This window comes from Lelliottia sp. RD5 (assembly GCF_056032945.1).
Genome location: NZ_JBVYHQ010000007.1, coordinates 57,672 through 246,553, shown reverse-complemented (window position 1 = coordinate 246,553; position 188,882 = coordinate 57,672). Strand labels below are relative to the sequence as shown.

Here is a 188,882-nt window from a genome sequence, read left to right as displayed (position 1 = left end):
GTTTTTTTTCACCAAAACCGCTAATAACAAGTCATATATTGTTCTATTTGTTGTTTTTGCAGCCACAATCACACTCCAGGTGGCATACTTATTAGCAAGAACAATTAAGGAATAAGAGCTATGCCCTTAAGCGCACAACAGCTGGCGGCACAAAAAAACCTATCTTATGTGTTGGCTGAAAAGCTGGCTCAACGAATTTTGGCGGGAAAATATGCTCCAGGAAGCATTTTGCCCGGAGAAATGGAACTCGGTGAACAGTTTGGCGTGAGCCGCACCGCCGTTCGTGAAGCAGTGAAAACATTAACGGCAAAAGGAATGGTGCTTCCGCGTCCTCGTATTGGTACCCGGGTTATGCCCCAAAGCAACTGGAACTTCCTCGATCAGGAGTTGCTTTCCTGGTGGATGACTGAGGATAACTTCCATCAGGTTGTTGACCATTTCCTGGTAATGCGCAGCAGCCTTGAGCCCCAGGCGTGTTTACTCGCCGCGATGTTGGGCAGCGCAGAACAAAAAGCGCAGTTGAACACTTTAATGGAAGAGATGACCTTCCTGAAGCAGCACTTTAACCGCCAGCGTTGGATTGAAGTCGACATGACGTGGCATGAGCACATTTACTTGATGAGCGGAAATCCGTTCCTGACCTCATTTGCGTCCCTGTTCCACTCTGTGTACCACACCTACTTTGCTTCTATTACCCAGGATGAAGTGGTTAAGCTCGATCTGCACCAGGCCATTGTTGATGCTATCCAGGATAGCGATGGACAACGCGCATTACACGCTTGCCAGGCTTTGTTGGCTGCCCCAAATCAGTAACAGGAAATCGATGAACGAGAAAAAATCACGCAGCATGGCGGGATTGCCATGGATTGCCGCCATGGCTTTCTTTATGCAAGCGCTGGATGCCACCATTCTTAATACAGCTCTGCCGGCCATCGCCCAAAGCCTCAACCGCTCTCCACTGGCCATGCAGTCAGCCATCATTAGCTATACGTTGACCGTCGCGATGCTGATTCCTGTTAGCGGCTGGTTGGCCGACCGTTTTGGAACACGCCGGATATTTATGTTCGCCGTCACGCTATTTACGCTAGGCTCGCTGGCATGCGCACTTTCAACCTCATTAACTGAGCTCGTGGCCTTTCGTGTACTTCAGGGTATAGGCGGCGCAATGATGATGCCGGTGGCACGACTCGCGTTATTACGCGCGTATCCACGCAGCGAGCTATTACCCGTACTGAATTTCGTGACCATGCCCGGTTTGGTCGGTCCTATCCTCGGCCCGGTATTGGGTGGCGTACTGGTGACCTGGGCAAGCTGGCACTGGATTTTCCTGATCAACATTCCGATTGGTATCGCCGGGCTATGCTATGCCCGCAAATACATGCCGAATTTCACTACGCCCAAGCGCAGTTTCGACATGGGCGGTTTTTTCCTTTTCGGTGTGAGCCTGGTGTTGTTCTCCATCGGCATGGAGTTATTCGGCGAGAAAATAGTTGCGACCTGGATAGCATTGTCGATTATCTTTGGCAGCGTTCTGCTTTTCCTTCTTTATATACGTCACGCGCGACGTCATCCAACGCCACTTATCTCATTACAGCTTTTTAAGACTCGGACTTTCTCCGTCGGGATCGCAGGGAATATCGCCTCGCGTCTTGGCACGGGCTGCGTACCCTTTTTAATGCCGTTGATGTTACAGGTAGGATTTGGCTATCCGGCGCTGATTGCGGGGATAATGATGGCTCCGACCGCCGTCGGATCTATTCTGGCGAAATCGATGGTGACGAAAATACTGCGTGGGCTGGGCTACCGGAAAACGCTGGTTGGAATAACGGTCTTTATTGGCGCGATGATTGCGCAGTTCTCGTTACAGTCATCGGCACTGCCTGCGTGGATGCTGATCCTGCCGCTCTTTATATTGGGGATGGCGATGTCTATCCAGTTCACCTCGATGAACACCATCAGCCTCGCTGACCTCACCGATGAAAATGCCAGCGGCGGTAACAGTGTTCTGGCCGTCACTCAACAGCTTTCGATAAGTTTAGGCGTGGCAGTGAGCGCAGCGGTACTTCGCGTGTATGAAGGTATAGAAGGCACAAACACCGTCGAGCAGTTCCACTACACCTTTATTACGATGGGCGTCATTACCGTGGTTTCCGCTCTGGTGTTTTTATTATTGAAGCCGAAGGATGGCCGAAACCTGATTAAAGATCGCCACCCGACGAAACCGAACCGCGTGCCATCAGAACAGGAGTAAGCTGCAGACGCTGCTGCTGCAATGTGGGCTGTGCCATTCGATGAATCAACACATCAATGGCCAGCTCCCCCAGTTCATCTTTCGGTTGATGAATAGTGGTAAGCGGCGGAGTCATGAAGCGCGCCAGTTCAATGTCATCGTAGCCAACTATCGCCATATCATGCGGAACGCTTAATCCCGCCTGATATAACGCCTGATAAGCACCAAATGCCATCGCATCGTTACCAATAAATACCGCCTGCGGACGCTGTTCCTGCGCCAGCAATTTTTGCATCGCCTCGAAGCCACCATTGAACTCAAAATCGCCTGTGATGCGATAACCTTCTGGTACGGATAAACCGGCGCGATCCATCGCGGTCAGATACCCTTCCAGACGTAAACGCGCAGGTGTTTTATCAAGTGGCCCCGTGATACAGGCGATGCGACGATACCCTTTATCAATCAAATGCTGCGTCGCCATATCGCCACCGACAAGCGAGTTGTCCTGGATGAGATCGCTGGTTCCGTCGAACGGTGCCCAGTCCATCATCACGGTAGGGACTGAAGGATAGCGCTGCATAATCTCTTTCGAGGGCTGGTGCGTTTCGGTACACAGCAACAGCAACCCATCCACGCGTTTTTGCATCAGCGTTTCAAGATTACGGTTCATGCGTTGCTCATCGCCTTCCGTGTTACATAGCACCAGGCTGTAACCGCGCTCAAAGCAGCTACGCTCCACGCCGCGCACCAGCTCAGAATAGAAAGGGTTGGTACTGGCGGTGATAAGCATCCCGATGGTGTGGGTCTGATTGAGCTTAAGACTGCGCGCTAACGCCGAAGGCGCATAATTGAGGTCTTTAACTGCGGCTTCGACTTTCGCCTTAATCGCGTCGCTGACGAAGCGATCGCTATTGATTACGTGAGAGACCGTCGAGGTAGAAACGCCCGCCATGCGGGCGACATCTTTCATTGTGGCCAAGCGTTACCTCTGCTGAATCAAAAATTCATCAATCTCTTTGCGCCATGGAACGGAAGGCTGAGCACCTTTACGCGTCACCGCAATTGCGGCCGCGGCATGGGCAAAGCGAATGGCATCATCCATCGCCTTACCTTCCAGCAACGCCGTGACCAGCGCACCGTTAAAGGTGTCTCCCGCAGCGATAGTATCAACGGCTTTAACCTTAAAGCCGGGCACGCGACGGCCTTCACCGTTAACGCTCGCCCACACGCCACGACTACCGAGCGTGATAATCACGGTGTCGATGCCTTTCTCGTGCAATGCCTTAGCGGCTCGCGCGGCGTCGTCATCGTTTTCAACACGAATACCCGTCAGCTTTTCTGCTTCGGTTTCGTTTGGCGTAATGATGTCCACCAGCGCCAACAGATCGTCTGATAATACACGCGCTGGCGCGGGGTTAAGTACGACAGTGGTATGATTTTCATGCGCAATTTTTGCCGCCGCCAGCACGCTTTCGACCGGAGACTCCAGCTGCATCAGCAACGCTTCAGCACGGGCAATAATTTCACGCTGTGCCTCTACACGTTCGATGTTCAGCGCCGCGTTTGCCCCCGCGTGAATACCGATAACATTCTCACCTTCTGCGTTGACGAAAATCAGCGCCACGCCGGTTGATTCCCCTGCCACCACGCTCACGGGCGCAATATCGATGTTGTCGCTTTCGAGCTGCTTGCGAACACGTTCGCCGGTATCGTCATCACCCGTACAGGCAATAAAGGCAATATTCGCACCACTGCGCCCGGCCGCTACGGCCTGGTTTGCACCCTTACCACCGAAAGCCACCTGATACTGATTACCCGTAACGGTTTCACCCGGAGTGGGGAAAGATTCAAGGTTAAGAATGTGATCGGCATTGATACTGCCAAGGACGACGAGATTGCCTGCGGTTTTCATGTATGAGGTGTCCATCTAAGAGCGCCACCGGTTTGACCCGGTGGCGTGTGCCACACTTTTCTTTATTTTGAGTCCCTCAGGCCGTTCTCGACGACCTGAATCGCCTATTACTGCTTGATGACCAGCTTCAGGTCAACGGGATATTTAGCCTGAACCTTTTCGCCTTTCAGCACTTTGTCTGCAGTATCAACGCCCGTTGCGCCAATCTGCTCAGGTAATTGAGCGATGGTCGCCGCCAGTTTGCCATCGTTTACCGCTTTCTCGCCGTCTGGCGTGCCGTCAAAGCCGACAACCATCACATCCGTTTTACCGGCAGTTTGCAGCGCACGCAGCGCGCCCAATGCCATTTCATCGTTCTGCGCGAAGACAGCCTGCACGTCAGGATGCGCGGTCAGCAGGTTCTGCATCACGTTCAGACCTTTAGTACGGTCAAAGTCAGCTGGCTGGCTCGCCAGTACGTTAAATTTGTGTGCAGCAACGGCCTGCTGGAAGCCTTCGCCACGCTCACGCGCTGCGGAAGTCCCTGCGATACCCTGCAGCTCGATAACTTTTGCGCCTTCACCGGCTTTCTTCGCGATGTAGTTGCCGGCGATTTTGCCGCCCAGCACGTTATCAGAAGCAATGTGGCTTACCACTTCGCCTTTAGCGGCAACGCGGTCAAGGGTGATAACCGGAATATTCGCCTGGTTTGCCATCTTAACGGCGTTACCTACAGCGTCTGAATCCGTTGGGTTGATCAACAGAATTTTGGTGCCACGTACGGTTAAGTCCTGAACGTTAGCCAGCTCTTTCGCCGGGTTGTTCTGAGAGTCCAGCACAACCAGGTTGTAGCCCAGCTTATCGGCTTCTTTCTGCGCGCCATCCTTCAGCGAAACGAAGAACGGGTTGTTTAGCGTAGAGACCACCAGCGCGATGGTGTCTTTCGCCATTGCGTTAGCACTTACGGTGGCGCTCAGTGCCACAGCAGAAACCAGGATAGCCAGTTTTTTCATATTCATATCAGTGATGTCCTGTAGTGTCGTCAGTTACTGTTTTTTGTTGTCTACCAGAACCGCCAGCAAAATCACCACTGCTTTAACGATCATCTGGTAATAGGAAGAAACACCTAACAAATTCAAGCCATTATTGAGGAAACCAAGGATCAGTGCGCCGATCAATGTCCCAACAATGCGACCTTTACCGCCCGCAAGGCTGGTACCGCCCAGCACAACCGCCGCAATCGCATCCAGTTCATAACCCGTACCCGCCGTCGGCTGTGCTGAGGAGAGACGAGCCACTTCGATGATACCCGCCAGCGAAGCCAGCAAGCCACAAAGGGAATAAACGATAATCTTCACTTTGTTAACGCTGATGCCTGACAGACGCGTTGCCGCTTCATTGCCGCCCAGCGCATAAATATAACGACCGAGACGGGTGTGATGCAGCATGTACCATGCGGCCAGGAAGACGATACCCATGATCCAGACCGGGGTTGGAACCCCCAGCGGGCGGCCAATACCAAACCAGCCAAACAGATCGGCATTGTCAGTAAAACCGGTGTTGACGGGACTGCCGTTGGTATAGACCATCGTGACGCCGCGCAGCAGCAGCATCATCACCAGAGTCGCAATAAATGCCTGCACCCGGCCTTTTGCCACAATCATTCCGGTGACAGCACCAATGGCAGCACCCAATGCCAGAGCCGCCGCGATGGCCACCAGCGCGTTCACTTCAATCCCGACAATGGAAGCCGCGACCGCGCCGGTGAGTGCCAGCAGAGAACCGACGGACAGGTCGATACCCGACGTCAAAATCACCAGCGTCATCCCGACGGCCATAATGGCGTTCACCGACGTCTGCTGGAGAATATTGAACAGGTTATTTACGGTAAAAAAGTTTGGGCTCATGGTGGAAACCACCGCGATCAGCACCAGCAGTGCAATCAGCGATTTTTGTTCCAACAGCCATGCCTTAGTGAAATAGCGGCGACCAGAAACAGCCTGGGTAGTCATCTTGTTACTCCTGATTCACGCGATTAAGCTTGCCCACAGCGGCAGCCATCAGAACTTCCTGGGTGGCCTGCTCGCGAGTGAATTCACCGCCGAGATGCCCTTCATGCATGACGATAATGCGATCGCTCATGCCTAATACTTCTGGCATCTCGGAAGAGACCAGAATGATGCTCAGCCCGTCAGCCTTAAACTGGTTGATCAGCTGATAAATCTCTTTCTTGGCACCGACGTCCACGCCGCGAGTCGGCTCATCGAGAATCAGCACTTTTGGCCGCGTCATCAAACCGCGCGCAATCGCCACTTTCTGCTGATTACCGCCGGAAAGCAGGCCGATAGCCTGTTCCATCGAAGGCGTTTTCACATTGAACAGGCGGATAAAATCACTGACCGCCTGCTGTTCATCTTTATGCTTTAAGCCGCCGCCGTTACGACTGAAATAGCGCAGCGCAGTCAGAGACATGTTCTCTTTGACCGACATACCCAGCACCAGTCCATCGCGTTTACGGTCTTCAGAGATATAAACGATGCCGTTTGCCAGCCCATCCTGCGGAGAACGGGTGACAACTTCATGACCGTTAAGCGTGACGTAACCGCTGGTACGCGGCAGCGCACCGTACAGCACTTTCATCAATTCGGTACGGCCCGCGCCCATCAGACCCGCTACACCCAGGATTTCACCCTGGCGCAGCGTAAAGGAGACATTGTCGACACCTGGACCGCACAGGTTATCCACCTTCAGGCGGATTTCACCCGGCGCTTTATCCAGTCGCGGATACTGATCTTCCAGCTTGCGTCCCACCATCATTTCGATCAGCGAATCTTCGGTCAACGAGGCCACCTCGCGCTCGGCAATAAATTGCCCGTCGCGGAACACGGTGACATCATCGCAAATCTCGAAAATCTCTTTCATGCGGTGAGAGATATAAACAATGCCACGTCCTTGCGCTTTGAGCTCGCGGATGACGCGGAATAAGGAGTCGGTTTCGGTATCAGTGAGCGCATCGGTCGGTTCGTCCATCACGATGACTTTTGACTCGAAGCTCAGGACTTTAGCGATTTCCACCATCTGCTGGTCGCCGATCGAAAGATCGCCCACCAGACGGTCGCTCTTGAAGCGCAGATTCAGTTTCGCCAGCAGTTTGTCGGCTTCAGCATACATCTGCTTCCAGTCGATTTTGCCAAAGCGGCCCACGAATTCACGGCCAAGGAAGATATTTTCTGCAATGGTGAGCTGCGGGATCAGGTTTAATTCCTGATGGATAATGCCGATCCCGGCTTCCTGAGAGGATTTCGGTCCGGTGAAGGTGGTTTCTTTCCCCAGCCACACCAGCGAACCCGCATCGCGTTGATAGATGCCGGTCAGCACTTTCATCATGGTGGATTTGCCAGCGCCGTTTTCACCGACCAGCGCCATCACGCGACCGGCGTAAACATTCAGCGCCGCGCCAGAGAGGGCTTTTACGCCCGGGAACGATTTATCGATCCCTTTGAGTTGTAATAATGCGTCCATGACGGCCTCAGAACGTGACGCCAGCACAGAGAATGATATTCGCATACGGGGAACACTCCCCGCTGCGAATCACCGCCTGACTGTCTGCGGTTTGTTGTTTGAACTGTTCATGCGTTGTGTAACGAATTTCAATGGTGTTTCCCTGGTGTTGTTGCAGTTGCTCTATGTGGCCGAGCAACGTTTCGTGGAGTTGCGGATTATGTTGTTTAATTTCCGTCGCGAGAATGGCTGTCTCAACCTGCATCTCCGCCGTCACCACTTCAAGTACCTGCATAAACGAGGGAACACCCTGCGTTAATGCCATATCAATACGCGTTGTGCTGTGCGGAACCGGTAAGCCTGCATCGCAAACCACCAGCGTATCGGTATGCCCAAGACGGGAAATAACCGATGAGATTTCAGAATTAAGTACCGTGCCTTTCTTCATTTTCTTGCTCCACTAGCGAAACGTTTCGCTGAAATAAGTGTAGCCGTAAGAGTGTTCAGAAAACCATCATGACGTAACAGAATTGTGATCAACGTCGAAACGTTTCGCTAAGTAAAATCTGAAGGGAAAAATACAAAGAAAAATGCCGGGTGAGCGTTGCGCTTCCCGGCATTCGTGCGGCGATTTAAATCTCGACCTGCGTTCCTAATTCAATCACGCGGTTAGGCGGAATCTCAAACTGATCCGGCGCACGCAGGGCGTTACGTTGCAGAATAAGATACAGCTTGCCGCGCAGGCGCAGATACCATGGCCGTTTGCCGACAATCAGCGACTCGTGCGACATAAAGAACGAGGTCTCCATCATGCGACAGCTCAACCCTTCGAGACCGCAGCGGTGGAAGACCTCTTCCACATTCGGCGTTTCACGCCAGCCGTAGCTTGCGACTACGCGCCAGAACGTCGGGGATAATTGTTCTATCTGCACGCGACGAACGTTATGCACGTACGGCGCATCTTCGGTACGCAGCGTCAGCAAAATCACGCGTTCGTGCAGCACTTTGTTGTGCTTGAGGTTATGCATCAGCGCAAACGGAATCACTTTCTGCGCACGCGACATATATACCGCAGTCCCTGGCACGCGCACCGGCGGTGATTTCTCCAGCGAGGCGATCATCGCCTCAAGAGAGTTACCGTGCTCATGCATACGACGTAACAGGCGGAAACGCTCGCTTTTCCACGTTGTCATCACGATGAACATCACCAGACCCAGCGTCAACGGCAGCCAGCCACCCGAGACGATTTTATCCAGGTTTGCCGAGAACAATGGCAAATCAATACACAGCAGCCCCACCAGAATCAGCGCCACCAGGAACTTATTCCAGTGCCAGTTCCGATACGCCACGGTGGTCGACAGAATCGACGTAAGCACCATCGTCCCTGTGACGGCAATACCGTACGCCGCCGCCAGATTGCTGGAGTGTTCAAAGCTGACAATCACAATCACCACGGCAACGTAAAGCAGCCAGTTAATGAAAGGAATGTAGATCTGACCGGATTCCATCTCCGAGGTATGGATAATGCGCATCGGCGACAGATACCCCAGGCGAACCGCCTGACGCGTCAACGAGAACACCCCCGAGATCACCGCCTGAGATGCGATAACGGTCGCCAGCGTGGCGATAATCAACATCGGCACAAGCGCCCAGTCGGGCGCCAGCAGGAAGAACGGGTTCTTGATAGCCTCAGGATTTTTCAGCAGCAGCGCCCCCTGACCGAAGTAATTCAGTACCAGAGACGGCAGCACGACGGTAAACCACGCGAGGCGAATCGGCAGCTTCCCGAAGTGACCCATATCCGCGTACAACGCTTCGACGCCGGTAATAGAGAGCACGACCGCGCCGAGGGCAACAAACGAAACGGTTTTGTATTCCAGGAAGAAATGAACCGCCCATGCCGGGTTAAGAGCCTGCAGCACTTCTGGATTGCCAATAATTCCGCGCAAACCCAGTGCCGCCAGGATCAGGAACCAGGCCAGCATAATCGGTGCAAACAGCTTACCGACAAGCCCGGTGCCATGTTTCTGAATCGCAAACAGCAGGGTCAGGACAATAATGGCGAGCGGAACCACCCACGTCTCCAGCTGCGGCGCGATAATCTCCAGCCCCTCGATTGCCGAAAGCACCGAAATCGCAGGCGTAATCACCACTTCCCCATAGAAGAAGCTGCCGCCTATTAACCCGATGATCACCAGGAAAGAGGTCATTCTTGCCGACGTGTTACGCCCCGCCAGGGACATCAACGTCAGGATCCCGCCTTCACCGGCGTTATCCGCGCGCATGACGAAAGAGAGATATTTAAGCGAGACCACCAGAATCAGCAGCCAGAAGATGAGTGACAAAAAGCCAAACACGGCGTCACGTTCGACACCAAAACCAAACTGACCGGACAGACATTCGCGAAGCGTGTAAAGCGGGCTGGTGCCAATATCACCGTAGACAACCCCAATCGCCGCAAGCGTTATAGCGCGTAATGATTGCTTATTATCAGTGCTCATAGACTAGTCTTTTCGTTGTAGAACAAATGTGTGCTGAGTCCCTTGGCCCACAAAAAGGCGCACAGTATGCACGATTAATCGCAAGATCGTATCCTTAAATGCAACCGTATTAATTTAGCGCAAAGAAAATAGCGCCGGACTTCAGTCTATTACCAGCCCAACCCGAAACGTCTATACTCGCATCAAATAGCTGCAACGACAGCGAAAGGACGCAAAACTATTATGGCTCACTCACATTTATTAGCAGAAAGAATTTCCCGCCTCAGCAGTGCGCTGGAGAAAGGCCTTTTCGAGCGTAGCCATGCAATTCGCTTGTGTTTGTTGGCCGCATTGAGCGGTGAAAGCGTCTTTTTATTGGGCCCTCCCGGCATCGCAAAAAGCCTAATCGCCCGCCGCCTGAAGTTCGCCTTTCAAAATGCACGCGCCTTTGAGTATTTGATGACTCGCTTCTCCACGCCGGAAGAGGTGTTTGGCCCGCTATCAATTCAGGCGCTCAAAGATGAAGGGCGCTATCAGCGTTTAACGGCCGGTTATCTCCCCGAAGCCGAAATTGTTTTTCTGGATGAGATCTGGAAAGCCGGTCCCGCCATCCTGAATACGCTGCTCACCGCCATCAACGAACGACGTTTTCGCAACGGCGCGTTTGAAGAAAAAATCCCGATGCGCCTGCTGGTGGCCGCATCCAATGAACTGCCGGAAGCCGATAACAGCCTTGAGGCACTGTATGACCGCATGCTGATTCGCCTGTGGCTGGACAAGGTGCAGGACAAATCCAATTTCCGTTCGATGCTCGTGAGCCAGCAGGACGAAAATGAAAATCCGGTTTCGCCTTCGTTACAGGTGACCGACGAAGAGTATCAACAGTGGCAGCAGGATATCGGCAAGATAAAGCTGCCCGATTCCGTGTTTGAGCTGATCTTCATGCTTCGCCAGCAGCTGGACTTAATGCCGTCAGCACCCTATGTGTCAGACCGTCGCTGGAAAAAAGCCATTCGCCTGTTGCAGTCGAGCGCGTTATTTAGCGGGAGAGACGCCGTCGCCCCAATCGATCTTATCCTGCTGAAAGACTGCCTGTGGCACGATGCTGAGGGCATGAATCTTATGCAGCAGCAGCTGGACGTTTTGATGACCGGGCACGCGTGGGGACAGCAGGCGATGCTTAATCAGCTGGGCGCTATCACTCAGCGACGCATCCAGCTTCAACAGCAGCAAAGTGATAAAACAGCGCTTAAAGTCAGCCGCCTCGGCGGGATGTTCTCGCGTAAACCTCACTATGAACTCCCCGCAGAACTGACAGAGACGTCGCTGACGCTTCTTCTGCAACAGCCGCTGAAACTCCACGATATGCAGGTGGTGCACATCACTTTGGAGCGCGAAGCGCTGGCGCAGTGGCTGGATAAAAGCGGTGAGATCCGCGGGAAGCTAAACGGGATCGGCTTTGCGCAGATCCTGAATATGGAAGTGGATACCAGCCTGCATTTGGTGATCCGCGATGTCAGTCTGCAAGGATCGCGTCTTGCCCTGCCAGGCAACGCGGCCGAGAACGTTCCGGAAGAGATCAAACAGCAGTTGGAAGCGCTGGACACCGAGTGGCACCAGCAACATACGCGCTTCAGCGAGCAACAAAAATGCCTCTTTGTTCATAGCGACTGGTTGGGTCGTATTGAAGCCAGCCTGCAGGATGTCAGCGCGCAGATTAAACAGGCGCGTCAATGCTAACGCTGGATACGCTGAATGTGATGCTGGCTGTAGGAGAAGAAGGGCTGATCGAAGAGGTCGTAATCACCTTACTGGCTTCTCCGCAGCTGGCTGCGTTCTTTGAAAAATTTCCCCGAATTAAAAAGGCTGTTACCGACGACCTCCCGCGCTGGCGCGATAGCCTGCGCAGACGCCTCAAAGAGACAGAAGTCCCGCCTGAACTGACGGAAGAGGTGGTGTGCTATCAGCAGTGTCAGCGGTTATCCACACCACAATTCATTGTTCAATTGCCGCAAATTCTGACGCTGCTCGATAAAGTTCACTCGCCTTATGCGGCTCAGGCCCGCAAGCTGGTAACGGACAACGCCACGTTTACCCCGGCATTGCATACCCTGTTTTTGCAGCGCTGGCGGCTCAGTCTGGTGGTACAAACCACGTCCCTTAACCAACAGCTTCTTGAAGAAGAACGTGAACAATTGCTCAGTGAAGTTCAGGAACGCATGACGCTGACCGGGCAGCTGGAGCAGGTGCTGGTGGAAAATGAAAATTCTGCCGGACGTCTTTGGGATATGAGCGCGGGAAAAATCAAGCGCGGTGATTATCAGCTGATTGTGAAATACGGTGATTTTCTGACACAACAACCCGAACTCATGCAGCTCGCAGAACAGCTTGGTCGATCCCGAGAAGCCAAGTCCGTGCCGAAAAAAGACGCCCCGATGGAAACCTTCCGCACGCTGGTGCGCGAGCCCGCCACCGTACCTGAGCAGGTGGATGGATTACAACAGAGTGACGATATTTTACGTCTGTTGCCAACCGAACTGGCGACGCTCGGTATCACTGAACTGGAATATGAATTTTACCGTCGGCTGGTGGAGAAACAGCTGCTCACCTATCGCCTGCAGGGTGAATCCTGGCATGAAAAAATCAGCCAGCGCCCGGTCATCCATCAGGATTTTGATGAACAACCTCGCGGACCCTTTATTGTCTGCGTTGATACCTCTGGCTCAATGGGCGGTTTCAACGAACAGTGCGCTAAAGCGTTTTGTCTGGCACTGATGCGCGTCGCCCTCGCTGACCGGCGTCGCTGCTTTATTATGCTGTTTTCCAGTGAAGTCGTGGGCTACGAGTTAACGGCTGAACAAGGTATCGAACAGGCGATCCGCTTTTTGAGCCAGCGCTTTCGCGGCGGGACGGATATCGCCAGCTGTTTTCGTTCCATCATCGAACGAATGCAGGGCGGCGACTGGTATGACGCCGACGCGGTAGTGATTTCTGATTTTATTGCCCAGCGATTGCCGGACGACGTAGTAGCAAAAGTGAAGTCATTGCAGCGAGATCAACAACATCGCTTTCATGCTGTGGCGATGTCTGCACATGGAAAACCCGGGATCATGCGCATTTTCGATCATATCTGGCGCTTTGATACCGGGTTACGCAGCCGTCTTATCCGACGCTGGAAACGCTAATTAAAGAAGAGAATCCACGCTCGCACGCACCTGCTGTGGCCATACACCACACTGAACCTGGCCGATATGGGAAAGTTGCAGGAGCAGCATCGTTAAACGAGACTGACCAATACCGCCACCGATCGTCTGCGGCATTTCGCCGCGCAGCAGCGCCTGGTGCCACTCGAGTTTCAGGCGATCTTCATCTCCCGTCACCGCCAGCTGACGCTTAAGCGCATCGGCATCCACGCGGATCCCCATCGAAGAAAGCTCAAACGCGTCTTCCAGAATCGGGTTCCACACCAGAATATCGCCGTTCAACCCCGCGCGTTCGCTTTCACCTGAGGTGCTCCAGTCATCATAATCCGGCGCACGGACGTCATGACGTTTACCGTCAGACAATTTGCCCCCGATACCAATCAGGAATACCGCGCCCAGCTCTTTTGCGATCGCACGTTCACGGCCTTTTGCATCAAGATCCGGGAAACGACTCAGCAGATCCTGACTGTGAATAAAGTGGATCGTGTCTGGCAGGAACGGCGCCAGACCGAATTCTTCACTGACGGCAGCTTCAGTCGCTTTAATTCCCGCATAAATCGCTTCTACGGTAGATTTCAGCGTACCGACATGGCGCTCGCCATCGCCCATCACGCGCTCCCAGTCCCACTGGTCAACATAGACAGAATGAATGGCTGTCAGGCGGTCTTCATCGGGGCGCAGGGCTTTCATGTGCGTGTAAAGCCCTTCGCCCGCGCTGAAGTCGTGTTGTCCTAACGTTTGACGCTTCCATTTCGCCAGTGAATGAACCACTTCGAACTGGGCATCTGGCAACGTTTTCACTTTGACCTGTACCGCTTTTTCGCAACCAGACAGGTTATCTTGCGTTCCATCACCAACGCGGCTGAGGATCGGTGCCTGAACTTCAATCAGGCCCAGCTTCTCTTCAAGCTGACGTGAAAAATGGGATTTAACGAAGCTGATCTGGCGTTGTTTTACGATGTAAGCGGTTTTCATTTTTATACTCCTGCGTCCTGTTGATATTGATTAAGCAACAAAACCGGGCATCAATTCAATAATCCAACAACAAAAAGCCACGTTCACTTTTGATTCGATAAAATAAGACGCTAGAATAGAGTGATTACTCATTCTTCATAAGAAAAAACGATGGAAAATTATCAGATCGATAATCTGGACCGCGGCATCCTCGAAGCATTAATGGCAAATGCGCGCACCGCTTACGCCGAACTGGCAAAACAATTTGGCGTTAGCCCCGGCACGATTCACGTTCGGGTAGAGAAGATGAAGCAGGCCGGGATCATAACCGGAGCGCGTATTGATGTGAGCCCTAAACAATTGGGTTATGACGTGTGCTGCTTTATTGGCATTATTCTGAAAAGTGCGAAGGATTATCCGTCAGCGCTGGCAAGACTCGAGAGCCTGGAAGAAGTGACAGAAGCCTATTACACCACTGGCCACTACAGCATCTTTATTAAGGTCATGTGCCGATCGATCGACGCCCTGCAACAGGTACTTATCAACAAGATCCAAACAATTGATGAAATTCAGTCCACCGAGACACTGATCTCCCTGCAAAACCCGATCATGCGCACCATCCGCCCTTAACAGGGCATTTTAATCACCACATTTTCCACAGGTAGATCCCAGCTCACTCACAGCGTACAATGATCCCCTCTTTATATGAGCGAGCGATCATGGCAGATATAACTCTTATCAGTGGCAGTACTCTTGGCGGCGCGGAATACGTTGCAGAACATTTGGCCGAAAAGCTCGAAGACGCTGGTTTTTCGACCGAAACACTGCACGGGCCGTTACTGGAAGATCTCCCCACTGATGGGATTTGGCTGCTGATCACGTCGACGCACGGTGCTGGCGACATCCCGGACAATCTGCAACCTCTCTATAACGAGCTACTTGAGCAGCAACCGAACCTGACCGCCGTACGTTTTGGTGCCGTGGGTATAGGTAGTCGCGAATATGACACGTTTTGCGGTGCAGTTGAGAAAGTAGAAGCCGCGATCAAGTCCTGCGGTGCAAAACAGATCGGTGAAACACTGAAGATCAACATCCTCGATCACGATATTCCTGAGGATCCAGCCGAAGAATGGTTGGGTGAATGGAAAAATTTACTCAAAAACGATTAAAGATCACGCGATCAGATGTGTATAAGTCTGGTTAAAAGCTTGGATTAAGCGGTAGTTATCCAATGTATAACGCTTGCTTCCTTTTTGAGCTGTGGATAAAGTCACGATCTAACCCCAGCTTATACTGTCCAGGATCACCGATCATTCACAGCAAACGATCCTTTCTAACGTTATGATCTTCCTGATGAGATCCCGCTTATCCACAGAAACGTGCGATCCTAATAAGAGATCATAGTAAAACAGATCTCTAAATAAGAAGATCTTCTTTTTAATAGCCAGGATCCCAGTGCTTTCTCGAAAGACTAAACTTGAGTAGAATCCACGGCCCGGGCTTAAATCCATTTTCAAACCGCTTTACGCAAGGCAGGAAAGCATGTTTTATCAGGATCCTTTTGACGTCATCATCATTGGCGGGGGTCATGCAGGCACTGAGGCCGCTATGGCCGCAGCGCGTATGGGTCAACAGACCCTGCTTTTGACACACAATATCGACACGCTGGGACAAATGTCCTGTAATCCGGCGATTGGCGGCATTGGGAAAGGACACCTGGTAAAAGAAGTCGATGCCCTCGGCGGCTTGATGGCGAAAGCGATCGATCATGCTGGAATCCAGTTTAGGATACTAAACGCGAGTAAAGGGCCGGCCGTTCGTGCCACCCGTGCTCAGGCCGATCGTGTGTTATACCGGCAGGCGGTGCGTACTGCGCTGGAGAATCAACCCAACCTGATGATCTTCCAGCAAGCGGTTGAAGATCTTATCGTTGAAAACGATCGGGTTGTCGGTGCAGTGACCCAAATGGGGTTGAAATTCCGCGCCAAAGCGGTTGTGTTAACGGTGGGGACTTTCCTCGACGGCAAAATTCATATCGGTTTGGATAATTACAGCGGTGGCCGTGCTGGCGATCCGCCATCCATTTCGCTCTCCCGTCGTTTACGCGAGCTGCCGTTACGTGTTAATCGCCTGAAGACCGGTACGCCGCCGCGCATCGACGCGCGCACTATCGATTTCAGCGTGCTGGCTCAACAGCAGGGCGACACACCTATTCCTGTCTTCTCGTTCATGGGCAATGCTGCTCAACATCCTCGACAGGTGCCGTGTTACATCACGCATACCAACGAGAAAACCCATGATGTGATCCGTAATAATCTCGATCGCAGCCCGATGTACGCCGGGGTGATCGAGGGGATCGGCCCACGCTACTGCCCGTCGATCGAAGACAAAGTGATGCGTTTTGCCGATCGTAACCAGCACCAGATTTTCCTGGAGCCGGAAGGCCTGACATCCAACGAAATTTATCCGAACGGCATCTCCACCAGCCTGCCGTTTGATGTTCAGATCCAAATCGTTCGTTCGATGCAGGGCATGGAAAACGCGAAAATTGTGCGTCCCGGCTACGCGATTGAGTACGATTTCTTCGACCCTCGCGATCTGAAACCGACGCTGGAAAGCAAATTCATTCAGGGTCTGTTCTTTGCCGGTCAAATTAACGGCACAACGGGTTACGAAGAAGCCGCTGCCCAAGGGTTGTTGGCAGGCTTGAACGCCGCACGTTTTTCTGCCGAAAAAGAGGGCTGGGCGCCGCGTCGCGATCAGGCTTACCTTGGGGTTTTGGTTGACGATCTCAGCACCATGGGCACAAAAGAGCCGTACCGTATGTTTACCTCTCGCGCGGAATATCGTCTGATGCTGCGTGAAGATAACGCTGATTTGCGTCTTACGGAAATGGGGCGTGAGCTGGGTCTGGTTGATGACGAACGCTGGGCACGCTTCAATGAAAAGCTGGAACGTATCGAAACCGAACGTCAGCGCCTGAAATCTACCTGGGTGAATCCGTTAGCCGAGTCCGTTGCTGAAGTGAATGCTCACTTGGCAGCGCCGCTCTCCCGTGAAGCGAGCGGTGAAGATCTGTTACGTCGTCCCGGCATGACTTACGAACAGCTGGTTCAGATGACGCCATTTGCACCTGGCCTTGACGATGCTGAAGCGGCTGAGCAGGTTGAAATTCAGATCAAATACGAAGGTTACATCGCGCGTCAGCAGGATGAGATCGAAAAACAGCAGCGTAACGAAAATACGTTGCTGCCAGAAATGCTGGATTACCGTCAGGTGACGGGGTTGTCTAACGAAGTGATCGCCAAACTGAACGATCATAAACCCGTTTCGATCGGTCAGGCATCGCGTATTTCTGGCGTTACACCTGCAGCCATTTCCATTCTGCTGGTCTGGCTGAAAAAACAAGGTATGCTGCGCCGCAGCGCTTAAGTCTATGATAATCGTTGCCCGGTCGCGTTGCGTTGACCGGGCCAACAATCCTCTCTACAGGTATTCACCGTGCTCAACAAACTCTCTCGTCTGCTGGAACAGGCCGGCATTTCGCTCACCGATCACCAGAAAAACCAGCTGGTGGCGTATGTCGATATGCTGAACAAATGGAATAAAGCGTATAACCTTACGTCAGTACGCGATCCTAACGAGATGCTGATTCGCCATATTCTCGATAGCATTGTGGTTGCGCCTCATCTGCGCGGCGAGCGCTTTATTGACGTCGGGACTGGTCCGGGGTTACCCGGTATTCCGCTGTCTATTGTGTGTCCTGAATGCCACTTCACCCTGCTGGACAGCCTTGGCAAGCGAGTACGTTTCCTGCGCCAGGTGCAGCATGAGCTGAAGCTTGAAAATATTGAGCCGGTGCAGAGCAGGGTAGAAGCGTTTCCTTCCGAGCCTCCATTTGATGGCGTGATCAGCCGTGCTTTTGCTTCCCTCAACGATATGGTGAGCTGGTGCAAGCATTTACCCGCGCAGGATGGCCGTTTTTATGCGCTCAAAGGGTTAGTGCCTGACGATGAAATCGCCCAGCTACCTGCGGGTTATAGCGTCGAGTCCATTGCTAAGCTTCAGGTTCCGCAACTTGATGGTGAGCGTCATTTGGTGGTGATTAAACCAAATCATTTTTAAAAATGTATAAAAATGTGGAATTTGTGCTGTTCTTAGTGTGTTAAAAAACAGCACGGAAAAAAGATTCCCTTAAAGGCTGATTTAACCTGATTGTTACTTGGGGTTTTCCTGAAGTTAACGTAATCAGCGTTGTTCACCCAAAAGATAGTCAACCACGAAAATATAAGCCTGCGAAAAGTCGGATTGAGTAACGACACGTTGATGTTAAATTTTTATTAAGAATGTCAATGAAAGGTTTTTGTTGTAGATAGGGTTGTTTTGAGAAAAGTTGCGTTAATTAACCTTTAATATCATAAAGATGAAATAATCTGATTTATGGATTTGATTAATATGACCTTATCGTAAATGTATATTTTGTGATCTCGTGCACGCTTTATCATCAACGTTTCCGAGCTGTTTGCCGTTTTGCATCCTGGCTCACTCTTTGATGAAAAGTTAAAAAATAGCGGTGGTGAAAAATTTTTAAACATTTATTCACCTTTTCGCTACTTATTGTTTGAATTCACGGGGGCGCACCGTATAATTTGTCCGCTTTTTGCTGCTTGACTCTGAGCCTTAAAGAACGTTTTATACGACACGCGACGTACCTCGAAGGGAGCAGGAGTTTAACGTGATGTCTGTGTCACTCTTGAGTAGAAACGTTGCACGTAAACTTCTGTTCATACAGTTTTTGGCCGTAGTAGCAAGTGGACTGCTGTTCAGCCTGAAAGACCCCTTCTGGGGCATCTCCGCTGTTTGTGGAGGTCTGGCAGTTGTTTTGCCTAACATGTTATTTATGATTTTTGCCTGGCGTCATCAGGCGCATACACCCGCCAAAGGCCGCGTGGCCTGGTCCTTCGCTCTTGGCGAAGTGTGTAAGGTGTTGCTGACCTTTGCCTTTTTGGTGGTGGCGCTGGCTGTTTTCAAAGTGGTATTTTTGCCGCTGATCGTGACGTGGGTTTTGGTGCTGGTGGTACAAGTTCTGGCACCAGCTGTAATCAACAACAAAGGGTAAAAGGCATCATGGCTTCAGAAAATATGACGCCGCAGGATTACATAGGTCATCATCTGACGAACCTTCAGATGGATCTGCGTACATTCTCGCTGGTGGATCCGCATAACCCCCCGGCCACCTTCTGGACGCTCAACATTGACTCCATGTTCTTCTCGGTGGTGTTGGGTCTGTTGTTCCTGGCCATGTTCCGTAGCGTTGCTAAAAAAGCGACCAGCGGCGTTCCAGGGAAATTCCAGACGGCAATTGAATTAGTCATCGGCTTTGTTCATGGCAGCGTCAAAGACATGTATCACGGTAAGAGCAAGCTGATTGCTCCACTGGCGTTGACTGTCTTCGTCTGGGTCTTCCTGATGAACCTGATGGACCTTCTGCCTATCGACCTGCTGCCATACATCGGTGAGCATGTCTTCGGCCTGCCTGCACTGCGTGTGGTTCCGTCTGCTGACGTGAACATCACCCTGTCCATGGCGCTGGGCGTATTCATCCTGATTCTTTTCTACAGTATCAAAATGAAAGGCGTAAGCGGCTTCGTGAAAGAGCTTACCTTGCAGCCGTTCAACCACTGGGCGTTTATTCCGGTCAACCTGATCCTGGAAGGCGTGAGCCTGCTGTCCAAACCGGTTTCTCTCGGTCTGCGACTGTTCGGCAACATGTATGCGGGTGAGCTGATTTTCATTCTGATCGCGGGTCTTCTGCCGTGGTGGTCACAGTGGATTCTGAATGTGCCATGGGCCATTTTCCACATCCTGATCATTACGCTGCAAGCCTTTATCTTCATGGTTCTGACGATCGTCTATCTGTCGATGGCGTCTGAAGAGCACTGATTTTTTACCAACACTACTACGTTTTTTTTTGAAACAAACTGGAGACTGTCATGGAAAACCTGAATATGGATCTGCTGTACATGGCTGCCGCTGTGATGATGGGTCTGGCGGCTATCGGTGCTGCGATCGGTATCGGCATCCTCGGGGGCAAATTCCTGGAAGGCGCAGCGCGTCAACCGGATCTGATTCCTCTGCTGCGTACTCAGTTCTTTATCGTTATGGGTCTGGTGGATGCAATCCCAATGATCGCTGTAGGTCTGGGTCTGTACGTGATGTTTGCTGTCGCGTAGTAGTAGTTCGAAAAACCTAAGCCACAGAAATTTAAGAGGTATTGTGCTGTGAACATGAACGCAACAATCCTCGGCCAGGCCATCGCGTTTATTCTCTTTGTCTGGTTCTGCATGAAGTATGTATGGCCGCCGTTAATGGCTGCCATCGAAAAACGTCAGAAAGAAATTGCTGACGGTTTGGCTTCTGCAGAGCGCGCTAAGAAAGATTTGGACCTTGCACAGGCCAACGCGACAGACCAGCTGAAAAAAGCGAAAGCAGAAGCTCAGGTCATCATTGAACAGGCTAACAAACGCCGTTCACAGATCCTGGACGAAGCAAAAGCTGAAGCAGAACAGGAACGCACTAAGATCGTTGCACAGGCGCAGGCTGAAATTGATGCTGAGCGTAAACGTGCACGTGAAGAACTGCGTAAGCAGGTTGCGATTCTGGCTGTTGCTGGCGCCGAGAAGATCATCGAACGTTCCGTGGATGAAGCTGCTAACAGCGACATCGTGGACAAACTTGTCGCTGAACTGTAAGGAGGGAGGGGCTGATGTCTGAATTTGTTACGGTAGCTCGCCCCTACGCCAAAGCAGCTTTTGACTTTGCTGTCGAACACCAAAATGTCGATCGCTGGCAGGATATGCTGGCGTTTGCCGCTGAGGTAACGAAAAACGAGCAAATGGCTGAGATGCTTTCAGGTGCTTTAGCACCAGAAACGCTTGCTGCGTCGTTTATCGCCGTTTGTGGCGAGCAGCTGGACGCCAGCGGCCAGAACCTGATTAAGGTTATGGCTGAAAATGGTCGTCTACGCGTGCTCCCGGATGTTCTTGAGCAGTTCGAGCACTTACGTGCTCTCAGTGAAGCTACCGCCGAAGTTGAAGTAACCTCGGCGAACGAACTGAGTGAAGAACAGCTTGCGAAGATCACCGCCGCGATGGAAAAACGTCTGTCACGCAAAGTTAAGCTGAATTGCAAAATCGATAAGTCTGTAATGGCAGGCGTAATCATCCGAGCGGGTGATATGGTCATTGATGGTAGCGTACGCGGCCGTCTTGAACGCCTTGCAGACGTCTTGCAGTCTTAAGGGGACTGGAGCATGCAACTGAATTCCACCGAAATCAGCGAACTGATCAAGCAGCGCATTGCTCAGTTTAGTGTTGTGAGTGAAGCTCATAACGAAGGTACTATTGTTTCTGTAAGTGACGGTGTTATCCGCATCCACGGCCTGGCCGATTGTATGCAGGGTGAGATGATTTCCCTGCCGGGTAACCGTTACGCAATCGCACTGAACCTGGAGCGCGACTCCGTAGGTGCAGTTGTGATGGGCCCGTACGCTGACCTTGCCGAAGGCATGAAAGTCAAATGTACTGGTCGTATTCTGGAAGTACCGGTCGGCCGTGGCCTGCTGGGTCGCGTGGTGAACACCCTGGGTGCACCAATCGACGGTAAAGGCCCGGTTGATAATGATGGCTTCTCGCCAATCGAAGTTATCGCACCAGGCGTTATCGAACGTCAGTCCGTTGATCAGCCAGTGCAGACTGGTTACAAATCCGTTGATGCCATGATCCCAATCGGTCGTGGTCAGCGTGAACTGATCATCGGCGACCGCCAGACCGGTAAAACCGCGATGGCAATCGATGCGATCATCAACCAGCGCGACTCCGGTATCAAATGTGTGTACGTGGCTATCGGCCAGAAAGCGTCCACCATTTCTAACGTGGTTCGTAAACTGGAAGAGCACGGCGCACTGTCTAACACCATCGTTGTGGTTGCGACCGCTTCTGAATCCGCTGCACTGCAATACCTGGCGCCTTATGCCGGTTGCGCAATGGGCGAATACTTCCGTGACCGCGGTGAAGATGCGTTGATCGTATACGATGACCTGTCTAAACAGGCTGTTGCTTACCGTCAGGTTTCCCTGCTGCTGCGTCGTCCACCAGGACGTGAAGCATTCCCGGGCGACGTGTTTTATCTCCACTCCCGTCTGCTTGAGCGCGCATCCCGCGTAAACGCGGAATACGTTGAGAACTTCACCAAAGGTGAAGTAAAAGGTAAAACCGGTTCTCTGACTGCGCTGCCGATTATCGAAACCCAAGCGGGTGACGTTTCTGCGTTCGTTCCAACCAACGTAATTTCGATTACCGATGGTCAGATCTTCCTGGAAACCAACCTGTTTAACTCCGGTATTCGTCCTGCAGTTAACCCAGGTATCTCCGTATCCCGTGTTGGTGGTGCTGCTCAGACCAAGATCATCAAAAAACTGTCCGGTGGTATTCGTACCGCGCTGGCACAGTATCGTGAACTGGCGGCGTTCTCGCAGTTCGCGTCCGATCTGGACGAAGCAACCCGTAAACAGCTGAGCCACGGTCAGAAAGTGACCGAACTCCTGAAGCAGAAACAGTATGCCCCAATGTCTGTTGCACAACAGGGCCTGGTGCTGTTCGCGGCTGAACGCGGTTACCTCGAAGATGTGGAACTGGCGAAAATCGGTAGCTTCGAAGCCGCTCTGTTGGCTTACGTTGACCGTGATCACGCTCCGCTGATGCAAGAGATCAACCAGTCCGGTGGCTATAACGACGAAATCGAAGGCAAGCTGAAAAGCATCCTCGATTCCTTCAAAGCAACCCAGTCCTGGTAACGTCCGGCGGTCTGTCTTAGGGCAGACCGCAAGGCATTGAGGAGAAGCTCATGGCCGGCGCAAAAGAGATACGTAGTAAGATCGCAAGCGTCCAGAACACGCAGAAGATCACTAAAGCGATGGAGATGGTCGCCGCTTCCAAAATGCGTAAATCGCAGGATCGCATGGCGTCCAGCCGTCCTTATGCAGATACCATGCGCAAAGTGATTGGTCACCTTGCAAACGGTAATCTGGAATACAAGCATCCTTACCTGGAAGAACGCGACGTTAAACGCGTGGGCTACCTGGTGGTGTCTACCGACCGTGGTCTGTGCGGTGGCTTGAACATTAACCTGTTCAAAAAACTGCTGGCGGATATGAAAGTCTGGTCTGATAAAGGCGTTCAGAGCGATATCGCGATGATCGGCTCTAAAGGCGTCTCTTTCTTTAATTCCGTAGGCGGCAATATTGTCGCTCAGGTGACGGGCATGGGTGATAACCCATCCCTGTCCGAGCTGATTGGCCCGGTTAAAGTGATGTTGCAGGCCTATGATGAAGGCCGTCTGGACAGACTTTACGTTGTCAGCAACAAATTTATTAACACCATGTCTCAGGTTCCGACCCTCACTCAGCTGCTGCCTTTACCGGCATCAGAAGATAAAGAGCTGAAGCAGAAAGCCTGGGATTACCTGTATGAACCCGATCCGAAACCGCTGCTGGATACCCTGCTGCGTCGTTACGTTGAATCTCAGGTTTATCAGGGCGTGGTAGAAAACCTGGCCAGCGAGCAGGCCGCACGTATGGTGGCGATGAAAGCCGCGACCGACAATGGCGGCAGCCTGATTAAAGAGCTGCAGTTGGTATACAACAAAGCTCGTCAGGCCAGCATTACTCAGGAACTCACCGAAATCGTCGGTGGTGCATCCGCGGTATAACCAGGTTAATTCGTAGAGGATTCAAGATGGCTACTGGAAAAATTGTCCAGGTAATCGGCGCCGTGGTTGACGTCGAATTCCCTCAGGATGCCGTACCGCGCGTGTACGATGCTCTTGAGGTACAGAATGGTAACGAGAGTCTGGTGCTGGAAGTTCAGCAGCAGCTCGGTGGTGGTATCGTACGTACTATCGCCATGGGTTCTTCCGACGGTCTGCGTCGTGGTCTGGCTGTTAAAGATCTCGAACACCCGATCGAAGTCCCGGTAGGTAAAGCAACACTGGGTCGTATCATGAACGTTTTGGGTCAACCAATCGACATGAAAGGCGACATCGGTGAAGAAGACCGTTGGGCAATCCACCGTGCAGCACCTTCCTATGAAGAGCTGTCTAGCTCTCAGGAACTGCTGGAAACCGGCATCAAAGTTATCGACCTGATGTGTCCGTTCGCTAAGGGCGGTAAAGTTGGTCTGTTCGGCGGTGCGGGCGTGGGTAAAACTGTAAACATGATGGAGCTGATCCGTAACATCGCGATCGAGCACTCCGGTTACTCCGTGTTTGCAGGCGTGGGTGAGCGTACTCGTGAGGGTAACGACTTCTACCACGAAATGACCGACTCCAACGTTCTGGATAAAGTATCCCTGGTTTATGGCCAGATGAACGAGCCACCAGGAAACCGTCTGCGCGTTGCGCTGACCGGTCTGACTATGGCTGAGAAGTTCCGTGACGAAGGTCGTGACGTACTGCTGTTCGTAGATAACATCTACCGTTACACCCTGGCCGGTACTGAAGTATCTGCGCTGCTGGGCCGTATGCCTTCAGCGGTAGGTTACCAGCCGACGCTGGCGGAAGAGATGGGCGTTCTGCAGGAACGTATCACTTCTACCAAAACCGGTTCTATCACCTCCGTTCAGGCCGTATACGTCCCTGCGGATGACTTGACTGACCCATCTCCAGCCACCACCTTTGCTCACTTAGATGCAACCGTGGTACTGAGCCGTCAGATCGCGTCTCTGGGTATCTACCCAGCCGTTGACCCGCTGGACTCCACCAGCCGTCAGCTGGATCCACTGGTTGTTGGTCAGGAACACTACGACACCGCGCGTGGCGTACAGTCCCTGCTGCAACGTTACCAGGAACTGAAAGACATCATCGCCATCCTGGGTATGGATGAGCTGTCTGAAGAAGATAAACTGGTGGTAGCTCGCGCACGTAAGATTCAGCGCTTCCTGTCCCAGCCGTTCTTCGTAGCGGAAGTATTCACCGGTTCCCCTGGTAAATACGTTTCCCTGAAAGACACCATCCGTGGCTTTAAAGGCATCATGGAAGGCGAATACGATCACCTGCCGGAGCAGGCGTTCTACATGGTTGGTTCCATCGACGAAGCCGTGGAAAAAGCCAAAAAACTTTAACGCCTTAATCGGAGGGTGATATGGCAATGACTTACCACCTGGACGTCGTCAGCGCAGAGCAACAAATGTTCTCTGGTCTGGTCGAGAAAATCCAGGTAACGGGTAGTGAAGGTGAACTGGGTATTTTCCCAGGACACGCGCCGCTGCTCACCGCCATTAAGCCTGGTATGATCCGCATCGTAAAACAGTTCGGTCATGAAGAGTTTATCTATCTGTCCGGCGGCATTCTTGAAGTGCAGCCTGGCAGTGTGACCGTTCTTGCTGATACCGCTATTCGTGGCCAGGATCTCGACGAAGCGCGAGCTCTGGAAGCGAAGCGTAAAGCAGAAGAGCATATTAAGAGCTCTCATGGCGACGTGGATTACGCACAGGCGTCTGCTGAACTGGCCAAAGCGATCGCGAAATTACGCGTTATCGAGTTGACTAAAAAAGCGATGTAACACCGGCTTGAAAAGTACAAAAGCCAGTCTGGTTTCAGACTGGCTTTTTTTATGCTTGCGTTTCAGGATAATTGAAACTGAAAAGGTGTTTTACTATTTTGTGATGTATCTCACAAAAATGTTGATCGGTTAAATTTTGAGGTGTAGACTTGTTTTTGTGATGTGTATCACATAATTAATTCAGATTAAAAACAGGATGCCAACATGAAACTGATCAACAAAATCATCGCCCTTTTCAGCAGCATGAATATCTCTTTCGGGACTTTCAATCTGTAATACCGCTGATATGCAACGTGGCGCTGTGCTTACAGTGGTTCGATAAGCAAGCGCCATCTGCTACAACTTCAGCTCAGCTAACGTGGCTTTCTCGTCTAATACCTTCCCCTCGCTATTCACGCTTTTCCCTTTCTGCATAAAGTAATTCGTCTCATCAACGTTACCGACGACGGCGTCGTCATAGCGTCCAGGCTGCGTGCGTACTGACTTATTACCGGAGAAAATGCCCTGTGTAGAGGGATCGCCGTACGGGCTTGGTCGGAAGATAAAGTTAAAGCGCTGGTTGTCCACCGCCACATTATTTTCGACAACCAGTTGGCCTGGGTTGAAGTTATCGGTAAAACCATCCAGATGATTTCCCACCGCCTTACTGTTACGCACTTCATGCGCGACGGGTTGCCCTTCACCGCCGAGTTTAAAACCGTTGCTGGTGTTGTTGCGTGCAATGGAATTCTCGATCACCACAACGCCGTTGGCACCGTCTTCAATCTTATTGAACAGATCAAAGCCGTCGTCGATATTGTCATGAGAAATGCAGTTTTCCAGGCGATTACCCTCACCGACGCGCATCTTCACCGCAAATCCATCGGCGTTAATTTTGCCAGGATCTTCATTGGAATAGGATTCGGCGTTGATCACCCGGTTATAGCTTGCCCACAGCGGGCGGCCTACGTTATCCGGGGATGAAATCTGAATGCCGGTATCGTCATTGCGATAAGCCGTCACATCTTCAATCAGATTATGACTGCCCTGAACGCGCAGGCTTTTCCCGGTAACGTCAATTCCGTTGATGTGCCAATAGCTGGCATCCACCAGCAACCCCTGAATCACCACTTTCCCATCCGCCTGCAGGGTTTTGACGTTGTCCGCGCTGCCGCTGGACGAAACCGGGATTTCGCTGCGTGGATAATCACCTTTCGCCATGATGATTTTGCCGCCTGGCGCCAGCAGGCTAATGGCAGTCGTTAAATCCATCGGTGAAGCGACCGTTCCCTGACCCTCCGCTTTCCCTTCCGGGGAAACGTGCAAGGTCGTTGCCGTGATACCTGCCACTTTTTCGACGGTGAATTTCTGCTGCACAGGCTCACCGCTGGCAGGCGTAAACGTTAAGTCAAAGGCGTTGTTATCACTCAGTTTCGCAGGCACGGAATACATTTCACCCGCTTTAACGGATTTATCATTGCCGATCACCACTTCGTTTTGGCGAAGACGGAAGACGCCATCATAGTTGGCGCGCGCTTGTACCTGATAATCTTCAGAGGTGCTCTTGCCTGGCGAGGCGATCTGCACAACAGGTGGTAATGCTTTTGGTTGCCAGGGCTTGCTGGCGACCGTTTCTGCCACAGATGTTGTCAGAGCCGCATCGGTCACGGTGATTTTTGCGTTACGAGAAGCAAAGAACCCAACGTAATAGCGATCCTGATTTTGTACCGAAATTAAATTGGCACGGGGAACGCTTTGGCTGACCCACGCGTCACTCCCAGCGGGGGCCCACGCGGTGACAAACCCTTCGTTCGTTCTTTGCAGCTTAAGCCGAAATTCAGGCGTCTGGCTTAAATCCACTTCTTCCTTGTAGCTCTGTTTTTTTATCGCCGCGCCTGCGTTGCCCCACGGACGGGAAACACCTTCACGCGTGATTACTTGCATTTTTACCCGCTGATGGTCCTTTTTATCCTGCGTCATAATGGCATTCATCACCAGATTCGACGCTGCAGGAAACTCTTCGTAGCCCTCTTTCAGCGGTTGCTGACGCGGCACGCCGATCACATCACGCACTAACAGCCCTGCGCCTTCCTGCGCCGCTGGCTTAGCCCCATTCTCCGGACCAAACTGATCGACCCTGACGGTCGCTTCTAAAATAAAATTCTCGCGGGTTGGAAGCTCGGTATAGAAAAACGTCAATCCGTCGTGCGAATTGGCGATTTTGCCTCCCCGGCTTTCAATCGTGATGGGTTTGGAGAGATCAACTGCGTCTTGCGGCGTCAGTTTTTTTCCATCTATAGTGACGTCGTTGACGCCGATTTTCTCGGGCAACACGTTTGATGAGAAATTCACGTCTGTCGATTGGCCAAACGCAATGGCTTTCCAGACGTGATGCTGTTCTGCTGCGTTGACAATAAAGGAGCTACACATCATTAGGGCCAGAGGTATTTTATAATTCATCTTATTCTCCTGATTGATATTTGAGCGCCATTATCATCAAGATGAAACGTCGTTTCTTTTTTGGTTGTCACAATATTGGATAATTAAAACGTTGTTTTGCTTTGAGGCGATCTTTATTCATGAGGCGAAAAAATAGCTAACCTGTTGTAGGCGCTCGCGACTTCCCACTAGAAAGCTATTTTCCGGATGAAAAGTGATTTACTCTGCCCTTAAAAGTATCTTCAAATAGCCATTAATGCCGGATGTTGAGCGTTTTACCAGCAGCCCATTTTATGCTGCAAAATATGTAGAATTTTCAACGTCAAAGGGTTCTACTTCTCACTCAAATTACAGTCAGGACGCGTATGTTGAATAATACAATGAGCGTGGTCATCCTTGCCGCAGGCAAAGGCACCCGCATGTATTCCGATCTTCCTAAGGTGTTGCACACGTTGGCAGGAAAGCCGATGGTGCAGCATGTCATTGATGCTGCAAATGAATTGGGCGCGAGCAATGTTCACCTGGTCTACGGACACGGCGGTGATTTGCTTAAAAAGACGCTGGGCGATGAGAATCTCAACTGGGTGCTTCAGGCTGAACAGTTGGGTACCGGCCATGCTATGCAGCAGGCCGCGCCATTCTTTGCAGACGACGAAGACATTCTGATGCTTTACGGCGACGTTCCGCTGATTGCTGTTGAAACCTTAACGCGTCTGCGTGAAGCCAAACCGCAGGGTGGTATCGGTTTACTCACTGTAAAACTGGATGACCCGACGGGCTATGGCCGTATCACCCGCGAAAACGGCAAGGTGACGGGCATTGTCGAGCATAAAGACGCCTCCGAGGAGCAGCGCCAGATTCAGGAAATTAACACCGGCATTCTGATCGCCAACGGTGCGGATCTGAAACGCTGGTTGTCAAAACTGAACAACAACAACGCGCAGGGTGAATACTACATCACCGATATCATCGCAATGGCGCATCACGAAGGCCATGAAATTACAGCCGTTCATCCGACGCGCATCAGCGAAACTGACGGCGTAAACAACCGTCTTCAGCTTTCCCGTCTGGAGCGTATCTATCAGGCTGAGCAGGCGGAAAAACTGCTGCTTGCGGGTGTGATGCTGCGCGATCCGGCGCGTTTCGACCTGCGCGGTACGCTTGCTCACGGGCGTGATGTCGAAATTGACACTAACGTTATTATTGAAGGCCAAGTGACGCTGGGTCATCGCGTTAAAATCGGTACCGGATGTGTCATCAAAAACAGCGTCATTGGTGACGATTGCGAGATTAGCCCGTACAGCGTGGTGGAAGATGCACGTCTGGAAGCCGCCTGTACTATTGGTCCGTTCGCGCGTCTGCGTCCAGGTGCTGAACTGCTGGAAGGTGCGCACGTTGGCAACTTTGTTGAGATGAAAAAGGCCCGTCTGGGTAAAGGCTCGAAAGCCGGTCATCTGACCTATCTCGGCGATGCGGAAATTGGCGATAACGTGAATATCGGTGCGGGTACGATTACCTGTAACTACGATGGTGCCAATAAATTCAAAACCATTATCGGCGATGATGTATTCGTCGGTTCTGACAGCCAGCTGGTGGCGCCAGTCACAATCGGTAAAGGCGTTACGATTGCGGCGGGCACGACCGTTACGCGTGATGTGGCGGAAAATGAGCTCGTTCTCAGCCGTGTGCCGCAGGTTCACAAGCAAGGCTGGCAGCGTCCGGTCAAGAAAAAGTAACTGACCTCACCTGAACCGTCCTCCCATCGAGGATCGTTTGGTGCGGTGTTTTCTCCCTCGCCCCTTTGGGGAGAGGGTCGGGATGAGGGGATAACATAATCCCCCGCCCAAAATGCAGTAACCAAAAATATAGCCCCACTCTCTACAAGGCTCGGGGCGCCCGGAAACGGGCATACTCAAAGGATTTCGCGTTGTGACAAGGCGGCAATTGTGAGAGTCCATGGGAGCTTACTTAAGTAAGTGACCGTGGCGAGCACGTGCAGCCAACGCAGTCGCAGCGTGAAAGACGAAGAGTAATACAGATCAGCGGCAACGCATGGCATAACGCCATAATCAGGAAATCTAACTATGTGTGGAATTGTTGGCGCAGTTGCGCAGCGTGATATTGCTGAAATCCTTATCGAAGGATTACGTCGTCTGGAATACCGTGGTTACGACTCTGCCGGTCTGGCAGTGGTGGATGCAGCAGGGCACATGACCCGCCTGCGCCGCCTCGGTAAAGTGCAAATGCTGGCGCAAGCCGCGGAAGAAACGCCGCTGCATGGCGGTACCGGTATTGCACATACGCGCTGGGCGACGCACGGCGAACCCTCAGAAGGCAACGCACACCCGCATGTGTCTGAACACATCGTCGTGGTGCATAACGGCATTATCGAAAACCACGAACCGCTGCGCGAGGAACTTAAAGCGCGGGGGTATACCTTCGTTTCTGAAACTGATACCGAAGTTATTGCTCACCTGGTTCACTGGGAACTGGAGCAAGGCGGTACGCTGCGTGAAGCGGTGCTGCGTGCGATCCCTCAGCTGCGTGGTGCATACGGTACGGTGATCATGGATTCTCGCGATCCAAGCACCCTGCTGGCTGCCCGTTCCGGTAGCCCGATGGTCATCGGCATGGGTATGGGCGAAAACTTTATCGCCTCCGATCAGCTGGCTCTGCTGCCGGTCACCCGTCGCTTTATCTTCCTGGAAGAGGGTGATATCGCCGAAGTGACGCGCCGTAGCGTTACGGTCTTTGATAAATCTGGCGCAGAGGTGAAGCGTCAGGAGATTGAATCCAGTCTGCAGTACGACGCGGGTGACAAAGGCACTTATCGTCACTACATGCAGAAAGAGATTTACGAGCAGCCGAACGCGATCAAAAACACGTTGATCGGGCGCATCAATCACGGCGAAGTGGATCTGAGCGAACTGGGCGCAAACGCGAATGAGATGCTGGCGAAAGTGGAGCATATTCAGATCGTTGCCTGCGGAACGTCTTACAACTCCGGCATGGTTTCGCGTTACTGGTTTGAAGCGCTGGCTGGCGTGCCGTGCGATGTGGAAATCGCCTCTGAATTCCGCTATCGCAAATCAGCGGTGCGTCGCAACAGCCTGATGATCACCCTTTCCCAGTCCGGTGAAACGGCGGATACCCTGGCGGCACTGCGTTTGTCTAAAGAGCTGGGATATCTCGGTTCTCTGGCGATCTGTAACGTGCCGGGCTCTTCGCTGGTGCGTGAGTCCGATCTGGCGCTGATGACCAAAGCGGGGACAGAAATCGGTGTGGCGTCGACCAAAGCGTTCACCACCCAGCTGACCGTTCTGCTGATGCTGGTGGCGAAACTGGCGCGTCTGAAAGGCCAGGATGCGTCGATTGAGCACGATATCGTTCATGGTTTGCAGGCGCTGCCGAGCCGCATTGAGCAGATGCTGTCTCAGGACAAACGCATTGAAGCGCTGGCGGAAGATTTCTCTGATAAACACCACGCACTGTTCCTGGGCCGTGGCGATCAGTATCCAATCGCGCTGGAAGGCGCGCTGAAGCTGAAAGAGATCTCCTATATCCACGCCGAAGCCTACGCGGCAGGTGAGCTGAAACATGGCCCACTGGCGCTGATTGACGCGGACATGCCGGTTATCGTCGTTGCGCCGAACAACGAACTGCTGGAAAAACTGAAATCCAACATTGAAGAAGTGCGCGCCCGTGGTGGCCAGCTGTACGTCTTTGCCGATCAGGATGCCGGTTTTGTTAGCAACGACAACATGCACATCATTGAGATGCCGCATGTGGAAGAGGTGATTGCACCGATCTTCTATACCGTTCCGCTGCAACTGTTGGCTTATCACGTCGCGCTGATTAAAGGCACCGACGTTGACCAACCGCGTAACTTGGCGAAGTCAGTTACCGTAGAATAATCCCTTCAGGCTCCATCTTCGGGTGGAGCTTTTCTCTTTCCTGCTGGTTTGTTTTTAATCAATCCCTTCTCTCTTTGTTGATGACAATCTGTCATTTTCAGCTACTTTTTCAGTGTCACACAAATAAAATTTTTCTGAAAACAGAGTGTCATAAAGATACCTAACCTTCTGTTTATTAATGCTTATTTCGCGATTTTTTAAGTTAAACTTTTCATGTCATAAAACTGTCATATTTCGTACATTTATCTGTCACCTGATTGTCCTATTTTGCTCATCGTAGCCACTAAACAACGATTTACGAAATCCTTGCAGGAGACATTATGAAAGTTATGCGTACCACTGTCGCAACTGTTGTCGCCGCGACCTTATCGATGAGCGCGTTCTCTGTATTCGCAGAAGCAAGCCTGACTGGCGCTGGTGCAACTTTCCCTGCGCCGGTGTATGCCAAATGGGCAGATACCTACCAGAAAGAGACCGGTAACAAGGTTAACTATCAGGGTATCGGCTCCTCCGGTGGCGTTAAACAAATTACGGCTAATACCGTTGATTTCGGTGCATCTGACGCGCCATTGTCCGATGACAAACTGGCTCAGGAAGGTCTGTTCCAGTTCCCAACCGTTATCGGTGGTGTTGTGCTGGCCGTGAATATCCCGGGTCTGAAATCTGGCGAACTGGTGCTGGATGGCAAAACCCTTGGCGATATCTACCTCGGCAAAATCAAAAAATGGGATGATGAAGCCATCACCAAACTGAACCCAGGCGTGAAACTGCCTTCGCAAAACATCGCTGTGGTTCGTCGTGCTGACGGTTCCGGTACGTCCTTCGTCTTCACCAGCTACCTGGCGAAAGTGAACGAAGAGTGGAAATCCAAAATCGGTTCTGGCTCTACGGTTAACTGGCCGACCGGTCTGGGCGGTAAAGGTAACGACGGTATCGCCGCGTTCGTACAGCGTCTGCCGGGTTCAATCGGTTACGTTGAATACGCTTACGCCAAGCAAAACAACCTGGCTTACACCAAGCTGATTTCAGCTGACGGTAAACCGGTTAGCCCGACCGAAGAAAACTTCGCAAATGCCGCGAAAGGCGCTGACTGGAGCAAATCCTTCGCACAGGATCTGACGAACCAGAAAGGTGACGGCGCGTGGCCAATCACGTCCACCACGTTCATCCTGGTGCACAAAGATCAGAAGAAACCTGAGCAGGGCGCTGAAGTGCTGAAGTTCTTCGACTGGGCATACAAAAACGGTGGCAAACAGGCTAACGACCTGGATTACGCAAGCCTGCCGGACAGCGTGGTTGAGCAGATTCGTGCTGCATGGAAAACAAACGTGAAAGACAGCAGCGGTAAAGCATTGTATTGATTTGGCATACTGACGAAAATGGCGGGTGAATTTCACCCGCTTTACTTCGTAAAACGTATTTAACAGAAGAGTAATTTATGGCTGCAACCAAGCCTGCTTTTAACCCTCCGGGTAAAAATGGTGACAAGATTTTCAGCGCGCTGGTAAAACTGGCTGCGCTGATTGTGCTATTGCTGCTGGGCGGCATTATCGTGTCACTGATTTTCTCCTCCTGGCCGAGCATCCAGAAATTCGGGTTCGCCTTCCTGTGGACCAAAGAGTGGGATGCACCGAACGATATTTACGGTGCGCTGGTGCCGATTTACGGCACGCTGGTCACTTCGTTTATCGCCCTGCTGATTGCCGTTCCGGTGAGCTTTGGTATCGCGCTGTTCCTGACGGAGCTGGCCCCTAACTGGCTCAGGCGTCCGCTGGGCATCGCGATTGAACTGCTGGCGGCGATTCCGAGTATCGTTTACGGCATGTGGGGCCTGTTTATCTTTGCTCCGCTGTTTGCGAAATACTTCCAGGAACCGGTGGGCAATGTCCTGTCGAATATTCCTTTTGTTGGCGCGCTGTTCTCCGGCCCGGCGTTCGGGATCGGTATTCTGGCCGCAGGCGTGATTCTCGCCATCATGATTATCCCGTACATTGCGGCGGTCATGCGCGATGTGTTTGAACAAACGCCGGTGATGATGAAAGAGTCGGCCTACGGTATCGGCTGCACTACGTGGGAAGTTATCTGGCGCATCGTCCTGCCGTTCACCAAAAATGGTGTTATCGGCGGCGTCATGCTGGGTCTGGGTCGTGCGCTAGGTGAAACCATGGCGGTGACCTTTATCATCGGTAACACCTATCAGCTCGACAGCGCCTCGCTGTTTATGCCGGGTAACAGTATTACCTCCGCGCTGGCAAATGAATTTGCCGAGGCGGAATCAGGTCTGCATGTGGCGGCGTTGATGGAACTGGGTCTGATTCTGTTCGTTATCACCTTCATCGTTCTGGCGATCTCCAAGCTGATGATCATGCGCCTGGCGAAAAATGAGGGGGCACGCTAATGGCTACGCTCGAAATGCAAAGCACCACTGCGCTGGCAGAATCTCGCCGCAAAATGCAGGCGCGCCGTCGCTTCAAAAATCGCCTTGCGCTGACGCTTTCTATGGCGACGATGGCGTTTGGCCTGTTCTGGTTAGTGTGGATCCTGTTCTCGACGATCACGCGCGGCATCGACGGGATGTCGATTGCGCTGTTCACCGAGATGACGCCGCCGCCAAATACGGCGGGTGGCGGGCTGGCAAACGCCCTGGCAGGCAGTGGCCTGCTGATCTTCTGGGCGACCGTTGTCGGAACGCCTCTCGGCATCATGGCGGGGATTTATCTGGCGGAATATGGCCGTAAATCCTGGGTCGCTGAGGTGATTCGTTTCATCAACGATATTCTGCTTTCCGCGCCGTCTATTGTGGTTGGCCTGTTCGTCTACACCATTGTGGTCGCGCAGATGGAGCACTTCTCAGGCTGGGCGGGCGTGATTGCGCTGGCGCTGCTGCAAGTGCCTATCGTTATCCGTACTACTGAGAACATGTTGAAACTGGTGCCGGACAGCCTGCGTGAAGCGGCTTATGCGCTGGGTACACCGAAATGGAAGATGATTTCCGCGATTACGCTGAAAGCGTCAGTCTCCGGGATCATGACCGGCATCCTGCTGGCGATTGCGCGTATCGCAGGCGAAACCGCGCCGCTGCTGTTTACCGCGCTTTCGAACCAGTTCTGGAGCACCGACATGATGCAGCCCATCGCTAACCTGCCGGTCACCATCTTTAAATTTGCGATGAGCCCGTTTGCCGAGTGGCAACAACTGGCCTGGGCAGGGGTGTTAATTATCACTCTGTGCGTACTGTTGCTGAACATTCTGGCGCGCGTCATTTTCGCGAAACAGAAACACGGTTAATTTTTACGGCGCGGCATCACGCGGCGCCGAATGAGGAAATGAGTCAATGAGTATGGTTGATACTGCACCGGGTAAGATTCAGGTTCGTGATTTGAACTTCTACTACGGTAAATTCCATGCACTGAAAAACATCAACCTGGATATCGCCAAAAACCAGGTGACGGCATTTATCGGTCCATCGGGCTGTGGCAAATCCACCCTGCTGCGTACCTTTAACAAAATGTACTCGCTCTATCCGGAGCAGCGTGCGGAAGGCGAAATCCTGTTGGATGGCGACAATATTCTGACCAATACCCAGGATATCGCCCTGCTGCGTGCCAAAGTGGGCATGGTATTCCAGAAACCGACGCCGTTCCCGATGTCCATTTACGACAACATCGCCTTTGGCGTGCGCCTGTTCGAAAAGCTGTCTCGCGCCGATATGGACGAGCGCGTGCAGTGGGCGTTGACCAAGGCCGCACTCTGGAACGAAACCAAAGATAAGTTGCACCAGAGCGGATATTCTCTCTCTGGGGGCCAGCAGCAGCGTCTGTGCATCGCGCGCGGTATCGCGATTCGCCCTGAAGTGCTACTGCTCGATGAGCCATGTTCAGCGCTGGATCCGATCTCAACGGGCCGTATTGAAGAGCTGATCACCGAGCTGAAGCAAGATTACACCGTGGTGATTGTCACCCATAACATGCAGCAGGCCGCGCGTTGTTCAGACCATACGGCGTTTATGTACCTGGGCGAATTGATTGAGTTCAGCAATACGGACGATCTGTTCACCAAGCCCGCCAAAAAACAAACAGAAGACTACATTACCGGTCGTTACGGCTGATATGTCCTTCATCTTTTAGGCTGTACCCGCGTTGGCGGCCTTTGCTTACTCCGGTCACGTAGAGAACTACGCTTTCGGGGATTTGCTCAGTTGCCGCCCTGTTGCAGCCAGAAATATTTTGGGCATCTGGAGGAATGATGGACAATCTCAACCTTAATAAACACATTTCCGGTCAGTTTAACGCCGAGCTGGAAAGCATTCGCACTCAGGTCATGACCATGGGTGGCATGGTGGAGCAGCAGCTTTCTGATGCGATTACCGCGATGCACAATCAGGACAGCGAGCTGGCGAAGCGCGTGGTCGAAGGCGACAAAAACGTCAATATGATGGAAGTCGCGATCGACGAAGCCTGCGTCCGCATTATTGCGAAACGTCAGCCGACGGCGAGCGACCTGCGTCTGGTGATGGCGATCATCAAAACCATCGCTGAACTTGAACGTATTGGCGATGTGGCCGATAAAATCTGCCGCACGGCGCTGGAGAAATTCTCTCACCAGCACCAGCCGCTGCTGGTCAGCCTGGAGTCGCTGGGCCGCCACACCGTGCAAATGCTGCATGACGTGCTGGATGCCTTTGCGCGTATGGATCTGGATGAAGCGGTGCGTATCTACCGTGAAGACAAGAAGGTCGACCAGGAATATGAAGGCATTGTGCGTCAGCTGATGACCTACATGATGGAAGATCCGCGCACCATTCCAAGCGTCCTGACCGCGCTGTTCTGCGCCCGCTCTATCGAGCGTATCGGCGATCGTTGTCAGAATATTTGCGAATACATCTTCTACTTCGTGAAGGGACAAGATTTCCGTCACGTTGGGGGCGATGAGCTGGACAAACTGCTGGCGGGTAGCGATCCGAAAGAGTGATGTTGACCTAGCCCTCTCCCACCGGGAGAGGGAAGGTTTCGCGACGTTCCCTCAATCACTGAGCGTTTCGCTTTTCTCCCTCTCCTGTGGAAGAAGAGGGGTGAGGGGAAACTTAGCGGGTAATCTTCCACCCGCGCGCTTTCCACAATTCCGGCAGCTGCGCTAAATCGGTAAAGGTCGTCACTTTCGGATGGTCAATCGGCTTGTTATGCGGATCGGCGCAGAAGTAAAACACCTCCATTCCCGCATCAATCCCCGACTGCGCGCCCGCGCTGGAATCGTCCACCAGAATACAGTTCTCCACGTTCACATTCATCGCTTTCGCCGCATGGAACATCAACGCAGGATCGGGCTTCCAGCGCTGGATATCGTAACCGCTGAACAGTTTTTCCGGGAAGTGATGCAACATCTTCAGTTTGCCGAGAGAGTGCTGCATTTTGGTGACCGGTCCGTTAGACACTACGCACATCGGTACCGCCATGGAATCCAGCAGCGCGTTTGCGCCCGCGATGACGTCCAGTTCCGAGTCGAAGAGGCGTGCGACCTCGGCGCGGTAAACAGGCTCTAAGTCCGCTTTCGCAAGACTGACGCCGTGCTCGGCGTTGATGATGTCAATAATCTCGTAAAGCTTCACGCCTTTAAAGCGCTTAAAAATCTCTTCGAGATCGAGCGTAATGCCAAATTCCTGGAACATGCTGACATACGCGCGGGAACAAATGACCTCACTGTCGACCAGCGTACCGTCGCAGTCGAAAAATACCGCTTCAATCTCAGACATGCTTTTCCCTTTTAACAAGTTTAACGTTTACGTACTGCAGAATCACGAGACGCAATCGTTGCCGTATAAGCAAAATCAATGAAAAAAAGTATCTCGTAACCGCCCTTATTGTCGCATTTTGGTATAGGATAGCGACGAATTTTCCCTCCTATGTTCGGAAATTGATGATGAGTCAACAACACACTACCCAGACGTCTGGTCAGGGTTTGCTTGAGCGCGTGTTCAAATTGCGCGAGCACGGCACGACGGCACGCACCGAAGTGATCGCTGGTTTCACCACCTTCCTGACGATGGTGTATATCGTTTTTGTTAACCCGCAAATTTTGGGCGTTGCTGGCATGGATACCAGCGCCGTCTTCGTCACCACCTGTCTGATTGCTGCTCTCGGCAGTATTCTGATGGGCGTGTTTGCTAACCTCCCGGTGGCGTTGGCGCCGGCGATGGGTCTTAACGCCTTCTTTGCCTTTGTTGTCGTGCAGGCGATGGGGCTGCCGTGGCAAGTGGGGATGGGCGCCATCTTCTGGGGTGCTGTCGGCCTGTTGCTGCTGACCATTTTCCGCGTGCGTTACTGGATGATTGCCAATATCCCGGTGAGCCTGCGCGTGGGGATCACCAGCGGGATCGGCCTGTTCATCGGCATGATGGGGCTGAAAAACGCGGGCGTTATCGTCGCGAACCCAGAAACCCTGGTGAGCATTGGTAATCTGACGTCTCACAGCGTTCTGCTGGGCGTGCTGGGCTTCTTTATCATCGCGATTCTGGCCTCCCGCAATATTCATGCGGCAGTGCTGGTGTCTATCGTGGTGACGACGCTGCTGGGCTGGATGATGGGCGACGTGCAGTATCACGGCATCGTCTCTGCGCCACCGAGCGTGTCTAGCGTGATTGGTCACGTTGATCTGGCGGGGTCGTTTAACCTGGGCCTGGCGGGCGTGATTTTCTCCTTCATGCTGGTCAACCTGTTCGACTCCTCCGGGACGCTAATCGGCGTGACCGACAAAGCCGGTCTGGCAGATGAGAACGGCAAATTCCCGCGCATGAAGCAGGCGCTGTTTGTTGATAGCGTGTCGTCTGTCGCGGGCTCATTTATCGGTACGTCGTCTGTTACCGCTTATATTGAGTCGTCGTCCGGCGTTTCCGTCGGTGGCCGTACCGGTCTGACGGCCGTTGTAGTTGGTCTTCTGTTCCTGCTGGTGATCTTCCTTTCGCCGCTGGCGGGGATGGTTCCACCGTATGCGGCCGCAGGCGCGCTGATTTATGTGGGCGTGCTGATGACGTCTAGCCTGTCGCGTGTGAAGTGGGAAGATTTAACCGAAGCGGTTCCGGCGTTTATCACTGCCGTGATGATGCCGTTTAGCTTCTCGATCACCGAAGGTATCGCGCTGGGCTTCATCTCTTACTGCGTGATGAAAATCGGTACCGGTCGTTTCCGCGAGCTCAGCCCATGCGTTGTTGTTGTGGCGTTGCTGTTTGTACTGAAGATTGTGTTTATCGATGCACACTAAGTTGCCAGTGGTGTCAGGTGGCGCTTTGCTTTCCTGACCTACGCTCTGATTTCCCTCTCCCGGTGGGAGAGGGTTCGCACTTCTCTTATGCTTTAACCCGCTGAATATAATCCCCAAACGCAGTCAGCTGACCGGTCAGATGATCCAGCGTGCTTTGATCGACCACTTCGCCCGTTTGCGTATCCACTTTATTCTGAATCACACCGCCCATAAATTCCGGCTTGTTCATCACCATCGCATCCAGGAACACCAGGATTTGGCGCAGGTGATACTGACAGCGTGCGCCGCCAATCGCGCCCATTGAGCTGGTCTGGATCAACACAGGTTTACCGGCAAGCGGCTGATTGGGTAAGCGTGACAGCCAGTCGATCGCATTCTTCAACCCACCTGGCACCGAGTAGTTATATTCCGGTGTGACAATCACTACGCCGTCCGCCTGGCGGATTTGCTCTGCAAGCGCTTCCACACTGTGCGGGAAACCTTCTTCCTGCTGAACATCGGCGTCATACAGCGGAATATCACCAATGGAGGGTAATGCCGACACGTCCATTCCCGCAGGGGCAAGTTTGGGTAGCGTGCGGGCAACCATCCCATTAAATGAGCCTTTACGCAGGCTTCCCAGTAACGTAACAACTTTCAACGTATCAGACATGATTACTCCTTTTCGCCATGATGGCCCAGGACGGGTCAATTGAGGGTTAACGCTTTTTCTGTCGGTAAGCTGATTAATCTTATCAGGCGGGCTGCGGGTTTGTTAGCGCGAGCCGGAACATCAGGCAGGCTACGCCACCCGTATCGACTGTCAAATTCCCAGATTCTCAGGCGCTCAATGGCAGGCGTCACGGCAATGGACCAGATCAAAACGTCTTCCGCGTCGCTAAGCGCTTCAACGCGTGCCGCTTTGGCGGAACGCAGGCGGCCTGAGCCCGGCAGGAGCTGCAACAAGCTCGCGTCATCGACCGCGCAACCGGAGAGTTTTTGGATGCTCTGACGGAGAGTAATCAGCTGCGCTTTGGCTTCGTTGGGATCGTTTTGATTGCGCACCCACAGCTTTTCATTGCTGGAGAGCGGGTAATCGTCGTGCGCGTGGGGACCGTGGAAGCTATGCGTGACGCGCTGAAGTTCCATATCCAGCCCACAATCTCCCTCCGTCGTCAGCGCTACACCCACGATATTCCCCGTATACGCCACCGAAAAACTCGGGAGTTCGGGATCCGCAAAAACGGGGCGGCCCTCAGGCTGCGTGAGCATTTCGGGGAGTTCGCTCGTGCCATAAAGCATAAACATCAGCTCGGCGAGTAGCGCACGGGAGGCCAGGAATCGCGTGCGTCGATGTTCCGGTAGCGTACGTGCCTGATTGTGGCAGGCCGAAGAGAGCCTGACGGAGGCAAGTCGTCCTTCTGTCAGTATCCCTCTTGCAAAATGCGTTGCCATTTTTCGCTCCATGATAATGGTCAGTGACAGGTTAAACGGTTACACCATTATCGCTTAACTTTGCATCTGTTTTAATCGGTAAATGGGGGTATGAGAAGCCAATGAACCGAACTTTACATTTGCAGGGGCAAAAAAGAGATCCTTAGCGCAGTGAATCGCAATACAACGCCTTGATTGTCTCTTTCAACCAGACAAGTTTGGGGTTGTGACTGTTCCGTTTATGCCAGATCAGCGTGAAAGGGACGGTGAGTTTTTCAGACAGCGCTTCGTCAATGGGGATTGGACGGCTGACCAGATTGCGCTGGTGGATCTGATTATAGTGATGGCAATAGTGCGGCGCGGTCGCAATGTAGTTGTGGTGAGGTTGCGCGGCCATAAACATCGACTGCTCAAAACCCGGCAGACTGAGAGCAATGTTGCGCTCGTGTCCCATCTCTCTGAGCACTTCGTCCAGCGCCCAGGTGTCGCTGCGTTCCCAGAAGATGCTGATGTGCGGATAACGCAGAAACGTCTCCAGATTCCACTCTTCCTGGAGCGCGGGGTGATCTTCGCGCAAATAGACGCAGGGACGGTCGCTAAACAGGATTTCGTAGTCGATAAACCACGGCATCAGTTTCAGGAGTTCGCGCGAGCGTGGGTGCGTTTCGCGTCCGGTAAAGCCAAGATCGACTTCCCCTCGCGTAATGGCATCCAGCGAATCGTAATCCCAGTGCCGCATACGCACGGTCGCCTGCGGATAGCGCTCATTCACCTGCTCCAGCAAAGTGTTAAAACGGATCAGCATCAGCGGCGTTTCCGCCGCCAGTTCGAATTTCAGTCCGCCCGGCGAGTCGTGATGGAATTTATCGAGGATCTGATTGCCAATCTGCATCCAGTCCGTGAGGTCTTGCTCAAGACTGACCGTCAGCGGTGTCGGGAGCAGTCCCAGCGGCGTTTTGACAAACAGCGGGTCGTCAAACCAGTCGCGCAGTTTCGCCAGCGATTTACTGACCGCCGACGGAGTGACGTTCATGCGCTTTGCCGCTTTGGTGACGCTGCGCTCCTGCAGCAACAGCTGCAGGCACAGTAACAGATTAAGATCGAGACTGCTGAGGGGCTTCTTCATAATGCGCCGCGGGCTGTATCGCCATAAGTAACAGGATACACAGCATGCTACAGCCAATCAGGATCCCGATCAGCATATTCAGGGCATTAAGGCCGATCACCGCAGCGAGCCATATCCACAGGGATGACCCGCACACCTGTGCTATACCCAGCGCGGAACTGGCGACGCCCGCCCGCAATGAGAACGGCCCTAACGCCTGGCTCATCGCCACGCCAAACCCCACGGAGAAACCGGCGCAAATCAGCGTAATGCCTCCCAGCATGATGGCATGTGAGCTTGCGGTCGCCAGAATCACGCCTGCGGCCAGGAACAACACCTGAGAAGTAAGCATCAGCGTACGCTGGCTGAAGACGTTGAGTGCAAAGGGTGTAGAAAACGACACCGCCATGCTGACCATCGCCGTCAGCGCCATCACCGTTGAATATTCGCCCCGATCAAACCCCATCGTTTCCATTAGCAATACCGGGGAAACGTTTACAAAGGTGAGAATGACGGCCACGCTCATCGTCGTGACTAACAGACGGCTGATGAAAAAGCGGTTGAGCAGCGTTTCGGCGGGTTGGATCGTTGCGGAATGCCCGGAATGATGCGAGCCGGGGTGCGTCTCTTTTAGCACGGTGATCGACAGAATAAAGACCAACGCGCCCATGGCGGCCATCGTCCAGAACAGGCTCTGCCACGGCAGCTTGAGCATAATCAGATAGCCGACAACAGGTGCAAGCACTGGAATAATACAGGTGATGCCGTTCAGCATGGAAAGCACTTTGGCGCGACGCTGAGCGCTGAGGGTATCGCGTAAAATCGCAAATGCCACCACGTAGCAACCGCCCGCGCCGATGCCCTGGATAAACCGGCCAGAGAGGAACAGCGTGCTGTCCTGCGCCATTGAGCAGAGCACGGAGGCCAAAGCAAAGATTACTGCGCCGGTAATGGCGACGGGCTGTCGTCCGGCTTTGTCGGCGATCTTCCCGGCAAATAACATCGACGAGGCCATACCTGCCAGATAGGCAGAAAACGCGATATGTAATTGCGCTTCGCTGGCCCCCAGGTCTCGCGCGATATGCGGAAGGCCAACCAGATACATATCGATGCCTGATGGATAAAGTAGAACTAAAGCAAAACTACAAAACAGAAAACGCGCCATAAATCCCCCATGTCAGGCAGGCGCAAAGCATAGGGGGATTACGGTGAAAGCGCGAGTTGCCATTTGGACACTAGTGATTTCCTGTCAGGAAATCACCAGGGGATCATGAGGATTATTTACCGATACAGAAGCTGGAGAAAATGCGTCCCAGCAAATCATCTGAGGTAAATTCGCCGGTGATCTCGCTCAGACTCTGCTGCGCCAGGCGCAGCTCTTCTGCCAGCAGTTCTCCCGCCCACGCGCCGAGCAGTTGTGCTTTGCCCTGATCGAGGTGATTTGCAGCCGCTTCAAGCGCCTGTAGATGACGACGACGCGCCAGGAAGCCGCCTTCCATATTGGTTTCAAAGCCCATGCTCTGCTTGAGATGGTTACGCAGGTCTTCAATGCCTTCACCGGTTCGAGCCGACAGGCGAATCAGTGAGTGACCGTTTACATCGCTCAAACCCAGCGTTTCGCCGGTCATATCGGCTTTGTTACGCACGACGGTAATCGGCAGTTTAGCCGGCAGGCGAGCAATAAAGTCAGGCCAGATATCCGCAGGATCCACTGCGCTGGTGGTAGTGCCATCCACCATAAACAGCACGCGGTCGGCTTGTTCAATTTCCTGCCAGGCACGCTCGATGCCGATACGTTCAACTTCGTCGCTGGCGTCGCGCAGGCCAGCAGTATCAATAATATGCAGCGGCATGCCGTCGATATGAATGTGTTCACGCAAAACGTCGCGGGTTGTGCCCGCTATATCGGTCACGATCGCCGCTTCGCGACCTGCAAGGGCGTTCAGCAGGCTCGATTTTCCGGCGTTTGGACGCCCGGCAATCACCACTTTCATCCCTTCGCGGAGCAAACTTCCCTGACGCGCCTCGGCACGAACCGCTTCCAGATCGGCCATCACGGTGTTCAGCTGTGCTTCGATTTTGCCGTCAGACAGGAAGTCGATCTCCTCGTCCGGGAAGTCGATGGCAGCTTCGACATAGATTCGCAGGTGAGTAAGTGCTTCCACTAAGTGATTCACGCGTGCGGAAAACGCACCTTGCAACGAGTTCAGTGCGGAACGGGCCGCTTGTTCGGAACTGGCGTCAATCAGGTCGGCAATGGCTTCGGCCTGGGCCAGATCAAGCTTGTCGTTCAGGAAAGCACGCTCGGAGAACTCACCCGGTTTAGCGATGCGCAGGCCCGGCAGCGTCAGAATACGTTTTAAAAGCAGGTCGAGGATAACGGGACCGCCGTGACCCTGCAGCTCCAGCACGTCTTCGCCGGTAAAGGAATTTGGGCCGGGGAACCACAGCGCGATGCCCTGATCCAGCGCGGTGCCGTCCGCATCTTTAAATGGGAGATAGTCGGCGTAGCGCGGCTTTGGCAATTTGCCCAGCACGGCTTCGGCCACCTCGCGCGCCTTCAGGCCGGAGATACGCAAAATCCCTACGCCACCGCGTCCTGGTGGGGTTGCCTGGGCGACGATAGTGTCGTTATGGCTCATGGTTTTTCTCGTCAAATACAAATAAAAAAGGCGGTCAAATGACCGCCCTTATTTTAGCGTTATCTTACCGGATTAGGATTTTTTCTTTTCGCGGCTATGCAAACCACGTTTTTCCAGACCACGGTAAATCAGCTGCTGCTGAAGGATCGTCACCAGGTTGCTGACGATATAGTACAGCACCAGACCTGACGGGAACCACAGGAAGAACACGGTGAAGATGACCGGCATAAAGGTCATGATCTTCTGCTGCATCGGGTCGGTCACAGTGGTCGGCGACATCTTCTGAATGAAGAACATCGTGATACCCATCAGGATCGGCAGGATGTAGTACGGGTCCTGTGCAGACAAGTCATGGATCCACAGTGCGAACGGCGCGTGGCGCAATTCAACGGAGCCCATCAGCATGTAGTACAGCGCAAGGAAGATTGGCATCTGAATCAGCAGCGGGAAGCAACCACCCAGAGGGTTTACCTTCTCTGCTTTGTACAGGGCCATCATTTCCTGGCTTTGACGCTGTTTGTCATCGCCCAGACGCTCACGCATCGCCGCAATCTTCGGCTGCAGCATACGCATCTTCGCCATGGAGGTGTACTGCGCCTTGGTCAGCGGGTACATGATGCCACGAACGATAAAGGTGATAACGATGATGGAGAAGCCCCAGTTGCCCAGGAAGCTATGGATCCATTTCAGCAGTTTGAACAGCGGCTGAGAGATGAACCACAACCAACCGTAATCTACCGTCAGATCCAGGTGCGGTGCGACGGCTGCCATTTTATTCTGGATTTCCGGACCGACCCACAGGGTGCTGCCCAGCGTACCGGTTTGACCCGGCTGAACCAGAACCGGCTGTGACTTATAGCCGATAGCGGCGATGCCATTGCCCAGATTTGCAGTATAGAAGTTGTTAACACCGTCGTTGTTCGGCACCCACGCTGTCGCGAAATACTGCTGCAACATCGCAACCCAGCCGCCTTTAGCACTGACGTTCAGGTTTTCGTTATCCGCGATGGTGTCGAATTTGTATTTCTCGTACTTGGTATCTGGCGTGGAGTACGCCGCGCCACGGAAAGTGTGCAGCGCAAAGTTGCTGCTTCCGGTGTCACGGTGAGACGGCAGATTGATGGATTGCTTCAGCTGACCAAACGTCGAAACTTCCAGTGGTTTCGCACTGGTGTTCTGCACGTTATAGCCCACACTCACCGCATACTCACCGCGTTTCAGGGTGAAGGTTTTGGTGAACGTGTTGCCGGCCGCGTCAGTGTAAGTCATCGGGATCGCGAGTTCATTCTGGCCATCAGCCATCACAAACGTATCTTTATCGACGTTATACAGCGGACGAGCACCGTTAGCCGGGTTATCTGGGCCATCACGACCGGTCAGGCCGCTCTGTGCCTGATAGAGGAACTCTGGCGTCGTTTCCAGTAACTGGAACGGTTCGTTTGACTTCAGCTCTTTCGGGTAGGTCAACAGCAGCGCCTGCTCAATATCACCACCACGGGTGTTGATTGTCAGCTCAAGCACATCGGTTTTAACCGTAATCTGTTTTCCCTGGCCACTGGCCGGTACGCCCTGGTCGGCGGCGCTACCCGCTGCGGTGGTCGTGGTCTGCGTGGTCTGCTGTTGCTGGGGTTGAGGATTTTTATCCTGTTCCCATGCTTGCCAGATCATGAAAGACACGAACAACAAAGCGATGACTAAAAGATTGCGTTGCGAATCCATCGTTAGTGTTCTCTGGTATCAAATGGTCCGGGCGGGACGGGGTCGTCACCACCAGGGTGTAAAGGGTGGCATTTTAATACGCGTTTCACCGTCAACCAACTGCCTTTTATCACTCCAAACCTGCGCAATGCCTCAATTCCGTAGCTAGAACACGTTGGCGTGAAACGACAATGCGGCCCCAGCAGCGGACTGATCAGGCGCTGATAGACCCTGATAAGGCCTATCAGGACCCGTGAGCCAGGCGACAGTGGCGGCGCCATAGTTTTTCCAACGCTTCCGAGAGAGCACGGTTATCGAGGTCAGCAACCCCCTTTTTCGCCACCACAACGAAATCCATTGACGGAAGTTCGTGTTGACGTAAACGGAAGCTTTCACGCGTCAGACGTTTAATCCGATTGCGTTCATGCGCACGCTTAACGTTTTTCTTGGCGACTGTGAGACCGATGCGGGGATGCCCCAGCGAATTTTGGCGGCCGAGGATGGTGATTTGCGGCGTGCCAGCCCGATATGGCTGCTGGAAGACGAATGTGAAATGAGTGGGAGTTAACAAACGTAACTCCCTGGGAAATGCTAGCTTAACCACTCAGGGGTTAGCTTTATTACTTGGAAACGGTCAGACGAGAACGGCTTTTAGCACGACGACGTGCCAGAACCTGACGACCATTTTTAGTAGCCATACGAGCACGGAAGCCGTGAGAACGGTTGCGCTTCAGTACAGACGGTTGAAAAGTGCGTTTCATGGCGATTTCTACCTAAACTTGAATAAATTCACTGACTTTCGCGTATACCCGAACGATTAACGAACGACTAACGCCTCAGCGTGGGTGATTAAAGAGGCCGGATTGTAATAATTGTACACTCCGGAGTCAATTCTCTTTCCTTATTTCCCGCGTATTTCCGCACCTTTTCGCGTGGAAAATGAACAACGGTCCGACGCAGGAAGTCGAGCATCACGCGCCGGGTGGAGGATTATACGACCTCCCAACCAAATCGCAAGGATCGTCCAGGATCTTCATGAGATCATTTAAGCAGAAAATTGTCTTTGCTCATTAAATTTTCCAATATGCGGGCCAAATCGTGCGTGCTCCAGCCAGGATCGATTACACTTACCCGGTTTCGGATCTTCCTGTGGATAAATCGGGAAGAATCTGTGAGAAACAGAAGATCTCTGGCTCAGTTTAGGCTATGATCCGCGGTCCTGATCGGGATCCCAGTGGGTCTGGTCAGGCAAAATTGCAGATAGCAATTCGCACGTCACCCTTTTGCACAGGGTCTTGTCGACGTGTGCCAACAATCACGATTATTCAGTGTCTTTCTTTTATTGTTCGAGTGGAGTCCGCCGTGTCACTTTCGCTTTGGCAGCAATGTCTTGCCCGATTGCAGGATGAGTTACCAGCCACAGAATTCAGTATGTGGATCCGCCCGTTGCAGGCGGAACTGAGCGATAACACGCTGGCTTTGTATGCGCCAAACCGTTTCGTGCTCGATTGGGTAAGGGATAAATACCTCAATAACATCAATGGATTGCTTAACGATTTTTGCGGTGCAGATGCCCCGCAGCTGCGTTTTGAGGTGGGGACGAAACCCGTCACCCAGACCGTCAGAGAGACCGTGAACGTAGCGGCTCCCGCGCAGATTCATGTGCCTACTCCACGCATCATCCAGCCCGCGCGTTCGGGTTGGGACAACGTTCCAGCACCCGCGGAACCGACCTACCGCTCCAACGTTAACGTTAAACATACGTTTGATAACTTTGTAGAAGGTAAATCGAACCAGCTGGCGCGTGCTGCGGCCCGTCAGGTTGCGGACAACCCAGGCGGCGCCTATAACCCACTGTTCCTTTATGGCGGCACTGGCTTAGGTAAAACGCACTTGCTGCATGCGGTGGGCAACGGCATTGTGGCGCGCAAGCCCAATGCAAAAGTAGTGTATATGCACTCCGAGCGCTTCGTTCAGGACATGGTAAAAGCCCTGCAAAACAACGCGATCGAAGAGTTTAAACGCTACTACCGCTCCGTCGATGCGCTGTTGATCGATGACATTCAATTCTTTGCTAATAAAGAACGATCCCAGGAAGAGTTTTTCCACACCTTCAACGCATTGCTTGAAGGCAATCAGCAGATCATTTTGACCTCGGATCGTTATCCAAAAGAGATCAACGGCGTTGAAGATCGTCTAAAATCTCGTTTTGGCTGGGGCCTGACCGTGGCGATCGAGCCGCCGGAGCTGGAAACCCGCGTTGCGATCCTGATGAAAAAAGCGGACGAAAACGACATTCGCCTGCCGGGTGAAGTGGCGTTCTTTATTGCTAAGCGACTGCGTTCCAACGTTCGTGAGCTGGAAGGCGCGCTGAACCGTGTGATTGCCAACGCCAATTTTACGGGCCGGGCGATTACCATTGATTTCGTGCGTGAAGCGCTACGCGATCTGCTGGCGCTTCAGGAAAAGCTGGTCACCATCGACAATATCCAGAAGACGGTGGCCGAGTATTACAAAATCAAAATTGCCGACTTGCTGTCCAAGCGTCGTTCTCGCTCGGTAGCGCGTCCGCGTCAGATGGCGATGGCACTGGCAAAAGAGCTGACCAACCACAGTCTGCCGGAAATTGGCGACGCGTTTGGTGGCCGTGACCATACGACCGTCCTTCATGCCTGCCGTAAGATTGAGCAGTTACGTGAAGAAAGCCATGACATAAAAGAAGATTTTTCCAATTTAATCAGAACCCTATCATCGTGACGCTATGAAATTTACCGTTGAACGTGAACATTTATTAAAACCGCTGCAACAGGTGAGTGGCCCATTAGGTGGCCGCCCGACGCTGCCTATTCTTGGTAATCTGCTACTGCAGGTCGCTGACGGCACGCTGTCGCTGACGGGAACCGATCTTGAAATGGAAATGGTTGCTCGTGTGACGCTGTCTCAGCCACATGATGCAGGCGCAACGACTGTCCCGGCGCGTAAATTCTTTGATATTTGCCGTGGATTGCCAGAGGGCGCGGAAATTGCTGTGCAGCTGGAAGGCGACCGTATTCTGGTGCGTTCTGGCCGCAGTCGTTTCTCACTCTCAACGCTGCCTGCGATTGATTTTCCGAACCTCGACGACTGGCAAAGTGAAGTTGAATTCACCCTGCCGCAGGCGACGATGAAACGTCTGATTGAAGCCACCCAGTTTTCGATGGCGCATCAGGACGTTCGTTACTATTTAAACGGCATGCTGTTCGAAACCGAAGGTGAAGAACTCCGTACCGTGGCGACCGACGGCCACCGTCTGGCGGTCTGCTCGATGCCCATTGGCGTGACGTTGCCCAGCCATTCGGTGATCGTCCCGCGTAAAGGCGTGATTGAGCTGATGCGTATGCTCGACGGCGGCGAAAACCCGCTGCGCGTACAAATTGGTAGCAATAATATTCGCGCACACGTTGGCGATTTTATCTTTACGTCCAAGCTGGTTGATGGTCGTTTCCCTGATTATCGCCGCGTTTTGCCGAAGAATCCGGACAAAACGCTGGAGGCGGGCTGCGATATCCTTAAACAGGCCTTTGCCCGTGCAGCGATCCTCTCAAACGAGAAATTCCGCGGCGTGCGTCTGTACGTGAGTGAAAACCAGATCAAAATCACCGCGAATAACCCGGAGCAGGAAGAGGCAGAAGAGATTCTGGACGTCACCTACGCCGGGACTGAAATGGAAATCGGCTTCAACGTCAGCTACGTGCTGGATGTGCTGAATGCGCTGAAATGCGAGAACGTTCGTATTCTGCTGACCGATTCGGTTTCAAGCGTGCAGATTGAAGATGCGGCCTCACAAAGTGCAGCCTACGTCGTCATGCCAATGCGCCTCTAGTGGAAAATATCGGGCTATCTTACTTGCCATTTTCAACCTGGGCTGTGCTCGCCCCTGTCGCGTACTCCGTGTACGCTCCAGGGTCTGCGCGCAGTCCGCGTTGAAACGGGCTGCGCCGATTACGCCCTGGATCTATGGATCAATGTACTGATATATGTCACTGACGCGCCTGCTCATTAAAGACTTCCGCAATATCGAAAATGCGGATCTCGCTTTATCTCCCGGCTTTAATTTCCTGGTCGGCGCTAACGGCAGCGGGAAAACCAGCGTGCTGGAAGCCATCTACACGCTGGGTCATGGCCGCGCCTTTCGCAGCTTGCAGGTGGGTCGCGTCATCCGTCATGAACAGGACTCGTTTATTCTGCACGGTCGATTACAGGGCCGCGAGCGTGAAACCTCGATTGGTCTGACGAAAGACAAGCAGGGCGACAGCAAAGTGCGCATCGACGGCACCGATGGGCACAAAGTTGCTGAGCTGGCCTTGCTGATGCCGATGCAGCTGATTACGCCTGAGGGGTTTACGTTACTCAACGGCGGCCCCAAATACAGAAGAGCATTCCTTGATTGGGGATGTTTTCACAACGAAGCGGGTTTCTTTAACGCCTGGAGCAATCTTAAGCGACTGCTCAAACAGCGCAATGCCGCGCTGCGACAGGTTACTCGTTACGCGCAGGTGCGCCCGTGGGATATGGAACTGGTTCCCCTTGCGGAGCAAATTAGCCGCTGGCGAGCCGAATACAGCGCAGGCATTGCCGAAGATATGGCGGATACCTGCAAACAATTTCTACCCGAGTTTTCTCTCACCTTCTCCTTCCAGCGCGGCTGGGAGAAAGAGACGGATTATGCCGAAGTGCTGGAGAGAAGCTTCGAACGCGACCGCATGCTGACCTATACCGCGCACGGCCCACACAAAGCGGACTTCCGCATTCGTGCCGACGGCGCACCGGTCGAAGACACCTTGTCGCGCGGACAGCTCAAACTCCTGATGTGCGCGCTGCGTTTGGCGCAAGGGGAGTTCCTCACCCGCGAAAGCGGGCGGCGCTGTCTGTATCTGATAGATGATTTTGCCTCGGAACTCGACGACGCACGGCGCGGACTGCTTGCCAGCCGCTTAAAAGCCACGCAGTCGCAGGTTTTCGTCAGCGCAATTAGCGCTGAACACGTTCTGGACATGTCGGACAAAAATTCGAAGATGTTCACCGTGGAAAAGGGTAAAATAACGGATTAACCCAAGAATAAATGAGCGAGAAACGTTGATGTCGAATTCTTATGACTCCTCCAGTATCAAAGTCCTGAAAGGGCTGGATGCGGTGCGTAAGCGCCCAGGTATGTATATCGGCGATACCGATGACGGCACCGGTCTGCACCACATGGTATTCGAGGTTGTGGATAACGCTATCGACGAAGCACTCGCGGGTCACTGTAAAGATATTATCGTCACCATTCACGGCGATAACTCCGTTTCCGTACAGGATGATGGCCGTGGTATCCCGACCGGTATTCACCCGGAAGAGGGCGTGTCTGCTGCAGAAGTCATCATGACCGTTCTGCACGCGGGCGGTAAGTTCGATGATAACTCGTATAAAGTGTCCGGCGGTCTGCACGGTGTTGGCGTTTCCGTTGTGAACGCCCTGTCGCAGAAGCTGGAACTGGTTATCTACCGCGAAGGTAAAGCGCATCACCAGGTGTATTCTCACGGGGTGCCGCAGGCTCCACTGACCGTCACTGGCGACACGGAAAAAACCGGTACCACCGTACGTTTCTGGCCGAGCCACGAGACGTTTTCTAACGTGGTTGAATTTGAATACGAAATTCTGGCAAAACGCCTGCGCGAGCTGTCATTCCTGAACTCTGGCGTATCAATTCGTCTGCGCGATAAGCGTGACGGCAAAGAAGACCATTTCCACTACGAAGGCGGCATCAAGGCATTTGTTGAGTATCTCAACAAAAACAAAACGCCTATTCACCCGAATATCTTCTATTTCTCCACCGAAAAAGACGGTATCGGCGTTGAAGTTGCGCTGCAGTGGAACGATGGTTTCCAGGAAAATATCTACTGCTTCACCAACAACATTCCGCAGCGTGATGGCGGCGCACACCTTGTCGGTTTCCGTACGGCGATGACCCGTACGCTGAACGCGTACATGGATAAAGAAGGCTACAGCAAAAAAGCGAAAGTCAGCGCAACCGGTGATGATGCCCGTGAAGGCCTGATTGCCGTGGTGTCGGTCAAAGTACCGGACCCGAAATTCTCCTCTCAGACCAAAGACAAACTGGTTTCTTCCGAGGTGAAAACCGCCGTTGAACAGCAGATGAACGAACTGCTGAGCGAATACCTGCTGGAAAACCCGTCTGACGCGAAAATCGTAGTCGGCAAAATTATCGATGCGGCACGTGCGCGTGAAGCGGCGCGTAAAGCCCGTGAAATGACTCGCCGTAAAGGTGCGCTGGATCTGGCGGGCCTGCCGGGCAAACTGGCGGACTGCCAGGAACGCGATCCGGCTCGCTCCGAACTGTACCTGGTGGAAGGGGACTCTGCGGGCGGGTCTGCGAAGCAGGGCCGTAACCGTAAGAACCAGGCGATTCTGCCGTTGAAGGGTAAAATCCTCAACGTTGAGAAAGCGCGTTTCGACAAAATGCTCTCTTCTCAGGAAGTGGCTACGCTTATCACGGCTCTCGGCTGTGGTATCGGTCGTGACGAGTACAACCCGGATAAACTGCGCTATCACAGCATCATCATCATGACCGATGCGGACGTCGATGGTTCACACATCCGTACGCTGTTGCTGACGTTCTTCTACCGTCAGATGCCGGAAATCGTTGAACGTGGCCACATCTACATTGCACAGCCACCGCTGTATAAAGTGAAGAAAGGCAAGCAAGAACAGTACATTAAAGACGATGAAGCGATGGACCAGTACCAGATCTCTATCGCTCTGGACGGTGCTTCTCTGCACGCCAACGCGTTCGCTCCGGCGCTGGCGGGTGAGCCTCTTGAAAAACTGGTTTCTGAGTACAACGCGACGCAGAAAATGATTGGCCGTATGGAGCGTCGCTTCCCGCGCACGCTGCTGAAGGCGCTGGTTTACCAGCCAACGCTGACCGAAGCCGATCTGAGCGATGAGCAGACCGTGACTCGCTGGATTAACCAGCTGATCACCGAGCTGAATGAGAACGAGCAGCACGGCAGCATGTGGAAGTTTGATGTCCGCGAAAATGCTGAGTTGAACCAGTTCGAGCCAATCGTTCGTGTGCGTACTCACGGCGTAGACACTGATTACCCGCTGGATCACGAATTTGTGACCGGTGGCGAATACCGTCGTCTTTGTACGCTGGGCGAGAAGCTGCGCGGTCTGATCGAAGACGATGCCTTCATCGAACGTGGCGAGCGCCGTCAGCCTGTTGCCAGCTTTGAGCAGGCGCTGGAATGGCTGGTCAAAGAGTCCCGTCGTGGTCTGTATATTCAGCGTTATAAAGGTCTGGGTGAAATGAACCCGGATCAGCTGTGGGAAACGACGATGGATCCGGAAAGCCGCCGTATGCTGCGCGTGACCGTGAAAGATGCGATTGCTGCCGACCAGCTGTTCACGACATTGATGGGCGATGCCGTAGAACCGCGCCGCGCCTTCATTGAAGAGAACGCCCTGAAAGCCGCGAATATCGATATCTAAGTTGTAAAACTCCCTCACCCGCTCTCTTCCCTTTGGGAAAAGGGCGGGTGAGGGTGAAAACACCTCACAAAAGAGGAATCCCCTTCCTCAACTCCATCCCCCTTTCTCCACGACTCTTTTACTGTTTTCCGTGCGGAATCGCGTTAGCATGAGGACAGACTCATTTAAATCGGGGATCTCATGGCCATTAAACTCATTGCAATCGACATGGACGGCACATTGCTGCTGCCAGACCACACTATTTCTCCTGCTGTTAAAAAGGCGATTGCCGCCGCGCGCGCAAAAGGCGTGAATGTGGTGCTGACAACGGGGCGTCCCTATGCCGGCGTTCACAGCTATCTGACAGAGCTGCAGATGAATGAGCCCGGTGATTACTGCATCACCTATAACGGCGCGCTGGTACAGAAAGCCGCTGACGGCAGCACCGTGGCGCAAACGGCATTGAGCTATGACGATTACCTGTACCTCGAAAAACTGTCACGTGAAGTCGGTTCCCATTTCCACGCGCTCGATCGCAATACGCTCTACACCGCTAACCGCGATATCAGCTACTACACCGTCCATGAATCCTTTGTCGCCACCATTCCGCTGGTGTTCTGCGAAGCCGAGAAAATGGATCCGAGCACGCAATTCCTGAAAGTCATGATGATTGACGAGCCCGCGATTCTGGATCAGGCGATTGCCCGCATTCCGGCGGAGGTAAAAGAGAAATACACCGTGCTGAAAAGTGCGCCGTACTTCCTCGAAATCCTCGATAAACGCGTCAATAAGGGTACGGGCGTAAAATCGCTGGCCGACGCGCTGGGCATCAGGCCGGAAGAGATCATGACCCTTGGCGATCAGGAAAACGACATCGCAATGATCGAATACGCAGGGATGGGCGTGGCGATGGAAAACGCGATCCCGTCGGTGAAAGATGTCGCCAATTTCGTGACCAAATCCAACCTGGAAGACGGCGTTGCCTACGCTATCGAGAAATTTGTCCTGAATTAAGCCTGACTCAACTCATCAGCCTCGGTTATAAACCGGGGCTTTTTTTTGCCTTCATATTAATGAATTGTTCTTTTTGTGATCTGGATTGTAGTACAACTAATTCATGTTGTACTACATTACCAACACAGCAATGACGAACGACCTCACGTTTGTACTGCAAACGTGAGGCGAAAATCAGCGGTCGCGGTAAAGTAGTGATGGACACATAGAGCACAAGGACTCTCCATGACGCTGAATAAAACCGACCGCATCGTTATCACGCTGGGCAACCAGATTGTGAGCGGAAAATACGTACCCGGTTCACCGCTACCCGCAGAAGCTGAGCTCTGCGAAGAGTTTGAAACCTCGCGCAATATCATCCGCGAAGTGTTTCGTTCGCTGATGGCGAAGCGGCTGATCGAAATGAAACGTTACCGTGGCGCGTTTGTTGCCCCGCGTAACCAGTGGAATTACCTCGACACCGATGTTCTGCAATGGGTACTGGAAAACGACTACGACCCGCGTCTGATTGGCGCGATGAGCGAGGTGCGAAACCTGGTGGAACCCGCCATCGCACGCTGGGCGGCGGAACGCGCGACCTCGGGCGATCTGGCGCAAATTGAGTCGGCGCTTAACGACATGATTGCCAACAATCAGGATCGGGATGCCTTTAACGAAGCGGATATCCGCTACCACGAAGCGGTGTTGCAGTCAGTTCACAACCCGGTTTTGCAGCAGCTAAGCGTCGCGATCAGCTCGCTACAGCGCGCAGTATTTGAACGGACCTGGATGGGCGATGAGGCCAACATGCCGAAAACGCTCCAGGAACATAAAGCGTTGTTCGATGCGATACGGCATCAGGACAGCGATGCGGCAGAGCAGGCGGCGCTCACCATGATCGCCAGCTCAACACGAAGGCTAAAGGAAATCACATGACATCTCGCTACATCGCTATTGACTGGGGATCGACCAATCTGCGCGCCTGGCTTTATCAGGACGACAGATGCCTGGAAAGCAGGCAATCCGAAGCAGGCGTGACGCGCCTGAACGGTAAATCCCCCGAGGCGGTGTTAGCAGAGGTGACAGCGGGTTGGCACGATAGCACCACACCGGTAGTGATGGCTGGAATGGTTGGCAGCAACGTCGGCTGGAAAATTGCCCCGTATTTGCCCGTTCCTGCCCATTTCTCTGCCATTGGCGAGCAGTTAACGTCCGTTGGCGACAAAATCTGGATCATTCCAGGCTTATGCGTGTCTCGCGACGATAACCATAACGTGATGCGCGGCGAAGAAACGCAGCTGCTCGGTGCGCGCTCACTTTCTCCTTCTTCTGTGTACGTGATGCCCGGTACCCACTGTAAATGGGTACTGGCGGATGGCGAGAAAATCCACGATTTTCGCACCGTGATGACCGGTGAACTGCACCATTTGCTGCTGCGTCATTCGCTGGTGGGCGCGGGGTTACCGGAGCAAAAAAACGCGCCCGACGCCTTCACTGCCGGGCTTGAGCGGGGTCTCGCCTCGCCTGTCGTTCTGCCACAACTTTTTGAAGTTCGCGCGTCACACGTGCTGGGAAATCTCCCGCGTGAAGAGGTCAGCGAATTTCTGTCCGGCCTGCTGATTGGCGCTGAAGTCGCCAGCATGCGCGATTTCAGCGCCCACGAGCAGGCCATCACGATCGTCGCCGGTTCATCGTTAACGTCGCGCTACCAGCAGGCGTTCAGCGCCATTGGGCGCAATGTTGCAACCGTGGCAGGCGATACGGCATTTCAGGCAGGCATAAGGAGCATCGCTCATGCAGTGGCAAACTAATCTTCCTCTTATCGCGATTTTGCGCGGCATCACGCCGGACGACGCGCTGGCGCACGTTGGCGCCGTTATCGACGCCGGATTTGACGCGGTCGAAATCCCGCTGAACTCGCCGCAATGGGAGAAAAGCATTCCTGCGGTCGTTGATGCGTACGGTCATAAAGCGCTGATTGGTGCCGGTACGGTTCTGAAACCTGAGCAGGTGGACCAGCTCGCGAAAATGGGCTGCAAGCTCATCGTCACGCCGAACATCAATCCAGAGGTGATCCGCCGCGCGGTCAGTTACGGCATGACCGTCTGCCCAGGATGCGCCACGGCGACAGAGGCATTTACCGCGCTGGATGCGGGCTCACAGGCGCTGAAAATTTTCCCGTCGTCGGCCTTCGGCCCGGACTACATCAAAGCGTTGAAAGCCGTGCTTCCGGCGGATGTCCCGGTCTTCGCTGTGGGCGGTGTGACGCCAGAAAACCTGGTGCAATGGTTGAAAGCCGGTTGTGTGGGCGCAGGCCTGGGCAGCGATTTGTATCGCGCAGGGCAGTCCGTGGAACGTACCGCAGAGCAGGCAGCCGCATTTGTTAAGGCGTATCGAGAGGCAGTGAAATGAAAATAACCAACATCACCACGTACCGTTTACCCCCGCGCTGGATGTTTTTGAAAATCGAAACTGACGAAGGCGTTGTCGGCTGGGGCGAGCCGGTCATCGAAGGCCGCGCACGTACCGTCGAAGCGGCGGTACATGAGCTAAAAGAATATTTAATTGGTCAGGACCCGGCGCGCATCAACGACCTGTGGCAAGTCATGTACCGCGCAGGTTTTTACCGCGGCGGCCCGATTCTGATGAGCGCTATCGCGGGTATTGATCAGGCGCTGTGGGACATCAAAGGCAAAGTGCTGAACGCGCCGGTATGGCAGCTAATGGGCGGTTTGGTTCGCGACAAAATCAAAGCCTACAGCTGGGTCGGCGGTGACCGTCCGGCGGAAGTGATCGACGGGATTAAAACTCTGCGCAACATCGGCTTTGACACCTTCAAGCTGAACGGCTGCGAAGAGATGGGCATCATTGATAACTCGCGCGCGGTGGACAAAGCGGTGAATACCGTAGCGCAGATCCGCGAAGCCTTCGGCAATGAAATTGAATTTGGTCTCGATTTCCACGGTCGCGTCAGCGCGCCGATGGCGAAAGTGCTGATTAAAGAACTTGAGCAATATCGTCCGCTGTTTATCGAAGAACCCGTGCTTGCAGAACAGGCCGAGTACTATCCGAAACTGGCGGCGCAAACCCATATTCCGATTGCGGCGGGTGAACGTATGTTCTCGCGCTTCGAATTCAAACGCGTGCTGGAAGCGGGTGGCCTGGCGATTCTGCAGCCGGATCTGTCACACGCCGGTGGTATCACCGAATGCTACAAAATCGCCGGGATGGCGGAAGCCTACGACGTGGCATTAGCGCCGCACTGCCCACTGGGACCGATCGCACTGGCGGCCTGTCTGCACGTGGACTTTGTTTCGCGCAACGCAGTATTCCAGGAACAGAGCATGGGCATTCACTATAACAAGGGCGCGGAACTGCTCGATTTTGTGAAAAACAAAGAAGACTTCAACATGGAGGGCGGTTTCTTCAAACCGTTAACGAAGCCAGGACTGGGCGTGGAAATCGATGAAGCCAAAGTCATTGAGCTGAGTAAAAATGCGCCGGACTGGCGTAATCCGTTGTGGCGTCATGAAGATGGATCGGTCGCAGAATGGTAAATGCGCGTCATACTTCGCGCTGGTGATGCGTTGGCTGCGCTTTCCCCCAGCACGAATTATTTAGCGCATTCCGGCTACTTTTTTAAATAAAAAAATAATTACACCCTCTGAAACTACAGGGCATGGTGAGCGGCTTCGCTATGCCCAAAATCTGGAGACAGATTACGATGGATATTCCAGTTACTACTGCAAAACCAGGGCGTCGCCGCTATCTGACGCTGATTATGATCTTTATTACCGTAGTGATTTGCTACGTCGACCGCGCCAACCTTGCCGTTGCGTCGGCCCATATTCAGGAAGAATTTGGTATTACAAAATCGGAAATGGGATACGTCTTTTCCGCGTTTGCCTGGCTGTATACGCTCTGCCAAATTCCCGGCGGCTGGTTCCTTGACCGCGTGGGTTCACGACTGACCTATTTTATCGCGATATTTGGCTGGTCTGTGGCGACGCTCTTCCAGGGCTTTGCGACCGGTTTAATGTCGCTGATTGGCCTGCGTGCCATCACCGGCATTTTTGAAGCACCGGCGTTCCCGACCAATAACCGAATGGTCACCAGCTGGTTCCCGGAGCACGAACGCGCTTCTGCCGTGGGCTTTTACACCTCGGGGCAATTTGTCGGCCTGGCCTTCCTGACGCCGCTGCTGATTTGGATTCAGGAGCTGCTGAGCTGGCATTGGGTGTTTATTGTTACCGGCGGCATCGGCATTATCTGGTCGTTTATCTGGATTAAGGTTTATCAGCCGCCGCGCCTGACCAAAAGCATCACCAAAGCCGAGCTGGAGTACATTCGTGACGGTGGCGGTCTGATCGATGGCGACGCGCCCGTCAAAAAAGAAGCGCGCCAGCCGATGACCAAAGCGGACTGGAAACTGGTCTTCAACCGCAAGCTGGTGGGGGTCTACATCGGGCAGTTTGCGGTCACGTCAACGCTGTGGTTCTTCCTGACCTGGTTCCCGAACTATCTGACGCAGGAAAAAGGCATTACCGCGCTGAAAGCCGGATTCATGACCACCGTGCCGTTCCTGGCGGCGTTCTTCGGCGTGCTGCTTTCGGGCTGGCTGGCCGATAAGCTGGTGAAAAAAGGGTATTCGCTGGGTGTGGCGCGTAAAACGCCCATTATCTGCGGCCTGTTGATTTCGACCTGTATAATGGGCGCAAACTACACTAACGATCCGGTGTGGATTATGACCCTGATGGCGATTGCGTTCTTCGGTAACGGCTTTGCGTCGATCACCTGGTCGCTGGTTTCATCGCTTGCGCCGATGCGTCTGATCGGCCTGACGGGCGGCGTGTTTAACTTCGTCGGCGGTCTCGGCGGGATCACGGTTCCGCTGGTGGTAGGCTATCTGGCGCAGGATTACGGCTTTGGCCCGGCGCTGGTGTATATCGCTGCCGTAGCGCTGATTGGCGCACTCTCTTACATCCTGCTGGTTGGCGATGTGAAACGTGTAGGCTAAAGCTTTGCGATGCTTTACCCTGATGCGATAACCGCGCATCAGGGTATCCTCATGAAACAAATCACTTTCGCTCCCCGCCATCATCAACTCACCAATATCAATACCTGGACTGCCGACAGCCAATGGCTGGTGTTTGACGTGCGTCCGTCCGGCGCATCATTTACCGGCGAAACCATTGAACGTGTGAATGTCGAAACAGGCGAGTGCGAGGTGATTTATCGTTCCGGCCATGGCGCGCACGTTGGCGTGGTGACCGTTCATCCGACCGATGACAAATACGTATTTATCCACGGCCCGGAAAATCCGGATGCGAGCTGGCAGTACGATTTTCATCATCGCCGCGGTGTGATGGTGCAAAACGGGCAGGTAGGAAATCTCGACGCGATGGACATCACCGCGCCCTACACGCCCGGTGCGCTGCGCGGCGGCAGCCATGTCCATGTATTTAGTCCCAACGGCCAGTGTGTCAGCTTTACCTATAACGACCATGTGCTGCACGAGCGCGATGCAAAACTCGATTTACGCAACGTGGGCGTGGCCGCACCCTTTGGCCCGGTAACGCCGCGCGGCAATCATCCGCGAGAATATGCAGGCGCATTCTGGAGTGTGCTGGTGAGCCGCACGACGCCAACGCCAGTGCCAGGCAGCGATGAGATCAACCGCGCTTATGAAGAGGGGTGGGTGGGTAACGATCGTGTGGCATTTATCGGCGATACGCTGAGTAAAAGCGGCGAAAAAGTGCCAGAACTGTTTATTGTCGATCTGCCAAAAGACGAGCAGGGCTGGAAACGCGCAGACCGTGAGCTGCTGGAAGGAACGGCTGAGAAGATGCCCGCACCGCCTGCCGGCGTGGCGCAACGGCGTTTAACCTTTACCCATCAAAATCGTTTTCCCGGTCTGGTCAATATCCCGCGCCACTGGGTGCGTACTCATCCGCAGGCCACAGAAATTGCGTTCCTGATGCGTGATGAGTTCGGTGTGGTGCAACTGTGGCTGATTGCGCCAGAAGGCGGAGAACCGCGCCAACTGACGCATCACGCCAGCGACATTCAGTCGGCGTTTAACTGGCATCCGTCGGGCGACGCACTGGGGTTTGTGCTGGAAAATCGCATTGCGCTTGCAGATTCACACACCGGAAAAGTGACCTTTTTGACATCCGATCACGGTAATTCACCGTCAGGTGACGCCATCGTCTTTTCGCCGGATGGACATTTTATTGCGTGGATGGAAGAGACTGCCGGTTTCCGTCAACTTTGGGTAACGGAAACCGGAAAGTAATTACGGGGCAGGCATTGCGGCAGGCGGGATAACAGCATTGGTCGCCAGATTCTGTTTCTCGCTTTTTTCGACCCGTGAGCGCACGGAGCTGTCGGTGCGGAACAGGTCCCACGGGACTAATAACGTATCCATTACCGCTGTAAAAGGCAGATCCAGGATAGCCAGGGATTTGGTGCCCCAGTTTGTCTCGTCATCCGAAATCATCTCAGCGCTGGCGCGCGTGCCAGGATATGTTCCTTCTTTACCGCCAGTGTGAGACATCACGCTCGAACACCCGCAAAGTAAAACCAGCACGCTGCACGCCGTCAGCTTTATCAGAACATTTTTCATCATCAGTTAATCAACGTTAATGGCCCGATAGAATAGCAATATCAATTTATAACGAGCCATGTGCGAAATGAATAGGTGTAAAGCACTGCTCTGTGGCAGCCATCGCAATTTAACCCTTTGTGCTGTAGCCCCAAGTCTATGCGAGTGCCAGCAAAGTGCAAAAAAATCTTACAAGATGAGTATTGAAAAGAACGGAAGCGGACCCATTTTATGTGTGTAGCCCGAGAACGAACACGCCTGCGGGGTGTTCGGTGGCTCAGTGGCCTGTCCATAGTGGAAGGCAAACATGACTTGCTGATTTCAGGAGCTTTGATTTATGCGTAATTTCGACTTATCTCCGCTTTACCGTTCTGCTATTGGTTTTGACCGTCTGTTCAACCACTTAGAAAATAATCAAAGCCAGAGTAACGGCTACCCTCCTTACAACGTTGAGCTGGTGGACGAAAACCACTACCGCATCGCCATTGCCGTCGCCGGGTTTGCAGAAAGCGAACTGGAGATCACCGCGCAGGACAACCTGCTGGTGGTGAAAGGCGCGCATACGGCCGAGAAAAAAGAGCGTACCTATCTTTACCAGGGCATCGCTGAGCGCAACTTTGAGCGCAAATTCCAGCTCGCCGAAAACATTCATGTCAAAGGCGCAAACCTGGTCAACGGTCTGCTGTTTGTCGATCTGGAACGTGTGATTCCGGAAGAGAAAAAACCGCGCCGTATCGAGATTAACTAATTAAGCGGGTCGCGCTGGCGGCCCATCCAGAATTGCTTGCCGTAAGGGAGCAAATGCGAATCCACAGGGATTTGCAGGTACAACTGCGCACAAAAAATGTGCTGAACTCGCTTCTCAGAAGGAGAAAATAGTATGCGTAATCATGATTTATCCCCACTTCTGCGTCAGTGGATTGGTTTTGACAAACTGGCTAACGCCCTGCAAAGCACCGCTGAACATCAGGCTTTTCCGCCGTACAACATCGAAAAAAGCGATGACAACCACTATCGCATCACGTTGGCGCTGGCCGGGTTCCGTCAGGACGATCTGGATATCCAGCTCGAAGGCACACGTTTAACCGTGAAAGGGACGCCTGAAAAACCGGAAACCGAAACCAAATGGCTGCATCAGGGGCTGGTTATTCAGCCGTTCAGCCTGAGCTTCACGCTGGCTGACCATATGGAAGTCACCGGTGCGACCTTTACCAACGGGCTGTTACATATCGATTTGACCCGTAACGTGCCCGAAGCGTTGGCTCCGCAGCGTATCGCCATCAGCGAGCGTCCAGCACTGAACAGCTAATCCTCTGCGGGTTGATGCCCTCACCCCGACCCTCTCACAGGGAGAGGGTGAAAAGATAAGGCCCTGCCTCGGCAGGGCTTTTTTGTGCGCCATCGCCCATACAACGCCTTTGCGCTCTGAGAGAATCCTTAAAATAACTCAGGTTATGCTCAGGGAATCGATCATGAGTGATATCGCATTAACGGTTAGCGTGCTGGCCCTGGTGGCGGTGGTTGGGCTGTGGATTGGCAATATCAAAATTCGTGGTGTTGGGCTTGGCATTGGCGGGGTGCTGTTCGGCGGGATTTTCGTTGGTCATTTCGCCGAGCAGCTGGGCATCACCCTCAGCGCTGAGATGCTGCATTTCATCCAGGAGTTTGGCCTGATCCTCTTTGTGTACACCATCGGCATTCAGGTGGGCCCGGGCTTTTTCGCCTCTCTGCGCGTCTCCGGCTTACGGCTCAACCTTTTTGCGCTCGGGATTGTGGTGATGGGCGGCGTAGTGACCGCCATTCTGCACAAACTCTTCGAAATACCGCTTCCGGTGGTTCTGGGGATTTTCTCCGGTGCGGTCACCAACACGCCCGCCCTCGGCGCAGGACAGCAAATATTGCGCGATCTGGGCATCGCGCCTGGCGTCGTAGACCAGATGGGGATGAGCTATGCGATGGCTTATCCGTTCGGGATCTGCGGGATTCTGCTGACCATGTGGCTGGTGCGCGTTCTGTTTCGCATTAACGTTGACGACGAAGCCAAAAAGCACGAATCCGCGATGACTAACGGCCACGCGCTGATCAAAACCATCAATATCCGCGTCGAAAATCCCAACCTCAGTAATATGGCGATCCAGGATGTACCGATTCTGAACAGCATCAGCATCATCTGCTCGCGCCTCAAACGTGGCGATATGCTGATGGTGCCGTCACCTGGGACCGTCATTCAAATCGGCGATTTACTGCATCTCGTCGGGCAGCCGGGTGATTTACGCAGCGCGCAGCTGGTGATCGGCCAGGAGGTTGAGACCTCTCTTTCCACACGCGGAACCGACATGCGCGTGGAGCGAGTGGTGGTCACTAATGAACAGGTTTTGGGCAAGAAAATCCGCGATCTGCAGGTAAAAGAGCGTTACGACGTGGTGATCTCCCGTCTTAATCGTGCGGGCGTGGAGCTGGTCGCCAGCCCGGATGCCAGCCTGCAGTTTGGCGATATCCTCAATCTGGTGGGGCGTCCGTCCTCTATCGACGCGGTGGCCGATATGGTGGGCAACGCCCAGCAAAAATTGCAGCAGGTACAGATGCTGCCGGTGTTTATCGGCATTGGTCTTGGCGTGTTGCTTGGGTCTATTCCGCTGTATGTGCCGGGTTTTCCGGTGGCGCTGAAGCTCGGCCTGGCGGGCGGGCCGTTGATCATGGCGCTGATCCTTGGGCGTATCGGCTGCATTGGTAAGCTGTACTGGTTTATGCCGCCAAGCGCTAACCTGGCGTTACGCGAGCTGGGGATCGTGCTGTTTCTTTCCGTTGTCGGGCTCAAATCGGGGGGGGATTTTATTGCTACGCTGACCCACGGAGAGGGCGTCAGCTGGATTGGTTACGGCTTTTTCATCACCGCCGTCCCACTGCTGACGGTCGGGATTCTGGCGCGAATTTTCACCAACATGAACTACCTGACGCTGTGCGGCATGCTGGCGGGTTCAATGACCGATCCGCCTGCGCTGGCCTTTGCCAATAACCTTCACGCCACCAGCGGCGCGGCAGCGCTGTCCTATGCCACGGTTTATCCGCTGGTGATGTTCATGCGCATCATTACCCCACAGCTACTGGCTGTGCTGTTCTGGGGGATGGGCTAATAGCGCGTCCGGATGGATGCGCCGCAGGTGGTAGTCCACCTGGTAATCACTGGTATTACGGAACATCACGGAATAGTTAAGGAACTCGCCGCTGTCGCTGTAGGAAAGAGACGTTATCCGCAGCAGCGGCGTATGCTCAGGTAAGTTCAAATAGTTGGCAAGCTGCTTATCCGCTAAAACCGGCGTCAGACTCTCAATGTTGCCGCTGATCGTTATCCCGCACTCTTTCTCAATATAATCAAATTTCGACCCTTCAAGATGCGCCAGGGAAAGATGGCGGAACAGTTTTACTGGCATAAAGCTGTCTTCCAGCATCAGCGGTTTCCCTTCGACGTAACGCACCCGCCGCGAAAAATAGATCCGCTCATCAATTTGAATGCGCAACTGGCTGGCAATGGCAGGCGGCGCGGGCATCACTTCAAACTGCAACACCTTACTCTGCACCTCTTTTCCCTGCTGGCGCAGCACCTCCACTAACCCCGTCAGATTGGTGGTTTCATGATGGACGTCTTTTCTCGCTACAAAGGTGCCGCTGCCGTGACGACGCACCACCAGGCCCCAGCTCACCAGTAGATCGATGGCTTTACGAACGGTCATACGGGCGACGCCAAACTCGATCGCCAGCGTTTTCTCACCGGGTAAAGGGCTACCGATATTGTAGTCGGATGAATTCAGCCGCAAACGTAACCGGTCAGCAATAGATTTGTAGATCACCTGTAGACCTCTCTGTCCGTATTTATCCGGTCATTCCGCTCAAACATGTCCAGATTTTAAGTAAAAAGTAGACCTCACTGAGCAAAATAAAACCATGAATACGATCACGAATCGCAGCGGCGCGCGATGTTAACGACTGAGCAAATTCTTATTCTGATTTCAGGCCAGCTAAAAACCATAAAGGCCTCTACTCCTACAGGTTGTGAAATGAGGATTTAAAGATGCTCAGTCAAATACAACGTTTTGGCGGCGCCATGTTTACCCCGGTGCTGTTATTTCCCTTCGCAGGCATTGTGGTCGGTATTGCCATCATGCTTAGCAATCCGCTTTTTGTGGGCGAGGCCTTAACCGCTCCCGATAATTTATTTGCACAGATAATTCATATTATTGAAGAGGGCGGCTGGGCGGTATTTCGTAATATGCCGCTTATTTTCGCCGTTGGCTTACCGATTGGTTTGGCGAAACAGGCTCAGGGCCGCGCCTGTCTGGCCGTGCTGATTAGCTTCCTGACCTGGAACTACTTTATTAACGCGATGGGAATGACCTGGGGTCACTTCTTTGGCGTGAACTTTATGGCCGAGCCCACAGCTGGCAGCGGGCTGGCGATGATCGCCGGTATCAAAACCCTCGATACCAGCATTATTGGCGCGATTATTATTTCCGGTCTGGTGACGGCAATTCACAACCGCTATTTCGATAAACAGCTTCCCGTCTTTCTCGGCATATTCCAGGGCACCTCGTTTGTGGTGATCATCGCGTTCTTTGTGATGATTCCATGTGCGTGGCTCACGCTGCTCGGCTGGCCGAAAGTGCAGATGGGCATTGAATCCCTCCAGGTCTTTTTACGCTCAGCCGGAGCACTCGGTGTGTGGGTTTATACCTTCCTGGAACGCATTCTGATCCCAACCGGCCTGCATCACTTTATCTATGGTCCGTTTATTTTTGGTCCGGCAGCGGTAGAGGGCGGCATTCAGGTGTACTGGGCGCAGCACTTACAGGAATTTAGCCAGAGCACCGAACCGCTGAAAACCCTGTTCCCTGAAGGCGGCTTTGCCTTGCACGGTAATTCGAAAGTGTTTGGCTCTGTCGGGATTGCGCTGGCGCTCTGGTACACCGCAGCAAAGGAAAACCGCGTCAAAGTTGCCGGGCTGCTGATCCCCGCGACGCTCACCGCGATGCTGGTGGGCATTACCGAACCGCTTGAATTCACCTTCCTGTTTATATCGCCGCTGCTGTTTGCCGTTCACGCCGTGCTGGCTGCCACCATGGCGATGGTGATGTACATGTTCGGCGTAGTGGGCAACATGGGCGGCGGGCTGCTTGACCAATTCCTGCCGCAAAACTGGATCCCGATGTTCCACAACCATGCCTCAATGATGTTCACCCAGATAGGCATCGGCCTGTGCTTCACCGCGCTCTACTTCATGGTCTTTAAAACGCTGATCGAACGCTTCAACTTCAAAACGCCGGGCCGCGAAGAGAGTGAAATCAAACTCTACAGTAAGGCCGACTATAAGGCTGCGCGTGGGCAAACCACCGTGGCAGCGAATACCTCCGCAGGCCAGGCAGTGGGTTATCTGCAGGCGCTGGGCGGGGCGGGCAACATCGAAAGCATCAATAACTGCGCCACCCGGCTGCGTATCACGCTGGTCGATATGGCAAACACACAAAGTGACGACGTCTTCAAATCCCTTGGCGCCCACGGCGTGGTGCGTCGCGGCAACGGCATTCAGGTGATTGTCGGCCTGCACGTCCCGCAGGTGCGCGATCAGCTTGAATCGCTGATGAAAACGCCTTCTTCCCTTGAATCTTCCACCATGACAGAGGCTGTATCATGAAAAAATTCTCAGTTGTTATCGCAGGCGGCGGCAGCACGTTTACACCGGGTATCGTTCTGATGCTGTTGGCAAACCGCGATCGCTTTCCGCTCCGCGCGCTGAAATTCTATGACAACGACGGCGCACGTCAGGAAACCATCGCCGAGGCGTGCAAAATTATTCTTCAGGAACAGGCACCCGAGGTCGATTTTAGTTACACCACCGACCCGAAAGCGGCGTTTACCGACGTTGATTTTGTGATGGCGCATATTCGCGTCGGCAAATATCCGATGCGTGAAAAAGACGAAAAAATCCCGCTGCGTCACGGCGTGCTGGGTCAGGAAACCTGCGGTCCTGGCGGGATCTCCTACGGTATGCGTTCTATTGGTGGCGTCCTTGAACTGGTGGATTATATGGAGCAATACTCGCCGAACGCGTGGATGCTGAACTACTCCAACCCAGCGGCGATTGTGGCGGAAGCGACCCGTCGGCTGCGCCCGAACGCCAAAATTCTCAACATCTGTGATATGCCGATCGGCATTGAAGGGCGCATGGCGCAGATTGTCGGCCTGAAGGATCGCAAAGAGATGCGCGTGCGTTACTACGGTCTGAATCACTTTGGCTGGTGGACGTCGATTGAAGATTTAAACGGTAACGATCTGATGCCGAAACTGCGTGAATATGTCGCAAAACATGGCTATGTGCCGCCGTCTGACGATGTGCATACCGAAGCGAGCTGGAACGATACCTTTGCCAAGGCGAAAGACGTTCAGGCGCTGGACCCGGACACGATGCCAAACACTTACCTGAAATATTACCTTTTCCCGGACTACGTGGTAGCACACTCCAATCCAGAACGCACCCGGGCGAATGAAGTGATGGATCACCGTGAGAAGCACGTATTCAGCGCCTGCCGGGCGATTATCGAAGCCGGGAAATCCTCCGCCGGTGAGCTGGAAATCGACGAACATGCGTCGTACATCGTCGATCTGGCGACCGCTATCGCCTTCAACACACAAGAACGCATGCTGTTGATTGTGCCAAACAACGGCGCTATCCATAACTTTGATGCGGACGCGATGGTCGAAATTCCGTGCTTGGTAGGCAAAAATGGCCCGGAACCGTTAACCGTGGGTGATATTCCGCACTTCCAGAAAGGGCTGATGGGCCAGCAGGTGGCCGTCGAAAAACTGGTGGTTGATGCCTGGGAACAGCGCTCCTACACCAAACTGTGGCAGGCGATTACGCTGTCGAAAACTGTGCCGAGCGCTTCTGTGGCGAAAGCCATTCTTGATGACCTGATCGACGCTAATAAAGATTACTGGCCAGAACTGCATTAATCCTGACTACCGGCATCGTCCTGATGCCGGTCTCCTTGTCCGTGTCGATTTACGCTATGCTGAGGCCAGCATGCGGCACGACAAGGAGTTTTCATGAGAATTTCCCGCTTCGGCGAAGCGCCCGATTATCGCTTTTCGCTGGCAAACGAACGTACATTTTTGGCGTGGATCCGCACTGCGCTGGGCTTTCTGGCGGCAGGCGTTGGGCTGGACCAGCTTGCCCCGGATTTCGCCACGCCGCTGATTCGCGAAGTGCTGGCGTTACTGCTCTGCCTGTTTGCGGGTATCCTGGCGATCTACGGCTACTTGCGCTGGCTGCGCAATGAAAAAGCGATGCGCCTGAAAAAGGATCTGCCCTATACGCGCGGGCTGTTCATCATCAGCGTGATGTTGCTGTCGGTGGCTGCCGTGGTAATGGTGCTGGTGTTTTATGGTGGATAGCCGCAAAGCGCGGCGCGAGGCCGATCCCGGCCTGCAACCGGAGCGCACCTCGCTCGCCTGGCTGCGCACGATGCTGGGTTACGGCGCGCTGATCGCGCTGGCGATTAAGCACAACTGGCATCGTACGGGACTGCCGTTTTGGATATCGATGGTGGTACTGGCTTTGGTCGGAATTATTTTGTGGCGCTATACGCGCAATCGCAATGTGATGGACGTGACTCACGCTGATTTCGTGCAGCCGAAAGCCGTGCGTGACAAATTCCTGATCGCGCTCGCGGTGCTCTCCCTCGCATTACTGTTTGCGGTGACGCACCTACAGCAAATTTTTCTGTTTTTAAGATCGTAAATAACAGGCGCTAAACCGCTGCGGCTGACGTTCTGCATGAAATGAACGCGCCAGCCGCAGAGAAATCACCTTCCCTTCGCCAGATATTTCGCCATCTCATCCTGCGGAACCATACCGCCACCGGTGGCCCACACCAGGTGCGTTGCCTTATCCAGCACGTATTTTTTGCTTGCTGAAACGCGAATTGGTCCGGCCATGCCCGCCAGCGCAGACGGCTCAAGCTGGATGCCTTCTTCCTGCGCCAGCCAGCCCAGCATGTCGTACATACTTTGATCGGACAGGGTGTAGAATCCGTCCAGCAGGCGCTCCATCGCACGGCCCACAAACCCGGATGCGCGCCCCACGGCCAGCCCGTCCGCCGCCGTCACGTTATCAATGCCCAGATCCTGCACCGCTATCTGGTCATGCAGTCCGGTGTAGACGCCTAACAGCATGCACGGCGAATGCGTTGGCTCGGCAAAGAAACAGTGAACGTTATCCCCAAACGCCAGCTTCAGCCCGAACGCGACGCCGCCGGGACCGCCGCCGACCCCGCACGGCAGATAGACAAACAGCGGATGTTCCGCATCCACGACCCGTCCCTGCGCTGCGAATTGCGCTTTCAAACGCTCACCCGCCACCGCATAGCCCAAAAACAGCGTGCGTGAGTTTTCGTCATCGATAAAGAAACAGTTCGGATCGCTTTCCGCGGCTTTGCGTCCCTGCTCAACGGCGACGCCGTAATCCTGTGCGTATTCAACTACGTCTACGCCATGGCTGCGCAGTTTCGCCTTTTTCCATTCGCGGGCGTCGGCGGACATATGCACCGTGACCTTGAAGCCGATGCGCGCGCTCATTATCCCGATCGACATGCCCAGATTGCCGGTGGAGCCCACGGCGATGCTGTAGTTACTGAAAAAATCCGTAAAGCGGGGTTCCAGTAAAACGCGGTAATCGTCCGTTAACGACAGCAGTCCGGCTTCCAGCGCCAGCTTTTCGGCATGCGTCAGCACTTCGTAAATCCCGCCACGGGCTTTGATGGAGCCGGAAATGGGCAGGTGACTGTCCTTTTTCAGCAGCAGCGTGCCAGGGATTTTTTCACCCGATCTCTTTTCCAGATGCTGATGCATGGAAGGGATAGCGACCACGTCGGATTCGATAATGCCGTTTTTCTCAGCCGTTTCTGGAAATGCGCTTGCCAGATACGGTGCAAAACGCGCCAGACGCGCATGGGCATCGTCAACATCCGCCTGGGTGAGGCCGACATGCGGCAAACCCTCGGCAAGCGTGGTGGTGCGAGGATTAAACCAGGTTGTCTCTTTCAGGGCGATAAGATCTGCGACCAAAGGAAACTGGGCGATGAGTGAGTGGATTGCAGTTGTATTCATCATTTTTCTCAGAATAAGTTCGCGTTGACTCTACACCATTCACGAAAAAGCGTGCTAAATACAGAGTATTGCTTTCGATTTTACGCAAGGTTAACCGTGTTAAAACCGTTGATTGCTGCTGCGCTCATTTTCTCTGCAGGCTTCTGTTTTGCTGCCGATCCCCCGCTGACGGCTGCGCGCTATGCGCAAGCACTCGGCGTGGGTATCGACGTAGACTGGGCACGCACCGAGCGCGGTATCCGTGAGTTTGATCCGCTGGTGGTCCGCGATTTTCGCGCGAAAGGGTTTACCCACGTACGTATTCGCGTGGCGGGCGAACCCACGGAAGCGCGTCTGATCCATCTTCGCAAACTGGTGGAGGCCTGCGATCAATACGGCGTCATTCCGATTATCGCTTATCAGGCTGATGAATATAAAAACGACCCGAAAGTGGAAAACGAAAAAGAGGTGGTGAACTGGTGGATTGCCGTGGCGCACTACTTCGAAAAAAGCTCACCGTTGCTGGGATTCGACCTGATTTATGAGCCAGCGGATAAGCTGAATCACAATCTGGTGTCCCTGAATCGCGTCTACGACAAAACGATCAAAACTATTCACGGCATCGATGCGCAAAGAATGATTTTTGTCGCTCCGCGCTTACGCGCGGCACCGGAAGACCTCTCCAGCCTGAAACTCCCCGCGCACAGCCAAAACTATGTGCTGGCTGAATGGCATATTTTCCCGTGGGGACCGCTCAAAAATAGTGGCAAATACCCGTGGACGTCGGGCACGGCGGCAGAAAAATCGGCTATTCGTAGCCGCATAAACGCGGCGCTGCGCTGGCAGCAAAAAACCGGACACGTCAGCTGGGTGGGCGGTTGGGGCGTAGGTGAATCCAGCCGCCTGACGCCGTCGGTGGAGCAGATGGCCTTCGCCAGCTTTATGGCTTGCGAGCTACAACAGGCCAAAATCCCCTATGCAATCAACGCGGATTTTCAGTTTTATGACGGAGAAGAGGGGGCGTGGCGGTCGGCACCAGAACCGTTATTGCAGGTGATGATGACACCGGTTTGCGAAAAGCCCGACGAGACGCCGGGCCATCATGCGGTTAAACCATCTGCTCGTGATGCGGTTCGCGCGACGCCAGCGGTAGCCAGCAAAGCAAAATCAGCAGCCCCATCAGCGTCATCAGCAGGCCAAGGCTAGCCTGACCGGTCTGTGGCATCATCGCTGAAAGCCAGGCCAGCGCGCCGGAACCGATATTTTGCAAACCGCCCACCAGCGCGCCCGCGGTGCCGGCGAGGAACGGAAACGGCTCCATCGCGCCGCTGGTGGCCAGCGGGAACAGCATACCTGCACCAAAGAAGAACAGCGCGGCGGGGATCAGCAGCGTCCAGACCGTCATCACCCCAAGCAAACCGGGGATCCACATCATCACGCCAGCCAGCAAGCAGCTGATTACCGATTGCCACATCAGCGTCGAAAAGCGCTTATTCGGGCGACCGGCGAACCATGCGCCAAAAAATGCCGCCGGAATCGGCAGGATAAACAGAATACTCACCACCATGCTGCTCAGCCCCAAACCCGCGCCCAGCAGCACGCCAGAGCACGCCTCGAACACCGCAATGCCTGCCAGGCCACCAATCAGCATCAGCAGATAACAGCTGAACGCCCCATTGCCAAAAAGCGTTTTATAGTTGGCGATAAGTTTTGTGCGCGGTGCGCCAGTCGGACGCGTTTCGGGCATCCAGCGCGCCATGCTGAACGTAACGATGATGCACAGCACCAGCAGGAAAGCGTAACAGGCGCGCCATGACCAGATGCTGTCCAGCACGCCGCCAACCAGCGGAGCCAGCAACGGGCTGACCAGAATACCCATGTTCAGCAGGCTATTCGCGTGGCGCAGCTGCGTGCCTTGATACATATCGCGCGGCAGCGTTCTGGCCATAACACCGCCCACGCCGGTTCCCATGCCTTGCAGCGCGCTGGCGGCAATCAGAAGGGTCAGGCTGTGCGTCGTCATGGCGATCGCCGTGGCGAGCATGAAAATCGACATCCCAACCAGGATCACCGGACGACGCCCGACGCGGTCGGACAGCGGCCCGTAGAAGAGTTGCGATACGCCATAGGTCAGCAGATAGGCGGCCATTACGCTCTGGACTGCGCCTTCGCGCACGCTGAGATCCTTTGCCATGTCGGCAATGGCCGGAATATAAATGGTTTGCGCCATCTGACCGACGGCCACCAGTAACACCAGCATCAACAGTAAATTAACGTTCCGTTGTTTTTTCATGTCGCTAAATACGTTCGCCAAAAGAGATAAATGAAGAATAAGTGACTACGGTTTGCCGTAATTGTGCGTGGAATCTACCACAGCAGCGTGACGAATTAATCATTACAAAGGTGAATGATTGAGCGGGATAAGGCAGGATTTATAAACAATGCTCGGCAACTTATGTTGCCAGCAGGCCAGGTAAACGGGGGGCGTTATACCGCGCAAAAAAGGCGGTGTGTGATGCGCGGCTCATCGGCGACCAGGCTAAACCCAGCACGATGGTAAAATCCGTACGCGGCCTTTGGTGCATGAGTATTGAGGAAATCAAACCAGATGCTGGCATCGGCCATTACCACCGCAAGCAGCTGTTTGCCGATCCCCAGGCCACGGCACTTTTCGCTGATGTAAAGATGGCGGATGCGCCCAGCCCGAGGCTGCTGGCTAAAGGGATCGCGGTTGATTCCGCACACGCCGACCAGCTTCCCGTTCAGAAATGCACCCAGCAGCTTTTCACCCGGCGCGTTAAAGCGGTTTTCACCGCGCTGCCAGTTCTCTTCGAGCCTGCGCAGCATAGTGAAATTTAGCGCGAGGCTTTCCGCTTTTAAGGCAATATAGCCCGGTTCATCAGGGGTAATAGGCTCAATTAATAAACGCGACATAGCATTCCCTCGTGATTAAAGAGGGGCGGTTGCCCGCCCCTCTCAGGTGCGACTTGAACCTGAATTACCGCAGGTATTTCAGGACGGCATCAAGCAGTTGCAGTACCGCAACAATGAGTCTGAGGATAAGTATCACCATATCCACGGCGCCCATACGCGTCTCCTTTTAGTCAAAGGAGCACGGTGCTGACGTACCTCTCCGCCGCCTGTTGCCAGCACCTTTATTGACGTAACACAGTGTGCTCACTTCAGGGGTTAAGGCACTGACGGCACCACCCGTTTCAGCCAGGACTTCGTTGCGCCGGTGTACTGCTTGCGGCCCCCTTACGCACTGCGAACAAAATCAGTATAGATAAATACTGTATGCATGAACAGGTATTTGTGGACAAAATTCGACGGGCGATCCATACTCCATTACGTCAAAATCCGTGCCTGAAATTGCGCGTTCGTCGCCGATCGCGTATACTTTGTGCGTTGACGTAACACAGTGTGTTCTGCGGAAACCAACCGCATAACCCTGAAAAAACCTCGCTCCGGCGGGGTTTTTTGTTTTCTGTTCTATCCATAAAAACTGCTGGATTAGCGAGGGTTCTGCTATTTGGCTTCGCTGTGGACTAGTTAGGATCGCTTAAGCAACTCTATTTAAAGGAGAGGTATTAGGCTCATTTTGTAAGATAACACCACTAAATTTATAAACTCATATAACGACTAATAGCCCTCAAGTAATTAAATTGTTCCGCCTATAATAGTAATAAATAAAAGCTAGCCAACTTATTATTTACGTGAATGTTTAGTTTAAATAATTTCACTGGTTTGAATTCCAGAGATTTTCATTGTATATTTCTAGGGCCGAAAATACTGTATGGATACATTATGCAAGCATCTGATTATTTAAAGATGAAGTTCCAGAGTGACAGGCAGTTGGCTATTTATGGACAGCAAGGCATTACAGGGACATGGAAAGCATTAAAGGGGATCGGCTCTGATATTTACTCAGGAATGGAACGTGTAAGCTGGTACTCATCATGCTTAATCCCCAGCAATCACGATGTATGTGATGAGCTTCTTTCAGAAGAAAAGAGGATGTACCTCTCAATTGTGTCTGTTTACCGTTATCGCGATGTAATAGCACACATGCTCTATCTTTATTTTGAAGGTATTATAACGGACTCTGAAAATGGAAATGAACAAAATCGCGTTCGCAAGACGGATACAAAATTAACCGGGCTTGTTAAAAACATACCGACAAGCAAGGCAGCGCGTTTAGCGATAGCATGGGGGCTGGCAATATATCTTTCCGAATCTGGTCTGCTCTCAGAAATTGTCGTCGAGCGGCTTGCACGCCGCGTACCTAACGTTGTCATGGCGCTTCAACTGATTGGCACGGACCAGAAGTGTGCTCTTGCTGCCCGTCGCCTGAAAACGTTGGACCCAAAATATTACGCCACCCTCTATGCCGCACATCTGGAGATGCTTTACTACTTTTTTGAGCCATTCCTGTCTGAACTCATTAAGAAGGTGCAAATGGGATTCTACAGGGATTTCGATGCGATTTATGACGACTTAAAGGACAAGTAGCATGTTTAAGAGTCTGCTATCAATTCTATTTACGGATATTTTATTCCCCGTTTATATTTTTGCATGCGCCTCTTTGTTCCTGTGGTTGTTGCCTGACCACTGGGTGTTACTAACGTTCATTGCTATCGTGGTATTTATTATTGTCCATCCGATAATTTTCGGCCGCTTTGATAAATACGATTGAATTTTATAAAAAGGAGTTTTTATGTCAAATCCGGCTTATTTATTTCTAAATGATGAAAATGGTTCTCCCATGATTGGTCCTTGCCTTGTGTCAGGGCGTGAAGGCGCAATTGAACTCAAATCGTTCACTCATAATGTAAACATCCCGGTAGACGGGAATACCGGGAAATTGACGGGCACGCGCATACACATGCCCGTCATGTTTCAGAAGGAATTTGATCGTGTAACCCCGATTTTATTTCGGGCGCTGAGTACGGGAAGAACGCTCCAGTCAGCCACCATTAAGATGTATCAGATTAATGAGGCGGGTTTAGAACAGGAATATTTTAATATCCTCCTGGAGAATGTGAAAATAACCTCAATCACACCAGACCTGTATCCCGACGCAAACACCGGAACACACCTTGAAACGGTTCTAATACGCTACGAGAAAATCACCTGGAAGCATTGCGACGGCAATATCATCTATAGTGACTCCTGGAATGAGCGAGCAACGTACTGAAACGTGATCCCTGAAGCATTTTTGACCAGATGAAAATATTTCCATTGTCACGCTCAGGAACCTGTGGTTGTATAAATTCCATCAATGATTCCAAACACAGGTCCTAAATGACAACTTCCATGATGACGTCGACCCTACTAAAAACTGCGCTACCAGCCGCAGTGGTCGTCGTGCGTATGGTGGTGGTCGTCGGCAATGCGCCGTAGGGACTGGATCAACACACGAATCCAAAACCCCGCCGGCGCAAACCGGGCGGGGTTTTTAGTTTTAAACGCCCCCCGGAAACGCTAAGTCGTTCGGGTTGCAGGAAGGCGGCAAGTGAGCAAATCTCCGGGATCGTACACAGGTACGTGACCGGCGTGAGTGAACGCAGCCAATACATCTGCAACGTGAACGACGACGCGTAAAGTCGGCTCAGAAGAAAAGGACTGGAGCATGACAAGTTCGGGCAAGACAACAACCAAGACGCGTTTCACTGGCGCGCAATTAATCGTTCATTTACTGGAACGACAGGGCATTTCCATCGTTTCTGGAATCCCTGGCGGTACCGTTCTGCCGCTGTATGACGCGTTAAGCCAAAGCACGCAAATCCGCCATGTACTGGCGCGGCACGAACAGGGTGCAGGTTTTATCGCGCAAGGAATGGCGCGAACGCAGGGCAAGCCGGCAGTCTGCATGGCCTGTAGCGGACCGGGCGCGACCAACCTGGTCACTGCTATCGCCGATGCGCGCCTCGACTCCATCCCGTTGATTTGTATCACCGGCCAGGTCCCTTCTTCGATGATCGGTACCGATGCGTTCCAGGAAGTCGACACCTACGGCATCTCTATCCCCATCACCAAACATAACTATTTAGTTCGCGATATCGCCGAATTACCGCAGGTTATTAGCGATGCGTTTCGTATCGCACAATCCGGCCGCCCAGGCCCGGTGTGGATAGACATTCCTAAGGATGTGCAAACCGCTGAAATCGATATCGACGTTTTCCCGGAGCCGGGTGACCGTGCACCCGCGCCAGAATTTAGCGCCGACAGCGTACGTGACGCAGCAGCGATGATTAACGCCGCCAAACGCCCGGTGTTGTATTTGGGCGGTGGAGCAATCGACGCTTCTGAAGCCGTACGTGAATTTGCTGAAAAAGCCCATCTGCCAACCACCATGACCTTAATGGCGCTCGGGATGTTACCAAAAGCGCATCCGCTGTCGTTGGGCATGCTGGGGATGCACGGCGCGCGCAGCACTAACTATATTCTGCAAGAGTCTGATTTGCTGATTGTTCTCGGTGCACGTTTTGATGACCGGGCGATTGGTAAAACCGCGCAGTTCTGCCCGAACGCCAAAATTATTCATGTCGATATCGATCGCTCTGAACTCGGTAAAATCAAGCAGCCGCACGTAGCAATTCAGGGCGATGTCGCCGAGGTTCTGGCGCAATTAATTCCGCAAACGCATGAGAATGAACATGCAGAATGGCGCCAACTGGTGGCCGATCTGCAACGTGAATTCCCGAGCGCGATCCCAACCGAAGGCGATCCGCTGAGCCATTACGGGCTGATCAACGCCGTGGCCGCCTGCGTTGACGACAGCGCTATCATCACCACCGACGTCGGCCAGCACCAGATGTGGACCGCGCAGGCCTATCCGCTGAACCGTCCGCGCCAGTGGCTGACGTCCGGCGGGCTGGGGACGATGGGCTTTGGTTTGCCTGCTGCGGTCGGCGCGGCGCTGGCCAATCCGGATCGCAAAGTGATTTGCTTCTCCGGCGACGGCAGCCTGATGATGAACATTCAGGAAATGGCGACGGCGGCTGAAAATCAGCTGGATGTAAAAATCATTCTGATGAACAACGAGGCGCTGGGTTTAGTGCATCAGCAGCAGAGCCTGTTCTACACGCAGGGGGTGTTTGCTGCGACCTATCCGGGGATGATCAACTTTATGCAGATCGCCGCGGGCTTTGGTCTGCACGCCTGCGATTTGAACGCGGAAGCCGATCCGCATGCGGCGTTGCAGGACGCGATTTCGCGCCCAGGACCGGCGCTGATCCACGTGCGTATCGATCCACAGCAAAAAGTCTATCCGATGGTCCCGCCAGGTGCGGCCAATACTGAAATGGTGGGGGAATAAACCATGCAGAAACAACATGATAACGTCATTCTGGAACTCACCGTCCGCAACCACCCTGGCGTCATGACTCACGTCTGCGGGCTGTTTGCCCGCCGTGCGTTTAACGTCGAAGGCATTCTCTGCTTGCCAATTCAGGGCAGCGAACACAGCCGCATTTGGCTCTTAGTGAATGACGATCAGCGCCTCGAACAGATGATGGCCCAGATCGATAAGCTGGAAGATGTCACCAAAGTGGTGCGCAACCAGTCCGATCCCACCATGTTCAACAAAATTTCAGTGTTCTTTGAATAAACGGCTCATCGCCGGAATGGTTACGCGCTAATACGCAAAATCATTCACGTTGCCTCAAGGCGGCAAATGCGCGGATACCCGGGGCCTGGCTCAGGTCAGTGACTGGGGTGAGCAGACGCCGCCATCGTTGAGGCAGCTTGAAGGACGACGCGCATACCGTTATGGTAAGCGCGTTTTTTAACCCGCCAGGACTGCAACATGACCACCATCGCCCTCATCGACGATCACCTTATCGTCCGCTCCGGTTTTGCCCAGCTTCTGAGTCTGGAGCCGGATTTCCAGGTCGTCGCCGAATTCGGTTCGGGCCGCGACGCGCTGGTGGGTCTGCCGGGGCGCGGTGTGCAGGTCTGTATTTGTGATATCTCGATGCCGGACCTTTCCGGACTGGAATTGCTCAGCCAACTGCCAAAAGGTCTGTCGACCATCATGCTCTCGGTGCACGACAGTCCGGCGCTGGTGGAACAGGCGCTTAACGCTGGCGCGCGCGGGTTTCTGTCTAAACGCTGTAGCCCCGATGAACTGATTTCTGCGGTGCGCACCGTTTCGGCGGGCGGCTGTTATCTCACGCCGGAGATCGCCATTAAGCTTGCGGCAGGGCGTCAGGACCCGCTGACGAAACGCGAGCGGCAGGTGGCAGAAAAGCTGGCGCAGGGAATGGCGGTGAAAGAAATCGCCGTCGAGCTGGGGTTATCACCCAAAACCGTTCACGTCCACCGCGCCAATCTGATGGAGAAACTCGACGTGAGCAATGACGTCGAACTGGCGCGCCGCATGTTTGACGGCTGGCAATGAATCCGTTTTTCTCGCGACTGGTCTCCGGTGTCGCAAGTTTCTTTATCTTCTCTGCCGCCTGGTTTTGCCTGTGGAGCATCAGCCTGCATCTGGTCGAACGACCCGAGCTGTCCGTGTTGCTGTTCCCGTTTGGCCTGCGCCTCGGACTGATGCTGCAATGCCCGCGCGGTTACTGGCCCGTGTTGCTGGGCGCGGAATGGTTAATGCTGTTCTGGCTCGCACAGGAAGTGGCGCTGGCGCATCTGCCTTTGCTGATTCTCGGCGGCGTGTTGACGCTCCTGCCCGTGGCGCTGATCTCGCGCTATCGCCACCAGCGCGACTGGCGCACGTTGCTCGGTCAGGGCGCGGCGCTGATTGCCGCCGCGCTCTTGCAGTCACTGCCGTGGTTAGGCCAGCAAGACATGCTCAACGCCCTGCTGCTGACGCTCACCGGCGGGTTGACGCTCGCGCCCACTTGCCTCGTGATTTGGCACTATCTCACCAGCACCGTCTGGCAGCCGCTCGGGCCTGCGCTGGTTTCCCAGCCGGTGAACTGGCGCGCCCGGCATCTGATCTGGTATCTGCTGCTGTTTGTGGTCAGCCTCTGGCTACAGCTCGGCCTGCCCGCTGAGCTTTCGCGCTTTACGCCGTTTTGTCTGGCGTTGCCGATTATTGCGCTGGCGTGGCACTACGGCTGGCAAGGGGCGCTTATCGCCACGCTGATGAACGCTATCGCCCTGATTGCCAGCCAGACCTGGCACGATCATCCCGTCGATTTATTGCTCTCGCTATTGGCGCAAAGCCTGACCGGGCTGCTGCTGGGTGCGGGTATTCAGCGCCTGCGTGAACTCAATCAGTCATTGCAAAACGAGCTGGCACGCAACCGACGTCTGGCAGAACGGCTGGTCGAAACCGAAGAGAGCGTGCGGCAGGAAGTGGCGCGTGAACTGCACGACGATATCGGCCAGACAATTACCGCCATTCGCACCCAGGCAGGGATTGTTCAGCGCCTTGCGCCGGAAAACGGCGGGGTGATCCAGAGCGGGGCGCATATCGAGCAGCTTTCGCTCGGGGTGTACGATTCGGTGCGCCGTTTGCTTGGGCGTTTACGTCCGCGCCAGCTCGACGACCTCACGCTTGAACAGGCGGTGCGTTCTCTGATGCGTGAGATGGAGCTGGAAAGTCGCGGTATCGTCAGCCATCTCGAGTGGCACATCGACGAATCAACCCTGAGCGAAGGCCAGCGTGTCACGCTGTTCCGCGTCTGTCAGGAAGGGCTGAATAATATCGTCAAGCACGCAAACGCCCGCGCGGTGACGCTGAAGGGCTGGCAACAGGATGAGCGGCTAATGCTGCTTATCGAAGACGATGGCTGCGGCTTGCCGCCAGGGTCAGGCCAGCAGGGCTTTGGCCTGGCGGGGATGCGCGAGCGCGTGACGGCGCTCGGCGGCACGCTGGCGATTTCATGCACCCACGGCACGCGCGTCAGCGTCAGTTTGCCGCGACGCGTTGCCTAAGGACCGATGATGTTTACCTTCCTAAAAACGCCTGCAAACGCCGCGCCGATGGGCGATAAAGCGGAAATCGACGCGCGCTATCGCTACTGGCGACGCCATATTTTGATGACCATCTGGCTGGGCTACGCGCTGTTCTATTTCACCCGCAAAAGCTTTAACGCCGCCGCGCCGGAAATTCTCGCCAGCGGCGTGATGACGCGCACCGATATCGGCCTGCTGGCAACGCTGTTTTACATCACTTATGGGTTGTCGAAGTTTTTCTCCGGCATCGTCAGCGACCGCTCCAACGCCCGCTATTTTATGGGTCTTGGGCTGATTGCCACCGGCGTGGTGAATATCCTGTTCGGCTTTTCGACGTCGCTGTGGGCGTTTGCATTGCTATGGGCGCTGAACGCCTTTTTCCAGGGATGGGGCGCGCCGGTGTGCGCCCGTCTGCTGACCACCTGGTATTCACGCAACGAGCGCGGCGGCTGGTGGGCCATCTGGAATACGGCGCATAACGTCGGCGGGGCGCTGATCCCGATGGTGGTTGGTGCGACAGCGCTGCACTATGGCTGGCGGACCGGGATGATGATTGCGGGCGGGCTGGCGATTCTCGCCGGGCTGTTCCTCTGCTGGCGTCTGCGCGACAGGCCGCAAACCGTCGGTCTGCCGGAGGTGGGCGACTGGCGGCATGACGAAATGGAAATCGCCCAGCAGCAGGAGGGGGCAGGACTTACCCGCAAAGAGATCCTCACCAAATACGTACTGCTCAACCCGTACATCTGGCTGTTATCGCTGTGCTACGTGCTGGTGTACGTGGTGCGCGCGGCAATCAACGATTGGGGCAATTTGTACATGTCCGAGACGCTGGGCGTGGATCTGGTGACGGCCAACTCGGCGGTGACGATGTTTGAGCTGGGCGGTTTTATCGGCGCGCTGGTCGCAGGCTGGGGGTCGGACAAACTGTTCAACGGCAATCGTGGCCCGATGAACCTGATTTTTGCCGCCGGGATCCTGCTCTCCGTGGGGTCGCTATGGCTGATGCCGTTCGCCAGCTATGTGATGCAGGCGGCGTGTTTCTTCACCACCGGTTTCTTCGTGTTCGGCCCGCAAATGCTGATCGGCATGGCGGCGGCAGAGTGTTCTCACAAAGAGGCGGCGGGTGCGGCAACGGGCTTTGTCGGCCTGTTTGCCTATCTGGGTGCGTCGCTTTCTGGCTGGCCGCTGGCGCGGGTGATCGACGTCTGGCACTGGAGCGGTTTCTTTGCGGTCATCGCCATCGCGGCGGGGATTTCAGCCCTCTTGTTGTTGCCATTTTTGAATGCTCAAGCCCCGCGCGCGGTGAGCGAAGCGTGATGCGCCTCACCTTTTCACCCCAACCGGGGCAAAACTAAGAAATTTTCTCGGTTTCGCCTGGACGCTGTCTCAGGCGAGTCTCTCCGCTGATTTTTACAATGCCAGCCATTCGCAGGACAAAAAATCAGCTCAGGAGATACCCATGCTGGCCTTCCTCAATCAGGTGCGCAAGCCGACCCTGGATCTGCCGCTCGATGTGCGGCGCAAGATGTGGTTTAAGCCGTTCATGCAGTCCTATCTGGTGGTCTTTATCGGCTACCTGACCATGTATCTGATCCGCAAAAACTTCAACATCGCACAGAACGATATGATCACCACTTACGGGCTGAGCATGACGCAGCTGGGGATGATCGGTCTGGGCTTTTCCATCACCTACGGCGTAGGCAAAACGGTGGTGTCCTATTACGCGGACGGCAAAAATACCAAACAGTTCCTGCCGTTTATGCTGATCCTCTCTGCCATTTGTATGCTCGGCTTTAGCGCCAGCATGGGCACCGGCTCGGTCAGCCTGTTTATGATGATCGCGTTCTATGCCCTGAGCGGATTCTTCCAGAGCACCGGCGGGTCGTGCAGCTATTCGACCATCACCAAATGGACGCCGCGTCGCAAGCGTGGGTCTTACCTCGGCATGTGGAATATCTCCCACAACCTCGGCGGGGCGGGTGCAGCAGGCGTGGCGCTGTTCGGCGCAAACGTCCTGTTCGACGGTCACGTCATTGGTATGTTTATTTTCCCGTCGATTATCGCGCTGATTGTGGGCTTTATCGGCCTGCGCTACGGCAGCGACTCCCCGGAATCCTATGGCCTGGGCAAAGCGGAAGAGCTGTTTGACGAAGAGCTGAGCGAAGAAGACAAAGAAGCCGAAGATGAGTCGATGACCAAATGGCAGATCTTCGTGGAGTATGTGCTGAAAAACAAAGTCATCTGGCTGCTGTGTTTCTCCAATATCTTCCTGTACGTGGTGCGCATCGGTATCGATCAGTGGTCAACCGTGTATGCCTTCCAGGAATTGAAGCTGTCGAAAGAGGTGGCGATTCAGGGCTTTACCCTGTTTGAAGTGGGTGCGCTGGTTGGCACGCTGCTGTGGGGCTGGCTGTCGGATCTGGCGAACGGTCGCCGCGCGCTGGTAGCGTGTGTTGCGTTGGCACTGATCATCGCCACGCTCGGTGTTTATCAGCACGCCAGCAATCAATATGTGTATCTGGCGTCGTTGTTTGCGCTTGGCTTCCTGGTGTTTGGCCCGCAGCTGTTGATTGGCGTCGCGGCCGTCGGATTTGTGCCGAAAAAAGCGATCGGCGCAGCCGATGGGATTAAAGGCACCTTCGCCTATCTGATCGGCGACAGTTTCGCAAAATTAGGCCTGGGAATGATTGCCGACGGCACCCCGATTTTCGGTCTGACCGGCTGGGCGGGCACCTTCGCCGCGCTGGACGCCGCCGCGATTGCCTGTATCTGCCTGATGGCGATGGTCGCCGTACTGGAAGAGCGCAAAATCCGCCGCGAGAAACGTATCCAGCGCCTGAAAATGGCTTGAGTATGCAGTAATGCGTTGCCCGGCTGACCGCCGGGCTTTTTTATGCCTTTTGACCAGAGCGTCGCTCTTCAAGCCTGCCGTTTCTGTTTTCGACACCTTTCCAATTTTTCCAGTTCACTATTATCGTGTCGCCCGCTGTTGACCCTGCGCGTTTCCCGATATCATGAGCGGCTAAAATTAAGGAGAACGCATGGTCTGGATAATGCTGGCCACCCTCGCAGTGGTGTTTATCGTTGGATTTCGCATCCTGACGTCCGATTCCCGCCGCGCCATCAAACGTTTAAGTGAACGTCTGGGTATCACGCCGGTGCCGCTGGAATCGATGATTGACCAGTTTGGTAAAACCGCAGGCAATGAGTTTATCCGCTATCTTGAGCGTCCGGATGAGGCCCATCTGCAAAACGCCGCGCAGGTCTTGCTGATCTGGCAGGTCTGCATCGTTGATGGCAGCGAAGATAATCTGCAAACCTGGCATCGATTGCTGCGCAAAGCGCGTCTGGCCGCGCCAATAACCGACGCACAAATTCGCCTGGCGCTCGGTTTTATGCGCGAAATGGAGCCGGAAGCGCATGAGCTGAACGCCTTCCAGCTGCGCTACAACCAATTGTTCCTACCGGAAGAGGGCGTGTTCTTTTTGCACTGATTTCATCGGATGCACGCAAGCGCTATCCGTCTTGTCGGGCAGCGTATCGGCATCAAAATGGGCTGGCCGCGCCGCCTGGCAAAACCACAAAAGTTGTCAAAACGTTAAATTGGTCACACTTTTGATGCTAAACTGTGCGACTTTTCCGCACGTTTATCATCAGGTAACGCCATGACAGAACACACTCCATCAACGCCCACACCGCATACCAAAGAGGTCTCGCGCCCGAACTGGTCGGCGGTTTTTTCCGTGGCGTTTTGCGTCGCCTGCCTGATTACCGTGGAATTTCTGCCGGTTAGCCTGCTCACGCCGATGGCGCAGGATCTGGGGATTTCCGAAGGCGTGGCCGGCCAGTCCGTTACCGTCACGGCATTTGTTGCAATGTTCGCCAGCCTGTTTATCACCCAGGTCATCGGGACTGTCGATCGCCGCAAAGTGGTCATTTTGTTCGCGGTGCTGTTAACTCTCTCCTGCGTGCTGGTGTCGTTTGCCAATAACTTTACCCTGCTGCTGTTGGGGCGAGCCTGCCTGGGGTTGGGATTAGGCGGATTCTGGGCGATGTCGGCGTCGCTGACGATGCGCCTGGTGCCGGCGCGAAAAGTGCCAAAAGCGCTGTCCGTTATCTTCGGCGCAGTCTCAATCGCGCTGGTGATCGCCGCGCCCCTGGGCAGTTTCCTCGGCGGAATTATTGGCTGGCGCAATGTGTTTAACGGCGCAGCGGTGATGGGCGTGTTGTGTATTTTCTGGGTGTGGAAAGCGCTGCCGTCGCTGCCAGGTGAGCCTGCGCACCACAAAGAGAATATGTTTAGCCTGCTCAAACGCCCTGGCGTGCTGGCGGGGATGACCGCTATCTTTATGGCCTTTGCCGGGCAGTTTGCGTTCTTCACCTATATTCGTCCGATTTTCACCACGCTTTCGGGCTTTGACGTCGACGGCCTGACTCTGGTGCTGTTGAGCTTTGGTATCGCCAGTTTTGTCGGTACGTCACTGTCGGCGCAGTTCCTGAAACGCTCGCTCAAAGTGGCGCTGGCGGGCGCACCGCTGGTGCTGGCGATAAGCGCCGCCGTGCTGATTTTCTGGGGCAGCGATAAGTGGGTGGCGTCTGCGATTGCGATTATCTGGGGCTTTGCCTTCGCGCTGGTGCCGGTTGGCTGGTCAACGTGGATCACCCGCTCACTCGCCGATCAGGCAGAAAAAGCCGGATCTATCCAGGTGGCTGTCATTCAGCTAGCGAATACCTGTGGTGCCGCAGTAGGCGGTTACGCGTTGGATAATTTAGGCCTGACGTCGCCGCTGGTGCTGTCCGGCACGCTGATGTTGCTCACCGCGCTGCTGGTGGCGGGAAAAGTAAAGGCGAAGTAGGTTCCCCTAACCCTCTCTAACAGGGAGAGGAAATCATGCACGTTATCTCCTGTAGCGGAGTGAGTGATGCATTTTCTTCCTCTCCCCGTGGGTGTACAGACCGGGGGGAGGGCTTCAGACCGCACCGCATCAGGTAAAATCCCATGCTATGCTGTTGACCGAAAAAGAGACCAATACATCGCAGGGGAGAACATGGGTTCCACAAGAAAAGGGATGCTAAACGTCCTGATCGCCGCCGTTTTATGGGGGAGTTCAGGGGTTTGCGCGCAGTACATCATGGAGAAAAGCCAGATCTCCTCGCCGTATTTAACTATGATCCGCCTGCTGTTCACCGGCGTGATTCTGCTGACATTATCCTTCGTCCACGGCGACAAAATTTTCTCGGTCATCAAAAATCGCAAAGACGCCATTAGCCTGCTGATTTTCTCGCTTTTCGGCGCGCTGGTTGTGCAGCTCACTTTCCTGGTGACGATTGAGAAATCTAACGCCGCCACCGCCACCGTGCTGCAATTTTTATCGCCAACCATTATCGTGGCGTGGTTCGCGCTGGTGCGTAAAAAGCGTCCTGGGATATTTGTCTTCGCGGCGATTATGACGTCGCTTATCGGCACATTCCTGCTGGTCACGCACGGCGATCCGACGTCGCTCACCATTTCTCCGGCCGCGCTTGCGTGGGGTATCGCTTCGGCCTTTGCCGCCGCGTTTTACACCACCTATCCCTCCACGCTGATTGCCCGTTACGGCACGCTGCCGATTGTCGGCTGGAGTATGCTGCTCGCAGGGCTGATGCTTACACCGTTCTACGCCGGACGCGGAACCACGTTTGTGATCGATGGCAGCCTGCTGCTGGCGTTTTTCTATCTGGTGGTGATTGGTACGGCGCTGACATTCAGCCTGTATCTGAAAGGGGCGCAGATGATCGGCGGACCTAAAGCGAGTATTTTGAGCTGCGCCGAACCGCTCAGCAGCGCGCTGCTTTCCGTAATGCTACTAGGCGTGGCGTTTTCGTTGCCGGACTGGCTGGGGACGTTCTTGATTGTTTCGTCGGTCGTGCTGATTTCGATGGATTCGAGAAGGCGCGGGCGGACATCGGCGTAACCTGATGCCCTCACCCCAGCCCTCTCCCACGGGGAGAGGGGGCGGACACTAAAAACGGCAGCCTTCTGGCTGCCGTTTTGCTTTTGCCTTGCTTAGAACCAGGCTTCCCACATCGCGCCGACGTTGAAATCGTCGAGCGTTTCGTCTTTGGTGCCATTTACGCGCGCGGTACGCTCGTTATCCACCTTGCCGCCGGTCACGTAGAAGCGCAGCATCGGACGGAATTCCGGTCCCATTGCGATAGACATGTTCTGGGAAAGCGTCAGCTTCCAGCCTTTGTTATCGCCGCCGTTGTCATAGTCAACATGCTGCCAGCCTGCTTCCAGCCAGGTAGAGTGAACGTCGTTCCACCAGTGCATTGGACGCACAATCGCGTTGTAGTTTTTGCGGTTGTCGGTGTTGTCGCGGCTATTGTCATAGTCGTGGAAGGCCAGGATGTACTCCACCTGTGTAGCCTGGGTGAATTTATACAACCCTTCGAAGCTGGCGTATACCGTGGTCAAGTCTTCGGTTTTGTTGAACACGCTGTTGTCTGAGTTATCAGAGTAACGGGCGATCACTTTGTTCACGCCGCTGTCGTTGGTGTGGCTCAGCACCACGCCGCCCTGCCAGGCGTTCAGGCGTTCATCGCTTTCGATGGCTTTCGAGTCAAAGCCGTAGTTGGCGTACAGTTCCAGATCCAACGGACCAACTTTCATGCCGTGAATTTTGGAGGTTGCCGCATAGTTGCCTTTATCGCCCGTGCCGGAACCGCCGGTACAGGAAATGCGCGATGGGTTAGAGCCATCGTTTTCAATTTCCGGATTACAGGATTCAACGGCGGCGACCGTTGCGACGTCAAACTGCACGCCGCCGATGTCGAAGTTCTTCACCCCGGCGCCCTGGCCGTCGTGGTTCATCCAGAAGTAATCGTTGATGCCCTGTTGCGGACGCTGGTGGAAATCACGACCGGCCCAGAAATAGGCGTTCGGGTTGGATGCCATAATATTGGTCACGCCAGCGTAGGCTTTTTTGAGGTTAACTTCGTCACCCCAGTGGTCGATCATGACGTTGATGTCCCAGATCGCGCCGTTCTCGCCTTTGAAGGCTTTTGAGAGCTGGAATTCACCGCCGTTGCCTTCGTTACCCAGACGACCAATCGCGGAGCCGCCATTATAGGAACCGTCGACGGCGACGTATTTCTGGTCGGCAGCCTGGAAGTGCGCGCCGTAGCGGGCATAACCGGTAAATTTAACGCCAAAGGGAATCGCCATATCCGGTGATTGCGCCGCGCTTTGCGGCTCCGTCACCACGTCGACTTTTTTGGCGACGGCAGCGTCCATTTTTGCCTGACGATCTGCCAGGGCTTTATCCACCGCTTTGGCCACAATGGCGTCGATTTGCTCTTGTGTGAAATCCTGCGCAAGTACAGAAATTGGGCAAAGCGCGGCGATAACCGCCATTGTTAATGGAAGTTTTTTAATAATTTTCATTGTCATCTCAATATATTTAAATTTTATTCAGACAATAACCGTCCCATTCTGGACTGACATGAATTGTCGCTATCACCAAAATAAGGGGGGTCGATATTTTATAGGTACAGAGGGTCTACAGTATTATCGTAACGATTTCTCCATCACTGATATTTAATTATTAACGCTGATACAGGTGAATAATCTCTTCGGATAATTCACGGGCCAGCAGCGAGTTCATTAAATGATCCTGGGCATGCACCATAATTAAAGTCATCGGCTGACGGGCTTCGCCCGCGTCCTGTTCGATGAGCTTGGTTTGCATATGGTGCGCCTGGCGCGCGTAGCCATCGGCCTCGCGCAGCAGACTCTTCGCTTCGTCAAGATTGCCCTGACGCGCAGCGTGCAGTGCTTCAAAGCACAGGCTGCGCGACTGACCCGCATTGACGATAATTTCCATTACGGCTTCTTCTAATGCGATCATCATTCATTACTCTTTATCAAAACTATTATTCAGAGACGTGGCAGCAAACCATTCCCCACTTTTCTTAATGGTGCGTTTCTGCGTCGCCAGATCCAGCTGAATAAAGCCGTAGCGGTTTTTATACGCATTACACCATGACCAGTTATCAATAAATGTCCACATATGGTAACCAAGACAATTACTGCCTTCGCTAATGCCTTTATGTACCCATTTAAGATGTTCGGAAATAAAGTCGATACGATACTGATCGTTAATTTGACCGTTTTCAATAAAACGCTGCTCGTTTTCGACACCCATACCATTTTCAGAAATAAAGCAGCGTGGGTTGCCGTAATTTTCGCGCAGATTAACGAGAATATCGTAAATACCCGGCTCGTAGATTTCCCAGCCACGGTACGGATTCATTTTACGGCCTGGCATTTCGTAATTATCAAAGAACCACTCCGGCATAAACGGCGCCTTAGGATTCACCGCGCTGTCACGACATTTCACGCGACGCGGCTGATAGTAGTTAATGCCCAGCAAATCGATGGTGCCTTCCGCAATCACCGCGCTGTCGTCAGGTTGACAGGCAGGAAGCTGATCGTAGGACTTCAACAGCGCGACCAAATCGGCCGGATATTCGCCGCGCAGAACCGGATCAAGGAAGCTGCGGTTGAACATCAGGTCCGCGTAGTGCGCGGCTTTCACATCCTGCGGGTTTTGCGACCGCGGATACGACGGCGTCAGGTTCAGCACGATGCCAATTTCACCGGGATAATGCCCGGCGCGGAAGGCGCGAACCGCCTGTGCATGAGCCAGCACCGTGTTGTACGCGACGGTCGCCGCACGGCGGAAATCAACCACGTTCGGATAATGGAAGTCGTATAGATAACCGCCTTCTACCGGCACAATCGGCTCGTTGAAGGTAAACCAGTGCAGCACGCGATCGCCAAACAGCTCAAAGCAAATCTGTGCGTAGCGGGAATACGCCGCCACGACGTCACGGTTTTCCCAGCCGCCCATCTCCTGCATCGCCATCGGCATATCGAAGTGGAACAGGGTGATGAACGGCGTAATGCCCTGTTCAAGCAGCTCGTCGAACACCTGATTGTAGAAGTCTACCGCCTGCGGATTCACTTCACCGACACCGTCTGGAATCAGACGCGCCCAGCTAATCGAGGTGCGAAAGCTGTTATGGTTCAGCTGCTTCAACAGCTGAATATCCGCTTTCCAGTTCTGACAGAACGTTGAGGTATCCTGCGGCCCCACGCCCTGGTGAAAACGGTTTGGCTCGCGGCCGAACCAGTGATCCCAGGTGGTCAGTCCCTTTCCGTCGCTTGGGCGGTCCCCTTCGGTCTGCAACGCGGAGCTTGCGCTACCCCACCAAAAGTTATCGGGAAATGAATATTTCATGATGCTTCCTCTTTGACTTAATTACTGGCTGGTTCAGCTGCACCCACGGTTGCCTGGGCTTTTTGTTCTTCGTTTTTCATCAAAGAACGCTCGTAAGCACGCAGGAACGGCAGATACATGATTGCTGACATCACCATACAAATAACGCACATCACGACCGGACTAAACGCCCAGTTGGCGGCCCACGATGCGCCGATTGGGGCAGGCGTAGTCCATGGCGTCAGAGATACAACTTGTGCGATCCAGCCGAGTTTAGTTGCGCCATACGCCAGGCAGGCGTTAATCAACGGCACGAACACGAACGGGAGGAACAGCATTGGGTTCATGATGATCGGTGCGCCGAACAGAATCGGTTCGTTGATGTTAAAGAAGCTTGGCACCACACCCATTTTGCCGATAGTGCGCAGGTGCGCCACACGGCTGCGCAGCAGCAGGAACGCCAGCGGCAGAGTCGAGCCCACGCCACCGATCAGCAGGTAGTGATCCCAGAAACCTTGCAGATAAACGTGTGGAAGCGCCGCGCCAGCCGCCAGTGCAGCCTGGTTTGCCGACAGGTTCGCCATCCAGAACGGGTTCATAATGCCGGTGACAATCAGCGAGCCGTGGATACCCGCGAACCAGAAGATCTGGCACAGCAGGACGGAGAGCAGAATGGCTGGCAGGGAATCCGATGCAGAAACCAGCGGCTCCAGCAGGTGCATAATCGCCTGCGGGATAATCATGCCGGTCTGCGCTTCGATGAACAGGTTCAGCGGGTGCAGTGTACCGATAACGACCATCACAGGGATCAGGATTTCAAAGGAGCGCGCCACGCCGGTTGGGACTTCTTTCGGCAGACGGATTGTTACTTTGTTTTCCTTCAGCCACGCATAAACGCGGGTGGAGTAGATAGCGGTAATCAACGCGGTGAAAATGCCCTGGCCGGACATGTACTGCGTGGAGATTTTGCCGTCGGCATAAGGGGCGGCGACCAGCAGGAACGCCATAAACGCCAGCAGGCCTGACATCACCGGATCGAGATTAAACTGGCGGCCCAGGCTTGCACCAATACCCACCGAGATAAAGAAGGTCATTACGCCCATGCTGAGGTTAAACGGCAGCATCAGCTGTTCGCGGTAGGTCTGGGAGAAATCAAGCCAGCCGCGTGCAAAGCTGTTGGTCGTATCCGCGGAGAACGGCGGGAAGATGAACACCAGCATAAACGAGCCGATGATCATAAACGGCAGGGCGGCGGTAAAGCCGTCACGGATCGCAATCACGTACTTTTGCTGACCCAGTTTGGCCGCCAGCGGGGTGATGGACTGCTCGATCACCGCAACCATGGATTGATATAACGAACTCATGAGAACACCTTCTTAGTGTGCCGCTTCGATGAGCGACAGAGCGTAGTCCAGAACCTTATCACCACGCTGCATTCCGTAGTCCATCATATCGATGGCTTGTACCGGAATACCTTGCGTAGCAGCCTTGTCTGCGAGTGTCTTTAACATGTATTTCACTTGGGGTCCGAGAAGCACGACCTGGTATTGCGGAAACTGCGTATCAAATTCGGACACGCCGTACGCATCAATCTTCACAGGTAGACCGCGTTCTTCTGCTGCCTCGACCATTTTCCTCACCAGCAGGCTGGTGGACATCCCGGCAGAGCAGCACAGCATAATCTTGAACATCGACAACCATCCTATAAATGTAAAAAGTTATTGCGGGGCTGATTGGATAACATATGGAAACCGGTTTCCATTCATAAAGGACAGAAGTGTGACATCCTTCAAAGTCCGTTACTTATGGGGCTTATTAATAGGATTTGCGTCACGAAATTTGGCGTTTTTAATATCAAAATGAGTGGAAACGGAAAATCGGTTTCCATGGAAAACGGAAACGGATATACTCCTGATTGGCTATATTGTGAGCCGAAGCGGTAACGGGAATTACAGGCTACGTGGGGCCTGTCAGGGGAATATGATGTCTACAATCAACGATGTATCACGTCTGGCCGGGGTGTCAAAAGCCACGGTATCACGGGTGTTGAGCGGGTCGCGCGGCGTTAAGGAAGCCAGCCGTGAGGCCGTATTAAAAGCGGCGGATGAGCTGAACTATCGGCCAAACGTCATTGCGCAGTCGCTGCTGAGCCAATCGACCGGCTGTATCGGTGTTATTTGCGCGCAGGATAATATCAACCAGACGACGGGCTATCTGTACGCGCTGGAAAAACACCTCAGTCAGCACCAAAAACACCTGCTGCTGCGCTTCGCAAACACGAAAAGTGAAGTGCTTAATGCACTTGATGAACTCTCCTGCGGACTGTGCGATGACATTCTGATTATCGGTGCGCGCTTCCCTCTGCAAGTCGATCAGGAAAACGTCATTCTGGTGGACTGCATGGAGTCAGAAAACGCCAATAGCATCCAGTTTGATCACGCCTTCGCCGCCGAAACCGCCTGTAATTACCTGACCAGCCAGGGCCGCCGCCAGATTGCGCTGATCCAGCCGCAGGGCAGTGGCTTTGCCGATCAGGTGCTGCTCGGTTACAAACACGCGCTGGAGAAAAACTTCCTGCCGTTTAATCGTAATCTGGTGTTTATGGATGCCACATCGTCATCCGTGGCGTTGCAGGAATTGCTCAATAACGCCACGACGCTGAATTTTAATGCGCTGTTGGTGGCTGATGAGCAAGAAGCACATCGCGTGATCCCGCAGCTGCAGGCGTTCAATAAATCGGTGCCGGAAGACATCATGGTCTTTAGTCTGGCCGGTTCGCTTCATCTGCCTGGGATTCCAACAATTCCGGCGATTGAATATTCGATGGATGCCATGGCGGCGCGTATTGTGGCGTGGCTCAATGAAAAAACGCAGATGCTCGGCTCATACGTTTTGCGTGGTGATTTGATTATTCCGGATATCCGCAAGCGTTAAAAAAAAGCGTGAAGCTTAGGCTTCACGCTCAGTAATCCTCCATGCAATCGACCTTTCCAACCGCCTCCCAGTAGTTGTCCAGATTGTCGCGTTCCATCGCCAGCACGGCGTTTTTAATCAGCAGCTTATTCGCCTCCGATGACATAATCATGGTCTGCCACTCTTTATCCGTCTGCTTGCTCTGAGGCGAACAGACTTTTTTGATATCTTTCATCACGACTTGTTTAATTTTCTCATCTTTAGCCGGATCTCGCGTCTCCTTCGCATGGGCGAAGGCGGCAAAAAGCAAACAGACAACCAGGCAAAACAGGTGTGCAACTTTCATTGAAACCCCCGAAAAAAACACGCATTGTCTTCTGAAATATATCGTTACATTCATGGTTGCGATTCAAGTCGAAAGTATGAAATTGATCGTTCGCGGGTATGAGACGTTTTAAGCGTAGCCGCAGATTTTGCCGCTCTCTATTGCCTGAAAAAATATTTATTCGCTGTCGCGAATACACGCTGTGCGTTTGCTATTCGCGGGACCCGCGCATTATTCTTGAGAGAATCATTGGGCTAAAAACAAGGAGATAAAATGCAACTGAGCGTCACCAACACGATTACCGCACATGAGAAAGATGAACTCCTGAGCGGATTACGCTCTTACAACCGTCAGTTTATTAACTTTGCCAACGTGAGCGGCGACGTTGCGGTGTATGCGCGTGATGAAAAGGGCGTGATGATCGGTGGGCTGATGGGCAACCGCAAAGGAGAATGGCTGAACATTGACTATTTGTGGGTTAGCAGCGATGCGCGCGGCACCGGACTTGGGAGCCAAATTATGCAGGCCGCCGAAGAAGAGGCAAAACGCATGGGATGCCTCCATGCGCTGGTGGACACGTTTAGCTTTCAGGCCCGCCCGTTTTATGAAAAGCAGGGCTATCGGCTGCAAATGACGCTGGATGATTTTCCGCAAAAAGGCATGCAGCGGCATTACCTGTCGAAAGCGCTCTAACCGCCGATCCCCTCGCCAATCACCGCAAGCGCATGTCTCACGATAATCTCCGGTGAGAGCGCTTTTAGCCTTTCGTCGTTTCGCATCCGCGAGAACGGCACCAGTACCAGGCTTAATAGGGTGGTGAAGAGCAGCTCTGGCGCAAGCTCGCGGTTCAGTTTGCCTTCCTGCTGCCAGCGCGCAATATTGGCAAGCGTCGCCTGATATTTATCATCTCCAAAGCGTGCCTGCAGATGGGTGCGCAGCACCGGCATTTCGCCAATCACTTCCTGCATCCACAGCGGCGCAAACCAGTGATATTGCCCGGCGAGTTCGGCCAGTTTTTTCACCATTAATGTCAGCGCCGTGACGGGATCATCTGGGTGTGCATCAAAAACCGCGCCGATCGCGCTGCGAAGTGGCAGGAAACGCTCCTCGACCATGGCGTCGAGTAATTGCTCACGAGAATTGAAATAGTAATGCAGCATTGCTGGCGTCACGCCCGCTTCTTTCGCAATGGCATTGAGGGACGTATTCGCGATGCCCTGGCGGGAAAACAGATCAAGGGCAATGTCCAGCAATCGTTCCCGGCCGGTGGCTGTGGGTTTTGTTCCACGCGGGCGTCCGGGGCGACGGCTTTGCGGCGTGGATTCAGAATGGTCCTTTTGTGCTGGCATAGTACGCGGATTCCTTGACGTGGTTCATCACTTGGATGAATATTAATTATCTCATTAATTAATTTCAAGTGGTGTTTTATGGAGTCTGAACCTTCGACTCAAACCCAAAACGCTGTGCAACAAAACGCGCCATCGGTGCGTCTGCTGTTCAGCGCATTGCTGCTGGTGATGTTGCTGTCGGCGCTCGACCAGACCATTGTATCCACTGCCCTGCCGACGATTGTCGGGGAGCTGGGCGGGCTGGATAAACTCTCGTGGGTGGTGACCGCCTATATTCTCAGCTCAACGATAGCGGTGCCTTTATACGGTAAATTTGGCGATCTGTTTGGCCGAAAAATTGTTCTGCAAATCGCGATTGTACTCTTCCTTGTGGGCTCCGCGCTCTGCGGGCTGGCGCAAAATATGACCCAGCTGGTGCTGATGCGCGCTTTGCAAGGGCTGGGCGGCGGTGGCTTGATGGTGATCAGCATGGCCGCGGTGGCGGATGTGATTCCTCCTGCCGATCGCGGCCGTTATCAGGGTCTGTTTGGCGGCGTGTTTGGTCTGGCTACGGTTATCGGGCCGCTGATCGGCGGGTTTATCGTGCAACACGCCTCCTGGCGCTGGATTTTCTATATCAACCTGCCGCTTGGGCTATTCGCCCTGCTGGTGATCGGTGCGGTGTTCCACAGCAGTAGCAAACGCAGCGCGCATGAGATCGACTATCTCGGGGCGTTTTATCTCAGCATGGCGCTGCTGTGCATTATTCTTTTCACCACCGAAGGGGGCACAATACGCGAGTGGAGCGATCCGCAGCTATGGTGCATTTTAGCCTTCGGGCTGACGGGGATTGCCGGGTTTATTTATGAGGAGCGGCTGGCGTGGGAGCCGATTATTCCCCTGTCGCTGTTCCGCGATCGCAGCTTTCTGCTGTGCAGTCTGATCGGCTTTATCATCGGGATGTCGCTGTTTGGTTCAGTGACGTTCCTGCCGCTCTATTTGCAGGTGGTCAAAAACGCCACCCCGACGCAGGCGGGACTCCAGTTGATTCCACTGATGGGCGGCCTGCTGCTGACCTCTATCATCAGCGGACGCATCATCAGCCGTACCGGAAAATACCGTCTGTTTCCGATTCTCGGCACCCTTTTGGGCGTGATCGGTATGGCGTTACTGACACGGATTACCATTGATTCACCGACCTGGCAGCTGTACTTGTTTACCGGCGTATTGGGAATGGGGTTAGGGCTGGTGATGCAGGTGCTGGTGCTGGCGGTACAAAACAGCGTCTCGTCCAGCCAGTACGGCGTGGCGACATCCGGCGTGACGCTGTTCCGCTCGATTGGCGGGGCGATTGGCGTCGCGCTGTTTGGTGCTGTGTTCACGCATGTTCTGCAATCCGGACTGATTGAACGCTTACCGGAAGGTACAGAACTGCCGCGTGAACTCAATCCTGTTGCTATTCACCATCTGCCGGATGCCCTGCGCCTGGGCTATCTTGACGCGTTTGGTTCTGCGATCCACGCCGTATTTATGATTGCGGCTGGGATTATGGTGCTGGCGTTTGCTCTGTCATGGTTTTTACGCGAATCGCCGCTGCGCCGGGATAATGCGCATCCGTAGCGCGTAAAAATGGTCGTCCGATTTTCGGTTGTGGGGGATGAGCCGAACGCGCCACACTCATCCGGCACACCCTATAACCGGAGACAACCATGAATTTTGCCGCGCTTCATCACAAACCCGCACCGCTCATTATCGCCAACGTCTGGGATGCCAGCAGCGCACTGGCGGCCCACCAGGCTGGATATCTTGCACTCGGTACATCCAGCGCGGCGATTGCTGCCCTGCTGGGTTACGAAGACGGCGAGGCGATCTCGTTTGATGAGCTGTTGTTTATGGTGACGCGCATTCAGGCGGTCACCACGTTGCCGCTCAGCGTCGATCTGGAATCCGGGTACAGCGAAACGACAAACGGCATCATTGAAAATATTCAGCGTCTGGCACAGCTCGGCGTCGTGGGCGTTAATCTTGAAGACAGCCGAGTGATTGAGGGCGTACGTCAGCCGGAAAATGCTTCTGCATTTGCCACAAAGCTCGGGCAAATTCGTCAAGCGTGCCCTGAAATGTTCCTGAATATTCGCACCGACGGTTTTCTGTTAAATGACGACAACGCGCTGAACGAGACCCGCCGCCGCGGCCAGCTTTATGCGGCGCAGGGCGCTGACGGCTTTTTCGTGCCAGGCGTGACCCGAGAAGAGGATATCCGCGCGCTCGTTCGTGATGTTCCCCTGCCGCTAAATGTGATGTGTATGCCCACTCTGGCTGATTTCGCTACGCTTGCCGAATCAGGCGTGCGGCGTATCTCCATGGGAAATTTTGTCCATTCTTCGATACAAACGCGGCTAAAGGATTTACTGTTAACGATCAAAAATGAGCAGTCCTTCGCGGGAGTTTTCAGCCATGAAAGTCACTGACAGCAGCCAGTGCGATACCTGGTATCAGGCGTTGCTCGACCGTGCGTCGGAGTTCACGGGCGTCTTTTTCGTGGGCGTCAGAACCACCGGCGTCTTCTGCATCTCGGTCTGCCGGGCGCGCAAGCCAAAGCGTGAAAACGTCGATTTTTATGATGATTTTAAATCTGCGCTGGACGCGGGTTTTCGCCCTTGCAAAGTGTGCCGTCCCACAGAAAATGCCTTTACCGCCCCGGATTTTATTGCTCAGGCACTCGGTATGCTGCGCGAGAATCCAAAAGCGCGCGTGAGTGACACTGAGCTGCGCCAAAAAGGGATCGGCCCGGAACGCGTCCGCCGCTGGTTTTTGCAAAACCACGGCATGACCTTTCAGGCATTTCAGCGGATGCAGCGGGTTAACGTGGCGTTGCAGGAGCTAAAAAGTGGCCGCACGGCGACCGACGTGGCGTTCGACAGCGGTTATGAATCCTTAAGCGGATTTGGCTACACCTGTAAAAAACTCACGGGACATGCGCCGAGTGAAAGCCGCCAGGTGATTCTGATTCATCGTTTTACCACGCCTCTCGGCCCGATGTTTGTGTGTGCGACGGAGCGCGGCGTCTGTTTGCTGGAATTTGTCGACAGGCGGATGCTGGAAACCGAGTTCAGCGACTTACAGCGTTTGCTGAAGGCCAGAATCATGGCGGGTGAAAATCGGCATACCCGTCAGATGGAAGCGGAGATGGGGGAATATTTTGCAGGCACTCGTCAGCAATTCGATGTCACTCTCGATATGCCTGGAAGCGAATTTCAGCGCACCGTCTGGGAGGCGTTAAAGACCGTGTCTTTTGGCGAAACGTCCCACTATCAGGCACTGGCAAAACAGATCGACAAACCCGCAGCGGTGCGTGCCGTGGCGGGGGCAAACGGCGCAAACCGAGTCGCGATCGTCATTCCCTGCCATCGCATTATCGGCAAAGACGGTTCGTTGACCGGGTATGGCGGCGGAATAGCGCGTAAAGCGTGGCTCATCGCCCATGAAAAAAAGCACCGTTGAGCGGGATAGATTTTTTTCTTCTGATTGATTCCTTTTCGGTTTTTCGCGCGCCGCTGCGTTACCGATATAGTCGTGAAAACGTCTATCAAAAGGAGCGGTCTCGTGAAACTGAAATTCGGCGCATTACTGCTGGCGGGCCTGCTGCTCGCGGGCTGTGACCAAAGCGGCAGCAATGCTAAACATATTAAAGTCGGGGTAATCAACGGCGCAGAGCAAGATGTGGCAGAAGTCGCCAAAAAAGTGGCGAAAGAGAAATACGGTCTGGAGGTTGAGCTGGTGGGCTTCAGCGGGTCGCTCCTGCCAAACGATGCGACCAATCAGGGCGAACTGGACGCCAACGTGTTCCAGCATCGCCCTTTCCTGGCCGAGGATAACAAAGCGCACAACTATAAGCTGGTGGCGGTCGCCAATACGTTCGTCTTTCCGATGGCCGGGTATTCGCGCAAGGTGAAATCCGTTTCCGAGCTGAAAGAGGGCGCAACGATTGCCATTCCAAACGACCCAACCAATCTTGGTCGTGCGCTGTTGCTGCTGCAAAATCAAAAGCTGATCGCGCTTAAACCGGATACCGGGCTGCTGCCAACGGCGCTGGACATCACCGCCAATCCTAAGAACCTGAAAATCATGGAGCTGGAAGGCGCACAGCTCCCGCGCGTGCTGGACGACCCAAAAGTAGACGTGGCGATTATCAGCACCACGTATCTCCAACAAACGGGCCTGTCGCCTGTCCATGACGGCGTGTTTATCGAAGACGGAAACTCACCTTACGTGAACATTGTCGTCACCCGTGAAGACAACAAAGATGCAGAGAACGTAAAAGAATTTATTCAGTCCTATCAGTCACCGGAAGTGGCGAAAGCGGCAGAAAAAATCTTTAACGGCGGGGCAGTTCCGGGCTGGGAATGAAACCCACACCATGTTAATGGTTAATAAGCGGCATAGAGTGGTCGTTTAATAGGCTTTTGGTATTAAGGAAAGCACGCAAAATAAGCTCCCCGCCCGGTTTTTGATTGGGGTGGGTGGCTTATTTTGCACAGACAAGGAAAGAAAAAATGAAGATTAAAAGCATCGTGCTCGCTGCCATTATTCCTCTGGCGCTAAGTGCGTGTTCTCGGTTATTACCCCTTGATTATACTAATTATCAGGGCAGCGATGCGGCAACGATCTATACCCTGAATCAGCAGGGCAACGTTGGCACTATTTATCTGGGCAGCTACAAATTTAATGAAAAAGATGCCTGCTACGATATGGTCGACAGGTACCAGCTGGAATCGAATTTCCTCGAATCTAAAGGAAAAGTGATTGTCAGCAGGGTTAAACCTGGTGCTCAGTATTCTGTTTCACAGATCAAAAATAGGGGCAGCTACCTGATCGATTCGGACTCTTCCTTTATTCCTGAGGCTGGCAAATACTATTACATTGCCTCTGGCAGCAAGATTGTTGAGGTACCAGCGAGTTTTATCCCCGACCCTAACGTCAGCGAGGATAGCGTCGTGAAACACTATGAGAAAACGCCAGTCAAGTTCTGGAATCTTAAGAAGCGATGCTCGCGTGCCTGGTGGCATGTGGGTTAATTGCTGGTGCGGTGGTGTTAATAAGCCACCGCAGGGTTTTACTGGAAGTGGCAGAATGGCGGCACATATGACGGTTCAGCGGCACAGGGATAAACAAACGGATTTGATGCGTTGCCGATATATTAAATATCTTTTTAAGGCTGAATGTAATATTTAATCTAAATCACATATTTTGCAAAAAAATAACGCTTAACTTAAATTTTGTACCCCTTATTTGAGACTCGCCTTATAGTCTCGGAAATATTCAGACATGTTTTCATTCAGGGAAAGATGGACAGGGCGTTTAGCACCTTCAAATTTATAATAATTTCATCCAGAAATTATATTTACGCTATTTTATCGATAGGCGTTTTTTCTTTTACGCTACACGCCGCACCTCTTTTGCCAAGCGATCGTGATGCTATTCAGCAGCAGCAACAGCAGCTGTTATTACAAAACCAGCAGCAGCGTGATGAGCTGGAACGCAGTATTTTATTACCCGCGCCAACTCCTGAAAAGTCAGTGTCCACGGGATCTGGGCCGTGTTTTCGTATCGATAATATCACCTTATCGGGTGTGACCTTAATTTCCGCCAAAGCCCAGCACACGCTGGTTTCGCCGTGGGAAGGCCAGTGCCTGAACATGGCAAAAATAACCGAATTAACCACGGCCATTTCCGACTGGTATATCAGCCGGGGCTATATCACCAGCCGTGCCTTTCTGACGGAACAAGATCTTTCCAGCGGTCAGCTCAATATTGTCGTACTTGAAGGAAAACTGGCTGAAATTCGCCTGGACGGTAAAACACCCTTGATGCTGAAAATGGCATTCCCGGGGCTGAAGGGTCGTGTGCTTAATTTGCGGGATATTGAACAAGGTATGGAGCAAATTAATCGTTTGCGTGTCCAGCCGGTGCAAATTGAAATTATCCCGGCATCGCAGCCTGGTTATTCAGTGGTTAATCTTACCGCTCAGCCTGAATTTCCATTAAGTGCATCAATCAGTCTGGATAATAGCGGGCAGAAGAGTACCGGCGAAGAACAACTGAATGGCTCGCTGACGGGCAATAATATGCTCGGTATTGCCGATAAATGGTTCGTCAGCGGCGGTCGCAGCAGCGATTTCGCCCGTGCTTATGACGCGCAAAATTTCCAGGCGGGCGTCAGCGTACCGTTCGGCTATGGATTGCTGGACTACAGCTACGCGTGGAGCAACTACCGCACCACAATCGACAACGTTGGATACCCGTGGATTTCGAGGGGTGACACCAAAACGCACCGCCTTAACGCCTCCTGGGTCGTCTATCGCAACGGCGACGTGAAAACAGGTCTGGCGGCAGGCGTTGTGCAACGCTCAAGCCGAAACTGGCTCAACGATGCGCCGCTGCAAAGCAGCACGCGGAATCTCTCCAGTCTAATCCTTGGCATCACCCACACGCAAAAAATGGCCGGTGGCGTGGCGACACTCAACCCCACCTACAGCCACGGCATGCCCTGGTTTAACGCCGAAACCGATGAAGACAAAACCGGCGACGCGCCGCGAGCGCTGTTCCGCAAATGGAGCCTGAACGCCAGTTTTCAGCGCCCGCTAACCCAGGATCTGGGATGGCTCACCAGCGTCTACGGGCAGTGGTCGCCCGACCGATTGTACGGTGCAGAGCGCCTGACGCTCGGCGGCGAAAGCTCAGTGCGTGGCTTTAAGGAACAGTATCTGTCCGGCGACAACGGCGGCTATCTGCGCAATGAACTCGGCTACACGCTTTTCACGTTGCCGGTGATCGGACAGGTCAGCGCGACCGTCGCGTTCGACGGCGGCTGGCTCGAAAAAGACCGTGAGGACCGCTTCGCCTCCGGCACGCTCTGGGGCGCATCTGTTGGCCTCAGCAGTTCAGGCCGCTGGTACAGCAGCCAGATTTCAGTGGGTACACCGGTGCATTACCCTGACTGGCTTGGCCCGGATCACGTCAGCGTCAACTGGCGCATCGCGTTTATGCTTTAAGAGAATCATACGACTATGGCTACCCGTCACCCTCCTGTTCGTTTCTCTCAGCGTCTGATTAGCTGGGTCGTCTGCGGCGTAATGATCTGGCAGCCGATGGCACCGGCTTTTGCGGCGGTAATGACGCCGACCGGCAACACCACGATGGACAAGGCCGGGAACGGCGTGCCGGTGGTGAATATCGCCACGCCGAACGGGGCGGGGATTTCCCATAACCAGTTCAACAGCTACAACGTCGGCAAAGAGGGCGTGATCCTCAATAACGCGACCGATCGCCTGACCGCAACCCAGCTCGGCGGCCTGATCCAGAACAACCCCAATTTGCAGGCGGGGCGTGAAGCGAAAGGGATTATCAACGAAGTGACGGGCGGGAGCCGCTCGCAGCTTCAGGGCTATACCGAAGTCGGCGGGAAAGCGGCGAACGTCATGGTCGCCAACCCTTACGGAATTACGTGTAACGGCTGCGGATTCATCAATACGCCGAATGTGACCTTAACCACTGGTAAGCCGCAGTTTGATGCCAGCGGTAATTTGATGGCGCTGGACGTCACCAAAGGGGCGATTACGGTTGAAGGTCAGGGGCTGGATGCCAGCAAAAGCGATGCACTGTCGATAATCTCCCGCGCGACCGAGGTCAATGCGGCCATTCACGCCAACGATCTGAGCGTTACCGCCGGTGCGAATCGTGTGAGCGCGGACGGCAGCGTCAAAGCGATTGCCGGACAGGGTGCGACGCCGACCGTGGCGGTTGATACGGGTGCACTGGGCGGGATGTACGCAAACCGCATTCGTCTGGTGTCGAGCGATAAAGGCGTGGGCGTTAACCTCGGGAATCTTAACGCGCGGCAGGGCGATATTCAGCTCGATGCCAGCGGCAAACTGACGGTCGCCAACAGTCTTGCCAGCGGATCGCTAACCGCGAAAGGCGCAGGCGTGACGCTCAACGGCAGCCAACAGGCGGGCGGCGCGCTGAACGTTGCCAGTACGCAGGACATGATGCTCAACAACGCGTCGCTCACCAGCGGCGGCGAGATGCGCCTCACGAGCGACGGCAAACTCCAGGCGACTGGCGGCGGAGCGACCAGCAAAGGCGCGCTGACGGTAAACAGCAGCCAGGATATGGCGCTGACGAATGCCAGGCTGGTGGGCCAGGGAAATACCACGCTCAGCAGCAACGGTAAGCTGAACATCAACGGCGGTGGCGTATCGGGCAACGGCGCCGCGCTGGTTGTCTCCAGTCAGAAAGAGATGACGCTCACCAACACGACGCTGGTTGGGCAGGGAAAAATGACGCTGGCGGCCGGCGACAACCTGACCGTTAACGGCGGCAGCCTGAGCAGTCGCGGTGAACTCAGCGTCACCAGCGGACAGGGCATGACTGTCACCAACGCGGCGGTGGGCAGCGATGCCAGCACTACGCTAACCAGCGGCGGAACGCTTACGGCGAACGCCGGGTCGTTGTCGGCGGGTAAAGATCTCACGCTTAAAGGCCAACAGCTGGTGCTGGACAACCGCAACCGCGCGGATGCCAGCGGTAACGTTCGTCTTGAAGGTGAAAATCTAACGAATCAGGGGCAAATCAATGCCGCTGGCGATCTGGCGATCTCCGGCAATAGCGTTGATAACAGCGGCCAACTGGCGGCAAAAGGTCGGGTTGATGCGCAAACGCGCGCGCTGAATAACAGCGGTTCGCTGCAGGGCAACGGCGTCACGCTGCAAGGTCAAACCCTCACCAATAAAGGCACGCTGCAAAGCGGCAGCCAGCTGGCGATCAATGCCGGGACGCTAAACCAGCAGGGTATGCTCAGTGCCAAAGGGGACGTTGATCTCAACGTCAGCGAAACGCTGCAAAACAGCGGCGATTTGCTCGCTGATGGCGGGCTAACGGTCAAAACCGGCGCGCTGGCGCAAAACGGTTTGCTTTCAGGAGCGAAAGCGCTGAGCGTCAACGCCGACAGTCTCACCAGCGGCAAAGGGTCGCGCACCACCAGCCAGGGCAATATCCAGCTGACTGCCGCGCAGCTCGCGGATCTTAATGGCCAGACGGATGCCGCAGGAGCGCTGAACGTCAGCGCCAAAAATCTGAAGACTCGCGCGGATGCACATCTCCAGAGCGGCCAGGATCTGACGTTGCAGGCGCAAAACGTCACGCTCAACGGCATTCAGGCGGTGAAAGGGGCGCTTAACGTTACGGCGCAGACGCTCGACCACGACGGTCAATCAACAGCGAAAACGCTGACGTTTAGCGCCACAGAAGGGATTACCAGCGGCGGCGAATTCACGGCGGACAGTATTTCTCTGCACGGACAACGCATCACCCACAGCGGCATCGCGAAAGCCAAAAATATCACTTTTACCGCCCCGGAATTCATCACGTCCAGCGGAACGCTGGTGGCCGACGGCCTGACCCTTGACGGGCAGCGCATCACCAACAGCGGTCTGCTGCAGGCGAATACCCAGTTCAACCTGCACGCCGATGCGCTGGATAACCTTGCCAGCGGTGCGCTGTACAGCGTTCGCGATCTGACGCTCGATCTGCCGGAACTCACCAACCAGGGACTGATCACCACCGATGGAAATCTGTGGCTGAAGGGCAATGCCCTGACTAACGCCGGCGAAATTAACGGCGTCAATCTGCGTCTCGATAACGCCAGCCTGGCGAATCAGACGGCGGGTCGTTTGCTGGCAGATGACCAGTTGAATGTTATGGGCACGGCGCTGGTTAACGACGGTCAGATGGCGGCGAACACCCTGCAGCTGACGGCAGATAGCCTGCAAAACCACGGCGTGATGCAGGGCGATAAGGCGCTGACGCTGAACGCCGCAGAGATACACAACAGCGGTGCGTTGCTCAGCGACGGCACGCTGGATCTGCGCGGCGCATCGTTTGAGAACGCAGGTGAGCTGAGCGCCACCGATCTGCTTTTCACGCTGACGCGCCAGATGAATAACCGCGCTGACGGTAAAATTATCGCCAAAAAAGGCCTGACGCTCACCGCGCCAGAGCTGCTCAACAGCGGGCTGCTGGCGGGGGCAAACACCCAACTCAACGCGGGCGCTATTCTCAACAGCGGGACGCTGCAAGGGACAAACGCGCTGACCGCAACGGGCAAACGGCTTGAAAACCAACAGTCGGGCAAGCTGCTCTCCGGCGGTGAACTGCATCTGCAAAACGCCACGTTGACCAACGCCGGTTTGTTGCAGGGCAAAACCCTCAACCTGGCGACGGGCGAGTGGATCAACAGCGGCAACGCGCTGGGCGAAGCGGGCGTGACGGCAAAGGTCAGCGGATCGTTCTCTAATCAGGGCAGCGTGCTGAGCCAGCAGCAGCTCGATCTGAACGCCACCAACATCACAAACCAGGGACAATTGCTGGCGAAAGTGTTGACGCTGCACGGCGATCTGCTCAACAGCGGGCTGTTGCAGGGCAGCGATGCGTTGGCCTGGACGGGAGACCAGTTTACTAACCAGGCGCAGGGCCAGGTGACGGGTGGTGAAACGCTGACGCTTTCCGGAACCAGTCTGAACAATGAGGGGCAAATTCAGTCGCGCGACGCGGCGCTCACTGCCGACACGCTGACCAACAGCGGCTCGGTGCAGGCGTTGGATCGCCTGAAACTCAACGTCGACGGGCGGCTGGATAATCAGGGCGCGATGCTCAGCCAAAATCTGTTTGAACTGACGGCGGCGCAGCTGTTTAACGACGGCCAGCTGGCAGCCAAATCGTTGACGCTCAACACCCCGCAGCTTACCAACACCGGCACCCTGCAGGGTAACGACAGCCTGACGCTGACAACCCGCAGCCTGACGAACGCGCAGAGCGGACAGCTGGTCAGCGGCGGTGCGCTGGATCTGGATCTCGATAAGCTCGACAACGCCGGGCTGATGCAGGTAAATCAGCGCTTCACGCTGAAGGGAAAGGATCTGCTTAACCGCGGCGATATTCAGGCGGATGCGCTGGATTTTGCGCTCAGCAAAACGCTGAATAATCAGGGTAGCATTGTGGCCAAAAACGGCGCGACGCTGAACGCGCCAACGCTGACCAACAGCGGAACGCTGGCGGGGAAAACCTTGTCCCTGAGCGGCACGGATATTCGCAACAGCGGGCTGGTTCAGGGCAATGACAACGCCGACGCGACGGCCAGCCGTATCACCAACGACGCGGCGGGCAAGTGGATTTCTGGCGGGGCGCTGACGCTCAACGGCGGCCAGCTGACGAATGCTGGCGCAGTACAGGGGGCGACGATTGGCCTCACGGCGACGTCGCTGGACAACGGCGGAACACTCAACGGACTCAACGGATTCACCGGGACGTTCAGCGGCAAACTGACCAACAGCGGACAGATCCAGAGCGGCCGCGCGCTGAATTTCAGCGCTGACAGCATCCTCAACCCGGGCCGTATGACCGGTAAAACCCTGGCGCTGAATGCCCGCGATCTCACTAACAGCGGGCTATGGCAGGGCTCGGATGGCCTGACGCTGACCGGGGATACGCTTGCCACCACGGCGACCTCCCGCACGCTGACCGGCGGCACGTTAACGCTGGATGCAGGCCAATTGACCACGCAGGGCACGCTTCAGGGCAACAGCGTCGAGGTCACGTCTGACGGCTGGACGCACGGCGGAACGCTTCTGAGCCTGGGCGGATTGACCGCGAATGTTGGTGGGACGCTCACCTCAAACGGGTCGCTGATGAGCAAAGGCGCGGCGGACGTGACGGCGCAAACGCTGGATAACCGTGGGCAATTGCTCGGCGAAGGCGACGTGACGCTCGGCGGCGCGATGCTGAAAAACAGCGGCACGGTGCAGGGGAAAAATCTCGCCCTGCATCAGACCAGCATCAACAACCAGGGAACGTTGACCGGGCTGGACAGCCTGACGATCGACGCCCGTCAGCAGCTGATGGCGCGTATGGCGATGGCCGCGCCGCAGCAGGAGTTAATCAACGGTGCGAGCGGCGCGCTGCTCACGCAGGGCACGCTGAATATCACGTCCGGGGCCGTGACGAACGCCGGAAGTTGGCAGGGACAAAACATTCTGCTTAACGCTCAGTCGCTGACGAACAGCGGCGCGGTGCAGAGTGCTGATGCGCTGCAATTGACGCTGGCGAATACTCTGACCAGCAGTGCGGGCAGCAAAATTACCGCGATGGGCACGGCGACGCTGCAGGCGCTGTCGCTCAGCAATCAGGGGCAGTGGGCGGCCAAAAATCTAACGCTGAAAGGCACGACGCTCAGCAACAGCGGTGCGATCAGCGGCGTTAACGGCCTCACGCTGGCGCAAACGGGGGCAGTAACTCAGCAGCAGAGCGGGACGATGCTCTCCGGCGGGGCGCTGAATGTGAACGCTCAGTCCGTCAGCAACGACGGCAAAATTCAGGGTGCGACGCTCGGGGTCACCACCGGTGCGTTGACCAACAACGGGCGTTTGCAGGGCGATAACGGCGTCACGCTTGGCCTCAGCGGCAATTTGACCAATAACGCGGGCGGGGAAATTGTCAGCCGTCAGGCGCTGACGGTAACGACCCCTTCCCTGTTTAACTACGGGCTGATACAGGGCGGCGGCGAAACCAGCGTCACCGCTACCAGCCAGGCGCGGAACGACGGCAAACTGTTGTCCGGCGCGCGCTTCACGCTGACCACGCCGCAGTACACCGGCGCGGGCTGGCTGCAGGCGACGAATCTCATTTTGAACGCCGCGACTGCCACCAACAGCGGCACCTGGGTCGCCGATCGGGCGACGCTGACGGGCAACACCCTTACCCATCAGGGCACTACACAGGCGGGCACGCTTGCCGTGAATTACACCCAGTTGACCAACAGCGGCACGCTGCTGGGCAATACGCAGCTGACGATTGATGCCGATCAGGTGAATCAGAACGCAGCGGGTAAACTGTTCAGCGGCGGCGATCTGTGGCTCGACAGCAAAGGGCTGGATGTTGTCGGGCAGGTCGTCTCGCTCGGCAATTTGACCTTAAAACTTACCAACGCGTTTACCAGTAAAACGGCGCTGGCCGCGGGTAAAACGCTCGCGATCAGCAGCAATGGGGCGATCGATAACCGCAGCGTGATGCAGGGGCAGGCCGTCAATCTGACGGCGGGTGGGCAGTTAACGAATAACGGACAGATCACCACCGGAACCGGAGCGAGCACGCTTTCCGGCAGTACCGTGGCGCTTAACGGTGCGGGGACCATTCAGGGCGGCGGCGATATCAACATTGCCAGCCGCGGCAATATTACCGTTGACGGTTTTACCGGCACGCGCGGTTCCCTGACGCTCAGCGCGCCGGGTTCCATCATCAACACCGCGCTGCTGTACGCTGCCAATAATCTGGCGTTGTACGCCAACATCATCACCAACCAGCGCGGCGATATCCTCGCCGGAAATAACCTGTGGATGCAGAAAGACGCGGCGGGAAATGCCAACAGCCAGGTGACTAATACGTCGGGGAATATCGAGACCACGCGCGGTGATATCACTATTCGTACAGCGCAACTGCTAAATGAACGTGAGGGGTTAACTTCAGCATTTTCAACAATAGATAACCCTCTCAATATGGATGGCTTAGGTGATTCATTAATTTCAATTTCAATTGATAAAATGGCAGATGGAAGTTATGGCATAGTTTATTTCCCGGAAACTGAACATTGTTCTGCCGCAGGACATAATGGATCTGGTAATTGTTCCACAAGGCCAGCATCTGCGTCATATCGCCCATTCGCTTCTGGTCTTGTGCAAAAATTTGCTCAAAAGCAAACTACTAGTACAGTTTCAGCCAACGGGGGAGCTGCTCGCATTAGTTCGGGTAGCAATCTGACAATTTACTCCGGAAAATTGGAGAATAACGCTAGCGCTATTCTGGCAAATAAAAACATCTCTCTTTCTGGTAATACGCTATCAAATCAGTCATGGGAGAATTCAACTTCAACTGATTACCTCATTTATACTTATCAGTATGAAGTTCCTGATGATATTAAGTCCGTCGAAAATTACAGTTATTCAACCAAGCCAGAAAAAAAACTGATCTCAAATTACAAACTCACTGATAGAACTACAGAAAGTGTTGTTGGTTCTGTCTATCGCGCCGTCATTCAAGCCGGTGGCAACGTTACGGCAAACTTCTCCAATGACATCAGCAACACCAATACCACAGCCAATGCGGGCGGCGTCAGCAATAGCATTTCCGCGCCATCGCTGAACACGCTCAGCAATAAAGCAATCGGCAGCGGGGCGCAAAAGCAGAGCCTGGCGAATACCGGAACGGTGGCGGTCAATTCACCGGAATGGAACGATCAGCTCCAGGGCGCGTTGCAGCAGATCAACGGCGGCGGCGCGCTGGACAGCAACGGCGCGAGTAACACCGCGCTGACCAACATTTCCACCTCCCAAAAAGGCAACGCCAACCTCGGCAAACTGGGCAGCCTGGCGAACGCGGGCGTTACGACCGCGGCGCTGAACAGCGCCACAGGCGGCGCGACGGGGCAGTACCAGGGTAAAACCGTGGATACCAGCGCCTACCCGCTGCCGTCAGGCAACAACGGCTATTTTGTGATTTCGGATAACCCGAAAAGCCCGTACCTGATTAACATCAACCCGAAACTCAACGACCTCGGGAAACTGGATCCGGCGCTGTTTACCGACCTGAATGCACTGCTCGGTGTTAAACCATCGACAGCTGCACCACAAGAAACGCGCATCGCGTATACCGATGAAAAACAGGTGCTCGGCTCGTCCTATATGCTGGGACGTCTGAACCTCAACCCGGACTACGACTACCGCTTCCTCGGCGATGCGGCGTTTGATACCCGCTACGTCAGCAACACTGTGCTCAATCAGACCGGCAACCGCTATCTGAACGGTATCGGCTCCGATCTCGATCAGATGCGCTATCTGATGGACAACGCCGCCGCGCAGCAGCAGGCGCTCGGCCTGCAGTTTGGCGTCTCGCTCAACGCCGATCAGATTGCTGCGCTCGACCACAGCATCATCTGGTGGGAAAAAGCGACCATCAACGGCGAAACGGTGATGGTGCCGAAGGTTTACCTGTCGCCGAAAGATGTCACCGTCAATAACGGTAGCGTGATTGCCGGCAACAACGTCACCCTGAAAAGCGGCAACATCACCAACAGCGGCAGCTCCCTGCTGGCCAATAACAGCCTGACGATCGACAGCCAGAACAGCATCAGCAACCTCAACGACGGCCTGATGAAAGCGGGCGGCGCGCTGAACCTCAGCGCTATAGGCGATATCAATAATATCAGCTCAACCATCAGCGGTAAGACGGTGGCGCTGGAGAGCCTGGACGGCAGCATCAATAACCTGACGCTGGCGGACCAGATTGATATCAATGCGAAGGGCAAACGCAACAATGTGACGATCAAAGACACCGTGCTGGGCACCACGGCGTCGATTACCGCGCAGGATTCACTGTCGCTGGAGGCGGGGAAAAACATCACCGTCACCGGCGCGAACCTGGCATCCGGCGGCGATATGCTGCTGAATGCGTGGGGCGATATCGCCGTCAACGCCAATCAGGTGAATGACGCCTACAGCTCTGCTCAGGCCAAAACCAGCCGTTCATCCGTGACGTATCAGGGAAGTAGCGTCAGCGCGGGCGGCGATCTCATCGTCAATGCCGGACACAATATCGATCTCACTGCCAGCGACGTCAAAGTCGGCGGCAGGGCGGGACTGAGCGCGGGCAACGATCTGAACCTGAACGCGGCGCAAACCAGCGAAAGCAGTCGTAAAGGGAAGAGTGAATCGCACAGCACCGACGTCGATCGCACGACGATTTCCGCAGGTGAAAACCTGGTGCTGAAAGCCGGACAGGACATCAACGCACAGGCGGCAGCGCTGGCGGCGGAGAAAAACGTCGGGCTTCAGGCCGGACGCGATGTGAATCTCGTGGCCCAAGAGACCCGCGAAGGCGACAGCTACAAGTCGAGCAAGAAAACCGTTATTAACGAGTCCGTGCGCCAGCAGGGAACCGAAATCGCCAGCGGCGGCAACACCGCGATTATCGCCGGACGTGATGTGAATGCGCAGGCCACGCAGGTGACCGCGCAGGGCGATATCGGTGTGGCTGCGGGTCACGACGTTAATCTGACGACGGCGACGGAAAGCGATTACTACTACAAAGAGCAAACCAAAACCAAGAGCGGTTTCCTCAGCAAAAAAACCACCCATACCATCCAGGAAAGCAGTGCGACACGCGAAGCCGGAACGCTGCTGAGCGGGGATAACGTGAAGGTCACGGCGGGAAATAACCTGCTGGTGCAAGGCTCTTCGGTGGTCGGCGACGGTGAAGTGGGGCTGAAAGCCGGTAACAACGTCGATATTGTGGCGGCGACCAACAGCAACACCGACTGGCGCTTCAAAGAGGAGAAAAAAAGCGGCCTGATGGGAACCGGCGGAATTGGTTTCACCATCGGCAGCAGTAAATCCACGCACGATCTGCGCGAAAGCGGCACGACCCAAAGCCAAAGCTTTAGCACCGTGGGCTCAACGGGCGGCAATGTTGATATCGCGGCCGGTAATCAGCTCCATGTCGGCGGTGCGGATCTGGTGGCAGGCAAAGATCTCGCGCTGAAGGGCGATAGCGTCATCATCGAACCGGGGCACGATAAACGCACGCGCGATGAGACGTTTGAACAAAAAGCCAGCGGCCTGACAGTCGCCCTTTCGGGTGCGGTAGGGAGCGCGATTAACAGCGCGGTGCAGTCGGCGCAGGCAGCGAAAGAGGAGAGCGATGGTCGCGTGGCGGCGTTGCAGGCTACAAAAGCGGTGCTCTCCGGCGTGCAGGCGGGACAGGGTGCGGTCGTGGCGCAGCAGACGGGCGATCCGGCTAACGGCTTTGGCGTCAGCATTTCTCTGACCACGCAAAAATCAAAATCGCAGAATCATGCTGAAAGCGATGTGGCGGCGGGTAGCACGCTGAATGCGGGCGGTAACCTGGCGATCACCGCGACGGGCAAAGGTAAAAGCGAACACAGCGGCGATGTGGTGATCGCAGGCAGCCAGCTGAAAGCGGGTGGTGACACGTCGTTGAATGCAGAAAATGACATTCTGCTGACGGGCGCGGCCAATACGCAGAAATCCACCGGGAAAAATAGCAGCAGCGGCGGTGGTGTGGGAGTGAGTATTGGCGGTGGCAGCGGCGGGGCCGGGATCAGTGTTTTCGCCAACGTTAACGCGGCAAAAGGCAATGAAAAAGGCAACGGCACTTCCTGGACTGAAACCACGCTGGACAGCGGCGGCACGGTGTCGATGACCAGCGGACGTGACGCCATTCTGAACGGCGCGCAGGTTAACGGCGATAAAATCGTTGCGGATATTGGCCGCGATCTGTGGATGAGCAGCCAGCAGGACAGCAACGATTTCAAATCGAAGCAGACTAGCGTGGCGGCAGGCGGCAGCTTCACTTTCGGCAGTATGACTGGCTCCGGCTACATCAGCGCCAGCCAGGACAAAATGAAGAGCACCTATGATTCGGTGCAGGAGCAGACCGGGCTGTTCGCGGGCAACGGTGGCTTTGATGTGACGGTTGGACGCCACACTCAGCTGGACGGTGCGGTGATCGCCTCGACGGCATCGGCGGATAAAAACAGTCTGGATACCGGCACGCTCGGCTTTAGCGATCTGCAAAATGAAGCAGATTATAAAGTGAGCCATACGGGGATCAGCCTGAGCAGCAGTAAGCCATCGGGCGGTGATTTTTCGATGGGTGGGATGATTTCAGCGGCAAGCCATAGTGGGCATGCAGAGGGCACCACCCAGGCCGCGGTGGCGAACGGTACCATCACCGTGCGCGATACCGCTAACCAGAAGCAAGATGTGGCAAACCTCAGCCGCGATACCGAAAACGCCAACGACAGCATCAGCCCGATCTTCGACAAAGAGAAAGAGCAAAATCGCCTGAAAACGGTTGGCCTGATTAGCGATATTGGTAGCCAGGCAGCGGATATTGCCAAAACCCAAGGCGATATCTATGCCCTGGAAGCGGCGAAAAAAGAGGTGCCTGCCCTTAAGGAAAACGCCACAGATAAAGAGCGCGAACAGTATGTGAAGGATTTGCGCAGTTCCCCGGCTTATCAAAAAGAGATGGCGAACTTTGGTACGGGCAGTACTCTCCAGCGCGGTATTCAGTCGGTAACAGCAGCGCTTCAAGGGCTGGCAGGCGGCAATATCGCTGGCGCACTGGCGGGAGCGTCTGCTCCGGAACTGGCTAACATTATCGGTCATCATATGGGTATTGATGATGACCCAGCGACCAAAGCGATTGCCCACGCCATTCTTGGCGGTGTAGTGGCCTCGCTTCAGGGGAACAATGCTGCATCAGGCGCTGTGGGTGCGGCGTCGGGGGAACTGATCGCCGCTGCGATTAAAGATGCTTATTACCCTGGAAAATCTGTTAGTCAATTGAGCGAAGAAGAGAAGCAAACCATCAGTACGCTTGCTTCAATATCTGCAGGTATTGCGGGTGGAATTGCGGGCGGAGATACAGTCTCGGCTGCGAACGGAGCGCAAGCAGGTAAGAATTCTGCTGAAAATAATTTCCTCAGTAACGGAAGCCCCCAGAAGTATGTTGAGAAGTTAATGGGCTGCCAGGGGGGCGTGAAATGTGAGCAGGACATCCGTAAGGAAATGGCTAAAGAGTCATCGGAAAATGTTCAGAAGCTCAAGGCCTGCTGGGACGCCGGTGATACAGCTTGTGTCGCGAAAATGCGCACTCAAATTGAGCTGAGTCAGCAAGCTTATACCGACCTACGTAAGCTCGATGATACGGTTGGACGTACCTACGAAACATCTGCAAATTGGTACGCAGATATTATCGATCAATGTTCTGGAAAATGCGGCTGGCTAGAGGCTGCGTTGGCGAAAACGACAGCCGAGGGTCTTACCAACGCCGTATATGGTGCACTGGGTTCAGGCAATCTACCTAAGCCAGGCCAGACAGTTAAACCGCTTGAGCCAGTGACTAACCCTCCAGTACAGCTTGAACGCCCAACGACATCAGGACTCAAGCTCACTTCAGATCCTGATAAAACAACAACTGTACTTGGAACTTTCCGTGATGATACAGAAGCCATTATCAAAGAGCTTAGGTTACCCAAATCGACCGATCTTGGTGGTAGAAAAGGTGGATTCAATTTATTAAATACTCCTGATGAATTATATCAAAACCCGACTCAGTTCTGGAAAGAGTATAATAAACCGTGGCTTGATAACGCTATTGCCAGGAACGATCCAATCGTGCTTGCAACTAAACCAACAAATGATAATTTGTACCGACTGGACAGTGTCACTGGAAAACAAGAAATGACTGGTTTTGGAAGGGAATTTAACTACCTTAGTGAGAACGGTTATTCTTTCGACAGTAAAACAATGCAAATGATTAAGGGAAAATAAAATGAACCAATATCTAGAATCATTTTGCGATATTTTTGCGGAAGCCATTGAACGTTATAGGTTTGATGTAAATGCAACTGATGAAGATACTATCGTACTTGCTCAGAAAACTTATCAACTAAAGTTCGTTATGTGGCGAGAGGCGGTTGAAGTCAGCTTTTGTGAGTTAAAAACCGATAATAGTGTTCTGGTATACAATGTGAGAGATTTTATAATTACACAAATGAAGGATGAAGATCGCGCTATACCAGAAAACGCAGTGCAGCCTGGAGGGAGTGAGGTTTATAAACGAAATATCTGCAGTCTCTTTCATTTTTCAAATGCTTTGAAAAATAGACTTCCATCAATGTTGAAAGGAAATATGGATTGGCTGGAGTTATACGAAAAATCAGAATGGTATCGCGAACCGAAATATGAAAAATGCAGTGTGAAATGCCATGCAAAAAAAGACGATTTAATTGATTAAAAAATTAAGAAGTATGGGTGATGATTCATTTATGAGGGAAATTACTTTTTGCATTGGTTTCTCTATGGGTGACAGGAGCTTTTATCACATAAATGGTTGGGCGTTTGCTCAATGCCAGTCGCCCTACGGCGAGAAAAGGCAATTGCTTAGAATTATGATTGGCTTACATCGCCGCTTTTTGTTTATTGTGAAACGCCACATGCCATGCTGCAAACAAAAAAAGACGACAGTGAGGATGTCGTCTAAAGGTATTACGTGTTCGGACCTCTCGGGCTAGGGGCCTTCGCGTTATGAAATCGTCAGGCGATCGCCAGGCGCAGGCCCAGCTCATCGGGATAGGGGTTAAAGTAGTTTTGCGTCAGGAGATAATCGTCCGGATGCTCGGCCAGATAGTGCTTCAGCAGCGTCAGCGGTGCGAGAATCGGTAACAATCCGGCGCGATAGTTCAGGATCACTTCACGCAGCTCGAGGCGCTGGCGCGTGTTGAGCTGTTCGCGGAAATAGCCCTGGATATGCATCAGCACGTTGGTGTGATTTTTCCGGGTGGCGGGCTTTTTCAGAATCGCCATCAGCTTTTCCCGATAGGCTTCGAAAAAAGCGTCCAGATCTTTCCATTCATGCATGGCGGCAACGAACGGCCCAATCTCACGGTATCCGGCTTGATTGTGTGCCAGCAGCTGCAGCTTGTAGCGGCTGTGATAGGCCAGAAGCGCACGGCGGGTCAGGCCGCTGGCGCGTACGGCGTTCAGCTCGTGAAGGGCAAAAACGCGCGCAATGAAATTCTCCCGCAGCACCGGATCGTGCAAGCGTCCGTCCTCTTCCACCGGCAACCACGGATACCGCGCCATCATGGCGGCGGTAAATATGCCACTTTCTTCCTTCGCGCCTCGATTCCCCGCTTCATCATAAACTCTCACCCGCTCCATACCGCAACTTGGCGATTTGGCGCAGACGATAAATCCATCCAGATTCGCGATTGACGGTAAATATTGCGCGGCAAAATCCGCCATTTTATCGGTCACATCGTCATGGGGAGCATGGGTGAAGCGCATGCGAATATCGCCGACAGGCGTTTTCACCAGGCGCAGAGCAGGTCGTGGGACAGGCAGGCCAATCGCCATCTCGGGGCAAACCGGTTTGAACGTTACCTCTTTTGCCAGGGCGTCCATCACAAAACCCATCCGTTTGTGGCCGCCATCAAAGCGCACGGCCGATCCGGTCAGGCATCCGCTGATACCGAGTACGGGTTGATTGTTCATGACGTCACCTCTGGCTACCTGTTATAGGCTGATGAAAACAGTATAGCTAAAACTTAGACAAATGTGTTTTATTGTCTAAGTTTTATTGAGGTTTAATTTAATTTATCTTAATAATCAATGCTTTTGTGGCGTTTATTTTTAGTTTAAACGCCACAAGTTGTTTAGCTTCCTTTGTAAGTGGAGTAGCCGTACTGGCTCAGCAGCAGAGGGATATGCAGCTTTTCATTGGTGCGGGTGACGGTGAATTGCACCGGGATTTCCGGGAAGAATGAATCCAGCTTTTGGCTGCGGAAGTATTCGCTGGTTTTGAACGTCACTTTGTAAACCCCTGGCTGCATATCCTGCTCCTGCGGATAAAGCGATTTGATGCGTCCGTCAGGGTCGGTTTTCGCGCTTGCCAGCGTGGTCCAGCTGTTCTGCTGCTGTTTTTCCAGCGTTACGGTGACGTCAGGTGAGGGTAACCCGGTCTGCTGATTAAGAATGTGCACGCTCAACGTGCCGACCGGGGCGCTAAACGCCGCCGGTATGAATGCCAGAGAAGAGAGAACAATAAGGCCAGAAATCTTATTCATGTTGAAATCCTGTCAGATGAAAATAACAGGAAAAATTTAGCACTCTACGGGAAAAATAATATTCAACTTTCCGTGATAACTGGTACGTCCGTTATTTTTACAAGGTAACGACCTCGAGGAAATTAACCTGTTCGCGCCATTTCTCTATTTGCTTTTTACGTGCAATGGTTAATTTGCCACTGGTGATCAGCAGCCATTGGCGTTCGGGAAACATTTCAGGTGCCAGCGCCGCAGGCGAAAGCGGAAGCACATCGATACGATGGCCCTGGCCGGTGCGCTTGAGCGCTTCGAGCCAGATTTCACACGGGTCGGTGAGGTGCCAGCCGGTCAGCAGGAAATTATCGCCGCGCGCTTTGCGATCGCCTTCCAGACAAAACGAGGTGTAGGAAATAATAATGCCGTCCAGCACTTCCCGCAGCGTCATCATGGTCGGGGTGTTGGCCGAGACAGAACTGCGCAGCGGCCGCAGGACTTGCGTCACCAGTTCCGGGCGCGGATATTCACGGCCCGCATCGTAAATCAGCTGGCGCAATGATTCGATTTTGCCTTCTCTGAGCCGCTGGAGCATCGACTCCTGCAATGTGACCCAGTTGTTGGTCCGGCGTGCGCCAGGGCGCGCCAGCAGCGGTTTGACCTGACTGACGGGCACGCCTTTTTTCACCCAGTCGAGAATTTTGAGCGCCTGTTGCACATCGTCATCGCTGTAAAGCCGATGCCCGCCATCGGTGCGCAGCGGTTTCAGCAGACCATAGCGGCTCTGCCATGCCCGAAGCGTGGTGGCGTTGATTCCGCAAAGTCTGGCGAATTCGCCGATGGAGTAAGACATGGATACGTCCGATCAGAAAGATTAGTCTCAATATACTACGAATATTCGTCGGCTGAATGAAGAGCCTGATGCGTGCACTACACTTATACCCGTCATACTTCACGTTGCAGGGGTGTTGGCATTACTCGTTTTCTCCAGTCAAGTTTTTGACTCACTGTGTCGCCGCCTTCCTGCAACTCGAATTATTTTGGGTATATCTCCCACGAGCATATGAAAGGAGTTCACATGAAGCTATGGCCCGTTTTGACAGGCGTTGCGATCGCCTTGACGCTGGTTGCCTGCCAATCCCCGACGCCACCGAAAGGCGTTAAGCCTATCACCCACTTTGATGCCGGGCGCTATCTGGGCAAATGGTATGAAGTTGCCCGTCTGGAAAACCGCTTTGAGCGCGGGCTTGAGCAGGTCACTGCCACGTACGGTAAGCGCAGCGACGGCGGAATAAGCGTGCTCAACCGGGGCTACGATCCGGTGAAAAACAAATGGAACGAGAGCGAAGGTAAAGCGTATTTCACCGGTGAGCCGACCACCGCCGCGCTGAAAGTTTCTTTCTTCGGGCCTTTCTATGGCGGCTATAACGTGATCGCGCTGGATGATGAGTACCAATATGCGCTGGTAAGCGGTCCGAACCGCGACTATCTGTGGATTTTGTCGCGCACGCCGACCATTCCGGACGCTGTGAAGCAGGATTACGTGAGCATCGCTCGCGGCCTGGGGTTCCGCGTCGACCAACTGGTGTGGGTGAAGCAGTAGCATAACGCGCGGCGTCATTTCGTGCTTTTTTCGTAGGGCAATGGCGCGGCGCGTAGATAGACTTCCGTTTAGGGTCGAACGGGAGATAACGAGATGAACTGGCAACCTTTTCGCGGTGACGCGCCGAAAAACATGACGATTTTTAGCGCGTCATTTCCCGATATTAGCGATCAATGGCCGATGAGAGACGACGTTGTCAGAGAGATCAACGCGCTCAATCAGGCCATGAAGGCTAACCCCGAACTCTTGCCGCCGCTGCTTGAGGAGGGCGAGAATGGGTTACCAAAGCTGACTCCGCGGCATGCCTGGTCTGAACAGGCGTATCGCACACGTCCGGCGATGGCGGCCTGGCGTGCACGGCTTGTCCCCAAGGCGTTAGCGCTGTTTGTGGTGCAAAATCCGCTGGAAGAACGGCTGCCGGAAGGCACCAAAATGGACAGCGAAAGCCGCCAGTGGTTTATTCACGCTAATGATGCCATCGGCGTACGCTCGCGCGCGCAGGTGCTGGCTGCACTGGTCGAAAAATACATCCAAAACGATATCGAAAGCGACTGGATAAGCCTGGCGAGCGGCGCGGCAATCCCGGTGCTGGAGGCGCTGCGCACCGCAAAACTGGATGGGCAAAAAGTACATCTTACGCTCGTGGATAACGACCCTGTCGCCTTGCGGTGGGCCGAGACAATGGCGGCGCAGGAGGGGTTAAACGTGGGGGATCAACTGACGCTGCTGAATCGCCATCTGCTTCATCAATTTATCCGCAACGACGATCTGCTGCTCGAGCTGGGCGAGCATCAGGCCGAACTGGTGGATGCGCTGGGGATTTTCGAATATTTCAACGATGCCGACGCGGTGATTTTCCTGCAGCGCGCTCTGCGGCTGGTCAAACCCGGCGGAGCGGTGATTGTGTCGAATATGCTCACGACCAGCCCGCAGATTGATTTTATCCTCCGCTGCATCGGCTGGGCACCCATCTTCCCGCGCTCGCTACAGCAGTTGCAGGACATTCATATCGCGGCAGGTGTGCCGCCGGAAAACGTCACCGTGGTGGTGCCGAAAGACGGGGTGTATGCGGTGCTGGAGGTGCGGGCTTGAGCGTTTGATTCCCTCTCCCGGCGGGAGAGGGTTGGGGGGAAACATGCGACGTTGATGCAGGAAAAAATCTAAATATGAAAGGCTACGCGTTTTCCTGTCGGAAGCTCAACATTCAGGCTCAGTTTTCCACCCATCGCTTCGATGTAGCGTTTTAGCGTGGCGATTTTTAGTTCATTACCGCGTTGTTCAAGCTGTGTGACTGCGGGTTGGCTGATTCCCATTAATTCTGCGACAGCCTTCTGCGATAGTTTCAATTCTTCGCGCATCATCTGTAAACCAGTTTCCAGAATCATCTCGTCAGCCATTTCTTTGATTCGCTTTTGGCTTTCGGGTGAGCGAGAAGCAATCACTTCATTTAAGGTTTTCATTTTGTTGCCCCCAGGTTGCCAGGTGAGTTGAAAATTCCTCATCTGCGATGCGGATCAGTCGTTCATAAAACATTTTGTCGCCACGCTTATCGCCAGCACAAAGCATAATCGCCTGGCGGATGGGATCGAACGCAAAGAAGGCGCGAATCGGACGGCCTGAATATTGAATACGTAACTCCTTCATATTCTTATGCCGGGAGCCTTTTACTGTATCGACCCAAGGGCGGGCAAGATGTGGTCCGTAGTTTTGCAGATTGAGCAGGTCCACAAATACCTTTTCCTGTAACCCTTCATCTTGCTCATATAGCCATTGCTCAAATACGTGTCCCAGAAGTACCGTCCACATGCGTTCGTCCATGATAAGCTGTAGCTTATAATTAGAAGCATATAAGCTGTGGTTTATAATTGCAATGGCTGCCTTTGACGGCCATCGCATCTCAGATGAAAAAGTATGACAAAGATTGGCAACCAACCTGATAAGGGAATGGTGATATTGCGAGCATGCTTCAGAGCTATCTCAATCGGTGAGATTAATGCTTCTGTAACAGCGCCCCTTCAATTCCTTTCAATTTCGCCTGCGCCTGTTTTAATTCACCCAGCAACCGCTGTTCCAGCTCGTTGTAAGCCAGCAGAACGATGCACCCGTTCATGACTTTGACCGTCAACTGTTGCCCGGTTTCAAATCCTGCGGCGCGCAGCCATTTGCCAGAAAGCATGATATTCGGCGTGGATTTATCGAGAGCTTGCGGGCGATATCCCACAATTATCGTGCGCTCAGTTCCGGTTTCTGCGGCGTCTGGGGTAGAATGCGAATCAGCCATAATCAACTCCTTGATAGTTGGTGAGGTTAGACGCTTCGTTTGTGTTCGAGCACATCGAAGCGTTGTTTAAAAGGAGGATTAAGTGGCCTCCTAATTATGTTTAGACTAGTTGGATAGGTGGCCCCATGTCAATCATATCGCGCGAAAAAAAACCAAAAGGCGGCGGACAATCTCCGCAGTTTAAAATGCGTATTGATCCGGCATTGAAAGAACAGTTGGATGCTGTAGCTGCTGAGGAAGGGGTGAGTCTTGCCAGTTGGTTGAAGGAGCTGGCGAGGGGGGCTTTGGTGAAAAAAGGTATAGTTCCTAAAGGATGATTAGATTCTTTTTGAAATTGCTTAGTAAATTACACGGAGTTTTTTATGCCACGCACAGCCAATCAACTTAAATTATTAAACGCTCTTAGAAGAAATGAAAAAAATAAGACAATTTTTACACTGATAGAGTTAGCAAATGAAACTGGCTATACGCTAAATAGCATAAGAAAGTACATTAATGAAAAATTAAATGGTCGTTATGTTCATACTATTGATGGGAAGGTATGGAATTGCGAAGGAATCCATAATCTATCTAACGATGATTTTATATCTTTAATGTCACAATCTTTGAGAGCTCAAAAACTAACTCCTGAAACTAAAATTTATAAGTCGTTGCTTAAAAGAAGTCTGGATGCATTTATTTTATCTCTAGAGATCTATAATAGGCCAAGTTTAGATAATCGAGTAGAGGCATTTTGCATATTATCTGTAAATGCATGGGAGCTTTTATTAAAGGCAGAGCTAATTAAATCTAATGGAATGGAGTCTGTGTTTTATCGGAATGGTTTCTCCATATGTATTTCGGATGCAATTAACAAATGCTTACAGCAAGCTGACCCAGTCAAGAAAAATCTTGAAACCTTAATTGAACTCAGGGATGGTGCGATACATCTTCTTCTGCCAGAGCTGCAGCCAGAATTATCACGCCTATTTCAGGCTAATGTTTTAAATTATCAACAAAGATATTTGAGTGAAACGGGAATGTCACCTTTGGCCGGGCAAAGTGTTGGAATGCTCAGTCTTGTCGTGGATGGACCTAGAGGGGATGTTGCTACAATAAAAGAGAATTATGGAGAGATGACTGCAAATATTGCACAAAGTTTCCTAACTCGATTCTATAATACAACCAAAGAACAAAATTCTAATGCATTCAGTATATCAATTGAGTATAAGCTCACATTAACGAAGTCTGAAAAAGAAAGTGATCTCTCCCTAGGTTTAGGTAACAATGGCAGTAATGCAATTATTATAAGGGAAACAAGAGATCCTGATATCACTCACCCTTATTACCAAGGCCCGGCAATTGAAAGAATTAATTCATTGCAAAATTTACAAATAATCACTAAATATTCTTTCACTGCAATAATTAAAAAAAATAATATTCAAAAAATCAAGCGCTCTGATATGCATTACACGATTGATAAGCGACATCGTTATTCAGAGAAATTTATACAGTGGGTTGTCAAGAATTTAGAGCAACCTAAGTGGTTAGATGATTCGATTTCGTACTATAAAAAAATAATCAAGAAGAAATAATTAATTTTGGCGGAAGATCACAGGAGTCGAACCTGCCCGGGACCGCTGGCGGCCCCAACTGGATTTGAAATCCAGCCACCTCACCGGAGATGACGATCTTCCGCGCCTCGATTGCTACATGGAGGCGGAGCGCAGTATAGCTACTTTCAATCGTTTACCCCATCCTTTCGCACATCTTTTTCACGTCTCTTTTGATCTGCATTAATTCGTTTACCTTAAATATTAAGAAAATCCTCAGGTTATCTTTGCGTGCGGCGAGTTTTAACGCGATCACAAAAAAGAAGAATCGTAAGTTATTAACCAGAAAACAGAATACCTGCTCTATCAGCGATGGTTTACAACGTCTGTAACCGGTCTCAGCGCCCCTACAGCGTCAAAGGATTAAAACAATGAAGAGCGAAGTCTTGTCTGTTAAGGAAAAGATTGGCTATGGCATGGGAGATGCCGCCAGTCATATTATCTTTGATAACGTCATGTTGTATATGATGTTTTTCTATACCGATATTTTCGGTATCCCTGCCGGGTTTGTCGGCACCATGTTCCTGCTGGCGCGTGCGCTGGATGCGATTTCGGACCCCTGTATGGGCCTGCTGGCCGACCGTACCCGCAGCCGCTGGGGCAAATTCCGTCCGTGGATTTTGTTTGGCGCGATCCCGTTTGGCCTGGTTTGCGTGCTGGCTTACACCACGCCCGATCTCAGCCTGAATGGCAAAATGATCTACGCCGCCGTCACCTACACGCTGCTGACGCTGCTTTATACCGTGGTCAACATCCCTTATTGCGCGCTTGGCGGCGTCATTACTAACGATCCGACGCAGCGTATCTCCCTGCAGTCGTGGCGCTTTGTGCTGGCGACCGCGGGCGGCATGCTCTCAACGGTGCTGATGATGCCGCTGGTGAATCTGATTGGCGGCGACGATAAGGCTCTGGGCTTCCAGGGCGGGATCGCCGTGCTGTCGGTGGTGGCCTTCCTGATGCTGGCGTTCTGCTTCTTTACCACCAAAGAGCGTATCCAGGTGCCGCCGAGCACCACATCTATGCGCGAAGACCTGCGTGATATCTGGCAAAACGACCAGTGGCGTATCGTGGGCGTGCTCACCATTCTCAACATTCTCGCGGTGTGCGTGCGCGGTGGGGCGATGATGTATTACTGCACCTGGATTATCGGCTCGCCGGAAATCTTCGTCGCGTTCCTCACCACCTATTGCGTCGGCAACCTCATCGGCTCCGCGCTGGCTAAGCCGCTCACCGACTGGAAATGCAAAGTCAGCGTCTTCTGGTGGACCAACGCCCTGCTGGCGGTGGCGAGCGTGGCGATGTTCTTCGTGCCGATGCACGCCACGGTAATGATGTTCAGCTTTATCTTCGTGATTGGCGTGCTGCATCAACTGGTGACGCCAATTCAGTGGGTGATGATGTCCGACACCGTCGATTACGGCGAGTGGACCAACGGTAAACGCCTCACCGGCATCAGCTTTGCCGGGACGCTGTTCGTGCTGAAGCTGGGACTGGCGCTGGGTGGCGCATTGATCGGCTGGATGCTTGCAGGAGGCGGTTATGATGCCGCAGCCAAAACGCAAAACGGCGCCACCCTCAACATCATCATCGGCCTGTTCACGCTGGCGCCAGCGCTGTGCTACGTGCTGAGCGCGATTGTCGCCAAACGCTATTACACCCTGAAAACCCCCTTCCTGACCAAAATCATGGGCGAGCTGGCGCAAGGCGCGCGGCGCAACCAGCAGGAATTTGAAAATGTGCCGGTCAGCAAAGAAGTGCAGAATTAAGAGGACGAAAGATGAAAATCAGTGATGGAAACTGGCTCATTCAGCCGGGTCTGAACGTGACGTATCCAGTACAGGTGTTTGACGTGGAGCAGCAGGGCAACGACCTGGTGGTGTACGTGGCGCCGCGTGACGTGCGTGAGCGCACCTGGCAGCTCGATACCTTGATGTTTACGGTGCGCCTGTTTGCTCCGCAGGAAGGGATCGTCGGCGTGCGTATCGAGCATTTCCAGGGCGCGCTGGATAACGGCCCGCATTATCCGCTCAATGTTCTGAAAGACGTAAACGTGCAGATCGAGAACAACGCAGAATTTGCCGAGCTGAAAAGCGGAAGCATCAGCGCGCGGGTGACCAAAGGCGAATCCTGGGCGCTGGATTTCCTGCGTGACGGGCAGCGGATCACCGGCAGTCAGCTCAAAAATAACGGCTACGTGCATGACGGCAACACCGACCGTAATTATGTGTTTGAGCGTCTGGATTTGGGCGTCGGTGAAGCAGTGTACGGCTTGGGAGAGCGTTTCACGGCGCTGGTGCGTAACGGCCAGACCGTCGAAACCTGGAACCGCGACGGCGGCACCAGCACTGAACAGTCGTATAAAAATATCCCGTTCTATCTCACCAATCGCGGCTACGGCGTGCTGGTGAATCATTCGGAGAACGTGTCGTTTGAAGTGGGTTCCGAAAAAGTCTCAAAAGTGCAGTTCAGCGTTGAAGGCGAATATCTGGAATATTTCGTGATCGACGGGCCGACGCCGAAAGCGGTGCTGGATCGCTATACGCAGTTTACTGGCCGTCCCGCGTTGCCGCCGGCCTGGTCGTTTGGCCTGTGGCTCACCACGTCGTTTACGACGAATTATGACGAAACGACGGTGAACAGCTTTATCGACGGTATGGCCGAGCGCGACCTGCCGCTGCACGTGTTCCATTTCGACTGCTTCTGGATGAAGGCGTTCCAGTGGTGCGATTTTGAGTGGGACCCGGTGACGTTCCCCGATCCCGAAGGGATGATTCGCCGTCTCAAGGACAAAGGGCTGAAAGTCTGCGTGTGGATTAACCCGTATATCGGCCAGAAATCTCCGGTGTTCCAGGAACTGAAAGATAAGGGCTATTTGCTGAAGCGCCCGGATGGCTCGGTGTGGCAGTGGGATAAGTGGCAGCCGGGGCTGGCAATTTACGATTTTACAAATCCAGACGCCTGCAAATGGTACGCCGACAAGCTGAAAGGCCTGGTGGATATCGGTGTCGATTGCTTCAAGACGGACTTTGGTGAGCGTATCCCGACCGATGTGCTGTGGCATGACGGTTCCGATCCGCAGAAGATGCACAACCATTACGCCTATATCTATAACGAGCTGGTGTGGAACGTGCTGAAAGAGACCATAGGCGAAGAAGAGGCGGTGCTGTTTGCGCGTTCCGCATCCGTCGGTGCGCAGAAATTCCCGGTGCACTGGGGCGGCGACTGCTATGCCAACTATGAATCGATGGCGGAAAGCCTGCGCGGTGGGCTGTCTATCGGCCTGTCGGGCTTTGGCTTCTGGAGTCATGATATTGGCGGGTTTGAAAACACGGCACCGGCGGATGTCTATAAGCGCTGGTGTGCGTTCGGGCTGTTGTCGAGTCACAGCCGCCTGCACGGAAGTAAATCCTATCGTGTGCCGTGGGCGTACGATGACGAGTCGTGTGATGTGGTGCGCCATTTCACGCAGCTGAAATGCCGGATGATGCCGTACCTGTACCGCCAGGCGGCGCTGGCCCGCGAGTGTGGTACGCCGATGCTGCGCGCGATGATGCTGGAATTCCCGGACGATCCGGCGTGCGATTATCTCGATCGCCAGTACATGCTGGGTGATTCCATCGCGGTTGCGCCGGTCTTTACTTCAGCGGGCGATGTACAGTTTTATCTGCCGGAAGGCCGCTGGACACATCTGTGGCATAACGACGAAGTGCAGGGCAGCCGCTGGCATACGCAGCAGCACGACTTCCACAGCCTGCCTGTCTATGTGCGCGAAAATACCTTGCTGGCGCTCGGCAATAATCGCCAGAAACCTGATTATGCGTGGAGCGACGGGACACAATTCCAGCTGTTTAGTCTGGCGGACGGGTGTACGGCGAGAAGCGAAGTACCTGCGGCGGACGGCTCGGTAGTGTTTACGCTGGTGGCATCTCGTATTGGTGACAAAGTGACGTTTAGCGCTACAGGCAAGGCGCTGAACTGGTCGATTTGTCTGCGTAACGTGCAGCGGATCAGCGGCGTGACGGGCGGTTCTCAGGCTGGAAGCGAGTGGGGCGTGGTGGTGAGCGCCCAGGGAAATGAGGTGATCGTTACGCTGTAGTGCTGCGTTTTCTCATTACCCTAACCCTCTCCCTTAGGGAGAGGGTTAGGGTGAGGGTGTAACAGTCGGCTGCGACGTCGTGCTCACCTGGCCCCGCGTCATCGTCTGTTCCACTTTCTGTTTATCCATATTCACCGCACTCAGCTTACCGTTCACCGTGGGTTTTAGCGGCGCTTTCGCCTGGATGCTGCCGCTGGCGGTGAGTTGCACGTTGCCGTCACCCGTAATCGGTAACTCAGGCCAGCCCCACTGTTGCAAAATCTTAAACGGGACGCCGCGCCCGTTCAGGCTGACAGTGGTCTGGCGTTGCGGCAACTGTGAGACCGCCGCTGTCGCTTCCAGAATCCCTTTCTCGGTGAATGCACTCAACTCCGTAATGTTCACCGCTGAGGCGTCGGCTGCGAGTGCCAGCGACGGGCGACGCACATCCACGCGGTTAAACGTCGCCGCTGCACCATTCAACGTGGCGTTGCCGCCCCACACGCCCCACTGGCGATCTTTCGCCAGACGTAAATTTGCACCGTAGCCGTCGAGCGAGGTGATTTGCCATGGGAACGCGGGGTCGATATCAATCACCAGATTTCGGCTCAGGCCGAATTTTTTCAGGGTCACTGCGTTGAGCCATTCCGGGAGCGGATCCATCCACAACGTTTTCCAGTTCTGTGGCAGGGTGTATTCCAGCCCGGCAACGGCGACATCGTCCAGCACCAACGCTTTACCGTTCCGCAGCCAGTTGCCAGACGTGCGGACCATGCCGCCTTCCCAGCGGGAAGTGAACTGACGCAACGCGATCCCCTGCGGGGCGAATTCCGCATTCAGAATCGGGTCGAAAAGATGCAGCGAACCGTAAATGAATTCGCTGGCGTTCATCGATAAACGTCCTTCCTGCGTCTGCCAGTCGCCTTTGCTCAGCGTCAGATTACGCAGACTTAAATCGAGATCGGTGACCGCCCAGTCCGGGCCTTGCAGACGCGCATCGGTGATGTCGAGACGACCCACCTGTAACGACGGCAGCGTGGTGATCGGTGCAAAGAGATCCAGAAGCGATTTGTCGCTTTGCAGGCGAATATCGTTGAGCCGCAGAGTGTCGATGACCCAACCGCCATCGGCGTTGCGCCGTGCGGTACCGGTGAGCGATCCGCGTGCCATATCCGCGCCGATGGTGCTCAGGACCACTTCTTTACCGTTGAGTTCGCCCTGAATGAGCACGTTGCTGGCGGGAACGCCGTTGAGCGTGAGCGATCCGGCGCTCATCTGAATATGCGCTTTTTTACCCAGCACGTTCCCCGCTTCTGGCTGCCACGGGCTGACGCCACCGGTGACTTTTTGCGCGCTCAGATCCCATTCGGTATTGGGGCTGTTAAACGCCATATTATTCAATTGCAGACGGTCGGCCTGGAAGGGGAGCGGCGCGGTTTGTGGCGAGAGATTTAGGGTGCCATCGCGTAACGTGATGGTGTCCATGTGCAACGGATCGGTGATTTGACGGCTGCTCAAGCCTATATCGACTGTTTTTGCGACCAATGTCGCGGGTTTGCCATCACGACCAAAGGTGACGTTTTCGAGAAGGATATGTGACGGCGATGAAAAGCGGTGATCCATCAGGTCGAAATTAAGCTCGTAATCGGTATTCACCGTGACCCAACTGCTCACCTGAGCCGCGCCCCAGCGGGTTTGTACCAGAATATAGAGAGCCAGAATTACGATCAGTACCGCAATCAGGATCCAGATGAGCAGCTTTCCAATAAATTTCATGGTCTTCCATCCCGTCAAACGCACATAGAGGAGTTATGCACGATTTATGCGCAATCCTCAAGGCAGGAATGGTGTATTTAGATTTCACGGCAGGCGATTCCTGCCTGCCGTGTTGTCGATCAGTTCTTTTCAGGCGGGAAAACGAGGTTCAATACAATGGCTGTGATACCGCCCGCAGCGATGCCGGAGGAGAGCAGGTTTTTCACCCAGTCTGGTGCGAACTGCAAAATCAGCGGCTGCTGAGACACGCCCAGGCCGACGGCCAGGGACAGCGCGATAATCATGATTGCGCGGCGGTTCAGCGGCTCGCGCGACACGATGCGCACGCCCGATGCCGCGATGGTACCGAACATCACCAGCGTTGCACCACCCAGAACCGGTTCCGGAATGTGCTGCACAAAGCCACTCACCGCCGGGAACAGGCCGAGCACGATCAGCATCAGCGCAACAACAAAGCCCACATAGCGGCTGGCCACGCCGGTTAGCTGGATCACACCGTTGTTCTGGCCGAAGCAGGAGTTCGGGAAGGTATTGAACACCGCAGAGACGAATGAATTCAGGCCGTTCGCCAGTACGCCGCCTTTCAGGCGCTTCATATAGATCGGGCCAGAAACCGGCTGTTCTGAAACGTCTGACGTTGCGGTGATATCACCGATGGTTTCCAGAGACGTGATCATAAAGACCAGCATCAGCGGAAGCAGCAGGTTCCAGTCGATGCCCAAACCGTAGTACAGCGGCGTTGGCACCATAATCATCGGGCTGCTGGTGGGGGCGGTGTTTTCCGGCAACATGCCCAGCGTCCACGCCATCAGATACCCGGCGGCCATGGCGATCACCAGGGAAGCCACGCGTAGATACGGGTTACGCTGACGGTTGAGCAGAATAATGATGGCCAGCACGACGCCCGCTAAAAGCAAATTCTTAGGGGCGCCGAAGGTATTGTCGCTCATGGCTGCGTAACCGCCACCGATGGACGTCAGGCCCACCTGAATTAATGACAGCCCGATAATCATGACGACCACGCCAGAAACCAGCGGCGTGATAACACGACGCGCCAGATGCAGTACGCGCGAGATCACCATCTCTGTACAGCTTGCCAGCATCAGCGTGCCGAAAAGCGCCGCCATCATGGTGGGTACATCTGCACCACCGGTCTTGAGGGCCGTGCCACCCATGATTAACGGTGCAACAAAGTTAAAGCTGGTGCCCTGAATGGAGAGCAGGCCGGAACCCACCGGGCCCCAGGCTTTTATCTGGATAATTGATGCCACGCCAGAGGCAAAAAGAGACATGCTGATGATGTGTTGCGTGTCCTGTGCCGGTAAACCCAGCGCCTGACAAATCAGCAGAGCGGGGGTGATCACCGCGACAAACATCGCCAGCAGATGCTGGCAGGCGGCGAAGAGGGTCTGCGCCAATGGCGGACGGTCTTCGAGGCGGTAGATTAATTCACTGTTATGCTGAATAGGCGCAATCGGTTGCGCATCCTGAGACTCAATGGCGTTAGCGGACATCGGCGGCAATCCCACGGTGGAAAAGCGGGCATTTTATCTGACCGGTTGGTAAAAGCAAACGTTTGCGAGTGAAATAAATACCATGGCGTGTGCGTTGATATGTTCGGCTACATTGCTGTTCAACTCTGAGGGGATATGGATTGATGAGAGTTTGGGAATGCGAACGTTCACAAATAAAAGGCCCATCCTGAGATGGGCCTGGATGTTACAGGCGCTCGATGTCGATAGTCACAAAACTATTGATGTTACCTGCTACCGCTTCCTGACCCTTTAGCTGGACCATCTGCAGGCCAATCACGGTGTCTTTTTGAGCGGGCACTGAGCCACCGCCAACGTTCACAAGCTTGTTATTGGCATCAAAAATACCAACCCCAACGCCTTTAGCCGCAGTGTCATCGGTCAGGCTATTGGCCAGCACAGTGCCGTCTGCATTGTCGTTTTTACCGGAGAAACGGAAGGCAATTTTACCCGCCTCCACCAGTGAATCACATTTGTCGCCAGGGCCATAAACATACAAATGGACCTGTACCGGTGAGGTTGCATCAGCGCCTTGCTTAATCAGCGTATCTGGCATTTCCAGCAGTGAAACGGAGCTTTCGCTCGGAACTACCGCACAAGCCAGTTCATAGTCGGATGTGGCAACACCGTTTATCTGAATCGTGGTGCTGGTATTGTCCGTTTGTACCGCCAGTGCCGGCATTGCTGCAAGGAGCGCTGAAATCGCGAAGCCTGTTAATAAACGTTTAGTCATTTTTCATCCCTTTAATAACTTATATGTACCGGGCTTACAGCCGCTCAATTTGTACCGTCATGTTTGTCTGAATATTGCCTGGTGTTGACGTTTGACCTTTTAACTGAACCAGGGCGAAATTCAGAGGGAAAGAGGCGACATGGGTTGTCTCTTTGTCGCCGTTTCTAGAGACAAAAAAACGCCCAATCGTTACATTAGGAGTGAGAATTTGATTTTCCATATCAGACAGTTGCACGCCAACACCTTTGGCCGCATCGCTTCCAGTGTCGATATTGGCCAGGGAATTCCCCATGGCGTTATCAGGCGTACCAATAAACTTCAGGCCAATTTTGGTATAATTTTCATTGGCATCACAATGTTCGCCACCCAGTTGAATGTAAACCTGATCATCAGACACAGCGGAGTTAATGGTTGTGCCCTGAACCGGCAACGATTTGTCTTCGTGGGAAAGACTCACCACATATTTGCTCATTAATACCGTGCAACCGCTTTTGGCTGTTTCCAGACGACCCATAATCGACAGGCCATGAGATATGTCAGCCATTGCGCTGGTGGCACCCGTTAAAAAAATACCGCTTAGGGTTAATGCTAATACTAATTTCTTCATTGTATTCTCTCTCTATGAAGAAGTGGCTATAGAACATCAATAAACACTCTTCGACGTGACAAAGATAATTAAAGGTGAACGATGTCGATAGTTAGGGCACTGCTGATGTAACCGGGTTTTAGAAGCTGGCCTTTAAATTTAGCCAGTTCAAAATTAATATAACGACCTGAGATTGTCTGCGGGATAGGAATGACACTGTTAACCTGCATTGGTGATAAATCGCTGCCATAGATTCCGACGCCAATACCTTTTGCCCCCAGTTCACTTTCGTCTGAATTGTATAATACAGTTCCACCGCTACTCCCCTGAAGGCCACGAAGTTGCAACGCAAACGTGTTGATATCGCAAGTGTCGGATATATGGTATGCGATTTTAGTTGGCGTCCTGGCATTTTCTCCTTCATTAGGAAATTCACCGATGTCACCTTTTAAATTTACTGTCGTTTCTGCCGTGTCAAATTGACATTGTGAGATATTGTTTGTCAGAGAGGCATGTATGTTGACAGTCGCAGAATGGTCTTCTGCCTGCGCTGTGCCAGCCATGGCAAACGACATAAATGTCAAAGCCATTAAGGTCTTTTTCATATAAAAATCCTTTTATATTTTAGAGGGATTTAATTAACAGAAATAACAGCTGATTAATTATTTTCTCTAGCAGTGAGAATGTTTACAGGCGAACAATGTCGATGGTCAGCGCGCCGTTAACGGTTCCTACAACCGGCGTTTGTCCATCCAGCTTAACTAATTGCAAATAAAGCGAGTCTGGAAAATGCGGAATAATCTGGCTATTAATATTTAGCGGAGTGTTTAAGTTGCGTGCAGAGTCAAACAACTCGATGCCCACCCCTTTGGCTGCGGTTTCACCAGTATCGGTGTTGGCCAATACCGTCCCGGTGGGATCCGCTACACCGTGAAATTGCAGTGCGACGCGGCCGTAACAGGATTCACCTGTTGACTCTACCGTATAGTTAAGTTTTGTTGCTATGTCATTTATAAAGACACCCTGTTGAGGAAGATCGACAATTTCGCCGCTAAGATCGACGGATGAAAGATCGGTCTGCACGGTGCATTCTGAATGATCGCCGGTAAGAGAGCCGTTAATATCAACTACAGCAGAATGGTCTGAGGCCTGCGCGGCACCCACCATAAACAGCGACGCAAACGCCAAACTTAATAAAGTCTTATTCATTTTCAATATCCTTACTTTCTGCAGAGAAATGAATGTGGTCGTTCATTAATGACAACACATTCTTTCTAATGCTTTTCCTAAACGCGCTGATCGGTAAAACATGCACCGAATTAGGTGCATGTTTTGAGGCGATTACAGACGCACGATATCGATGGTCAGCGAACCATGTACGCTGCCTTCAACAGGCGTTTGCCCATTCAGCTTGACCATCTGAAGATAAATTTGGCCGTTTGCTTGTGGTTCTAACGTTTTGACGTTAACGAATAATGGGTTGAGGTTGGAATCATAAATTCCGATACCCACACCTTTAGCTGCAGTCGCGCTGGTATCGCTATTTTCAAGCACAGTGCCATCAGCTTGATCAGGAATACCGTGGAACTGTAACGCTACTTTCCCGTAACAGGATTGTGCGGAATCATTTGAACCCACTGAATAGTTGATAAGAGCGGCGTCATTTGTCGCGTTACCGCCCTGAGAAGGAAGATCGGCGATTTTGCCGCTCAGATTGACGGTTGAAGAATCCGTGAAAACGGTACATTCCATCTGATCGGCAGTAACATTACCGCTGATATCAATGGTTGCAGAATGGTCTTCAGCCTGCACAGCGCCTGCCATAAACAGAGATGCAAAAGTTAAACCCAATAGTGTCTTTTTCATTTCAATATCCTTTTGTTAAACGGGGAGAGGATTAATGACAATTACAGACGTTCAATCTGAATGGTGACGGCACCTTGAACGGCACCGGCTTTTGCAGTCTGGTCTTTCAGTTTGACCAGGGTGAGGCCGAGTTTATTGCTAGAGGGGGCTGCTGCTGCAATCACAGTGTCTTGGTTAATACGAATCAAGCTATTATTACCCGATGCGGTATTGTAGAGCGCAATGCCAACACCTTGTGCAGCATCACCTGTTGATAAGGTATTTGCTAGAGCGGTGCCATCTGCAGAGTCGGCATTGCCGGTGAAGGAATAGGCAATCTTGCCATCGCTGGCCATATCGCTACATCCTTCGCCGCTCAGGGTCAGATCAACAATGGTTGCGCCGTCAACGTTACCGTCCCCTTGAGTTGGCATTTTATCTAAGTCTGCGGTGAGCACGACGGAAGGAGTACTGAGATTTACGGAACAAGTTACGTTATGGGTTACGGAACCTGTAACATTCAGCGTTGCTGAAACATCGTTTGGATTCACAGTAGCCTGAGCTGCGCCAACCATAAAAATAGTAGAAATTGCCAGTCCTAAAATAGACTTATTCATAATAATATCCTTCTATGTAATGTATTTGAAATAGGTGAAGAACAATCATCGTAAGACGATTGTGCTTCCTTATTTCTTTAGAGGTAGTTAATTCGTAGCGTAATTTGCGCCTTTATATTTCCTTCTTTAATTTTTTCATTTAATCGTGCATAACGTACGCTGATAGGTAGCGCATAATTACTTTGATTTGGTAATGCAATATCTATTGACCTACCCGGCGTTAAAGTGCTGCTCTCATAGAGCATCTCAATGCCCACGCCGGATGCGGCGTTATCTGTTGCCAGGTTATTAAATACAGAAGGCGTATTAGCATTGTTATTGCCTTCAATATTAATACTTGCTTTTTGAGTGTTAAAGCAAAGTAAATTAACATTGGCTGGGTAGGCTTTTGACGTGCGTTGTTTCTCGATAGTGGCGGCATCGATTGCTGGCAAGTCAATTTGTGGTGTAAGCATTTGAATAGAGCAATGCGATTTCGCCGCCAGAATTTTCATCGCAAGGTTAACCACCAATGAGTTGTCATTTAAAGAAAGCAAAGAAGGCAATTGGACGCTCACCGTACCGCCTTTAATCATTCCTGTTTTGATTGCTTCGAGGCGTAATTTTATATCATCAGTTGTAATGGCATCGCTCGCCAGGTCGGTAACGGGCTCGTTAAACGGGAGAACCCATTCTTTATGTGGGTGGTTCGCCTTATCAAAAACGAGCGTTGCCCGGAGGCCAAGCCCTTCGGTAGATGTTGTAAATACACCCGATCCACTTTGTGTTGTGGTCATCCTTCCGCTCAGAATTTTTTTAAATTTCTTCAAACAGTCGTTAGCGATCAGACTGTGGGATCCGGTTAATTGCGCGAGAGAAGCCTCTTTTTTAAAGAGGACTGTACCCGTTGGCGCAGTAGCGGTCTGAATCGGTAACTGTACGACTAATGGAACTGTTAAATTCTTTGCTCTGACCGGTGTCTGTGGCATACAGGTGTCAGCGATGACTTCCAGCGTAATACTCTGAAGTAAAATAAGTAATATTATGGAGAGAAACTTTTTCATTTTATTTAATGACAATCCAGTAAGAGTAACGTAATAGGTAGTGAATTATCAGTCACATCAATTTTGAATGGGGTGGAGCACGTCTGTTTATCGCCCCATTTGAAATTGATGACACCCTCTTCCGGTACGGCATTTAAATAGACTTGCCCCTGATCGCCCACATAATACGTGTCGTCGCTTCCCTCTATTCGTGCTCGCGTACCAAACGGTAAGTATTCACCTTTATATTTGATCGTCATCACCGCTTTTCGGCCGATGATAGCTTTGAAGTTTGCCAGCACAACGGCATCTTTGGTCGGTGTGACTTGCGTAGATGTACTCGCGAAATCGACGTTCTTACTGGCTCTTGTATCGATATTTAAGGCGTTTCGGTGATAACTACGCAGATCCGGGACAATGGCGTATCCTCGAGAATCCGTTAACGTATTTTGGCCACCCTCAAGGGCGACATCCGCTGCACCGGGAATGGCGACAAGTGCCATGCTACCGTTCGAATATCGTCCCGCAGTGATGCCGTGTCGGTGTGCAATGACATTGCCAGACGCATTCCAGCTAATAGACTGATTTTTATCAGCATTCCATGTCACATCCAGATCGCCGTAACGGCCCTGATAACTTAATCCCGCTGAACCACTTTTCGTGTCTTCCTCGTCCTTTTGTGAAGCGTAGGAGAGTTGCGTATTCCAATTCAGATCCTGACGATCGCCGACTTTTCCTGTCACTCCAAGCTGGTTGGATACATCGCTTTTCAGTGTGGACATCGTTGTGAGGCTAACCATCGGCTGCGATTTCGGGAAAAGCTCACTAAAGGGAACCGAAACGGTCAGTGCGAGCTGTTTATCCCACTCTGCTGCGCTATCTTCACGGGTCATACTGTAAGCAAGAGAGAAGCTGGCGATTTTAAATGAGCCATTCCAACCCAACTGCCACATCCGTGAAATGGTGTTGTCAGTATTTTCAGAGCGGCTGACCGTCGCATAAAAACTATGTTCTTCAGTTAAAGACTGGTTAATTGTCAGGTTATATTCACGACGTTTGCGCGTGTCTTGATACTCGTCGTTGCTATTTGCCCAGTCGCTAAACGATTGATAGTCATGTTCATAAAAGCGACTATCCATCTGAATTTGTGTATCAGTTTCGGGGATGCTATTGCGGTAAGTGAGCCGTACCATTTCTCCCCGAGTTTGATCGACATTGTCATGTCGGCCTTTACTGGTCGTCATGTCAACGGCCACGCCACCGGCGCGGTGCAAGTCAAACCCTAGCCCAAGGCTAAACGCGAGGAATTTTTCATGAAATTGACTGCCCCCATAGAGGGTAGTATTGAGCGGAAGCCCCAAAGAGAGGGTTGATTGCAACACTTCCGGCTTCTTCTCAACGCCGCTTGAGCCCGACAGGTATTTTCCCGCGGACAGGCTGTATTTCATCTGGCCTGTGCGAAGCAGCTGCGGCACATTGGAATATGCGACAGTACTGTGCGTTTCTGAGCCATCAGCCTCTGTGATGGTTACGTCAAGTTTGCCGCCGTTTGAAACAGAGGATAGATCGGTAATGACAAAGGGACCCGCAGGAACGGAGCGTTGATAAATAATGTTTCCATTTTCTCTGACAGTCACCCGCGCGTTGCTCTTCGCAATACCGCGAATCATTGGAGCGAACCCTGTGAGCTGGTCTGGCGTCATATCATCATCTGAACTTAGTTGAACACCTCGGATGAGCAAGCCATCGAAAATATCTCCCGGCGTGCTGGCGTCACCCAGCGTGAGCTCACCTTTCAAAGCGCGAACCGCTGTCTCAACATAGTTGCTAATGTTTTTCCAGCCTTCTTCCTTACTGACGGTAGAATTATTGCGGTAACGCCAACGCCCAATATTGATGCCGTTTGTCAGGTTGGCGTAGAGCGAATCAGATGTCGTATCATCGTGCTTAATGTATTGCTGACCTGAGAGTTGATACATAGTCAGTAATGCAGGGATCCCATCGTCCCATTCTTCCTGAGGCACGCCTTGTAATGACTCATCTCTCAATACGGTCTGAGGAAGTGCGATCTCGAGTTTTAGCTTTGAAAAATCGAAGTTAGTTTTTGCACCTGGAATTTGCTCTTCAATAGAGACACAGCCTCCTTTCAGCGCATTATCCTCTGCTCCCGATTTGAGCTTACTCATATCGACCCCCAGTTTTTTGTAGACCTCAAATGAGAGGCAAGCAACCAGTTGTTTATCGTTGTTTGCCTCAAACCGAACACTACTTACCAATACGCTTTTACCGTTAACATCAATATGTACAGAATAGGTTCCCGGAGGCTGGAATCCCTGACTGAGAAGTGCGGTGTCATTAATTACCGAACTTCCATTAACTGATTGTAATAATCCAGGGTCAAAATGTTCACCCGCCCAGGATGAGTGAGAACACACTGCTGAAACGGCAAAAGGCATTAACCAGGTAAATTTAAAACAGCGCATACATCCATCTAGTTAATTAAAAACGCTGCGTAAAGGTATTAGATGCAATACCGAAATCGTTAAGTGCATTCCATTCAACGTTAGAACCGCCAGCAGGTTCATGTTTCAACTTAAAAGACTTGCTACCAAATGGTGGAATAACAGTATTGTTATCAACAACAGAAACTGGGATGTTTTCTTTGTCACAAGCGATATTATTTAATACAAGATAAAACGGTGAATCATTTTTAGCTGTAATAGTATTTCCCGTATGCGTCCAATGGAGATCTTTCATTGCTACACCTGGATCTCCTTTTACTGCAGATGGGCGGAAGAAGAATTTAATCCGATTGTTAATTGCTAGCACCATACGGCTTTCAGCCTTTGATTCCTCATCATTAAGACCAGGCACTCCTTTGACATCTAACCAGTAAAGACTTTCGCGATCTTTAGGAAGGCCATTACCTAAATACATAATACGAATAACGTTATCACTGTGCGGAGCCAGGCGAAATAATGGAGGCGTAACAACAAAAGGTAAATCCTTTTTGACCGTACTGTCACCCGCATCCAGCCATGATTGAATTAGATAAGCGCGCTCCTCGGTACTGTGAACCGTAAGAGAGGCATCTCCTTCACTTTCTTTATAGACAAGGCGATCTACATTAAGCGTTAATGATGCATGAGATACTGTTGACCATAAAAAAGTTGCAAGCAGTGATACGAGAAGTGTTTGTTTCATTTTAAACTCGGTGTTCTTAAAAATTAGTTTTACGAAGAGATTAGAGATTTTCTAACTGAACTGTTAATGACGCCTGAACATCGCCTCTGGAAGGCGTTGCACCCGCAAGTTTGACCGTACGGAAATAAATCGGATAAACATTGGAGAAATCTATCCACCATTCAGAAGAAATCGTTTTGGTAAGATCTATTGCGGACCCACGTGCATCATAGACGCCAATTCCAACACCTTTAGCTGATGTAGTATTATTAGAGCTATTTAGCAGCGTATCGTGAGCAGTTGGATCGGTAGAAGCAATAAATTTTAAGTTTGTTTTGTTGCATTTTTCTCCGTTCAGATGGATACCAATAGAATCGAGTTTTAACGGTTCTGCATCACTTCCCTGAACAGGTAATTCACTCACTTTTACATCTTTGATAGTAATACTTGAAGCACTCAGTGAGAGATCGCAAGTTGATTCAGTATCATTTACTGTTCCTGCCACCTGTAGAGTTGCTGAAACATCGTTTGGTGCTTCTTGTGCATAGACGGAGGCACAAGTCGAAAGACAAATTGCAGTAAGTAATGTGATTTTAAGATTCATTCTTCATCTCCATTGAATTGCCCAACCCCAAAAATGAGTAACAGTAATTACTCTTATAAATATAATGCCAGGATAGGGGGATGGATAGCGTAGAGAGTTCTAAATTTACACTTAAAACGTTCGGTGGTTAGATAAATTGATATTATTTGATTTAAGAATGTATTGTTTATTTATAAATCAATGCGCGGGAATTATATGTTAGTCAATAATATGCCTGAATTATCAATCAAGCATTGGAGTAGCGTTCGGTTTCGGGCATCCAGCGCTCAATCAACGCTGCCGCTTGGTCGGGGTAACGCTCATGGATGTGGCGTGCAAGTCTTTGCACTTCCGGGATCATTGCCTGATCCCGTATCAGGTCTGCGACCTTAAATTCCGCATTCCCCGTCTGACGCGTTCCTAATAACTCGCCTGGCCCGCGGATCTCAAGATCTTTCTGCGCAATGACAAAACCGTCATTGCTGTCGCGCAGTACTTGCAATCGCAACTGCGCCGTTTTGGACAGCGGTGATTTGAACAACAGCACACAATGTGACGCCACCGCACCACGTCCTACGCGGCCTCTCAGCTGATGAAGCTGAGCAAGCCCTAAACGTTCCGGATTTTCAATGATCATCAGACTGGCATTCGGTACATCCACACCGACTTCGATAACCGTAGTGGCAACCAGTAAATGCAGCTCACCTTGTTTGAAATCCTGCATGACCTGTTGTTTTTCCGATGATTTCATACGGCCATGCACTAACCCGACGTTGAGTTCAGGGAGAGCCAGCTTAAGTTCTTCCCATGTTGCTTCCGCAGCCTGAGCTTCCAGTAAATCGGATTCTTCAATGAGCGTGCAGACCCAGTAAGCCTGACGACCTTCCTGGATGCAGGCGTTTCGCACACGATCGACAATCTCGCTCCGTCTGGTGTCAGGAATAGCGACGGTAGTCACCGGCGTGCGGCCCGGTGGTAGTTCATCAATGGTTGACGTATCCAGATCGGCATAGGCTGTCATTGCCAGGGTGCGCGGAATAGGCGTGGCCGTCATTATTAACTGATGCGGATGAAACCCTTGCTGAAGCCCTTTTTCCCACAGCGCCAGACGCTGATGCACCCCGAATCGGTGCTGCTCATCGATAATGACCAGGGCGAGACTGTTAAATTTCACCTGTTCCTGAAAAATGGCATGGGTTCCGACAATCATCTGCACCTGTCCGCTCGCGATGGCGTCTTGCTGTGCCAGTCGCGCTTTACCCTTTTGTTTGCCCGCCAACCAACCTACTTCAATCCCAAGCGGCGCGAACCAGTTTCGGAAGTTATTGGCGTGTTGTTCCGCCAGCAGTTCCGTTGGTGCCATTAATGCGACTTGCTTGCCATGCGCTATTGCACGTAAGGCTGCCAGTGCCGCTACCAGCGTTTTACCGGAACCAACATCGCCCTGCACCAGACGCATCATGGGAATATCTAACGCTACATCACGTTCTATCTCCGCCGTGACTCTCGCCTGCGCATTTGTAGGTTTGAATGGCAGTGATGCCAGAAGTTTATGTTTAAGATCGTCACTGGCAGCGAGCGGTAGTGCGTGGAAACGCTGTGCTCCTGCACGAAGTGCCAACATGCTCAGGTTATGTGCCAGTAATTCCTCGAGGATTAATCTCCGTTGCGCGGGATGTTTTCCACTTTCCAGGTCAGCAAGCTGTAAAGAGGGCGGGGGGCGATGCAGGGTACGAATCGCTTCAGGCAGACTCATCATTCCTTGCGCCAGTTCAGGTGGCAGCAGTTCAGTAATGGCGCAGGTATCTAACAGCTCAAGTGCTTGATCGGTAAGTTTGCGCAGCGTCGCCTGTTTAATTCCTTCAGTCGTTGGATAAACGGGCGTTAGCGTTTCTTGTAATTCCGGGGTACTGAGGTCGCCTTGTACGCGATACTCCGGGTGGATCATCTCAGCGCCGAATTTGCCCCGTTTTGCTTCGCCATAGGCCAGCACTCGTCGCCCCGCAGCAAGACCGTTTTTCATGGCTGCACTGAAATTGAAAAAACGCATGGTGAGGATGCCGGAGCCATCGCTGATTTGGCAGGTCATCATTCGACGGCCACCAAAGGTGACGTTACAGTTCAGGATTTCACCTTCAACCGTGGCATAAATTCCGGGAAGGAGATCACCGATGGCATAAAGCTGAGTGCGGTCTTCGTAACGTAAGGGGAGGTGAAGCAGGAGATCTTGCACGGTGTGCAGACCGATTTTAGCGAGTTTGCTGCTTTGCGCCGCGCCAACACCAGTGAGTGAATTCAGCGGGATAGCATCCAGCAGGCGGCCCTTCATGATTTATCCTGCGTACTGCATTGTGGACCACCACTCGGCATCCGCTTCGATTTCGCCCTGCGCGTTAACATGGGGGTAAGGCAATTGCTTTTGCTTTGCTACGCGGGCGAGCACCGGATATCCGCCTTCAAACAGCAATCGCTGCTGTTCTTCTTCTGGCAGCATGCTGTTTTTACGTTCGTACATACCTGCATTCTGACGCTGGCGCTGTGCCTCATACAAAATTAACGCGGAGGCAACCGACACATTCAGGGACTGCACCATGCCGATCATCGGGATAATAATATCGCGATCGGCGAGATCCAGCGCTTCCTGGGTGATCCCGGTTTTCTCTTGTCCCATTAAAATACAGGTCGGGTGGGTGTAATCGATCTCGCGAAAATCAACCGCTTTATCAGAAAGATGGGTTGCCAGGATTTGCATTCCGGCCGCTTTCAACTGCGCAACAGCCTCTGAAATCGTCGGATGCGTTTTGACCGTCACCCAACTGTTGCTGCCGGCTGCACTGGACGCCATGGTACGTAGGCGATTGCCTGGCCAGACCGCGTGAACTTCATGTACACCCACGGCATCAGCGGTACGCACAATGGCAGAGACGTTATGAGGTTTGTGGACCTGCTCCATACAGACCGTCAGATCGGGCTGACGTCTGGCGAGCATCTCACAGATACGAGCATAACGCTGTGAATTCATCAGGTTAGTTACGGTTACGGGTGACTTTAATGACGTCTGGCATGACGCGAATTTTACGCATGATGTTTGCCAGATGCACACGGTCACGGGCTGTCAGACGAATAAAGGCGCTGTAAACGCGGCCATCTTTTTCTTCTGTATTCAGGCTTTGAATGTTGGAAGAAGCCGTGTTGATTGCTGCCGTCAGGTTAGCCAGCGCACCCTGGTGGTTGAACATATCCACCTTAATTTCGGTGATGAACTCCTGCTCGGTCTCTTTATCCCACTCGACGGCCATAAACTTCTCAGGCTCTTTCTGATAGCCACGGATGTTACGGCAGGATTCGTGGTGGATGACCAGACCTTTGCCCGGACTCACGTGCGCAATGATTGGATCGCCAGGAATCGGTCGACAGCATTTCGCAAAGGTAATCAGTACACCGTCTGCGCCTTTGATCGGTAAATGACCGTGGCCCTGCGTGGTTGACTGCACAGAGGAGGCGTCGCCTTGCTGCAGGTTTTTCGCCACGACAACACTCATGGCATTACCGAGACCAATTTCTGCGAGCAGATCGTCCAGTGCAGCGAGCTTCATGCGCTCAAGTTCACGTTGGATATTCTCCGGCGGGATCTCGGCAAGCTTACGGCTGCCACCCAACGCATGGTTGAGCAAACGGCGACCCAGGCTGACGGAGTCATCACGCTTGAGGTTTTTCAACAACTGACGAATTTTGGCGCGTGCCTTGGAGCTCACGACAAAATTCAACCACGCCGCGTTTGGACGTGCACCCGGTGCGGTAATGATTTCTACCGTCTGGCCGCTGGTGAGCGGTTGTGAAAGCGGATACGGCTGGCGGTCTACGCGTGCGCCAACGCAGGCATGACCAATATCGGTATGCACGGCATAAGCGAAGTCGACCGGCGTAGCGCCTGCGGGCAGTTCGACAATTCGCCCTTCTGGTGTGAAAACGTAAATCTCATCCGGGAAGAGATCGGATTTAACGCTCTCAATAAATTCAAACGAGCTGCCGGCGCTTTGTTGTAGCTCCAGTAAACTTTGCATCCAGCGCTGCGCGCGGATTTGCGCGGTCGTGCTGGTCTCACCGTGCTCTTTATAAGCCCAGTGCGCTGCAACACCCATTTCCGCCATTTGATCCATGTCTTCGGTGCGAATTTGCACTTCAACCGGTACGCCGTGTGGACCAATCATGGAGGTATGCAAAGATTGATAGCCGTTCGCTTTTGGAATGGCGATGTAATCTTTAACACGACCTGGGCGCGGTTTGTAAAGGCTGTGCATCTGACCGAGAACACGGTAGCAAGTGTCCGAGTCATGGACGATAACGCGAAACGCGTAGATATCCATGATTGAGTGAAAACGCTGCTCTTTGAGCACCATTTTGCAGTAAATAGAGTACAGGTGCTTTTCGCGGCCGCTGACGCGGCACGGTATTCCCGCTTCCTGTAAACGTCCCTCAATTTCAGAGAGGATCTTTTGAATCATCTCTTTACGGTTGCCACGCGCGGCTTTAACGACTTCTTTAATCACACGATAGCGGTTTGGGTATAACGCTTCAAAACCCAGCTCTTCAAGCTCAGTTTTAATGTGATGGATACCTAAACGGTGCGCCAGTGGGCTATAGATTTCGAGCGTTTCGCGGGCAATGCGGCGACGTTTATCCGGGCGCAATGAGCCCAGCGTGCGCATATTGTGGGTACGGTCAGCCAGTTTGATAAGGATGACGCGGATATCCTGCACCATCGCCATGATCATCTTGCGGAAGTTTTCGGCTTGCGCCTCTTTCTTGTCGCGGAATTTCAGCTTATCAAGCTTAGAGACCCCTTCCACCAGTTCGGCAACGCTTTTGCCAAACAACTGTTCCATATCCTGGTAGGTGGCGGGGGTATCTTCGATCACGTCATGCAGAAGCGCAGCCATTAGCGTTTCGTAGTCGAGTTTCATCTCGGCCAGAATACAGGCCACCGCTACCGGGTGCGTGATATAGGGTTCACCGCTTGAACGTGTTTGGCCCTCGTGAGCGTCACGTGCAACGAGATACGCCTGCTGAAGACGTTTGATTTGGTCTTCTGGCAGGTAGTGTTGAATCAGCTGATTCAGGCTTTCAAACAGATACAAGGGCGACCCGCAGGTTTAATTAACGACGGCCTTCAGCAATGGCGGTTACGGCCTGCAGTTCTGCGGCTTCCTGCTCTTGCTGCTCCTGGCGCTCACGTACGTCGAGGATCTGATTGGTGATCAGACCTTCTTCGATTTCGCGCAATGCGATAACGGTGGTTTTATCGTTTTCTTCTGGTACCAGTGGATCTTTGCCGCCGGACTGCATCTGACGAGCGCGACGCGCGGCGACCAGTACCAGGTCAAAACGGTTACCAATTTTCTCTACAGCGTCCTGAACAGTTACGCGTGCCATACTTATAGTGCTCCACAGATGAAGAAATGACTGGGCATGATACTGAATGTGGGTTCAGTCTGCCAACAGTTTGGTGATTAAAGCGTCATGTCGCTGCTTCTGGCGGCTCATACGCAGTCGTTCGGCGCGAATAATAGTCTTAAGATCGCCAAGAGCGGTATCAAAATCATCATTCACAATCAGGTAATCATATTCAGCGTAATGGCTCATTTCCGCAACGGCCTGTGCCATACGTTTCGCAATAACGTCTTCGCTATCCTGACCACGTCCGCGAAGACGGCGGTCCAACTCTTCTTTCGACGGCGGTAGTATAAAAATACTGCGAGCCTGCGGCATCTTACTACGGATTTGCTGGGCGCCTTGCCAGTCGATGTCTAAGAACACATTAACGCCAGTTGCCAGAACCTGCTCGATAGTTTCTCGAGAGGTACCATAGTAGTTACCGAAGACTTCTGCGTGTTCAAGAAACGCATCTCTGCTAATCATCGTTCTAAATTCATCATGACTGACAAAGAAATAATGTTCACCGTCCACTTCACCAGGCCGCGGCTGACGCGTGGTGTGAGATACCGACACTTGCGTATCGTACAACGGTTGGGTTTTTAACAGTGCCTGAATCAGGCTGGATTTACCCGCGCCACTTGGAGCAGAAACAATATAAAGCGTGCCTTGAGCCATGAGAGTCTTTCGTATGTGTTAGCGATTAAGTCCTACATACGGGCTTATTATACACGTCGCCACGGTGTGACGTAGTCTTTGTCACACTTTTTCCCCTGGATTGTTGATTTTTGCGTGGCGTTTTCCAATTTTGTTGTCCCTTTGCAGCCAAAAAAATATTACATGGAAAGCTCCTCGGAAAGGGCATTTTTGCGGGTAGTCAGACCCAAATCGGACCGTTATAACTTCCCCAAACCAGGGAGGATTAACGATGTGGAAATGGGCTGGCGTAGTCATGATGGTGTGGAGTAGCTATGGAATAGCGGTATGCCCTGCGTGGTCGCATGCCAAAGCAGAACAACAAATTGCGGGGTTAAACGCTCAGATTGCTCGCTGGAATGATGCTTACTGGCAAGAAGGTAAAAGCGACGTGAGCGATGAGGTTTATGATCAATTGAATACCAGGCTAAAGCAGTGGCAGCAGTGCTTTAATCATGAGCATGTGAAAGAGGATATTCCTCACACCAACGGAACACTACGACACCCTTTTGCACATACGGGTGTGCACAAGGTGGCTGATAAAGAAGAGTTGCGTCAGTGGATGCACTCACGACGCGATTTGTGGGTGCAACCTAAAGTCGATGGTGTGGCAGTCACATTGGTTTATCGCAAAGGGAAGTTGGCGCAGGCGATCAGTCGTGGCGACGGAGTGAAAGGTGAAGACTGGACCGCAAGAGTACAAGCAATCCCCTCTATTCCTTTAAGCGTGCAGGGCGTGCTTTCGGAAAGCGTTCTTCAAGGAGAAATTTTTTTACTGCGTGAAGGGCATATTCAGCAGCAGATGGGAGGGATGAATGCCAGAGCTAAAGCAGCGGGAATGATGATGCGCCTGAATGACAAGAGGGATCTGGATAATCTCGGTGTCTTTATTTGGGCATGGCCTGATGGTCCGCAGTCTATGCCGCAACGTCTTTCTGAGCTCACAAAAGCCGGTTTTAACCTGACAGCACGGTACACGCGAGCAGTGAGCACGGCAGATGAGGTTGAAAAAAACAGAAAGGAATGGCTGACGTCACCTCTTCCTTTTGTGACTGACGGCATTATAGTTCGATCCTCGGTTGAGCCAATCGGTGAGCATTGGTTACCGGGAGAAGGGGATTGGGTCGTCGCGTGGAAGTACTCGCCTATTTCACAGGTAGCGGAAGTTAACGCTATTCAATTTGCGATTGGGCGTACGGGTAAGATTTCTGTTGTGGCCACACTGGAATCGATACAATTGGATGATAAACGTGTGAAGCGCGTTAACCTCGGTTCTGTGAGCCGTTGGCAGGCTCTGGATATTGCGCCGGGTGATCAGGTACTGGTGAGTCTTGCCGGGCAGGGTATCCCGCGAGTGGATAAAGTCGTATGGCGTGGAAGCGATCGAAAAAAGCCAGTGCCGCCTGCATCGCACTATCACCCACTCACTTGTTTTTATGCTTCACCAGAATGTCTGGAGCAATTTTTTGCCCGCCTGGTATGGCTCAGCTCAAAGCCGGTTCTCGATATGGAAGGGTTGGGTGATTCCAACTGGCGACTGTTACATCAGACTTATCATTTTGAACATATTTTTTCCTGGCTGGCTTTAACGCAGGAACAAATAGAAAAGACACCTGGTTTGAATCCAGGACGACGTTTACAGCTATGGCATCGTTTCGAGTTTGCTCGCCATCAGCCTTTCAAGCGATGGATAAATGCGCTTGGCATACCCTTACCGCAAGTCGCAGCCAAAGCATTGAGCGTTCATTCCTGGCGCCAATTACAAGACAAAAATGCGGGCAGTTGGAGCCAGCTCCCGGGTATCGGCGCAGAAAAGGCACGAAAGTTGGTAGAGTTTGTACACGATCCGCAGATCACGCGTCTTGCGACCTGGCTCGGTGAACAAGGTATTGACGGGTTTTAAAGTGAACCTGTCGAAAACCTAGTGTGAGTCATGGGTGTAATGAAATACGGGAAGCCCCAATTTTAAGCGTAGCGCGAGCATCCGCGCGGTAAAACCGAAGAGTAACGTCGCGATGACAACGACATCGAGACTTGAGACATAATGTTGCAAAGCGATGTACAACACCGCCGAAGCAAAAGAAATGCCGGCATACAGTTCTTTCTGAAACACGAGTGGAATGCGTTTACAGAACATATCACGGAGAACACCGCCAAAAACACCCGTCACAACGGCGGCGATTGAGGCAATGATCGGTCCTTCCCCCATATCAAGGGCAATTTGCGCGCCGATAATAGAAAAGACCACTAATCCCACGGCATCCAAAATGAGGAATAAACGTCGCAAATGGGGCATCACCGGGGCGGCAATCGTAGTTAACACCGCGGCAACCGCAACGATCACGACGTACTCGGGATGTTTGACCCAGCCCAGCGGATAATGACCTAGCAGTATGTCGCGAACGGAGCCGCCGCCCAAGGCGGTTGCTGTGGCGATAATAATGACGCCGAAAGTATCCATGCGACGGCGTCCAGCAGCCAGCGCTCCTGTCATGGCTTCAGCAGTAATACCGACCAAATATAATATGTGTAGCAGCATCTCTTCCCCCAGATTGAGCGCGCTAGGGTAACGTTTTGCACAACACATCACGATTTAGATTTTTTATGCCCGACAGCTCAAGGGATACTTTTACTCATATATTTTTGCTGCTATCAGTGCCTATGGAAAGGTTTGTGGGGTTTCAGGCATTAGTTTTTTTCATGACTGTATGTTTGTTTCCGATCACCCTTTTCATCGCACATCCCACATCGCACATCGCACATCGCACATAGCAAGACGGATGGTAGGCAAGGGTTAACCTGAAGAGGTTTTAGAGGTATTTGAGTCATCCTTACTGCGTGAGACACAAAAAAAGCCATTTTATAATGGCTTTTTTTATTCAGGATCGGGAGGAAATGGGGTTACTCTATATTCTGAATCTGCTCGCGCATTTGCTCAATAAGCACTTTTAATTCAATGGCTGACGTAGTGACTTCGGCGTTGATGGATTTAGATGCCAGCGTGTTCGATTCGCGGTTAAATTCCTGCATCATAAAGTCTAGGCGACGGCCAACAGCTTCTTTCTTCTTCAGAATATTGTACGTCTCTTTAACATGAGCTTCGAGTCGATCAAGCTCTTCCGCGACGTCAACACGCTGAGCCATCAGCACTAACTCTTGCTCAAGGCGGGTGTTTTCCAGCTGAACTTCGGCATCTTCCAGTTTGGCAATCAGGCGTTCGCGTTGCCACTGCAGGACTTCGGGCATATGAGCACGTACTTTGACGACTTCTGCACTCACACCTTCGAGACGCTGTTCAATCATCGCTTTTAATGCCTGACCTTCAGTCTCGCGCGCCTCAATAAAATCATCCAGAGCGCCGTCCAGCGCACCGAGGATTTCGGTGGTGATCGCGTCCAAATCCTGCTCTCCAGCGGCCATAACGCCAGGCCAACGAAGGATATCAACCGGGTTGATTTCACCTTCGTCGCTCTGCATTTTGACCCAGTTCGCGGCATTTACCAGCTGTTTAGCCAGTTTTTCATTGAGGATCAGCTCCCCCTGGGCGCTCGCATCGGGTTCAAAACGCAGGTTACATTCAACCTTACCGCGCGTCAGTCGAGCACGAATGCGCTCACGCACGACCGGCTCAAGGCTGCGAAACTGTTCTGGCATACGGAAATAAGTTTCCAGATAGCGCTGGTTCACCGAGCGCATTTCCCAGGTAGCGCTACCCCAGCTACCTTTGATTTCACGCCGGGCGTAGGCGGTCATACTGCGTATCATAGACATTCCCGTTTTTAGAGGAGAGATGGGGGATTATAGCTTTCGTGGCTTTCACAGGATAGGAATAAGCGACTTTAATCCGTATAATGCGCAGCCACATTCGTTTCAAGCCGGAGATATCATCATGCGTCCATCAGGCCGTAGCGCCAATCAGGTGCGTCCCGTCACCCTGACCCGTAACTATACAAAACACGCTGAAGGTTCCGTGCTTGTTGCATTTGGCGACACTAAAGTACTGTGCACTGCCTCTATTGAAGAGGGCGTACCGCGCTTTCTGAAAGGCCAGGGCCAGGGCTGGATCACGGCTGAATACGGTATGTTGCCGCGCGCAACGCATACCCGTAACGCCCGCGAAGCGGCAAAAGGCAAGCAGGGCGGTCGTACCATGGAAATCCAGCGTTTGATCGCTCGCGCGCTTCGTGCGGCTGTCGACCTGAAAGTGCTGGGCGAATTCACCATTACCCTGGACTGCGATGTGATTCAGGCTGATGGCGGTACGCGCACGGCATCCATTACTGGTGCATGCGTTGCACTGGCCGATGCGCTGAACAAGCTGATTGCTGCCGGTAAGTTGAAAAAGAACCCGATGAAGGGAATGGTTGCAGCTGTCTCTGTAGGTATCGTAAACGGCGAAGCGCTTTGCGATCTGGAATACGTTGAAGACTCCGCAGCCGAAACTGACATGAATGTGGTGATGACCGAAGACGGTCGTATCATTGAAGTGCAGGGCACGGCAGAGGGCGAGCCGTTTACTCACGAAGAGCTTCTTACCTTGCTGGCGTTAGCCCGAGGGGGAATCGAATCTATTGTCACGACGCAGAAAGCGGCGTTAGAAGATTGATGTAAGGGCGACGTTGTCGCCCTTTTTTTTGTCCGTAGAAAAGTCTTGAGGAGCAAATCCATGAAACCCTATCAGCGCCAGTTTATTGAGTTTGCGCTTAACAAGCAGGTACTTAAGTTTGGCGAATTTACGCTGAAATCCGGGCGTAAAAGCCCCTATTTCTTCAACGCCGGGCTGTTTAATACTGGGCGCGATCTGGCTTTATTAGGCCGTTTTTACGCCGAAGCGCTTGTGGATTCCGGGATTGATTTCGACCTGCTGTTTGGTCCTGCGTATAAGGGTATCCCGATTGCGACCACCACGGCAGTTGCGCTGGCGGAACATCACGATCGCGATGTTCCGTACTGCTTCAACCGCAAAGAGGCTAAAACCCACGGTGAAGGCGGCAATCTGGTTGGCAGTGAATTGCAGGGGCGAATTATGCTGGTGGATGACGTGATCACCGCAGGCACGGCAATCCGTGAGTCGATGGAAATTATTCAGGCCAATGGCGCTTCGCTTGCTGGCGTATTGATTTCTCTCGATCGCCAGGAGCGTGGCCGTGGCGAGATTTCAGCCATTCAGGAAGTTGAGCGTGATTATGGCTGCGACGTGATTTCAATTATTACGTTGAAAGACCTGATTGCCTACCTGGAAGAGAAACCTGAGATGGCGGATCATCTGGCTTCGGTGCGTGCGTATCGGGAAGAGTTTGGCGTTTAAGGCATTTGCCCGGTCGCGTGATGCTGACCGGGCTTCAACGCGTTTACTGCAATTGCGCAGCCACGAGCGGCCAACGGGTGTCGAAATCATCCGTTGGGCGATATTTAAATTCACTGCGTACAAAGCGAGAAAGCATTCCTTCGCAGAATGCTAACAGCTGCCCCGCCAACACATTTTCATCCGTGGTGTAGCCTTCACCTTCACGCATTTTCTTTTCACGCAGAACCTGGCGCAACTGGGCTTCAATGCGTTCGAAAAGCTGATTGATGCGTCCCTGAAGCTTGTCCTGCTCAAACATTAGCGCATGCCCTGTCATAATTCGCGTCAGGCCGGGATTGCGTTCACCGAAACCAAGAATCAGTAAAACAATCAATCGCAAGCGGGCGGTGGTGTCTTTTTCGTCTTTAAGAATCAGATTGATACGGGTAATGAGGCTGTCTTCGATAAACTCGATGAGGCTATCAAACATCCGCGTTTTGCTGGGGAAATGACGATACAGCGCCGCTTCTGATACGCCGACAGAGGCCGCCAGTTTTGCGGTAGTGATGCGTTGACTGCCATCGCTGGATTCAAGCATCAGCGCCAGAGATTGAAGTATTTCTTCGCGACGGTTCCTTTTCGCGGTTTGTTTTTCTGCCATGTTACAAAATACCCCTGAAAATAAGCGCCTGTCCGGCTGGCATCCACACAGCGACCGCAAACACGCGTTTGCGGTGTGTTATTGCATTATTACGCTGTGAGGTGCGTATCGTTGGGCTTATTTGCGCCCAGAGTGGCCGAAGCCGCCTTCGCCACGGTCGGTGGCATCAAAATCGTCTACCAGATTAAATTCAGCCTGAACAACAGGCACAAAGACCATCTGCGCGATACGTTCGCCCGGCTCAATCGTGAAGCTGTCCTGGCCACGGTTCCATACAGAGACCATCAGTTGACCCTGGTAGTCGGAATCAATGAGCCCGACCAGATTGCCCAGCACAATACCATGCTTATGACCAAGACCAGAGCGAGGCAAAATCACCGCTGCCAGTGAAGGGTCTGCAACGTGAATCGCCAGACCTGTCGGGATCAGCGTGGTGGCGCCTGGCGCCAGCGCGACGGCGTCATCGAGACAGGCTCGCAGGTCAAGACCGGCGGAGCCGGAGGTGGCATAGGTTGGCAGCGGAAATTGCTGGCCAACGCGCGGGTCCAGAATCTTAACGTCGATTTTTTTCATCATAACGGGTAACGATCTCGTCCAGTAATTGTTGGCCCAGGAGTTCCTTGCGCTCAAGCGGTAAGACTTTATCTCCATCCTGCCAGAAAAGGTGTAATGCGTTGCTGTCGCTGTTAAATCCTTGTGTCGCCAGCGAAACATCGTTCGCGCAAATCAAATCGAGATTTTTGCGGGTCCGTTTTTGCCGGGCATATTCTTCCACATTATTTGTTTCGGCGGCAAACCCAACGATGTAAGGTCGATGGCTTTTTAGTGCGGCAACACCGGCAACGATGTCAGGATTTTTCACCATTTTTATCGTTAATTCATCGCCTTGCTTTTTAATCTTGGCATCAGAAATGGTCTCGGCGCGGTAATCGGCGACGGCCGCGCAGCCGATAAATATTTGCTGCATCTGTGCGTGCGCTTGAACGGCTGCTTCCATTTCCAGTGCGGTAGTAACATCAATGCGTTGCACGAAAGGTGGCGTGGCTAAAGAGACCGGCCCGCTGACCAGCGTGACGTTTGCTCCGCGTTTTGCTGCTGCCGCGGCAATGGCAAACCCCATCTTGCCGGAACTGTGGTTCGTGATGTATCGCACGGGATCCAAGGGTTCGCGTGTCGGACCGGCAGTAATCATGATGTTGAGATGTTGCAGATCGTTGACAGGCGCAAAATGCGTGGCGGCCATATCGACAATGGCAAGCGGATCGAGCATGCGTCCTGGACCCACATCCCCACATGCCTGACTCCCGCTATCTGGACCCCAAATGAGCAACCCGCGAGAGGCCAGAATCTCAAGGTTATGCTGGGTCGCGGCATTGCGGTACATCTGCTGGTTCATCGCTGGCACGACGGCGACAGGTGCGGGTGTAGCCAGACAAATCGTTGAAACCAGATCGTTGGCCATGCCTGCCGCAACGCGTGCGATTAAATCCGCCGTTGCGGGAGCGAGGATAACCAGATCTGCCCATTTGCCCAGTTCAATATGGCCCATTGCGGCTTCAGCGGCCGGATCGAGCAGGCTATCGGATACCGGATACCCTGAAACGGCTTGTAGGCTCAACGGGGTAATAAACGCTTTGCCGCCTTCCGTTATCGCGACCCGCACCTCTGCCCCGCGATCTCGCAAGCGGCGCACCAGCTCTGGCGCTTTATACGCGGCGATGCCGCCGCTCACGCCAAGAACGATTTTTTTGCCAGCCAGGCTCATCATGATTCTTTCCTGTTGGGTTTATCCAGAGGGAAACATTTTATCACAATACGAAAATCGACGTAAAAATGTGCGCGGTCCACTTTGCGAGGCGTTACGCAAGAACGAAAAGTCCCCGTCGAGTAGTGAGAATTCCTGTGTCAGCATAACGAAAGCAAAACAGGAGACGGGACATGGATGATGAGTTGGCGCTCTTGCCGCGGGAGAAAATGCTGAATTTTGGTATCACATCACTGACGGATGCCGAGCTACTGGCACTTTTTTTGCGTACCGGTACATCAGGAAAGAGCGTGTTTATATTAGCGCAGGAACTGTTACATCATTTTGGATCGCTACATGGGTTATTGAACGCCGATCTGGACGAATTTCGGTATGTCGAAGGGATCGGGCTGGCTAAATTTGCGCAGCTTAAGGGCATTGCCGAGCTTGCCCGACGCTATCATAGCGTGCGGGTACTTGGCGATAATCCGCTGTTAAGTCCTGAAATGACAAAAGATTTTCTACAGAGTCAGCTCTCTGATGCAGAACGTGAAATCTTCATGGTGATCTTTCTCGATAATCAACATCGGGTGGTGAAACATAGCCGCATGTTTTCGGGAACATTGCGTCATGTTGAGGTTCATCCGCGAGAAATTGTGCGAGAAGCGATAAAAGTGAATGCAGCCGCCGTGATCCTCGCGCATAATCACCCCTCTGGTTGCGCTGAACCGAGTAAAGCCGACAAAGAGATCACCGAACGTATCATCAAATGCTGTCAATTCATGGACATTCGTGTACTTGACCATTTTATTGTGGGACGTGGAGAGTATGTTTCTTTAGCTGAACGTGGTTGGATTTAGACCTTTTCTCGCGATCCATCGGGATCTTTGTCTGTTCGGGACTTGAGCACATCGTCGAGTCAGCGTATACTACGCCACCTTTGAGAATCTCGGGTTTGGCATTTGGGCCTGGCAATCGAGTGTTCACTTAGAACCGCGATGACCGGGCTGTAAAGCCTGACGAGGCGCCGATACCCCATACGAAGCTCGAGCTAATTTGATTTTTGGAGAATAGACATGTCCCGAGTCTGCCAAGTTACTGGCAAGCGTCCGGTGACCGGTAACAACCGTTCCCACGCACTGAACGCGACTAAACGCCGTTTCCTGCCGAACCTGCACTCTCACCGTTTTTGGGTTGAGAGCGAGAAGCGTTTTGTCACCCTGCGTGTATCTGCTAAAGGTATGCGTGTTATTGATAAGAAAGGCATCGATACAGTTCTGTCCGAACTGCGTGCCCGTGGCGAAAAGTACTAAGTACTTAAAGAGGAAATAAATCATGGCTAAAGGTATTCGTGAGAAAATCAAGCTGGTTTCTTCTGCTGGTACTGGTCACTTCTACACCACCACGAAGAACAAGCGTACTAAACCGGAAAAACTGGAACTGAAAAAATTCGATCCAGTTGTCCGTCAGCACGTTTTATACAAAGAAGCTAAAATCAAATAATTTTAGATTCCTTGTAAAGAAAAACCCCGCAATCGCGGGGTTTTTTGCATTCTGCGTTTCTCAATGTCTGTGTCTCTCAATGGAGGAAACATGCCTGAATTACCTGAGGTAGAAACCAGCCGTCGCGGTATCGAGCCGCATCTGGTGGGCGCGACCATTCTTCATGCTGTCGTGCGTAACGGTCGTCTTCGCTGGCCCGTTTCCAATGAGATACATACCCTGAGCGATAAGCCGGTTCTGAGCGTGCAGCGCCGCGCAAAATACCTGCTGCTGGAGCTGCCCGACGGCTGGATAATCATCCATCTTGGGATGTCCGGGAGTTTGCGTATCCTCAGTGAAGAGTTACCTGCCGAAAAACACGATCACGTGGATTTGGTCATGAGTAACGGCAAAGTGCTGCGCTATACCGACCCTAGACGCTTTGGCGCATGGTTGTGGACTAAAGAGCTTGAGGGGCACAACGTGCTGGCGCATCTCGGCCCAGAGCCGCTGAGCGAAGCATTTAACGCTGACTACCTGAAAGCGCGGTGCGCCAAAAAGAAAACGCCGATCAAACCCTGGCTGATGGATAACAAGCTGGTGGTGGGGGTTGGGAATATCTATGCCAGCGAGTCGCTTTTTGCGGCAGGGATTCACCCTGACAGGCTCGCATCGTCACTCTCAGAGCACGAGTGCGAGATATTGGTGAAAGTCATCAAAGCCGTTTTACTGCGCTCAATCGAGCAGGGCGGGACGACGCTGAAGGATTTCCTGCAAAGTGACGGTAAGCCGGGGTATTTTGCGCAGGAACTGCAGGTGTATGGCCGTAAAGGCGAGCCGTGCAGAGTGTGCGGCACTCCCATCGTTGCGTCGAAACATGCGCAGCGTGCGACGTTTTACTGCCGCCAGTGTCAGAAATAAATTATTTGAGCTTTTCCATCAACGCCTGGTGAACGTTCGCAGGCAGAAAATGCGCCACATCCCCCGCGTGGCGCGCCACTTCTTTCACCAGTGATGACGAAATAAACGACCACTCTTTTGACGGCATCAGGAAGACGCTTTCCAGTTCCGGCATCAGATGACGGTTCATGTGTGCCAGCTGCATCTCGTATTCAAAATCAGCTACGGCACGCAATCCGCGAATCAGAATATTGGCTTGCTGTGCGCGTGCGAAATTGGCCATCAGATCGCTAAAGCCCATGACTTCAACATTCGGCAGGTGCTGAAGCGCGGAAGTGGCGAGCGCGACGCGTTCATCTAAATCGAACATGGGTTTTTTGCTGGGACTGGCAGCAATCGCCAGAATCACGCGATCAAACATGCTGGCAGCACGCGTAATGATATCAATATGACCGTTAGTGATGGGATCGAAGGTACCCGGATAAATCGCTTTTGTGCTCATGGCTCACGTTTCTCTGAGTAGCCGCGGTTTAACGCCCACAGCTCGGTATATTTGTTGAAAGTATACTGTGCATTCACCACTGCCAGTAACCAGCCCTGTTTGCCATCCAGGACACCGCCGCGCAGCAGCAGTGTTTTCAAAAACGCACCTATCGTATGCGCAAAAATTCCCGTCAGAGAGGCCTTTTTACCGCGCTGATGGCGCTCTTGTGCCCAGGCCGTGGCGTAGTTGAGTTGCTTGCGCTGGAAGCTCGCAAAATCCCGGCAGGTGAGATGCAGCAGATCGCCGCTTAGCGTCGTCACCTGAGCCTGAGGACAATCCAGAGCTTCATGAACCAGATTGGCGTTGTACTGATAGCGATCGCGCTCGTAAAGACGCATCACGCGGTCGGGATACCAGCCGCTGTGACGCATAAAGCGGCCCAGGAAATAATTCCGGCGCGCAATGCTGTACACAACGCCAGGCTTCGGCGACATCAGTACGGTTTGTATGGCCTGCTGGAGTTCCGGCGTGATGCGCTCGTCAGTGTCGATCATCAGCACGTAGTCGCCAGTAGCAAAAGATTGCGCGCGCTGACGCTGAATGCCATAGCCCTGCCAGTCGGTATCGATGAACACGTTCACGCCTGTGGCACGGGCGATTTCAACCGTATTGTCCACACTGCCCGAATCCAGCAGGACAATTTCGTCAGCCCAGGCAACAGACGCGAGGCAGTCCGGAAGCAGGTCGGCAGCGTTTTTGGCGATCATCACGACCGACAGACGCGTTGACATTAATGACTCCGCTGCGGCAAGTAAGGTTGAAGAAGTTGCAGCAGACGGGTCAATGCGCCCTGATTCTGATGCAGCACCTCCACGGCATGGCGACCGTACCACAAACGGTAATCTTCATCGGTGAGCAGGGTTGATACCTCCTTCACCACGGAGTCCGCATCGTTTACGGTAATCAAGCCGTCGGCTTGCTGCAATTTGGCGCAGATATCTTTGAAGTTAAACGTGTGGGGCCCCATCAGCACAGGAATGGCATGTGCGGCAGGCTCCAGCGGATTGTGTCCGCCGCGTTCGACCAGGCTGCCGCCCACGAACGCCAGATCGGCAATGCCGTAGAGCAGCATCAGTTCGCCCATCGTGTCGCCAATCACCACCTGAGTGCTACCCGATGGGATCTCACCGCTGCTGCGCAGCGTGAAGCTAAATCCGCCTTTCTGCACCAATTCACGGGCATCCTTAAAGCGTTCGGGATGACGCGGAACCAGAATCAGCAGTAAATCCGGGAAAGTTTCGAGCAGTTTGCGATGCGCCTGCAGAATAATCTCTTCTTCGCCATCGTGGGTGCTGGTTGCGATCCACACTTGACGGCGGGGTGCCCACTGGCGGCGTAACGTGAGGGCACGCGCCGCGAGTTCTGGCGTGACGGAAATATCAAACTTTAGGCTGCCGGTTACGGCGAGCTGATTGCGTTTCAGCCCCAGGGAGATAAAGCGCGCGGCATCTTCTTCGTTTTGGGCAGCGATCAGCGTAATTTTGGACAGCAGGCGACGCATAAATTTACCCAGCTTGCCATAGCCTTTCGCGGAGCGTTCAGACAGGCGAGCATTCGCCACCACCAGCGGAATTTTGCGGGCATGCAGGGCGGAAATCATGTTTGGCCAAAGTTCGGTTTCCATCACAATCACCAGCTTTGGACGCACGGTGTTGAGGAAGCGGTTCATGGCGCAGGGTAAATCATAAGGCAGGTAAACGTGATGCACGTCTTTGCCAAATGCCGACAGCGCGCGTTCAGAACCCGTAGGGGTCATGGTGGTGACGGTAATCGGCAAATAGGGATAACGGTGGCGCAGTGCGCGGACCAGCGGGATGGCCGCCAGTGTTTCACCGACGGATACGGAATGCAGCAGAATACCGTCTGGCACAACTTTATTACGACAGTAGCCATAACGTTCAGCCCAACGTTTTCGATACGCAGGCGCTTTACGGCTACGAAGCAGCAGTCTTAGCCACACCAGCGGCTGAATAATGTAGAGCAGAGCGGTATACAACAATTCCAAGCGATTATCCGTTTTTCAGTTTCAGCGGGCAAATTCTAAGCATTTAGGCCGTTTAAAGCTATCTCTTTGGCATTTTAGCTCACTTGTCTGCCTGCGTTACGTTCATTCAACGATAAAAAAACGGGCAGTGTTTGCCCGTTTGATGACTTGCAGATTAACGCTCTGCTTCAGGGAGCGCATTTAAGTGGTAGGTCACACGCTCCGACAGACCACGAATATCGCCGCCCGTGATGAAGAAGCTGTCATCTTTCTGATTCGGGTTGCTGACAGAATAGCCCAGCATTTTGTTGATAAGCGTCGCAACCTGATAGTGGTTCAGCGGGACTTGCGGGCTGATCGCATTCATTGAATACGCCGGGTCGTTGCTGAAATAGAGGAATGGCACCTGAGCAATTGGCATTTCCACAACCGAATGACCAAACAGTCCGCCGTCGCCCACGCGCTCTCCGTGATCCGAGGTAATGAACACCAGCACCGGCAGTTTGGATTTCGCCATCGTCGTGCGGATGGCGGACGCCAGTTCTTTATCGTACAAACGCACGGCATCGTCGTACTCATTTTTCTTCTGCTCAACGTCATTACTCAGGCGCGGCGTCGAGAATTTCGCAAATCCCTGCGGGATATTTCGCTCATAAGGGATATGCGGTGCACGGCTGTTCAGCACCATCAGGAACGGTTTGTTCCAGTCCAGCGTGGCTTTCTCGACCGATGGCGTGAGTACCACGTCCGCGCCCACATCCGGAGCCGGGCGAATTTGCGTGTCTTCCCACAGGTCAATGTCGTGGATACCGATCCAGTTGCTCAATCCTTCCAGACCTTGCGCTGAGATAAATGCGGTTTGATAACCCTGTTTTTTCGCATTCGCAAAGATATTGGTCGACCTGGATTTATACGCGCCGTAGTTATCCGGCTCGCGCAGATTATTCACCAGCATAGGAATGGCGACACGCGTTGACACAGCGTTAGATACCACCAGACGACCCGTACCCTGATACTGCTTCATAAGGGCTTTCAGCTCTGGCGTGGTATCGCGCTCGTAGCCCAGCGCACTGACGTGATGCGGGTTGAGGCTTTCGCCAATCGCCAGGATGATGGAGTATTTGCCTGCATGTGATCCCTCAACCGGCGTCACCTTATAAGGTTCGTAATGGGTCACGCTCTGGTTTTCGCCAGACAGGGCTTCCGGGATCAGACGAATGGCGCTAAAGCTCATGGCTGACAGACCGTTGCGCAGTAAAGAGTGGCGCAGGTCTGGGTTGAACTTGTACATCTGACCATCGATGGCCTTGTAAAACTGGCCGGCAAACATAACAACGATGGCGAGCAGGCAGGGCATCGCCAGCCCTTTATGCCACTGAGGTGCCATGCGACGGGTGAAGACCAGTGCAAACACGACTGCCAGGACCATGATCGCGAAGTAAATCCCCAGCGATCCGAGACTGTCGGTAATTCCGCTGGCAATGTCTTTCGTTTCGACAAACGCAAGCCAGACTTCGCTTGGGCCGTAGAACTGACCATAAAACTGGTAATAGATCGCTTCTGATATCTGCACAATAAACGTGACGGCCAGCAGAAGGCGCGTGACGAAGAAACGTGCACTGACGGCGGCCAGCAGCGAGATGATCAGATACAGCGAGATATCGCCGGCTTTAGGTTGATAGACATGGTCTTTTAACAGGATGATGATTTCAGAAAGTGAAAACAGCACCAGGAAAGCTAGCGTCAACACCACTGTCCGCAGGATATTGCGGCGTAGTGTGAGTGATGATTGTGCAGATGTTTTGAACATGTTCAGACTCAGTCTAACTCAGAACTTTTTAGTCAGCGGACGAATTGCTTTACCAAAACCAAAGCGCAGTGCGCGAACCAGCGTGGGGCGATTGTGCAATCCTTTCCGCCAGATATCCTCAAACAGGGCAAACCAGCGAGCAGCAACCGCCTCACGGGAATAAACCTGTAAACGTTTTTCTCCCTGTTCACGCATTTGGCGATACAGCTCAGGAGAATTCTTCAGACGCATAATCGCCTCAAAGGCTTCGTCAGGATTTTTGGCAATCAGATAATCCAGATCGCTTTCACGGATAGCGCGGTAAGACGGTTCGTCATCACACACCATCACGGTTTTGCCCAGCCAGTTATTAATTAATTTGCTGGCGGGTTTGCGCGCAAGCTTGTGGTCGTGCGATTTGCGGAAACTGATGCAAACATCCACGTCCTGATAGTTCGTCCAATTATCAAATGAAATGCGCAGGTCAATTCCCTGCTCAGCCAGTCGTTGTTTAAAATCACCTTCACGGTATTCCTGCGGAAAGCTGTCAACACGGCCGAAAAACGCCACGGTTTTCACCGTTTCATCGGTACGTTCACGTGGTTTAACGCCAGGCTGCGGCCAGTAAGGCACGAAAATGCGGTTACTGTGCCCGTCAACTTCAGGATTCTGGTCAACGACAATATCGGCACCCACAACCGGAGGGCGATCGGCACGCGCAACGACGGTAAATCCGCGCCACGGTTTAACGCGAGAGCCGAAATCATCATTGTGCATCAGGTTGATAGCATCCGGCCGGCATTCAGAGCCAAACGAACATTCAATATCGTCGCCGTAATAATGTTTCAACGCCAGCGTGGTTTGAAACGTCCAGCCGCCACGTCCACCGCAATAGAAACGTTCAGGGATATCATCCGGATTAACGCGGTTATCCAGCAGCGTCTGAAAATCTGCGTAGTTTTTCGCGATGAAGTCTGCGCGGGAAACCGCGTGGAGTTTGAGTTTGCTCATATTGTCCGTTAGCCGAGAATTTTTTTAAGACGGAAATAGCGACGTCCTAAACGCCAGCGCTGGCGGAAACCGCGCGCGTTGCGCCAGATCATAGACCAGATACCGCGCTCAAAAAGCTCGCGGGTGATCTCACGCTTTTTCGCCATATCGTCGATATTGTTGATGCTGTGCAGAATGCCTAAGCCTTCTTTCGCAATTTGCCACTGGCAAGCGGGTACGCGTTTCACCAAATCGGGATGGCGTTTATTGATGGCATCCAGCATTTCCAAAATTTTCATATAATGGCGAGAGGAGCGCATGCGGGTATCGTCGGTACCAGGCGTGTGCGAAACCGATGCCGAGTGAATCAGATAATCGTAAAACACTTCATCGATATACTGCACGCGTTTGGCGGTGAGCAACACTTCAGTCGTCCACGGGATGTCCTGATGACGCAGGCCGTGTTCAAAGGTAAAGCCCTGCTCTTTGATGAAGGCGTGACGGTAGATATTGAGCCAGGTGACGTGCAGGAACTTGCGCGATTCCAGCGCCATTTGCAGCCAGGTTGGGCCATCCAGGACACCCGTTGACGTCAGCTTGTCAGAGGGGAAAATCTTTTTCGACGGACGCCCGTCATCGTAAATATAGGTGCCGTTACAGGTGGCGACATCAAGATTGCCAGCAAGCGCTATCTCCAGCAGGCGAGGGTACATTCCCGGATAAATAACATCATCAATATCCGGGAACGCCACATATTGACCTTTCGCGACAGCAAGTCCCGCGTTGCGAGCCGCTGATACGCCGCCATTAGCCTGATCGATAACGTTATAATCACTAAATTCGCTGGCGTAGCGGGCGATAATCTCAGAAGAACCGTCGGTGGAACCATCATTAACAACGATCAGTTCCAGGCTTTCCAGGTTCTGCTTCTTAATGCTGTCAAAAAAGGCGCTCAGAAAGGATTCGCCGTTGTATACAGCGATAATGAGGCTTAATTGCGGCGCGTCAGACATGCTTACTCCGTCTTTTTTACGCCAGGGCGTTGACCCTGGCGCAGGTGATACATCATCAGGAAATTTTCTTATGATCCTGAAGAGGGCGTAGCGCACACATACCAATGAGCAGCCCGGTCAACATCATGTATTGCTCCAGGTAATGGTCTTTCAGATTGTGATCGACCATCGTTCTGGAGAAAAATCCGATCGTAAACAGCAGAAGGAACAGGCCAATCATCGTATTGCCATGGCGGAATTCGCGCCAGCCGATGTACCAGCAACCCGCCAGCAAAATCAACCAGCCCGCAATACCGGCAATACCATTCTGAATACCAAACTCAATCAAGCCGTAGTGGCTGTGTGGAATGTTAATTCGGTTATCCTGCGTATCGCGACGCAGCACGTAACGGAAGGCTTCTTTGCGAGGGCCCATACCTGCCGGGTGTTCCGCAACCAATTTCCAGCCCTGATGGAAGAAGCTGGCACGACAACCGTTTGAATGGTCCATTGGTTGGCCCATGTCGTTAAGTGGTCTTATCCCTTTTGCTCTGTTATAGCAGAAGCTGTTAAACGGCGCATTCCAGCCGGTAACTGCATCACTTTCAAGGTTTTGCCAACGTGGATCCGTTTTCCACGACGCGTAGCCGAGTAACGCGGAAGCCGCGAAAATCCCGAGCAGAATGGTACCCGTTAATACCACGCGGCTGCGGCGCATGCTGTGAAAACTCAGCAAAATGAAGGTAGAAAACAAGCTGCCTACCAGCCCAATGGTTCCCCAGCGGGTATCAACCAGCGCGGTGCAAAGCAAATTACACAGCAGCATAAAAGCGAGGAAGGGGGTGTTAAGGCGCATAAAGCGCTGATGCAGTAAGCCACGCGCCAGCAGTTCGGCAAGAATGAAGCCAGTGATCATATTGACCTGGAAGCTCATGCGCGTGCGATTGAAGACAATCCGCGTTTCACCCCAGTGGATCACGCCGTCGCGCCAGTAGAGCCAAACCGTATCCAATAAATGGACGCAAACCACCCCCCAGAAGAAGAGAACGATCAGGGTAAAATAGCGGGCTGCTGATATAGAGGGGAATTTATCCTGAATGGCCGGTAATAATACCAGTCCTGCGCAGAACAGTAATACCGGGCGAAGCCATTGCCCATCCCAGGTAGAGAACATCTCTTTTATATCGGGAGCGACAAAAAATCCGTTGATCAAAATGAAGAACGTTAATACCCATACAACAATAAGAACAAACTTAATTTTGCTTAAATCCAGCCTCTGTTTGGCCTGAGCAGAGCTAAAGAACAGCCCGAGTGCAACCACAATAATGGGATAGATGAGACCATTACGGTGGAAAGGAAGCTGGTCATTAGGAATCGGCCACATAAAACACAACGCCAGTACAGCCAGTACTAAAAGGCCCGTCAGGATGTTACGAATATTTGTCATATTTATGATAATGGTTAAGAATTTCGGCGTTTAAACGGGTTATTTAACAGTGGTGTACGTTAATTCCACGGATATCCGGAGGGAATAAAAGTCAGAGAAAATTACCACAGAAGCCCTAACTACAGAAGGACAATGTTTGTAAGCAAGAATAATCTGCTCATTTTTAGGTGAGCCTGACTTTGTACATTCTGCAGCTGACAGCGTATATAATGCCTTGATTAGGCAGGTTTCAGCCCATCAACAGGAAATTTATGCATATAGTTCACACTGAAGCAGATGGCGGCAAAGGCGGGCAACCATTACGTATTATTAATGAGTCGCTCGGGCTGATTCAGCGCGGCCATCAGGTGACCATTCTCTGCCCGGAAAGCGCGCCGTTGCACGCTCTGGCACAAGATGCCGGGCTGACAGTCGTGACCATGCCGCTCAGACGTAAAAACCTCAAAAATCTGCAATCACTGCGTCACTGGCTCAAAAGCCATCGCCAATCTATTGATGTCATCAATAGTCACAATTCAGCCGATACCTGGCTGGTGGCACTCGCGAATCTCACGCTTTCGAATCCGGTCCCGCTGGTGCGAACGCGTCATGCATCGGGTGTACCGCGTAATAACTGGACAACACGTTGGCTGTTTCGCAAAGCCTGTGCGCACATCGTCACTACCGGCGAAGCGCTCCGCCATCAGGTGGCGGATATCGGCGTCCCGCTGGCGCAAAGCACGTCGGTGCCGAGCGGCGTCGATACGCAACGCTTTCATCCCGCTGATAAACACGATGCCAGAGCGCATTGTGGCCTCTCGCAGGATGATTTTTGGCTCGGCGTGGTTTCGCATCTGCGTCCGAACAAAGGCCATAGCGTGTTGCTGCGTGCGTTGGCAAAGATCGACAATCCACGTATTAAGCTGGCGATTGTCGGTGAAGGCCCGCATAAGGCGACGCTGGAACAAGAAATTGTGGCGCTGGGATTACAGCAGCGCGTGGTGATGGCAGGGCATCGCAGCGATCCTGAGCGATGGTTCCCGGCGTTTGATATCGCCCTGAGTCCCTCGCACGACATGGAAGGCGTTCCGCAGGGCGTGTTGCAGTCCCTGGCATCGCGGATAGCTACCATTGCCACCGACGCGGGGGGCACCGCAGATGCGGTGATTAATGGTAAAACTGGGATTTTGATTGCTCAACGTGATGAATCTGCGCTGCAAGACGCAATCGTCAAACTGTATGACGATGCAAATCTTCGCGAGCAACTGGCGCAGCAAGGATTCGATTACCTTTGCGCCCATTTCACTCGCGAGTGCATGCTGGATGCGATGGAGAACGTCTTTTCTGATGCGGCTCAGCGCAGCACGTCGCGATAAAGCGCCTGCAACTCTTTAGCCATACGCTCCAGGGTGTAGGGTTCTGCGGTGGCGCGTGCCGCCGCAGAGTAGTTAACGCCCTGTTCACGGCCTTGTAGCCATTCACCGATCGCCTGCTGATAACCTTTGCTATCCAGCGCGTCACGCACCCAGCCGTTCACGCCTTCCTCAACCCACTCTGCCGCGCCACAGCCGTGGCTGGTTAATAGCGGCAATCCGCAGGCCAGCGCTTCCACGCAGACATTTGGGAAGGGATCGTAGAGTGTCGGTAAAATCAGGGCGTCAGCTGTGCCGTAAACCTGACGCACATCCGCTACCGGCCCCAGAAAACGTACGCGCGAAGCCACGCCCAGAGTTGCCGCCAGCTTTTCGAATTTGCGTGCATGTTTATCGCGACCCGCGATCAGCAGCCAGACATCGGGATGCGGCACAATGGCGCGAAGCGCCGTCGCAACGCCTTTACGGCTAAAGCCTGAGCCCACGTACGCCAGCACCGGTGCAGCTAGCGGAATGCCCAGCACCTCACGCTGCGAAAACGCGCGCACGTCCGGGCTAAAATGCGTGGTATCAACACCGTTATAGATAACCGTCAGCTTATCGTCAGGCAAGGCGAAACGGCGGGCTATGTCATCGCGCACCATCTTCGAATTACAGATCACTTTTCGCAGTTGCGGATGGGTAAACATCTGCGCTTCTGCCTGCAAAATGTAGCGGTGATAGCGGCTTAATGACTGCGCCCAGCGCGCCAGCGGCGACAAAATGCGGCTGTACTGCTCAAGCCAGGTGGCATGCACACCGTCACCCGCACGGAATATCGTGGCGCCAGGAATACGCTCATGGCTCTGAACGATGTCGAACCTGGCAAACTCTGCGGCGGCGGCCTCAGCAAAACCCGATTCGCGGCCGAGACGATTGCGAAACGGCGGATTCACCGTCAGCGTCTGCCAGCCAGCGGCGTCTTCCCACTGGCGAGCGATGAGCGTGACATCCAGCGCGGTGTCCTGCGCCAGCACGTTGAGCGCGCGCGAGACAAAACGCTCTGCGCCGCCGTTGGGATTGTAAGTCTGTCGAACGATTGCCAGCTTCATGGAAGGGTTTCCAGCAGCATCGTATCGATCGCGCTCAAGACCTGCTGCGGGGTAATCGCCGTGATGCAGTCGGAAACGCCTCCGTCACCGCAGCCCGCTTTACCGCAAGGCTGGCAGGTAAATCCGGCGGTAATCACGCGATAATTCACGCCCCACGGTGCCCATTTGATTGCACCGGTCGGGCCAAAGATGGCAACGGTTGGGGTGCCAACGGCGCTGGCGAGATGCATCGGCATGGAGTCCACGCCAAAGTAAACGCGCGCGTGTTTCATCAGCGCACCAAGCTCTTTCAGATTGAGTTGCCCGCTTAAATCAAACACCGGGTGAGTAAGCGCAGCACGCAACTCATCCATGTAAGCTGACTCTTCTTTTGACGGCGCTGCGGAAAGAATGATCGGCAGCCCGCGTGATGCGAGATTATTGATCGTCGCCGCCAGCTTGTTGATTTCCCAGGCCTTGAACATCCAACGTGACGTCGGATGCACCAAAATATACGATTTAGAGGTCAGCCCGAATCCCGCCAGTTTCTCGGCGATAGACGCTTCCGCCGCATCGCCGGGGACAAACAGCGTGTGTTTATCTTCATCACATTGCGGGTGAATGCCGATGCGACGCAGCGCGTCGAGGTTCACTTCCACCATATGACGGCTGTTGTCCTGAATAGCGGGATACAGCGTCGTAAATGATTTGACCCAGCGACGGCGCGCCAGCCCGCTGCGTTTGTCCGGTTTGAAACCCACGGATACGCGCGGTTTTAAACGACGCGCCAGACGCGCACCGTGCCAGTGTTCGGTCAGGTTAATCAGCACATCGTACTGGCGGCCTTTGAGGGTATTCACCAGCGCGCGATACAGACGGAATTGCTCAAACCAGCCTTTTTTGCGCCAGTTGCGGCCTATCGTATGCACCTGATCAATATGGGGATGGCTGGTGAGCATCGCCTGGGTGTCGTCATACACCAGTGCGTCAACTTCGACGTCTGGCCAGTTTTTTTTCAATACGGTAAAGACCGGAGAGGTCAGCAAAACGTCACCGTGGTGACGCAGCTTGATGATCAGCACGCGCTTGGGTGGGCGCTCCGCTGAGAAAAATTCAGACATAGGCTCTCTCTGCTGCCAGCAAAGGCTCTAATTGCGCATAAACCGCAGCGGCATTGAGCGTGCTCAACTGCGAAGAATTTTCCGGGCGGCAGACATATTGATTTTTTCCGTAGCCGCCAATAAGACCCGGATCCGTTGGGCCGTAAAGCGTAATATTAGGACGATCCAGCGCAGCCGTCAGGTGGCTGAGACCGGTATCAACCGACACTACCGCCGTTGCGCCCGCTAACGCCTGCGCCACCCCATCCAGCTTCATGCGAGGCAGAACGTCAACGTAGTCAAAGCCGTCTGCCAGACGTTTGGCGCGCGCCTCTTCATGCGGTGCGCCCCAGGGAAGTTTGATGCGTACATCGGATTCGCCGAGCAAACCAATCAGCTCACGCCAGTGTGATTCCGGCCAATGTTTATCGTCACGCGTAGTGGCGTGGAGGAAAATTAAGTAAGGCTGGCTGTCTTGCGAAGCGCCACGCAGGAAATGCTGCGAAATAGCGTAATCACCCTGCGCTTCCGGTTTTTGATAACCCAGGCTTTTGGCAAACAGCTCGCGCGTGCGTTCGACGGCGTGCTGCTGCTTGCTGATGCGGTGACGGCGGTTATAGAACAGGCTGGCCAGCGGCTCGCGCGCGCTTTGCCAGTCCATGCCGTGCTTCACACCGTGTGCCAGACGTGTCACCAGCGCGGCGCTTTTCACCAGCCCCTGTGCGTCGATAATTGCATCGTACTGCTGAGCCTGTATCGTATCGCGAAAGGCTTGGCGTTCGGCTTTCACCGGAGCAGAAAACCAGGCTTTACGCCAGCGGCGAATCGCCACCGGGATCACGCGGTCGACCGCTTCATGCCAGCCAGGGATCTGCGCGAAGCCTTCTTCCACGACCCAGTCAAAACGAATGCCAGGGATGGCGCGCATCGCATCCGTCAGCGATGGCAGGGAGTGCAATACGTCGCCCATTGAGGAGGTTTTAACGATCAGGACCCGCATTCGTTATCCTTCTTCGCTCAACAGCAGCTCGTTGAGTTCGTCCAGGACGCGCTGCGGCGTAATGTCGATCAGGCTCTGATGATAGCCTTCGGCGGCATCACCTTTTCGCACTTTGTGATAGCCGGTGATCAGGCGGATGACGCGAGCTTTGTGCGACAGCGGCGGCGTGAAATCCGGGCTGCTTGGGCCATACAGCGCGACCAGCGGGCGATTGAGCGCCGCTGCAACGTGCATCAGACCTGAATCATTCGTCACCACCGCTTTACAGGCGGCCAGTAAAATCACCGCCTGTTCAAGCTGCGTTTCGCCGGCCAGATTCCGACACCAGGCCTGTTGTTCATTGCTCAGGGTCGCGAGGATTTCGTTGCCCGCTTCGTGATCTTTCGCCGAGCCGAACAGCACAATCTGATAGCCTTCGTCGATCAGCTGTTTGGCTAATTCGGCGTAGTGATAGTGCGGCCAGCGTTTTGCCGGACCGAATTCTGCGCCAGGGCAGAAACCAATCATCGGGCGTTCGGAAGAGAGATTAAAGGCATTGCAGGTTTGCGATTTTTCGCCTTCGTGCACCTGCAACTGCGGCCACAGCAGCGGCTGCGGTAAATCTTTCGCCGTGCGCATCACGCCTTTATCGTACGCCAGAGCAACATAGCGCTCGACCATCAGCGGCCAGGCGTCTTTATCCAGCACGCGCGCGTCATTTAGCAAACCGTAGCGCATCTCGCCACGCCAGCCGGTACGGTGCGGCACGCCTGCAAAGAAGGGCACGAGGGCAGATTTAAAGGAGTTAGGCAGCACGTAAGCGCGGTCATAGCGTTTTGCACTCAGAATGTGACCCAGCTTGCGGCGTTGACCAATCTCCAGCGCCCCGTGGCCGAGTGGCATTGGGATCGCTTCGTTCACTTCCGGCATGCGCGATAAAAGCGGACGGCACCACGCAGGTGCCATCACATCAATTATCGCCTGGGGATAGCGCGCCTTGAGCGTGCGATAAAGACTTTGCGACATCATCATGTCGCCCACCCATGACGGGCCGATCACCAGTATTCTCATTCACTTCATCCTTCAAGCTGTCTCTGCGTTGGCTGCCTTTGTTTACCCCAGACACACCGTTATTCAATGCGTCTGGGATTCACTCAGTTGCGGTTCAGCCAGGCCATATATTCCGCTACGCCTTCGGCGACAGTCTTAAATGGCTTGTCATAACCGGCAGCACGCAGGTTGGTCAGATCAGCCTGAGTGAATGCCTGATAACGGCCTTTCAGTTTTTCCGGGAATGGAATGTACTCGAGGCTGTCTTTTTTATGGAAGGCCAGCGCTGCGTCAGCCACGGCCTGGAAGGATTCTGCGCGGCCTGTGCCCAGGTTAAAGATGCCGGATACGCCGTTTTCCCAGAACCACAGATTGACCGCTGCCACGTCGCCCACGTAGACGAAATCGCGCTTAAAGCCGTCGCTGCCTTCGAACAGTTTCGGGGTTTCGCCGTTGTTCAACTGGGTATTCAGATGGAAAGCAACGCTCGCCATGCTGCCTTTGTGGCCTTCGCGCGGACCATAGACGTTGAAATAGCGGAAGCCAACGATTTGGGAGTTCGCTTCTGGCAGAATTTGACGCACATATTCGTCGAACAGGAATTTGGAATAGCCGTACACGTTCAGCGGCTGCTCGTATTCGCGGGATTCGATAAAGTCAGACGTGCGGCCGCCGTAGGTGGCAGCAGAAGAGGCATACAGGAACGGAATTTCGTGTTCCAGGCAGTAGTGCAGCACTTCTTTTGAGTACTGATAGTTATTATCCATCATGTACTTGCCGTCCCACTCTGTTGTGGAAGAGCACGCGCCTTCATGGAAGATGGCGTCGATTTCGCCGAACTCTTCACCCGCCATAAGCTGGATCAGAAAATCTTCTTTATCCATGTAGTCGGCAATATTCAGATCCACCAGGTTCGCGAACTTGGTGCCATCTTTCAAATTGTCCACCACCAGAATGTCGGTGATGCCTTTGTCATTCAGGGCTTTGATAATATTGCTGCCGATAAAGCCTGCGCCGCCGGTAACGATGATCATAACGGTAACCTTTGAAGTGTGGAGTCTGGGGACAATCCCGGACGCTAATATCTTTATCATATCATCACAATGCCCTGTCTTCAGCCATTCACCGATATGCACTTCATCCTTCAAGCTGCCTCTACGGTGGCTGCGCTTAGAAACCCCGGTCACAGAGTTATCTATGCTCCCGGGGATTTCTTCGCTTGCCGCCTTGTTGCAACTTGCATGATTTTGTTTATATGCAATAAATGCTACACGTGATTTATGCTGCAAAAACGAGAACTCATGATGCGTCATCTCGTATCGACGTATAGCTTTGGGTAATATGTGCCGAAATTTGCCGAGTCTGGAGAATTGCAATGCGTGGTGATTTTTACAAACAGTTAGACAGCGACCTGGAAACCGCTCGCGCGGAAGGGTTGTTCAAAGAAGAACGTATTATCACTTCTGCGCAGCAGGCGGATATCACCGTCGCTGATGGCAGCCATGTGATCAACTTTTGCGCGAACAACTACTTAGGTCTTGCGAATCACCCTGAGCTGATTGCTGCCGCCAAAAAGGGGATGGACACTCACGGCTTCGGAATGGCCTCTGTGCGCTTTATCTGCGGTACGCAGGACAGCCACAAAGTGCTTGAGAAGAAGCTGGCCGATTTCCTCGGCATGGAAGATGCGATTCTCTACTCTTCCTGTTTTGATGCTAACGGCGGCCTGTTCGAAACGCTGCTGGGCGCGGAAGACGCGATTATCTCCGATGCCCTGAACCACGCGTCCATCATCGACGGCGTGCGTTTGTGTAAAGCGAAGCGTTTCCGCTACGCCAACAACGATATGCAGGAGCTGGAAGCGCGTCTGAAAGAGGCCCGTGAAGCGGGTGCGCGTCATGTGCTGATCGCCACCGACGGTGTGTTCTCGATGGACGGTGTGATCGCCAACCTGAAAGGCGTGTGCGATTTGGCAGATAAATACGACGCGCTGGTGATGGTCGATGACTCTCACGCGGTCGGCTTTGTTGGCGAAAACGGTCGCGGTTCCCACGAATACTGTGACGTGATGGGCCGCGTAGACATCATCACCGGTACGCTGGGCAAAGCGCTTGGCGGTGCTTCCGGCGGCTACACCGCTGCACGCAAGGAAGTGGTGGAGTGGCTGCGCCAGCGCTCGCGTCCGTATCTGTTCTCCAACTCCCTGGCGCCAGCGATTGTTTCTGCGTCCATCAAAGTATTGGAAATGGTCGAGTCCGGCGCTGAACTGCGCGATCGTCTGTGGTCCAACGCCCGTCTGTTCCGCGAAAAAATGAGCGCGGCGGGCTTTACGCTGGCGGGTGCCGATCACGCGATTATCCCCGTAATGCTGGGCGATGCGGTTGTAGCGCAGAACTTCGCGCGTGAGCTGCAAAAAGAGGGCATTTACGTCACCGGATTCTTCTTCCCGGTGGTGCCAAAAGGTCAGGCGCGTATCCGCACCCAGATGTCTGCGGCGCATTCACCTGAACAAATCGAGCGTGCGGTTGAAGCCTTTATCCGCATCGGCAAACAACTGGGCGTAATTGCCTAAGGACGTGTGATGAAAGCGTTATCCAAACTGAAAGCCGAAGAAGGGATTTGGATGACCGACGTGCCGGAGCCGGAAGTCGGTCATAACGATCTGCTGATCAAAATTCGCAAAACCGCGATTTGCGGCACTGACGTGCATATCTATAACTGGGACGAATGGTCACAAAAAACCATTCCCGTGCCAATGGTTGTGGGCCACGAATATGTCGGTGAAGTGGTTGGCATTGGCCAGGAAGTGAAAGGTTTCAAAATTGGCGATCGCGTTTCAGGCGAAGGCCACATCACCTGCGGGCATTGCCGTAACTGCCGTGGCGGACGCACGCATTTGTGCCGTAACACCGTGGGCGTGGGCGTGAACCGTCCGGGCTGTTTCGCAGAATATCTGGTGATCCCGGCGTTTAACGCCTTCAAGATCCCGGACAATATTTCTGACGATCTGGCTTCTATCTTCGATCCGTTTGGTAATGCGGTTCACACGGCGTTGTCATTCGATTTGGTCGGCGAAGACGTGCTGGTGTCCGGCGCTGGCCCAATCGGCATTATGGCCGCCGCCGTGGCGAAACACGTTGGTGCACGTAACGTGGTGATCACCGACGTTAACGAATACCGCCTGTCGCTGGCGCGTAAAATGGGTGTCACCCGCGCGGTGGACGTCTCTAAAGAGAACCTGAACGACGTAATGGCTGAGCTGGGCATGACCGAGGGCTTCGACGTCGGTTTGGAAATGTCCGGCGCGCCGCCTGCGTTCCGCTCTATGCTGGATACCATGAACCACGGCGGACGTATCGCCATGCTGGGAATTCCGCCGTCAGATATGTCGATCGACTGGAATAAAGTTATCTTTAAGGGTTTGTTCATCAAAGGCATTTATGGCCGTGAGATGTTTGAAACCTGGTACAAGATGGCGGCACTGATCCAGTCTGGTCTGGATCTGACGCCGATCATTACTCACCATTTCGGAATTGATCATTTCCAGAAAGGCTTTGATGCGATGCGCTCGGGCCAGTCAGGAAAAGTCATTCTGAGCTGGGATTAAAAAAGAGAGCGCCTGCGGGCGCTTTTTCTCGACCCATTCACACTTCTGGCATCCGCAATCGGATTATTTCCACTATTCCTTCGCTTTTTTACCCACACGCTTATAAAGTTTGTTTAACATTCGTTTACTTTTACAGCGCCTATGCTCAAGCTTACCGTTTGTTTATTGACCTGTAATTCCGCGCGTTTGCTTCGCGAAGTCATGCCTCCGTTACTGACCGTGGCGGACGAATTTATCGTGGTGGATTCCGGAAGTACCGATTCGACTCTGGCAATTTGTCGAGAGTACGGCCTTTCCGTTCACCATCATCCTTACGCTATGCACGGCGCGCAGATGAATTATGCGATTGATTTGGCAACGCATGATTGGGTGCTGTGCATGGACAGCGATGAAATCATGGATGCCGAAACGGTCGATTTCATTCTGGCACTGAAAGCGGGCGAAGCGCCTGCGGCCAACAGTGCCTGGCGTATCGCACGTTACTGGTATGTATTGGGTGAAGAAGTGCGAACGATTTACCCCATTTCCTCGCCGGATTATCCGGTGCGCCTGTTCAATCGCACGCGGGCGCGATTCAATTACCGTCCGGTCGATGACAAAGTTGAAGGCAATCTGCAGACCACCAAAATGCCGGGACGCGTGCGGCATGACACGTTTTACACGCTTCATGAAGTCTTTAATAAGCTGAATAGCTACACGTCGCGGCTGGTGAAATACCAGAAAGTGAGGCCGTCTATCGGACGCGGGGTGATCAGCGCCACGGGTGCATTTTTCAAATGGTATCTGTTCAGCGGCGCATGGCAACAAGGCAAAGTGGGGGTCGTGACGGGGCTGTACGCGGTCTCATACAGTTTTTTGAAATATTTTAAGGCCTGGTATCTGGATCAGGATAAAGAACAAGAAGAGTCCACGGCAGAAAAGCCCGTGGACTCTCATCTCATCGAATGATGGCGGACAGCAATGAATTACGCCTTTTTCCCCCAACCTTGCCACTGATGCTGGACATATTTCACCAGCGAGCTTTGGCCCACGCTTTCACCGATCACCGAGAAGAACCGGGTGGCATACACAGGTTCCAGCGGCTGTTTCGGCTTGCAGAGGGTCACACCCTTAAACGGATTTCGCGGTTTTGTCGCCGGGTTTGTGCCAGGCGGCGATGACGTGTCTGGCCGTGAGGTATCTACTTGCGGCTCATTCAGCAGATCGCTCGGCCGGACCAGCGTGATATCCGATGGCAGTGATGGCAGCATTTGCTGCAAGACGCGCACGGTGGACGGATGGGGATGCCCAATCGCGATAGCCGACCCGTTGCGGCGTGCGAGCTGAACCGCACGATTGAACTGAGCGCGAATATCCGCGTCGTTCTGCGTGTCATCCAAGAAGACTTTGCGCTTAATTACCTTTACACCGGTGCCCTGCGAAGCACGCAGAGCCTGGCTATTGCCAATGGTCATGCTGTCGAGGAAATAGAGATTGTAGCGCTCCAGCGCCTGCATCACTTTTTGCATGCCGAACAGGCTGGACGTCATCGCGCTGCCCATGTGGTTGTTCAGCCCAACCGCAAAGGGAACTTTGCCATAAGCATCGCGAATAATGCGCTCGATCTCGCTGCTGCTCATGTCCGGGCGTAAGGTGTCTTTTTCCAGCGGTTGTTTACTGAGGGGAGCCATTGGCAGGTGGATCAGCACTTCGTGCCCGCTGTTGTGAGCTTTGGTCGCCATTTCGCGCGCATGTGGGGCATTGGGTAACACGGCAACGGAGACGGCAGTGGGCATCGCCAGCACCTGATTTTCGTTGTGCGGGCGATAACCGAAATCATCAATGACGATGGCAAGTTTGCCTGCGTAAACCGGTGAAGCCAGCGCCAGTGCGCTGACGACGGATAAAACAAGACGACGAAATTGAAGCAAAACTTATCTTCCCAACCACGGCTGTGGATTGACCGCCTGACCCTGGCGACGAATTTCGAAATAGAGTGACGGGCGGCCCTGACCGCCACTGCTGCCCACAAGGGCGATGGGTTGTCCGGCACGGACCTGTGTGCCTACGCTGACCAATGCGCTCTGGTTGTAGCCGTAAAGACTCATGTCGCCTTTGCCGTGTTCAACGACCACGACTAGACCGTAGCCCTGCAGCCAGTCGGCGAGGATCACGCGGCCATCGGCGATGGCTTTGACTTCGCTACCTTCGGAGGCACCAATAACGATACCCTTCCAACGTAGCTCACCCTGCAACTGTTCGCCATAGCGATGCAGAATCGAACCGCGAACGGGCCAGAACGCTTGTCCGCGTGGGGCACCGAGTCCGCCGGTACGCGAGATAAGCGAACGCTCGCTTTCGGTCGGTTTATAGGTTGAACCTTTACGCGATGCTTCTTGCTGGCGATCTTTTACGGCCTGCGCTTCACGCGCCTCTTTTTCGGCACGCGCTTTGGCTGCTGCTTCGGCACGTGCAATGCTGTTGCGCAGTTTTGATTCGTTGGCACGCATTTCACCCAGCTGCGTCTGACCTTCCTGGATCGATGATTCCAGACCGGAAAGCGTTTTCTTACGCTCGTTCCGCGCCTGTTCCAGCTTCGCCTGTTGCGCCTGCTGATCGTAAAGCAGGGTCTGCTGCTGGGTTTGCTTCTCTTCAAGCTCCGCTTTCTGGGTGTTGACCTCTTCGCGCGTCTGCTTAAGCTGCGCGATGGTCTCCTGGCGAGCCTGGTTAAGATAACCAAAATAGGCCTGCAAGCGCTGGCCGCGCTGGCTCTCTTCACCGCTGAGAATCAACTGAATACCGGTATGCTCACCCTGACGGAATGCCGCATCCAACTGGGCCGCAAGATTACGTTCCTGAGCGTCGCGCTGGCGTTCAAGTTTGGCAATCGACGCATTCATTTCATCGATTTGCTTATTGAGCAGTGAAAGGGTGTTTTGTGTTTCGCGTAATTTCCGCGCGGCGGCGGAGATGGCTTCTTCCTGCTGCTTTAGTTGCGCAAGCAGTGAAGCGCGTTGCTGTTGCTGCTGGCGAACCGCGCGCTCTTTCGCGGCGATATCGGCCTGAATCGATTTGAGCTGATCGCGATCGTCAGCGTGGGCGGATGTGGCGCACAACAATACGCCAGCGCTAAGCGCGCTGGCGTAAAGCAAAGGCCTGACTGAAAACCGTAGCGGCTTCACGACCCATGTGATTGAAAAAATCGCCTTTCCCCTCATGGGGAAGGATTATTCCACGATGAACAGCGGCTTGCCAGTCATCTCTTTCGGGATTTCCATCCCCATCAGCGTCAACATGGTTGGTGCGATGTCAGAAAGCTTACCGCCTTCCACCGCTTTCAGAGATTTCTCACCCACATAAATCAGCGGAACAGGCAGGTTTGTGTGCGCCGTATGCGCCTGACCGGTCGACGGATCGCGCATCTGCTCAGCGTTACCGTGATCGGCGGTGATCAGCAACTGACCGCCGACGGCTTCAACGGCTTTAGCAACTTGCTCAACGCAGTGATCCAGCGTTTCAACCGCTTTCACTGCCGCTTCCATCACGCCGGTATGGCCGACCATATCGCCGTTCGGATAGTTACAGATAATGGTGTCGTATTTGCCGCTTGTGATTGCCGCGACCAGTTTTTCAGTCAGCTCAGCAGAGCTCATTTCTGGCTGCAGATCGTAAGTCGCCACTTTCGGGGAGTTAATCAGAATGCGGTCTTCGCCTTTGAACGGCTCTTCTACGCCGCCGTTAAAGAAGAACGTCACGTGCGCGTATTTCTCGGTTTCGGAAATGCGCAGCTGCGTTTTGTCGTGCTTCGCCATCCACTCGCCCAGGGTGTTAGCCAGTGACGCTGGTGGATATGCGCAGGGTACTTTGATGTCAGCGGCGTATTCGGTCAGCATAATGAAGTCGAGGTTCACCACTTTCTTGCGGGCGAAACCGTCAAAATCGGCATTCACGAATGCACGGGTGATTTCACGCGCACGGTCGGCACGGAAGTTCATGAAGATCAGCGCATCGCCGTCTTCCATCGCTGCGTCAGCCTGGCCTTCGGCACGGATCACGGTCGCTTTCACGAATTCGTCGTTTTCATCACGCGCGTAAGCGGCGTCCAGACCGGCAACGGCGGTATCAAACTGGAACTCACCTTTTGCCATAGTCATCAGATCATACGCTTGCTCAACGCGATCCCAGCGGTTATCGCGGTCCATCGCGTAGTAACGGCCAATGATCGAGGCAACGCGGCCTTTGCCCAGCTCGGCAAATTTGTCTTCAAAGGTCTGCAGTGACGATTTGGCGCTGCGCGGCGGGGTGTCGCGACCGTCCAGGAAAGCATGCAGGTAGATTTTTTCTGCGCCGCGTTCCGCTGCCATTTCGACCATCGCGAGGATGTGATCTTCGTGGCTATGAACGCCGCCCGCAGAGAGCAGACCCATAATGTGAACCGCTTTGCCTGCGTTCACGGCTTTATCGACAGCACCGGTCAGCGTAGGGTTGGAGAAGAACGTGCGTTCTTTAATCTCAACATCCAGACGGGTCAGATCCTGATAAACAATACGGCCCGCACCCAGGTTGACGTGTCCGACTTCGGAATTGCCCATCTGGCGATCTGGCAGACCCACTTCCAGGCCGGACGCATCAATCAGGGTATGCGGACGTTGTGCCCACAGCGCATCCATTACCGGAGTTTTTGCGTTGAAAATGGCATTATCCTGGCTGTCTTCGCGATAGCCATAACCATCCAGAATCACCAGTACCATAGGTTTTTTAGAAACCGACATTGCGACATCCTCATGCTCAAGAGACAAAAAATTTGCGTAATTTTACTACAGCTGAATCGATAAAGTAGCCTCGGAAGATCAAAGAAAACGCAGGGGCAGGGGCCATGAAGGCGCTTTTGCACTATTTTTTTCGTGGCATGCCGCAGAAAATGGATTAGCTTATTCCCGCTGGCTGTATTTGCCACACCGCACAGGTATACTCCTGTCCTGGTTTTTTTAATCACTACGTCGGGAGTTGTTACCCCCCATGCAAGAAATTATGCAATTTGTTAGCCGCCATCCGGTACTGAGTATCGCGTGGATTGGTTTACTGGCAGCTGTGCTGTTCACCACGTTCAAAGGCCTTACCTCTAAAGTGAAGGTTATCACTCGTGGCGAAGCAACGCGTCTTATCAATAAAGAAGACGCTGTGGTTGTGGATCTGCGTCAGCGTGATGATTTCCGTAAAGGTCATATTGCAGGTTCTATCAATCTGCTGCCTGCTGAAATCAAAGCAAATAATGTTGGTGAACTGGACAAGCATAAAGCGCAGCCGATTATCGTTGTCGACGGTACCGGTATGCAGGCGCAAGATCCGGCCAGCGCGCTGATCAAGGCGGGTTTTGAAAAGGTCTATGTGCTGAAAGACGGCGTCTCCGGCTGGAGCGGCGAGAATCTGCCTTTAGTTCGCGGTAAATAAGAGGAACGACGTTATGGCCAATATCGAAATGTACACCAAAGCGACCTGCCCGTTCTGCCATCGCGCGAAAGCGCTGCTGAGCAGCAAAGGCGTCACCTTTCAGGAACTGCCTATCGATGGCGACGCGGCAAAACGTGAAGAGATGATCAAACGTAGTGGCCGTACGACGGTTCCGCAGATTTTTATTGATGCGCAGCACATTGGCGGCTGTGATGACTTGTATGCGCTTGATGCACGTGGTGGGCTTGATCCCCTGCTGTAATAGCGTTTTAGGACAATTAAAAAGGGTATTTCCATGTCAGAACAAAACAACAACGAAATGAGTTTCCAGATTCAGCGCATCTACACCAAGGATGTCTCTTTCGAAGCGCCAAATGCGCCGCATGTTTTCCAGAAAGATTGGCAGCCAGAGGTTAAACTTGATCTTGATACTGCGTCTACCCAACTGGCAGACGACGTGTATGAAGTTGTACTGCGCGTGACCGTCACCGCTGCGCTGGGTGAAGAAACGGCATTCCTGTGTGAAGTACAGCAGGGTGGTATCTTCTCCGTTGGCGGTATTGAAGGTAATCAGCTGGCGCATTGCCTGGGTGCATACTGCCCGAACATTCTGTTCCCGTATGCTCGCGAATGCATCACCAGCCTGGTTTCACGCGGTACATTCCCGCAACTGAACCTTGCGCCAGTTAACTTTGATGCGCTGTTCATGAACTATCTGCAGCAGCAAGCTGGCGAAGGTACTGAAGAACATCAGGATGCCTGATGAGTACAGTTAATGCGTCAATGACTGTGATCGGTGCCGGCTCGTACGGCACCGCTCTTGCTATTACCCTGGCAAGAAATGGTCACGAGGTGGTGCTTTGGGGCCACGATCCCAAACATATCGCGACGTTACAGCACGATCGCTGCAATATTGCGTTCCTTCCTGATGTTCCTTTCCCTGATTCGCTGCACTTAGAGAGCGATCTCGCCACGGCGCTTGCTGCCAGCCGCAATATCTTAGTTGTCGTGCCAAGCCATGTGTTTGGTCAGGTGCTGCACCAGATCAAGCCGCTGATGCGTGCTGATGCGCGCATTGTGTGGGCAACGAAAGGGCTGGAAGCGGAAACGGGACGTCTGTTGCAGGATGTGGCCCGTGAAGTGCTGGGTGATGATATTCCGCTGGCGGTGATCTCCGGACCAACGTTTGCCAAAGAGCTGGCCGCTGGCCTGCCGACGGCAATCTCTCTGGCTTCAACCGATCAAACCTTCTCCGACGATCTTCAGCATTTGCTGCACTGTGGCAAAAGCTTCCGCGTCTACAGCAACCCGGATTTTATCGGTGTACAGCTGGGCGGTGCGGTGAAGAACGTTATCGCGATCGGCGCGGGTATGTCTGACGGTATCGGCTTTGGCGCGAATGCGCGTACGGCACTGATCACCCGTGGACTGACCGAGATGTCGCGTCTTGGCGAAGCATTAGGTGCCGATCCCGCAACCTTTATGGGGATGGCTGGCTTGGGCGATCTGGTGCTGACCTGTACCGACAACCAGTCTCGTAACCGGCGCTTCGGCATGATGCTCGGACAGGGCATGGATGTGATGGGCGCGCAGGAAAAGATTGGTCAGGTGGTCGAAGGCTATCGCAATACCAAAGAAGTTCGGGAATTGGCGCACCGTTTTGGTGTCGAAATGCCAATAACCGAGGAAATTTATCAGGTATTGTATTGCGGAAAAAATGCGCGCGAGGCAGCATTGACCTTATTAGGTCGCTCACGCAAGGAAGAGCGCAGCAGTAGCTAATAGGGAACCGTTGTCGCCCAACGACACGGCCAGCATAGACTGGCCGGTCGTCTAATTACGCCTGGAGTATGCAATGCCGTGTGAAGAACTGGATATCGTCTGGAACAATATTAAAGCCGAAGCCCGGGCTTTAGCCGACTGCGAGCCCATGCTGGCCAGTTTTTATCACGCGACGTTACTCAAGCATGAAAATCTCGGCAGCGCTCTGAGCTATATGCTCGCGAACAAACTCGCTTCTTCAATCATGCCCGCCATTGCCATCCGCGAAGTCGTTGAAGAGGCGTATGCCGCCGATCCCGAAATGATCGCCTCTGCTGCCTGCGATATTCAGGCCGTGCGAACGCGCGACCCGGCAGTGGATAAATACTCCACGCCGCTGCTGTATCTCAAAGGTTTTCATGCTTTACAGGCCTATCGCATCGGCCACTGGCTGTGGAACGAAGGCCGCCGTGCGCTGGCTATTTTCCTGCAAAATCAGGTGTCCGTGACATTCCAGGTGGATATCCACCCGGCAGCGAAAATTGGTCGCGGCATCATGCTTGACCACGCCACCGGTATTGTCGTCGGTGAGACGGCGGTTATCGAAGATGACGTGTCAATTCTGCAATCCGTGACCCTTGGCGGTACGGGCAAAACCAGTGGCGATCGCCATCCCAAAATTCGCGAAGGCGTGATGATTGGCGCGGGCGCGAAAATTCTCGGCAACATTGAAGTCGGACGCGGTGCGAAAATTGGCGCAGGCTCGGTTGTGCTTCAACCTGTTCCGCCGCACACCACCGCCGCGGGTGTGCCAGCGCGCATCGTGGGCAAACCCGAGAGCGATAAACCGGCGATGGATATGGATCAGCATTTCAACGGCATTCACCATACCTTTGAGTATGGTGACGGTATCTAGCTTCTGAGCATGGCGCCGGCATATCCCAGCTGGCGCCAGGCTTCATACACCACGACCGACACCGCGTTAGACAAGTTCATGCTGCGGCTATCCGGCATCATTGGAATACGGATTTTTTGCTCAGCGGGCAGGACATCCAGAATAGTGGCTGGCAGGCCACGCGTCTCCGGACCAAACATCAGATAATCGCCTTCCTGATAACTCACTGCGCTGTGCGCCGGTGTGCCTTTGGTCGTCAGCGCAAACATGCGCTGCGGATTTTCCGCTTCCACAAAGGCCGCGTAATCGTGATGGCGAACGACGGCCGTAAATTCATGATAATCCAGTCCCGCGCGGCGCAGGCGTTTGTCGTCCCACGTAAAGCCCATCGGCTCAATAATATGCAGACGAAAACCGGTATTGGCACACAGGCGAATGATATTGCCGGTATTAGGCGGAATTTCTGGTTCGAATAGTACGATGTTAAGCATGCTGTCCCCTGAGCCTATCCCGTTAGGCTATTTTATTTGCCATTTTGGACGTTGGCAGTGCTCACCTTTCTCGCGTACCGTGTGTTCGCTCCGGGTGTTCCGCGCTGTCCGCGTCCAAACTGTCTGCAACAATCAACGCCAACTGGATTAGGCTCTGAAAATGCGGGGGCAGGATAGCAGAATCTGCCTCTTTTCTCCCTCTCCCTGTGGGAGAGGGGGTGAGGGCAACAGACGACCACAATACCTTACGCCGCACTCCCCTGCGCGAGCGGTGCCAGCGCCGCAGGAACTCGGCTCAACTCCTGTACCAGCGAGTCTTTGCTGATTTCACTGATGGTCTTCGCGCCCGTCAGGGTCATCGCCACTTTCATCTCTTTCTCGATCAGATTCAGCAGATTGGCCACACCAGCCTGGCCGTGCGTCGCCAGCGCGTACAGATACGCCCGCCCCAGCAGCACGCTGTCTGCGCCCAACGCAATCATGCGCACCACGTCCAGTCCGTTACGAATGCCGCTGTCGGCCAGGATCGCAATATCCCCTTTCACCGCATCGGCAATCGCAGGCAGGGCACGTGCAGAAGAAAGCACGCCGTCCAGCTGTCGTCCACCGTGGTTCGACACCACAATCCCATCCGCGCCAAAGCGCACCGCGTCACGGGCATCTTCCGGATCGAGGATCCCTTTGATCACCATCGGGCCATCCCAAAATTCGCGGATCCACTCCAGGTCTTTCCATGAAATCGACGGATCGAAGTTATTCGCCAGCCAGCCGATGTAATCCTCAAGACCGGTCGGTTTCCCGAGATAGGCCGAGATATTCCCCAGATCGTGCGGACGGCCGTTAACGCCGACATCCCACGCCCATTGCGGATGCGTCACCGCCTGCCAGTAACGGCGCATCGCCGCATTTGCGCCGCTCATTCCGGAGTGCGCATCACGATAACGTGCGCCCGGCGTCGGCATATCGACGGTAAACACCAGCGTGGAACAGCCCGCCGCTTTGGCGCGTTCCAGCGCGTTACGCATGAAGCCGCGGTCACGCAGCACGTACAGCTGGAACCACATTGGGCGCTTGATGGTGGGGGCGACTTCTTCAATCGGGCAAACGGACACAGTTGAAAGGGTAAATGGGATCCCTTTCGCATCAGCCGCAGCCGCAGCCTGGACCTCACCACGGCGCGCATACATACCGCACAACCCAACGGGCGCAAGGGCTACGGGCATCGACAGCGTCTCGTTGAAGAGCGTTGTCTCAAGGCTCAGATCTGACATATTTTTCAGCACGCGCTGGCGCAGAGCCACCTCTGACAAATCTTGCACGTTGCGACGCAGGGTGTATTCCGAATAGGCACCGCCGTCGATGTAATGGAACAGGAACGGGGGCAGGATGCGCTGCGCCGCTGCGCGATAGTCACTGGCTGCGGAAATAATCATGTGTTGTTCTCCCTGGACATATCATGATCGCCGGGCAGGCGTGTAATGCGTGCCTGTCGGGCCTGATCTTCATCGAATCGTTTAATGGTGGTATGTACGAAGCCCAGATGCGCCATCATCGCCTTGCGTGCGGCTTCGGCGTCACCGGCAAGAATGGCGTTCAGCACCGCTTCGTGTTGTTCAGTCAACTGTGCGAAAACCGGCGGCACCAGATACATGCGCTGCCGACTCTGCTTAACGGACGATTGCAGCAGATCGAAAAATCCGCGCATGGTTTGCAGCAGCACGACGTTGTGTGAGGCCTCAGCAATCGCCAGATGAAAGCGGACGTCTGCCTGCGAGGCGATATCCGGGTCACTGCTTTGCGTGGCTTCAAAGCAGGCTTTGAGCTTCTCTTTATCGCTGTCCGTAGCGCGCATCGCGGCGTGCCAGGCGGTACTGGTTTCAATCGCGTGACGCGCTTCCAGGATGTCGAAACTGTAATCGGGATCGTTCTCCATCAGCGTCTTCAGCGGCTGGACGATGTTTTGTTCGGACCAGTCGTCGTGTTGGCAGCGCACAAACGTCCCGCCGCCACGACGGCTCAGCAGTACCCCTTCGCTGGTCAGCGTCGCCAGCGCTTCGCGCAGTGAATTACGCGACACGCCTAGCTGGGCGGCCAACTGGCGTTCGGCGGGCAATTTCATGCCCGCTTCCAGCTGTTGTTCTGCAATCAGCGCCCGCACGCGAGAGGCGATCTCGTCGGACAAGCGTTTTGGCATCACTATCATGGAATCATCCAGGTTAAGACGTAAGCCTGCAGCGTGGTGATGACGCCGACCATGCAGGTGAAAATCAGGCTGTGTTTAACGGTAAAGCGGAACAGATCCGACTCTTTACCGACCAGTCCCACCGCGGCACAGGCAATGGCGATAGACTGCGGCGAAATCATTTTTCCCGTCACGCCACCTGTGGTGTTGGCGGCGACTAAGAGCACGTCCGACACGCCAATCTGCTGGGCAGCGGTCGCCTGCAATGCGGCAAACAGTGCGTTTGAGGACGTATCCGATCCGGTCAGAAACACTCCCAGCCAGCCGAGGAAAGGCGAGAAAAAGGTAAACGCGTGGCCGGTGTGGGCGAGCGCTAAAGCCAGCGTCGATGACAGGCCGGAATAGTTCGAGATAAACGCGAACGCCAGCACCATCCCGATGGAGTAAATTGGCAGCGCCAGTTCCTTCAGCGTGCTGGCGAAAGTTTGTATCGCCGCGGCTGGCTTCATACGCAGCCACACGATAGAAAGGATCGCCGCAAACAAAATCGCCGTGCCGGTGGCGGAGAACCAGTCAAATTTATACACCGCAGCATACGGCGTGGCGTCGTGAACCACTGGCGGCATGCGCGCCACCATTTTGTCGAGGAACGGCACGGAGATATTGATCACCATGTCATACAGCGCACCGCCTGGGGCGAACAGCGCCTTAAACGGCGGAACGCTCCACAGGGTGACGGTGGCCGTCAGGAACAGGAACGGCGACCAGGCGCGGATAATTTGCCCAACGGTATAGTTTGTCCGTGCCAGCGTTTGATCGACTTGCGACGCGCCCATATCGCCAAAGCGGAAGATGCGCACCGGCTGCCAGCGTCGCAGGAACAGAGTCAGACACACTAATGACACCAGCGACGAGATAATGTCCGGCAGTTCCGGGCCTATGAAGTTCGAACTGAGATACTGCGCGATGGCGAACGAGCCACCCGCAACCATCACCGCAGGCCAGGTCTCTTTCACCCCGCGCCAGCCGTCCATAATCGCCATGATCCAGAACAGCACGATAATGGTCAGGAACGGTAGCTGGCGGCCCACCATCTGGCCGATTTCAAAGCTGTCCAGGCCGGTGACCTGTCCGGCAACCAGAATCGGGATGCCCATCGCGCCAAACGCCACCGGTGCAGTGTTAACGATCAGGCACAGGCCTGCAGCGTACAGCGGATTAAAGCCCAACCCTACCAGCAGTGCAGCGGTAATCGCCACCGGCGCGCCAAATCCGGCGGCCCCTTCGAGGAACGCCCCGAAGCAGAAGCCGACGATCAGCATTTGCAGGCGTTGGTCCGGGGTAATGGACAAAATCGACGAGCGGATAATGTCAAACTGACCGGTTTTAACCGAGATTTTATAGACAAATACCGCGGCAATGATGATCCACGCAATGGGCCACAGGCCGTAGAAAAAGCCGTAAACGACGGATGCCAGCGCATGGTCGACCGGCATTTTGTAGAACAACAGTGCTACCGCGAGCGCGATCGCAACGGTATACGTTGCGGCCAGATAGCCTTTCAGCTTGAGTTTAATCAGCGCGAAGAAAAAGAACAGGATCGGTAGCGATGCGATCAGGCTAGACAACCAGATATTTCCGGCCGGGTCGTAATTTTGTTGCCAGAGGCTCATGCAGGTCTCCTGAGGACCACGCTTCACGTCACACGGGTGAGTCTATGCTCATTTCGCGTCACAATAAGTGTAAAATTGGTCCTGCCAATAGTGTGATGTAGGGTGAATGACAATGAATGGTTAATCAAATGTTATGGATGAGCAATGAGTTTGTGAGTAAGAATAATGGAAATGTGAACCAGGAAGGCGCTGTCAGGCATATTGGTTGGGCCAATTTTTCGATGGGTGTTTTGAGGCTTTCACTTCTTGGCCTGAGGGCAAAAAGTCAACGTATTGGCAAGAAAGAGCATTCAAGAATCGTAGCGTAGAATTCAAGGTATAAAATTATGAAACGCCATTCACTCGGAAAACTATTTTTTCATCAGTAATAGGTTTTGAACATCACCAGATAATATTCAAAACCTATTACTGCTAATAAAACGGATTCATCTGCCTGATTTTCAGTTGATAAATCTTACAAATAGATACGTCTAATAACATGTTAATCCCCTTTGATGCCGAAGTTTTATCCTTATCTAAAATTGGAATTATTAGTGATGTGTTCCGAAAAATAAACCCCATAACATATCTACCATGTGATTTTTACTAAGAAATACAATTAATTTTATTGAGGAGAAATTTGCATGTTAAATCGAAAGGTTATTCTATCTGGTTTACTGTCCTTATTTATTACCGGTACCGTGAATGCCGGTGTAAATCCTACCGATCAATCAGCAACGTTGAACATCTCAGGTTCTGTCACTGACAGCGAGGTCGCCGGATGCTCTGTGGGCGTTATTGGTGGTAACACCATTTTACTTGAATCTATGGATGATACCGATCTTCTTAATCAAGATGAAAACGGTACGCATATGACGATTGTTCCACTGCATATTTATGGCGTGAAGAACCTGTCGGATTGCTATGATGTTATTCAGAATGGCCGCCTGGCGTTAAGATTAACAGGGCAGGGCGACAATGCCACTGGCACCGTTTTACAAAATTCCGGCACTGCGACCGGTGTGGGTATCGGGATATATAATTACGACACAACCAAACCCGTTTTAATTAATAACGGTAACCTGGAAATTAAAAAAGATGGCACTGCTAATTTAGGTTTGCAATCGGTTAAACTGTCGGGTCAAAGTGCAACTGCGGGTTCTATGAAAGGAACGTTGACCGTTGAAATCGAACGTTTGTAAAAACGTTCTCTCTTCATTCTTCGGATTCCTGTAAATCATAAACGATGGCGGGGATCTGAAGATAAGAGCCGCTGCTCACGTAAAGTGGTGCGTTTTATAGAAGAAAGCAACCAGGCCTGATTCGGCACTCTTCCGGACTCAGGCCTTGTCGTTTGTGCATAGCGGCCACAGGGGTGTTTTCTCTCAGCATCCCTCACGGGGAGGGAGAAATAAAAAGCCAACACCTTTTTAAGTGTGAGAGGGGCAACAGGCTAACAATGCCCCTCTCACATCCGAAGAGGGAAAATCAGAACGCAGTTTTACAGAACCCAGTCATCTCTTGCAGGCCCATTTCACGACCCAGCTCAGTCATCGGGTGTACAACGACCAGGCCGCGCGCGCTTTTCTTCAGCTTGCCCATGTCGGCTTGTTCTTTTTTGGTGATCGCACGGCGATGCGGCATGCCCATCAGCTTTTGCGCTTCTTTGCTCAGCTTATGGCCTTTAACGGCACGCAGGCGCTCGATTTCGCCTTCGAGTTTCTCTTTCTCTTTTTCAAGCTCTGCATATTTTTCGGCAGATTCAACAAGAGACATATCAGCCTGCTGGTGGCGGATCAGATCCAGACGGTCACTCAGGCGTTTAATTTCGTTCTTTTCGACTTCTTTCATCACATATAGCTCTAAAAACGGGGGAATTACAGGAAGGATACACCAATGTGGGCGGTCTTACTTCTGAAACGCTTTCTTTAAGCTGATTCGGGAAATCAGCTCAGTCAGGGAAAGGACCATCGTTGACCGCATAACCTGTTGATAACGAAGCTTTTGCATCGCATACAATTCAGGATCGCTATTATCGAAATGCGGAGCAGGCGGCAGCGCTGTGACGCAATGTAACTCGCCGAAGGGCCCAAGAATTTCGTCATCGGTAAAAGCATATTCATTGCCGTCGTGATTTAACTCTTCGCGCAACGCCATGAGCAATTCAGCATCTTCATATTCATGCCTGCTGAGCACGCCAAGACCATAAATCAGCTTCAGGCGTACTGACAAATCGCCCAGCGGTCCGTCTCCGTCCAGTAACGGTTCTACAGCATATTTTACCGCGTAGTCGTCTTTGCGAAACACCTGAAGAACCAGAATATTGACTGCCTCGGTGAGTAACTCGACGGCAGCAATCAGGAAACTTCGTACGGTTTTGCCAGCATTCAGACGCTCAAGCACACGATTTTCAAAGGCCTGGGTTTGTTCCATTATTGCCTGCATATCTGACAATCTATCCATCGGGCGCAGGGCGACCTGCGCCAGAACCTGCATCATTATTTCGTCGCGTTGTATGCGTTAACCGCCTCCAGCACTACGTCACTCTTCGCTTCAAGGCCAGAAAGCTGCGCCAGCGCTTCTTGCGGGCCTTTGGTATCAATCAGTTCTGCCAGCTCAATTGCCTGCGGATCTTGCTCACTGCGATAATGCATCGCGGCGGCGATACCTTTCACTAAATTGGCGTGTGGCAAGCCGTATTCCAGCGTGCCCAGCAGAGGTTTGATCAGACGGTCGCCCGCGCTGAGTTTACGCAGCGGCTGGCGGCCAACGCGCTCAACATCATCTTTCAGATACGGGTTTTCAAAACGACCGAGGATTTTCTGAATGTATGCCGCGTGTTTCTCAGCATCAAAACCGTAGCGTTTGATCAGAACCGCGCCGCTCTCGTCCATTGCACCTTTTACCACAGCACGGATTTTCTCATCGAGAATCGCATCACGAATGGTTTGATGACCGGCCAATTTTCCGAGGTACGCGGTTATAGCATGCCCCGTGTTCAGCGTGAAGAGTTTGCGTTCGACAAAGGCCATCAGGTTATCCGTCAATTCCATGCCAGGAATAGCCGGCAGCGCGCCTTTGAACTGGGTTTTATCGACGATCCACTCGCTGAAGGTTTCAACGGTCACTTCCAGCGGATCGTTGGTCGCAGATTCGGATGGGGGAACGATGCGGTCAACGGCAGAATCCACAAAACCGACGTGCTCTTCAACCCAGGCTTTATCTTCATCAGCCACGGCGGCCAGAACGTGGCCTTTTAGTTGAGTGGTACCGCGTACCATGTTTTCGCAGGCGATGATGTTCAGCGGAGTGTTGTTACCTTGCGCTTTGCGTTTTGCGAGGCCTTTTGCGACGGCAGGAGCGATGCGCTCAAGCACCACTGGGCCAACGGCGGTGGTCACCAGATCAACGCTTGCGATCAGGTCAACCACATCGTCGCCAATGCTACTAACAGCGTTTACGCCTGAGACGGTTTCAACCTGTTCGTTTTCGCCGACAACGTGAACATCGTAGCTATGACGGGCATTCAGGGCATCGAGCACCACCTGATTTACATCGGCGAATGTCAGCGTAATGCCTGCGTCTGCCAGCAGTTTGCCGATAAAGCCACGACCAATATTACCTGCGCCAAAATGTAATGCTTTCATCGTATTAACCTTCATCAATGTTTTTACCCGAGAGGGCTGGGGTGAGGCTTTTCCCTCACCCTAACCCTCTCCCCAAAGGGAGAGGGGGATAGGCCTTATTTGTTCAGCAGAGCCAGCACTTCTTCAACGCTGGTGGTCTGTGACAGACGTTCGATAACGGTTTCATCATCCAGCGCGTTTGTCAGGCTGGTAATCACCTGGATGTGCTCGTTGTTGCGAGCGGCGATCCCAATCACCAGACGGGCGATATCGTCTTCTTCTTCGCCAAAGCGCACGCCATCAGGATACTGACAGAACACCACGCCGGTTTTCAATACGCGGTCTTTCGCTTCAACCGTACCGTGCGGAACCGCAATGGATTCGCCCAGATAGGTTGGGGTCAGCTTTTCACGTTCCAGCATGGCATCAACGTATTCTGGCTCAACGTAGCCGCCTTTTACCAGTTGCTCACCGGCAAAGCGAATCGCTTCTTCTTTGTGGCTCGCCGTGCGGCCCAGGAAGATGTTCTCCGCACCCAGTTTGAACAGGTGGCTGTCGTTCGCATCAAAACTGTCTTTCAGGCTATCACGAACTTTCACTTCGTTGTCGGTGTGGCGCTGCGCGGCAACCAGACGTTCTGTCAGGCTGGAGTACAGACCGCTATCCAGGAAGTTGGTCAGCGAAATATGCTGTGCCTGCGGAACCTGACGCATAGCGCGTTCAGTCAGATCGCGGTGCGTGATGACCAGATCAACGTCCCCTGGCAGGCTGTTAATGGCGCTGTTGGTCACGGAGATGTGGGTCAGACCCGCATCCTGGACTTTTTTGCGCAGCACACCGGCGCCCATGGCGCTGGAACCCATACCCGCATCGCAAGCCACGATGATTTTACGCACATGGCTCAGGTCGTTAGACACGTCGCCAGCAGACAGCGGCGTTGCAACGCCTTTGGATTCGGACTTCATATCATGCATGCGACGGGTCGCTGCTTCGATATCATCTTCTTCTTTCACTTTGCTGGTTTTCAGCAAGATGGCAGACACTACGAAGGAGACCGCCATTGCAGCACAAATCGCTGCGATGTTTGCGAAGTAAGCGCCTTTTGGCGTCATCGCCAGTACCGCCAGGATAGAACCTGGAGACGCGGGAGAAACCAGACCACCACCCAACACGCTCAGAGTGAACACACCCGTCATACCGCCGAGGATAACGGCCAGGATCAGACGTGGGTTCATCAGCACGTATGGGAAGTAAATTTCGTGGATACCACCCAGGAAGTGGATGATTGCCGCGCCGCCTGCAGACTGTTTAGCACTGCCGCGACCAAAGAACATATACGCCAGCAGAACACCCATACCCGGACCTGGGTTTGCTTCAATCAGGAAGAAGATGGACTTGCCGAGTTCATGAGACTGCTGAATACCCAGCGGCGAGAAGATACCGTGGTTAATTGCGTTGTTGAGGAACAGGATTTTCGCCGGTTCAACAAAGATGGACGCCAGCGGCAGCATGTCGTGAACGACCATGAAGTTAACGCCAGCAGCCAGCACTTTTGACAGCACTTCAACCGCAGGGCCAATGCCGAGGAACGCCAGAATCGCCAGGATCATACCGATGATGCCAGCGGAGAAGTTGTTCACCAGCATTTCGAAACCGGATTTGATTTTGCCATCAACCCAGACGTCGAATTTCTTAATCGCCCAGCCGCCCAGCGGACCAGCGATCATTGCACCAAGGAACATCGGCATATCCGCGCCGACGATCACGCCCATGGTCGTAATTGCACCGACCACGCCACCACGATCACCGCCGACCAAACGACCACCGGTAAAACCGATGAGCAGTGGCAACAGATAGGTAATCATTGGGCCAACAAGCTTCGCCAGGGTTTCGCTTGGCAACCATCCTGTTGGAATGAACAAAGCGGTGATGATACCCCACGCGATAAACGCGCCGATATTTGGCATCACCATGTTGCTGAGGAAACGACCAAAGCTTTGTACTTTGATCTTGAAATCGGATGACATAAAACACCCCTTCTTATGTTTACGCTTAGGCTTTCAGCCCGAGGTTTATCGTTAATGTGCGGCGGCAGAGGTTGCTGAGCCCTGTTCTGTTGCTGTGAAATCTGGCACCGAATCGTTCAACTGTCCAGACAGCGAAAATTTATGTGATATACGTCACGCAAATATAGGGGGTGCGGATAAGATTGAAGTGATCGTCGTCACAAAATGAGAGTATGAAAAAAATACAATGG

172 protein-coding genes, 1 tRNA gene and 1 other annotated feature are annotated in these 188,882 nt (G+C 53.3%); of the genes, 89 read left to right on the top strand and 84 right to left on the bottom strand.

Annotated elements, in window-relative coordinates; genetic code table 11:
• Positions 1–120: 120 nt before the first annotated feature.
• Both AC0LWE_RS19525 and mdtD read left to right on the top strand, forming a co-directional pair.
• A complete protein-coding gene (locus AC0LWE_RS19525; protein WP_059180691.1) occupies positions 121–813 on the top strand; it encodes a FadR/GntR family transcriptional regulator in 693 nt (230 codons plus the stop codon).
• 10 nt (positions 814–823) lie between these two features.
• Positions 824–2,251 carry a multidrug transporter subunit MdtD gene (mdtD, locus tag AC0LWE_RS19520; RefSeq protein WP_174343480.1) on the top strand — a complete coding sequence of 476 codons (1,428 nt, stop codon included), beginning with the start codon at positions 824–826 and terminating at the stop codon, positions 2,249–2,251.
• Here mdtD and rbsR read toward each other — a convergent pair.
• From rbsR to kup, 7 genes are all read right to left on the bottom strand, one after another.
• Complete coding sequence (gene rbsR / locus AC0LWE_RS19515) at positions 2,199–3,209, bottom strand: ribose operon transcriptional repressor RbsR (protein WP_219347223.1); 1,011 nt, start codon at positions 3,207–3,209, stop codon at positions 2,199–2,201. The two genes, mdtD and rbsR, sit on opposite strands and share 53 nt — an antisense overlap.
• Positions 3,210–3,212: 3 nt before the next feature.
• Positions 3,213–4,142: a ribokinase gene (gene rbsK / locus AC0LWE_RS19510; RefSeq protein ID WP_216981901.1), complete on the bottom strand. Its 930-nt coding sequence runs from the start codon at positions 4,140–4,142 to the stop codon at positions 3,213–3,215.
• A gap of 107 nt (positions 4,143–4,249) precedes the next feature.
• Positions 4,250–5,140 (bottom strand): ribose ABC transporter substrate-binding protein RbsB, encoded by an 891-nt coding sequence (rbsB, locus tag AC0LWE_RS19505; RefSeq protein ID WP_059180688.1) that lies wholly within the window; start codon positions 5,138–5,140, stop codon positions 4,250–4,252.
• Between the two features lie 27 nt (positions 5,141–5,167).
• Positions 5,168–6,133: a ribose ABC transporter permease gene (gene rbsC, locus AC0LWE_RS19500; RefSeq protein ID WP_015961071.1), complete on the bottom strand. Its 966-nt coding sequence runs from the start codon at positions 6,131–6,133 to the stop codon at positions 5,168–5,170.
• Positions 6,134–6,137: 4 nt separating this feature from the next.
• Positions 6,138–7,643, bottom strand: a complete 1,506-nt coding sequence (gene rbsA / locus AC0LWE_RS19495; protein ID WP_059180687.1) for a ribose ABC transporter ATP-binding protein RbsA — start codon at positions 7,641–7,643, stop codon at positions 6,138–6,140.
• 7 nt (positions 7,644–7,650) lie between these two features.
• A complete protein-coding gene (gene rbsD, locus AC0LWE_RS19490) occupies positions 7,651–8,070 on the bottom strand; it encodes a D-ribose pyranase (protein WP_059180686.1) in 420 nt (139 codons plus the stop codon).
• A gap of 184 nt (positions 8,071–8,254) precedes the next feature.
• The gene (gene kup / locus AC0LWE_RS19485) at positions 8,255–10,123 is read right to left on the bottom strand and encodes a low affinity potassium transporter Kup (RefSeq protein WP_131487854.1); all 1,869 of its coding nucleotides are present in this window, start codon (positions 10,121–10,123) and stop codon (positions 8,255–8,257) included.
• 222 nt (positions 10,124–10,345) lie between these two features.
• Between kup and ravA the strand changes: the two genes are divergently transcribed.
• Positions 10,346–11,842 carry an ATPase RavA gene (gene ravA, locus AC0LWE_RS19480; protein WP_202668224.1) on the top strand — a complete coding sequence of 499 codons (1,497 nt, stop codon included), beginning with the start codon at positions 10,346–10,348 and terminating at the stop codon, positions 11,840–11,842.
• A complete protein-coding gene (gene viaA / locus AC0LWE_RS19475) occupies positions 11,836–13,287 on the top strand; it encodes an ATPase RavA stimulator ViaA (protein ID WP_059180683.1) in 1,452 nt (483 codons plus the stop codon). The genes ravA and viaA overlap by 7 nt, the downstream gene beginning before the upstream one ends.
• On the opposite strand, the gene asnA is transcribed toward viaA, so the two are convergent.
• Complete coding sequence (gene asnA, locus AC0LWE_RS19470; protein WP_131487847.1) at positions 13,288–14,280, bottom strand: aspartate--ammonia ligase; 993 nt, start codon at positions 14,278–14,280, stop codon at positions 13,288–13,290.
• A 150-nt stretch (positions 14,281–14,430) separates the two neighbouring features.
• Here asnA and asnC point away from each other — a divergent pair, with 150 nt between their 5' ends.
• The 13 genes from asnC (at position 14,431) to AC0LWE_RS19405 (ending at position 25,876) form a co-directional block, all read left to right on the top strand.
• Positions 14,431–14,889 carry a transcriptional regulator AsnC gene (asnC, locus tag AC0LWE_RS19465; RefSeq protein WP_041689565.1) on the top strand — a complete coding sequence of 153 codons (459 nt, stop codon included), beginning with the start codon at positions 14,431–14,433 and terminating at the stop codon, positions 14,887–14,889.
• Between the two features lie 89 nt (positions 14,890–14,978).
• Positions 14,979–15,428, top strand: coding sequence for an FMN-binding protein MioC (gene mioC / locus AC0LWE_RS19460; protein ID WP_474266034.1), 450 nt, complete (start codon positions 14,979–14,981; stop codon positions 15,426–15,428).
• Between the two features lie 373 nt (positions 15,429–15,801).
• Positions 15,802–17,691, top strand: a complete 1,890-nt coding sequence (mnmG, locus tag AC0LWE_RS19455) for a tRNA uridine-5-carboxymethylaminomethyl(34) synthesis enzyme MnmG (RefSeq protein WP_059180680.1) — start codon at positions 15,802–15,804, stop codon at positions 17,689–17,691.
• Between the two features lie 69 nt (positions 17,692–17,760).
• Complete coding sequence (gene rsmG, locus AC0LWE_RS19450) at positions 17,761–18,384, top strand: 16S rRNA (guanine(527)-N(7))-methyltransferase RsmG (RefSeq protein WP_219347222.1); 624 nt, start codon at positions 17,761–17,763, stop codon at positions 18,382–18,384.
• A gap of 613 nt (positions 18,385–18,997) precedes the next feature.
• Positions 18,998–19,378, top strand: coding sequence for a F0F1 ATP synthase subunit I (gene atpI / locus AC0LWE_RS19445; protein WP_059180678.1), 381 nt, complete (start codon positions 18,998–19,000; stop codon positions 19,376–19,378).
• Positions 19,379–19,386: 8 nt separating this feature from the next.
• Complete coding sequence (atpB, locus tag AC0LWE_RS19440) at positions 19,387–20,202, top strand: F0F1 ATP synthase subunit A (RefSeq protein WP_015961083.1); 816 nt, start codon at positions 19,387–19,389, stop codon at positions 20,200–20,202.
• A 50-nt stretch (positions 20,203–20,252) separates the two neighbouring features.
• Positions 20,253–20,492, top strand: coding sequence for a F0F1 ATP synthase subunit C (atpE, locus tag AC0LWE_RS19435; RefSeq protein ID WP_000429386.1), 240 nt, complete (start codon positions 20,253–20,255; stop codon positions 20,490–20,492).
• Positions 20,493–20,540: 48 nt separating this feature from the next.
• Positions 20,541–21,011 (top strand): F0F1 ATP synthase subunit B, encoded by a 471-nt coding sequence (gene atpF / locus AC0LWE_RS19430; RefSeq protein WP_015961084.1) that lies wholly within the window; start codon positions 20,541–20,543, stop codon positions 21,009–21,011.
• Between the two features lie 14 nt (positions 21,012–21,025).
• Complete coding sequence (atpH, locus tag AC0LWE_RS19425) at positions 21,026–21,559, top strand: F0F1 ATP synthase subunit delta (RefSeq protein WP_059180677.1); 534 nt, start codon at positions 21,026–21,028, stop codon at positions 21,557–21,559.
• Between the two features lie 12 nt (positions 21,560–21,571).
• Positions 21,572–23,113: a F0F1 ATP synthase subunit alpha gene (atpA, locus tag AC0LWE_RS19420; protein WP_015961086.1), complete on the top strand. Its 1,542-nt coding sequence runs from the start codon at positions 21,572–21,574 to the stop codon at positions 23,111–23,113.
• Between the two features lie 50 nt (positions 23,114–23,163).
• Positions 23,164–24,027: a F0F1 ATP synthase subunit gamma gene (gene atpG / locus AC0LWE_RS19415; RefSeq protein WP_059180676.1), complete on the top strand. Its 864-nt coding sequence runs from the start codon at positions 23,164–23,166 to the stop codon at positions 24,025–24,027.
• A 26-nt stretch (positions 24,028–24,053) separates the two neighbouring features.
• The gene (atpD, locus tag AC0LWE_RS19410) at positions 24,054–25,436 is read left to right on the top strand and encodes a F0F1 ATP synthase subunit beta (RefSeq protein WP_015961088.1); all 1,383 of its coding nucleotides are present in this window, start codon (positions 24,054–24,056) and stop codon (positions 25,434–25,436) included.
• A gap of 20 nt (positions 25,437–25,456) precedes the next feature.
• A complete protein-coding gene (locus AC0LWE_RS19405) occupies positions 25,457–25,876 on the top strand; it encodes a F0F1 ATP synthase subunit epsilon (protein ID WP_003023809.1) in 420 nt (139 codons plus the stop codon).
• A gap of 336 nt (positions 25,877–26,212) precedes the next feature.
• On the opposite strand, the gene AC0LWE_RS19400 is transcribed toward AC0LWE_RS19405, so the two are convergent.
• Positions 26,213–28,315, bottom strand: coding sequence for a right-handed parallel beta-helix repeat-containing protein (locus tag AC0LWE_RS19400; protein ID WP_219347221.1), 2,103 nt, complete (start codon positions 28,313–28,315; stop codon positions 26,213–26,215).
• 344 nt (positions 28,316–28,659) lie between these two features.
• On the opposite strand from AC0LWE_RS19400, the gene glmU reads away from it, so the two are divergent.
• From glmU to phoU, 7 genes are all read left to right on the top strand, one after another.
• On the top strand, positions 28,660–30,030 hold the full coding sequence (gene glmU / locus AC0LWE_RS19395; RefSeq protein ID WP_219347220.1) for a bifunctional UDP-N-acetylglucosamine diphosphorylase/glucosamine-1-phosphate N-acetyltransferase GlmU: 1,371 nt from the start codon (positions 28,660–28,662) through the stop codon (positions 30,028–30,030).
• Positions 30,031–30,378: 348 nt separating this feature from the next.
• On the top strand, positions 30,379–32,208 hold the full coding sequence (gene glmS, locus AC0LWE_RS19390) for a glutamine--fructose-6-phosphate transaminase (isomerizing) (RefSeq protein ID WP_059180673.1): 1,830 nt from the start codon (positions 30,379–30,381) through the stop codon (positions 32,206–32,208).
• Between the two features lie 320 nt (positions 32,209–32,528).
• Positions 32,529–33,569, top strand: a complete 1,041-nt coding sequence (gene pstS / locus AC0LWE_RS19385) for a phosphate ABC transporter substrate-binding protein PstS (RefSeq protein WP_059180672.1) — start codon at positions 32,529–32,531, stop codon at positions 33,567–33,569.
• 77 nt (positions 33,570–33,646) lie between these two features.
• Entirely contained in the window at positions 33,647–34,606 is a 960-nt protein-coding gene (gene pstC, locus AC0LWE_RS19380; protein ID WP_059180671.1) for a phosphate ABC transporter permease PstC, read from the top strand.
• The gene (pstA, locus tag AC0LWE_RS19375) at positions 34,606–35,496 is read left to right on the top strand and encodes a phosphate ABC transporter permease PstA (protein WP_015961094.1); all 891 of its coding nucleotides are present in this window, start codon (positions 34,606–34,608) and stop codon (positions 35,494–35,496) included. The genes pstC and pstA overlap by 1 nt, the downstream gene beginning before the upstream one ends.
• Before the next feature lie 46 nt (positions 35,497–35,542).
• Positions 35,543–36,316: a phosphate ABC transporter ATP-binding protein PstB gene (gene pstB, locus AC0LWE_RS19370; RefSeq protein WP_015961095.1), complete on the top strand. Its 774-nt coding sequence runs from the start codon at positions 35,543–35,545 to the stop codon at positions 36,314–36,316.
• A 137-nt stretch (positions 36,317–36,453) separates the two neighbouring features.
• Positions 36,454–37,179 (top strand): phosphate signaling complex protein PhoU, encoded by a 726-nt coding sequence (phoU, locus tag AC0LWE_RS19365; protein ID WP_015961096.1) that lies wholly within the window; start codon positions 36,454–36,456, stop codon positions 37,177–37,179.
• A gap of 112 nt (positions 37,180–37,291) precedes the next feature.
• On the opposite strand, the gene yieH is transcribed toward phoU, so the two are convergent.
• A complete protein-coding gene (gene yieH, locus AC0LWE_RS19360; RefSeq protein ID WP_015961097.1) occupies positions 37,292–37,957 on the bottom strand; it encodes a 6-phosphogluconate phosphatase in 666 nt (221 codons plus the stop codon).
• A 167-nt stretch (positions 37,958–38,124) separates the two neighbouring features.
• On the opposite strand from yieH, the gene AC0LWE_RS19355 reads away from it, so the two are divergent.
• Positions 38,125–39,462: an NCS2 family permease gene (locus AC0LWE_RS19355; protein WP_138108109.1), complete on the top strand. Its 1,338-nt coding sequence runs from the start codon at positions 38,125–38,127 to the stop codon at positions 39,460–39,462.
• 85 nt (positions 39,463–39,547) lie between these two features.
• Here AC0LWE_RS19355 and AC0LWE_RS19350 read toward each other — a convergent pair whose 3' ends face one another.
• From AC0LWE_RS19350 to rpmH, 9 genes are all read right to left on the bottom strand, one after another.
• Positions 39,548–40,114 carry an NADPH-dependent FMN reductase gene (locus tag AC0LWE_RS19350; protein ID WP_131487833.1) on the bottom strand — a complete coding sequence of 189 codons (567 nt, stop codon included), beginning with the start codon at positions 40,112–40,114 and terminating at the stop codon, positions 39,548–39,550.
• 35 nt (positions 40,115–40,149) lie between these two features.
• Complete coding sequence (locus AC0LWE_RS19345; RefSeq protein WP_059180668.1) at positions 40,150–40,896, bottom strand: 4'-phosphopantetheinyl transferase family protein; 747 nt, start codon at positions 40,894–40,896, stop codon at positions 40,150–40,152.
• 142 nt (positions 40,897–41,038) lie between these two features.
• Positions 41,039–42,001: an HTH-type transcriptional regulator YidZ gene (gene yidZ / locus AC0LWE_RS19340; protein WP_059180667.1), complete on the bottom strand. Its 963-nt coding sequence runs from the start codon at positions 41,999–42,001 to the stop codon at positions 41,039–41,041.
• A complete protein-coding gene (locus AC0LWE_RS19335) occupies positions 41,970–43,145 on the bottom strand; it encodes an MFS transporter (protein WP_202668230.1) in 1,176 nt (391 codons plus the stop codon). Before AC0LWE_RS19335 ends, yidZ begins: the two co-directional genes overlap by 32 nt.
• 112 nt (positions 43,146–43,257) lie before the next feature.
• Positions 43,258–44,622, bottom strand: a complete 1,365-nt coding sequence (mnmE, locus tag AC0LWE_RS19330; RefSeq protein WP_202714117.1) for a tRNA uridine-5-carboxymethylaminomethyl(34) synthesis GTPase MnmE — start codon at positions 44,620–44,622, stop codon at positions 43,258–43,260.
• 72 nt (positions 44,623–44,694) lie between these two features.
• Positions 44,695–46,341, bottom strand: a complete 1,647-nt coding sequence (gene yidC / locus AC0LWE_RS19325) for a membrane protein insertase YidC (RefSeq protein ID WP_015961104.1) — start codon at positions 46,339–46,341, stop codon at positions 44,695–44,697.
• 2 nt (positions 46,342–46,343) lie between these two features.
• A complete protein-coding gene (gene yidD, locus AC0LWE_RS19320) occupies positions 46,344–46,601 on the bottom strand; it encodes a membrane protein insertion efficiency factor YidD (RefSeq protein ID WP_015585463.1) in 258 nt (85 codons plus the stop codon).
• Positions 46,565–46,924 carry a ribonuclease P protein component gene (rnpA, locus tag AC0LWE_RS19315; RefSeq protein ID WP_041689569.1) on the bottom strand — a complete coding sequence of 120 codons (360 nt, stop codon included), beginning with the start codon at positions 46,922–46,924 and terminating at the stop codon, positions 46,565–46,567. Before rnpA ends, yidD begins: the two co-directional genes overlap by 37 nt.
• 16 nt (positions 46,925–46,940) lie before the next feature.
• Positions 46,941–47,081, bottom strand: coding sequence for a 50S ribosomal protein L34 (rpmH, locus tag AC0LWE_RS19310; protein ID WP_002220736.1), 141 nt, complete (start codon positions 47,079–47,081; stop codon positions 46,941–46,943).
• A 601-nt stretch (positions 47,082–47,682) separates the two neighbouring features.
• Here rpmH and dnaA point away from each other — a divergent pair.
• The 11 genes from dnaA to AC0LWE_RS19255 all read left to right on the top strand — a co-directional run bounded on the left by dnaA (position 47,683) and on the right by AC0LWE_RS19255 (position 61,120).
• A complete protein-coding gene (dnaA, locus tag AC0LWE_RS19305; protein ID WP_041689172.1) occupies positions 47,683–49,077 on the top strand; it encodes a chromosomal replication initiator protein DnaA in 1,395 nt (464 codons plus the stop codon).
• A 4-nt stretch (positions 49,078–49,081) separates the two neighbouring features.
• Positions 49,082–50,182, top strand: a complete 1,101-nt coding sequence (dnaN, locus tag AC0LWE_RS19300; protein WP_059180664.1) for a DNA polymerase III subunit beta — start codon at positions 49,082–49,084, stop codon at positions 50,180–50,182.
• A gap of 154 nt (positions 50,183–50,336) precedes the next feature.
• A complete protein-coding gene (gene recF, locus AC0LWE_RS19295; protein ID WP_202668231.1) occupies positions 50,337–51,410 on the top strand; it encodes a DNA replication/repair protein RecF in 1,074 nt (357 codons plus the stop codon).
• A 28-nt stretch (positions 51,411–51,438) separates the two neighbouring features.
• Positions 51,439–53,853: a DNA topoisomerase (ATP-hydrolyzing) subunit B gene (gene gyrB, locus AC0LWE_RS19290; protein WP_202668232.1), complete on the top strand. Its 2,415-nt coding sequence runs from the start codon at positions 51,439–51,441 to the stop codon at positions 53,851–53,853.
• Positions 53,854–54,033: 180 nt separating this feature from the next.
• On the top strand, positions 54,034–54,846 hold the full coding sequence (yidA, locus tag AC0LWE_RS19285; RefSeq protein WP_202668233.1) for a sugar-phosphatase: 813 nt from the start codon (positions 54,034–54,036) through the stop codon (positions 54,844–54,846).
• Positions 54,847–55,071: 225 nt separating this feature from the next.
• The gene (gene dgoR, locus AC0LWE_RS19280; RefSeq protein WP_011915274.1) at positions 55,072–55,761 is read left to right on the top strand and encodes a D-galactonate utilization transcriptional regulator DgoR; all 690 of its coding nucleotides are present in this window, start codon (positions 55,072–55,074) and stop codon (positions 55,759–55,761) included.
• Positions 55,758–56,636 carry a 2-dehydro-3-deoxygalactonokinase gene (locus tag AC0LWE_RS19275; RefSeq protein ID WP_202668234.1) on the top strand — a complete coding sequence of 293 codons (879 nt, stop codon included), beginning with the start codon at positions 55,758–55,760 and terminating at the stop codon, positions 56,634–56,636. The genes dgoR and AC0LWE_RS19275 overlap by 4 nt, the downstream gene beginning before the upstream one ends.
• Positions 56,620–57,237, top strand: a complete 618-nt coding sequence (locus AC0LWE_RS19270) for a 2-dehydro-3-deoxy-6-phosphogalactonate aldolase (RefSeq protein WP_202668235.1) — start codon at positions 56,620–56,622, stop codon at positions 57,235–57,237. Before AC0LWE_RS19275 ends, AC0LWE_RS19270 begins: the two co-directional genes overlap by 17 nt.
• Positions 57,234–58,382 carry a galactonate dehydratase gene (gene dgoD, locus AC0LWE_RS19265; RefSeq protein WP_059180659.1) on the top strand — a complete coding sequence of 383 codons (1,149 nt, stop codon included), beginning with the start codon at positions 57,234–57,236 and terminating at the stop codon, positions 58,380–58,382. The genes AC0LWE_RS19270 and dgoD overlap by 4 nt, the downstream gene beginning before the upstream one ends.
• Before the next feature lie 122 nt (positions 58,383–58,504).
• Positions 58,505–59,842 carry an MFS transporter gene (locus AC0LWE_RS19260; protein WP_174343471.1) on the top strand — a complete coding sequence of 446 codons (1,338 nt, stop codon included), beginning with the start codon at positions 58,505–58,507 and terminating at the stop codon, positions 59,840–59,842.
• Positions 59,843–59,893: 51 nt separating this feature from the next.
• The gene (locus tag AC0LWE_RS19255; protein ID WP_202668236.1) at positions 59,894–61,120 is read left to right on the top strand and encodes a YidR family protein; all 1,227 of its coding nucleotides are present in this window, start codon (positions 59,894–59,896) and stop codon (positions 61,118–61,120) included.
• On the opposite strand, the gene AC0LWE_RS19250 is transcribed toward AC0LWE_RS19255, so the two are convergent.
• Positions 61,121–61,453, bottom strand: a complete 333-nt coding sequence (locus AC0LWE_RS19250) for a YceK/YidQ family lipoprotein (RefSeq protein ID WP_059180656.1) — start codon at positions 61,451–61,453, stop codon at positions 61,121–61,123.
• Positions 61,454–61,700: 247 nt separating this feature from the next.
• Positions 61,701–61,773, top strand: a sequence feature (ROSE (Repression Of Heat Shock gene Expression) occurs in the 5'-region of heat shock genes and acts as an RNA thermometer to modulate expression.).
• On the opposite strand from AC0LWE_RS19250, the gene ibpA reads away from it, so the two are divergent.
• The 3 genes from ibpA (at position 61,767) to AC0LWE_RS19235 (ending at position 64,563) form a co-directional block, all read left to right on the top strand.
• Complete coding sequence (ibpA, locus tag AC0LWE_RS19245) at positions 61,767–62,177, top strand: small heat shock chaperone IbpA (RefSeq protein ID WP_219347219.1); 411 nt, start codon at positions 61,767–61,769, stop codon at positions 62,175–62,177. (Overlaps the previous feature by 7 nt.)
• A 132-nt stretch (positions 62,178–62,309) precedes the next feature.
• Positions 62,310–62,738, top strand: a complete 429-nt coding sequence (gene ibpB / locus AC0LWE_RS19240) for a small heat shock chaperone IbpB (RefSeq protein ID WP_059180654.1) — start codon at positions 62,310–62,312, stop codon at positions 62,736–62,738.
• Between the two features lie 163 nt (positions 62,739–62,901).
• A complete protein-coding gene (locus AC0LWE_RS19235) occupies positions 62,902–64,563 on the top strand; it encodes a putative transporter (RefSeq protein WP_219347218.1) in 1,662 nt (553 codons plus the stop codon).
• Here AC0LWE_RS19235 and AC0LWE_RS19230 read toward each other — a convergent pair.
• Positions 64,531–65,277: a GntR family transcriptional regulator gene (locus AC0LWE_RS19230; protein WP_059180652.1), complete on the bottom strand. Its 747-nt coding sequence runs from the start codon at positions 65,275–65,277 to the stop codon at positions 64,531–64,533. The two genes, AC0LWE_RS19235 and AC0LWE_RS19230, sit on opposite strands and share 33 nt — an antisense overlap.
• 221 nt (positions 65,278–65,498) lie before the next feature.
• Here AC0LWE_RS19230 and AC0LWE_RS19225 point away from each other — a divergent pair, with 221 nt between their 5' ends.
• The 4 genes from AC0LWE_RS19225 to AC0LWE_RS19210 all read left to right on the top strand — a co-directional run bounded on the left by AC0LWE_RS19225 (position 65,499) and on the right by AC0LWE_RS19210 (position 69,221).
• Positions 65,499–67,115, top strand: a complete 1,617-nt coding sequence (locus AC0LWE_RS19225; RefSeq protein ID WP_202694493.1) for an alpha-glucoside-specific PTS transporter subunit IIBC — start codon at positions 65,499–65,501, stop codon at positions 67,113–67,115.
• Positions 67,112–68,434 carry a 6-phospho-alpha-glucosidase gene (locus AC0LWE_RS19220; RefSeq protein WP_219347217.1) on the top strand — a complete coding sequence of 441 codons (1,323 nt, stop codon included), beginning with the start codon at positions 67,112–67,114 and terminating at the stop codon, positions 68,432–68,434. Before AC0LWE_RS19225 ends, AC0LWE_RS19220 begins: the two co-directional genes overlap by 4 nt.
• A 93-nt stretch (positions 68,435–68,527) precedes the next feature.
• Positions 68,528–68,875, top strand: coding sequence for a YidH family protein (locus AC0LWE_RS19215; protein ID WP_474266023.1), 348 nt, complete (start codon positions 68,528–68,530; stop codon positions 68,873–68,875).
• On the top strand, positions 68,865–69,221 hold the full coding sequence (locus AC0LWE_RS19210; protein WP_131487813.1) for a DUF202 domain-containing protein: 357 nt from the start codon (positions 68,865–68,867) through the stop codon (positions 69,219–69,221). The genes AC0LWE_RS19215 and AC0LWE_RS19210 overlap by 11 nt, the downstream gene beginning before the upstream one ends.
• 65 nt (positions 69,222–69,286) lie before the next feature.
• On the opposite strand, the gene dsdA is transcribed toward AC0LWE_RS19210, so the two are convergent.
• Positions 69,287–70,588 carry a D-serine ammonia-lyase gene (dsdA, locus tag AC0LWE_RS19205; RefSeq protein ID WP_219347670.1) on the bottom strand — a complete coding sequence of 434 codons (1,302 nt, stop codon included), beginning with the start codon at positions 70,586–70,588 and terminating at the stop codon, positions 69,287–69,289.
• 96 nt (positions 70,589–70,684) lie between these two features.
• Here dsdA and AC0LWE_RS19200 point away from each other — a divergent pair, with 96 nt between their 5' ends.
• The gene (locus AC0LWE_RS19200) at positions 70,685–71,773 is read left to right on the top strand and encodes a cellulase family glycosylhydrolase (protein ID WP_219347216.1); all 1,089 of its coding nucleotides are present in this window, start codon (positions 70,685–70,687) and stop codon (positions 71,771–71,773) included.
• On the opposite strand, the gene emrD is transcribed toward AC0LWE_RS19200, so the two are convergent.
• The 3 genes from emrD to tisB all read right to left on the bottom strand — a co-directional run bounded on the left by emrD (position 71,676) and on the right by tisB (position 73,655).
• Positions 71,676–72,860 (bottom strand): multidrug efflux MFS transporter EmrD, encoded by a 1,185-nt coding sequence (gene emrD / locus AC0LWE_RS19195; RefSeq protein ID WP_174343467.1) that lies wholly within the window; start codon positions 72,858–72,860, stop codon positions 71,676–71,678. The two genes, AC0LWE_RS19200 and emrD, sit on opposite strands and share 98 nt — an antisense overlap.
• A 194-nt stretch (positions 72,861–73,054) precedes the next feature.
• On the bottom strand, positions 73,055–73,501 hold the full coding sequence (locus tag AC0LWE_RS19190; RefSeq protein WP_174343466.1) for a GNAT family N-acetyltransferase: 447 nt from the start codon (positions 73,499–73,501) through the stop codon (positions 73,055–73,057).
• Positions 73,502–73,565: 64 nt separating this feature from the next.
• Positions 73,566–73,655: a type I toxin-antitoxin system toxin TisB gene (gene tisB / locus AC0LWE_RS19185; protein ID WP_059180643.1), complete on the bottom strand. Its 90-nt coding sequence runs from the start codon at positions 73,653–73,655 to the stop codon at positions 73,566–73,568.
• A 719-nt stretch (positions 73,656–74,374) separates the two neighbouring features.
• On the opposite strand from tisB, the gene AC0LWE_RS19180 reads away from it, so the two are divergent.
• From AC0LWE_RS19180 to AC0LWE_RS19125, 12 genes are all read left to right on the top strand, one after another.
• Positions 74,375–75,079: a hypothetical protein gene (locus AC0LWE_RS19180; RefSeq protein WP_219347215.1), complete on the top strand. Its 705-nt coding sequence runs from the start codon at positions 74,375–74,377 to the stop codon at positions 75,077–75,079.
• 205 nt (positions 75,080–75,284) lie between these two features.
• A complete protein-coding gene (locus AC0LWE_RS19175; RefSeq protein ID WP_219347214.1) occupies positions 75,285–75,764 on the top strand; it encodes an Hcp family type VI secretion system effector in 480 nt (159 codons plus the stop codon).
• Between the two features lie 107 nt (positions 75,765–75,871).
• A complete protein-coding gene (ivbL, locus tag AC0LWE_RS19170; RefSeq protein WP_202668242.1) occupies positions 75,872–75,970 on the top strand; it encodes an ilvB operon leader peptide IvbL in 99 nt (32 codons plus the stop codon).
• Between the two features lie 229 nt (positions 75,971–76,199).
• On the top strand, positions 76,200–77,888 hold the full coding sequence (gene ilvB / locus AC0LWE_RS19165) for an acetolactate synthase large subunit (protein ID WP_216980709.1): 1,689 nt from the start codon (positions 76,200–76,202) through the stop codon (positions 77,886–77,888).
• A gap of 3 nt (positions 77,889–77,891) precedes the next feature.
• Positions 77,892–78,179: an acetolactate synthase small subunit gene (gene ilvN / locus AC0LWE_RS19160; protein WP_059180638.1), complete on the top strand. Its 288-nt coding sequence runs from the start codon at positions 77,892–77,894 to the stop codon at positions 78,177–78,179.
• Between the two features lie 198 nt (positions 78,180–78,377).
• Positions 78,378–78,971, top strand: a complete 594-nt coding sequence (gene uhpA, locus AC0LWE_RS19155; protein ID WP_131487805.1) for a response regulator transcription factor UhpA — start codon at positions 78,378–78,380, stop codon at positions 78,969–78,971.
• Positions 78,968–80,467 carry a signal transduction histidine-protein kinase/phosphatase UhpB gene (gene uhpB, locus AC0LWE_RS19150; protein WP_219347213.1) on the top strand — a complete coding sequence of 500 codons (1,500 nt, stop codon included), beginning with the start codon at positions 78,968–78,970 and terminating at the stop codon, positions 80,465–80,467. Before uhpA ends, uhpB begins: the two co-directional genes overlap by 4 nt.
• 9 nt (positions 80,468–80,476) lie before the next feature.
• On the top strand, positions 80,477–81,805 hold the full coding sequence (gene uhpC / locus AC0LWE_RS19145) for an MFS transporter (RefSeq protein WP_131487862.1): 1,329 nt from the start codon (positions 80,477–80,479) through the stop codon (positions 81,803–81,805).
• A 142-nt stretch (positions 81,806–81,947) separates the two neighbouring features.
• The gene (gene uhpT, locus AC0LWE_RS19140) at positions 81,948–83,339 is read left to right on the top strand and encodes a hexose-6-phosphate:phosphate antiporter (protein WP_059180634.1); all 1,392 of its coding nucleotides are present in this window, start codon (positions 81,948–81,950) and stop codon (positions 83,337–83,339) included.
• 190 nt (positions 83,340–83,529) lie between these two features.
• Positions 83,530–83,982, top strand: a complete 453-nt coding sequence (locus tag AC0LWE_RS19135; RefSeq protein WP_131487801.1) for a DUF1198 domain-containing protein — start codon at positions 83,530–83,532, stop codon at positions 83,980–83,982.
• 171 nt (positions 83,983–84,153) lie between these two features.
• Positions 84,154–85,344 (top strand): purine ribonucleoside efflux pump NepI, encoded by a 1,191-nt coding sequence (nepI, locus tag AC0LWE_RS19130; RefSeq protein WP_059180632.1) that lies wholly within the window; start codon positions 84,154–84,156, stop codon positions 85,342–85,344.
• A 192-nt stretch (positions 85,345–85,536) separates the two neighbouring features.
• Complete coding sequence (locus tag AC0LWE_RS19125) at positions 85,537–86,442, top strand: DMT family transporter (RefSeq protein ID WP_202666161.1); 906 nt, start codon at positions 85,537–85,539, stop codon at positions 86,440–86,442.
• A gap of 92 nt (positions 86,443–86,534) precedes the next feature.
• On the opposite strand, the gene AC0LWE_RS19120 is transcribed toward AC0LWE_RS19125, so the two are convergent.
• The 5 genes from AC0LWE_RS19120 to AC0LWE_RS19100 all read right to left on the bottom strand — a co-directional run bounded on the left by AC0LWE_RS19120 (position 86,535) and on the right by AC0LWE_RS19100 (position 91,442).
• A complete protein-coding gene (locus AC0LWE_RS19120; protein WP_059180630.1) occupies positions 86,535–87,914 on the bottom strand; it encodes a carbohydrate porin in 1,380 nt (459 codons plus the stop codon).
• A gap of 160 nt (positions 87,915–88,074) precedes the next feature.
• Positions 88,075–88,377 carry a PTS lactose/cellobiose transporter subunit IIA gene (locus AC0LWE_RS19115; protein WP_072241990.1) on the bottom strand — a complete coding sequence of 101 codons (303 nt, stop codon included), beginning with the start codon at positions 88,375–88,377 and terminating at the stop codon, positions 88,075–88,077.
• A gap of 6 nt (positions 88,378–88,383) precedes the next feature.
• On the bottom strand, positions 88,384–89,772 hold the full coding sequence (locus AC0LWE_RS19110) for a glycoside hydrolase family 1 protein (protein ID WP_131487797.1): 1,389 nt from the start codon (positions 89,770–89,772) through the stop codon (positions 88,384–88,386).
• Between the two features lie 17 nt (positions 89,773–89,789).
• Complete coding sequence (locus AC0LWE_RS19105) at positions 89,790–91,115, bottom strand: PTS sugar transporter subunit IIC (RefSeq protein ID WP_131487795.1); 1,326 nt, start codon at positions 91,113–91,115, stop codon at positions 89,790–89,792.
• Positions 91,116–91,127: 12 nt separating this feature from the next.
• Entirely contained in the window at positions 91,128–91,442 is a 315-nt protein-coding gene (locus AC0LWE_RS19100; RefSeq protein WP_011915306.1) for a PTS sugar transporter subunit IIB, read from the bottom strand.
• Between the two features lie 292 nt (positions 91,443–91,734).
• Here AC0LWE_RS19100 and AC0LWE_RS19095 point away from each other — a divergent pair, with 292 nt between their 5' ends.
• Positions 91,735–92,685, top strand: a complete 951-nt coding sequence (locus AC0LWE_RS19095; protein ID WP_219347669.1) for a LacI family DNA-binding transcriptional regulator — start codon at positions 91,735–91,737, stop codon at positions 92,683–92,685.
• A gap of 28 nt (positions 92,686–92,713) precedes the next feature.
• Here the strand turns inward: AC0LWE_RS19095 and AC0LWE_RS19090 are convergent, their stop codons facing one another.
• Positions 92,714–93,010 carry a YicS family protein gene (locus tag AC0LWE_RS19090; RefSeq protein WP_059180626.1) on the bottom strand — a complete coding sequence of 99 codons (297 nt, stop codon included), beginning with the start codon at positions 93,008–93,010 and terminating at the stop codon, positions 92,714–92,716.
• 252 nt (positions 93,011–93,262) lie between these two features.
• Here AC0LWE_RS19090 and AC0LWE_RS19085 point away from each other — a divergent pair, with 252 nt between their 5' ends.
• Entirely contained in the window at positions 93,263–93,682 is a 420-nt protein-coding gene (locus tag AC0LWE_RS19085) for a GNAT family N-acetyltransferase (RefSeq protein WP_219347212.1), read from the top strand.
• Here the strand turns inward: AC0LWE_RS19085 and AC0LWE_RS19080 are convergent.
• Positions 93,679–94,338, bottom strand: a complete 660-nt coding sequence (locus AC0LWE_RS19080) for a TetR/AcrR family transcriptional regulator (RefSeq protein WP_059180624.1) — start codon at positions 94,336–94,338, stop codon at positions 93,679–93,681. The genes AC0LWE_RS19085 and AC0LWE_RS19080 overlap by 4 nt on opposite strands.
• A 78-nt stretch (positions 94,339–94,416) precedes the next feature.
• Between AC0LWE_RS19080 and AC0LWE_RS19075 the strand changes: the two genes are divergently transcribed.
• The 8 genes from AC0LWE_RS19075 (at position 94,417) to AC0LWE_RS19040 (ending at position 114,249) form a co-directional block, all read left to right on the top strand.
• The gene (locus AC0LWE_RS19075) at positions 94,417–95,937 is read left to right on the top strand and encodes an MDR family MFS transporter (RefSeq protein ID WP_131487787.1); all 1,521 of its coding nucleotides are present in this window, start codon (positions 94,417–94,419) and stop codon (positions 95,935–95,937) included.
• A gap of 89 nt (positions 95,938–96,026) precedes the next feature.
• Complete coding sequence (locus tag AC0LWE_RS19070; protein ID WP_219347211.1) at positions 96,027–96,788, top strand: isocitrate lyase/PEP mutase family protein; 762 nt, start codon at positions 96,027–96,029, stop codon at positions 96,786–96,788.
• A complete protein-coding gene (locus tag AC0LWE_RS19065; RefSeq protein ID WP_219347210.1) occupies positions 96,775–97,821 on the top strand; it encodes a bifunctional transcriptional activator/DNA repair enzyme AdaA in 1,047 nt (348 codons plus the stop codon). Before AC0LWE_RS19070 ends, AC0LWE_RS19065 begins: the two co-directional genes overlap by 14 nt.
• A 102-nt stretch (positions 97,822–97,923) precedes the next feature.
• Positions 97,924–98,727: a lipoprotein NlpA gene (nlpA, locus tag AC0LWE_RS19060; protein WP_202694502.1), complete on the top strand. Its 804-nt coding sequence runs from the start codon at positions 97,924–97,926 to the stop codon at positions 98,725–98,727.
• A 146-nt stretch (positions 98,728–98,873) separates the two neighbouring features.
• Positions 98,874–99,395 carry a hypothetical protein gene (locus tag AC0LWE_RS19055; protein ID WP_059180619.1) on the top strand — a complete coding sequence of 174 codons (522 nt, stop codon included), beginning with the start codon at positions 98,874–98,876 and terminating at the stop codon, positions 99,393–99,395.
• 270 nt (positions 99,396–99,665) lie between these two features.
• The gene (locus AC0LWE_RS19050; RefSeq protein WP_267970679.1) at positions 99,666–101,372 is read left to right on the top strand and encodes a ShlB/FhaC/HecB family hemolysin secretion/activation protein; all 1,707 of its coding nucleotides are present in this window, start codon (positions 99,666–99,668) and stop codon (positions 101,370–101,372) included.
• Between the two features lie 15 nt (positions 101,373–101,387).
• Complete coding sequence (locus AC0LWE_RS19045; protein WP_474266016.1) at positions 101,388–113,783, top strand: hemagglutinin repeat-containing protein; 12,396 nt, start codon at positions 101,388–101,390, stop codon at positions 113,781–113,783.
• Between the two features lies 1 nt (position 113,784).
• Positions 113,785–114,249 (top strand): hypothetical protein, encoded by a 465-nt coding sequence (locus AC0LWE_RS19040; protein ID WP_219347209.1) that lies wholly within the window; start codon positions 113,785–113,787, stop codon positions 114,247–114,249.
• 299 nt (positions 114,250–114,548) lie between these two features.
• Here the strand turns inward: AC0LWE_RS19040 and AC0LWE_RS19035 are convergent, their stop codons facing one another.
• From AC0LWE_RS19035 to AC0LWE_RS19025, 3 genes are all read right to left on the bottom strand, one after another.
• Complete coding sequence (locus AC0LWE_RS19035) at positions 114,549–115,508, bottom strand: YbgA family protein (protein WP_202668256.1); 960 nt, start codon at positions 115,506–115,508, stop codon at positions 114,549–114,551.
• 161 nt (positions 115,509–115,669) lie between these two features.
• Entirely contained in the window at positions 115,670–116,080 is a 411-nt protein-coding gene (uraH, locus tag AC0LWE_RS19030) for a hydroxyisourate hydrolase (RefSeq protein ID WP_059180520.1), read from the bottom strand.
• A gap of 97 nt (positions 116,081–116,177) precedes the next feature.
• The gene (locus tag AC0LWE_RS19025) at positions 116,178–116,906 is read right to left on the bottom strand and encodes a MerR family transcriptional regulator (RefSeq protein ID WP_011915332.1); all 729 of its coding nucleotides are present in this window, start codon (positions 116,904–116,906) and stop codon (positions 116,178–116,180) included.
• A gap of 225 nt (positions 116,907–117,131) precedes the next feature.
• On the opposite strand from AC0LWE_RS19025, the gene AC0LWE_RS19020 reads away from it, so the two are divergent.
• Both AC0LWE_RS19020 and AC0LWE_RS19015 read left to right on the top strand, forming a co-directional pair.
• Positions 117,132–117,656, top strand: a complete 525-nt coding sequence (locus tag AC0LWE_RS19020) for a lipocalin family protein (protein WP_059180518.1) — start codon at positions 117,132–117,134, stop codon at positions 117,654–117,656.
• 93 nt (positions 117,657–117,749) lie between these two features.
• Positions 117,750–118,748, top strand: a complete 999-nt coding sequence (locus tag AC0LWE_RS19015; RefSeq protein WP_219347208.1) for a class I SAM-dependent methyltransferase — start codon at positions 117,750–117,752, stop codon at positions 118,746–118,748.
• Positions 118,749–118,816: 68 nt separating this feature from the next.
• On the opposite strand, the gene AC0LWE_RS19010 is transcribed toward AC0LWE_RS19015, so the two are convergent.
• The 3 genes from AC0LWE_RS19010 to AC0LWE_RS19000 form a co-directional block, all read right to left on the bottom strand.
• Positions 118,817–119,116 (bottom strand): helix-turn-helix domain-containing protein, encoded by a 300-nt coding sequence (locus AC0LWE_RS19010; protein ID WP_202694508.1) that lies wholly within the window; start codon positions 119,114–119,116, stop codon positions 118,817–118,819.
• The gene (locus AC0LWE_RS19005) at positions 119,100–119,462 is read right to left on the bottom strand and encodes a type II toxin-antitoxin system RelE/ParE family toxin (protein ID WP_202668260.1); all 363 of its coding nucleotides are present in this window, start codon (positions 119,460–119,462) and stop codon (positions 119,100–119,102) included. Before AC0LWE_RS19005 ends, AC0LWE_RS19010 begins: the two co-directional genes overlap by 17 nt.
• A gap of 184 nt (positions 119,463–119,646) precedes the next feature.
• The gene (locus tag AC0LWE_RS19000; RefSeq protein ID WP_219347207.1) at positions 119,647–119,937 is read right to left on the bottom strand and encodes a SymE family type I addiction module toxin; all 291 of its coding nucleotides are present in this window, start codon (positions 119,935–119,937) and stop codon (positions 119,647–119,649) included.
• 125 nt (positions 119,938–120,062) lie between these two features.
• Here AC0LWE_RS19000 and AC0LWE_RS18995 point away from each other — a divergent pair, with 125 nt between their 5' ends.
• Both AC0LWE_RS18995 and AC0LWE_RS18990 read left to right on the top strand, forming a co-directional pair.
• Positions 120,063–120,254, top strand: coding sequence for a toxin-antitoxin system HicB family antitoxin (locus AC0LWE_RS18995; RefSeq protein ID WP_219347206.1), 192 nt, complete (start codon positions 120,063–120,065; stop codon positions 120,252–120,254).
• Positions 120,255–120,299: 45 nt separating this feature from the next.
• Entirely contained in the window at positions 120,300–121,511 is a 1,212-nt protein-coding gene (locus AC0LWE_RS18990; protein WP_219347205.1) for a DUF3644 domain-containing protein, read from the top strand.
• A 7-nt stretch (positions 121,512–121,518) separates the two neighbouring features.
• Here AC0LWE_RS18990 and AC0LWE_RS18985 read toward each other — a convergent pair.
• A tRNA-Sec gene (locus tag AC0LWE_RS18985) sits at positions 121,519–121,613 on the bottom strand.
• A gap of 287 nt (positions 121,614–121,900) precedes the next feature.
• On the opposite strand from AC0LWE_RS18985, the gene AC0LWE_RS18980 reads away from it, so the two are divergent.
• Positions 121,901–123,295, top strand: a complete 1,395-nt coding sequence (locus AC0LWE_RS18980) for a glycoside-pentoside-hexuronide family transporter (RefSeq protein WP_219347204.1) — start codon at positions 121,901–121,903, stop codon at positions 123,293–123,295.
• Positions 123,296–123,306: 11 nt separating this feature from the next.
• The gene (gene yicI, locus AC0LWE_RS18975; protein WP_219347203.1) at positions 123,307–125,625 is read left to right on the top strand and encodes an alpha-xylosidase; all 2,319 of its coding nucleotides are present in this window, start codon (positions 123,307–123,309) and stop codon (positions 125,623–125,625) included.
• Positions 125,626–125,670: 45 nt separating this feature from the next.
• Here yicI and AC0LWE_RS18970 read toward each other — a convergent pair whose 3' ends face one another.
• The 17 genes from AC0LWE_RS18970 to gmk all read right to left on the bottom strand — a co-directional run bounded on the left by AC0LWE_RS18970 (position 125,671) and on the right by gmk (position 143,592).
• Positions 125,671–127,380 (bottom strand): AsmA family protein, encoded by a 1,710-nt coding sequence (locus AC0LWE_RS18970; protein ID WP_219347202.1) that lies wholly within the window; start codon positions 127,378–127,380, stop codon positions 125,671–125,673.
• A 119-nt stretch (positions 127,381–127,499) separates the two neighbouring features.
• The gene (locus AC0LWE_RS18965; RefSeq protein WP_202694512.1) at positions 127,500–128,894 is read right to left on the bottom strand and encodes a nucleobase:cation symporter-2 family protein; all 1,395 of its coding nucleotides are present in this window, start codon (positions 128,892–128,894) and stop codon (positions 127,500–127,502) included.
• Positions 128,895–129,099: 205 nt separating this feature from the next.
• Positions 129,100–129,645 (bottom strand): fimbrial protein, encoded by a 546-nt coding sequence (locus tag AC0LWE_RS18960; RefSeq protein ID WP_202668281.1) that lies wholly within the window; start codon positions 129,643–129,645, stop codon positions 129,100–129,102.
• Between the two features lie 34 nt (positions 129,646–129,679).
• Entirely contained in the window at positions 129,680–130,252 is a 573-nt protein-coding gene (locus AC0LWE_RS18955) for a fimbrial protein (protein WP_202668282.1), read from the bottom strand.
• A gap of 68 nt (positions 130,253–130,320) precedes the next feature.
• The gene (locus AC0LWE_RS18950; protein ID WP_202668283.1) at positions 130,321–130,836 is read right to left on the bottom strand and encodes a fimbrial protein; all 516 of its coding nucleotides are present in this window, start codon (positions 130,834–130,836) and stop codon (positions 130,321–130,323) included.
• An 82-nt stretch (positions 130,837–130,918) separates the two neighbouring features.
• Complete coding sequence (locus AC0LWE_RS18945; protein ID WP_202668284.1) at positions 130,919–131,440, bottom strand: fimbrial protein; 522 nt, start codon at positions 131,438–131,440, stop codon at positions 130,919–130,921.
• A 132-nt stretch (positions 131,441–131,572) separates the two neighbouring features.
• The gene (locus AC0LWE_RS18940) at positions 131,573–132,097 is read right to left on the bottom strand and encodes a fimbrial protein (protein ID WP_202668285.1); all 525 of its coding nucleotides are present in this window, start codon (positions 132,095–132,097) and stop codon (positions 131,573–131,575) included.
• A gap of 41 nt (positions 132,098–132,138) precedes the next feature.
• Complete coding sequence (locus tag AC0LWE_RS18935; protein WP_202668286.1) at positions 132,139–132,693, bottom strand: fimbrial protein; 555 nt, start codon at positions 132,691–132,693, stop codon at positions 132,139–132,141.
• Between the two features lie 77 nt (positions 132,694–132,770).
• Positions 132,771–133,736 carry a fimbrial protein gene (locus AC0LWE_RS18930; RefSeq protein ID WP_216980668.1) on the bottom strand — a complete coding sequence of 322 codons (966 nt, stop codon included), beginning with the start codon at positions 133,734–133,736 and terminating at the stop codon, positions 132,771–132,773.
• A 5-nt stretch (positions 133,737–133,741) separates the two neighbouring features.
• A complete protein-coding gene (locus tag AC0LWE_RS18925; protein ID WP_219347201.1) occupies positions 133,742–136,198 on the bottom strand; it encodes a fimbria/pilus outer membrane usher protein in 2,457 nt (818 codons plus the stop codon).
• A 16-nt stretch (positions 136,199–136,214) separates the two neighbouring features.
• Positions 136,215–136,919, bottom strand: coding sequence for a fimbrial biogenesis chaperone (locus AC0LWE_RS18920; protein ID WP_202694515.1), 705 nt, complete (start codon positions 136,917–136,919; stop codon positions 136,215–136,217).
• A 40-nt stretch (positions 136,920–136,959) separates the two neighbouring features.
• Positions 136,960–137,502, bottom strand: a complete 543-nt coding sequence (locus tag AC0LWE_RS18915) for a fimbrial protein (RefSeq protein WP_202694516.1) — start codon at positions 137,500–137,502, stop codon at positions 136,960–136,962.
• Between the two features lie 226 nt (positions 137,503–137,728).
• Positions 137,729–139,810, bottom strand: a complete 2,082-nt coding sequence (gene recG, locus AC0LWE_RS18910) for an ATP-dependent DNA helicase RecG (RefSeq protein ID WP_219347200.1) — start codon at positions 139,808–139,810, stop codon at positions 137,729–137,731.
• A gap of 3 nt (positions 139,811–139,813) precedes the next feature.
• Positions 139,814–140,503, bottom strand: a complete 690-nt coding sequence (gene trmH, locus AC0LWE_RS18905) for a tRNA (guanosine(18)-2'-O)-methyltransferase TrmH (RefSeq protein WP_202668290.1) — start codon at positions 140,501–140,503, stop codon at positions 139,814–139,816.
• A 4-nt stretch (positions 140,504–140,507) separates the two neighbouring features.
• Positions 140,508–142,619 carry a bifunctional GTP diphosphokinase/guanosine-3',5'-bis pyrophosphate 3'-pyrophosphohydrolase gene (spoT, locus tag AC0LWE_RS18900; RefSeq protein ID WP_011915357.1) on the bottom strand — a complete coding sequence of 704 codons (2,112 nt, stop codon included), beginning with the start codon at positions 142,617–142,619 and terminating at the stop codon, positions 140,508–140,510.
• A gap of 19 nt (positions 142,620–142,638) precedes the next feature.
• Entirely contained in the window at positions 142,639–142,914 is a 276-nt protein-coding gene (gene rpoZ, locus AC0LWE_RS18895; RefSeq protein ID WP_011915358.1) for a DNA-directed RNA polymerase subunit omega, read from the bottom strand.
• A gap of 54 nt (positions 142,915–142,968) precedes the next feature.
• The gene (gmk, locus tag AC0LWE_RS18890; RefSeq protein WP_202694519.1) at positions 142,969–143,592 is read right to left on the bottom strand and encodes a guanylate kinase; all 624 of its coding nucleotides are present in this window, start codon (positions 143,590–143,592) and stop codon (positions 142,969–142,971) included.
• A 250-nt stretch (positions 143,593–143,842) separates the two neighbouring features.
• On the opposite strand from gmk, the gene ligB reads away from it, so the two are divergent.
• Positions 143,843–145,513: an NAD-dependent DNA ligase LigB gene (gene ligB, locus AC0LWE_RS18885; protein WP_219347199.1), complete on the top strand. Its 1,671-nt coding sequence runs from the start codon at positions 143,843–143,845 to the stop codon at positions 145,511–145,513.
• An 18-nt stretch (positions 145,514–145,531) separates the two neighbouring features.
• Here the strand turns inward: ligB and AC0LWE_RS18880 are convergent, their stop codons facing one another.
• Positions 145,532–146,149 carry a trimeric intracellular cation channel family protein gene (locus AC0LWE_RS18880; RefSeq protein ID WP_059180493.1) on the bottom strand — a complete coding sequence of 206 codons (618 nt, stop codon included), beginning with the start codon at positions 146,147–146,149 and terminating at the stop codon, positions 145,532–145,534.
• Positions 146,150–146,511: 362 nt separating this feature from the next.
• Positions 146,512–147,375 carry a YicC/YloC family endoribonuclease gene (locus AC0LWE_RS18875; protein WP_059180492.1) on the bottom strand — a complete coding sequence of 288 codons (864 nt, stop codon included), beginning with the start codon at positions 147,373–147,375 and terminating at the stop codon, positions 146,512–146,514.
• Between the two features lie 124 nt (positions 147,376–147,499).
• Here AC0LWE_RS18875 and rph point away from each other — a divergent pair, with 124 nt between their 5' ends.
• Together rph and pyrE are read left to right on the top strand one after the other, a co-directional pair.
• Complete coding sequence (gene rph / locus AC0LWE_RS18870) at positions 147,500–148,216, top strand: ribonuclease PH (RefSeq protein WP_059180491.1); 717 nt, start codon at positions 147,500–147,502, stop codon at positions 148,214–148,216.
• Positions 148,217–148,276: 60 nt separating this feature from the next.
• Positions 148,277–148,918, top strand: a complete 642-nt coding sequence (gene pyrE, locus AC0LWE_RS18865; RefSeq protein WP_131488952.1) for an orotate phosphoribosyltransferase — start codon at positions 148,277–148,279, stop codon at positions 148,916–148,918.
• A gap of 43 nt (positions 148,919–148,961) precedes the next feature.
• On the opposite strand, the gene slmA is transcribed toward pyrE, so the two are convergent.
• From slmA to coaBC, 3 genes are all read right to left on the bottom strand, one after another.
• Positions 148,962–149,558: a nucleoid occlusion factor SlmA gene (slmA, locus tag AC0LWE_RS18860; RefSeq protein ID WP_011915366.1), complete on the bottom strand. Its 597-nt coding sequence runs from the start codon at positions 149,556–149,558 to the stop codon at positions 148,962–148,964.
• Positions 149,559–149,675: 117 nt separating this feature from the next.
• Positions 149,676–150,134, bottom strand: coding sequence for a dUTP diphosphatase (dut, locus tag AC0LWE_RS18855; RefSeq protein ID WP_166638675.1), 459 nt, complete (start codon positions 150,132–150,134; stop codon positions 149,676–149,678).
• A complete protein-coding gene (gene coaBC, locus AC0LWE_RS18850; RefSeq protein ID WP_219347667.1) occupies positions 150,112–151,323 on the bottom strand; it encodes a bifunctional phosphopantothenoylcysteine decarboxylase/phosphopantothenate--cysteine ligase CoaBC in 1,212 nt (403 codons plus the stop codon). Before coaBC ends, dut begins: the two co-directional genes overlap by 23 nt.
• 173 nt (positions 151,324–151,496) lie before the next feature.
• Here coaBC and radC point away from each other — a divergent pair, with 173 nt between their 5' ends.
• From radC to mutM, 4 genes are all read left to right on the top strand, one after another.
• A complete protein-coding gene (gene radC, locus AC0LWE_RS18845) occupies positions 151,497–152,162 on the top strand; it encodes a RadC family protein (RefSeq protein ID WP_219347198.1) in 666 nt (221 codons plus the stop codon).
• A gap of 216 nt (positions 152,163–152,378) precedes the next feature.
• Complete coding sequence (rpmB, locus tag AC0LWE_RS18840) at positions 152,379–152,615, top strand: 50S ribosomal protein L28 (RefSeq protein WP_002436699.1); 237 nt, start codon at positions 152,379–152,381, stop codon at positions 152,613–152,615.
• A 22-nt stretch (positions 152,616–152,637) separates the two neighbouring features.
• On the top strand, positions 152,638–152,805 hold the full coding sequence (rpmG, locus tag AC0LWE_RS18835) for a 50S ribosomal protein L33 (RefSeq protein WP_003024094.1): 168 nt from the start codon (positions 152,638–152,640) through the stop codon (positions 152,803–152,805).
• 90 nt (positions 152,806–152,895) lie between these two features.
• Positions 152,896–153,705, top strand: coding sequence for a bifunctional DNA-formamidopyrimidine glycosylase/DNA-(apurinic or apyrimidinic site) lyase (mutM, locus tag AC0LWE_RS18830; protein WP_059180486.1), 810 nt, complete (start codon positions 152,896–152,898; stop codon positions 153,703–153,705).
• Between the two features lies 1 nt (position 153,706).
• Here mutM and coaD read toward each other — a convergent pair whose 3' ends face one another.
• The 7 genes from coaD to AC0LWE_RS18795 form a co-directional block, all read right to left on the bottom strand.
• Positions 153,707–154,186, bottom strand: a complete 480-nt coding sequence (gene coaD, locus AC0LWE_RS18825) for a pantetheine-phosphate adenylyltransferase (RefSeq protein WP_219347197.1) — start codon at positions 154,184–154,186, stop codon at positions 153,707–153,709.
• Complete coding sequence (locus AC0LWE_RS18820) at positions 154,183–154,959, bottom strand: glycosyltransferase family 2 protein (RefSeq protein WP_219347196.1); 777 nt, start codon at positions 154,957–154,959, stop codon at positions 154,183–154,185. Before AC0LWE_RS18820 ends, coaD begins: the two co-directional genes overlap by 4 nt.
• Positions 154,959–156,233: a lipid IV(A) 3-deoxy-D-manno-octulosonic acid transferase gene (gene waaA, locus AC0LWE_RS18815; protein ID WP_059180483.1), complete on the bottom strand. Its 1,275-nt coding sequence runs from the start codon at positions 156,231–156,233 to the stop codon at positions 154,959–154,961. The genes AC0LWE_RS18820 and waaA overlap by 1 nt, the downstream gene beginning before the upstream one ends.
• Before the next feature lie 154 nt (positions 156,234–156,387).
• On the bottom strand, positions 156,388–158,022 hold the full coding sequence (locus tag AC0LWE_RS18810; RefSeq protein WP_202668296.1) for a sulfatase-like hydrolase/transferase: 1,635 nt from the start codon (positions 158,020–158,022) through the stop codon (positions 156,388–156,390).
• Between the two features lie 18 nt (positions 158,023–158,040).
• The gene (locus AC0LWE_RS18805) at positions 158,041–159,012 is read right to left on the bottom strand and encodes a glycosyltransferase family protein (RefSeq protein WP_059180481.1); all 972 of its coding nucleotides are present in this window, start codon (positions 159,010–159,012) and stop codon (positions 158,041–158,043) included.
• Between the two features lie 8 nt (positions 159,013–159,020).
• On the bottom strand, positions 159,021–160,004 hold the full coding sequence (locus tag AC0LWE_RS18800; protein ID WP_059180480.1) for a glycosyltransferase: 984 nt from the start codon (positions 160,002–160,004) through the stop codon (positions 159,021–159,023).
• Positions 160,005–160,059: 55 nt separating this feature from the next.
• Positions 160,060–161,430 carry an O-antigen ligase family protein gene (locus tag AC0LWE_RS18795; protein WP_202668297.1) on the bottom strand — a complete coding sequence of 457 codons (1,371 nt, stop codon included), beginning with the start codon at positions 161,428–161,430 and terminating at the stop codon, positions 160,060–160,062.
• Between the two features lie 251 nt (positions 161,431–161,681).
• On the opposite strand from AC0LWE_RS18795, the gene AC0LWE_RS18790 reads away from it, so the two are divergent.
• Positions 161,682–162,785: a glycosyltransferase family 4 protein gene (locus tag AC0LWE_RS18790; RefSeq protein WP_219347195.1), complete on the top strand. Its 1,104-nt coding sequence runs from the start codon at positions 161,682–161,684 to the stop codon at positions 162,783–162,785.
• Here the strand turns inward: AC0LWE_RS18790 and AC0LWE_RS18785 are convergent.
• The 5 genes from AC0LWE_RS18785 to rfaD form a co-directional block, all read right to left on the bottom strand.
• Positions 162,764–163,873, bottom strand: a complete 1,110-nt coding sequence (locus tag AC0LWE_RS18785; protein ID WP_219347194.1) for a glycosyltransferase family 4 protein — start codon at positions 163,871–163,873, stop codon at positions 162,764–162,766. The genes AC0LWE_RS18790 and AC0LWE_RS18785 overlap by 22 nt on opposite strands.
• Positions 163,870–164,973 (bottom strand): putative lipopolysaccharide heptosyltransferase III, encoded by a 1,104-nt coding sequence (rfaQ, locus tag AC0LWE_RS18780; protein WP_131488936.1) that lies wholly within the window; start codon positions 164,971–164,973, stop codon positions 163,870–163,872. Before rfaQ ends, AC0LWE_RS18785 begins: the two co-directional genes overlap by 4 nt.
• Positions 164,966–165,952 carry a lipopolysaccharide heptosyltransferase RfaC gene (rfaC, locus tag AC0LWE_RS18775; protein ID WP_219347193.1) on the bottom strand — a complete coding sequence of 329 codons (987 nt, stop codon included), beginning with the start codon at positions 165,950–165,952 and terminating at the stop codon, positions 164,966–164,968. The genes rfaQ and rfaC overlap by 8 nt, the downstream gene beginning before the upstream one ends.
• A 3-nt stretch (positions 165,953–165,955) precedes the next feature.
• Complete coding sequence (gene rfaF, locus AC0LWE_RS18770; protein WP_059180474.1) at positions 165,956–167,002, bottom strand: ADP-heptose--LPS heptosyltransferase RfaF; 1,047 nt, start codon at positions 167,000–167,002, stop codon at positions 165,956–165,958.
• 83 nt (positions 167,003–167,085) lie between these two features.
• On the bottom strand, positions 167,086–168,015 hold the full coding sequence (gene rfaD / locus AC0LWE_RS18765) for an ADP-glyceromanno-heptose 6-epimerase (protein ID WP_059180473.1): 930 nt from the start codon (positions 168,013–168,015) through the stop codon (positions 167,086–167,088).
• Between the two features lie 341 nt (positions 168,016–168,356).
• Between rfaD and kbl the strand changes: the two genes are divergently transcribed.
• From kbl to AC0LWE_RS18750, 3 genes are all read left to right on the top strand, one after another.
• Positions 168,357–169,553 carry a glycine C-acetyltransferase gene (gene kbl / locus AC0LWE_RS18760; RefSeq protein ID WP_202694530.1) on the top strand — a complete coding sequence of 399 codons (1,197 nt, stop codon included), beginning with the start codon at positions 168,357–168,359 and terminating at the stop codon, positions 169,551–169,553.
• A gap of 9 nt (positions 169,554–169,562) precedes the next feature.
• Positions 169,563–170,588 carry an L-threonine 3-dehydrogenase gene (tdh, locus tag AC0LWE_RS18755; RefSeq protein WP_474266001.1) on the top strand — a complete coding sequence of 342 codons (1,026 nt, stop codon included), beginning with the start codon at positions 169,563–169,565 and terminating at the stop codon, positions 170,586–170,588.
• Positions 170,589–170,729: 141 nt separating this feature from the next.
• The gene (locus AC0LWE_RS18750; RefSeq protein WP_219347192.1) at positions 170,730–171,536 is read left to right on the top strand and encodes a glycosyltransferase family 2 protein; all 807 of its coding nucleotides are present in this window, start codon (positions 170,730–170,732) and stop codon (positions 171,534–171,536) included.
• 17 nt (positions 171,537–171,553) lie between these two features.
• On the opposite strand, the gene AC0LWE_RS18745 is transcribed toward AC0LWE_RS18750, so the two are convergent.
• The 3 genes from AC0LWE_RS18745 to gpmM are packed head-to-tail and all read right to left on the bottom strand — an operon-like array spanning position 171,554 to position 175,339.
• A complete protein-coding gene (locus AC0LWE_RS18745) occupies positions 171,554–172,498 on the bottom strand; it encodes a divergent polysaccharide deacetylase family protein (protein WP_059180470.1) in 945 nt (314 codons plus the stop codon).
• Between the two features lie 3 nt (positions 172,499–172,501).
• Positions 172,502–173,761, bottom strand: coding sequence for a murein hydrolase activator EnvC (envC, locus tag AC0LWE_RS18740; protein ID WP_239609265.1), 1,260 nt, complete (start codon positions 173,759–173,761; stop codon positions 172,502–172,504).
• 33 nt (positions 173,762–173,794) lie between these two features.
• Positions 173,795–175,339 (bottom strand): 2,3-bisphosphoglycerate-independent phosphoglycerate mutase, encoded by a 1,545-nt coding sequence (gene gpmM / locus AC0LWE_RS18735; RefSeq protein WP_204771978.1) that lies wholly within the window; start codon positions 175,337–175,339, stop codon positions 173,795–173,797.
• A gap of 247 nt (positions 175,340–175,586) precedes the next feature.
• Here gpmM and AC0LWE_RS18730 point away from each other — a divergent pair, with 247 nt between their 5' ends.
• From AC0LWE_RS18730 to cysE, 5 genes are all read left to right on the top strand, one after another.
• Complete coding sequence (locus tag AC0LWE_RS18730) at positions 175,587–176,018, top strand: rhodanese-like domain-containing protein (protein ID WP_011915390.1); 432 nt, start codon at positions 175,587–175,589, stop codon at positions 176,016–176,018.
• A 13-nt stretch (positions 176,019–176,031) separates the two neighbouring features.
• On the top strand, positions 176,032–176,280 hold the full coding sequence (grxC, locus tag AC0LWE_RS18725) for a glutaredoxin 3 (RefSeq protein ID WP_059180467.1): 249 nt from the start codon (positions 176,032–176,034) through the stop codon (positions 176,278–176,280).
• Positions 176,281–176,313: 33 nt separating this feature from the next.
• Positions 176,314–176,781: a protein-export chaperone SecB gene (gene secB / locus AC0LWE_RS18720; RefSeq protein ID WP_059180466.1), complete on the top strand. Its 468-nt coding sequence runs from the start codon at positions 176,314–176,316 to the stop codon at positions 176,779–176,781.
• Entirely contained in the window at positions 176,781–177,800 is a 1,020-nt protein-coding gene (gene gpsA / locus AC0LWE_RS18715; protein ID WP_059180465.1) for an NAD(P)H-dependent glycerol-3-phosphate dehydrogenase, read from the top strand. Before secB ends, gpsA begins: the two co-directional genes overlap by 1 nt.
• Before the next feature lie 73 nt (positions 177,801–177,873).
• Complete coding sequence (cysE, locus tag AC0LWE_RS18710) at positions 177,874–178,695, top strand: serine O-acetyltransferase (RefSeq protein WP_059180464.1); 822 nt, start codon at positions 177,874–177,876, stop codon at positions 178,693–178,695.
• Here the strand turns inward: cysE and trmL are convergent.
• The 4 genes from trmL to lldP all read right to left on the bottom strand — a co-directional run bounded on the left by trmL (position 178,692) and on the right by lldP (position 183,020).
• Entirely contained in the window at positions 178,692–179,165 is a 474-nt protein-coding gene (gene trmL / locus AC0LWE_RS18705; protein WP_219347191.1) for a tRNA (uridine(34)/cytosine(34)/5-carboxymethylaminomethyluridine(34)-2'-O)-methyltransferase TrmL, read from the bottom strand. The genes cysE and trmL overlap by 4 nt on opposite strands.
• A gap of 245 nt (positions 179,166–179,410) precedes the next feature.
• Positions 179,411–180,598: an FMN-dependent L-lactate dehydrogenase LldD gene (gene lldD / locus AC0LWE_RS18700; RefSeq protein WP_059180462.1), complete on the bottom strand. Its 1,188-nt coding sequence runs from the start codon at positions 180,596–180,598 to the stop codon at positions 179,411–179,413.
• Complete coding sequence (lldR, locus tag AC0LWE_RS18695) at positions 180,595–181,368, bottom strand: transcriptional regulator LldR (RefSeq protein WP_219347190.1); 774 nt, start codon at positions 181,366–181,368, stop codon at positions 180,595–180,597. The genes lldD and lldR overlap by 4 nt, the downstream gene beginning before the upstream one ends.
• Positions 181,365–183,020, bottom strand: a complete 1,656-nt coding sequence (lldP, locus tag AC0LWE_RS18690; protein ID WP_204771979.1) for an L-lactate permease — start codon at positions 183,018–183,020, stop codon at positions 181,365–181,367. The genes lldR and lldP overlap by 4 nt, the downstream gene beginning before the upstream one ends.
• A 623-nt stretch (positions 183,021–183,643) precedes the next feature.
• Here lldP and AC0LWE_RS18685 point away from each other — a divergent pair.
• The gene (locus AC0LWE_RS18685) at positions 183,644–184,201 is read left to right on the top strand and encodes a fimbrial protein (RefSeq protein ID WP_219347189.1); all 558 of its coding nucleotides are present in this window, start codon (positions 183,644–183,646) and stop codon (positions 184,199–184,201) included.
• Between the two features lie 286 nt (positions 184,202–184,487).
• On the opposite strand, the gene AC0LWE_RS18680 is transcribed toward AC0LWE_RS18685, so the two are convergent.
• The 4 genes from AC0LWE_RS18680 to AC0LWE_RS18665 all read right to left on the bottom strand — a co-directional run bounded on the left by AC0LWE_RS18680 (position 184,488) and on the right by AC0LWE_RS18665 (position 188,652).
• A complete protein-coding gene (locus AC0LWE_RS18680; protein WP_133632076.1) occupies positions 184,488–184,850 on the bottom strand; it encodes a YibL family ribosome-associated protein in 363 nt (120 codons plus the stop codon).
• 57 nt (positions 184,851–184,907) lie between these two features.
• Positions 184,908–185,498, bottom strand: coding sequence for a mannitol operon repressor MtlR (gene mtlR, locus AC0LWE_RS18675; protein ID WP_059180457.1), 591 nt, complete (start codon positions 185,496–185,498; stop codon positions 184,908–184,910).
• On the bottom strand, positions 185,498–186,646 hold the full coding sequence (mtlD, locus tag AC0LWE_RS18670; RefSeq protein ID WP_072241974.1) for a mannitol-1-phosphate 5-dehydrogenase: 1,149 nt from the start codon (positions 186,644–186,646) through the stop codon (positions 185,498–185,500). The genes mtlR and mtlD overlap by 1 nt, the downstream gene beginning before the upstream one ends.
• A gap of 95 nt (positions 186,647–186,741) precedes the next feature.
• Positions 186,742–188,652, bottom strand: a complete 1,911-nt coding sequence (locus AC0LWE_RS18665; protein ID WP_059180455.1) for a PTS mannitol transporter subunit IICBA — start codon at positions 188,650–188,652, stop codon at positions 186,742–186,744.
• Positions 188,653–188,882 lie beyond the last annotated feature (230 nt).

Coding starts and splice junctions, on each gene's coding strand:
- AC0LWE_RS18980 (WP_219347204.1), top strand. CDS start 121,901: ATGAAGAGCGAAGTCTTGTCTGTTAAGGAAAAGATTGGCTATGGCATG.
- AC0LWE_RS19085 (WP_219347212.1), top strand. CDS start 93,263: ATGCAACTGAGCGTCACCAACACGATTACCGCACATGAGAAAGATGAA.
- kup (WP_131487854.1), bottom strand. CDS start 10,123: ATGAGCACTGATAATAAGCAATCATTACGCGCTATAACGCTTGCGGCG.
- AC0LWE_RS18805 (WP_059180481.1), bottom strand. CDS start 159,012: ATGAGCAAACTCAAACTCCACGCGGTTTCCCGCGCAGACTTCATCGCG.
- AC0LWE_RS19100 (WP_011915306.1), bottom strand. CDS start 91,442: ATGTTCAAGATTATGCTGTGCTGCTCTGCCGGGATGTCCACCAGCCTG.
- AC0LWE_RS19235 (WP_219347218.1), top strand. CDS start 62,902: ATGAGTGATATCGCATTAACGGTTAGCGTGCTGGCCCTGGTGGCGGTG.
- recF (WP_202668231.1), top strand. CDS start 50,337: ATGTCACTGACGCGCCTGCTCATTAAAGACTTCCGCAATATCGAAAAT.
- ibpB (WP_059180654.1), top strand. CDS start 62,310: ATGCGTAATCATGATTTATCCCCACTTCTGCGTCAGTGGATTGGTTTT.
- AC0LWE_RS19190 (WP_174343466.1), bottom strand. CDS start 73,501: ATGTCGCGTTTATTAATTGAGCCTATTACCCCTGATGAACCGGGCTAT.
- pstC (WP_059180671.1), top strand. CDS start 33,647: ATGGCTGCAACCAAGCCTGCTTTTAACCCTCCGGGTAAAAATGGTGAC.
- atpI (WP_059180678.1), top strand. CDS start 18,998: ATGTCTGTGTCACTCTTGAGTAGAAACGTTGCACGTAAACTTCTGTTC.
- AC0LWE_RS19020 (WP_059180518.1), top strand. CDS start 117,132: ATGAAGCTATGGCCCGTTTTGACAGGCGTTGCGATCGCCTTGACGCTG.
- cysE (WP_059180464.1), top strand. CDS start 177,874: ATGCCGTGTGAAGAACTGGATATCGTCTGGAACAATATTAAAGCCGAA.
- rfaQ (WP_131488936.1), bottom strand. CDS start 164,973: ATGTCTGAATTTTTCTCAGCGGAGCGCCCACCCAAGCGCGTGCTGATC.
- atpE (WP_000429386.1), top strand. CDS start 20,253: ATGGAAAACCTGAATATGGATCTGCTGTACATGGCTGCCGCTGTGATG.
- uraH (WP_059180520.1), bottom strand. CDS start 116,080: ATGAATAAGATTTCTGGCCTTATTGTTCTCTCTTCTCTGGCATTCATA.
- AC0LWE_RS19350 (WP_131487833.1), bottom strand. CDS start 40,114: ATGTCTGATACGTTGAAAGTTGTTACGTTACTGGGAAGCCTGCGTAAA.
- AC0LWE_RS19275 (WP_202668234.1), top strand. CDS start 55,758: ATGACATCTCGCTACATCGCTATTGACTGGGGATCGACCAATCTGCGC.
- AC0LWE_RS19175 (WP_219347214.1), top strand. CDS start 75,285: ATGTCAAATCCGGCTTATTTATTTCTAAATGATGAAAATGGTTCTCCC.
- secB (WP_059180466.1), top strand. CDS start 176,314: ATGTCAGAACAAAACAACAACGAAATGAGTTTCCAGATTCAGCGCATC.
- glmU (WP_219347220.1), top strand. CDS start 28,660: ATGTTGAATAATACAATGAGCGTGGTCATCCTTGCCGCAGGCAAAGGC.
- AC0LWE_RS18995 (WP_219347206.1), top strand. CDS start 120,063: ATGTCAATCATATCGCGCGAAAAAAAACCAAAAGGCGGCGGACAATCT.
- lldP (WP_204771979.1), bottom strand. CDS start 183,020: ATGAGCCTCTGGCAACAAAATTACGACCCGGCCGGAAATATCTGGTTG.
- rpoZ (WP_011915358.1), bottom strand. CDS start 142,914: ATGGCACGCGTAACTGTTCAGGACGCTGTAGAGAAAATTGGTAACCGT.
- mnmG (WP_059180680.1), top strand. CDS start 15,802: ATGTTTTATCAGGATCCTTTTGACGTCATCATCATTGGCGGGGGTCAT.
- AC0LWE_RS19180 (WP_219347215.1), top strand. CDS start 74,375: ATGCAAGCATCTGATTATTTAAAGATGAAGTTCCAGAGTGACAGGCAG.
- dgoR (WP_011915274.1), top strand. CDS start 55,072: ATGACGCTGAATAAAACCGACCGCATCGTTATCACGCTGGGCAACCAG.
- asnA (WP_131487847.1), bottom strand. CDS start 14,280: ATGAAAACCGCTTACATCGTAAAACAACGCCAGATCAGCTTCGTTAAA.
- ilvB (WP_216980709.1), top strand. CDS start 76,200: ATGACAAGTTCGGGCAAGACAACAACCAAGACGCGTTTCACTGGCGCG.
- coaBC (WP_219347667.1), bottom strand. CDS start 151,323: ATGAGCCTGGCTGGCAAAAAAATCGTTCTTGGCGTGAGCGGCGGCATC.
- AC0LWE_RS18950 (WP_202668283.1), bottom strand. CDS start 130,836: ATGAAAAAGACCTTAATGGCTTTGACATTTATGTCGTTTGCCATGGCT.
- mdtD (WP_174343480.1), top strand. CDS start 824: ATGAACGAGAAAAAATCACGCAGCATGGCGGGATTGCCATGGATTGCC.
- rbsK (WP_216981901.1), bottom strand. CDS start 4,142: ATGAAAACCGCAGGCAATCTCGTCGTCCTTGGCAGTATCAATGCCGAT.
- yidA (WP_202668233.1), top strand. CDS start 54,034: ATGGCCATTAAACTCATTGCAATCGACATGGACGGCACATTGCTGCTG.
- uhpT (WP_059180634.1), top strand. CDS start 81,948: ATGCTGGCCTTCCTCAATCAGGTGCGCAAGCCGACCCTGGATCTGCCG.
- slmA (WP_011915366.1), bottom strand. CDS start 149,558: ATGGCAGAAAAACAAACCGCGAAAAGGAACCGTCGCGAAGAAATACTT.
- AC0LWE_RS18955 (WP_202668282.1), bottom strand. CDS start 130,252: ATGAAGAAATTAGTATTAGCATTAACCCTAAGCGGTATTTTTTTAACG.
- nepI (WP_059180632.1), top strand. CDS start 84,154: ATGACAGAACACACTCCATCAACGCCCACACCGCATACCAAAGAGGTC.
- AC0LWE_RS19065 (WP_219347210.1), top strand. CDS start 96,775: ATGAAAGTCACTGACAGCAGCCAGTGCGATACCTGGTATCAGGCGTTG.
- AC0LWE_RS19260 (WP_174343471.1), top strand. CDS start 58,505: ATGGTGAGCGGCTTCGCTATGCCCAAAATCTGGAGACAGATTACGATG.
- AC0LWE_RS19115 (WP_072241990.1), bottom strand. CDS start 88,377: ATGATCGCATTAGAAGAAGCCGTAATGGAAATTATCGTCAATGCGGGT.
- AC0LWE_RS19345 (WP_059180668.1), bottom strand. CDS start 40,896: ATGGCAACGCATTTTGCAAGAGGGATACTGACAGAAGGACGACTTGCC.
- yidC (WP_015961104.1), bottom strand. CDS start 46,341: ATGGATTCGCAACGCAATCTTTTAGTCATCGCTTTGTTGTTCGTGTCT.
- viaA (WP_059180683.1), top strand. CDS start 11,836: ATGCTAACGCTGGATACGCTGAATGTGATGCTGGCTGTAGGAGAAGAA.
- rpmH (WP_002220736.1), bottom strand. CDS start 47,081: ATGAAACGCACTTTTCAACCGTCTGTACTGAAGCGCAACCGTTCTCAC.
- AC0LWE_RS19055 (WP_059180619.1), top strand. CDS start 98,874: ATGAAGATTAAAAGCATCGTGCTCGCTGCCATTATTCCTCTGGCGCTA.
- AC0LWE_RS19035 (WP_202668256.1), bottom strand. CDS start 115,508: ATGAACAATCAACCCGTACTCGGTATCAGCGGATGCCTGACCGGATCG.
- gpsA (WP_059180465.1), top strand. CDS start 176,781: ATGAGTACAGTTAATGCGTCAATGACTGTGATCGGTGCCGGCTCGTAC.
- AC0LWE_RS18685 (WP_219347189.1), top strand. CDS start 183,644: ATGTTAAATCGAAAGGTTATTCTATCTGGTTTACTGTCCTTATTTATT.
- rph (WP_059180491.1), top strand. CDS start 147,500: ATGCGTCCATCAGGCCGTAGCGCCAATCAGGTGCGTCCCGTCACCCTG.
- ivbL (WP_202668242.1), top strand. CDS start 75,872: ATGACAACTTCCATGATGACGTCGACCCTACTAAAAACTGCGCTACCA.
- yieH (WP_015961097.1), bottom strand. CDS start 37,957: ATGTCTGAGATTGAAGCGGTATTTTTCGACTGCGACGGTACGCTGGTC.
- AC0LWE_RS19010 (WP_202694508.1), bottom strand. CDS start 119,116: ATGAAAACCTTAAATGAAGTGATTGCTTCTCGCTCACCCGAAAGCCAA.
- AC0LWE_RS18920 (WP_202694515.1), bottom strand. CDS start 136,919: ATGAAACAAACACTTCTCGTATCACTGCTTGCAACTTTTTTATGGTCA.
- AC0LWE_RS19095 (WP_219347669.1), top strand. CDS start 91,735: ATGTCTACAATCAACGATGTATCACGTCTGGCCGGGGTGTCAAAAGCC.
- AC0LWE_RS19075 (WP_131487787.1), top strand. CDS start 94,417: ATGGAGTCTGAACCTTCGACTCAAACCCAAAACGCTGTGCAACAAAAC.
- AC0LWE_RS19000 (WP_219347207.1), bottom strand. CDS start 119,937: ATGGCTGATTCGCATTCTACCCCAGACGCCGCAGAAACCGGAACTGAG.
- AC0LWE_RS18680 (WP_133632076.1), bottom strand. CDS start 184,850: ATGAAAGAAGTCGAAAAGAACGAAATTAAACGCCTGAGTGACCGTCTG.
- gpmM (WP_204771978.1), bottom strand. CDS start 175,339: ATGTCGGTTTCTAAAAAACCTATGGTACTGGTGATTCTGGATGGTTAT.
- rfaD (WP_059180473.1), bottom strand. CDS start 168,015: ATGATCATCGTTACCGGCGGCGCAGGCTTTATCGGCAGCAATATTATC.
- AC0LWE_RS19210 (WP_131487813.1), top strand. CDS start 68,865: ATGGTGGATAGCCGCAAAGCGCGGCGCGAGGCCGATCCCGGCCTGCAA.
- AC0LWE_RS18945 (WP_202668284.1), bottom strand. CDS start 131,440: ATGAATAAGACTTTATTAAGTTTGGCGTTTGCGTCGCTGTTTATGGTG.
- tdh (WP_474266001.1), top strand. CDS start 169,563: ATGAAAGCGTTATCCAAACTGAAAGCCGAAGAAGGGATTTGGATGACC.
- kbl (WP_202694530.1), top strand. CDS start 168,357: ATGCGTGGTGATTTTTACAAACAGTTAGACAGCGACCTGGAAACCGCT.
- AC0LWE_RS18925 (WP_219347201.1), bottom strand. CDS start 136,198: ATGCGCTGTTTTAAATTTACCTGGTTAATGCCTTTTGCCGTTTCAGCA.
- dnaN (WP_059180664.1), top strand. CDS start 49,082: ATGAAATTTACCGTTGAACGTGAACATTTATTAAAACCGCTGCAACAG.
- AC0LWE_RS19400 (WP_219347221.1), bottom strand. CDS start 28,315: ATGAATTATAAAATACCTCTGGCCCTAATGATGTGTAGCTCCTTTATT.
- mtlR (WP_059180457.1), bottom strand. CDS start 185,498: ATGATGCAGGTTCTGGCGCAGGTCGCCCTGCGCCCGATGGATAGATTG.
- AC0LWE_RS18665 (WP_059180455.1), bottom strand. CDS start 188,652: ATGTCATCCGATTTCAAGATCAAAGTACAAAGCTTTGGTCGTTTCCTC.
- lldR (WP_219347190.1), bottom strand. CDS start 181,368: ATGATAGTGATGCCAAAACGCTTGTCCGACGAGATCGCCTCTCGCGTG.
- pstA (WP_015961094.1), top strand. CDS start 34,606: ATGGCTACGCTCGAAATGCAAAGCACCACTGCGCTGGCAGAATCTCGC.
- AC0LWE_RS18800 (WP_059180480.1), bottom strand. CDS start 160,004: ATGTCTGACGCGCCGCAATTAAGCCTCATTATCGCTGTATACAACGGC.
- AC0LWE_RS18880 (WP_059180493.1), bottom strand. CDS start 146,149: ATGCTGCTACACATATTATATTTGGTCGGTATTACTGCTGAAGCCATG.
- dut (WP_166638675.1), bottom strand. CDS start 150,134: ATGATGAAAAAAATCGACGTTAAGATTCTGGACCCGCGCGTTGGCCAG.
- AC0LWE_RS19525 (WP_059180691.1), top strand. CDS start 121: ATGCCCTTAAGCGCACAACAGCTGGCGGCACAAAAAAACCTATCTTAT.
- AC0LWE_RS18915 (WP_202694516.1), bottom strand. CDS start 137,502: ATGAATCTTAAAATCACATTACTTACTGCAATTTGTCTTTCGACTTGT.
- AC0LWE_RS19255 (WP_202668236.1), top strand. CDS start 59,894: ATGAAACAAATCACTTTCGCTCCCCGCCATCATCAACTCACCAATATC.
- rpmG (WP_003024094.1), top strand. CDS start 152,638: ATGGCTAAAGGTATTCGTGAGAAAATCAAGCTGGTTTCTTCTGCTGGT.
- AC0LWE_RS19120 (WP_059180630.1), bottom strand. CDS start 87,914: ATGAAAATTATTAAAAAACTTCCATTAACAATGGCGGTTATCGCCGCG.
- trmH (WP_202668290.1), bottom strand. CDS start 140,503: ATGAATTCACAGCGTTATGCTCGTATCTGTGAGATGCTCGCCAGACGT.
- gmk (WP_202694519.1), bottom strand. CDS start 143,592: ATGGCTCAAGGCACGCTTTATATTGTTTCTGCTCCAAGTGGCGCGGGT.
- AC0LWE_RS18750 (WP_219347192.1), top strand. CDS start 170,730: ATGCTCAAGCTTACCGTTTGTTTATTGACCTGTAATTCCGCGCGTTTG.
- dgoD (WP_059180659.1), top strand. CDS start 57,234: ATGAAAATAACCAACATCACCACGTACCGTTTACCCCCGCGCTGGATG.
- rbsC (WP_015961071.1), bottom strand. CDS start 6,133: ATGACTACCCAGGCTGTTTCTGGTCGCCGCTATTTCACTAAGGCATGG.
- AC0LWE_RS19215 (WP_474266023.1), top strand. CDS start 68,528: ATGAGAATTTCCCGCTTCGGCGAAGCGCCCGATTATCGCTTTTCGCTG.
- yidZ (WP_059180667.1), bottom strand. CDS start 42,001: ATGAAGAAGCCCCTCAGCAGTCTCGATCTTAATCTGTTACTGTGCCTG.
- atpB (WP_015961083.1), top strand. CDS start 19,387: ATGGCTTCAGAAAATATGACGCCGCAGGATTACATAGGTCATCATCTG.
- AC0LWE_RS19025 (WP_011915332.1), bottom strand. CDS start 116,906: ATGTCTTACTCCATCGGCGAATTCGCCAGACTTTGCGGAATCAACGCC.
- AC0LWE_RS19250 (WP_059180656.1), bottom strand. CDS start 61,453: ATGATGAAAAATGTTCTGATAAAGCTGACGGCGTGCAGCGTGCTGGTT.
- AC0LWE_RS18990 (WP_219347205.1), top strand. CDS start 120,300: ATGCCACGCACAGCCAATCAACTTAAATTATTAAACGCTCTTAGAAGA.
- AC0LWE_RS18965 (WP_202694512.1), bottom strand. CDS start 128,894: ATGTCCGCTAACGCCATTGAGTCTCAGGATGCGCAACCGATTGCGCCT.
- rbsB (WP_059180688.1), bottom strand. CDS start 5,140: ATGAATATGAAAAAACTGGCTATCCTGGTTTCTGCTGTGGCACTGAGC.
- pstS (WP_059180672.1), top strand. CDS start 32,529: ATGAAAGTTATGCGTACCACTGTCGCAACTGTTGTCGCCGCGACCTTA.
- AC0LWE_RS18940 (WP_202668285.1), bottom strand. CDS start 132,097: ATGAAAAAGACACTATTGGGTTTAACTTTTGCATCTCTGTTTATGGCA.
- AC0LWE_RS19335 (WP_202668230.1), bottom strand. CDS start 43,145: ATGGCGCGTTTTCTGTTTTGTAGTTTTGCTTTAGTTCTACTTTATCCA.
- rfaC (WP_219347193.1), bottom strand. CDS start 165,952: ATGCGGGTCCTGATCGTTAAAACCTCCTCAATGGGCGACGTATTGCAC.
- lldD (WP_059180462.1), bottom strand. CDS start 180,598: ATGATTATTTCCGCAGCCAGTGACTATCGCGCAGCGGCGCAGCGCATC.
- AC0LWE_RS19105 (WP_131487795.1), bottom strand. CDS start 91,115: ATGAGTTCGTTATATCAATCCATGGTTGCGGTGATCGAGCAGTCCATC.
- pstB (WP_015961095.1), top strand. CDS start 35,543: ATGAGTATGGTTGATACTGCACCGGGTAAGATTCAGGTTCGTGATTTG.
- uhpB (WP_219347213.1), top strand. CDS start 78,968: ATGAATCCGTTTTTCTCGCGACTGGTCTCCGGTGTCGCAAGTTTCTTT.
- AC0LWE_RS18810 (WP_202668296.1), bottom strand. CDS start 158,022: ATGTTCAAAACATCTGCACAATCATCACTCACACTACGCCGCAATATC.
- AC0LWE_RS18790 (WP_219347195.1), top strand. CDS start 161,682: ATGCATATAGTTCACACTGAAGCAGATGGCGGCAAAGGCGGGCAACCA.
- mutM (WP_059180486.1), top strand. CDS start 152,896: ATGCCTGAATTACCTGAGGTAGAAACCAGCCGTCGCGGTATCGAGCCG.
- AC0LWE_RS18785 (WP_219347194.1), bottom strand. CDS start 163,873: ATGAAGCTGGCAATCGTTCGACAGACTTACAATCCCAACGGCGGCGCA.
- rbsA (WP_059180687.1), bottom strand. CDS start 7,643: ATGGACGCATTATTACAACTCAAAGGGATCGATAAATCGTTCCCGGGC.
- AC0LWE_RS19045 (WP_474266016.1), top strand. CDS start 101,388: ATGGCTACCCGTCACCCTCCTGTTCGTTTCTCTCAGCGTCTGATTAGC.
- yicI (WP_219347203.1), top strand. CDS start 123,307: ATGAAAATCAGTGATGGAAACTGGCTCATTCAGCCGGGTCTGAACGTG.
- AC0LWE_RS19005 (WP_202668260.1), bottom strand. CDS start 119,462: ATGTGGACGGTACTTCTGGGACACGTATTTGAGCAATGGCTATATGAG.
- asnC (WP_041689565.1), top strand. CDS start 14,431: ATGGAAAATTATCAGATCGATAATCTGGACCGCGGCATCCTCGAAGCA.
- coaD (WP_219347197.1), bottom strand. CDS start 154,186: ATGAGCACAAAAGCGATTTATCCGGGTACCTTCGATCCCATCACTAAC.
- atpD (WP_015961088.1), top strand. CDS start 24,054: ATGGCTACTGGAAAAATTGTCCAGGTAATCGGCGCCGTGGTTGACGTC.
- uhpA (WP_131487805.1), top strand. CDS start 78,378: ATGACCACCATCGCCCTCATCGACGATCACCTTATCGTCCGCTCCGGT.
- pyrE (WP_131488952.1), top strand. CDS start 148,277: ATGAAACCCTATCAGCGCCAGTTTATTGAGTTTGCGCTTAACAAGCAG.
- ibpA (WP_219347219.1), top strand. CDS start 61,767: ATGCGTAATTTCGACTTATCTCCGCTTTACCGTTCTGCTATTGGTTTT.
- tisB (WP_059180643.1), bottom strand. CDS start 73,655: ATGGGCGCCGTGGATATGGTGATACTTATCCTCAGACTCATTGTTGCG.
- atpG (WP_059180676.1), top strand. CDS start 23,164: ATGGCCGGCGCAAAAGAGATACGTAGTAAGATCGCAAGCGTCCAGAAC.
- gyrB (WP_202668232.1), top strand. CDS start 51,439: ATGTCGAATTCTTATGACTCCTCCAGTATCAAAGTCCTGAAAGGGCTG.
- recG (WP_219347200.1), bottom strand. CDS start 139,810: ATGAAGGGCCGCCTGCTGGATGCTATCCCGCTGAATTCACTCACTGGT.
- rfaF (WP_059180474.1), bottom strand. CDS start 167,002: ATGAGAATACTGGTGATCGGCCCGTCATGGGTGGGCGACATGATGATG.
- AC0LWE_RS19090 (WP_059180626.1), bottom strand. CDS start 93,010: ATGAAAGTTGCACACCTGTTTTGCCTGGTTGTCTGTTTGCTTTTTGCC.
- AC0LWE_RS19225 (WP_202694493.1), top strand. CDS start 65,499: ATGCTCAGTCAAATACAACGTTTTGGCGGCGCCATGTTTACCCCGGTG.
- AC0LWE_RS18820 (WP_219347196.1), bottom strand. CDS start 154,959: ATGTCAACGCGTCTGTCGGTCGTGATGATCGCCAAAAACGCTGCCGAC.
- AC0LWE_RS18795 (WP_202668297.1), bottom strand. CDS start 161,430: ATGACAAATATTCGTAACATCCTGACGGGCCTTTTAGTACTGGCTGTA.
- atpH (WP_059180677.1), top strand. CDS start 21,026: ATGTCTGAATTTGTTACGGTAGCTCGCCCCTACGCCAAAGCAGCTTTT.
- AC0LWE_RS19015 (WP_219347208.1), top strand. CDS start 117,750: ATGAACTGGCAACCTTTTCGCGGTGACGCGCCGAAAAACATGACGATT.
- AC0LWE_RS18960 (WP_202668281.1), bottom strand. CDS start 129,645: ATGACTAAACGTTTATTAACAGGCTTCGCGATTTCAGCGCTCCTTGCA.
- ilvN (WP_059180638.1), top strand. CDS start 77,892: ATGCAGAAACAACATGATAACGTCATTCTGGAACTCACCGTCCGCAAC.
- AC0LWE_RS18970 (WP_219347202.1), bottom strand. CDS start 127,380: ATGAAATTTATTGGAAAGCTGCTCATCTGGATCCTGATTGCGGTACTG.
- AC0LWE_RS19270 (WP_202668235.1), top strand. CDS start 56,620: ATGCAGTGGCAAACTAATCTTCCTCTTATCGCGATTTTGCGCGGCATC.
- AC0LWE_RS19355 (WP_138108109.1), top strand. CDS start 38,125: ATGAGTCAACAACACACTACCCAGACGTCTGGTCAGGGTTTGCTTGAG.
- dsdA (WP_219347670.1), bottom strand. CDS start 70,588: ATGAATACAACTGCAATCCACTCACTCATCGCCCAGTTTCCTTTGGTC.
- AC0LWE_RS18875 (WP_059180492.1), bottom strand. CDS start 147,375: ATGATACGCAGTATGACCGCCTACGCCCGGCGTGAAATCAAAGGTAGC.
- AC0LWE_RS19135 (WP_131487801.1), top strand. CDS start 83,530: ATGGTCTGGATAATGCTGGCCACCCTCGCAGTGGTGTTTATCGTTGGA.
- yidD (WP_015585463.1), bottom strand. CDS start 46,601: ATGGCGCCGCCACTGTCGCCTGGCTCACGGGTCCTGATAGGCCTTATC.
- AC0LWE_RS18930 (WP_216980668.1), bottom strand. CDS start 133,736: ATGAAAAAGTTTCTCTCCATAATATTACTTATTTTACTTCAGAGTATT.
- AC0LWE_RS19220 (WP_219347217.1), top strand. CDS start 67,112: ATGAAAAAATTCTCAGTTGTTATCGCAGGCGGCGGCAGCACGTTTACA.
- AC0LWE_RS19080 (WP_059180624.1), bottom strand. CDS start 94,338: ATGCCAGCACAAAAGGACCATTCTGAATCCACGCCGCAAAGCCGTCGC.
- ligB (WP_219347199.1), top strand. CDS start 143,843: ATGTGGAAATGGGCTGGCGTAGTCATGATGGTGTGGAGTAGCTATGGA.
- AC0LWE_RS19125 (WP_202666161.1), top strand. CDS start 85,537: ATGGGTTCCACAAGAAAAGGGATGCTAAACGTCCTGATCGCCGCCGTT.
- AC0LWE_RS18730 (WP_011915390.1), top strand. CDS start 175,587: ATGCAAGAAATTATGCAATTTGTTAGCCGCCATCCGGTACTGAGTATC.
- AC0LWE_RS19070 (WP_219347211.1), top strand. CDS start 96,027: ATGAATTTTGCCGCGCTTCATCACAAACCCGCACCGCTCATTATCGCC.
- AC0LWE_RS19110 (WP_131487797.1), bottom strand. CDS start 89,772: ATGAAATATTCATTTCCCGATAACTTTTGGTGGGGTAGCGCAAGCTCC.
- AC0LWE_RS19050 (WP_267970679.1), top strand. CDS start 99,666: ATGGACAGGGCGTTTAGCACCTTCAAATTTATAATAATTTCATCCAGA.
- AC0LWE_RS18935 (WP_202668286.1), bottom strand. CDS start 132,693: ATGAATAAGTCTATTTTAGGACTGGCAATTTCTACTATTTTTATGGTT.
- mtlD (WP_072241974.1), bottom strand. CDS start 186,646: ATGAAAGCATTACATTTTGGCGCAGGTAATATTGGTCGTGGCTTTATC.
- grxC (WP_059180467.1), top strand. CDS start 176,032: ATGGCCAATATCGAAATGTACACCAAAGCGACCTGCCCGTTCTGCCAT.
- mioC (WP_474266034.1), top strand. CDS start 14,979: ATGGCAGATATAACTCTTATCAGTGGCAGTACTCTTGGCGGCGCGGAA.
- glmS (WP_059180673.1), top strand. CDS start 30,379: ATGTGTGGAATTGTTGGCGCAGTTGCGCAGCGTGATATTGCTGAAATC.
- atpA (WP_015961086.1), top strand. CDS start 21,572: ATGCAACTGAATTCCACCGAAATCAGCGAACTGATCAAGCAGCGCATT.
- radC (WP_219347198.1), top strand. CDS start 151,497: ATGGATGATGAGTTGGCGCTCTTGCCGCGGGAGAAAATGCTGAATTTT.
- AC0LWE_RS19405 (WP_003023809.1), top strand. CDS start 25,457: ATGGCAATGACTTACCACCTGGACGTCGTCAGCGCAGAGCAACAAATG.
- rbsD (WP_059180686.1), bottom strand. CDS start 8,070: ATGAAGAAAGGCACGGTACTTAATTCTGAAATCTCATCGGTTATTTCC.
- trmL (WP_219347191.1), bottom strand. CDS start 179,165: ATGCTTAACATCGTACTATTCGAACCAGAAATTCCGCCTAATACCGGC.
- rpmB (WP_002436699.1), top strand. CDS start 152,379: ATGTCCCGAGTCTGCCAAGTTACTGGCAAGCGTCCGGTGACCGGTAAC.
- AC0LWE_RS19040 (WP_219347209.1), top strand. CDS start 113,785: ATGAACCAATATCTAGAATCATTTTGCGATATTTTTGCGGAAGCCATT.
- phoU (WP_015961096.1), top strand. CDS start 36,454: ATGGACAATCTCAACCTTAATAAACACATTTCCGGTCAGTTTAACGCC.
- mnmE (WP_202714117.1), bottom strand. CDS start 44,622: ATGAGCCATAACGACACTATCGTCGCCCAGGCAACCCCACCAGGACGC.
- ravA (WP_202668224.1), top strand. CDS start 10,346: ATGGCTCACTCACATTTATTAGCAGAAAGAATTTCCCGCCTCAGCAGT.
- uhpC (WP_131487862.1), top strand. CDS start 80,477: ATGTTTACCTTCCTAAAAACGCCTGCAAACGCCGCGCCGATGGGCGAT.
- emrD (WP_174343467.1), bottom strand. CDS start 72,860: ATGAAAAAACAACGGAACGTTAATTTACTGTTGATGCTGGTGTTACTG.